Source organism: Pedobacter sp. ASV1-7, from assembly GCF_040203335.1.
GTDB lineage: Bacteria > Bacteroidota > Bacteroidia > Sphingobacteriales > Sphingobacteriaceae > Pedobacter.
Map to the genome: position 1 here is coordinate 115,344 of NZ_JBEHBV010000004.1, position 230,686 is coordinate 346,029.

192 protein-coding genes and 3 tRNA genes (2 of these 195 only partly in view) are annotated in these 230,686 nt (G+C 36.7%); 109 read left to right on the forward strand and 86 right to left on the reverse strand.

Going from position 1 to position 230,686, the window contains the following annotated elements; all coding sequences use genetic code 11:
* The 7 genes in view from ABDJ41_RS10865 to ABDJ41_RS10895 are tightly spaced (at most 44 nt apart) and all read left to right on the forward strand, a layout consistent with a single transcriptional unit that may run on beyond the window.
* A protein-coding gene (locus tag ABDJ41_RS10865) for a DUF5017 domain-containing protein (RefSeq protein WP_349786028.1) crosses the window boundary here: on the forward strand, positions 1 to 446 show its 3' portion. The gene continues 436 nt to the left of window position 1, outside the view; only the last 446 of its 882 coding nucleotides appear in the window; its start codon lies beyond the left edge, outside the window; its stop codon occupies positions 444 to 446.
* Between the two features lie 29 nt (positions 447 to 475).
* Positions 476 to 3,091, forward strand: a complete 2,616-nt coding sequence (locus tag ABDJ41_RS10870) for a beta-L-arabinofuranosidase domain-containing protein (RefSeq protein WP_349786029.1) — start codon at positions 476 to 478, stop codon at positions 3,089 to 3,091.
* 7 nt (positions 3,092 to 3,098) lie between these two features.
* A complete protein-coding gene (locus tag ABDJ41_RS10875) occupies positions 3,099 to 6,551 on the forward strand; it encodes a hypothetical protein (protein ID WP_349786030.1) in 3,453 nt (1,150 codons plus the stop codon).
* Positions 6,552 to 6,557: 6 nt separating this feature from the next.
* On the forward strand, positions 6,558 to 8,000 hold the full coding sequence (locus ABDJ41_RS10880) for an SGNH/GDSL hydrolase family protein (protein ID WP_349786031.1): 1,443 nt from the start codon (positions 6,558 to 6,560) through the stop codon (positions 7,998 to 8,000).
* A gap of 44 nt (positions 8,001 to 8,044) precedes the next feature.
* Entirely contained in the window at positions 8,045 to 8,956 is a 912-nt protein-coding gene (locus ABDJ41_RS10885; RefSeq protein WP_349786032.1) for a DUF4886 domain-containing protein, read from the forward strand.
* Positions 8,957 to 8,965: 9 nt separating this feature from the next.
* Entirely contained in the window at positions 8,966 to 10,648 is a 1,683-nt protein-coding gene (locus ABDJ41_RS10890; protein ID WP_349786033.1) for a sodium:solute symporter family protein, read from the forward strand.
* Between the two features lie 39 nt (positions 10,649 to 10,687).
* Positions 10,688 to 12,964, forward strand: a complete 2,277-nt coding sequence (locus ABDJ41_RS10895) for an FAD-dependent oxidoreductase (RefSeq protein ID WP_502930333.1) — start codon at positions 10,688 to 10,690, stop codon at positions 12,962 to 12,964.
* Here ABDJ41_RS10895 and ABDJ41_RS10900 read toward each other — a convergent pair.
* Positions 12,961 to 13,581: a helix-turn-helix transcriptional regulator gene (locus ABDJ41_RS10900; protein WP_349786034.1), complete on the reverse strand. Its 621-nt coding sequence runs from the start codon at positions 13,579 to 13,581 to the stop codon at positions 12,961 to 12,963. The genes ABDJ41_RS10895 and ABDJ41_RS10900 overlap by 4 nt on opposite strands.
* Positions 13,582 to 13,839: 258 nt before the next feature.
* On the opposite strand from ABDJ41_RS10900, the gene ABDJ41_RS10905 reads away from it, so the two are divergent.
* Genes ABDJ41_RS10905 through ABDJ41_RS10915 form a run of 3 tightly spaced genes read left to right on the forward strand, consistent with a single transcriptional unit; the run spans position 13,840 to position 19,535 of the window.
* Positions 13,840 to 14,964, forward strand: a complete 1,125-nt coding sequence (locus tag ABDJ41_RS10905; protein ID WP_349786035.1) for an efflux RND transporter periplasmic adaptor subunit — start codon at positions 13,840 to 13,842, stop codon at positions 14,962 to 14,964.
* A gap of 31 nt (positions 14,965 to 14,995) precedes the next feature.
* A complete protein-coding gene (locus tag ABDJ41_RS10910) occupies positions 14,996 to 18,130 on the forward strand; it encodes an efflux RND transporter permease subunit (RefSeq protein WP_349786036.1) in 3,135 nt (1,044 codons plus the stop codon).
* A 28-nt stretch (positions 18,131 to 18,158) separates the two neighbouring features.
* Entirely contained in the window at positions 18,159 to 19,535 is a 1,377-nt protein-coding gene (locus ABDJ41_RS10915) for an efflux transporter outer membrane subunit (RefSeq protein WP_349786037.1), read from the forward strand.
* Positions 19,536 to 19,755: 220 nt separating this feature from the next.
* Here the strand turns inward: ABDJ41_RS10915 and ABDJ41_RS10920 are convergent, their stop codons facing one another.
* Genes ABDJ41_RS10920 through ABDJ41_RS10930 form a run of 3 tightly spaced genes read right to left on the reverse strand, consistent with a single transcriptional unit; the run spans position 19,756 to position 21,265 of the window.
* Positions 19,756 to 20,217, reverse strand: coding sequence for a type I restriction enzyme HsdR N-terminal domain-containing protein (locus ABDJ41_RS10920; RefSeq protein WP_349786038.1), 462 nt, complete (start codon positions 20,215 to 20,217; stop codon positions 19,756 to 19,758).
* A gap of 25 nt (positions 20,218 to 20,242) precedes the next feature.
* The gene (locus tag ABDJ41_RS10925; protein WP_349786039.1) at positions 20,243 to 20,644 is read right to left on the reverse strand and encodes a zinc ribbon domain-containing protein; all 402 of its coding nucleotides are present in this window, start codon (positions 20,642 to 20,644) and stop codon (positions 20,243 to 20,245) included.
* A gap of 9 nt (positions 20,645 to 20,653) precedes the next feature.
* Complete coding sequence (locus ABDJ41_RS10930) at positions 20,654 to 21,265, reverse strand: RDD family protein (RefSeq protein ID WP_349786040.1); 612 nt, start codon at positions 21,263 to 21,265, stop codon at positions 20,654 to 20,656.
* Between the two features lie 66 nt (positions 21,266 to 21,331).
* On the opposite strand from ABDJ41_RS10930, the gene holA reads away from it, so the two are divergent.
* On the forward strand, positions 21,332 to 22,357 hold the full coding sequence (holA, locus tag ABDJ41_RS10935) for a DNA polymerase III subunit delta (RefSeq protein WP_349786377.1): 1,026 nt from the start codon (positions 21,332 to 21,334) through the stop codon (positions 22,355 to 22,357).
* On the opposite strand, the gene ABDJ41_RS10940 is transcribed toward holA, so the two are convergent.
* On the reverse strand, positions 22,354 to 23,121 hold the full coding sequence (locus tag ABDJ41_RS10940) for a LytR/AlgR family response regulator transcription factor (RefSeq protein ID WP_349786041.1): 768 nt from the start codon (positions 23,119 to 23,121) through the stop codon (positions 22,354 to 22,356). The two genes, holA and ABDJ41_RS10940, sit on opposite strands and share 4 nt — an antisense overlap.
* A 10-nt stretch (positions 23,122 to 23,131) precedes the next feature.
* A complete protein-coding gene (locus tag ABDJ41_RS10945; RefSeq protein WP_349786042.1) occupies positions 23,132 to 24,223 on the reverse strand; it encodes a sensor histidine kinase in 1,092 nt (363 codons plus the stop codon).
* Positions 24,224 to 24,440: 217 nt separating this feature from the next.
* On the opposite strand from ABDJ41_RS10945, the gene ABDJ41_RS10950 reads away from it, so the two are divergent.
* From ABDJ41_RS10950 to ABDJ41_RS10965, 4 genes are all read left to right on the forward strand, one after another.
* Entirely contained in the window at positions 24,441 to 25,847 is a 1,407-nt protein-coding gene (locus ABDJ41_RS10950; protein ID WP_349786043.1) for a TolC family protein, read from the forward strand.
* 8 nt (positions 25,848 to 25,855) lie between these two features.
* The gene (locus ABDJ41_RS10955; RefSeq protein WP_349786044.1) at positions 25,856 to 27,004 is read left to right on the forward strand and encodes an efflux RND transporter periplasmic adaptor subunit; all 1,149 of its coding nucleotides are present in this window, start codon (positions 25,856 to 25,858) and stop codon (positions 27,002 to 27,004) included.
* A 24-nt stretch (positions 27,005 to 27,028) separates the two neighbouring features.
* On the forward strand, positions 27,029 to 30,217 hold the full coding sequence (locus tag ABDJ41_RS10960) for an efflux RND transporter permease subunit (RefSeq protein ID WP_349786045.1): 3,189 nt from the start codon (positions 27,029 to 27,031) through the stop codon (positions 30,215 to 30,217).
* 144 nt (positions 30,218 to 30,361) lie between these two features.
* On the forward strand, positions 30,362 to 33,082 hold the full coding sequence (locus ABDJ41_RS10965) for a family 78 glycoside hydrolase catalytic domain (RefSeq protein ID WP_349786046.1): 2,721 nt from the start codon (positions 30,362 to 30,364) through the stop codon (positions 33,080 to 33,082).
* Positions 33,083 to 33,084: 2 nt separating this feature from the next.
* On the opposite strand, the gene ABDJ41_RS10970 is transcribed toward ABDJ41_RS10965, so the two are convergent.
* A complete protein-coding gene (locus ABDJ41_RS10970; RefSeq protein ID WP_349786047.1) occupies positions 33,085 to 34,164 on the reverse strand; it encodes an acyltransferase family protein in 1,080 nt (359 codons plus the stop codon).
* A gap of 35 nt (positions 34,165 to 34,199) precedes the next feature.
* A complete protein-coding gene (locus ABDJ41_RS10975; RefSeq protein WP_349786048.1) occupies positions 34,200 to 35,054 on the reverse strand; it encodes a helix-turn-helix domain-containing protein in 855 nt (284 codons plus the stop codon).
* A gap of 80 nt (positions 35,055 to 35,134) precedes the next feature.
* Here ABDJ41_RS10975 and ABDJ41_RS10980 point away from each other — a divergent pair, with 80 nt between their 5' ends.
* The 7 genes from ABDJ41_RS10980 (at position 35,135) to ABDJ41_RS11010 (ending at position 41,990) form a co-directional block, all read left to right on the forward strand.
* On the forward strand, positions 35,135 to 35,701 hold the full coding sequence (locus ABDJ41_RS10980; protein WP_349786049.1) for a hypothetical protein: 567 nt from the start codon (positions 35,135 to 35,137) through the stop codon (positions 35,699 to 35,701).
* A gap of 16 nt (positions 35,702 to 35,717) precedes the next feature.
* Positions 35,718 to 37,877 (forward strand): cation:proton antiporter, encoded by a 2,160-nt coding sequence (locus ABDJ41_RS10985; protein WP_349786050.1) that lies wholly within the window; start codon positions 35,718 to 35,720, stop codon positions 37,875 to 37,877.
* Positions 37,878 to 37,978: 101 nt separating this feature from the next.
* The gene (locus ABDJ41_RS10990) at positions 37,979 to 39,019 is read left to right on the forward strand and encodes a c-type cytochrome (RefSeq protein WP_349786051.1); all 1,041 of its coding nucleotides are present in this window, start codon (positions 37,979 to 37,981) and stop codon (positions 39,017 to 39,019) included.
* Positions 39,020 to 39,035: 16 nt separating this feature from the next.
* Complete coding sequence (locus tag ABDJ41_RS10995; RefSeq protein ID WP_349786052.1) at positions 39,036 to 39,524, forward strand: DsrE family protein; 489 nt, start codon at positions 39,036 to 39,038, stop codon at positions 39,522 to 39,524.
* Positions 39,525 to 39,537: 13 nt separating this feature from the next.
* On the forward strand, positions 39,538 to 40,461 hold the full coding sequence (locus ABDJ41_RS11000; protein WP_349786053.1) for a molybdate ABC transporter substrate-binding protein: 924 nt from the start codon (positions 39,538 to 39,540) through the stop codon (positions 40,459 to 40,461).
* A gap of 153 nt (positions 40,462 to 40,614) precedes the next feature.
* Entirely contained in the window at positions 40,615 to 41,511 is an 897-nt protein-coding gene (locus ABDJ41_RS11005) for a LysR substrate-binding domain-containing protein (protein ID WP_349786054.1), read from the forward strand.
* 62 nt (positions 41,512 to 41,573) lie between these two features.
* Positions 41,574 to 41,990, forward strand: coding sequence for an EVE domain-containing protein (locus ABDJ41_RS11010; RefSeq protein ID WP_349786055.1), 417 nt, complete (start codon positions 41,574 to 41,576; stop codon positions 41,988 to 41,990).
* A 200-nt stretch (positions 41,991 to 42,190) separates the two neighbouring features.
* Here the strand turns inward: ABDJ41_RS11010 and ABDJ41_RS11015 are convergent, their stop codons facing one another.
* Complete coding sequence (locus tag ABDJ41_RS11015; RefSeq protein WP_349786056.1) at positions 42,191 to 42,712, reverse strand: acyl-CoA thioesterase; 522 nt, start codon at positions 42,710 to 42,712, stop codon at positions 42,191 to 42,193.
* A gap of 244 nt (positions 42,713 to 42,956) precedes the next feature.
* Entirely contained in the window at positions 42,957 to 44,345 is a 1,389-nt protein-coding gene (locus tag ABDJ41_RS11020; protein ID WP_349786057.1) for a phosphatase PAP2 family protein, read from the reverse strand.
* Between the two features lie 55 nt (positions 44,346 to 44,400).
* On the opposite strand from ABDJ41_RS11020, the gene ABDJ41_RS11025 reads away from it, so the two are divergent.
* The gene (locus tag ABDJ41_RS11025) at positions 44,401 to 45,885 is read left to right on the forward strand and encodes an alpha-amylase (RefSeq protein ID WP_349786058.1); all 1,485 of its coding nucleotides are present in this window, start codon (positions 44,401 to 44,403) and stop codon (positions 45,883 to 45,885) included.
* Positions 45,886 to 45,887: 2 nt separating this feature from the next.
* Here ABDJ41_RS11025 and ABDJ41_RS11030 read toward each other — a convergent pair whose 3' ends face one another.
* Both ABDJ41_RS11030 and ABDJ41_RS11035 read right to left on the reverse strand, forming a co-directional pair.
* Positions 45,888 to 47,156 (reverse strand): type IX secretion system plug protein, encoded by a 1,269-nt coding sequence (locus ABDJ41_RS11030; protein ID WP_349786059.1) that lies wholly within the window; start codon positions 47,154 to 47,156, stop codon positions 45,888 to 45,890.
* The gene (locus ABDJ41_RS11035; RefSeq protein ID WP_349786060.1) at positions 47,153 to 49,069 is read right to left on the reverse strand and encodes an ABC-F family ATP-binding cassette domain-containing protein; all 1,917 of its coding nucleotides are present in this window, start codon (positions 49,067 to 49,069) and stop codon (positions 47,153 to 47,155) included. Before ABDJ41_RS11035 ends, ABDJ41_RS11030 begins: the two co-directional genes overlap by 4 nt.
* Before the next feature lie 68 nt (positions 49,070 to 49,137).
* Here ABDJ41_RS11035 and ABDJ41_RS11040 point away from each other — a divergent pair, with 68 nt between their 5' ends.
* Entirely contained in the window at positions 49,138 to 50,172 is a 1,035-nt protein-coding gene (locus ABDJ41_RS11040) for a quinone-dependent dihydroorotate dehydrogenase (RefSeq protein WP_349786061.1), read from the forward strand.
* Between the two features lies 1 nt (position 50,173).
* On the opposite strand, the gene ABDJ41_RS11045 is transcribed toward ABDJ41_RS11040, so the two are convergent.
* The 4 genes from ABDJ41_RS11045 to ABDJ41_RS11060 all read right to left on the reverse strand — a co-directional run bounded on the left by ABDJ41_RS11045 (position 50,174) and on the right by ABDJ41_RS11060 (position 51,971).
* Entirely contained in the window at positions 50,174 to 50,809 is a 636-nt protein-coding gene (locus tag ABDJ41_RS11045; RefSeq protein WP_349786062.1) for a M949_RS01915 family surface polysaccharide biosynthesis protein, read from the reverse strand.
* 85 nt (positions 50,810 to 50,894) lie between these two features.
* Positions 50,895 to 51,071: a spore protein gene (locus tag ABDJ41_RS11050; RefSeq protein WP_349786063.1), complete on the reverse strand. Its 177-nt coding sequence runs from the start codon at positions 51,069 to 51,071 to the stop codon at positions 50,895 to 50,897.
* 31 nt (positions 51,072 to 51,102) lie between these two features.
* Positions 51,103 to 51,173, reverse strand: a tRNA-Cys gene (locus ABDJ41_RS11055).
* A gap of 48 nt (positions 51,174 to 51,221) precedes the next feature.
* Positions 51,222 to 51,971 carry a TrmH family RNA methyltransferase gene (locus ABDJ41_RS11060; RefSeq protein WP_349786064.1) on the reverse strand — a complete coding sequence of 250 codons (750 nt, stop codon included), beginning with the start codon at positions 51,969 to 51,971 and terminating at the stop codon, positions 51,222 to 51,224.
* Between ABDJ41_RS11060 and tamL the strand changes: the two genes are divergently transcribed.
* A complete protein-coding gene (tamL, locus tag ABDJ41_RS11065) occupies positions 51,956 to 54,349 on the forward strand; it encodes a translocation and assembly module lipoprotein TamL (RefSeq protein ID WP_349786065.1) in 2,394 nt (797 codons plus the stop codon). The two genes, ABDJ41_RS11060 and tamL, sit on opposite strands and share 16 nt — an antisense overlap.
* Positions 54,350 to 54,358: 9 nt before the next feature.
* On the opposite strand, the gene ABDJ41_RS11070 is transcribed toward tamL, so the two are convergent.
* The 4 genes from ABDJ41_RS11070 to ABDJ41_RS11085 form a co-directional block, all read right to left on the reverse strand.
* On the reverse strand, positions 54,359 to 54,889 hold the full coding sequence (locus ABDJ41_RS11070; protein WP_349786066.1) for a hypothetical protein: 531 nt from the start codon (positions 54,887 to 54,889) through the stop codon (positions 54,359 to 54,361).
* Positions 54,886 to 57,168 (reverse strand): patatin-like phospholipase family protein, encoded by a 2,283-nt coding sequence (locus ABDJ41_RS11075; protein WP_349786067.1) that lies wholly within the window; start codon positions 57,166 to 57,168, stop codon positions 54,886 to 54,888. The genes ABDJ41_RS11070 and ABDJ41_RS11075 overlap by 4 nt, the downstream gene beginning before the upstream one ends.
* A gap of 116 nt (positions 57,169 to 57,284) precedes the next feature.
* Positions 57,285 to 58,037: a glycoside hydrolase domain-containing protein gene (locus ABDJ41_RS11080; protein WP_349786068.1), complete on the reverse strand. Its 753-nt coding sequence runs from the start codon at positions 58,035 to 58,037 to the stop codon at positions 57,285 to 57,287.
* Positions 58,038 to 58,094: 57 nt separating this feature from the next.
* A complete protein-coding gene (locus ABDJ41_RS11085) occupies positions 58,095 to 59,399 on the reverse strand; it encodes a PAS domain-containing protein (RefSeq protein WP_349786069.1) in 1,305 nt (434 codons plus the stop codon).
* A gap of 169 nt (positions 59,400 to 59,568) precedes the next feature.
* Here ABDJ41_RS11085 and ABDJ41_RS11090 point away from each other — a divergent pair, with 169 nt between their 5' ends.
* Together ABDJ41_RS11090 and ABDJ41_RS11095 are read left to right on the forward strand one after the other, a co-directional pair.
* Positions 59,569 to 60,084 carry a DUF2911 domain-containing protein gene (locus ABDJ41_RS11090; RefSeq protein WP_349786070.1) on the forward strand — a complete coding sequence of 172 codons (516 nt, stop codon included), beginning with the start codon at positions 59,569 to 59,571 and terminating at the stop codon, positions 60,082 to 60,084.
* A gap of 45 nt (positions 60,085 to 60,129) precedes the next feature.
* A tRNA-Arg gene (locus tag ABDJ41_RS11095) sits at positions 60,130 to 60,201 on the forward strand.
* Between the two features lie 55 nt (positions 60,202 to 60,256).
* Here ABDJ41_RS11095 and metA read toward each other — a convergent pair.
* The 3 genes from metA to ABDJ41_RS11110 form a co-directional block, all read right to left on the reverse strand.
* The gene (gene metA / locus ABDJ41_RS11100; protein ID WP_349786072.1) at positions 60,257 to 61,201 is read right to left on the reverse strand and encodes a homoserine O-acetyltransferase MetA; all 945 of its coding nucleotides are present in this window, start codon (positions 61,199 to 61,201) and stop codon (positions 60,257 to 60,259) included.
* Between the two features lie 227 nt (positions 61,202 to 61,428).
* Complete coding sequence (locus ABDJ41_RS11105; RefSeq protein WP_349786073.1) at positions 61,429 to 62,760, reverse strand: amidohydrolase; 1,332 nt, start codon at positions 62,758 to 62,760, stop codon at positions 61,429 to 61,431.
* A gap of 117 nt (positions 62,761 to 62,877) precedes the next feature.
* Positions 62,878 to 63,738 (reverse strand): AraC family transcriptional regulator, encoded by an 861-nt coding sequence (locus tag ABDJ41_RS11110; protein WP_349786074.1) that lies wholly within the window; start codon positions 63,736 to 63,738, stop codon positions 62,878 to 62,880.
* A 467-nt stretch (positions 63,739 to 64,205) separates the two neighbouring features.
* Here ABDJ41_RS11110 and ABDJ41_RS11115 point away from each other — a divergent pair, with 467 nt between their 5' ends.
* From ABDJ41_RS11115 to ABDJ41_RS11210, 20 genes are all read left to right on the forward strand, one after another.
* Entirely contained in the window at positions 64,206 to 64,832 is a 627-nt protein-coding gene (locus tag ABDJ41_RS11115) for a COG3650 family protein (protein WP_349786075.1), read from the forward strand.
* A gap of 46 nt (positions 64,833 to 64,878) precedes the next feature.
* The gene (locus ABDJ41_RS11120) at positions 64,879 to 65,106 is read left to right on the forward strand and encodes a hypothetical protein (protein ID WP_349786076.1); all 228 of its coding nucleotides are present in this window, start codon (positions 64,879 to 64,881) and stop codon (positions 65,104 to 65,106) included.
* 61 nt (positions 65,107 to 65,167) lie between these two features.
* On the forward strand, positions 65,168 to 65,752 hold the full coding sequence (locus ABDJ41_RS11125) for an RNA polymerase sigma factor (protein ID WP_349786077.1): 585 nt from the start codon (positions 65,168 to 65,170) through the stop codon (positions 65,750 to 65,752).
* A gap of 74 nt (positions 65,753 to 65,826) precedes the next feature.
* Positions 65,827 to 66,996 (forward strand): FecR family protein, encoded by a 1,170-nt coding sequence (locus ABDJ41_RS11130; RefSeq protein WP_349786078.1) that lies wholly within the window; start codon positions 65,827 to 65,829, stop codon positions 66,994 to 66,996.
* A gap of 182 nt (positions 66,997 to 67,178) precedes the next feature.
* Positions 67,179 to 70,658: a SusC/RagA family TonB-linked outer membrane protein gene (locus tag ABDJ41_RS11135; RefSeq protein ID WP_349786079.1), complete on the forward strand. Its 3,480-nt coding sequence runs from the start codon at positions 67,179 to 67,181 to the stop codon at positions 70,656 to 70,658.
* A gap of 13 nt (positions 70,659 to 70,671) precedes the next feature.
* Positions 70,672 to 72,141 (forward strand): RagB/SusD family nutrient uptake outer membrane protein, encoded by a 1,470-nt coding sequence (locus ABDJ41_RS11140; RefSeq protein ID WP_349786080.1) that lies wholly within the window; start codon positions 70,672 to 70,674, stop codon positions 72,139 to 72,141.
* An 83-nt stretch (positions 72,142 to 72,224) separates the two neighbouring features.
* The gene (locus ABDJ41_RS11145; protein ID WP_349786081.1) at positions 72,225 to 73,688 is read left to right on the forward strand and encodes a BNR-4 repeat-containing protein; all 1,464 of its coding nucleotides are present in this window, start codon (positions 72,225 to 72,227) and stop codon (positions 73,686 to 73,688) included.
* A 2-nt stretch (positions 73,689 to 73,690) separates the two neighbouring features.
* Positions 73,691 to 75,649: a ligand-binding sensor domain-containing protein gene (locus ABDJ41_RS11150; protein ID WP_349786082.1), complete on the forward strand. Its 1,959-nt coding sequence runs from the start codon at positions 73,691 to 73,693 to the stop codon at positions 75,647 to 75,649.
* A gap of 174 nt (positions 75,650 to 75,823) precedes the next feature.
* Positions 75,824 to 77,383, forward strand: a complete 1,560-nt coding sequence (locus ABDJ41_RS11155) for a sulfatase family protein (protein ID WP_349786083.1) — start codon at positions 75,824 to 75,826, stop codon at positions 77,381 to 77,383.
* 7 nt (positions 77,384 to 77,390) lie between these two features.
* Entirely contained in the window at positions 77,391 to 78,890 is a 1,500-nt protein-coding gene (locus ABDJ41_RS11160) for an alpha-L-fucosidase (protein ID WP_349786084.1), read from the forward strand.
* A 78-nt stretch (positions 78,891 to 78,968) separates the two neighbouring features.
* Positions 78,969 to 79,532, forward strand: coding sequence for an RNA polymerase sigma factor (locus tag ABDJ41_RS11165; protein ID WP_349786085.1), 564 nt, complete (start codon positions 78,969 to 78,971; stop codon positions 79,530 to 79,532).
* A gap of 62 nt (positions 79,533 to 79,594) precedes the next feature.
* Positions 79,595 to 80,725 (forward strand): FecR family protein, encoded by a 1,131-nt coding sequence (locus tag ABDJ41_RS11170; RefSeq protein WP_349786086.1) that lies wholly within the window; start codon positions 79,595 to 79,597, stop codon positions 80,723 to 80,725.
* Between the two features lie 117 nt (positions 80,726 to 80,842).
* Positions 80,843 to 84,256: a TonB-dependent receptor gene (locus ABDJ41_RS11175; RefSeq protein ID WP_349786087.1), complete on the forward strand. Its 3,414-nt coding sequence runs from the start codon at positions 80,843 to 80,845 to the stop codon at positions 84,254 to 84,256.
* Positions 84,257 to 84,290: 34 nt separating this feature from the next.
* Positions 84,291 to 86,150, forward strand: a complete 1,860-nt coding sequence (locus ABDJ41_RS11180) for a RagB/SusD family nutrient uptake outer membrane protein (protein ID WP_349786088.1) — start codon at positions 84,291 to 84,293, stop codon at positions 86,148 to 86,150.
* 21 nt (positions 86,151 to 86,171) lie between these two features.
* Positions 86,172 to 87,086, forward strand: a complete 915-nt coding sequence (locus ABDJ41_RS11185) for a DUF5017 domain-containing protein (RefSeq protein WP_349786089.1) — start codon at positions 86,172 to 86,174, stop codon at positions 87,084 to 87,086.
* 15 nt (positions 87,087 to 87,101) lie between these two features.
* Positions 87,102 to 88,157 (forward strand): hypothetical protein, encoded by a 1,056-nt coding sequence (locus tag ABDJ41_RS11190; protein WP_349786090.1) that lies wholly within the window; start codon positions 87,102 to 87,104, stop codon positions 88,155 to 88,157.
* Positions 88,158 to 88,189: 32 nt separating this feature from the next.
* Positions 88,190 to 90,088, forward strand: a complete 1,899-nt coding sequence (locus ABDJ41_RS11195; protein WP_349786091.1) for an FAD-dependent oxidoreductase — start codon at positions 88,190 to 88,192, stop codon at positions 90,086 to 90,088.
* A gap of 18 nt (positions 90,089 to 90,106) precedes the next feature.
* Positions 90,107 to 92,470 carry a LamG-like jellyroll fold domain-containing protein gene (locus ABDJ41_RS11200; RefSeq protein WP_349786092.1) on the forward strand — a complete coding sequence of 788 codons (2,364 nt, stop codon included), beginning with the start codon at positions 90,107 to 90,109 and terminating at the stop codon, positions 92,468 to 92,470.
* Between the two features lie 7 nt (positions 92,471 to 92,477).
* The gene (locus ABDJ41_RS11205; RefSeq protein ID WP_349786093.1) at positions 92,478 to 93,677 is read left to right on the forward strand and encodes an exo-alpha-sialidase; all 1,200 of its coding nucleotides are present in this window, start codon (positions 92,478 to 92,480) and stop codon (positions 93,675 to 93,677) included.
* A complete protein-coding gene (locus ABDJ41_RS11210; protein ID WP_349786094.1) occupies positions 93,674 to 95,533 on the forward strand; it encodes a beta-N-acetylhexosaminidase in 1,860 nt (619 codons plus the stop codon). The genes ABDJ41_RS11205 and ABDJ41_RS11210 overlap by 4 nt, the downstream gene beginning before the upstream one ends.
* 43 nt (positions 95,534 to 95,576) lie before the next feature.
* On the opposite strand, the gene ABDJ41_RS11215 is transcribed toward ABDJ41_RS11210, so the two are convergent.
* Genes ABDJ41_RS11215 through ABDJ41_RS11230 form a run of 4 tightly spaced genes read right to left on the reverse strand, consistent with a single transcriptional unit; the run spans position 95,577 to position 98,688 of the window.
* Entirely contained in the window at positions 95,577 to 96,884 is a 1,308-nt protein-coding gene (locus ABDJ41_RS11215; RefSeq protein WP_349786095.1) for a sensor histidine kinase, read from the reverse strand.
* Position 96,885: 1 nt separating this feature from the next.
* Positions 96,886 to 97,560, reverse strand: coding sequence for a response regulator transcription factor (locus tag ABDJ41_RS11220; RefSeq protein ID WP_349786096.1), 675 nt, complete (start codon positions 97,558 to 97,560; stop codon positions 96,886 to 96,888).
* Between the two features lie 11 nt (positions 97,561 to 97,571).
* Positions 97,572 to 98,414: a hypothetical protein gene (locus ABDJ41_RS11225; protein WP_349786097.1), complete on the reverse strand. Its 843-nt coding sequence runs from the start codon at positions 98,412 to 98,414 to the stop codon at positions 97,572 to 97,574.
* Between the two features lie 10 nt (positions 98,415 to 98,424).
* The gene (locus ABDJ41_RS11230) at positions 98,425 to 98,688 is read right to left on the reverse strand and encodes a hypothetical protein (protein WP_349786098.1); all 264 of its coding nucleotides are present in this window, start codon (positions 98,686 to 98,688) and stop codon (positions 98,425 to 98,427) included.
* A 191-nt stretch (positions 98,689 to 98,879) separates the two neighbouring features.
* On the opposite strand from ABDJ41_RS11230, the gene ABDJ41_RS11235 reads away from it, so the two are divergent.
* Complete coding sequence (locus ABDJ41_RS11235; protein WP_349786099.1) at positions 98,880 to 99,680, forward strand: DUF4382 domain-containing protein; 801 nt, start codon at positions 98,880 to 98,882, stop codon at positions 99,678 to 99,680.
* A 93-nt stretch (positions 99,681 to 99,773) separates the two neighbouring features.
* Here ABDJ41_RS11235 and ABDJ41_RS11240 read toward each other — a convergent pair whose 3' ends face one another.
* On the reverse strand, positions 99,774 to 99,944 hold the full coding sequence (locus ABDJ41_RS11240) for a quinol oxidase subunit 4 (protein WP_349786100.1): 171 nt from the start codon (positions 99,942 to 99,944) through the stop codon (positions 99,774 to 99,776).
* A gap of 119 nt (positions 99,945 to 100,063) precedes the next feature.
* Between ABDJ41_RS11240 and ABDJ41_RS11245 the strand changes: the two genes are divergently transcribed.
* Positions 100,064 to 100,981 (forward strand): glycerophosphodiester phosphodiesterase family protein, encoded by a 918-nt coding sequence (locus ABDJ41_RS11245; protein WP_349786101.1) that lies wholly within the window; start codon positions 100,064 to 100,066, stop codon positions 100,979 to 100,981.
* Position 100,982: 1 nt separating this feature from the next.
* Here ABDJ41_RS11245 and ABDJ41_RS11250 read toward each other — a convergent pair whose 3' ends face one another.
* Positions 100,983 to 102,203, reverse strand: coding sequence for a TCR/Tet family MFS transporter (locus tag ABDJ41_RS11250; protein ID WP_349786102.1), 1,221 nt, complete (start codon positions 102,201 to 102,203; stop codon positions 100,983 to 100,985).
* 332 nt (positions 102,204 to 102,535) lie between these two features.
* On the opposite strand from ABDJ41_RS11250, the gene mgtE reads away from it, so the two are divergent.
* Positions 102,536 to 103,906: a magnesium transporter gene (gene mgtE, locus ABDJ41_RS11255; protein ID WP_349786103.1), complete on the forward strand. Its 1,371-nt coding sequence runs from the start codon at positions 102,536 to 102,538 to the stop codon at positions 103,904 to 103,906.
* Between the two features lie 100 nt (positions 103,907 to 104,006).
* On the opposite strand, the gene ABDJ41_RS11260 is transcribed toward mgtE, so the two are convergent.
* Complete coding sequence (locus tag ABDJ41_RS11260) at positions 104,007 to 104,477, reverse strand: FKBP-type peptidyl-prolyl cis-trans isomerase (protein ID WP_349786104.1); 471 nt, start codon at positions 104,475 to 104,477, stop codon at positions 104,007 to 104,009.
* 152 nt (positions 104,478 to 104,629) lie between these two features.
* Positions 104,630 to 105,724: a redox-regulated ATPase YchF gene (gene ychF / locus ABDJ41_RS11265; protein ID WP_349786105.1), complete on the reverse strand. Its 1,095-nt coding sequence runs from the start codon at positions 105,722 to 105,724 to the stop codon at positions 104,630 to 104,632.
* 99 nt (positions 105,725 to 105,823) lie between these two features.
* On the opposite strand from ychF, the gene ABDJ41_RS11270 reads away from it, so the two are divergent.
* Positions 105,824 to 106,306, forward strand: a complete 483-nt coding sequence (locus ABDJ41_RS11270; RefSeq protein WP_349786106.1) for a hypothetical protein — start codon at positions 105,824 to 105,826, stop codon at positions 106,304 to 106,306.
* On the opposite strand, the gene ABDJ41_RS11275 is transcribed toward ABDJ41_RS11270, so the two are convergent.
* The gene (locus tag ABDJ41_RS11275; protein ID WP_349786107.1) at positions 106,284 to 106,985 is read right to left on the reverse strand and encodes a YgaP-like transmembrane domain; all 702 of its coding nucleotides are present in this window, start codon (positions 106,983 to 106,985) and stop codon (positions 106,284 to 106,286) included. The two genes, ABDJ41_RS11270 and ABDJ41_RS11275, sit on opposite strands and share 23 nt — an antisense overlap.
* A 28-nt stretch (positions 106,986 to 107,013) precedes the next feature.
* Positions 107,014 to 107,262: a hypothetical protein gene (locus tag ABDJ41_RS11280; RefSeq protein WP_349786108.1), complete on the reverse strand. Its 249-nt coding sequence runs from the start codon at positions 107,260 to 107,262 to the stop codon at positions 107,014 to 107,016.
* Between the two features lie 110 nt (positions 107,263 to 107,372).
* Between ABDJ41_RS11280 and ABDJ41_RS11285 the strand changes: the two genes are divergently transcribed.
* On the forward strand, positions 107,373 to 107,828 hold the full coding sequence (locus ABDJ41_RS11285; RefSeq protein ID WP_349786109.1) for a hypothetical protein: 456 nt from the start codon (positions 107,373 to 107,375) through the stop codon (positions 107,826 to 107,828).
* A 7-nt stretch (positions 107,829 to 107,835) separates the two neighbouring features.
* Here ABDJ41_RS11285 and ABDJ41_RS11290 read toward each other — a convergent pair whose 3' ends face one another.
* A complete protein-coding gene (locus tag ABDJ41_RS11290; protein ID WP_349786110.1) occupies positions 107,836 to 108,717 on the reverse strand; it encodes a LysR family transcriptional regulator in 882 nt (293 codons plus the stop codon).
* 75 nt (positions 108,718 to 108,792) lie between these two features.
* Here ABDJ41_RS11290 and hutH point away from each other — a divergent pair, with 75 nt between their 5' ends.
* Both hutH and hutU read left to right on the forward strand, forming a co-directional pair.
* Positions 108,793 to 110,370 carry a histidine ammonia-lyase gene (gene hutH, locus ABDJ41_RS11295; RefSeq protein ID WP_349786111.1) on the forward strand — a complete coding sequence of 526 codons (1,578 nt, stop codon included), beginning with the start codon at positions 108,793 to 108,795 and terminating at the stop codon, positions 110,368 to 110,370.
* A 32-nt stretch (positions 110,371 to 110,402) separates the two neighbouring features.
* Positions 110,403 to 112,403 (forward strand): urocanate hydratase, encoded by a 2,001-nt coding sequence (hutU, locus tag ABDJ41_RS11300; RefSeq protein WP_349786112.1) that lies wholly within the window; start codon positions 110,403 to 110,405, stop codon positions 112,401 to 112,403.
* 4 nt (positions 112,404 to 112,407) lie between these two features.
* Here hutU and ABDJ41_RS11305 read toward each other — a convergent pair whose 3' ends face one another.
* From ABDJ41_RS11305 to ABDJ41_RS11315, 3 genes are read right to left on the reverse strand one after another with little or no spacing between them, the layout of a single operon-like run.
* Complete coding sequence (locus ABDJ41_RS11305) at positions 112,408 to 113,106, reverse strand: zinc metallopeptidase (protein WP_349786113.1); 699 nt, start codon at positions 113,104 to 113,106, stop codon at positions 112,408 to 112,410.
* A gap of 59 nt (positions 113,107 to 113,165) precedes the next feature.
* Complete coding sequence (locus tag ABDJ41_RS11310) at positions 113,166 to 113,651, reverse strand: SRPBCC family protein (RefSeq protein WP_349786114.1); 486 nt, start codon at positions 113,649 to 113,651, stop codon at positions 113,166 to 113,168.
* Positions 113,638 to 113,979 carry an ArsR/SmtB family transcription factor gene (locus ABDJ41_RS11315; RefSeq protein WP_349786115.1) on the reverse strand — a complete coding sequence of 114 codons (342 nt, stop codon included), beginning with the start codon at positions 113,977 to 113,979 and terminating at the stop codon, positions 113,638 to 113,640. The genes ABDJ41_RS11310 and ABDJ41_RS11315 overlap by 14 nt, the downstream gene beginning before the upstream one ends.
* Positions 113,980 to 114,308: 329 nt before the next feature.
* On the opposite strand from ABDJ41_RS11315, the gene ABDJ41_RS11320 reads away from it, so the two are divergent.
* Positions 114,309 to 114,830: a hypothetical protein gene (locus tag ABDJ41_RS11320; RefSeq protein ID WP_349786116.1), complete on the forward strand. Its 522-nt coding sequence runs from the start codon at positions 114,309 to 114,311 to the stop codon at positions 114,828 to 114,830.
* Between the two features lie 35 nt (positions 114,831 to 114,865).
* Here the strand turns inward: ABDJ41_RS11320 and ABDJ41_RS11325 are convergent, their stop codons facing one another.
* From ABDJ41_RS11325 to ABDJ41_RS11350, 6 genes are all read right to left on the reverse strand, one after another.
* Positions 114,866 to 117,976 carry an efflux RND transporter permease subunit gene (locus ABDJ41_RS11325; RefSeq protein ID WP_349786117.1) on the reverse strand — a complete coding sequence of 1,037 codons (3,111 nt, stop codon included), beginning with the start codon at positions 117,974 to 117,976 and terminating at the stop codon, positions 114,866 to 114,868.
* Positions 117,977 to 118,005: 29 nt separating this feature from the next.
* Positions 118,006 to 119,094: an efflux RND transporter periplasmic adaptor subunit gene (locus ABDJ41_RS11330; RefSeq protein WP_349786118.1), complete on the reverse strand. Its 1,089-nt coding sequence runs from the start codon at positions 119,092 to 119,094 to the stop codon at positions 118,006 to 118,008.
* A gap of 17 nt (positions 119,095 to 119,111) precedes the next feature.
* Entirely contained in the window at positions 119,112 to 120,401 is a 1,290-nt protein-coding gene (locus ABDJ41_RS11335) for a TolC family protein (protein WP_349786119.1), read from the reverse strand.
* 68 nt (positions 120,402 to 120,469) lie between these two features.
* Complete coding sequence (locus ABDJ41_RS11340) at positions 120,470 to 121,828, reverse strand: HAMP domain-containing sensor histidine kinase (RefSeq protein ID WP_349786120.1); 1,359 nt, start codon at positions 121,826 to 121,828, stop codon at positions 120,470 to 120,472.
* 5 nt (positions 121,829 to 121,833) lie between these two features.
* The gene (locus ABDJ41_RS11345; RefSeq protein WP_349786121.1) at positions 121,834 to 122,514 is read right to left on the reverse strand and encodes a response regulator transcription factor; all 681 of its coding nucleotides are present in this window, start codon (positions 122,512 to 122,514) and stop codon (positions 121,834 to 121,836) included.
* A gap of 153 nt (positions 122,515 to 122,667) precedes the next feature.
* On the reverse strand, positions 122,668 to 123,003 hold the full coding sequence (locus ABDJ41_RS11350) for a hypothetical protein (RefSeq protein ID WP_349786123.1): 336 nt from the start codon (positions 123,001 to 123,003) through the stop codon (positions 122,668 to 122,670).
* A gap of 147 nt (positions 123,004 to 123,150) precedes the next feature.
* On the opposite strand from ABDJ41_RS11350, the gene ABDJ41_RS11355 reads away from it, so the two are divergent.
* On the forward strand, positions 123,151 to 123,597 hold the full coding sequence (locus ABDJ41_RS11355; protein WP_349786124.1) for a KTSC domain-containing protein: 447 nt from the start codon (positions 123,151 to 123,153) through the stop codon (positions 123,595 to 123,597).
* A 99-nt stretch (positions 123,598 to 123,696) separates the two neighbouring features.
* The gene (locus tag ABDJ41_RS11360) at positions 123,697 to 125,232 is read left to right on the forward strand and encodes a glycoside hydrolase family 10-like protein (RefSeq protein ID WP_349786125.1); all 1,536 of its coding nucleotides are present in this window, start codon (positions 123,697 to 123,699) and stop codon (positions 125,230 to 125,232) included.
* A gap of 162 nt (positions 125,233 to 125,394) precedes the next feature.
* Here ABDJ41_RS11360 and ABDJ41_RS11365 read toward each other — a convergent pair whose 3' ends face one another.
* Both ABDJ41_RS11365 and ABDJ41_RS11370 read right to left on the reverse strand, forming a co-directional pair.
* Positions 125,395 to 126,972 (reverse strand): flotillin family protein, encoded by a 1,578-nt coding sequence (locus ABDJ41_RS11365; RefSeq protein ID WP_349786126.1) that lies wholly within the window; start codon positions 126,970 to 126,972, stop codon positions 125,395 to 125,397.
* Positions 126,972 to 127,538 carry a hypothetical protein gene (locus tag ABDJ41_RS11370; RefSeq protein WP_349786127.1) on the reverse strand — a complete coding sequence of 189 codons (567 nt, stop codon included), beginning with the start codon at positions 127,536 to 127,538 and terminating at the stop codon, positions 126,972 to 126,974. Before ABDJ41_RS11370 ends, ABDJ41_RS11365 begins: the two co-directional genes overlap by 1 nt.
* A gap of 124 nt (positions 127,539 to 127,662) precedes the next feature.
* Here ABDJ41_RS11370 and ABDJ41_RS11375 point away from each other — a divergent pair, with 124 nt between their 5' ends.
* Positions 127,663 to 127,908, forward strand: a complete 246-nt coding sequence (locus ABDJ41_RS11375) for a hypothetical protein (protein WP_349786128.1) — start codon at positions 127,663 to 127,665, stop codon at positions 127,906 to 127,908.
* A 13-nt stretch (positions 127,909 to 127,921) separates the two neighbouring features.
* On the opposite strand, the gene ABDJ41_RS11380 is transcribed toward ABDJ41_RS11375, so the two are convergent.
* The gene (locus ABDJ41_RS11380) at positions 127,922 to 128,389 is read right to left on the reverse strand and encodes an Lrp/AsnC family transcriptional regulator (protein WP_349786129.1); all 468 of its coding nucleotides are present in this window, start codon (positions 128,387 to 128,389) and stop codon (positions 127,922 to 127,924) included.
* Positions 128,390 to 128,569: 180 nt separating this feature from the next.
* On the opposite strand from ABDJ41_RS11380, the gene ABDJ41_RS11385 reads away from it, so the two are divergent.
* The 7 genes from ABDJ41_RS11385 to ABDJ41_RS11415 all read left to right on the forward strand — a co-directional run bounded on the left by ABDJ41_RS11385 (position 128,570) and on the right by ABDJ41_RS11415 (position 136,361).
* The gene (locus ABDJ41_RS11385; RefSeq protein ID WP_349786130.1) at positions 128,570 to 129,430 is read left to right on the forward strand and encodes a sigma-70 family RNA polymerase sigma factor; all 861 of its coding nucleotides are present in this window, start codon (positions 128,570 to 128,572) and stop codon (positions 129,428 to 129,430) included.
* A 14-nt stretch (positions 129,431 to 129,444) separates the two neighbouring features.
* The gene (locus ABDJ41_RS11390; protein ID WP_349786131.1) at positions 129,445 to 130,050 is read left to right on the forward strand and encodes an alpha-ketoglutarate-dependent dioxygenase AlkB family protein; all 606 of its coding nucleotides are present in this window, start codon (positions 129,445 to 129,447) and stop codon (positions 130,048 to 130,050) included.
* Between the two features lie 124 nt (positions 130,051 to 130,174).
* Positions 130,175 to 130,777, forward strand: a complete 603-nt coding sequence (locus ABDJ41_RS11395) for a TetR/AcrR family transcriptional regulator (RefSeq protein WP_349786132.1) — start codon at positions 130,175 to 130,177, stop codon at positions 130,775 to 130,777.
* A gap of 72 nt (positions 130,778 to 130,849) precedes the next feature.
* Complete coding sequence (locus tag ABDJ41_RS11400) at positions 130,850 to 131,281, forward strand: DoxX family protein (RefSeq protein ID WP_349786133.1); 432 nt, start codon at positions 130,850 to 130,852, stop codon at positions 131,279 to 131,281.
* A 39-nt stretch (positions 131,282 to 131,320) separates the two neighbouring features.
* A complete protein-coding gene (locus ABDJ41_RS11405; RefSeq protein ID WP_349786134.1) occupies positions 131,321 to 131,923 on the forward strand; it encodes a hypothetical protein in 603 nt (200 codons plus the stop codon).
* A 125-nt stretch (positions 131,924 to 132,048) separates the two neighbouring features.
* The gene (locus ABDJ41_RS11410; protein ID WP_349786135.1) at positions 132,049 to 134,487 is read left to right on the forward strand and encodes a PIG-L family deacetylase; all 2,439 of its coding nucleotides are present in this window, start codon (positions 132,049 to 132,051) and stop codon (positions 134,485 to 134,487) included.
* A 164-nt stretch (positions 134,488 to 134,651) separates the two neighbouring features.
* Entirely contained in the window at positions 134,652 to 136,361 is a 1,710-nt protein-coding gene (locus ABDJ41_RS11415) for a sodium:solute symporter family protein (RefSeq protein ID WP_349786378.1), read from the forward strand.
* Positions 136,362 to 136,642: 281 nt separating this feature from the next.
* Here the strand turns inward: ABDJ41_RS11415 and ABDJ41_RS11420 are convergent, their stop codons facing one another.
* Positions 136,643 to 137,491, reverse strand: a complete 849-nt coding sequence (locus ABDJ41_RS11420) for a DUF2911 domain-containing protein (protein ID WP_349786136.1) — start codon at positions 137,489 to 137,491, stop codon at positions 136,643 to 136,645.
* A gap of 145 nt (positions 137,492 to 137,636) precedes the next feature.
* Between ABDJ41_RS11420 and ABDJ41_RS11425 the strand changes: the two genes are divergently transcribed.
* Positions 137,637 to 140,216 (forward strand): M1 family metallopeptidase, encoded by a 2,580-nt coding sequence (locus ABDJ41_RS11425; RefSeq protein WP_349786137.1) that lies wholly within the window; start codon positions 137,637 to 137,639, stop codon positions 140,214 to 140,216.
* A gap of 3 nt (positions 140,217 to 140,219) precedes the next feature.
* Here ABDJ41_RS11425 and ABDJ41_RS11430 read toward each other — a convergent pair whose 3' ends face one another.
* Complete coding sequence (locus tag ABDJ41_RS11430) at positions 140,220 to 141,029, reverse strand: hypothetical protein (protein WP_349786138.1); 810 nt, start codon at positions 141,027 to 141,029, stop codon at positions 140,220 to 140,222.
* A 310-nt stretch (positions 141,030 to 141,339) separates the two neighbouring features.
* Here ABDJ41_RS11430 and ABDJ41_RS11435 point away from each other — a divergent pair, with 310 nt between their 5' ends.
* The 4 genes from ABDJ41_RS11435 (at position 141,340) to ABDJ41_RS11450 (ending at position 147,733) form a co-directional block, all read left to right on the forward strand.
* On the forward strand, positions 141,340 to 142,674 hold the full coding sequence (locus ABDJ41_RS11435; protein WP_349786139.1) for a cytochrome ubiquinol oxidase subunit I: 1,335 nt from the start codon (positions 141,340 to 141,342) through the stop codon (positions 142,672 to 142,674).
* On the forward strand, positions 142,671 to 143,690 hold the full coding sequence (locus tag ABDJ41_RS11440) for a cytochrome d ubiquinol oxidase subunit II (protein WP_349786140.1): 1,020 nt from the start codon (positions 142,671 to 142,673) through the stop codon (positions 143,688 to 143,690). The genes ABDJ41_RS11435 and ABDJ41_RS11440 overlap by 4 nt, the downstream gene beginning before the upstream one ends.
* A 203-nt stretch (positions 143,691 to 143,893) precedes the next feature.
* Positions 143,894 to 144,739, forward strand: coding sequence for a hypothetical protein (locus ABDJ41_RS11445; protein ID WP_349786141.1), 846 nt, complete (start codon positions 143,894 to 143,896; stop codon positions 144,737 to 144,739).
* Positions 144,740 to 144,796: 57 nt separating this feature from the next.
* Entirely contained in the window at positions 144,797 to 147,733 is a 2,937-nt protein-coding gene (locus ABDJ41_RS11450) for an outer membrane beta-barrel protein (RefSeq protein WP_349786142.1), read from the forward strand.
* A 68-nt stretch (positions 147,734 to 147,801) separates the two neighbouring features.
* Here the strand turns inward: ABDJ41_RS11450 and ABDJ41_RS11455 are convergent, their stop codons facing one another.
* The 3 genes from ABDJ41_RS11455 to ABDJ41_RS11465 all read right to left on the reverse strand — a co-directional run bounded on the left by ABDJ41_RS11455 (position 147,802) and on the right by ABDJ41_RS11465 (position 151,477).
* On the reverse strand, positions 147,802 to 149,010 hold the full coding sequence (locus ABDJ41_RS11455; RefSeq protein ID WP_349786143.1) for a right-handed parallel beta-helix repeat-containing protein: 1,209 nt from the start codon (positions 149,008 to 149,010) through the stop codon (positions 147,802 to 147,804).
* Positions 149,011 to 149,287: 277 nt separating this feature from the next.
* Positions 149,288 to 149,617 carry a DUF3276 family protein gene (locus tag ABDJ41_RS11460; protein ID WP_349786144.1) on the reverse strand — a complete coding sequence of 110 codons (330 nt, stop codon included), beginning with the start codon at positions 149,615 to 149,617 and terminating at the stop codon, positions 149,288 to 149,290.
* Positions 149,618 to 149,686: 69 nt separating this feature from the next.
* Positions 149,687 to 151,477 (reverse strand): ABC transporter ATP-binding protein, encoded by a 1,791-nt coding sequence (locus ABDJ41_RS11465; RefSeq protein WP_349786145.1) that lies wholly within the window; start codon positions 151,475 to 151,477, stop codon positions 149,687 to 149,689.
* 112 nt (positions 151,478 to 151,589) lie between these two features.
* Here ABDJ41_RS11465 and ABDJ41_RS11470 point away from each other — a divergent pair, with 112 nt between their 5' ends.
* The 9 genes from ABDJ41_RS11470 (at position 151,590) to ABDJ41_RS11510 (ending at position 157,665) form a co-directional block, all read left to right on the forward strand.
* Complete coding sequence (locus ABDJ41_RS11470) at positions 151,590 to 152,678, forward strand: Glu/Leu/Phe/Val family dehydrogenase (protein WP_349786146.1); 1,089 nt, start codon at positions 151,590 to 151,592, stop codon at positions 152,676 to 152,678.
* 90 nt (positions 152,679 to 152,768) lie between these two features.
* The gene (gene nusB / locus ABDJ41_RS11475; RefSeq protein WP_349786147.1) at positions 152,769 to 153,662 is read left to right on the forward strand and encodes a transcription antitermination factor NusB; all 894 of its coding nucleotides are present in this window, start codon (positions 152,769 to 152,771) and stop codon (positions 153,660 to 153,662) included.
* A gap of 4 nt (positions 153,663 to 153,666) precedes the next feature.
* Positions 153,667 to 154,113: a DUF1573 domain-containing protein gene (locus tag ABDJ41_RS11480; RefSeq protein ID WP_349786148.1), complete on the forward strand. Its 447-nt coding sequence runs from the start codon at positions 153,667 to 153,669 to the stop codon at positions 154,111 to 154,113.
* A 34-nt stretch (positions 154,114 to 154,147) separates the two neighbouring features.
* Positions 154,148 to 154,477 (forward strand): preprotein translocase subunit YajC, encoded by a 330-nt coding sequence (gene yajC / locus ABDJ41_RS11485; protein WP_349786149.1) that lies wholly within the window; start codon positions 154,148 to 154,150, stop codon positions 154,475 to 154,477.
* A 150-nt stretch (positions 154,478 to 154,627) separates the two neighbouring features.
* Entirely contained in the window at positions 154,628 to 155,515 is an 888-nt protein-coding gene (locus ABDJ41_RS11490; RefSeq protein WP_349786150.1) for a CdaR family protein, read from the forward strand.
* Positions 155,515 to 156,111 carry a dephospho-CoA kinase gene (gene coaE, locus ABDJ41_RS11495; RefSeq protein WP_349786151.1) on the forward strand — a complete coding sequence of 199 codons (597 nt, stop codon included), beginning with the start codon at positions 155,515 to 155,517 and terminating at the stop codon, positions 156,109 to 156,111. The genes ABDJ41_RS11490 and coaE overlap by 1 nt, the downstream gene beginning before the upstream one ends.
* Positions 156,108 to 157,049: an exonuclease gene (locus ABDJ41_RS11500; RefSeq protein ID WP_349786152.1), complete on the forward strand. Its 942-nt coding sequence runs from the start codon at positions 156,108 to 156,110 to the stop codon at positions 157,047 to 157,049. Before coaE ends, ABDJ41_RS11500 begins: the two co-directional genes overlap by 4 nt.
* Positions 157,049 to 157,216, forward strand: a complete 168-nt coding sequence (locus ABDJ41_RS11505; protein ID WP_349786153.1) for a C1orf53 family protein — start codon at positions 157,049 to 157,051, stop codon at positions 157,214 to 157,216. Before ABDJ41_RS11500 ends, ABDJ41_RS11505 begins: the two co-directional genes overlap by 1 nt.
* The gene (locus ABDJ41_RS11510) at positions 157,216 to 157,665 is read left to right on the forward strand and encodes a MarR family winged helix-turn-helix transcriptional regulator (RefSeq protein ID WP_349786154.1); all 450 of its coding nucleotides are present in this window, start codon (positions 157,216 to 157,218) and stop codon (positions 157,663 to 157,665) included. Before ABDJ41_RS11505 ends, ABDJ41_RS11510 begins: the two co-directional genes overlap by 1 nt.
* On the opposite strand, the gene ABDJ41_RS11515 is transcribed toward ABDJ41_RS11510, so the two are convergent.
* Genes ABDJ41_RS11515 through ABDJ41_RS11525 form a run of 3 tightly spaced genes read right to left on the reverse strand, consistent with a single transcriptional unit; the run spans position 157,662 to position 159,687 of the window.
* Positions 157,662 to 158,396 carry a ZIP family metal transporter gene (locus ABDJ41_RS11515; RefSeq protein WP_349786155.1) on the reverse strand — a complete coding sequence of 245 codons (735 nt, stop codon included), beginning with the start codon at positions 158,394 to 158,396 and terminating at the stop codon, positions 157,662 to 157,664. The genes ABDJ41_RS11510 and ABDJ41_RS11515 overlap by 4 nt on opposite strands.
* Positions 158,378 to 158,959, reverse strand: coding sequence for a phosphatase PAP2 family protein (locus tag ABDJ41_RS11520; RefSeq protein WP_349786156.1), 582 nt, complete (start codon positions 158,957 to 158,959; stop codon positions 158,378 to 158,380). Before ABDJ41_RS11520 ends, ABDJ41_RS11515 begins: the two co-directional genes overlap by 19 nt.
* Positions 158,956 to 159,687, reverse strand: coding sequence for a class I SAM-dependent methyltransferase (locus ABDJ41_RS11525; protein ID WP_349786157.1), 732 nt, complete (start codon positions 159,685 to 159,687; stop codon positions 158,956 to 158,958). The genes ABDJ41_RS11520 and ABDJ41_RS11525 overlap by 4 nt, the downstream gene beginning before the upstream one ends.
* Before the next feature lie 177 nt (positions 159,688 to 159,864).
* Here ABDJ41_RS11525 and glmM point away from each other — a divergent pair, with 177 nt between their 5' ends.
* The 3 genes from glmM (at position 159,865) to ABDJ41_RS11540 (ending at position 162,765) form a co-directional block, all read left to right on the forward strand.
* A complete protein-coding gene (gene glmM, locus ABDJ41_RS11530) occupies positions 159,865 to 161,253 on the forward strand; it encodes a phosphoglucosamine mutase (protein ID WP_349786158.1) in 1,389 nt (462 codons plus the stop codon).
* Positions 161,254 to 161,274: 21 nt separating this feature from the next.
* A complete protein-coding gene (locus ABDJ41_RS11535; RefSeq protein ID WP_349786159.1) occupies positions 161,275 to 162,423 on the forward strand; it encodes a cysteine desulfurase family protein in 1,149 nt (382 codons plus the stop codon).
* Positions 162,424 to 162,495: 72 nt separating this feature from the next.
* Positions 162,496 to 162,765: a hypothetical protein gene (locus ABDJ41_RS11540; protein WP_349786160.1), complete on the forward strand. Its 270-nt coding sequence runs from the start codon at positions 162,496 to 162,498 to the stop codon at positions 162,763 to 162,765.
* Positions 162,766 to 162,828: 63 nt separating this feature from the next.
* On the opposite strand, the gene accD is transcribed toward ABDJ41_RS11540, so the two are convergent.
* Positions 162,829 to 163,674: an acetyl-CoA carboxylase, carboxyltransferase subunit beta gene (gene accD / locus ABDJ41_RS11545; RefSeq protein WP_349786161.1), complete on the reverse strand. Its 846-nt coding sequence runs from the start codon at positions 163,672 to 163,674 to the stop codon at positions 162,829 to 162,831.
* 127 nt (positions 163,675 to 163,801) lie between these two features.
* On the opposite strand from accD, the gene fbaA reads away from it, so the two are divergent.
* From fbaA to ABDJ41_RS11560, 3 genes are all read left to right on the forward strand, one after another.
* Positions 163,802 to 164,881: a class II fructose-bisphosphate aldolase gene (gene fbaA / locus ABDJ41_RS11550; RefSeq protein WP_349786162.1), complete on the forward strand. Its 1,080-nt coding sequence runs from the start codon at positions 163,802 to 163,804 to the stop codon at positions 164,879 to 164,881.
* Between the two features lie 102 nt (positions 164,882 to 164,983).
* Complete coding sequence (locus ABDJ41_RS11555; RefSeq protein WP_349786163.1) at positions 164,984 to 165,469, forward strand: low affinity iron permease family protein; 486 nt, start codon at positions 164,984 to 164,986, stop codon at positions 165,467 to 165,469.
* The gene (locus ABDJ41_RS11560) at positions 165,435 to 165,860 is read left to right on the forward strand and encodes a GNAT family N-acetyltransferase (protein WP_349786164.1); all 426 of its coding nucleotides are present in this window, start codon (positions 165,435 to 165,437) and stop codon (positions 165,858 to 165,860) included. The genes ABDJ41_RS11555 and ABDJ41_RS11560 overlap by 35 nt, the downstream gene beginning before the upstream one ends.
* On the opposite strand, the gene ABDJ41_RS11565 is transcribed toward ABDJ41_RS11560, so the two are convergent.
* The 5 genes from ABDJ41_RS11565 to ABDJ41_RS11585 all read right to left on the reverse strand — a co-directional run bounded on the left by ABDJ41_RS11565 (position 165,857) and on the right by ABDJ41_RS11585 (position 172,501).
* Complete coding sequence (locus tag ABDJ41_RS11565) at positions 165,857 to 166,756, reverse strand: hydroxymethylglutaryl-CoA lyase (protein ID WP_349786165.1); 900 nt, start codon at positions 166,754 to 166,756, stop codon at positions 165,857 to 165,859. The two genes, ABDJ41_RS11560 and ABDJ41_RS11565, sit on opposite strands and share 4 nt — an antisense overlap.
* Entirely contained in the window at positions 166,731 to 168,053 is a 1,323-nt protein-coding gene (locus ABDJ41_RS11570) for an NAD(P)/FAD-dependent oxidoreductase (RefSeq protein ID WP_349786166.1), read from the reverse strand. The genes ABDJ41_RS11565 and ABDJ41_RS11570 overlap by 26 nt, the downstream gene beginning before the upstream one ends.
* 91 nt (positions 168,054 to 168,144) lie before the next feature.
* The gene (gene secDF / locus ABDJ41_RS11575; protein ID WP_349786167.1) at positions 168,145 to 171,111 is read right to left on the reverse strand and encodes a protein translocase subunit SecDF; all 2,967 of its coding nucleotides are present in this window, start codon (positions 171,109 to 171,111) and stop codon (positions 168,145 to 168,147) included.
* A 113-nt stretch (positions 171,112 to 171,224) separates the two neighbouring features.
* Positions 171,225 to 171,710 (reverse strand): dihydrofolate reductase, encoded by a 486-nt coding sequence (locus tag ABDJ41_RS11580; RefSeq protein WP_349786168.1) that lies wholly within the window; start codon positions 171,708 to 171,710, stop codon positions 171,225 to 171,227.
* Positions 171,707 to 172,501: a thymidylate synthase gene (locus ABDJ41_RS11585; RefSeq protein WP_349786169.1), complete on the reverse strand. Its 795-nt coding sequence runs from the start codon at positions 172,499 to 172,501 to the stop codon at positions 171,707 to 171,709. Before ABDJ41_RS11585 ends, ABDJ41_RS11580 begins: the two co-directional genes overlap by 4 nt.
* 216 nt (positions 172,502 to 172,717) lie before the next feature.
* Between ABDJ41_RS11585 and ABDJ41_RS11590 the strand changes: the two genes are divergently transcribed.
* The 5 genes from ABDJ41_RS11590 to ABDJ41_RS11610 all read left to right on the forward strand — a co-directional run bounded on the left by ABDJ41_RS11590 (position 172,718) and on the right by ABDJ41_RS11610 (position 175,913).
* Entirely contained in the window at positions 172,718 to 173,080 is a 363-nt protein-coding gene (locus ABDJ41_RS11590) for a Uma2 family endonuclease (RefSeq protein WP_349786171.1), read from the forward strand.
* The gene (locus ABDJ41_RS11595; RefSeq protein WP_349786172.1) at positions 173,080 to 173,394 is read left to right on the forward strand and encodes a Uma2 family endonuclease; all 315 of its coding nucleotides are present in this window, start codon (positions 173,080 to 173,082) and stop codon (positions 173,392 to 173,394) included. Before ABDJ41_RS11590 ends, ABDJ41_RS11595 begins: the two co-directional genes overlap by 1 nt.
* Positions 173,395 to 173,461: 67 nt before the next feature.
* Positions 173,462 to 174,265 carry a 4-(cytidine 5'-diphospho)-2-C-methyl-D-erythritol kinase gene (gene ispE, locus ABDJ41_RS11600; protein WP_349786173.1) on the forward strand — a complete coding sequence of 268 codons (804 nt, stop codon included), beginning with the start codon at positions 173,462 to 173,464 and terminating at the stop codon, positions 174,263 to 174,265.
* A 60-nt stretch (positions 174,266 to 174,325) separates the two neighbouring features.
* A complete protein-coding gene (locus ABDJ41_RS11605) occupies positions 174,326 to 174,742 on the forward strand; it encodes an OsmC family protein (protein ID WP_349786174.1) in 417 nt (138 codons plus the stop codon).
* Between the two features lie 4 nt (positions 174,743 to 174,746).
* Positions 174,747 to 175,913 (forward strand): trans-sulfuration enzyme family protein, encoded by a 1,167-nt coding sequence (locus tag ABDJ41_RS11610; RefSeq protein ID WP_349786175.1) that lies wholly within the window; start codon positions 174,747 to 174,749, stop codon positions 175,911 to 175,913.
* A 97-nt stretch (positions 175,914 to 176,010) separates the two neighbouring features.
* Here ABDJ41_RS11610 and ABDJ41_RS11615 read toward each other — a convergent pair whose 3' ends face one another.
* The 5 genes from ABDJ41_RS11615 to tgt form a co-directional block, all read right to left on the reverse strand.
* Complete coding sequence (locus tag ABDJ41_RS11615; protein WP_349786176.1) at positions 176,011 to 176,286, reverse strand: LapA family protein; 276 nt, start codon at positions 176,284 to 176,286, stop codon at positions 176,011 to 176,013.
* Between the two features lie 3 nt (positions 176,287 to 176,289).
* Positions 176,290 to 179,022: a TolB family protein gene (locus ABDJ41_RS11620; protein WP_349786177.1), complete on the reverse strand. Its 2,733-nt coding sequence runs from the start codon at positions 179,020 to 179,022 to the stop codon at positions 176,290 to 176,292.
* A 550-nt stretch (positions 179,023 to 179,572) separates the two neighbouring features.
* Complete coding sequence (locus ABDJ41_RS11625; RefSeq protein WP_349786178.1) at positions 179,573 to 180,460, reverse strand: DMT family transporter; 888 nt, start codon at positions 180,458 to 180,460, stop codon at positions 179,573 to 179,575.
* Complete coding sequence (locus tag ABDJ41_RS11630; protein ID WP_349786179.1) at positions 180,460 to 181,563, reverse strand: LptF/LptG family permease; 1,104 nt, start codon at positions 181,561 to 181,563, stop codon at positions 180,460 to 180,462. The genes ABDJ41_RS11625 and ABDJ41_RS11630 overlap by 1 nt, the downstream gene beginning before the upstream one ends.
* Positions 181,564 to 182,694 (reverse strand): tRNA guanosine(34) transglycosylase Tgt, encoded by a 1,131-nt coding sequence (gene tgt / locus ABDJ41_RS11635; RefSeq protein WP_349786180.1) that lies wholly within the window; start codon positions 182,692 to 182,694, stop codon positions 181,564 to 181,566.
* Positions 182,695 to 182,854: 160 nt separating this feature from the next.
* Here tgt and ABDJ41_RS11640 point away from each other — a divergent pair, with 160 nt between their 5' ends.
* From ABDJ41_RS11640 to ABDJ41_RS11655, 4 genes are all read left to right on the forward strand, one after another.
* Positions 182,855 to 184,000, forward strand: coding sequence for a glycosyltransferase (locus ABDJ41_RS11640; RefSeq protein ID WP_349786181.1), 1,146 nt, complete (start codon positions 182,855 to 182,857; stop codon positions 183,998 to 184,000).
* A complete protein-coding gene (gene rsmG, locus ABDJ41_RS11645; protein ID WP_349786182.1) occupies positions 183,997 to 184,623 on the forward strand; it encodes a 16S rRNA (guanine(527)-N(7))-methyltransferase RsmG in 627 nt (208 codons plus the stop codon). The genes ABDJ41_RS11640 and rsmG overlap by 4 nt, the downstream gene beginning before the upstream one ends.
* A gap of 64 nt (positions 184,624 to 184,687) precedes the next feature.
* Complete coding sequence (dprA, locus tag ABDJ41_RS11650; RefSeq protein WP_349786183.1) at positions 184,688 to 185,779, forward strand: DNA-processing protein DprA; 1,092 nt, start codon at positions 184,688 to 184,690, stop codon at positions 185,777 to 185,779.
* A 152-nt stretch (positions 185,780 to 185,931) separates the two neighbouring features.
* A complete protein-coding gene (locus ABDJ41_RS11655) occupies positions 185,932 to 187,293 on the forward strand; it encodes a pyridoxal-phosphate dependent enzyme (RefSeq protein ID WP_349786184.1) in 1,362 nt (453 codons plus the stop codon).
* A 77-nt stretch (positions 187,294 to 187,370) separates the two neighbouring features.
* Here the strand turns inward: ABDJ41_RS11655 and murA are convergent, their stop codons facing one another.
* The 3 genes from murA to ABDJ41_RS11670 all read right to left on the reverse strand — a co-directional run bounded on the left by murA (position 187,371) and on the right by ABDJ41_RS11670 (position 191,917).
* The gene (gene murA / locus ABDJ41_RS11660) at positions 187,371 to 188,696 is read right to left on the reverse strand and encodes a UDP-N-acetylglucosamine 1-carboxyvinyltransferase (protein ID WP_349786185.1); all 1,326 of its coding nucleotides are present in this window, start codon (positions 188,694 to 188,696) and stop codon (positions 187,371 to 187,373) included.
* Between the two features lie 41 nt (positions 188,697 to 188,737).
* Positions 188,738 to 189,409, reverse strand: coding sequence for a DUF4290 domain-containing protein (locus ABDJ41_RS11665; protein WP_349786186.1), 672 nt, complete (start codon positions 189,407 to 189,409; stop codon positions 188,738 to 188,740).
* Positions 189,410 to 189,610: 201 nt separating this feature from the next.
* Entirely contained in the window at positions 189,611 to 191,917 is a 2,307-nt protein-coding gene (locus ABDJ41_RS11670; protein WP_349786187.1) for an ATP-dependent helicase, read from the reverse strand.
* A gap of 150 nt (positions 191,918 to 192,067) precedes the next feature.
* Here ABDJ41_RS11670 and ABDJ41_RS11675 point away from each other — a divergent pair, with 150 nt between their 5' ends.
* Together ABDJ41_RS11675 and ABDJ41_RS11680 are read left to right on the forward strand one after the other, a co-directional pair.
* Positions 192,068 to 193,438, forward strand: a complete 1,371-nt coding sequence (locus ABDJ41_RS11675) for a dipeptidase (protein WP_349786188.1) — start codon at positions 192,068 to 192,070, stop codon at positions 193,436 to 193,438.
* Between the two features lie 156 nt (positions 193,439 to 193,594).
* On the forward strand, positions 193,595 to 194,530 hold the full coding sequence (locus ABDJ41_RS11680) for a glycoside hydrolase family 25 protein (RefSeq protein ID WP_349786189.1): 936 nt from the start codon (positions 193,595 to 193,597) through the stop codon (positions 194,528 to 194,530).
* A 31-nt stretch (positions 194,531 to 194,561) separates the two neighbouring features.
* On the opposite strand, the gene cls is transcribed toward ABDJ41_RS11680, so the two are convergent.
* A complete protein-coding gene (cls, locus tag ABDJ41_RS11685; RefSeq protein ID WP_349786190.1) occupies positions 194,562 to 196,013 on the reverse strand; it encodes a cardiolipin synthase in 1,452 nt (483 codons plus the stop codon).
* Between the two features lie 225 nt (positions 196,014 to 196,238).
* Here cls and ABDJ41_RS11690 point away from each other — a divergent pair.
* Positions 196,239 to 196,325 (forward strand) — tRNA-Leu (locus ABDJ41_RS11690).
* A 147-nt stretch (positions 196,326 to 196,472) separates the two neighbouring features.
* A complete protein-coding gene (locus ABDJ41_RS11695; RefSeq protein ID WP_349786191.1) occupies positions 196,473 to 197,558 on the forward strand; it encodes a DNA alkylation repair protein in 1,086 nt (361 codons plus the stop codon).
* An 89-nt stretch (positions 197,559 to 197,647) separates the two neighbouring features.
* Here ABDJ41_RS11695 and ABDJ41_RS11700 read toward each other — a convergent pair whose 3' ends face one another.
* From ABDJ41_RS11700 to ABDJ41_RS11725, 6 genes are all read right to left on the reverse strand, one after another.
* Positions 197,648 to 198,967: a DUF4302 domain-containing protein gene (locus ABDJ41_RS11700; RefSeq protein ID WP_349786192.1), complete on the reverse strand. Its 1,320-nt coding sequence runs from the start codon at positions 198,965 to 198,967 to the stop codon at positions 197,648 to 197,650.
* Between the two features lie 7 nt (positions 198,968 to 198,974).
* On the reverse strand, positions 198,975 to 200,303 hold the full coding sequence (locus ABDJ41_RS11705; protein WP_349786193.1) for a zinc-binding metallopeptidase: 1,329 nt from the start codon (positions 200,301 to 200,303) through the stop codon (positions 198,975 to 198,977).
* A gap of 44 nt (positions 200,304 to 200,347) precedes the next feature.
* Entirely contained in the window at positions 200,348 to 201,823 is a 1,476-nt protein-coding gene (locus tag ABDJ41_RS11710; RefSeq protein WP_349786194.1) for a RagB/SusD family nutrient uptake outer membrane protein, read from the reverse strand.
* Between the two features lie 12 nt (positions 201,824 to 201,835).
* A complete protein-coding gene (locus ABDJ41_RS11715) occupies positions 201,836 to 205,438 on the reverse strand; it encodes a SusC/RagA family TonB-linked outer membrane protein (protein ID WP_349786195.1) in 3,603 nt (1,200 codons plus the stop codon).
* Positions 205,439 to 205,577: 139 nt separating this feature from the next.
* Entirely contained in the window at positions 205,578 to 206,726 is a 1,149-nt protein-coding gene (locus ABDJ41_RS11720) for a FecR family protein (protein ID WP_349786196.1), read from the reverse strand.
* A 104-nt stretch (positions 206,727 to 206,830) separates the two neighbouring features.
* Complete coding sequence (locus ABDJ41_RS11725) at positions 206,831 to 207,418, reverse strand: RNA polymerase sigma-70 factor (protein WP_349786197.1); 588 nt, start codon at positions 207,416 to 207,418, stop codon at positions 206,831 to 206,833.
* Positions 207,419 to 207,585: 167 nt separating this feature from the next.
* Here ABDJ41_RS11725 and ABDJ41_RS11730 point away from each other — a divergent pair, with 167 nt between their 5' ends.
* Together ABDJ41_RS11730 and ABDJ41_RS11735 are read left to right on the forward strand one after the other, a co-directional pair.
* Positions 207,586 to 208,647: a glycoside hydrolase family 130 protein gene (locus tag ABDJ41_RS11730; protein WP_349786199.1), complete on the forward strand. Its 1,062-nt coding sequence runs from the start codon at positions 207,586 to 207,588 to the stop codon at positions 208,645 to 208,647.
* A gap of 36 nt (positions 208,648 to 208,683) precedes the next feature.
* Positions 208,684 to 208,866, forward strand: coding sequence for a hypothetical protein (locus ABDJ41_RS11735; protein ID WP_349786200.1), 183 nt, complete (start codon positions 208,684 to 208,686; stop codon positions 208,864 to 208,866).
* A 3-nt stretch (positions 208,867 to 208,869) separates the two neighbouring features.
* Here the strand turns inward: ABDJ41_RS11735 and ABDJ41_RS11740 are convergent, their stop codons facing one another.
* A complete protein-coding gene (locus tag ABDJ41_RS11740) occupies positions 208,870 to 209,967 on the reverse strand; it encodes a mandelate racemase/muconate lactonizing enzyme family protein (RefSeq protein WP_349786201.1) in 1,098 nt (365 codons plus the stop codon).
* 51 nt (positions 209,968 to 210,018) lie between these two features.
* Here ABDJ41_RS11740 and ABDJ41_RS11745 point away from each other — a divergent pair, with 51 nt between their 5' ends.
* Positions 210,019 to 212,034 (forward strand): thioredoxin domain-containing protein, encoded by a 2,016-nt coding sequence (locus tag ABDJ41_RS11745; protein ID WP_349786202.1) that lies wholly within the window; start codon positions 210,019 to 210,021, stop codon positions 212,032 to 212,034.
* A gap of 7 nt (positions 212,035 to 212,041) precedes the next feature.
* Complete coding sequence (locus ABDJ41_RS11750) at positions 212,042 to 212,542, forward strand: FKBP-type peptidyl-prolyl cis-trans isomerase (protein WP_349786203.1); 501 nt, start codon at positions 212,042 to 212,044, stop codon at positions 212,540 to 212,542.
* On the opposite strand, the gene ABDJ41_RS11755 is transcribed toward ABDJ41_RS11750, so the two are convergent.
* The 5 genes from ABDJ41_RS11755 to ABDJ41_RS11775 form a co-directional block, all read right to left on the reverse strand.
* Positions 212,539 to 212,958 (reverse strand): Fur family transcriptional regulator, encoded by a 420-nt coding sequence (locus ABDJ41_RS11755; RefSeq protein WP_349786204.1) that lies wholly within the window; start codon positions 212,956 to 212,958, stop codon positions 212,539 to 212,541. The genes ABDJ41_RS11750 and ABDJ41_RS11755 overlap by 4 nt on opposite strands.
* 2 nt (positions 212,959 to 212,960) lie before the next feature.
* Positions 212,961 to 213,404: a hypothetical protein gene (locus ABDJ41_RS11760; RefSeq protein ID WP_349786205.1), complete on the reverse strand. Its 444-nt coding sequence runs from the start codon at positions 213,402 to 213,404 to the stop codon at positions 212,961 to 212,963.
* 19 nt (positions 213,405 to 213,423) lie between these two features.
* The gene (locus tag ABDJ41_RS11765) at positions 213,424 to 214,695 is read right to left on the reverse strand and encodes an ABC transporter permease (protein ID WP_349786206.1); all 1,272 of its coding nucleotides are present in this window, start codon (positions 214,693 to 214,695) and stop codon (positions 213,424 to 213,426) included.
* The gene (locus tag ABDJ41_RS11770; RefSeq protein ID WP_349786207.1) at positions 214,692 to 215,321 is read right to left on the reverse strand and encodes an ABC transporter ATP-binding protein; all 630 of its coding nucleotides are present in this window, start codon (positions 215,319 to 215,321) and stop codon (positions 214,692 to 214,694) included. The genes ABDJ41_RS11765 and ABDJ41_RS11770 overlap by 4 nt, the downstream gene beginning before the upstream one ends.
* Positions 215,322 to 215,539: 218 nt before the next feature.
* Positions 215,540 to 215,929, reverse strand: coding sequence for a MerC domain-containing protein (locus ABDJ41_RS11775; RefSeq protein WP_349786208.1), 390 nt, complete (start codon positions 215,927 to 215,929; stop codon positions 215,540 to 215,542).
* Positions 215,930 to 216,025: 96 nt separating this feature from the next.
* On the opposite strand from ABDJ41_RS11775, the gene ABDJ41_RS11780 reads away from it, so the two are divergent.
* Positions 216,026 to 218,137, forward strand: a complete 2,112-nt coding sequence (locus ABDJ41_RS11780) for a TonB-dependent receptor (RefSeq protein ID WP_349786209.1) — start codon at positions 216,026 to 216,028, stop codon at positions 218,135 to 218,137.
* 33 nt (positions 218,138 to 218,170) lie between these two features.
* The gene (locus tag ABDJ41_RS11785; RefSeq protein ID WP_349786210.1) at positions 218,171 to 218,809 is read left to right on the forward strand and encodes a hypothetical protein; all 639 of its coding nucleotides are present in this window, start codon (positions 218,171 to 218,173) and stop codon (positions 218,807 to 218,809) included.
* A gap of 170 nt (positions 218,810 to 218,979) precedes the next feature.
* Here the strand turns inward: ABDJ41_RS11785 and ABDJ41_RS11790 are convergent, their stop codons facing one another.
* On the reverse strand, positions 218,980 to 220,608 hold the full coding sequence (locus tag ABDJ41_RS11790) for an ABC-F family ATP-binding cassette domain-containing protein (protein ID WP_349786211.1): 1,629 nt from the start codon (positions 220,606 to 220,608) through the stop codon (positions 218,980 to 218,982).
* Between the two features lie 126 nt (positions 220,609 to 220,734).
* On the opposite strand from ABDJ41_RS11790, the gene ABDJ41_RS11795 reads away from it, so the two are divergent.
* The 3 genes from ABDJ41_RS11795 (at position 220,735) to ABDJ41_RS11805 (ending at position 222,434) form a co-directional block, all read left to right on the forward strand.
* Positions 220,735 to 221,295 (forward strand): HEAT-like fold family protein, encoded by a 561-nt coding sequence (locus ABDJ41_RS11795; RefSeq protein WP_349786212.1) that lies wholly within the window; start codon positions 220,735 to 220,737, stop codon positions 221,293 to 221,295.
* A 110-nt stretch (positions 221,296 to 221,405) separates the two neighbouring features.
* Complete coding sequence (locus tag ABDJ41_RS11800) at positions 221,406 to 221,984, forward strand: nitroreductase family protein (protein ID WP_349786213.1); 579 nt, start codon at positions 221,406 to 221,408, stop codon at positions 221,982 to 221,984.
* A 3-nt stretch (positions 221,985 to 221,987) separates the two neighbouring features.
* Positions 221,988 to 222,434 (forward strand): 3-oxoacyl-ACP synthase, encoded by a 447-nt coding sequence (locus ABDJ41_RS11805; protein WP_349786214.1) that lies wholly within the window; start codon positions 221,988 to 221,990, stop codon positions 222,432 to 222,434.
* Here the strand turns inward: ABDJ41_RS11805 and ABDJ41_RS11810 are convergent.
* Entirely contained in the window at positions 222,431 to 223,297 is an 867-nt protein-coding gene (locus ABDJ41_RS11810) for a polysaccharide deacetylase family protein (RefSeq protein WP_349786215.1), read from the reverse strand. The two genes, ABDJ41_RS11805 and ABDJ41_RS11810, sit on opposite strands and share 4 nt — an antisense overlap.
* 26 nt (positions 223,298 to 223,323) lie before the next feature.
* Positions 223,324 to 224,217 (reverse strand): polysaccharide deacetylase family protein, encoded by an 894-nt coding sequence (locus ABDJ41_RS11815; protein WP_349786216.1) that lies wholly within the window; start codon positions 224,215 to 224,217, stop codon positions 223,324 to 223,326.
* Positions 224,218 to 224,341: 124 nt separating this feature from the next.
* Between ABDJ41_RS11815 and ABDJ41_RS11820 the strand changes: the two genes are divergently transcribed.
* Positions 224,342 to 226,855: a S9 family peptidase gene (locus ABDJ41_RS11820; protein WP_349786217.1), complete on the forward strand. Its 2,514-nt coding sequence runs from the start codon at positions 224,342 to 224,344 to the stop codon at positions 226,853 to 226,855.
* Positions 226,856 to 226,960: 105 nt separating this feature from the next.
* Here ABDJ41_RS11820 and ABDJ41_RS11825 read toward each other — a convergent pair whose 3' ends face one another.
* Positions 226,961 to 227,566, reverse strand: coding sequence for an outer membrane beta-barrel protein (locus ABDJ41_RS11825; RefSeq protein ID WP_349786218.1), 606 nt, complete (start codon positions 227,564 to 227,566; stop codon positions 226,961 to 226,963).
* A 380-nt stretch (positions 227,567 to 227,946) separates the two neighbouring features.
* On the opposite strand from ABDJ41_RS11825, the gene ABDJ41_RS11830 reads away from it, so the two are divergent.
* Positions 227,947 to 229,410, forward strand: coding sequence for a glycoside hydrolase family 130 protein (locus ABDJ41_RS11830; RefSeq protein ID WP_349786219.1), 1,464 nt, complete (start codon positions 227,947 to 227,949; stop codon positions 229,408 to 229,410).
* Between the two features lies 1 nt (position 229,411).
* Here the strand turns inward: ABDJ41_RS11830 and ABDJ41_RS11835 are convergent, their stop codons facing one another.
* A protein-coding gene (locus tag ABDJ41_RS11835) for a glycosyltransferase family 4 protein (protein ID WP_349786220.1) crosses the window boundary here: on the reverse strand, positions 229,412 to 230,686 show its 3' portion. It continues 1,005 nt past the right edge of the window; the window shows 1,275 of its 2,280 coding nt (coding positions 1,006-2,280); its start codon lies off the right edge, out of view — the gene reads right to left on this strand; it ends in the stop codon at positions 229,412 to 229,414.

Here is a 230,686-nt window from a genome sequence, read left to right on the forward strand (position 1 = left end):
AACCGGTTAATATTGCCTTCAGATATACAGATGTGAAAAGTACGACGGCACAACAAAACAGATGGGTGATCAGGACATTTAATGCTGGTACAGTACGTAATGACGTTGTCACTCCATTGGCTGTGATGGCTGATGCAGGATGGGTAGGTGTAAGTTTTAAAAATCCTACAAATGTCTGGACGATTACTGCTGCGCAACTGTTAATGTATGGAGGTCCAATTGGAGCAGAAGACAATGAAGATTGGGTAGTTTCTAAACAGTTGGATCCAAACTTTATTAAATCGGATGTAGGCTTTGTTCTTAAGAATATAAGTGCACCAAGAAATGATTTTAGCTATAAGTACAACAAAGCTGGTGTGTATAAAGCTTCTTTCTTAGCATCTAATATGATAGGAAAAACCTCAAAAGAAGTAGTTAAAGAATTAACGATAACAGTAACTCAATAAGATCTGATCAAGCTAATACCGTAATATCCATGATTTTTAGAAAGTACTTATTTTATATTTCCTTGTTTTGCTGTTTATCAATAGCTATTACTAGTATAAGCTGGGAGTCTGATAATAGTGTTGCCCTAAAGGGAACGTCATTAAATTTACGTTGGGAGAATAAATCCAAAGGCTGGAAGTTTGCTGCAATCCAGGTTAAAGATAAAAAACGTTGGATAGATATGCCAGTTCCGGATGGAGGTTATACTTTATTGTATGCAGCAACAAAACCTCCTATTACTGATTCTGTGTTATTCATTGATGGGAAAAAAGTAGATTTCCCTGAGTTTATCTATCGTTATGCTGTTTCACATTGGAAGGGCGTCATTAGTCCGGTTCAATTAAATACTGCCGGTGAAGCGCATTATTTTTACCCTAAAAAAGTAGCTCAGGCAATCGATAAGTCGCTGGTATTTTCAGATGAATCCGGATTTGCGAAAATGAAATCAGAATGGAAAATTGACCCGAAATATCCGACTGATGTTTTAGTAACATTAACTTTAACTGCAAATAAAGAAGGTTATTTTTCTATAGCTAGTCCTACGCTTGCCAATATTTCAAAAGATCAGCTTGCCTGGGGTTTAATACCGGGATATTTTCAGGGTGCAATGGTAGAAGCTGATTTTGTTAAGGCGTATGCTTATGGGCAAGGAATTCCCGATAGACCTGTTATTGTAAGAGAACGTGCTGCAAGTACACTTTCGCCGTTAATGAGCTTAAAAAATGGTATTACAATGGCGGTGATACCTGATCCCTCTGTAGGAAGAAATCCTTGGGAGAAAGATAAGAGTACACATACAGAGTGGAAAGTAGGCCTGTCGTTAATGAACAGAAAATCACAACTTAGTCCAACCATATATCACCCTGTACTGGGAGAAAAAGGTTCTTATCTGAAGAAAGGTGAAAGTACAACTTTTACTTTCAGGTATAGCTTGCAAGCGAAGGGTTGGTATGATGTATTTAAACATGCTGTGAACGACATCTACCGCTTCAAAGATTTTTTATCGCTCAAACAAACTGCTCAGTCATTAACAGATAGAATATCTGCTATGCATACCTATCTGATGGACTCGAAAACGTCTATGTGGAAGACTGAACAATATAAAGGTCTGACAATTGGTGCTCAAGCATATCTTGGAGGTGTTCTGGGGTCTGAAAAAGATGCCATGAAAAACTCAGATTATGGAGCAATGTGGATGATTGCAAAAATTGCAAATGACAGCGCTTTAAAAGCAGACAGACTTCCATATGCACGTAATTTTAAACTGCTTCAACAAGAAGATGAGCCTGGGTTTTTGCAAGGTGCTGCAATTGGTCAGTATTATCTTACTAAAAGCAAGAAGTTTACTGAAGAGTGGGGACCTTATGTTGAACCTATTGGTTTAACCTATTATACAATGATGGACATTGGCAATGTGTTATTGTTTGAACCTCAGGATAAGGAACTGAAAAATCGTTTAAAACAAGGTGCTGAGAGGTTGATGAAATGGCAGAATCCATCAGGAGGATGGGTAGTTGCTTATGACAGAGCAACTCATAAGCAGTTATTTAATGAGCTTGAGGATTTGAGGCCAACCTTTTATGGCCTTGTAATTGCATATCGTATTTTGGGAGATAAAAAATACCTTGATGCTGCAGTTAAAGGTGCAGATTGGTACATTAAAAATGCAGTTGATAAAGGTCATTTCTTAGGTGTTTGCGGTGATGCAAGATTTGTACCTGATTTTGCTACTGGACAAAGTGTGCAGGCTTTATTAGATCTTTACGACCTTACCAAAAAAGATTCTTATTTGAATGCGGCAATAAAAACTGCCCGTTATTATACAACCTCTATTTATACGCATCCAATACCAACAAAAGAGTTTAAAACGGTTAAAGGAATAAAAAGAGAAGATTGGGAAGTTAGTCAGGTTGGTTTAAGTTTTGAGCATGGAGGTAATATTGGTTCTACGAATTCATTGGGACCAATATTGCTGGCTAGTCATGCCGGTATGTTTGTCCGCATGTACAACCTAACTAAGGATCAGATCTATTTAGATATGGCAAGAGCTGCTGCCTGGGGAAGGGATGCTTTTGTAGATAAGAACACAAACGTTGCTTCTTATTACTGGACTGCAATGAATGCCGGACCTGGTTCATTTCCTCACCATGCGTGGTGGCAGATAGGCTGGATAACAGATTATTTAATGGCAGAAGTTGAACTTCGTAGTCAGAATCAGATTATTTTTCCACGTGGTTTTATAACACCAAAAGTAGGCCCGCATCAAAGTTATGGATTTGCTCCTGGCAAAGTATATGGTAACATAGCTTCATTAAAGTTAATCGATGGTCTTTTGAAAGCTGAGCATCCAACTGTAGATCATGTCATCGCCATTAATAGTGATGAGAAGAAATGTTATCTGATGCTGTTGAACAATAGTGTAAATAGTCTTAAAACAAAGGTTGAAGTTCATACGGAAAAGATTCCTGGTGCCTCAGCTGCTAAAATAAAGAGTGCTGCATTTATAGGTGCCGATGGTAAAAAAGGAGCTAAGATAGATACAAGCAAATCATTGAATATCGAGTTTGCTCCTAATGGTTTAAAAGTTATTGAAGTACTTTACTAAAAAGGGTATGAATAAAATATATAGATTCAGTTGTCGGATTTTTTTGTACTCAGTATTGGTTTACGCTTTGCTTGGTACAAGGAATGTTTCGGCCCAGCAGAAAATACATCATTTGATTGAAGCGGAAGATTTTCAGTTCCCCGCAGGCTGGACAATTGCCAAAGAAGCAGGTACAAATGTATCTGGAAATGGGGCTTTATTGGGAGCTAACAATAAAGAGGTAACAGCTGATGCGCTAACAGTAATAGATATTAAAACTAAAGGAAACTATATTGTCTGGACCAGATCGAGAGATTATGCGCAGAATAATCCCGGAACAAGAAGATATCAGCTGTATGTTAATGAAAAGCCTATGGCTAAAGAGTCAGGCATGCATTTGCATGATGGTTATGAATGGGAAAAGGTTGGTACAGCTGATCTTGAGATCGGACAAACGGTATTAAGGTTAAAGAATACAAAATTAAACTTCGCCAGATGCGATGCCATTTTCCTGACTACAGATGAAGAGTTTAATCCCGGCAAAATGAATGCATCTCTGAATACTTATGCTTTAAAGCCTGTACAGGTAAAGGAGAATGCATCTGGATCAAAAATGGAAAGCCCGTTCACTTTTGTAAAAAAGGAGAAAACTTTAGGGACACTTCAAAATGAAAATATCAGGATAAGCTTTGAAGAGGCAATAGATGCTAAGACAGGGAAAACAAGAATTGTATCTGCCACCCGTTTTTTACAGGATAAAGTCTGGACCAGCTTAAATGATAAAGTGGAAGAAAATAGAATATTTCTGTTATCTGCTAAACAAGCAAAGATCGAATTCGGGGCTTATTTTGCTTTCTGGAAAAACTCCAAAAGTTTAACTGAATTCGTTGTTAATGGAAGGAATTATCAAACGATAGATCAGAATGGGGCGAAAAATCCTTTTCTATCCGGGGAACTTTTATTGTGTGAAGCGAAAGCTGTGAAACAGGTTTCGGCCAATGAGCTATTGGTTACTTATGTGACTGAAACAGGAGTCGAAGTAAGCGGTCGCTGGACACTTAAACCCGGACAGTCACATTCAGAACTGAGTTTAACTTATAAAGCTACATCACCTGGCTTTTATAGTTTTGTTGTTTCAGCATTTCAGGATAGTCCGGAGGCAAGTGTTAATAATGTACAGCTTCCACCAATGTTTAACTATAAACGTTTGCCGGAAGGGCCAATGTTAATTCCTGGTGCTATGACGCCACAGCCGTTGGCTATAGTGGAGGTGAATCAAAACAAAAAGCCATTAAGTTATTTTATTACTGGTGCTTTAACAGATTTTCCGGTAGACTGGGTAAAGGATATTACTTCGAGAATCGGTTTTTCTTTAAAAAATGAATTTAATAAGGTGCAGCCTATCGCTTTCTCGCCAGTTTTAGGACTGGAAGATTCTAAGCTTTCTGCTGGGCAATCATTAACCCGATCTTTTAATCTAGGAGCAGTTGCCGACAAATGGAGCGGGGCTTTGGAGTATGCATCCAATTCAATTTTTAAGGTTAGTGATTACAGGACTCAGGATTCAGCCTCTTTAACAAATGCGGTTTTCAATATCATTGATTTAATAAAAAATGATAATGCTTCGGGCTGGAGTGCTCCTTTAAAAGGTTTCTTTGACATTGAAGCTGATCCTAAGGTTGCGCCAACTGTTGCACAATCATCTCCATTGGCCGTAATATCTGCCGCAGTGATGGCAAAAGATGAAGAACTTTACATTAGTCGTGCTTTACCCACAATAGAATATACATTATCACGGAGTGCATTCAGATGGGCAAAAGCTGCAGGTGCACCCTATAATCGTACGGCTGCATCTCTTGAATTAAACCCATATAAAAACGTACAGTTTAATACTGCATATTTTGAATCTTTAGCGCAGTTACTGGAGTACAAGAACCCCTGGATAGTAGATGTGGCAATGCCAGATAAACAACCTAGAAAACTATCGGGCTATAGTGTCAATTTACCGGCATGGACTCAGGAACTTGCTGCATACAGATTAACAAAAGATAAAAAATGGCTAACAGCTGCAGTCTCAAATGCTAAAGAATTTGTTGCAAAAGAGGTATATGGTCAAAAGACAAATTTATTAACAGCACAGCCATTTTACAACACTTCATTTTACCCGTATTGGTGGGACTTAACGGATCTTTATGAAGTAAATAAGGATAAAACATTTTTGAATGCTGCGGAGTATGCCTCTTATTTTACTTTGGCAGGGATTCGTTCTTATCCTCATGTAGAGAACAAGATGCAGCTGATTCATGAAGGGGATAAGTATGAAGGAAATACTAATTTATGGTGGAAAGACGGAGAAAAGTTCCGTTTAGGTTTCCCCAGACAAGATGGAGATGTGAAAGCGAAAGAGGTTCCGGAATCTTTAGTATCACCAGTTGGCCTTGGCCTTGAACAGCCAATTACTTTCTTCCTTCCTAAAAAGAATGTGCGCCATATTTTTATGTCGACCTGGGCACCACATTTGTTGCGTTTGTCGGCCGACACCGAGCGTAAGATATTTGAAGTTTATGCAAGAAATTCAATCATAGGCAGGTTTACAAATTATCCCGGCTATTATGCTACCGGATATACTGACCTTACCTACAGAGAGAACTATCCTTATAAAGGACCAGATGTTAACTCTATTTATTATCACCACATTTCGCCTCATCTTGCTTTCAGTTTAGACTTCCTTGTTACTGAAGCAGTACAAAGATCTAAAGGTGCAATCAGTTTCCCATGGGGAAAACAAGAGGGATTTGTGTGGTTTAATAATCGCATTTACGGTGGAGGTAAAGGGGCCATTTTCGATGATAAAAATGTGAAGATCTGGTTGAAAAAAGGACTGGTAACATTTAATAATCCATCTGTAAATTATCTTACAGGTATATCTGATAATCGGTTCTGGGTAGTATTGCTGAATGAATCGGCTCAGGAGCAAGATATTGAACTTAGTTTAGATTTGCAACAGACGGGTATAAAAGGTACAGGCATTAAACATTATAAGGAAGCAACTGCAGAATCTGCTAGCCTATCTCTGCATGGGAATAAAATGAGTGTCAGGATAGCTGGTAAAGGTTTAACTGCTTATTCATTTCCACTGGCTTCTCCTAAGGTAACTAAAGAGCTGAAACCTGTTAAAAATGGTTTACAGGAGGTTGATCTTGGTGCGCCATGGGGTAAACTTTATGCCTTTAGAATCCGTTCCCCATTTGGCTGGGATTCTATTTATGCCTATTTAAGTACTTCTCCGGCTCCAGGAGCAGAGGCTGAACTTGAATTGAATGAAGATGGGGCAACAATGGAAAAGCGTAATGCTTATCCTTTTGAATGGTCATTTAATCGCCTGGACCCAGAAAAGCCTGTTTCCATCAATTTGAAATTGAAAAGCAAAGGAAGCAATGAAATCAGGCAGGCACATATAGATTTTGAGGGCGTAAAGTAAGCTGATATGAAATTGAGCATAAAGTTTATAATTGCTTTTGGATGTGTGATGCTGATGAACTCCTTGTTCTTTAGTTTGACGGGTAAGTCGCAGAATACAGATAAGGAAAGTTTAGAAAGGGAGAGACTTATCGCTGCAAGTCAAACGGGGGCAATGCCTTTATTTTTTGATCCAAGTGGTAATGATGTTCCTACCATAATTCCGGGTGGTTTTAATAGCAATCAGGAGTGCTATTTAAGAGATGGACTACCTAATTTTTTCAATAAGTCAAAAGACAAAAAAGAGCTGGTAGTAGCCTATATAGGAGGAAGTATTACCAGAGGAAGAAATCTGTATAGGATGCAGTCTGCGAAATTTATTCAGCAAATGTTACCTGGAACTCAATTGAAGTTTATCAATGCTGGCATTTCTGGTACAGGAACAGATTTGGGAGCTTGTAGAATACAAGAGCAGATTATACAGTATAAACCTGATCTTGTATTTATTGAATTTGCTGTTAATAATGCTTTTCCAGATGGGATGGAGGGGATGATTCGTCAAATCTGGAAAGCGAATCCAACTACAGATATTTGTATGATTTATACCATATTTAATGGGCAATCGAAAATTTATGCATCGGGGAAAGTGCCATACAATATTCTGGAGTTGGAAAAGATTGCTGATCATTATCAGATTCCATCAGTTCATATGGGACTTGAAGCAAGTCTGTTAGAGCAAGATCAAAAGTTATTGTGGAAGGCAGCAAATGGTACTGATACGGATAAGATTATCTTTTCAAATGATGGTACCCATCCTATAGTCGCTGGTGGTAATCTATATGCTCAATCTATCGCCCGTTCCCTTCTAAAAATGAAAACCCATGCAAAAGAACTGAAACATAAACTCCCCCAGCCTTTATTGGCAGGTAACTGGGAAGATGCAAAGATGTTTGCTCCATTGGATATCGCGAAGTTTAGTAAAGGTTGGAATAAAGTTGACCCAATAGAATTCCCTTCATTCAGACAATTCTCGGTTTGGTTTCCATATGTGATGAAGGCTGAATCAGCAGGAGATTCTTTTACATTTAAGTTTGATGGCAGTATGATTGGCTTTTTTGATATCGGTGGTCCCGAGGTTGGCCAGTTGGTTTTGGAAATTGATGGTAAGCCCACTACTTTTCAAAAACAAAAAGGAACACTGGCATTAAGGGCTATTCAGGAAAGCAGTTCTTCAGGTCAGATCAACAGGTTTAATTCCTTCTGTAATAACCGCTATAGGGGGCAGGCAGAGTTTATTGAATTACCTGCGGGCATACATACTGTAAAGTTTAGTATTTCTCCGGTTCCGGCAGATAAGAGAACTATCCTGGGGCCAAATCAACTGGAAGACATCAGTAATAATCCTGATAAGTATAATAAAACAACAGTTTATATAGGTAAGGTCTTAATAAGAGGACAGGTTATTAAATAATGAAATCCAGATAACAGCAGCATAAAACATAAAAATCATAAAAGATGAAATACATTAAAAGTTTATTCCTCATTTTCTGTCTCAGTACTGGTTTAGCATATGGACAAGCCAATCCTAAAAGTTTAAGGTTATTCATTATTGGTAACAGTTTTTCTCAAAATGCATCGGCATATTTGCCAAACTTTGTAAAAGAAAAAGGAGTAGAGCTGACGATAGGAAGGGCCGAATTGGGCGGGCATACCTTAGCACAGCACTGGGGATATGTTGAGGCTGCTGAAGCTAATCCTGAAGATCCTAAAGGAAAACCTTATAAAGGTAAATCGCTACGTATGCTTTTATCGGAGGGAACCTGGGATGTGGTTACCATTCAACAGGCTTCTTATTATTCTGCAGATTTAGAAAGTTACAGCCCATACGCTAAAAAGTTGTATGACTATATTAAGAAGCTTCAGCCGAATGCCGAGATTATTATCCATCAAACATGGGCTTACAGAAGTGATGCTTTAAAATTTGGACGCATAGCACCAAATCAACTTGCTAAAAATCAAGCTGAGATGTGGGAGCGTTCAAGAGCAGCATATCATACCATTGCTAAGCAATTAAATATCAGAATTCTTCCTGTAGGTGATGCTTTTAATACAGTAGCGTCAGACAAAGTTTTTGGGTATAAAAAAGATGCTGATTTTGATTATGCAAATCCAGTGCAACCTAATCTCCCTGATCAGAAAAACTCTCTTAACATGGGTTATTCCTGGAAAAATGATAAAATGGCGTTTGATGCAAATCATGCCAATGAAGCAGGCAGATACCTTGGATCTTTGATCTGGTATGCTGTTCTGTTTAAGGAATCACCATTAAAACTGGAATATGTACCTAATAAAGTTCCGGCGGAATTTGCTGCTTATTTAAGGTCAGTAGCTGATAAAACAATTAAAAATTTAAACGCAAATAAATAACCCAATTACATGAATTCAATAATTGATACTTCGGTTATCGTCATTTTCTCAGTATTTATTATGGTTATCGGTTTACTGTTTTCACGAACAGGGCGAAACCTGAAATCATTCTTTGCTGGTGGAGAAGCTGTACCCTGGTTTATAGGTGGCTTATCGCTATTTATGAGCTTTTTCTCTGCAGGTACTTTTGTAGTATGGGGATCAATAGCTTATAAGTATGGGTGGGTAGCTGTTACAATTCAATGGACCATGTGTATCGGGGGCTTAATAGTAGGTTTGTATATTGCTCCGAAGTGGAAAGGAACAGGGAGTCTTACTGCGGCCGAGTTTATCAAAGATAGGCTTGGGGCACATGTGCAAAAGAGCTTTATCTATATTTTTATGCTGGTATCGCTGTTCATCAAAGGATCAGTTTTGTATTCGGTGTCCAAGTTAGTAGGCTCATCTTTAGAATTTCCTTTAATACCTGTTACACTTGTTTTAGGTATTCTGATGATTGCGTATACTGCAGTAGGGGGATTATGGGCCGTTATGGTTACTGATATTTTACAGTTTGTAATCCTTACAGCAGCTGTTCTTTTGATCATCCCATTAGCATTTACAGAAGCAGGAGGTATGCCTACATTTCTTGCTAAGGTTCCCGATGATTTCTTTAATCTGGTAAATGGTGAATATACCTGGGCCTTTATTTTTGCATATGCCGTTTATCATATCTTTTATATTGGTGGTAACTGGACTTTTGTACAAAGATACACTAGTGTTGATACACCAAAATCTGCTTCTAAAGTAGCATTTTTATTTGCTGCCTTATACATCATTAGTCCGGTTTTATGGATGTTACCTCCCATGATCTATCAAACAATAAATCCCGGATTAACTGGATTGGATACAGAGAATGCTTATCTGATGGTTTGTCAGAAAGTATTACCTGCGGGTTTAATGGGATTGATCTTAACAGGGATGTATTTTTCTACCTCAGCATCTGCAAATACAGCTTTAAATGTAGTTTCTGCAGTGTTTACCAATGATATTTACAAAGGGACAATTAATCCCAAAGCTTCAGATGAAAAGTTAATGAAGATTGCCCGTACCTCTTCCTGGGCTTTTGGTTTCGGAATGATTGCCATAGCACTTGTTGTACCCTATATCGGTGGGATTGTAGAATTTACATTAAGTGTTGGTGCAATTACAGGAGGACCATTGTTAGCACCTCCAATATGGGCATTATTTTCTAAACGCATAACAGGTAGGGCTACGGTTTTTATTACCATGATTAGTTTGGCGGTTAACCTATGCTTTAAAATCGTACTTCCTTATTTAATGAATTATAAACTTGACCGTGCAAATGAGATGTTGTTGGGTGTTTTACTTCCATTTTTATTGTTATTAATTTATGAATTGTATGCTTCTTATAAAGGAAATATAAGTGCAGAATATCTACAATTACAAGAGCTTAAAGCAGCTCGTTCGGCAGCTGTATATGAAGTAGATGAAACAGAGGTTGAAGAGATTAAAAGACAAAATAAATTCGGTTTGCAGGTCATTTCATTTTCATTGGCTTTTATAGGCCTGTTGCTCTATATTCTCTGTGCTTTTACAACAAAAGGAACAGGTATGGTAGCCATTATTGCTACTATCATTTTAACGAGTTCGATTATTCCATTAAGGGCTTCCCGAAAGAAGTCAATATAATTTATATATAATAACCCTGGGGTAACCCAAATTTTTACTATGATAAAATCAGAAGGAACAGATGTCCGTAGTTTGATGTCTGAAAAATTAAGTACAGAGTTTGTAATTGTTGGAGGGGGCTTATCTGGTGTTTGTACAGCAATTACAGCCGCACGTAAAGGTGTTAAAGTTGTGCTTGTACAAGACAGGCCAGTGTTGGGCGGAAACTCTTCAAGTGAAGTTCGTTTATGGATACTGGGTGCTACATCGCACATGGGTAATAACAACAGATGGAGTCGGGAAGGAGGGGTTATTGATGAAATCCTGGTAGAAAATACTTATCGGAATAAAGAAGGAAATCCCTTGCTTTTTGATGCCATATTATTAGATAAAGTAGTTGCCGAATCAAATATCACATTATTATTAAATACGGCTGTTTATGAGGTTCATAAATTGGATAAGGATACCATTTCATCAGTAAAAGCATTTTGTAGTCAGAACTCTATAGAGTATGTCATCTCAGCACCATTGTTTTGTGATGCATCGGGAGATGGAATTGTCGGTTTCTTAGCAGGCGCTGCATTTAGAATGGGGGCAGAAAGCAAGGAAGAGTTTGGGGAGAAGTTTGCACCTACTAAAGAGTATGGTGAATTACTTGGTCATAGTTTGTATTTCTACAGTAAAGACACTGGGAAACCGGTGAAGTTTGTGGCACCAGAATTTGCATTAACTGATATTACAAAAGAAATCCCTCGTTTTAGGAGCTTTAATGCCAAAGAATATGGCTGCAAGTTATGGTGGCTTGAGTATGGTGGCAGATTAGATACGGTACATGATACGGAAAAGATAAAATGGGAGCTTTGGAAAGTGGTATATGGGGTATGGGATTACATTAAGAACTCAGGTGAATTCCCAGAAGCAGAAACGATGACATTAGAATGGGTAGGAACTATCCCGGGAAAAAGAGAGAGTCGTCGCTTTGAAGGGGATTATATGCTTCGTCAGCAGGATGTTGTATCACAACACACACATCAAGATGCAGTCGCTTTTGGCGGCTGGTCTATAGATCTTCATCCTGCCGACGGTGTATTTAGCGAAAAACCGGGTTGTAACCAATGGCATAGTAAGGGCATTTATCAGATTCCTTATCGTTGTTTATACAGTAGAAACATAAAAAACCTCTTTTTAACCGGGCGAATCATCAGTGCTTCTCATGTGGCATTTGCTTCAACCAGGGTAATGGCTACAGCAGCACATGTGGGTCAGGCTGTAGGTATGGCAGCATTTATTGCCGGGCAGAATGGATTGAATCCTGCAGAATTATTAGCAGATAACCTTATGGCGACATTGCAAAAGGAGTTGCTGAAAAGCGGTCAGCATATTCCGGGATTTGAATTGACAGATGAGGAAGATCTGGTGCAGTTTGCTGAGGTTTCTGCATCCAGTGAATATGTATTGAATGAATTGCCTATGGGTTTATTAAAAAAACTGGACGTGTCTATGGGACAAATGCTTCCATTGGATAAAGGAAAGGTGCCTCAAATTACTTTTTATGCGGAATCAGAGGTTGATACAACGCTTGAAATTGAACTTCGTATAAGTGGTGTCTCAGGGAATTATACGCCAGATGTCATATTGGAAAATAAAGTGTTGGATGTTAAAAATGGTAAGAACGAACTAAAAGTTGAATTTAATAGCACGATGGTAGAAGATGCGTATGTATTTATTGTGCTACAAAAAAATCCGGCTGTAAAGGTTCATTGTTCTGAGCATCGTGTTACGGGAGTGCTTTCAGTATTCAATCTGGTAAATAAGGCTGTGTCTAATTACGGGAAACAAACACCGACTGAAGATATAGGTGTTGATGAATTTGAGTTCTGGTGTCCACAGCGCAGGCCAGAGGGACATAATCTCGCACTTCAAATTGCGCCTGGACTTACTAAGTTTGATGCGGCGAATGTTAAGACAGGTGTATTCAGACCTACAATGGCACCAAATGCCTGGGTTGCTTCATTATCAGATGCTGATCCGACTTTAAACATCAAATGGGATAAGAAACAAAAAATAAGTAATATAGAGTTGTTCTTTGATACAGATTATGACCATCCAATGGAAACAGTACTGATGGGGCACCCGGAAAATGCTATGCCTTTTTGTGTGAGAGATTACCAGATTAAAGATGATCAGGGAAATGTGTTGTATGCTGTTGAAAATAATTATCAGACAAAGAATACGATTACGCTTGATGAGCCTGTTTATACGGACAGTATTACTATAAGTTTAACCCATCCATCTCAAAATATACCTGCAGCTTTATTTTCTGTAAGATGTTATTAGTGTTTTAATGGAATAATATTGTAAGCACATCTTCTGTCGCCCGCAATGATATGATTTACTCTTTTTATTTTAACCTCTTCTCCGAGCAAATATTTAAAGACATTGAGCTCGGAGATACAAAATCCCTCACAAGTGTGGGCGGCAATACAAATAGGACAATGGTTTTCAATAAAAAGGTAACCATTGTCTTCTTTAATGTATTCGGCCATATAACCTTCCCGACTGCGTATTTCTGCCAATAGCTTAATTTTATCTTCTAAAGTATTAGCGTGTTTTAATTGCTGATGGTATCGTTGTTTTGCTTTTTGCTCGCCAGCCGATATTACCTTCTGTAAGGAGTCTTCACAAAGTGTTTCTTTAATCTGCTGAATGAGTTTTACACTAAGCTCTGCGTGTGTATCCGGAAATCCTTTATTTCCCAGTTCACTCAGGCTAAAATATTGGGTAGGCCTGCCTACACCTTTTGATTCATGGGTGGATTGAATTAGCCCCTCTTCTGTTAGCTTTAGTAATTGTAGTCTCGCTCCTTCTGTTGTGATTTTCAATTCTTTAGCAATCTCCCCCGCCGTTAAAGCACCCCGTGTCTTCAACAACATTAAAAAACGATTTGTCTTCATAATCTAATAAAACAAGTGTTTAGTTGTTTTATTCACAAAAATACTAACTTTGCTGAACAATTAAGAATATAAGGACCTATAGTTTCACCATGCAAGTTAATATACTCCTTTATCATACCGGACCACCGCTAATTTTATCCTGGCCGTAGCGGGTATCCAGTAACAATTTTAATGACAGCCGACTGTCCGGAAACCTTGGTTTTTGGGAGTGATGGACTTTTGTCGGCCAATTTTTAACTAGAAACAAATACTTATTATATGAAACCAATACAATTACCACTATTTATAATCTTGCTTTTCTTAATGCAGTCCTGTGGATCTGAAAAACAGGTAACTCAGGAACAAACCATTCAGGAGTATCCTGTAATGACTATTGAGAGTAGGGAAGCAGTGATTAATACAGAATATCCAGCCACTATTCAAGGACAACAGAATATAGAAATTCGTCCAAAGGTAGATGGTTTTGTAGCACAGATTTTTGTTGATGAGGGAGCCTCTGTAAAAAAAGGGCAGCCATTGTTTCGCATCAATGCGCCTCAGTACGAACAGGAAGTAAGGACTGCTTTAGCTGCGATTAAAAATGCAGAAGCAGAAGTGAATACTGCAAAAATGCAGGTAGAAAAGGCAATGCCTCTTGTTAAAGAAGGGATTGTGAGTGATTACGAGTTAAAGTCGGCTAACTTTAATCTACAAGCTAAAGAAGCTGCTCTGGCACAAGCTCGCGCTGGTCTTGCAAATGCTCGTACTAATCTGAGTTATACACAAATCAATAGTCCTGCAGATGGTGTTGTGGGAAGTATTCCTTATAAAACCGGCAGTCTGGTGAGCAGTTCTTCTCCTCAACCCTTGACTACAGTCTCAAATATTGCCCGGGTCTTTGCTTATTTCTCTTTTAATGAGAAGCAGTTTTTGGATTTTACAGAACGTTTTGCTGGTACAAAAATGGGCGATAAATTGAAGCAGTTTCCTGCTGTTACCCTTTTACTAGCCAATGGAACTATTTATAAGGAGAAAGGAAAGATGGAAAGTATCGGAGGATTGATCAATACAGAAACCGGTGCTGTGAATCTAAGAGCCGCTTTTCCAAATGCTGAGGGAATCATTAGAAGTGGAGCTAGTGCAACCATCAGTATTCCTGTCATTGTACAAGATGCTGTACTGATTCCATCAAAAGCAACCTATGAAATGCAAGAGAAAATGATGGCGGTTGTGGTAGCTAAAGACGGAAGTGTGAAGCCTGTGGAAATAGAAATTATGGATGCCCCTTCTGGAGAATTCTACGTGGTGAAAAAGGGTTTGAATACCGGAGACCAGGTGGTAACAGAAGGCATGGGTTCTTTGCAGGAAGGCATGAAAATAAAGCCAGTAATCGAAAAGAAATAGAAAATAATTGATACGAAAATATTAAACAATTATGTTAAAGAAGTTTATAGACAATCCTGTATTATCGACTGTAATATCGATAATCATTGTCATACTGGGCTTGTTGGGTTTGTTTTCACTGCCCATATCCCAATACCCGGACATTGCTCCACCCGCAGTTGAGGTGAGTACGGCTTACCAGGGAGCAAGTGCCGATGTGGTTATGAAAAGTGTAATCACGCCATTGGAGGAACAAATCAATGGTGTTGAGAATATGACTTACATGACTTCCAAAGCCAGTAATGATGGAAGTGCGAGCATTACCATTAATTTTAAGCAAGGTACAGATCCGGATATGGCAGCCATTAATGTGCAGAACAGGATTACTAAAGCCACAAGCTTGTTGCCTGCAGAGGTAATAAAAATGGGGATTACAACCAGTAAGAGATTAAATAGTGAGGTTTTTAGTTTTCTACTATATAGTGAAGATGGGAAATACGATCAAAAGTTCCTCGACAATTATCTGAAAATTAACATTATTCCTCAGATTAAAAGAATCCAGGGAATCGGTGATGCTCAGGTGTATGGTGGTAAGGATTACAGCATGCGGATCTGGTTAAAGCCGGATGCGATGGCTGCCTATGGCCTTATTCCAAGTGACATTGTGAATGCACTGGCTGAGCAGAACATCGAAGCCGCTCCTGGTAAAGTAGGTGAGAACAGCAATCAGAATTTTCAATATACCTTAAAATATACAGGCAGATTTGAAAAGGCTGTGGAATTTGAGAACATTATTCTTAAATCAGTTGGCACAGGACAGGTACTGAAATTAAAGGATGTTGCGGATATTAATCTTGGTTCATTTACTTATTCAAGTACTTTGACAGCCCAGGGGCAGGAGTCGCCATACGTAGCAGTTAGTCAGACTTCAGGCTCTAATGCCCATGACATCATTAAACAGTGCGAAAAAATACTTAAGGATGCGGAAAAAACTTTCCCTAAGGGAGTCAAGATAGGTGTATTTGCCAATGCCAATGAATTTCTGGATGCTTCAATATCTAAGTTGATCTTTACCATCATAGAAGCCTTTATTCTGGTATTTATCGTGGTATTCATTTTTCTTCAGGATTTCCGTTCTACACTGATTCCAGCTATTGCGGTGCCTGTAGCCATTATTGGAACTTTCTTTTTCCTGAAATTGTTTGGTTTTACGATTAACTTGTTAACATTATTTGCCCTTGTGCTTGCTATTGGTATTGTGGTGGATGATGCGATTGTAGTGGTAGAGGCAGTACATGCGAAATTAGATCAGGGTGCTAAATCGGCGAAGAAAGCGACGATGCATGCCATGAGTGAAATCAGCAGTGCGATTATTTCCATTACCTTGATTATGGCTGCGGTATTTGTTCCCGTAACTTTCGTAACAGGATCGGTTGGTGTATTTTATAAGCAGTTCGGTTTAACGCTGGCAGTTGCAATTATTATATCGGCAGTTAATGCATTGACCTTAAGTCCGGCTTTATGTGCTTTATTGTTAAAGCCACATCAGGAACATGATCAGCCTAAAAAAGGTTTTATGCAAAGATTTTATGCTGGTTTTAATGCATCTTTTACCGCTATGACAGCCCGTTACAAAAAGTCTGTAGTTTTTCTTATCAATAAAAAGTGGATTGCATTTGCTGGTATTGCACTGTTCTCCGTATTGTTTTGGTTTCTGGTAAAAACTACGCCAACGGGATTTGTGCCAAATGAGGATAGTGGTTCAATTTATGGAAATGTGATTCTCCCACCTGCCACTTCATTAGAACGTACAGAGGAAATTGCAAATCAGATTGATAGCATTGCTCGCTCCATTCCGGAAGTGGAATTGTCGTCGAGACTTGCAGGTATGGACCTGATGAGTGGGACCGGAAGTTCGTATGCGGCTATTTTTATACGCTTGAAGCCATGGGCAGAACGCACTAAAAAAGGACAGGATATTAAATCTGTTGTTGGTCAGTTGTTTGCTAAAACAGCAAATATTAAAGGTGCTAATATTATCTTTTTTGCAGCACCTACTTTACAGGGCTTTGGTAATAATGATGGCTTTGAATTCCAGTTGCAGGATAAAACAGGTGGAAGTTATAAAGCTTTTGATGGGGTAATCGGCAAGTTTATGTTAACCTTAAATCAACGCCCGGAGATTATGTACGCAGCTACTTCTTATAATACAAGCTTCCCTCAGTATGAAGTGAGTGTAAATGTAGCGAAGTGTAAAGAAGCTGGTGTAGCAGTGAATACTGTACTGGAAACATTGCAAGGTTATCTGGGGGGTATCTATGCTTCGGATTTTAACCGCTTTGGTAAGCAATATAAAGTAATGATCCAGGCTGAAGCTTCACAGAGAACAAATAAGGAATCTTTAAGCAAGATATTTGTAAGGAACGATAAAGGGGTAATGGCTCCGATTTCGGGATTTGTTACGCTTAAAAAGACTTATGGACCTGAGTTTATTAACCGTTTTAATTTGTTTACAGCAGGGGCTGTTAATGGTGCACCAAAACCAGGATACAGTTCCGGAGATGCGATTAAAGCGATACAGGAAGTTGCTGCGCAAACTTTACCGCAGGGTTATACCTTCGAGTTTTCTGGTTTGACTTTAGAGGAACTTTCCAGTGGAAATCAAACGCTCCTGATTTTTATCCTGAGTTTGCTTTTTATTTACTTCTTGCTTAGTGCGCAGTATAAGAGTTATATATTGCCGTTTTCAGTTCTGCTTTCTTTGCCGATTGGTTTGGCAGGTGCATTCCTTTTTGCCCGTTTGTTTGGCCTGGATAACAATATATTCCTGCAAATCAGTTTGATTATGTTAATCGGTTTATTGGCTAAAAATGCAATTCTGATTGTTGAGTTTGCGCTGATGCACAGGTTGAGTGGAAGGAATTTAATCCAATCGGCCATTGCAGGTGCAACAGCCAGGTTACGACCTATTCTGATGACTTCCTTTGCTTTCATTTTTGGTCTGTTGCCATTGATGCTGGCTACTGGTGCCGGTGCCATTAGTAATCGTTCTATTGGAACTGCAGCAGTAGGTGGGATGTTGATCGGTACTGTATTCGGTGTGTTTGTAATTCCAGTGCTATTTGTGGTTTTCCAATCGCTACAGGAAAAGATTAGCGGTGGCCCAAAGGCTAAAGAAGTGGAATAACAGAATGAATAATTTTAAATGTAAATTAATGAAATCATATATAGGAATTTTATTGTTGCTCATCCTTGCTTCCTGCAAGGTATCGCAACCTTACCAGAGGCCGGATTTAAATACGGCCAATCTGTACCGGGATTTTACCGGTACAGATAGCAGTAATGTCGCTTCATTGTCTTTTAAACAGTTGTTTTCTGATACCGTATTATCTGGATTAATTGAAGAAGGACTGAGACAAAACATTGATCTTAAGATGGCATATCAACGCATTCTTGCTGCTGAAGCTAGCTTTAGACAGAGTCGTGCTACCTTTTTGCCCGACCTGAATGGTAGTGCTAGTGTTAAGCAGTCTAAGCTTGCTTTTCCTCAAGGATTTGGTATCATCAACTCTTCTACTCAATACGATTTAGGGCTAACTGCAAGCTGGGAAGCTGATATTTGGGGTAAATTGAAAAGCGCTAAACGTAGTGCTCTGGCAAACATGCTACAAACTGAGCAAGCACGTAAAGCAATTCAAACCCAGCTAATAGCTGACATTGCCAATCGTTATTTTACCTTACTGGCCATGGATCAGCAGTTAAGTATTCTGGAACAAACGGTAAGTAACAGGAAGACTGATGTAAATACCATGAAATCATTAAAAGCTGCGAACATTGTGACCGGTGCTGCGGAAGTGCAGAGCGAAGCGAGTATGTATGCGGCAGAAGTGGCTATCCCGAAACTAAAAAAACAGATCAGGGAAGTAGAAAATAGTTTGAATGGCTTGCTTGCAAAGCCGTCTGGTCCGGTTAACAGGACTTCTTTAAAGGAACAAACACTGTCGGTTGATTTAAAAGCTGGTATTCCAATCCAATTACTGGAAAACAGACCTGATATAAAACAAACAGAGTATGCTTTTATGGCTGCTTCCGAAAATACGAACGTCGCACGAAAACTGTTTTATCCCTCTATCAGTTTAACCGCTGCTGGTGGTTTTACCAGCTTTAGTTTAAAAGATTGGTTAACTCCAGATGGTTTGTTCGGTAATATTGCGGCAGGAATTGCACAGCCTATATTTAGTAAAGGTGCAAATAAAGTAAGGTTAACAACTGCTAAAGCCGCACAGCAGGAAGCTGCACTGAACTTTCAGAAATCATTGTTAACAGCAGGTGAGGAGGTTTCAAATGCCCTTTTTGCTTATGAAACTGCGATCAAGCAACAAAGTATTCGTGTAAAGCAATTGACTGCACTTCAAAAGTCAGTTGATTTTACCAAGAAGCTTTTACGTTATAGTTCTGCAACTAATTATACGGATGTATTGACATCTGAACAGAATTTGCTTGCGGCACAGTTGGAAGATGTAGATGATAAATTGCAACAATGGCAGGCGGTAATAGCGTTGTATCGCTCCCTTGGAGGGGGAGGAAATTAGGCATCTCCTCGAAGGCTGGAATCTTTGCCTGAAGAAGGCAAAGTTCCTATGCCTTAGAGGAGAAACCAAATTTCCCTTTCAAACGTTTGGCCAACTTTGCTTATGCATCATGCTTGACACAAAAATTACCTTCTCTGATGCGGCCTCAGGCGCTTTTTCCCTTCAGAAAAAGATGCCAGACGCAGAAGAGAATGGTTGTTTTTGATGTTATTTTTGATTATTAGAGCGCTTGATATTCTGGTAACTCTTCAATAAATGTAAACTGTTCTGCCTGATGATCAATAACTGCGTAACAATGTCTTAAGCCATTTGTCACGACCAGCCATTTGGTTTTATGTACTGAGTTGTATCTTGCTGCCTGATCAAATACCGATTGTGTGATTTTTACGGACGGCGCCTTACATTCTATCACCATAATTCTTTGCCCGAGGGTATTAAAAATTACAATGTCTGTTCTTTTCTGAAGTTTGTTCAGATTCAGTCCACCTTCAATCTGGATTAAAGATTTGGGAAACTTTTTTATAAGAACCAGATACTGAATAAAGTGTTGTCTCACCCATTCCTCGGGGGTTAATACCAGATGCTTCTTTCTTACCTCATCAAATATGAAATGCTGCGTATCTTTTAATGTAATTCTAAAAGGATATTCGGGTAGGTTTAGTGGGGTTGGAGTGAAAGACATGTTTTTTCAGTATAGGCTGGTAAAATTATAAAAGATCAAAGAAAGGCACTGCCCTATAGCCAATCATAAATATAACTCTTAAGATGAAAAATATAACTAACGCAGTTTTAACCTTGTTGTTAGTAAGGGTTACCATGAAATATAATATTGCGGCTAATGATACAATATCTGAGGTCCAACCATAAGTTTTATAGATCAAATCAATATTTTCACCATTACCGTTGCTCAATGCAGACGAAAATATGAACTTCTGAATCAGGAACATAATTGCAGAAAAGAAATACTCTATTCCAATAATGATCAATAGCGCCCTTATACTTTGTTCACTGGTTTTTTCGTCCGACTGATATGGGACAATATTTGTTCCGCAATTTTTACAGAATTTTGCTTCTTCAGCATTGGGCGTATTACATTTTGTACAATTCATAGGGATTGTTTAATTAAAATATTGACTTTTATCTATCACCATGGTGTTGGCGGCACGGTCGCCCAGCCTTCTGCCATCGGCGGTTGCAAATACCATAACAGGTTCTATAAAACTACCAACAAATGGAACGAATCCAAGCAATAGTACGATCACGTTTCTTAAGCATGATTTTTTTCTTGTACAAGGCATATTTGTATCCAGATCTATCACCATGAGCTTCATGGCTCTTTTACCAGGACTTTGTCCATTCTTGAACCCATCTTTTAAAAGTTGAAAAGCAATAGGAATTAAGGTTAGTAATCCACCGATAATACAAAGCGTTATAGCAATCCCCTCTTTATTTCCATAGGCGTAAATGAAAGCAAAGACAAGTGTTACGCCAGCAGGAATCATCAATCCAATAAAGATCAGACCATCAATAAGTATTGCTGCAAACCTGTTTCCAATGGATGCTTTGTAGTAAGGTAAGCCATTTTGTGGCTGACGTTCAAAAGGGTTGTTGATTTGAGGATTAGTATAATTAACAGTAATGTTTTCTGCAATAAGCCTGGCACCATCTTTCACACAAAAGTTTATGTCAGATGGATAGCTGGTTTTGCATAGAGGGCATACATGGTTCATAGGTTATGATATAAATGATAATTGTGCAAAAGTAGACAAAAAAAATATCTAAGTTTGGCTCATCATATGAGTGCTGCCGACATAATAAAAGACATTAAAGCAAGAAAGTTTAAACCTGTTTACCTGTTACATGGTGAAGAACCTTATTATATAGATCAGATCATCCATTATATGGAGGAACATATTCTGAATGATATGGAAAAAGGTTTTAATCAAACTGTTTTATATGGAAAAGATACCGATATGGCAACCGTTATGAATGCTGCCAAGCGTTATCCAATGATGTCTGATTATCAGCTTGTAATCGTAAAAGAAGCGCAGGATTTGAAATGGGCAAAAGAAACAGAAGGTAATAGTAAAACAGCTGAATTTGTACTGAGCTATTTCGAGAAACCACTGCCAAGTACAATTTTGGTTTTAGGTTATAAATACGGCAACTTCGATAAACGTAAAAAGATCTATAAAGCAATAGATAAAAACGGTGTTGTTTTCCAGTCGGATTTGGTGCGCGATTATAAATTAGCTCAATGGATAGATGGATTGGTGGCTGAGAAAGGTTATAAAATTGCTCCGCAGGCATCGGCTTTAATGGCAGAATATCTGGGTACCGATCTTTCTAAAATTGCCAATGAGGTAGAGAAACTGATTTTAAATATTAGTAAAGAAACCACCATTGATACTGACATTGTTCAGAAGAACATAGGTATTAGTAAAGAATATAATGTATTTGAGTTACAAAAGGCACTAGCTGTTAAAAATGTACTTAAATGCAACCAGATCATCAATTACTTTGCTGATAATCCAAAGGCGAATCCTATGGTAATGGTGATGGCTAATCTGAATGCCTATTTCGCGAAAATCCTTAAATACCACTATTTACCCAATAAAGGAGATGCAGCAAAAGAACTGGGGGTAAACCCTTACTTTGTCAAAGATTATGAGACAGCTGCTCGTAATTATAGTCTACCTAAAACTTTCGACATCATTAGTTTGATGAGGGAATATGATTTGAAAAGCAAAGGAGTGGATAGTACTGGTAATACGACCGACGGGGAGTTATTAAAGGAGTTATTATTTAAAATGCTGCATTAATGATCCAGCCATTGTTTAAAAGCTGCAGCCTTTTCCCGACTGATAAAAATTTCTGCATCAGGGTATTTGTTTAGAATAACTTTCAATTTTCCGTTGAAGAAGTTATGAATATCTTTTATGCTATTGATACTGATAATATGCTGTCTGTTTGCTCTAAAAAAAATTGCGGGGTCTAGTTGTTCTTCCATTTCATCCATGGTATAAGGAACAGCATGTTCCTGGCCGTTTTCAAGAACAAGATTTGTAATCTTGAATTCAGAATAGATGTAATCGATGTCATTGACTACAATTGTTTTATAGCCATCATTTATCTGGATTAAGAAGCGCGAGCGATAAACAGGATCCTGTTTTTTAATGATATCAATCAGATTGGAAATCATCGGATCAGACTGCTGTTTGCCTATAAGCTTTGTTAGCTGATCATATTTAGCCAATGCAGAACCCAATTCTTCTTTATGAATCGGTTTTAGCAGATAATCAATACTATTCACTTTAAAAGCACGTATTGCATATTCATCGTAGGCGGTTGTAAAAATAACGGGTGTTGTGATATTGCAAGCTGAGAAAATTTCAAAGCAAAGTCCATCTGCCAGACGTACATCCATTAAAATAAGGTCAGTCTGCTGATTTGAAGAAAACCATTCAATACTATCCGCCACACTTTCCAATACGCCAACAATAGAGATGTCAGGATTAAGCTCCTTAATCATCGCTGACAGTCTGTTAGCATTATGCTTCTCATCTTCAATAATCAGTAATTTCATTGCATATTTGTTAAATGTTCATTAAAGGTAATTTCACAATAAACAGATCCTCCGTTTCTGTAACTTCTGGAAGTTTGTCGGACAGCAAACGATAACGACTTTCAATGTTTTTTAAACCTGTACCGGTAGAGGGAATATTATAGTTTAGCCGTTGCAGCGAATTGGTAATGATCAGATTTTGCTGTTCGTCTTCATTAATATTGATCGTTAGTGACTTTGAGCGTGAGGCTGTATTATGTTTAATCGCATTTTCAATTAGTAATTGTAGTGTAATAGGTGGGATTCCTTTTTTAAGAACTTCTTCACTAAGGTTGATCTGCATTTTTATGTTTTCGCCGAGCCGTATTTTGATCAGGTAAAAATAAGCTTCTGCAAAACGAATTTCTTCCTCTACAGAAATAACGTTTTTATGAACATTGATAATCATGTATCTGTAAACACGTGACAGTTTTTCTAAAAAATGCTGTGCTGCATTTGTATCATCTTCAATCAACGCAGAAAGTGTGCTGAAGTTGTTAAACATAAAATGTGGGTCAAGTTGCATTTTGAGCGATTGCAACTCTGATTCAAGTGCAATTTGCTTTAGCTCAGCAGCCTTTAAATTCAAATTTGAGGTTTCAAGCATAGCGGCTTTCCATTGTTGTAAAAAGAAATTGCCCGTAAAAATTAAACTGATCAATACAGATAATAATGTGCTGACTACAAATGACTGTCGCAATGCCAGGGAATTGAGGTCACTAAATTTCATCTGGCCTCCAAAAACAGTAAGCGAAGCATTCATATAAAAATAAAGAAACAGAATAGAAACAATAATCTGTATACTAAATTGAAGTACAAACCGTGATAAAGGGTGTGATACCCAGGGAATTTTTCTATCCAATATCCGGGCTATAGTTAGACAGATCTCGGTTATTAAAAAACAGAATATCAAAACAAATCCCCATTCGCCCAGAATTGCACTGGTCTCTCTATGGAAGAATGAAGACCAGGGTCTATATGGATTAATCATATAAGACAGCAAATAGAAACCAATAAATACCACAGGAATAGTAATAAACCTGAGATATTTATAAAAGTCTTGTGATTCTTTCTTTAATGTCATTTAATTTTTATGGGATTTTGGTACAATGTTACTATAAAAAAGACAATCTGATGATAAAAGTTAACCGAATAGCTCAATCTTAAAACTAAAGCGGATAATCCTCTTACCCAACCGATCTGTTTCATGGGTTATAAATTTACATAAATCAAATTCATTTGAGTTTGCTTATGCGTCGGTTCAGTCTCAAAATTGAAGAGTTCGGTCAACTTTTACCAACATGGCTTCAAGAGAAAATTACTTTTGCAGCTTCAAAATTCTCAATTCGAAAGACAATATGAATGTAAATAAAATATCATTTGTGTTTTTTGTGATGGCGGCGGTCTTCTTTCCTACGTATATTTTTGCGCAGACCGACAGCACAAAGACAGTATTGCAACAAGCATCGTTGCAGGATGTGATTAACTATGCGCTTAAAAATAAGCCTGGTGTAAAACAGAGCTTGGTAGATGAAGAAATTGGTGAGCGCGACATTAAGTCGGCACTTTCTGGTTGGCTACCTCAGATCAATGCAGACGCAAGTTTTAACCACAACATGAAACAGCAGGTTAACGCTTTAACAGTTGATGGACAGACTTCGTACATGACTTTAGGTACTAAAAACACTTCAGGCATTACTTTGCAAGCTGATCAGCAATTATTAAATGCAGGCCTAATTCAGGCTTCTAAATCAGCTAAGTATTACAGACAACAGTACAAACAAGGTACTGAAAACACTAAAATTACAACAGTAGTTGAAGTGAGTAAAGCTTTTTATGACATCTTAACGAGTCAGGAGCAGTTTAAAATTATAGATGAGAACATCTCTCGTTTAGAAAAGCAATTTAAAGATGCTAAAGCGCAGTATGACGCAGGTTTAGTTGATAAAACCGACTTTCAAAGAGCACAAATCAGCTTGAGCAACGCTAAGGCTGACAGAAAAAGAACGCAAGAGTTGTTGAAATTTAAGTATGCGTACTTAAAGTCTATCATTGGTTATGATGCGAGTAAAGATTTAAGTCTGATGTTCCATGAAAAAGGTATGGAGCAGGAGGTGTTGTTAGATACAGCACAGGTGCTTAATTATAACAATAGAATTGAATACAAACAGTTGGAAACTCAACGACAGTTGCAACAAATCAATACTTCTTATAATAAACTGGCCTATATGCCTAAGCTTTCTGCTTTTGCAAATTACAGCTGGAACTATATGAATAATGACTTTAAAAATTTATATAAGGAGTCTTATCCAGGATCGATGGCAGGATTGAAATTGAGCATTCCTATTTTTCAAGGAACAAAGCGTACTCAGGAAATCCGTAAATCCCAATTATTGGAGAAACGAATTGATTTAGATCTGGAGAATACCAGAAATCAAATCAATAGTCAATATGAGCAGGCTATGGCAACTTATAAAGCAGGCTTAAATGATTGGAAAACTGCAAATGAAAATCAGGAAATTTCTAAACAAGTTTATGGTACGATCAAGCTTCAATATGATGAAGGTATTAAAACATACCTGGATCTGATGACGGCCGAGACTGATCTAAGAACTTCACAACTCAATTATCTAAATGCACTTTACAGTTTGCTTTCTGCAAAATTAGATGTGCAACAGGCATTAGGAACAATAACCATTACTCAATAAAATTAGCGATGAACTTTAATTCGATAAAACCAGGAATTTTAATATTAGGTACTGTTTTCTTAGCATCATGCGGGAGTTCAGACAAACCTGCTCAGATGGCACCACCAGCGGCGACACCGGTAAGTGTTTATACCGTAGCAGAAGAGGAAGTTACAACAGTTGATACCTATCCAGGCGTAGTTGTGGCTCTAAATGAAGTTGAACTGAGGGCAGAGGTGGGTGGTTATGTTACAGGTATCTTTGTACAAGATGGTCAGAAAGTGACCAAAGGACAAAAACTATACGAAATAGACCGTACCAATTACCTTGCTGCTTACAACTCTGCAAATGCTAATCTGCAAGTAGCTAAGGCCAATCATCTTAAAGCAAAAAAAGATGCAGAGCGTTACACTAATTTAGCAAAGCAGGAAGCTGTAGCTAAACAAAGAGTAGATTATGCAATTACTGATATGGCAAATGCGGCATCGCAGGTTGCAGTAGCAGAGGCGGCTTTAGCCACGGCAAAAGCAAACCTTAATCGTTCTGTAATCGTCTCTCCACTAACAGGTACTATAGGTATCTCTCAGGTAAAAGCAGGTGCATTGGTAAGTCCGGGGTCTACACTATTAAATACGGTATCAACAAATGATCCAATCGCTGTTGATATTGCGATAAACCAAAAAGATATTCCACGCTTTTTAAAGCTACAGAAAAACCCTGCAACAGTTAAAGATTCAGTTTTTAGTATTGAACTTCAGGATAAGAGTGTGTTGCAGATGGCAGGTAAAATTGTTGCCGTAGATCGTTCAGTAGATCCTGGAACAGGAACTATTAAAGTAAGAATCAGTTATCCAAATGCATCTGGAATGTTGTTAAGTGGCATGACTTGTAATGTTAAGGTTTTAAACAAAGCTGAAACTAAGCAGTTAACCATTCCTTACAAATCTGTATCTGAGCAATTGGGTGAATATATGGTTTATGTAGTTGGAGATAGCAGTAAAGCACAACAACGAATGATCAAGCTTGGTGCTGAAACTGGACAGAAGGTTGTTGTAACTCAGGGCTTAAATGCGGGAGAAGTAATTGTCTCAGAAGGTGCACAGAATGTAAGACCAGGTGCTGTAGTACAGCCAACACCATCTACTCAAGAAAATGCGGTTGCAAAAACAGCAAAATAATAGTTCAAAATATTTTAAGACATTATGATCTCAGATGTATTTATAAAACGGCCGGTAACAGCAATTGTTATCTCCATACTGATTGTCCTGGTGGGTACTATTGTACTAACCGGACTACCAGTGAGCCAGTACCCGAATATTGCACCGCCAACAGTTACGGTGAGTGCTACTTATACAGGCGCGGATGCGCAAACCGTTGAACAAACGGTAACGACACCTATAGAAAGTCAGATTAATGGTACCCCAGGTATGAAATATCTGACTTCTTCAAGTACAGCGGATGGTCGTTCGACGATTACAGTAACTTTTGAAGTAGGAACAGATATTGACATTGCAGCCCTGGACGTACAAAACCGGGTGGGCATTGCCGAACCTTCATTGCCGGAAGCAGTAAGAAGGTTAGGGGTGACGACCAAAAAGGCTAATACAGATATGCTGATGGTACTTGGCCTGCATTCTCCAAATGGTACGTACGACCAGAAGTTCTTGTCTAACTATGTCAACTTGTACATTAAAGATGCCATTTTAAGGGTTAAAGGTGTAGGAGATGCCATGGCATTCGGACAACCCTTTAGTATGCGTGTATGGCTGAATGCTGATAAAATGGCTGCCCTTGGAATTACTCCGACAGAGGTTTCTGCAGCTATTCAGGAGCAGAACACACGTATTCCCGGAGGTAGTGTAGGTGGGCCGCCACAAAAGGAAAACCAGACTTTCGAGTTTTCGGTGATCATGGATGGCGATTTGAGCACGGAAGAAGAATTCAGAAATATCATTGTTAAAACAGCTGCAGATGGTTCTGCCGTATATTTAAAAGATGTTGCGAGAATTGAATTGGGAGAGTTTACTTATAGCATTAATTCTCAGATTAATGGTAAATCGGCATCTATGATGGGTATTTATCAGACTCCTGGGGGGAATGCGGTTCAAACTTATGATGGAATTATCAAAACGCTTGATCAGTTAAAAAAATCGTTCCCTGAGGATTTGGATTATACAATTGGATATGAAACGGTATCTATCGTAAATGTATCTATTGATGGTGTTGTTAAAACATTAATCGAAGCGCTAATTTTGGTAACTGTAGTGGTTTTCTTGTTCCTTCAAAGCTGGAGAGCAACTATAATTCCTGTATTGGCGATTCCGGTTTCTATAATTGGTACGTTCATTTTCTTTAACCTATTGGGCTTCTCGGTAAACGTATTAACCTTGTTTGGTTTTGTTCTTGCCATAGGTATTGTGGTGGATGATGCGATTGTTGTGGTTGAAGCTGTGCAACATTATATAGATAATGAAGGTTTGTCTGCTAAAGAAGCGACGAGAAAAGCAATGAAAGATATTACAGCTCCGGTTATTGCAATTGCATTAATTTTGGCTGCGGTATTTGTCCCTGTAGGATTTATTCCGGGAATGGTAGGACAGTTGTATCAACAGTTTGCAATTACCATTGCAATCTCAGTATTGATTTCAGCATTTATAGCCTTAACCCTTACACCTGCATTGTGTTCAATCATGTTGAAGCCAATGAATATCGATAAGGATTCAAAAGGCATGAACAAGTTTTTCTACAAGTTTAACACCTGGTTTGCCAGGGTAACTAGTAAGTACTCCAGAGGTGTACAATGGTGTTTGAAAAAAGCACCTTTAGTAATGGTATTACTAGTATGTATTTATGTTGGCACGGTTGGTCTTTTCAGCGCTAAACCATCAGGTTTTATTCCTAATGAGGATGCTGGTGTGTTCATTATGGGTGCAACTTTGCCTGAAGGTTCATCTGCAGTAAGAACTGATGCTTTTGTAAACAGAATTGTTGAAAAGATCCGTAAAGATAATCCTGAAATCAAAAACGTAACTTCTATTTCAGGAATTAACATCTTAAATGGTTCATTTAAATCAAATGCAGCAACTTTCTTTGTACAGTTGAACCATTGGGATGAACGTAAAACAAATGTGGCAGATGTTGTGGCCAAGGTGCAGGGAACTTTTGCTGGTGATAAAGAAGGAAGTGTAATTGCAGTGCAACCACCTCCAATTCCAGGTTTAGGTTTTAGTGGTGGTTTCACTTTGCAGATTCAGGAACAGCAAACTGGTGATATTAAAAAGTTCCAGGAGGTAATTGGTAAATTTTTAATGGCTGCCAATCAAGATCCGGCAATAGGAATGGCTTACACTTTGTTTAGCTCGAATACACCGAACTATAAACTTCATGTTGACCGTGACCAGGTAAAGAAAATGGGTGTTTCTATCGGGGCTGTTTACAATACCATTTCATCTTACTTTGGTAGTGCTTATATCAACGACTTTACCAAATATGGTAGAAGCTTCAGGGTTGTAGCACAGGCGGATACCAATTACAGAAGTAAGATAGAAGATTTAAATCAGCTTTATGTGAAAAACATAAAAGGTATTCCTGTTCCATTGGGAACAATGGTTTCTTATAAGAAAGTAGAGAACCCTTCTGTAATTAATCACTATAATTTGTTCAGATCTATTGAAATTAGTGGTGCTGCAAAACCTGGAAGAAGTAGTGGGGAGGCATTGGCTGCTTTAGAGAAAATTGCGGCTGAAACTTTGCCTGCGGGTTATAATTACAACTTCTCTGGAATGAGTCAGCAGGAGCAGGAAGCCGGGGATAGCACCACAGTGATCTTTGCCTTAATTATTGTGTTTGTGTTCTTGTTATTAGCCTCTTTATATGAGAGCTGGTCTGTTCCGTTCTCAATTTTATTAAGTGTTCCTTTAGGATTATTTGGTGCTATTTTAGCATTGATTTTCTTACCTCATCTGGATAACAATATTTATGCTCAGGTAGGTTTGATTACCTTGATTGGACTTTCGGCGAAGAATGCGATTCTGATTGTTGAGTTTGCTAAGGAGAGGGTAGACTGGGGAATGGGATTAATTCCATCAACGATAGAAGCAGTGAAGTTAAGGTTACGTCCGATTGTGATGACCTCTTTAGCTTTCATTTTAGGAGTTGTTCCTTTGGCACTATCAGTAGGTGCAGGTGCTGTTTCCAGACAGACAATTGGTTGGACAGTGATTGGAGGTATGTTGTCGGCAACTATCTTAGCCTTATTTATTGTACCGGTATTGTTTGTGTTAATTACAAAGCTGGCTTATGGAAAGAAAAAGTTAGCAGAGTTGGAAGCAAATTATGATGCAAATGCACATAAGGATGTTTTACACGCAGAACCCGACGCTGAAACATAAGATTAAAAATTAGCGATATTATTTGATATAACTAGAGAGGCCGATCATTGATCGGCCTTTTTTTATAAGAGTGAACCATGACAGTACATGACAGTTAGTGTTTGCTTATATGTATATTTAGTTCTCTAAACCAAATATTGAACTATGCCTGTCAAGAAAATTATTGCATTATTTTTAATGCAGTTTGTTGCTGTTGCTGCATTTGCTCAAAAGCTTAGCGTTTCTGATCTGACCGTTAATTATAAAGTCAACCCTATTGGTATTGATGCTCATGACATACATTTCAGTTGGAAGATAAATAGTCAGCTGAAACAAACTATGCAAAAAACCTATGAGTTGAGACTTGCTACCCAGAAAGAATTATTGTCTAAAAATCAAAACCTGACCTGGGGAAGTGGTAAAGTAGATACGGAACAGTCTGTGCATATAGCCTATGCAGGTTCTCCTCTAAAATCAAAGCAACGTTATTACTGGCAGGTAAGAATAACAGATAATCATAAAAACTCATCAGCATGGAGCGAAGTTCAGTATTTTGAAACAGGAATAATGAATAGTTCGGAATGGACTGCCAAGTGGATAGAGACCGAGGAAATCACTGATGGAGCATCTGGGCCTGTTCCTACATTTTTTAGGTCATTTAATATCGGTTCTCCAATAAAAGATGCTCGTTTATATATTACTGCACATGGCATTTATGAAGCAAAGTTAAACGGTAAAAAGATTAGTGAAAACTTGCTTACACCAGGCTGGACCAGTTATACAAAAAGATTGCAGTATCAGACTTATGATGTAACCAGCCTGTTGACAACTGGTGAGAATGCTGCTGTAGTGTCTATAGGTGATGGTTGGTACAGAGGCTTTTTACAATGGAACAAAAAACGCAACTGGTACGGAAAGGAAGTTGGACTCCTGTATCAATTGGAGATCACAATGGCTGATGGTAAAAAACAAGTGATTAGTTCTGATGGCAGTTGGAAATCCTCATTTGAGGGGCCAATCAGAGCAGCTGACATCTATAATGGAGAGACATTTGACTCCAGACTGGATTTGCCCATTAATTCTAAGACTACAGCGAAATGGAAAGGTGTAAGAGTGCTGGAGACTTCATTAGATAACCTTATAGTTCAGGAAGCGCCGCCTGTAATCAGAAAGGAACAGTTTAAGCCACTAAAATTTATCAGGACACCTAAAGGAGAAACGGTGGTTGATTTCGGGCAAAACCTGGTAGGATGGGTTCAAATCAAAATAAAAGGAAAAAGTGGTGAGATCCTGAAAATTAATCATGCAGAAGTGCTGGATAAAGAAGGTAATTTTTACACAAGTAATCTGAGATCTGCACTACAGGAAAATACATTTATCCTTAATGGTAAAGATCAGTTTCTGGAACCACATTTTACTTTTCAGGGATTCAGGTATATCAAGGTAACATATCCGGGTGAATTAGATGAAAGCAACTTAACTGCAGTGGCAATTTATTCTGATATGGCACCAACTGGATTTTTTGCCTCATCTGATAAACAGATTAATCAGTTGCAGCATAACATACAATGGGGACAGAAAGGAAACTTCGTGGATGTGCCAACCGATTGCCCTCAACGCGACGAAAGATTGGGCTGGACTGGCGATGCACAGGTGTTTTTTAATACTGCAGCTTATAATATGAATGTAAGTTCTTTCTTCAAAAAGTGGCTGGGCGATCTGAAGGCAGATCAGTATGAAGATGGGCGGGTTCCGGCTGTAATACCTATAACTCAAAGGCGAGGTACTGATGGATCAGCAGGATGGGCAGATGCGGCGACGATCATTCCATGGGACTTTTATTGGGTTTATGGAGATAAAGGTATACTGTCTGCTCAATATACAAGTATGAAAAAATGGGTTGACTACATCAGTAGTGTGGCTAGCAATAATCTGTGGAACAATGGGACACATTATGGAGATTGGCTTTTTTATACAATGGCTGACGATCGCGATGGAAAGGCAGCAATTACTGATAAGCATCTGATTGCACAGACTTTTTTTGCGGCTTCTACACAAAACATAATTAAGGCTGCAGAAGTTCTTGGGAATAAGGAAGATGTAATAAAATATACCGCCTTGCTTGAAAAAGTTAAGGATGCATTTTTGAAAGAGTATGTAACTCCCTCAGGTCGCCTGGTTTCTAATTCTCAGACTGCCTATGTACTGGCTTTGAATTTTGATATGCTACCTGAAAGTCTTCGCCCTCAAGCTGCAGCAAGATTGGTAGAGAATATTAAATCGTACAAAAATCATATTACTACGGGATTTCTTGGTACTCCTTACATCTGTCATGTGTTGAGTCGTTTTGGATATGATGATATCGCTTATGCATTATTATTCCAGGAAACCTATCCTTCCTGGCTATATCCTGTAAAAATGGGAGCTACTACAATCTGGGAAAGATGGGATGGTATTAAGACTGATGGCAGTTTTCAAAATACTTCAATGAATTCCTTTAACCATTATGCTTATGGCGCGATTGGAGATTGGATGTATAAGCGGGTAGCGGGACTTAATGCAGCTGAAGCAGGATATAAAAAGATACGGATAGAGCCAAGTCCTGGTGGTAAATTTACCAATGCTATTGCTAAGCTTGAAACCCTTTATGGTACTGCAAAGTCAAACTGGAAAATTGAGAATGGTAAATTCATACTTGATGTAATTATACCAGTTAATACACAGGCAACTATAGTATTTCCTAACGCTGCAGGTGCTAAAATCACAGAAAACAATAATGCAATAGAAGAACTAAAATATCTAAAGAAGCTTAAAGGCGACTCTAAAAATGAGAGTGTGGAATTGGGTTCCGGAACATATCATTTTGAATACCTGATGAACAAATAATGTTAGCTTTTTCTTTTATTGGTTAAATAAGCTCTTAAAGGAGTGTCATAAAATTTCATGATCAAATAAGCAAAGCCAATTAATAAGACTGTACCACCAATGATGATGCTTACCAATAATGTCAGGCCTGGTTGATACTTGGTATAATAACTCGCAAAAATCCACATTACAGCATAATGAGTCATATATAGCGGGTAAGAGAGTTTACCTAAAAATACACAGATTGCTTTTAAACGCTGTGAAAGGTTTGCTCCGGCACCGATCGTCACAAGTAAGGGGAAATAAACCAGTACTACCAATGGTTGGGTAAGCCAGTTCAATTCGCTATGTGGAAGGAGGAAAGCTAGTAACAGCAAGGCCGATAATCCCAAAAAGCCCAACTTGTTTTTTATGATCCAGTTGAATCGGAAGATGATCATTCCTGCCAGAAATGAATAAGCTATTCTTGCACCGCCATCCCAAAAATTTTCACCAGCCCATCCGCCTAATAAGCTACCATTAGCACGATGACTTACATAGCAGAGCGTAATTGCAGCAATTGCTGCTAAAACTATTAAAAAACCACGTTTTAACCGGTAAAGTACCAAAGCGTAGATAATATTGGCTACATATTCCCAAAACAATGACCAGGCTGGTGCATTTAACCCGAAAATGTTAAAATATCGGTCGGCCATTACAGGATTGGGGATCATCAGGAGTGTGGCAAAAAAGATCAATGCTATTTTTCCTGTAGTATACCCTTCAGGTATGCCAAATGGATTAAAGAGAAAGGCGCTTAACCCTAAAACTGTTCCAGCGATGACCATAGGATGTAAACGGATCAATCTGGATTTAAAAAATGTTGAAAGTCCCATTTTTCCAATTCTGTCATCATAAGCATAAGCGATTACAAATCCTGATAAACAAAAAAAGAAATCTACCGCTAAAAACCCATGTGCAATGAAATTTTTCTCCGGCAGATACACTATTTCCATAAAATGAAACACGACAATAGCTATTGCAGCTACTCCTCTTAATCCATCAAGTATTTCGAAATGTTGTTTGGTTTTTAAAATTTCAGGGTTTAGTTCATTCGTGTTCATTTACAATGATAGCTATTCTATTGAAAACAGTTCTGCTATTCTTTAAATTGTGTTTGGATTTCTCCAAAAGCATTTGAATTTATCGGGTGGATAAACAGCTCAAAAGGAGTTAATCCTGTGATAGATTTAAAATCATGAATCAGGTGCATCTGATCAAAATAACCACAACGCAAAGAGATTTCTCCCCATGTTAAATACGGAAATGAGGATTTCATTTGGCGGGCATTGGTGTATCTGACAAATTTTGAATAGTGTTTGGGTGACAGGCCGAATTGCTCCATAAATTTGCGTTGCATTTGTCTTACACTCATGCATGCATTGGAGGCTAAATCCACTATAGGGGTATTACCTTGGCTTAATAATATCTTTTCAGCAGCAAGATCTAAAAGAGCAAAGGGTTTACTGTTAATTACTTTTTTTAGTAAAAAATCCTCCACTACTTTAATTTTCTTCTCAGGATCTGGTCGCTCCATAATCTGATCGTACACCATCGAAAATTCGTAATCAAAGACATCCCTTGCATTGCAGCATTTATTTTTAAAAAGAGGAATGGGAATTTTAAATAATCTATAGAAACCACCGTCTTTAAATTTTACAATGATGGCCTTGATGTTTTTACCTTTAATTTCAGTTTTTACAAATTGAGGTGGGATAACTGTAGCAGTATAAAGTGGTGAAAAAACTTGATCTCCCCCCTTTCTAACTACAAAATCTGTGTCGCATTCAAAACTCAAAAAACATTCGTAGTTGGGTAGGGCTATCTGAAAGAAAAAGCCATCCTCTTCAACATCACGGCTCATATAAAATATGGATTCTACAAACTCTTTCAGAGCAGGATGTAGGCCCTTATATTTTACTATATCCATCACCGGTAATTTCTCGTTCTTCAATATATTAAAATTTGTTGAAATTTTAACATAAAGTTTTTTTGTATTTTGCGGGCATACTGAATTATGTAACTGTATACCTTATGAAACGATTTCCGATCCTGTTATTTATTATGATTGTTTTTTTGCAAAGTTGTGGACCCAATGAACGGGAAAAGCTGAAGCAACAACAAGAGGCTGTTACTTTGAAAGAACAAGAGTTAGCGGCCTGGGAGCAACGTTTAAAAGCGAAGGAATTGGAATTGGATATGGAGCAGAATTCTCTTGATAGTGCTAAAAAACAAATAGATTCTATTCCTGTTTATAATGCAGCAATTATTGGCAAGTGGAATGTGAAGATGAGCTGTACTGAAACCAATTGTGATGGATCTGCTATTGGTGATACTAAAAATGAGCAGTGGTATATTAGTTATGACGAAAATGATAATAAGATATTGGTGAAGGCTTATTCAGGACCAGTACTTATCAGGACATACGTAGGTACTTATAAAAATAATGCCCTGAAAATAGTTGATGAAAAACAGAACCCGGAGGCTTTAATTGGTGCAACGCTCAATTTCATCAATGATACCAGAATGGATGGGCTAAGAGAAATTAAACAGACTAACTGTAAAATAGTTTATGAGTTAAATGCCAGGAAGGTAAAATAACATTCAGAATCAGCTTATGATATTATTATCTTCTTTAGATTATACATTACCCTTACAGAACCCGGTGATTATCTTTTCCTTGGTTTTATTCATCATATTATTTGCCCCGATACTATTTAATAAAATAAAGGTTCCTCATATTATTGGACTAATTATAGCCGGATTGATAGTTGGCCCGTACGGTTTAAATCTACTTAAAAGAGATAGTAGTATCGTATTATTTGGTACAGTTGGTCTATTGTATATCATGTTTCTTGCTGGTCTTGAAATTGATTTGGCTGAGTTTAAAAAGAATAAAAAACGGATTTTGGTTTTCGGATTACTCACCTTTATATTTCCACTGGTAGTTGGGACGTTAACTAGTTATTATATATTGGGATATGGCTTTTTGTCTTCCTTGTTACTAGCTAGTATGTTTTCAACACATACACTGGTATCTTATCCCATTGCTAGTAAATATGGTGTGATCAGAAATCAGGCAGTAAGCATGACTGTAGGTGGAACTATGATTACTGATATTCTTGCCCTTCTTATTCTTGCCGGAATCGCAGGTATGACAAAGCAGGATGTTTCTTCGGCTTTCTGGATTCAGTTGGGTATGTCGACACTCGTATTCGTAAGTGTTGTTTTTGCAATCTTCCCGATTGTAATCAGATGGTTTTTTAAGCATTTTGATGATAGCATCTCTCAATATATTTTTGTATTGGCAATGGTATTTCTGGCATCTTTTATGGCAGAAGCAGCGGGAGTAGAGGCTATTATTGGTGCATTCTTTTCAGGACTCGTTCTCAATAAGTTTGTACCACACAGCTCACCTTTAATGAACCGGATTGACTTTGTAGGTAACGCTTTGTTTATTCCCTTCTTCCTGATCAGTGTGGGGATGCTTGTAGATGTTACAGTTCTTGTAAAGGGTTGGGGAGCATTGAAAGTTGCAGGTATAATTCTTGTAGTTGCCCTGTCGACCAAGTATCTGGCAGCCTGGTTAACGCAGAAGATATTTAAGTTAACTAAAGCTGAAGGAACGATGATCTTTGGTTTAAGTGCATCTCATGCAGCGGCTACCTTAGCAATTATTTTGGTAGGATATAATATCATTATTGGAGAAACAGCGTCTGGAGAGCCAATAAGGTTATTGAATGAGGATGTACTAAATGGTACGATCTTATTGATATTGGTTAGCTGTGGAGTGAGTTCTTTTGTTGTAGAAGGTGCATCTAAGAAATTAGCCCTTGATGAGGAAGATAGCAATCCGGTAGATGACCAGGTAAATGAAAAGATATTAGTGTCTTTAGCTTACCCTAACATGGTTACGCATCTGGTAGATTTTGGTATCATGTTGAAATCTAAAAAAAGCCATACCTCTATTTATGGTCTGAATGTTATTGACGACGAAAGAGATGTTAGCCAGCAAACAAGTAATTCAAAAAAGGTTATAGAGAAAGCGATTTCTCATGCGGTATCTTCAGAAAATAGTATTATTCCTATAACAAGGTATGATTCGAGCATTAGTAATGGAATTGTATACACCATTAAAGAACATGGTATCGGTGATATTGTAATTGGTATGCACAAACAGGCGGATCAGGATACTTTTCTAGGTGCAAAAGCCGGAAACATTATTAAACGGGTTCATGAGACAATCTATATTTATAAACCAACACAACCTCTGAATACATTTAAACGAGTTGTTATAGCAATGCCTCCGAAAGCAGAAACAGAACCCGGCTTTTTACACTGGCTGAAAAAGCTGATGATGATTGCTAAGGAAGCAGGAATACCAGTGAAATTTTATGGGACAACATCAACTAATGATGCTGTTGTTAAAGTGATTGAAAGAAACCCTGTGGCAATTAAGGTTAGTTTTAATGAATTCGGTAATTGGGATGACTTTTTGATCTTTAGCAGGGAATTAAAACCCGATGACCTGTTTGTTATTGTCTCTTCCCGTAAAGGCCATGATTCATATGTTCCTCAAATGGGTAGACTTCCTTATTACTTATCGAATTATTTTGTTGAACAAAGTTTGCTAATTCTATACCCTAAACAATTAGAATCAGGTATCAATATGGGTAATATTGAACAGACAGATAGCTATTTAATTGAAACAATTTCTGAACAGATCGGGGCATTGGGTAAAGCAGGTAAATATGTGAAAGGTCTATTCAAGAAATAGATTTCCCATATAATACATAGGGTTTGCATTGATAACCAGTGGTGATTGGGCATAAAATATATTCAATTAAATGCTTGGGTCAACAAGGCTATGTTTGTGTCATGAACCAAATAGAAACAAATAATATATTGAGACGACTTTCCAGATATGCCCGGCTGTTGGCGATGACTGGGGTTTTATTGATTGTAGGATTACTGGTATTGATTCAGCAAGGTGGTGCCCAACATCATGAAAAGAATACAGAAGAGAAACAAGAAACGAAGTCTGAAGTAAAAGAAAAAACTGAAGTACTAGCTATTGCTGATGATTTTGAAGTTCCGGTATTTGCAGATACAGATGAAGGGAAGTTGGCAAAATATGGACATCGTTTGATCACTGAAACTTATGCTTTGATTGGGCCAGACACAAAAAAGGGAATTACAGGAAACCGTTTGGCTTGTAGTAGTTGCCATCTTAATGCAGGTACAAAGCTCTATGCAGCGCCTTATGTTGGATTGAGTGCAGTATTTCCAATTTATATAGGGAGAGAAAACAAAGTGGAATCTTTAGAAGAACGTATAAATGGATGTCTTGAACGCAGTATGAATGGGCGTGCGATAGATGTAAATAGTGAGGAAATGCGTGGCATGATTACCTATATTAAGCATCTTAGCAAGAATGTTGCTGTTGGCACAAGGTTAAAAGGACAGGGATTTGTAGATTTTAAAGCCCCAGATCGAGCAGCTAATCCTAAAGAGGGTGCATTGGTATATCAAAAGCATTGTGTTTCCTGTCATGCTGTCGATGGACAGGGTGTAAGAGGATCAGAAGGAAATCGTGAAGGAGGGTTTGTTTTTCCTCCCTTATGGGGCAATGACTCTTATAATGACGGTGCTGGAATGGCTCGTGTGCTCACTGCAGCTAAATTTATTAAGGGAAATATGCCTTTGGGTGTAACGCACGACAGTCCTGTGCTTTCTGACGAGGAAGCATACGATGTTGCAGCGTATATAAATAGTCAGTTGCGTCCCGTAAAAGACGGGAAAGAAAATGATTACCCTAATCTGGCTAAAAAACCTAAGGATTGTGCTTATCCACCCTATGCAGACAATATTTCACAGCAACAACATAAGTACGGTCCTTTTAATTTCGCAAAGAAATAGATTAAAATCATTAAAAATGAACCACATAAAAATGAAATATATGAGAATGAAAAACATCTTTTTTGCAGTAATGATCATCTTCGGATTTACTGCCAGTGTCCAGGCACAAAGCCGTTTGGAAACTAACAAAAATTACACTGGAGCACAGGCTAAAAAATCTATGTACAAGGCAATATATCAGATGGATCAGGGAGCGCCGGATATCATTAAGAAGGCCATTAGAAACATCAATAATCTGTTAGAGGACCCTCGCTTAAAGGGCAAAATACAAATTGAGCTTGTTGCTTTTTCAGGAGGCACAGAAGCTTATAAGAAAGGTAGTGAATATGAGGCCGCACTGAAGGCTCTAGTAGATAAAGGTGTATTGGTAGTTCAATGTTTAAACACGCTAAAAGAACGAAAAATAGAAAAGACAGAGCTTTTTGATTTTATTGGTTATGTGCCTACCGGAAATGGAGAGCTGGTAATCAGAGCTGCTGATGGATGGACTATAGTTAAACCTTAACTTAATTTAAAGAATGAATATTACACGTATGGCCATCTTCATGGCCAATATATTTTTAGCGTCGATCTTTCAAGTAAATGCTCAGGACAAGCATCGGTTTGATCCGCCATGGAACAATCCTCCTAAATCGGCCGTGGAATTTACAGTTCCAGGCATTAATAATGTTCCTGATTTATATGGAGATATTGAGAATCCACAATTGGTAGTTTTCTTTGCTGGAAATCAATTCATGTGTGTAGACGATCTTTTAGCAGGCTTTCGTCGTAAGCACCCTGAAATTCAAAGAATCTTTGTGGAGACCCTTCCTCCGGGGATTTTGGCAAAACAGATTGAAGGCGGTTCATTAACCTTGGGGAACCTTAGGATTACAACCAAGCCTGATGTGTATACGGCAGGAAAAGATCGTATTCAATCGATGTTACATCATTTCAGCAGCACACATATTTATGCATATAACAAGCTGACTTTGATGGTGCAGAAGGGGAATCCAAAGAAGATGACCGGTTTAAAAGATCTTAGGAATGCTACACTTAAGATATCCATGCCTAATCCTGCATGGGAAGGTATTGGTCGACAAATTGAAAAGGCTTATCGAAGTGTTGGTGGAGAAGCATTATACAGTGCAGTGATGAAGGACAAAGTTAACGATGGCAGTACTTATCTTACAAGAATTCACCATCGTGAGAGCCCTATGCGCATTCTTTATGGCGAAAGTGATGTAGCTCCGGTGTGGACTTCAGAAGTCGTATATCAAAAGATGATTGGTCATCCTGTAGATGAAGTTGTGATTCCTAAAGAAGATAATATCCGGGCAACTTATATGGCCGGTCAACTTAAAAATGCACCTCATCCAAAAGAAGCGAAGCTTTTTGTAGATTTTTTAACCTCAGAAGAAGCTAAAAGTATCTATAGGAAATATGGTTTTGAAACAGACTAAGGATGATTTTAAATGCTGTTTATAAGGTAGGATGGATTTTTCTGACATATAAGCAGCATTTTTTTAACATATTTGTTATATTGATCTTAGGCTCATTTTTGTTTAGGTAATTTTGAATGAGTAATAAGGTTTATGATAAATATCGATTTCAAAATGGCAGTTTTTTTTGCTGCTGTAAAACATTTAAGTTTCACTAAAGCAGCACAAGAACTAAATATCTCACAACCAGCGGTAAGTAAAAGTATACATGAATTTGAAATCCAGGCAGGTAAAAGTCTTTTTGAAAGAAACGGTAATCGTTTAATGGTGACTGAAGCGGGGCAATTAATTTATAAATATGCTCAGGAGCTTAATGCAGTATATGAACAGATCAATGAAGGTCTTGACATGCTTGACGGAAAGATTTCTGGTGACTTGCGTTTAGGAGCGAGTACAACGTTATCCAATTATATTGTTCCAAATATCCTTGCGGATTTTCATGCTGCCTATCCTTCTACTCAGATTAAAGTTTTGCATGGCAACTCACAACAAGTAGAACAATGGCTTTCTGAGAAAACCATAGATCTGGGGATTTTAGAAGGGCTTTCAAATAATTCATGTCTGAAATATGAAGCCTTCTTAAAAGATGAACTGGTGCTTGTAGCTAGTCAGGCTAATTCGAAAATTAAAGGCAGAGATTTTATAAGGCCAAAGGACCTTCTTGATCTGGAGTTTGTTATCCGTGAACAAGGCTCCGGAACGAATGATGTGTTGCGAAAAGCATTATTGCAGATTGGAGTAAATTGGCATGATCTGAATATCAAAGTCATCCTGGCCAGTACAGAAAGTATCAAAAACTTTCTACTGCATAGTAATTGTGTGGCTTACTTATCCGTTTATTCTATTATGAAAGAGCTTAAAGGTGGAGAATTAAAAGTTGTAGATATTGAGGGATTTGAAGTGAAACGTGATTTTTTCTTTGTTCACCCACAAGGTGTTATTAACCGCTTGCCAGAAGTTTTCTACAAATTTGCTAAAAAGAAATTCTCTGACTCTTCTTTTTCAAGCTAATAATTTACTGATAAGGAATTAAGGATAAAAAGTATATTTTTGCCATTTGTAGCTTTATAAATATGAAAAATACTCAATATTGGTTAGTAAAAAGTGAACCTTTTAAATACAGCTGGGATAAATTTAATGAAGACAAGCGTACCTTTTGGGACGGAGTGCGGAATTATCAGGCACGTAACAACCTGAAAGAAATGAAAGAGGGCGATCTGGTATTGTTTTACCATAGTAATGAGGGTAAGAACGTGGTTGGTATTGCTAAGGTGGTAAAGGAATTTTATCAGGATCCTACTACTGATAATGCTAACTGGGTTGTTGTAGATCTAGTACCTGTTGAAGCGTTGAAAAATCCAGTAAGTCTTGAACAAATTAAAGCAGAAGAAAGTCTTAAAGATATTTCTTTGGTTCGCCAGGGACGCCTTTCTGTAATGCCTTTAAAAGCAGTAGAGTTTGATAAAATCCTCGAAATGGGGTCAAAATAAACCATTCCTTTTCAAGTCTGCATCTTCCTGATGAAAAATCAGGAAGCGCTAAGACCTTTCAAAAAGGTATGTTTTGTTTTATTGAGTATGCCTGTACTACTTGCTTTGACCCGAAAAATTACCTTCTCAGAGGCGACCTCAGGCGCTTTTTCCCTTCAGAAAAAGATGCCAGTCGCAGAAGAGAATGGTTATTTTTCCCTTTACTCCGGAAAAAATAACGCTTTTAATTCAATCGCATCATTAGGTTTCATTTTGCCTCCTAATATCAGGCGAAGCTGTCTTCTTCTCAATGCACCTGCAAATAATTCTTCTTCATCTGCGGTTTCAGGAATTAACTCAGGAACAGGAATGGTTCTTCCACTTTGATCTACTGCTACAAAAGTATAATAAGCCTCATTTGATTTTACTCTTGCTCCAGATGGAATATTTTCAGCCCATACATCCAGACGTACTTCAACTGAAGTATTAAAGGCTCTGGTAACTTTAGCCTCAATAGTAATCACATCCCCCAATTTGATTGGTTGCTTAAAAGAAACATTGTCTACTGAAGCAGTAACTACAATACGGTTGCAATGTTTCTGTGCAGAAATAGCAGCAGCAATGTCCATCCAATGTAATAGCCTTCCACCCATTAAATTGTTAAGGGTATTGGTATCATTAGGCAATACCAACTCATTCATGATGGTGAAGGAATCTTTCGGGCTTTTAATTTTTGTACTCATAGCAGCTGCAAAAGTAATCAAAATTGAACAACCTGACACACACTGAATAAAACAGCTTTTTTTTATAAATTTTTATTGTAACTTGTTGTTTTTTAAATGGTAATGTTGTTGTGTTCTATGGTTTGTATGAGTATTGTATGAGTCTCCTATGAGTGTTGTATGACTCTGTATGACCCCGGGTCATATAAAAGTCTGTAGATAGGCACTTTTTGATCAATTTGTGATTAAATCTAATTATGCAGCACTACCAAATAAATGCTGTAAGGCCAGTTCCAAATGTAAAGTGGTTGAATTTAAGTTTGGAAAGGCTTTCTGGAAGTTTTTCATATATTAATTTACCGTCATCATCTATATCCTGCAGGCCGTTCAATTCGAAGTTATGTTTAGAGTTGAAATAAGTACCGTAAACTTTGATGGCCATATTACGTCCTATTCTTTTTTGTAAGCCAATACCGGCTGTCCAACTTGGAGCTGGTTTTGGCTTGTATTTTAAAAGAGGGATTTCAGTTTTGCCTGTCTCATTCTCAGTTTGATCATTAAGATTCAAAATAATATTCCCGGTACTACCTAGAGACATACCTGTATTTAGTTTTGCGGTAACGAACCAATTGTATGGCAATGGCAGACTGAAATAAGGTCCAATGTTGAAATATCTGATGCCTACAGGTTGAGTATATATGCCATCGCTGATATCCTGAAAGTCTGGGTCTGGAGCGATACGATCTGAGCCAACAGGGAAACTACTGAAAGCAAACTCCCCTCCAAATCCAAAGTTTTTACAAGGGAACCAGGCCCCTTCAATACCAAAGTTAAAACCTGATTTTACATAAAGTTCATCTGAAGTGGCCAGGGCAAGATGATCACTGGTCGCTACAGTATATCCAAGATGTAATTCTAAAAAGCTGGGTTTATTATTAATGGGGACAGGGTTGTTTCTTAAGGGAGCGTTCATCCCTTTATTTTTAAAAATCTGATCGGCCAAAAAGTAACCAAGTTCAGTAGAGGCAATTCCTAGCCCTGCACCAGCCAATACATCTGTTACCCAATGACGGTTATTCAGACCTCTACCTAAAGCGGTTACTGTTGCAGCTGTATATCCTCCAACACTATATAAGGGATGTCGATAGGTTCCATATTCTTTGTGTAACACTGTCGCATTGGTAAAAGCCATCGCAGTATGGCCGGAGGGGAATGAATTCTTGGAGCTTGCATCAGGACGTTGAACGCCAGCAGTACGCTTTATGCTATTTACCAATATGCCCATGATTGCCATAGAGAAACCATATGAAGCAATCATTCGTTTTGGTGAATGTTTACCCTTAACACCCATTGCATTTAGGCCTAGAACTGCAACTCCTGGAGCATATTGAAGGTAATCGTCAAAATGATACCTAAATGTTGGAATGTAGCGATTGCGTACTTCCCGGATTTCTTCTCTTTTAGACCAGGTAAGGGCTGTTGCACCAAACAATATAGCTGGTACTGCTGCCTTTTCTGTAAATTTACTTTTCCAGAAAGAGTTATCTATTGTTCTAGCTGTTGAAATACTATCAGCATATTGTGCCTTGACGGTTATTGCATTAATAAAAAATAGGATTAGGAGCGCACAATGGTAGCTTTTTTTCAAGGGCATAAATAGATGTGTATAACAGGCAAACAAAATACGGTTTTTTGTATTATTGTTATACATGGATAATCAAACTCTGCTGCAATATTTTCATTGGTATTATAATGAGGAAGACAAGTTATGGATTAAGGCTAAAAAAGATGCCCAATCTCTAGCTGAAAAAGGGATTACAGGTGTTTGGTTGCCTCCCGCTTATAAAGCTGAATCCGGTGCAACATCGATTGGTTACGACCCTTATGATCTTTTCGATCTTGGCGAATTTGATCAGAAGAATACTGTTGAAACCAGATTTGGAAATAAATTAGATTATCAGGAAGCTATAAAAGTATTTCAGGATAATGGTATAGTTGCAATAGCTGATGTGGTTTTAAACCATAAGGCAGGAGGTGATGAACTGGAACAGGTACCTGTGAGGACTGTCGATCCTGAAAACAGATTGGCATTTACTTCAGCGGTGTTTAATATAGAGGCCTGGACAAAGTTTACTTTTCCGGGGAGAAACAAAGCTTATTCTGATTTTGTATGGGATAAGAATTGTTTTAGTGGAGTAGATTGGGCTGAGGACTTAAAGGAAACTGGTATTTACAGCATTCAGAATGAGTATGGCGATGGTTGGGAAGAAGTTCCATCATTGGAGTTAGGTAATTATGATTACCTGATGTTTAATGATATTGAATATAGAAATTCTGCGGTTAGAGAGGAGGTAAAACGATGGGGAGAATGGTATTATCATACTTGCGGAATGAAAGGATTTCGTTTGGATGCGGTGAAACATATCTCTTCAGATTTTCTGATTGACTGGATTGACCATATGAAGGCTGCCTGTGGATTAGACTTTTTCTTTGTAGCTGAAAACTGGAACATTGAATCTGTAGAATCTTTGCAGCATTACATCAATATTACAGGAGGAAGAATGCAATTATTTGATTCTTTATTGCATCATAATTTGTTCATGGCCTCGACGACAAAGATGTACGATCTGACAAAGATTTTTGATGATACGCTGGTTCAAGCTCAACCTTTATTAGCTGTAACATTTGTGGATAATCATGACTCACAGCCTTTACAGGCTTTAGAATCCTACATAGATTTCTGGTTCAGGCCTTTGGCTTATGCTTTAATCTTATTCAGAGAAGGAGGGATCCCTTGTATATTTTATCCCGATCTATTTGGTGCAAAATATATAGACAAGACGGAAGAGGGGTATGAAACCGGAGTAGAGCTGGTGGCATTAGCTGTATTGCCTGAAATGATTGGGATTCGTAGAGACCGTGCCTTTGGCATACAGCATGATTACCTGGATTTTCCAACTTGTATCGGTTGGACAAGAGAGGGAATTGAAGAAAGAGAGCAGTCAGGTATTGCAGTATTAATGAGTAATGGTGAAATGGGGATGAAGTTGATGAAGATTGGTACTGGGCACACAGGAAAGGTAATGATTGATGCACTTGGTGTCAGAAAAGAAGAAGTATTAATCGATGAAAATGGCTGTGGAGAATTCTATTGTAATGCGGGTAGCGTTTCTGTATGGGTATTCTCTTCTTAAAATTACTTTTTTAAAGTGTTTACATTACCATATCCGATCAGTTCTTCCCATCTTGATCCTGGTTTTTTGTAGTAAGCGAATACCTGATAAGTATTTGCTGTTTCAAAATAAGAGCCTTCAAAAATAGCCGGATCCGTTTTATTTGTCTCTTTATTTAACCAAACATATTTATAGTCGTACAATCCTTGCTTTAGTAAAATGTTACCATAAAACCTTTTTTTAGAAGGTTCGAAAGTCATTTTACTACCTTCATTCATGATATAGTTATTGAATCTTCCCACCACATAAGCATCGCCTTTGGCAGTTGGTGGAACTGCATTTAAGGTGAAATACACTTTAGCATAATCGGCATCCGTACTGTTCTCACGACCATCGGTATTGCGAATAAAGAAGTTGCCGTTCTCATCAACCAGGTTTGTGTATTTGGGTTTATTTCCATTTACATCTTGAAAAAGGATGACTTCTATATTTGTCCCTCTTACAATTTCTTGCACATTCTCAGCTTTGAAACGCAGACTCCGGATATCAAACTTTCTAAACTCATGGCCTGCTGCAAAATCATTGGCTGTAAGTTCATTGTATACCAATGAACCAGGCCTGATAAAGTTTGGTTTAGTATTTAAGATTGCTGTTTGTGGGATTCCATTTTGCATCACAATTGCTTTCAGATCAGTATAAGGGTTCTGAATTGGCATTTTATGGAAAATGGTAAAATTGATTTTCTGATTACTGAAACGTAAAGGAACTTGTGTGCTTGGCACCACTTCTATACCTACATCAACAAGATTCTCCACTACATAAAAACGTTGCGAAATGACTGCTTTCTGCTGATTTCCGTCTTCGTAAACCTTTAACAGATAATTACCTGAAATTTTAGGTTTAATCTGATAGTTAGGTAAGCTGAGTTCGTAATGCGTGTATTTTTGCAGTGTATTGAATGAGTATTTATAATCATTAATCCTGTCTTCGGATATGCCCTCAAGGTAATCAATGGGAGAGAGGCGTGAAGACTTCCAGTCCGATGTGCAATGCTCTATTGTATACCAATAGATCTTACTCCCGGCGTCGAGATCATCAAATGAGAAATGCAATTGCTCATTGGATTTTAAAGTGATTACAGGAATGGATTGTTCTTTGTTCTTGTTGAAACACTGCACCGTTTTTATTTGTGGCAGATATATTTCATTGTCATATACAAATTGTCGGGTTTGAGCCCCCACAAACTGAATGCTCAGTACAAGCAAAAAGAACAATCCTATCCGTTTTATCATTTTGTTTCCAGTTCCATAATTTGTGAAGCTAAATCTTCCCAGCTCTTTTGAGCTGTATCTAATAAGAACTTAGCTGAGGTGTATTCCTTATTGGTTTCTGCCAGTTTACTTGAGTTAGAATAAACATCCTCGTCAGCCAACTTTATTTCGATCGTTTTTACACTCTGTTCAAAAGCAGCAATTTCCTGTTCAACTTTTTGTAACTGATCGTTTAGCTTTTTAAGCTGTTGTTGGGCATTCGGAGTTGCTTTCTTTTCTTCCACTTTCGGCTTCACTTCTTTCTCCTGCTTTACCGGGATACTAGTTGGAACTGGTTGTGGTCTTTTTGCGTTCCATTCCTCGTATTCAGCGTAGGTGCCAGGATATTCTTTAATGTCCTTATCTTCAATAAACCAAATTTTGTTGGCTACATTATCAAGGAAATATCTGTCGTGAGATACTGCGATGAAAGTACCTTCATACTGTTGTAGTGCCTGAATCAGGATGTTTACAGACTGTATATCCAGGTGGTTTGTAGGCTCATCTAGAATCAGGAAGTTAGAATCTGTGGTTAATGATTTCGCAAGAGCAACTCTTGATTTTTCTCCTCCGGAAAGGACTCTGATCTTTTTGAAAACATCATCACCTGTAAAAAGGAAGCATCCAAGGATACCACGAAGTTCTGTATCAGTGTGTTTAGGAGCAAAGGCTTGTAATTCCTCTAAAATAGTATTGTCCAGGTGTAAAGATTCCAGTTGGTGCTGTGCAAAGAAAGTAGTAGTAACATTATGACCTGTTTCACATTTTCCTTTAAAGCCTTCAGCTCCGGCAATGATTCTCAATACCGTAGATTTACCTTTGCCATTGGCACCAATCAGGGCAATTTTATCTCCCTTTTCAATAAGCCCATCTGCATTTTCCAGAATTTCTACATTAGGATAGCTTTTATATGCTTCTTCAATGCGTATTACATGACGGCCAGAAGGTTTAGAGAATTTAAACTGAAAATTAACCGTTGGGTTATCGTCGTCTACATCTTCTACACGTTCCAGTTTATCTAAGGCTTTTATTCTTGATTGTGCCATTTTAGCTTTAGAAGCTTTGGCTCTGAAACGCTCAATTAACTTCTCTTCCTGCTTAATTTTAGCCTGTTGATTTTTAAATTCACCTTTTTGAATTTCGGCTCTTAAAGCTTTTTCCTCTAAATAAAAAGTATAGTTACCAGCGTACGGAGTTAATTTTCCTTTACGCGATTCTACAATTTTGTTTACAACTTTATCTAAGAAGTATCTATCGTGAGAAACGATTACGATAGCCCCTTCAAATCCAAGTAAATAAGTTTCTAACCATTTGATAGAGGGTAAGTCCATGTGATTGGTAGGCTCATCCAGTAATAGGATATCGGGAGTTTGTAGAAGGATTTTGGCAAGCATTACACGCATACGCCAACCTCCTGAAAAGGTATTTAGCGGACGGTGCTGATCCTGTGTGCTAAAACCCAGACCTGCCAGAATCTCGTTTGCTCTGTATTCGATATTGTAACCATCCAAAGCTTCAAACTCTTGTTGTTTGTCGCTCAGTTTATTTAAAACTTCTTCAGAATAGTCTGTTTCAATCTTTTTTAAGAGCTCTTCAATTTCGTCATGCAGCTGGTTTTGGCGTTCAAAAGCCTCCATTGCTACATGTAAAATGCTATGATGTGAATCGTATGAAAGTAAATCCTGATTCAGGTAACCGATTTTTAGATCTTTCGACATAGAAATCGAGCCAGAAGAAGGTGCATATTCTCCAACAATTATTTTTAATAAAGTCGATTTTCCCGTTCCATTGGCACCAATCAGTCCAATTCTCTCTCCCGGTTTTATGTGCCAGTCTGCTTCGTCGTATAAGGCCCTAGAGCCCAGTAGGAATGTTAAGTCGTTTATAGAAATCATTTGGCTGCAAAAATACGATTTTACAGTTAAATATCTTTAACAATAAAAACGTTGCTTATCTTCGCAGCATGTATCAGCTTATTAAACCTATCTTCTTTCAGTTTGATCCTGAAAAGGTACACTATTTTGTCGTTAAAAGACTAAAATGGTTTCATGATAACTTCCCATTGGGCAAAACAATCCTGCGCAGCAGCTTTGATGTGAATATTAAGGGGCTTGAACGTGAGGTTTTTGGGATTAAGTTTAAAAATCCGGTAGGATTAGCTGCGGGGTTTGATAAGAATGGTGAATACATTGAAGCATTGAGTAATCTTGGCTTTGGTTTCATAGAAGTAGGAACGGTAACTCCATTACCACAGCCTGGAAATGATAAACCTAGAATGTTCCGTTTAGAAGAAGATTCTGCTCTGATTAATAGGATGGGTTTTAACAATAAAGGAGTTGATACACTCGCAGAAAGATTAAGACTTTTAAGAAGTAAACATAGTGATATTGTAGTTGGTGGTAACATTGGTAAAAATAAAAATACCCCAAACGAAGATGCAGTAAGTGATTACATTAAATGTTTTGACAGACTGTTTGATGTGGTAGATTATTTCGTGGTAAATGTAAGTTCTCCGAATACACCAGGTTTAAGAGAGTTACAAGAAAAAGAGCCATTAATGAATCTTTTAAACACTTTACAGCAGCGTAATAAGAAGAATGATATATCCAGGCCTATTTTATTAAAGATTGCTCCGGATTTGACTAATGAGCAATTGGATGATATTGTTGAAATTGTATTGCAAACTGGGATAGCTGGTGTAATTGCTACAAATACAACAATAGATAGGAGTGGTTTATATACATCAGAGAAGTTGGTTAATGAGGCGGGAGGTTTAAGTGGTAAACCGCTAACTGTGCGTTCTACAGAAGTGATCAGATATTTATCGACGAAATCGAATAAAGCATTTCCGATTATAGGGGTTGGAGGTATTCATTCTCCGCAGGATGCTAAAGATAAAATGGAAGCAGGAGCGTCATTGGTGCAATTGTATACCGGTTTTATTTATGAGGGACCTGCAATTGTGAAAAGGATTTGTAAAGAGTTGGTTAAGGGGTAATCTATTTTCCGGTTATATTTTTATTCCAAAGACTTTTAGCAAATTGTCTGAATTTTTCAGGCGCTGTTGAAAAAGCTTTATCAAATTTATATTCTCCGCCTTCATAACTGCTGACTGCGATTTGTACTTTCGTGGTTCCACGCATTGCGTATTTTTTCTTACCCTGATACATGATGATTTTTAGGTCTGAGGGGCTAATGTCGCCATGGCAGACTGTTTTGTACATCACCCATATTTCAGGAATACCGTCAGCATTTAAATCGGTAGTTTGTAGTGTGTTTTTAACAAAGCTAACTTCGATGTCTAAAGGGCAGTCCTGAATAAAGTCCTGTATTTTCCACTCTAATTGAGGCTGATCATTGTTTAAAATGTAATGGTACACATATAATGCTGCATCGGCACCGTCACTTTCATGCTTAACATTTTTGTCGATATAGATTCCTGTTTCAGTTGCTAAAACAATGTGTGTACCTTCTTTATCTGTCCATCTGATTGCCTCTTTAGCCTTTCCTTCATATTTAATGGATTCAGGGATATCTTTAATGGGCATTTTAACTGATTTGTCTATGTTTTGTGCAAAACCAGAGCTGTATACTGATAAAGTAAGGATAATAGCTAAAAGGGTTTTAAATTTCATGTTTTTGCTGATGTAAAATGTAAGGGGCATAAAAAAAACTCCTTTGTTTGTACAAAGGAGTTTTTTTATGCTTTAAACTTGAAGCTTATGCGCTTGCAGTAAGTTTAGCTAAAACAGCGTTGTTTTTAGCTAACTGATCTTTGCTAGATTGTTTAGATCTTGTGCCTAATTCAATGTTGGTAGCTAATTTTAAGAATTTAACATCTAGTTTAGCAAATGTTTTATTTCTTCTGTCTTTTCTTTTTAATCTTGTAACTGCCATGTTAATCTTTTTTATTTATTAATAAATCTTGAGGTCGAGAGCGGATTCGAACCGCTGTACAAGGTTTTGCAGACCTCTGCCTAGCCACTCGGCCACTCGACCTATTGAATTTCAGGTTGCAAAAATAGTAATTAAATATTAGGAAGCAATTTATTTTTGAAAGTTTCTGCTAATATCTGCACATAAAATTGCTGCAGATATCGCAACGTTCAATGATTCAGCACTTCCCGTGCGCGGAATGGTTACCGGATTATTTATCAATTTCATCACTTCGGGTGTAATTCCTTGTCCTTCGTTGCCCAAAATTACCAGTCCTTCCTTCCCCCAATCTGTTTTATACATGCTTTTTCCATTTAAAACAGCGCCAAAAATGGGGATTTTAATATCTTTTAGTATTGACGGAAGGTCTTCATAAAAAATATTTACTCTACACAAAGAGCCCATTGTTGCCTGAACAGTTTTGGGATTATAAACTTCAACACAGTTATTGGAGCAAATAATTTGTTTAAAACCAAACCAGTCAGCTGTTCTTATGATAGTTCCCATATTTCCAGGGTCTTGAACACCATCAAGGACTAATGTAAAAGCATTTTTTAAGGATTTAGTACTCAGCGTCTCTGGTTTTGGAATATGTACAAGAGCCAGAATTCCCTGTGGCGTTTGTAACGTACTAATCTTATCCAGTTCAGCATTGTTTACTTCAAATAACTTTATATTTGCTGGCAGAGCTGTTAGTGAAGATTGATATTGAGCCAGATAATAAATACTGTGAACCTGGTAATTGGACAGAATAAATTCTTCGATAGATTTTATACCTTCAATGATGAATATCCCGTTCTCTTTACGGTACTTTTTTTGATGTAACGATTTTATAAAACTTATCTGTGATTTTGAAAGCATACCACGATTATAAAAGAAATGTCCTGTTTCGTGCAATATTACTGTTTTTTATTGTTTTTGTTACAGGATGTTCATCAACAAAATATATAGCCGATTACCAATCGATCGTTAAAAAGGTAGAAATAGACAGTATTCCAAAAAAATTTGAAGAAGAAGCCCTGAATTATATACAGAAAGATATTCGCCCTTCTTCAAAGATTGGAATAAATGTATTGATCTATAATATGTTTAATACCAAAGACGGGAAATATAAAACTAACAATGTTAAACCACTGGGAACTCCTCCGCCGATTTTAGATAGTACCCTGGTTGAAATTTCCCGTAATCAGATAGAAAAATACCTGATCAGTAAGGGATATTTTAATGCTAAGGTAGAGTCTGAAATTAAAGTTGAAAATAAACGTGCTGAAATACTTTTTAAAGCAGATACCGGAAAAGTATTCACTATAAATAAAGTGAAGTACGAAATTCCTGATGATAGAGTTAAAGAATTGTATTTGTCAGATCGTGCAGCTTTTACCCATTTGAAAGAAGGTAACCGCTATGACGATGATTCTCTTGGTTATGAACGTGACCAGATTTATCAGGTGATGAAACAAAAAGGGTATTTTGATTTTTCTCGTCCTTATATTAAGTTTCTGGTTGATTCTAACTTAAATGCCAACAAAGCGAATGTTACATTAATCATCGACAATCCAATAGATAAACCCAGACATTTGCAGTATACACTGGGAGAAACAAATATTATCATTGCACCAAATTCCGATGGCTTCCCTGATTCGATTAAGATGAATAATCGTGTATTTAGAAATGTAAGGTATACTGATCTCTCTGGTAAGTTTAGGAGAAATCCTATTGTGCGATATAATTTTCTGCATCCCGGAGATCAGTATGATATCAGGAATGAGAATGTAACCTACGATCGTATGTATGAGCTTAATGTTTTTAAGAATGTTAAGATTGACTACAATAAGAAAAATGATAGTTCTAATACTGTTAATCCAGTGCTTCAGTTGATTCCGCAAAAGATAATGAGTAATAGAATTGAAGGTGAAGTGCCGTTTAATAATGGTACTGTTGGCTTTACCCTTAGTAATACTTACACTAACAATAATTTATTCAGAGGGGCAGAAAAATTTGAATTTCAGATTAAGGGCGGTCTGCAGGCCAGACTTGGACAAGGACGGTCTTTTATCAATGAAATTTATCAACGTGATTTCTCAGTGGGAACAACATTAACAGTACCAAGACTGATGATCCCTTTTTCGAGATCAAGACCCGGAAAAGGAGGGATGCCACATACTATATTCTCGGCTAGCTATGTTTATGCCTTGCAGAAAGACTTTTTTCAACGTAAGGTCATCCTAACCTCAGTTGCTTATGAGTTTAGAGAAACAAGGTCTAAATTCCATACGGTAACGCCATTGAATTTTGAGTATCGTTTTGGAGGTTTACTTTTTGATAAGACTGATACCACAAATATCAATTATCCGCTGATTGTTAATAATTATGCGAATCTGTTGCTTTTGGAAAGAAAGAATGTGACTTTTGGTATTAAATACGCTTATACCTTGAATGGTGAGAAATTGGCTACGAATAATAGCTTCATTTATTTTAAGGGAGATATTGATTTAGCTGGTAATATGTTACAGGGACTTTCCAAGCTGTTTGGAAGCAGAGTTGATTCGACGGGTGCTGCAATGATATTTGGAGTTCCATTTAATCAGTACGTACGACCTGAGTTTGACATTCGTTGGTATAAGGGACTTGGGGGGGATAAGCAGTTTGTTGCCCGTTTAAATGTAGGGATAGCATATGCTTATGGAAATTCAAAAAATATTCCATTTGAAAAGCTGTTTTATGCAGGAGGATCCAGTGGTGTAAGAGCTTGGCAGGCGAGAACTTTAGGCCCTGGGAATTATAATAGAGGAGAAAGTATTGAAACTGAACAAGGACGTAGGTTGCTTTATGGTTTTGATCAGACAGGTGAATTACATATTGAATCAAATTTTGAATACCGGTATAAATTATTGAACAAGTTTTTTGGTGCTAAACTTAAGGGAGCTATATTTTTAGATGCAGGTAATGTGTGGAATGTATCTAATGGTGAATCTAAAACAAGATTTGATTTTAAATCCTTGGGTAGCCAGATTGCATTGGGAGCTGGAACAGGATTCAGGTATGATGTTCAATATTTCGTATTCCGTTTTGATATAGGTTTAAAGCTTAAGGACCCACAGTTTACTGGTTCCGATCAATGGGTCATTAATAAGTTTTTAAGTGGTGGTAAGGCTTTCAGAAGTGCATATGATGCAGCTAACTCTCCCGATAGGTATCGCTTTGTGCAATACAATTTTGGAATTGGAATGCCTTTCTAGTATTTATCGCTAAAACATAGCTTTTAAACCATCGAATATTGTCTCGAAAAAGGTAGATAGGTTCAATCCATTGCTATGGTTGAAATAAATATAGATTACCAGAATAATTACCGCTGCAATGATAAATTTTCTGAAAGCAAAAGCTAAAAATACAATGATAGCTGGGAATAAAATCAACCACATGCTATTAATCGTATAAGGATTTAATGATCCTTCTTTTTTGTAAACATATAGTAGTTTACTATGTGTGCCGGTTTCATTCTGATGTTTAATATAGACAAATGTAGAACGTTCAAGTTGTAATGGGAGAATCGCAACACCACCATTAAACTGTAGGGGTTGAGTAAAGCCACTTACAGTGAAAGTATAATTGCCGTTAATTTTTTCCAGAGGATTGTCTAAAGAGTCTGCTGCAATAATTGCTAACTTGCTGTTTTTAAGTAAGCTTTCTTTAACTATGAAATTATTGATGTCTGCTTTTTGGGCGAATGCCGAAATACAGAAAACGGAAAGCAGGAGCAATAAATATATTTGTCTCATTCTAAAGATCGTTTATTGTAAATAAGATATCCCAAATGTAGTAAAACGCCATTTCTTTTTATTGGGTTATCATATATATTATAACTGAAACTTATTGGCCCGAGTGGAGTCTGGTAAACCAGACCAGCGGTACCTGCATAGTGCCATTTGGTAAAAGGAGATCTGTGTTTTACATCCTGGAAACCTATTTTTTCAAATTCACGATGCGGCAGAAATACATAAGCCTCAATCCGCAAGTCTAAATTTCTTTTTAAAGAATAAATATTCTTTAGTCCACCGGCCAGGTAAGTTGTTGCCCTGAAGTTTTCAAGAAATATTGATTTACTATCCTGTAACGGGTAAAATGCGGGAGCAGCCAAGAGAGTAGAATAGTAATTAGCAAATAATGGTTGATTAGAAAAAACAGCCTCAGCCTGATAACCCAGAGTATATTTGTTGATCCTTAAGAAGTAATTTTCATCACTCAGTTTTACATTTACCCATTGTCTGAATTTTTTCGTAACCGGAACTTTAGCAGTGACCGTTGAACCGCTAATTCCTACAATATTTCCAGGTGTATAACTTTCCCGGCCAGTAAAGTAGTTGGCACTAAAAAGGAAATGGCGGCCCCTGTTTGCATATTGTTTGCGGTTAAAGGTGTATTGCTCAAAGGATACAGTAGATCTGGAGCCATTAAGTATCGTCTTTTCCAGTTCATCGCCGACAGCAAATGTATTGTTGGGACTATATCTGTCATTATTGTTGACAAAAGCTGTACCCACTATTATTCTCGTGTTTCTGTTTAAAGGCATCCCGACATTAAGATTTATTTTCCTATCGGATTGCTCAATATAAGTTGGATGAGGATTTTCAATAAATATAGAACTGGTTTTATAGTAATTAAAGTGGTTGTAAGTTACATCAGCAGCAAGAAACAAGGGGAGACGTGAGGGAAAATCTATACGTCCGGTCATCTGTACCGACTCGTAAAAACGGCCAGAGTAAAGGTTTAATCCAAAGGTATACGACCTCCTGTTGAGGTAATTATATTGAGTGCCTAAAAATACATTACTGATGGGGCGGGTAGATATATTACCCCCAAAGTCTATTTTTAAACTTTTTGTTGGTTGTGCTAGTATTTCAAAGTTATAGCTGTCTGAAACTGCATTATATGATATTTTCGGATATATAGTTTCGAATGTTTCATCTGCCACAAGTTTGTAATACCCTCTTTTAATATCCGTTAAGTCGAATGTATTCTGATCACGTTTAAATAGTCGTTCGATATATTTCTTTTGCTGTGTGTTTACACCGATTACCGTTACATTACTAAAAATCAGATCCGGTTTTTTCTTGTTAAAAGCATCTCTTCTTTTAGTTAGTTCGTTTGGGCTTACCCTTCTGCTGGTCTTCTTTTTAATTTCATCCATATTAGCCATTGTAGCATCATATCCTTGTTTAATCAGGGCTTCCACCGGATTGAAATTGGTGGAGTTGTATTCTTTAAGATTTGGCTGGATGTAAACTCCATTTTCTCCGATTAGCGTTGAATCCGATTTCGAAAGAAACATAAATAGCATTAAACGGTTCATCAGCCGCTCATCACGGTTTTTAGGATATTCATTGTAAGTTTTAGAAGAAACATTGGCCCCGATTATCATATCGGGATTAAATTCTTTCTTCATTACATCAGCCGGGAAGTTGTTATAAAGTCCACCATCAAAAACATATTTGCCATCGAGTTTTATGGGTCTGTATATCAGTGGGACTGTCATGGTTGCCCTAACAGCTTCTGCCAAGCTCCCTTTCTTAACTGTAATACTTGTTTGTGAGAGGACGTCAGAAACCATACAGCGGTATGGCACGAAAAGATTATCAAAATTATCTTTTGAGATGGCTGATGCCTGGGAAAACAATTCCAATAGTGCGAAGTTTAGTGGAATATCATTTACCAAATGCGGTCTAAGGCTAACGCGAAGACTTGTATCTAAAGATAATTTGGCTGTAATAATTGAAGGGTTTATAGGTTGTTTCTGAAAGAAATAACTAAAATCACTTTTAAACCTTCCACTAACCCAATCTTGAAATTCCGGGCTTAATGCAACTTTTTCTATTTGAAGGGGAGAATATCCTGCGGCATACATAGCGCCCACAATTCCTCCCATTGATGTTCCTGTGATGTAGTCAATTGGGATATTGTTTTCTTCAAGTGCCTTTAATGTACCGATATGAGCCAGGCCTTTAGCGCCGCCACCACTCAATACCAAGCCTACTTTTTGAGCATAAAGTGGGAATGTCAAAAAAGTCAGGATGATTAACAATATTTTTTTAAAAAATACCACATCCTAAAATAGGGAAATTACTTCATAGTGAAGGTATTATATGTCAATATAGGGTTAATCTTATAAACAGTTTCTTAATTTGGGATTGCGTCAGAAGTGATTAACATATTAAAATTATAATATAAAACATCACCCTTTTTCATGTGCTGTTCAGCGCTGTAATTATCGGCCAGGATTGCTTTTCCTTTTTGTTCGACATGAATACCTCCATTTCCATTGTTAGACCAGGATGTTGGAAGTATTTTGTGCTTTTTATCGGTCAACACATATTGAAGCCCTCCATATGCATTTCCAATCCACAGCCCTTCCATTGCTGTATTCCATTTCCAGTCTACAATTTCTGGCCAGGTTTCTTCTTTTCTTCCTAAACCTTTAACAATTTTTGCAGTTTCCGGTGTAAAAGGAAGATGCAAACGGATATTTTCAAGGTTTATATCATTCAGAGCTTTAATTTTAACAGTATAGTTTAGTTCTCCGTCTGGTTTAATTACCCCTTCAATATCCATACTCAAAGCATCAGAGGTATTTTTAACTATCCAGCTAACTTTTTCTGGGCTTTGTTTTTTGAAATGAAGTATGCCATTATTCCATCTGATGTCTTTATGATCAGCGGCATTAATGATATGAAAGTGTATTGGCTCCGTAACCAGATTTAAAGAAGTACTGATCATTGCGGGGAGACCATCTGTATTTAAGTCGATTTGTTTTCCAGGCATTGAGATACTTTTTTCCTTAACTACCAGGGTCCTCGGTTGGTCTGCATTTTTCTGTGCTTTAATATTTGTGGCCAGCAATGTAATACAGCATAGCGTAATGATTTTTTTCATTTGAAAGATTTTGATAGAAAATTTTTTAAAAGTAAGATTTTTTATAGGCCTTCCCATTTAGGATTCCAGCTTTTGTGTTAAGGAAACAATTTCCTTAATGGATTCATCCATTTGTATGGCTGTATGTTTAATTCTTGCAAGCAGCTCCAGATTTTCAGGATCGTTATGCTGTTCAACATTAAAGAGATCTACCAGTCCCATTAAATTGGATACGGGACCTCGAATCTGATGTGCCTGAACCCATGCAATCTCTTTAAACTGCCTGTTTTGTTTTTCAATTTTTTGTTGGTAATTCTTTTGATCTGTAATGTCCATGAGATATACAGCAAGGCCAGTATGAGTAGGATATGCATTTACGCTGAACCAGAGGGGAGGGAAAGGATAAAACTCTTCAAAATGTACTGATACCTTTTCATTTACTGCTTTGTGATATTGATTATAATAATCAAGTTCCACAGTGTCAGGAAAGGCTTCCCAGAGAACTTTTCCAAGTAGTTCTTCTCTTGTACGTTTTAAAATTCTTTCAAATGATTTATTGATATAGGTAAATTCCCAGTTTTTATTTACGGTATAAAAGGCATCAGTAATACTTTCCAGTATATTTTCAACTTCAGCTGCTTTTTGTTTTATCGCGAGGTCTGCTTTAACATCATCGTCTATATCTAATGCCATCACTAATTTACAAGCTTTACCTCCAAAGATAATTCTGTGTGTAAAAATATGAACATAAAAATCCTCTCTGTTCTTTCGGGTATGTATCCAGATTCCGGCGTTTAGATAATCTGGAGGAAGTTCTTCGTTGACCTTGTAAAATGCTTCAAGTTCAGATTCAGGTCTGATATCTTTGGCTGTAAGCTGAAGAAATTCAGATTTGGTATAGCCGTACTGTTTTAATGCGGTTAGATTTACTTCAAGAAAGGAATATGAGCCTTCTTCATAAATATACATTGGACTTGGGTTTTCTTTGAAGATATCCATGTAGTTATTCATGTTTTGTCTTCTGTGCCTTGCCAGTTGTATAGTTTTCTTTAATAAAAGTGGTTCTAACCATGATCTAAGTAACCAATCATCAGCTCCATCAGGAATTATTTGTGCTGATGGAATCATATTGGTTATGATAATTACCGGGATCAGCGGAAAATCATTATGTAGTTGAGACACCAGCACCGCGCTATGATCTATATTCTCTGTCAGGAAAAGAATAGCTTCATATGTTTGAGTACGATCGATGTGATAAGGTAGTCCCGAACAACTAATTATTTGACTCTCCGGCCATCCAATACTTACAAGTTGATTATTTAGAAGTTCTTCACCTTCAATCTGTTCATTCTCTTTTACAATTAATACCTTTTGATTGAACATGATAGTTATATTAACATCAGTGGAAGTATTACTATTGAATTTATTTTATTTCTCGCTAAAATCCAAATTTATATAAGTGCTATTTTAAGATTGACACTATTTTTATGCCAAACTATTATTTGGCGAAAGGGAATGCTTTCCATATATTAGGAGTAAAAAAAGATTAATTATGAAAAGAATAATTGTATTAGCAATGATTGCAGGGATGTTTGGTACTTTGAATGTTTCTGCACAGCAGGACAAGAGTAAAAGACCAAGTCCGCCTCATGTAGTAAAAGAAACACTTAATTCGGGTGTAGCAGTAACAATTGATTACAGTCAGCCTTCTTTAAAGGGAAGAACTATTGGAAAAGAGCTGGCACCATATGGTAAAGTGTGGCGTACCGGAGCTAACGAGCCAACTACATTTGAGGTTAGTAAGGCTGTGAAGGTTAATGGAAAAGACCTTGCTGCTGGTAAATATGGTATGTATTCTATTCCAGGTGAAAAGGAATGGGTGATTATCTTCGGTAAAAAATCAAATGTATCAGCTGATAAGCATGTTGAAGCTGATGATGCCTTGCGTATTAAAGTTAAGCCAGTTAAAGCAGCAGCATTTACAGAGAAAATGACGTTTACCATAGATAAAAGTGGTAAAGTTGCTTTGGTCTGGGGAGATATTCAAGTTCCTTTTACAGTAAAGTAATTTGATGTAGATTTTAATTAAATGAATCCATATATTTGCGGTCCTGTCTCCGTAGTTCAATGGATAGAATTTTGGTTTCCGGTACCAACGATATGAGTTCGAATCTCGTCGGGGACACTTTAGAAAGAGGGAATTTCAGCGATGAGATTCCCTCTTTTTTTTATGTAAAAATCTAACCGTTTTGAACAATCTCTCCCAATTTACCCACGTCTTCTAGATTATAAGGTGTTTCCTGGTAAACAAAGTAGTTGAGCCAATTATTGAATAGTAAATTCGCATGACTTGTCCAACATACCAGTGGCGCATTCTCTGGATTATTGTCCCGGTAATAGTTTTTCGGTACAGGTACATCAAGGCCTTTGTTCCGGTCTCTGACATATTCCTCGTGAAGGGTTAGCGGAGCGTATTCTGAGTGACCAGTAAGATAAAATTCACGCCCACCTCGGGAACATACAATGGCTATTCCTGCATCCGAAGATTCTGACAGGATACGAAGATCTTCCTTATCAGCGAAATCAGATTTCAATATTGTGGTATGTCTGCTATGAGGAATAAAGAATTCGTCGTCAAAGCCTCTTAACAAGGAGTGTCCGTTTTCAGTGGCAGTATGCTTGAAAACCCCGGATAATTTTTCGTTTAATGGTTTTTTTTCTACCCCATAAAAATGATAGAGCGCAGCCTGAGACGCCCAGCAAATATAGAGCGTTGAGGTGACGTGCTGTCTGGCCCAGTCGAAGATTTGAGTGATCTCATTCCAATAGCTTACTTCCTCGAACTCCAGCATTTCTACGGGAGCGCCGGTAACGATCAAACCGTCATAGAAGTTTTCCTTTATTTCGCCAAACCCTTTATAGAACATTTCCAGATGTTCTTCAGATGTATTTTTAGAAGTGTGGGAATCAAGTCTTAAAAATTCTACTTCAACCTGTAGGGGATTGTTGGATAATAAACGAACAAAATCCGTTTCAGCAGATATTTTAAGAGGCATCAGGTTAAGGATAAGCACACGCATTGGGCGTATATCTTGAGTATCTGCTCTCAGATCACTCATAACAAATATATTTTCCTTCTTTAAAAGCTCAATCGCTGGTAGATTATTCGGAATTTTAACTGGCATTTATTACCTCCCTTATTCTTAATTTAAACACCAAAAATAAGAATAATACTATTGAACTTTAAACTAAGGGGTATCTGTGACTATCATATGGCAATTCTTTACAATTCGTTATCTTTCCAATACAAATTCCCTTTGTATGCAAATGCTAAGGTTTTAGAAATCATTTCCGTAGTTTGGTACTTTTATATGATTTGGTCTGGGATATTCATTTATTCATGAAATGGTGATTAAAAAACGATGTTCCCTTTATGTATTAGTGATTTCACTGGTGAGATTCTTGAAACTGCTTCAGCAGAACAACTCGCATCTATCAGCACCAAGTCGGCACTATCGCCTGCTTTTGGCCATTGCTGTTCACCTTTGTCATTTAAAGGGATTGATCCAGCCGTCGCCAGTTTTAACATCCTGGACAATCCAAATTCTGTAACCTGGCCGTACAACTGTGCTGCAAGGTTTGTTTTTTGCAATACACTTCCACTTCCTATTGTACTCCAGTAATCCACAATACTGTCATTACCTGTCATCACATTTACACCGTAATTTATCAGGGTGGGGATCGGCATGATCAATCCTGTGAATGGAATGGTCGAAACAATGCCTACTTGTGCAGCCGCTAATTGTTCTGCCATGGACTGCTGTTTTGTTTTGTCTAAAGTTGCAAGTGCAAAGGCGTGACTGACAAATGTTTTTCCTTTTAATATTTCGTTTTCATTTACTTTAGTTAGTAAATATTCAATAGTTTTTAAACCTGACTCCCCTGATTCGTGTAAGTGGATATCAATCCCCTTATGGTGGTCTAATGCGAGTTGTACGGTGGTATCGATTGTTCTTTCAATTGAGCCATCCACATTTGTTGGGTCCAGACCACCTATAAAGTCAATGTTCGTTTTTGCTGCTTCTTTCATATAGGGAAGCGAATTTGTATAATACAAGCCATGCTGAGGAAAAGCTACCAGTTCTGCACCAAAACTATTCTTTTTGTTTGATAGAGCTATTTCCAGATTTTTGAGTGAATCCAGCTTAGATGTCGGTTCTATATTGACGTGGCTGCGGGCAAATCCTGTTCCGCAAGACTGCAATAACTCAATTAACCTTTCAGCCTTGTATGAAGAATTTTTCAACATTTCCCTGAGTGTTCTTTGCTCAAGTTCTATCATTCCTTTTATTCCACCTGAACGACGTATTGCACGCCATTTGTCAGCATAAAGGGTTTTATCTAAATGAATGTGCATGTCCCTGAAAGAAGGAAGCATCAGCATTCCTTTGGCATCAATGCCTTTTGCTCCTGGCTGGTTAGGACTTATTTTTTTTATTTTTCCATTGGCTATTTCTATAGAAAAAAGTTCGGTTTTTGTAGCGGTAACTTCATCGTTTTCATATATGAAACCAGTTTCTAACCGCACATTTTTCAAAGTACAGGTACCACCTGACGTTTTATTTTTATCTTCTGCTGATTTGAGGGATTGTGCCTGTATTACCCCAGGAGTAAATGCCAGGCCTGCGAGGCTTAATGCTGAATTTTTAAGAAAATTTTTGCGTGATATACTTGACTTTTCCATAATTGTGCTCGTTGATTTGATACATTTCCAAAGTTTTTAAGGAAATAAATACCTATTACAAATTTACACAACAGGCCTGTAATAGACTTGCGAAATTTCTATTAATACTTGCAGAATTTATCTCTTCTCCCGGAATTCGGTTGGTGATATCGCTGTCTGGCTTTTAAAAAAATTAGAGAAATAGGCATGGTCGACAAAACCTAGCTCATAGGCGATTTCTTTAATAGAAAGAGCAGTACTTTGCAGCAGTCTTTTGGCTTCTGTACTTACGCGTTGCTGTATAAGCTGGGTTGCTGATATTTTTAAATGTTTTTTACAAAGGATATTCAGATAGTTGGCAGAAATATTTAGTTTGTCCGCGTAAAATGTTACAAACTTTTCCTGTTTGAAAAATTCATCGATCAACATATTGAATGCAGCTAATCTGGTATTGGATTGGTAGACCTTAAATTCTGTAAAAACATGTTCGGCTTCCCGGCTCACAATTGCTGCTATAACTGCTGCCCGGGCACTAATCAAGTGTACCAGGGAATCTTCCTGGTTCAGTTCATTTTTGATAGCGTCGAATTCATAATGCAAAAGTTTGAAAGCATTGTCGGATAATTGTATGACTGGGTGATTTTGGTAGTTGGTAAATGAAAATCTGAAATAGGGCGCAAATTTTTCAAAAAATGTTCGTTCTACCATCAGTTGATAGCCTATTGTACCGGCTGCTATGTTCCATTTATGCATTTGTCCTGGAAATAAGACATGTACCTGGTGATCGCCAATGGGATGATCTATAGAGTCTATATTGTGTAACCCATTTGCCCGATCAAAGAGGTTGATGATAAAGAAATCATGTGAATGGGACTTTTCGATTACCCTTTCTCCATGCAGTTCATTAAACAAAATCTCTTCACGGCCAGCGAACTGACCTTCTCTAAATCCTTGGATACTGATTACCGATATGGTATGATCCTTTTCATATCTGGGCATAGAAGGGCTGTTGAATGTATAAATTTACGCAGTTAATCTAAGTTCGTTTGATTTTGAAAATGTCTTACTTAAACTCTTATTGTTTGTGAAATTTATAAAAAAAAATGAATTAATTAATTGTAATGATTAATCCAGATTAAGTTCTGAAACTCCTTCTGTTGCAGTTGTGAAAAATCATTCCTGAGTGACAATGTTTAAGTAACTGTAACTACAAAAGTGATTGTTGTCTGATATCTGAAGTAGTTGCATTCAGGATTTGATAAATAACTATTTAATCCTATTTTTGAAGCTTACGAAATTTTATTGGGCTTAAAGGAAACTAGTTTCATTCCCTAAATGAACAACGTTTTTGTTTGTCAATAAGATGTTCCTTCTAGGTTACTAATCAAAATCAGCAGGTGTTAAATAGATGGGTGATCTGTAATCTTAATTACGTATTTTTACACTTCATAAAAAATCGATTCGAAATGATTAGCATTATAAAAAAATCAAATATCAAACAAAAGATATTCTTTTTATCTATACCACTGCTAGGGCTTGTATTTGGATGTAACTCCAATAATAAGCCGGTTGAGGGTGGTTCCTCTGTAGATAGTGTTCATCAGGAGATGTTAAACAACGAAGGTATTAAAGCAGATAGCATAATGGCTGCAAATGCTGCAACTGATTTGAGCCTTTTCTTAAGTAAATATTATCAGAAGGATATTGATCAGAATTTATTGGATTCTGGTAGTAGAAAATTTGTGTACAGTGAATATGACCTAAATCAGGACGGGAAAAAGGAAATTTTTATTGGTCTTAGCGGGGGGTATTTTTGTGGTTCAGGAGGTTGTACTGTATTGTTACTTGATAGCAATCGTGATTTACTCACTAAGTTTACTGTTGCAGACTATCCGTTTACAGTTTTATCTTCTACAACAAATAATTGGAAAGATTTAATTGTTAGAAGTGGTGGAAAACAACGTATACTTAAATTTAATGGTAAAGCTTATCCATCAAATCCAAGTATACAACCAGAATTTAGTGATAAATCAATGCAGGGTGATGAAGTTCTTGGCCGTCCTGTGACCTCAGAGCAATGGCAAAAATTTTAAGCATAGTAACACAATAAAAATGTAATCTCGACGCTATATTTGCATTATGAGTTTACCGCTACGCATTACCTTTGAGGAAAAAGACTATACCTATATTGTTTTAGCGAAGTCAATTACAAGAGAAACGGATTCAATTCAGATTAGGCTAAATAATGAAGAGTTTTCATTTGTTCGTAATTTAAAAGGAGACTGGGATGCGGATGATTCAACAGTAGGAGATCATTTGGGTTTATTGAAAGCAATAGCAAGAAACATTAAGCTTAGATATCGGTAATAAAATTTTCTGGAGAGTTGTGTTAACCGAATTATTCGATAAATTTGGTTAACCGATCTGTATGATTAAAATAAATGACAATAAAACTGATGATAAGTCATTGCTGCAGCAAATGCAAGAAGGGAGTATTGATGCCTTTGATACACTTTATGACAAATATTGGGAAATTGTTTATTCCACAGCCTATAAGCGATTAAAAGATTCTGCTTATGCAAAAGACATTACTCAAGATATTTTTCTTCAACTTTGGTTGAGACGTTCTGAGATTAATATAGAGAATCTCTCATCTTATTTAAATACATCAGTTAGGAACAATGTTTTCAAATGGTTGGATAAAGAGCAGCGTTATATACCCATATCTGAATTACTGTTGCAATTGGAAACGTCCAAAGATCAAAGCGACGGATTGATCCTTAAGAACGAACTTATGGTAAGGTATGAGTTGATTATCAATGCACTAACTCCTAGTCAGAAGGAAATATTCAAACTTCGTTACCATGAAGATCTATCTACAACTGAAATTGCAGATCGTTTGAATATAAGTCGTAAAACTGTTCAGAATCAACTACGGAAAAGTGTTGTGCAACTTCGCACATCCCTGGGATCTGTTGCTTTTTTATTGGTATTGTTGAATATTGATAAATAATTATTTTTTTTCTGGGACTTTTTGCTTTTCGTCGGTCTGTATTATAGAAACCCACTAATTAGGTTGATACTTAAATGGATAAAGAGGCATTTTTAAAGATTCTTAAAAAATACAGAGCAGGAGAAGCAACCGAAGATGAAGCTGAATTCTTACAAGCTTACTATAATCTTTTTGAAGTTCAGGATAACGTATTTGAAAAAATGGACCTATCTTCAAAACTTTTGCTAAAAGAAGAAATCAAATCAGGATTACATATAAAAATAGGGAAAAATACAGCTCAGGTTAAACAAAGCTTTTGGAATTTTAATCGAATAGCAGTCGCAGCTGCTGTATTAATTATCCTGGGAATAGCTAGCTATTTTGTAATACAAAACCATTCATCATCAATTATAGAAACTAAAAAGTTTGTTGATACCAAGATAGAAGATATTGCCCCAGGAGGAAATCATGCGATGCTTACACTTTCAGACGGTTCAGTAATAAAGTTGGATGATCAAAAGAATGGTCAGCTTTTTAAAGAGGCGGGAGCAATGGTGAGTAAGACTAAAGACGGAGAAATTGTTTACAGCAATTCAGAAAAAGGCAAAGCAGAGGTGTTCAACACAATTCGCACCCCCAGGGGTGGGCAGTATCAGCTAACATTGACTGATGGTACAAGAGTCTGGTTAAATGCGGCTTCATCTATTAAATTTCCAACAGCATTTGGCGCAATTGAACGTCGTGTTGATATTACTGGTGAAGCTTATTTTGAAGTAGCAAAAAATAAAAATAAGCCCTTTAGAGTGTTTTCAAAGAATCAGGAAATAGAGGTTCTAGGAACACATTTTAATGTGAATACCTATGAAGACGAACAGTTTGATAAAACAACTTTGCTAGAGGGTAGTGTAAAGGTGTATAGAATCACCAATAGAGGCCTGAAGAAAAGTTCAGAAATCATTAAACCCGGTGAGGTAGCTATAGTTGAGAAAGGGAAGGAAGAAATAGGAATTAGTCATGCCATATCTGATGAAGCAGTCGCGTGGAAAAATGGTTATTTTAAATTTAGCAGAACGGATCTTAAGACGATCATGAGACAGGTAAGTCGCTGGTATAATGTAGATGTCATATACAAAGATGATTTTAAAAGGGACCTGTTCGGTGGCAAAATTAAACGGACAGACAGTGTTTCTGGTGTGTTAAGGATATTAAAGTTGAGTAATATCAATACAACTATAAAAGGAAGAACAATAATAATTTCTAATTAATTGAAGGTTTTATTTAATAAATGAGCATATGAAAACATAGTTACTCTTAATTAATAATCCGAAAAAAACCGGCGTGCTACCAACACAACCGGCTTTTGTCTATTCTGTTAGAAAAGACCGTCTGGATTAAGCCCATAAAAATCTTGTGAGAACTTATCAACTAACCCAAACTTTACAAAAGTATGCAATTAAATGTTTACGGTAAAATCCGGATATTATCTGGAATATTCCCCTCAAAATTGTTTCTGGCTATGAAACTAACCATTGCTCTATTAATTTTAGGCTGTTTGCAAATCAATGCAAAAAGCTTTTCACAAACTATCACTTTAACAGGGAATAATATTTCTTTGGAAAAGGCGCTCATTTCTATTGGAGAACAAAGTGGTTATTATTTTTTTTATAAATACACTGAAATAGTCAATGCTAAACCATTGAATCTTAATCTTAAGGGAGTAAGTTTACAAAAAGCATTAGCAGAAAGTTTTAAAAATCAACCTTTTAGTTATACTATAGATAGTAAAACAATCATCGTAAAAGGTATTGAAGATCGGCCCTCAAAGAAAACTGCAACTGAAATCAAGGGAAAGGTGATTGATGAAAAAGGTCAGCCATTACCTGGGGCAGTAATTAAAGTAAAAGGCTCTAATAAAGTTACAGCAACCGATGGCAAAGGTAATTTTCTTTTAGAAAGTATTTCTGAAACAGCGATTCTTGTGATTTCTTATACTGGCTATGTATCTCAGGAGATATCAGTTGTAGGTAAAAGTTCAATTGAGATTGTGTTAAAAGAAGATAACCAGAGTTTGAATACCGTTGTGGTTGTAGGATACGGTACGCAGCAAAGGAAAGATATAACAGGGGCTATCAGTTCGATGAGTTCTCAGAAAATTAAAGATCAACCTGTTGTAAGTATAGATCAGGCTATGGCTGGACAAATGTCAGGCGTACAAGTTACACAAGCAACAGGTGCTCCTGGAGGCGGTGCGACTGTAAGGATTAGAGGAGCTGGTTCATTAAGTGCAGGAAATGAACCACTTTATGTAGTAGACGGTTTCCCTGTGACGAACGATTATAATCAAAGGAACAATCCGTTAAATTCAATTAATCCCGCTGATATAGATAACATTCAAGTATTAAAAGATGCTTCGGCAACCGCTATTTATGGTTCAAGGGGTTCTAATGGAGTTGTTATTATTACAACTAAGTCTGGAAAATCAGGGATATCTAAAGTAGATTTTAGCATAAATACTGGTTTGCAGCAGGTTGAGAAGACCTTGGATGTCCTGAATGCGAAGGAATTTGCTGTTTATATCAATGAAGCGAGAAATAATGCCTGGGTAAATTCAGGACCAAATAGGTTGCCTACTGATCCGAATAATATAAGGAATAATGTGATGTACAATTTACCAGCAGTATTTGCTGATCCTGAATCTCTAGGCGTTGGAACAAACTGGCAGAACGAAATTTTCAGAACTGCGCCTATGAGTAATTATCAGATAAATTTCTCAGGAGGGAATGATAAAACAAAATATTTTCTATCAGGTGGTTATTTAACCCAGGATGGAGTGGTTTTAAACACAGATTTAAAACGCTACACTTTTCGTGTTAATGTAGAGTCTCAGGTAAATAAAAGTATAAAGGTTGGAGCGAATATCACCCCTTCATACTCCACTTCAAATCAAGGTTTAGTAGAAGGAAACTGGCAGGGAGGAGGTATCATTCAGTCCGCATTAACTGCTGCTCCGCATTTGTCTCCTTATGATGCTAATGGGAGCTATACAAAAATTACTGGTCAGGGAATAGGAACAAGTGAAGTAGATAACCCTGTAAAGATTGCAAAGGAGTATTTTCATAAGCAGAATACTTTAAGGTTATTAGGGACAGCCTTTGTTGATGTAAATATTCTAAATGACTTAAATTTTAAGACTTTGGTCGGTGTTGATCTAAAGAACTTTGATCAGGATATTTTTAATCCATCAATTATTAATCCCAATAGTGTAAATGCTACGAAATTGCCTACAGGTACTTATGAAGATGCAAGTAGTAGAAACTGGTTGTCGGAATTCACTTTAAATTATAAAAAGCAATTCGGAGAACACCGGTTTGATGTTTTAGGTGGTTATACAATCCAAAAAGAAAATACGGACTTAACCATATTAAACGGGACAAACTATGCTAATGATTTAGTGAAAACTGTTAATGCTGCGGGTTTGGTGACTACTGGAGCCAATTCTGGACCTCAGGAATGGTCGTTACTTTCATATTTAGCTCGTTTGAACTATAGTTATAATGATAAATACTTATTGACGGCAACATTTAGACGTGATGGCTCTTCTCGTTTTGGGGGCGATAATAAATGGGGTTCTTTTCCTTCTATATCAATTGGTTGGAGAATTTCTGAGGAGAGTTTTTTAAAGAATCTTAACTGGCTAAGTGAATTGAGAGTGCGTTCAAGTTATGGTTTAACCGGGAATAATTTTATTACCAATTACGGGGCTATAGGCTTAACCGGTATCGAGAATTATGTGTTTGGAGCAAGTGGAGGCTCGGTAACCAACGGCATCAAATTGATTAATATTGAAAACTCATTGTTAGGTTGGGAAAGAAATAAACAGTTAGACCTTGGTTTGGAAATGGGGTTATTTCAAAGTCGCTTATCGATGTCTTTTGATTATTACAACAAAACTACATCCGATTTATTACTTAATGTTCCGGTTCCAACTTTAACAGGCTATAGTAATGCACTTCGAAATATAGGAGAGATTAAGAATAAAGGTTTTGAATTTAGTCTGACCAGTAGAAATATGATCAAAGAATTCAAATGGACAACCGATTTCAATTTGTCTACTAATAACATAAAAGTATCAGCGTTAGGGCCAGACGGGTCACCGATTCTGGCCAGGCAAATTACATTTGCTGCTGGCTCTACTCATATAACCCAGATAGGATCAGCGCCAGGTTCTTTTTACGGTTATAAAGTTATCGGCGTTTATCAAAATGCTGCTGAAGTGGCTAATAGTGCAGCACTGCAGGATGCTGCTGGAAATAAAACTTCTAAACCTGGTCAACTAAAATTTGCTGATGTGGATGGCGACGGGATCATTACAGCGAATGACAGAACAACTATTGGAAGTCCGTTCCCTGAATTTACTTATGGCATGACGAATAGCTTCTTTTATAAGAATTTTGACTTTGCTTTTACCTTGCAAGGCGTACAAGGATTTGAAGTATTGAACGCCGCCAGACGTTTTTATGGTAACTATGCTGGTACATACAATGTGTTGAGTAGTACTGCAAATGGCTGGAAATCGGAATCAGACCGTGGAAACGGGGTAAGTCCCCAGATTGATCGCAACTTCGGCGCTGTGGGAGTTAGTTCTGTAATTAATAGTGTAACTTCTCAATTTGTAGAGGATGGATCTTTTTTAAGAATTAGAAATATCACGTTAGGATATAATTTGCCTTCCTCAATGTTGAAAACGCTAAAAGTTGCAAATGCCAGGTTAAGCCTTACGGTTCAAAATGCTTTTACATTTACCAATTATGAAGGTTATAATCCTGAGGTTAGTGTAGAAGGAGGGAATCCCTTGGTGCCAGGAGTTGATTCTGGTGGTTACCCTCTTGCCCGCACATTTATGTTTGGTTTAAATTTTGGATTTTAATACGGTTATAGATATGAAAAATATTAAGACATTATTTGCAATGGGATTAATTGTATTAGTTTCTGCAACTAGCTGCAAGAAAAGTTTTTTAGATCTCGCTCCTATAGCTCAACAAAATGGGAACAATTTCTATAAAACAGCTGAAGACATGAAGAATGCCCTTACCGCTGCTTATGGAGGGTTACAGTATGGAGGTTTGTATTATTCATCTATGCATATTATTGGTGATTTACGTTCTGATAATACAGAAATTACAAACGTTAATGCAGGTGCTGATCAAGATGCCGTAGATAAATTTCAGAATCTGGCAACTAATTCCATCAGCAGTAATACTTGGGCAGGTCATTACCAGGCTATTCAATCCACAAATATTGTGATTGAAAAAATTAAATCTGTCACTATGGATGAAAGTTTGAAAGCCAGATATACAGGTGAAGCTAAGTTTCTAAGGGCCTTGATGTATTTCAATTTAGTTAGGATTTTTGGTGATGTTCCTTTGGTTACTGCAGTCATTACGAATCCTGAAGAGGGCTATAAATATAAAAGAGAGGCTGTCAATTTAGTTTACGATCAAATTATCAACGATCTTAAAGATGCTGAACAAAGTTTGATCTACGAATATACAGGTGCAGATATAGGAAGAGCAACTAAAGGGGCTGCCATGACATTATTGGGCAAAGTATATTTAACCCAGAAAAGATGGGACCTGGCTTCACAGAAACTTAAGGAAGTTATAGATCAGGTTAGCCTCAATAAATATCAGCTTCTTCCTACTTATGCTGGAGTTTTTGGTATTGCAAATGAGAACAATAGAGAATCTATTTTTGAAGTGCAATTTAAAAAAGGATCTGGGGGAGAAGGAAGTCCATTTACCAATCAGTTTGCACCTATTGGTTCTGGTACAGCTGTAGTAAGTATAGGCAATCCCCTTGGTCAAAACATTCCAACGGCTGATATGAACAATGCTTATGAGGCTAATGATGCAAGAAAGACTGTTTCTATGCGTAACAGTTATGTGCTGGGTGCTAATACTGTTATGCACAACTACATTGTTAAATATAGTGGTGTACCAGCAGCAAGTCTGGATAGTGATAACAACTGGATTGTACTAAGGTATGCAGATGTATTATTGATGTATGCCGAAGCTTTGAATGAAATTGGATATGTAGCAGAAGGCCCTGCTTTTGGTTATTTAAATCAGATTAGGGGCAGAGCAGGATTGGGAATAAAAACAAGTAATAACCCCGTTGTTGCGTTAAGAGTTCCGGATCAGGAGGCATTTAGACTGGCAATTGAGCAGGAACGAAGGGTTGAACTTGCATTTGAAGGCCATCGTTGGTTTGATCTTGTCAGAACAGGTAGAGCAATAACCTTATTAGGTTCTCTGGGGATGCAGACGCACCATAATGTTTTTCCTATACCACAAAGTCAGATTGACATCAATCCAGGGATGATTATTCAAAATCCACTCTATACTAATTAATTTTTTGAGTTTCAGACTGCATCATAGATCAGGATTTACGATGCAGCCTGAAATTTTTATTCGTTATAACCATCAATATCTTGATGAAGAAATCTATTTTTTTGTTGTTTTTTGCTGTCTCATATTACAGTGCTGTGTTAGCCCAGAAACCATTAACCCTGAACCAAAAGGACGATGGTTATCGAGGAATTTGGTATAGCAATCAACCTTCCAATGATGAGTACGTATATAAATATAGTGGAGGGTTAGGCACTTATCCTGCTAATCATTATCCATTTTCAGTTTATGTAAAGGCTGTAAATAAAACCTTTTTTTGTTATGGCGGAACTGATGCCAAAGGCAAAACCTTACTGCATATGGTTTCTTATTATGACCATAGTACAGGTAAAGTACCAAGGCCTACTATCGTTTTAGATAAAAAGACTGATAATGCACACGATAATCCTGTAATGAACATAGATAAGGAAGGATTTATCTGGTTATTCTCTACCGCTCACGGGACTAATAGTCCTTCCTATGTTCATAAGAGTTTAAAACCCTATGACATTACCACCTTTGTACAGGTTCATACCACCAAAACAGAAAATGGTGAAATAGTGCCCATGGATAATTTCTCTTATCTGCAGAGTTGGTATCAACCTGCAAATGGTTTCATTAATCTCTTTACTCACTATGATAGAAATGTGATTCCAGGACAGCCAACCAAGCCAAGAAGAACTATTAGTTACATGACATCCTCAGATGGTGTGAAATATGGTGAATGGACTGATTTGGCTACCATTGAGGAGGGACATTATCAAACTAGTGGTCAGTATCAAAATAAATTAGCTTCTGCGTTTAACTTTCATCCAATTAAGCAGAATGAGAATGGCTTAAATTATCGTTCAAACCTATATTATATAGAGAGTACAGATTTTGGTAAAACATGGAGCACTATCGAGGGTAAAACACTTCAGTTACCATTGAATACAATTGAAAACTCTGCTTTGGTTAAAGATTATTATAGCAGTGGTTTAAATGTGTATATCAATGATTTAACCTTTGATAAAAGAGGTAATCCGATTATTTTGTACCTTACCGGAAAGGGTTATCAAGCTGGTCCGAAAAATGGCCCTCGGTTATGGCATACAGCTAGATTTACTGGCGCTGAATGGGAAATACTACCCATTACGAAGTCTGACAATAACTATGATATGGGCTCTTTATATGTCGATGATAAGGATGTTTGGCGTATGATCGGACCCACTGCCCGGGGACCTCAAGCATACAATACTGGCGGGGAAATGGTTTTATGGATTAGTAAGAACCAAGGCAGGAAATGGACGTCTAAGCTTTTAACTAAACATAGTCTGTACAATCATTCGTATGCAAGAAGGCCTGTTAATGTTAATGATGGTTTTTATGCTTTTTGGGCTGACGGCCACGGTAGAAAGCGGTCAGTATCAAGATTGTATTTTACTGATAAAAAAGGCAATGTTTATATGTTACCGGAAACAATGAATGCCGATTTTGTAAAACCAAAAAAGGTAAAACTTAATAAACGCTAAATATGAGAAGAGATTTAATAGGTCTGACACTGTTATGCCTGATGTTAATTTCTTTAACGCCGAAAGCTCAGGACGGTAAATTAACAAATCTGGGTGTTCAGGTTGGTGCAGCAATGATTCAAGGAAGTATTTTTCTAAAAGATAATAATGGGAGGGAACTTGTATTTACGGTTGTTAGAGGAGAACCTGCCCATCTGTTAGGTTATGAGGTAAATTCAGGTAAACTGATATTGGATAAGGAGTTAACGGGGGCTGATGGGGCATGGGATATGGCTTATTCTTCTGATGGTTATCTATATATTCCCGGAGCTAGTGGTTTTTTGTTTAGGCATCGTCCAGGTACTCAGTTGGTAGAAAATCTTGGGTTAGCCCTGAAAGGAGAGACTTATGTGTGGAACCTGACCGTTGGGAAAAATGGTGAAATTTTTGGCGCCACATATCCAGGTTGTAGAGTATTCAGGTATCATGCTGCTGATGGTTTTTCTGATGTAGGAAAGGGGCCATTGGTGAATGGAGAAAATTATGTTAGAAGCTTGGTTTTTAATGAAAGGACAGGATTACTTTATGCAGGAATAGGGTCTCATGCTCATTTGATCGAAATTGATCCCATAACAGGGATTAGAAGAGATATACTTCCTGAAAAATATAAATCTAAGGAGTTTGTATATGGACTTGAATTGGTAAATGGGAGGGATGGTGTAGATAGGTTGCTTGTGTTGCTTACTTCAGGTCGTCAAACACTCGTTTATAATCTGAAGACACATCAAGTTGAACAGGAAATTGAAGGTATGGATATGAAAATGGTATGGGATGATAAAGCAAATGACAGGGTTTTTTATACTTCAAAATTCAACCTTATGAGTTTTAATCCTGCTGTATCTGTTTCATTTGCGAAAACTTTAGCTGCAGGTATTGGAACTGCAAATGCAATTACAATGGGCCAGGATGGAAAAATACATATTTTAACTGATAAGGGAATTTTGGTAAAGTACAATACTGAGAATGGTAAAGTTAAAACTCAGAAACTGGCTATTCCACAACAAGCGATTCCAATTAATGCAATTTTATACGGGCCTGATGAAAAAATATGGATGGGTGGATATCTGGCAGGTGGGCATGCTACTTATGATCCTGTAACTGGTAAAAATACAAGATATGAGGGACTTGATCAAACAGAAGGAATGGCCGTTCAGGAAAAATTCATTTACTTTGGGATTTATCCCAAAGGCAGATTTTATGTTTATAATACTGATGAGAAATGGAATCCAGATGCAAATAATCCCCGAAAAATTGGAGAGATTGAGGGTCAAAGCCGTTCGTTTGCAATTTTAAGCATTCCTGATCAGCAGAAAATGGTGTTTGGTATGATTCCCGATTATGGTAAACTTGGTGGGGCATTGCTGGTATACGATAAAGCGAGTGATAAACTTTCTTCATATGGAAAAGTTATTTCAATGCAATCTATTTCCAGTCTTGTTAAAACTACTGATCTGGTGTTGGGTGGCACAACAATTTCTGGTGGATTGGGTGTAAAACCTGTCGCTAAAGAAGCTGTGCTTTTTGGATGGAATATGGATACCAATAGAAAGGAGTTTGAGTTGGTGCCGGTTCCAGGTGCGTCTGCAATTACTTGCCTGATTAATGGACCAGATGGAAATGTTTGGGGAATTGCTGGAGGCATGCTTTTTATTTTTGACACTGAAAAACGGGAAGTGATTTCTACACATAAGTTATATGATGTGCCCCCACTTACCAGTCATGTCTGGAGGGGTGGTACACTAGTGATTCATCCTTCAGGAGAGGTATATGGAACGGGAAATGATCATTTGTTTAAAATAGATCCTAAAACAAAGACACCGACAATATTGGTTAAAGGAGCTAGTCTCCTTGCAATGGATAAGGATGGGAATCTTTATTTCAGACGTACAAAGGAACTCTGGCAATATAAAGTAGGTAATTAGGTGTTTAACCATTAAAGTACTTTGGTCGCCAAAGACAAATAAAGACTGGATCAGGTTTAATAATAAATTATATTTCCATTCAAAAAGGCTAGGAGCAGCAGGAAGAAGTATATTTACATTAAACCCTATGTTGTATAACAACAAGGAGGTTAATTAACATCAAATTATGTACTGATGAAAATATTTAAAACTTTAATTCTCCTTGTATTGGTTAGTAGCAGTATGCTTCTTTTTGCACAAGTACCCCAAAAAGAAGCTGCTGTGAAACGACCAAATATTGTGATCATCATTTCGGATGATCATGCTTATCAAACAATCAGTGCTTATGGAAGCAAAATGATGCAGACGCCTAACATAGACCGAATTGCAAATGAAGGTGTTCGTTTTGATAAGGCTTATGTAACTAATTCTATTTGTGGACCTAGCAGGGCTGTAATCCTAACGGGAAAATACAGTCATAAAAATGGGTTCAAAGATAATGAGAGTTCAGTTTTTAACGGTGATCAGGACTCTTTTGTTAAGCAATTACAAGGTGGAGGCTATCAAACAGCATGGATAGGCAAATGGCATCTGGAAAGTAAACCCCAAGGTTTCGATTTCTGGCAGATATTACCTAATCAGGGACAGTATTATAATCCGGATTTTAATATGATGGATGGTAGTAAAAAGAGGGTGGAGGGCTATGTTACTAACGTAATTACTGAGGAAACTGAAAATTGGCTAAATAACAGAGATGAATCTAAACCATTTTGTTTGGTGATAGGTCATAAAGCTACACATCGGGTATGGTTACCCGATACAGCTGATTTAGGTAAGTTTGATCAGGTAAATTTTCCACTACCTGCTAATTTTTACGATACTTATAAGGGTAGAAAGGCTGCAGGGATACAAGATATGTCCATAGCAAAAACTATGTTGATAGGATATGACTTAAAAATGTTTGGCTCAGACGAAAAGGAAAATATAGATGGTAATTTTAAAAGAATGAATGTAAAGCAACGTGCAAAGGTTGATGCATATTATAAGCCAATTGAAGCTAAGTTTAATGGCTTGAAATTAGAAGGGAAGGCATTGACAGAATGGAAATTTCAACGTTATATGCGGGATTACCTGAGTACAGCTGCATCTCTCGATCGAAACATAGGACGTACGCTGGATTATCTGGATAAGCATGGCCTTAATGACAATACTATCGTAATCTACTTATCTGATCAGGGATTTTATATGGGGGAGCATGGTTGGTTTGATAAACGATGGATTTATGAAGAATCTTTTCGTACTCCAATGGTAATGCGCTACCCGGGACTGATTAAAGCGGGAACTGTTTCTGATCGTTTTGTGATGAATCTGGATATTGCCCCAACAGTACTTGAAGCAGCAGGACTACCTATTCCCAAAGATGTACAAGGCAAATCTATGTTGCCTGTCTTAAAAAATAAAGCTGATAAAGGTAGACAGGTATTGTATTACCATTATTATGAAAATGGGGAGCATGCCGTTTCTCCGCATTTTGGAATCCGTACAAAAAGATATAAATTGATCAGATTCTATAAACGAGTAGAAGGTTGGGAATTGTATGATCTTAAAACAGATCCGGATGAAATGGATAACAAATATGGAAAGAAGGGGTATGAGGCTATTACTGCTGGTTTGAACAAAGAGTTAATCAGTCAGATTGAGCAATTTGAAGATAATGATGCCCTGAGAATTTTAGAAAAGGACAATAAGAAATAATATGGAAATGAAATCAAGTCTTATAATTGGTTCATTGTTGATGTTGTGCAGTTCAGCAATAGCGCAACAGAATTACGATATCATATCTTCAAGTGACAGCGAAGCTGAAATTATCAGAAAAGCTGCAAATATCACACCTTCACCACGTCAGTTAAATTGGCAGAAGCTGGAACTGACTGCATTTTTTCATTTTGGTGTAAATACATTTACGAATAGAGAATGGGGGACTGGAAAAGAAGATCCTAAGATTTTTAATCCGTCGAATCTGGATGCCATACAATGGGTAAAAGTAGCAAAGGATGCTGGATTTAAGCAAATCATATTAACAGCTAAGCACCACGATGGCTTTTGTTTATGGCCAACCCGTACAACTGATCATTCTGTAAAAAGTAGTCTCTGGAAATCAGGGAAGGGAGATGTTGTGAAAGAAGTTGCTGATGCTTGTAAAAAGTATGAGATTGGATTTGGTATTTACCTTTCTCCATGGGATATGAATTCACCACTTTATGGTACAAATAGTTATAATGATCTTTTTATAGATCAGTTAACAGAGTTACTTAGTCTGTATGGACAGGTAGATGAGGTTTGGTTTGATGGTGCAAATGGCGAAGGCCCCAATGGTAAAAAGCAAGAGTATGATTTTGATCGCTGGTATGCACACATCCGCAAACTTCAACCAAAAGCGACCATTGCAATTATGGGACCGGATGTACGGTGGGTTGGAACGGAAACAGGTTATGGCAGAGATACAGAATGGAGTGTATTGCCGGCAAATAACTTATCTCAGACCAAGATCTCAGAAGATTCACAGCAGGAGATGAATACGAAACCAACAGGATTTCTAAAAGGAGCAGATATTGGAGGTCGAGATAAACTTAAAAATGCTAAAGGACTTGTGTGGTATCCTGCTGAAACAGATGTATCCATTAGACCAGGGTGGTTCTATCGTCCTTCGGAAGATACCAAAGTTAAAACACCGGAAAAACTGCTGGACATTTATTACAGTTCTGTAGGTAAGAATAGTGTACTATTGATGAATATCCCTCCGGATACTAGAGGATTGATCAATAAAAGTGATATCAATAGCTTGAACGAATGGGCAAGAATTAGAAATGGAACATTTAAGACAAACCTGGCTGCTAAGGCGAGAGTCGTTTCTTCAAATGGTAAGGATGAAAAGGCACTGTTAGATGGTAACTATAAAACTCACTGGACTACAAAAGGAACAGATACTACTTCAGTAATAGAATTTACGCTACAAAAATCAGCTACTTTTGATGTAGCAATGCTACAGGAAAATATCACAATCGGTCAGCGTATAGAAAAGTTTTCTATTGAATATTTAGATAATGGTAAATGGAAAGCTCTTACTGAGGGAACAACTGTTGGTTATAAACGTTTACTTAGATTTAAACCAGTAACTTCTGAAAAGGTTAGAGTAACGATCAATTCTTCACGCTTAAATCCAACAATCTCAGAATTTGGTTTATATAAACAGATAGAATAAGAAACTTTATTCTATATTTGATATCCTGATTAATACTTTCCTTTTATAGGAGTTTCTTGCCTTAGTAAGATGTTTAATATGGATTCATATAGTAAACTTTCCGATAATGAATTAACCAGCTTACTAAAAAAAGGTGATCAGCTCGCCTATACGCAATTATATAAGAGATACTGGCCATTATTATATCTTCATGCCCGAAAAATGCTTAGAGATGATGATGAAGCTATGGATGTTGTTCAGGATATCTATACAATTCTTTGGGAAAAGAAGATAGAGATTAGTCCGGATGTATCGGTAAAATCCTATCTCTATATGGCTGTTCGTAACCATACCCTTAATCGGATTAATAGAAGTAAGTTAAAACACAAGTATCTTGAATCATTAGTAGATTTTATTAATAAAGGAGCCTTATCTACCGAAGAGGAGGTTTGTTATCGTGATTTTGCTGAACGGATTGAACGTGAAGTTGCAGCATTCTCTCCAAAAATGAAAAGGATATTTGAAATGAGCAGGAATGAGGGCTTATCAAACAAGGCAATTGCCGATGAGCTTGATATTACTGATCATGCAGTAAAAAAAACCATTAACAGGGCGCTTAAAGTATTGAGGTCACAAATATCTTCACTTTTATTTTCTTTTTGATGTATACCATGGGAGGCTGAGTTTGTCTTAAGTTAAATAAGGGATAAAATGCCCGGTTTAATATGGACAGATTAAAAGCACAGGAATTAATAAATAAGTATCTGGAAGGCAAGGCTACTCATGAGGAAAAGCTTTTGCTGGAACACTGGTATAACCATGAAATTGATCAGGCAGAGACAATGCCGGGACAGGTTGATTTTGATGCTATAGAACAGAAACTATTGGGCAGATTACCTGTTCATCAGGTTAAAACAACCAGATTGTATTATCGTATAGCGGGTGTAGCTGCCGTTTTATTAATCATAACAGGGCTGTATCTCTTCATATATCAGGTTCATGAGCCAGTAAAGCAGATTGTAACAAAAACCAGTGTACATATTCCTCCGGGTAGTAATAAGGCTGTTTTAACCTTAGCAAATGGTGAACGTGTGTTATTGAATGATGCCGAAAACGGAAAGCTTGCACAGCAATCAGGGAATTCGATTATTAAAGAGGCTGATGGCAAACTGGTATACTCAGCTGATATTAATAAGGCCGGGAGTCTTGTATACAATAAGATTGAAACTCCTAAAGGTGGTCAATATCAATTACGTTTACCTGATGGTACAAAAGTGTGGCTTAATGCTGCCTCTTCTCTTAAATTTCCTGCAACTTTCAATGGGGTTGGTCAACGTAAAGTGGAGTTGAATGGTGAGGCTTATTTTGAGGTTTCTAAAAATAAAGATAAACCATTTATCGTTTCTACAGAGAAACAGGAAATTGAAGTTCTTGGTACACATTTCAATGTAAATAGTTATCAGGATGAAAGTGAAACTAAAACTACTCTTTTAGAAGGAAGTGTGAATGTTATGCGTAGAGGGTCAACTAAAGGAACCATTTTATCTCCAGGTCAACAGCTTGTTGTAAGCAACGCAGGTACTTTGCTTCATATTAAAATAGCAAATATTGATGAAGCTATGGCCTGGAAAGATGGAAAGTTTATTTTCAATGACCAAAATCTGCAAACCATTATGCGTCAGATTAGCAGGTGGTACGATGTGGATGTGGAGTATAAAGGGAATCGTACTGCCAACAAAGTTTTTGGAGGTACTATTTCTCGTTTTGAGAGCTTGGAACAGGCACTTGAAATATTAGAACTCACTGGTTCTGTACATTTTGTAGTTGAAGGAAGGAGGGTAATAGTGATGAATTAATCAGAAAACCAGAAAGAAATACAAATAAACCAGGAGTGATTGGAGCCACCCCTGGCCAGTTTTGTATTTGCTGTTAAATAATCAACAAACAAACCATAACCAAATTTAACTAAATGTATGAATTTTTATATTCCGTCTATACTAAGGCGCAGTAATTTTGTACCCATTGCATTATTTTTTGCTTTGACCAGTGTGAGTATGAAAACCTTTGCTCAAAGGATAACATTCACAAATAAGGAAGCAACACTTAAGCAGATCTTAAAAGAAGTTGAGGCCCAAACCGATTTTAATGTTTTTTATGATGCTGAGGAATTAAAGGTTTCAAAACCGGTTAATGCCAGATTTAATAAAGAAACGTTAGAGGAGGTTCTCAGATTTTCTTTTGCAAATCAACCTTTAGATTATACCATTAAAAATAAAACGATTGTTGTTAAACCTAAAAAGGACAACAAAAAAAATAGTCGGATTATAGGTATAACAGGAACAATTACTGATGGAAGTGGCATTCCAATTCAAGGTGTAAGTGTTAAAATTAAAGGAGCACAGACTGGAACGGCATCAGATCAGCATGGAAAGTATAAATTAAACGTGCCTGATGAGCAGACAGTTTTACTGTTTCAATACCTGGGATTTATCCCTTATGAAAAAGCTGTTCTGAACAGTACTGTAATTAACGTTGTTTTAAAAGAGCAAACTACGTCACTTGATGGAGTGGTCGTTGTGGGCTACGGAACAGTAAAGAAAAGTGATCTTACAGGATCAGTTGGTGAGGTCAATATGAAGGATTTAGCCAAAGCACCAGTTGCAACAATGGAACAGGCACTTGCTGGTAGGATTGCCGGGGTACAGGTAAGTTCTGATGAGGGACAGCCTGGAGCGGGAATGAATATTGTGATTAGAGGTGGTAATTCCTTAACACAATCTAATTCTCCATTGTATGTGATAGATGGATTCCCTGTAGAGGATGCCATAAGTTCAGTATTAAATCCCAAGGATATTGAATCTGTAACAGTATTAAAAGATGCTTCTGCCACAGCTATTTATGGATCTAGAGGAGCAAATGGTGTAATTGTAGTGGAAACCAAAAAAGGAAAAATAGGACTTCCTGTTTTATCTTATGATGGATCAATTGGTTTTCAAGATGTGACTAATAAAATGGATTTAATGAGCGCGTATGACTTTGTTAAATATCAATTAGAGATCAATCCTGCAATAGCAACTTCTACTTATCTCACTAGTCCGAATAGAGTTCTGGAAGATTATCATAACATTAAACCTATTGACTGGCAGGAAAAGATGTTTAGTCTTGCTCCTTTGCATATTCATAATCTTTCTTTATCAGGAGGCACTGACCAAACTAAATATTCCATTTCGGGTTCAATTTTTGACCAGGAGGGAGTAATTGTGAATTCAGGATACAACCGTTATCAAGGTAGATTCCTATTGGATCAGCGCATAAATAAAAAACTGAGGCTATTCGTTAACTTGAATACAAGCTCTGAAAAAAGTTACGGACAACCAGTTTCCTCTTCACGGTCAACAAGCGGGCAAGCCTATTCAACCTATCTGATGTATCAGATATGGGGCTACAGGCCCATTCCTACTGAGGGAACAGATCTGGAAGAAAACCCCATCGATGAATCAGCCAATGACTCTCGATTTAATCCTTACTTGTCAGCGAAAAATGAAATAAGAAAACAGACAACAAGTACCCTTTTCGCTAATGCAAGAATCAATTACGCCATTTCTAAAAACTTTGATCTTGCGATCAGGGGGGGAGTGAATAATAGAACTTTATTAAATGAGTCCTTTTATAATGAGTTAACATCAAGAGGTTATCCTTTTCCTGATAATACAAGGGGAGTCAATGGATCTATATATAATACCTATTTAAATACCTGGGTAAATGAAAATATATTGACGTATAAAAACCAGATCAATAAAAATAATTATCTGGATGTGATTGGCGGTGTTACTTTCCAATCTAACAAATATAAGCGAAATGGTTACGAAGCTCAACGGGTTCCTAACCCCGAGTTAGGTATAAGTGGTCTGGATCAGGGAGAGCTTACTTCCCTGGCTTCTCTGGATACTGAAAATACTTTAGTTTCCTTTTTATCCAGAGTTAATTACAATTATAAATCTAAGTATTTATTTACGGCATCATTCAGAGCAGATGCTTCTTCAAAGTTTGCCAAGGGGCATAAATGGGGATATTTCCCCTCAGCTGCTTTTGCCTGGAATATGGGCAAAGAAAATTTTATGAAAAGCTCGAATGTTGTCTCAGATGCTAAATTCAGAATTAGTTATGGAATTACAGGAAATAACAGGGTAACAGATTTTCCCTATCTGTCGTCGTTAACAATGCCTTATAACAATTACTATTCTTATAACAATCAAACTCCTTCAAACGGTATTTTACCAAGCACCTATGGTAATGAAGATTTAAAATGGGAAAGTACTGCACAAGTAGATATTGGCTATGACATTTCCTTCTTTAAAAACAGAATTAATCTGGTTGTAGACTTATACAGAAAAAATACCAACGATTTGTTATTGAATGCTGTTGTTCCTTATAGTACCGGATATGGTAAAATATTAAAGAACATTGGTAAGATAAGAAATCAGGGGATGGAGTTCTCTTTAAATACCGTAAATGTTAAGACTGAAAATTTTGAATGGTCAAGTGATTTTAATATTGCATTTAACAACAATAAAATACTTGAATTAGCGGAGGGGCAACAAACCTTAATTTCATCTGTAAATTTTCCGGCCAGTTATACCGAGGCACAATTGTTTCTGGCCAAAGTTGGTGGCCCTGCTGCAACTTTCTTTGGTTATGAATGGCTAGGTAATTATCAGATTGAAGATTTTGATGTTTTATCAGGAGGTGCTTATCAATTGAAATCAAACATTGCATCAAATGGTACCCCACGGCAAAATATTAAGCCAGGAGATATTAAGTATAAGGATCTTAACGATGATGGTATTGTTAACGATAAAGATAGGGTTTACATAGGACGTGCTATTCCTATTCATATCGGAGGGTTCAACAATAATTTTACCTATAAATCCTTGTCGCTGAATGTCTTTTTTCAATGGTCATATGGCAATGATATTTTTAATGCTAACCGTGATATGTTCGAAGGCAACGCTTATAACCGGAGCAATTTAAACCAATATGCTACTTATGTAGATAGGTGGACACCGGAAAATCCGGGGAATAAATATTTCAGACCAGGCGGACAAGGCCCTACTGGTATGTTTTCATCCAGATTAATAGAAGATGGTTCTTATCTACGTTTAAAGACTGTTTCTTTATCTTATCGTTTACCGGAGCAGATTAATAAAAAGTTGAAATTGAAAAGCATTGAAACGTACATTTCAGCCCAGAATTTACATACGTGGACCAATTACTCGGGAATGGATCCTGAAGTTTCTGTTCAAAATTCAACACTAACACCAGGATACGATTATTCTGCATACCCAAGAGAGAAAGCGATCACTTTTGGTATCAAAGTGTCACTTTAATTAATTGAGGAATCAACAGATAAAATATTAAAAAATGAAAAAATTATTTTTTGTAGCTCCCTTATTGTGTTTTGGGCTGATACTTTCATCATGCGAAAAGTTTCTTGACACTACGCCGAAAGATTTTTTAAGTCCTAAAAACTATTATGAAACTGAAGCTCAGTTACAGACTGCTTTGAACGGGGTATATGCAACCTTAAAGAGCTCAAATCTTTATGGCAATTATATGTTGGGACGTATGGGATTAGAAGCTGATGAAGGATTTAATGCTTTTACTAATGAACTGGCTACTGTTGGCGGTTATACTGTTTCTGCTAATGATATTAAGATAGAAGCTTTTTGGAAGGAGTTGTATATAGGGATAAATAAAGCAAATCTATTGCTGGATAATATAGATAAGCCAGATATGGATGCAACAAAAAGAGGCGCTATTAAGGGACAGGCCTTATTCTTACGGAGCTATTTTTATTTTATGCTAGTCAGTTATTTTGGCAATGTTCCGATGGTATTAAAGACTCCAGCTTCTTCATCTGTAGAAAGTCTGCATTTGCCAGGAACTCCGGCAAAACAGATTTATGAGCAGATTCTTGCTGATATGGAGACTGCATCGAACCTGGTAGAAGACATACAAAGCATTGGCTTTGGAGGAAAAGTTAGTAAATCCGCTGTATGGGGAGTGATGGCAAGAGTCTGTCTGCATATGGCTGGAAACCCTGTTAATGATCATAGTAAGTTTATTAAGGCAAAAGAATGGGCAGGTAAGGTAATTGATGGAGGCTTTCATCAACTTAACAATTCTTACGAAGATGTATTCATTAACTATGCTCAGGACAAATATGATTATAAGGAAAGCATCTGGGAAGTTGAGTTCTGGGGAAATAATAGTATAGGGCCTTATTTAAATGGTGGAATGGTTGGTCGTGGTAACGGAATCAGATACACTTCAACAGACCCAACCATTGGCTACGCTGTTGGGTATACACATCCCAGCATTTATTTTTATAAGTTATATGATTCTCCTGACAAGCTTTATTCTTATGATCTGAGAAGAGACTGGTCAATCGCTCCATTTAAGTACAGCAGTACAAATCCTGCGGTTAAGACAAATCATACTGTAACAGAAATTAGTCAGCGTTGTGTTGGTAAGTTCAGACGGGAGAAAGAAACTTTAACACCGAAGGTAGACGGATACACTTCTATTAATTTCCCCTTATTGCGTTATGCTGATGTTTTATTAATGTATGCTGAAGCTGATAATGAAATAAATGGGCCAACTACTACATCCATTGAATATGTGAACCAGGTGAGAAGACGAGGTTATGGCAAAAATTTAAATGGGGTAGGAAGTGCATCGGAAAGTGTTAAAACAATTGAAATACTAAATGGTGGAACAGGTTATACTGCTGCTCCTACTGTGACTATTTCGGGTGGAGGTGGTTCTGGTGCCTTAGCTACTGCAACTGTTTCCGGAGGTAAAATTACAGCAATTAATATCAGTAATCCAGGAAACAAATATTCCACAGTTCCAACAATAACAATTACAGGTGTTGGAACTGGAGCAACTGCCAAAGTGATATTGACAACTATTCAGGATGCTGAAATTTCTGCAAGTGATGGGATTGTAGATAAGGTTTCATTTAAAGATTACATTCAGAAAGAAAGAGCAAGGGAGCTGTCTTTTGAGTTGTTGAGAAAGGGTGATTTGGTAAGGTGGGGGATTTTTGAAGAAAGAATGGGAGTATGTAAAACTGAAACATTAACTGCACCTGCTTTTACAGACAGGAATAATGCATTGATTTATTATACCAATGCAACTGGAAGGGATGTTATATGGCCTATTCCATCTCATGAAATGGGTGTTAATCCTAATCTGGTACAAAATAAAGGCTGGTAAAAACACAATTCAATATTTAAAATGATGAAGAAATATTTATTTTATGTGGGTTTTTTAATAGCCCTTTCGTCTTGTAAAAAGGAAGAAGTTGTAAACAATCCTAATCTGGAGATTCAGCCTGAATCTGTAAATGTAAAGGCCGGGGATGAGGTTAAGTTTAATTTATCAGGTACTTCTGATTTTATTTATTTTTATTCAGGAGAGGTCGGGTCGGATTACTCTTTTAAAGAGGGAAGAACAAAAGATGCAGAGATACTGATGTCTTTCAATTCTCAGATTCTTGATGGTGCTCAGGAAAATCAATTGTCAATTCTGACCTCTGATAATTTTGATGGAAATTATAATCTGCAAAATATAAATGCGGCTGACTGGAGCGATATAACAGATAAATTCAGAATTGCACAACATTCTGATAACAGAGTTTATGTGCCATCCGGAAAAATAGATGTTTCTAATTATGTTGATAGTGAAAAGACAGTTTATTTTGCTTTTAAGTATGTTACTAAACCATTCACTGCATATGGAAGGTTTAATATCTGGCGCATTCAAAGCTATTTACTGGAGTCCGTTACGAATGGAAATAGTGTTACTTTGGCGACACACAGTACTGCCGGATTGAATCTTGTACTTTCAGATAATTATGAGACGGGTCGGGCATCATTGCTCCCGACTTATGTAAACTTTATTGCTAATGCAAGAAATAATGAGATCACTACTGAAGCATATGCTATAACTAAAGGACTGAAGATTGAGAAACAGATAGATCTGGGACCTGATAAACCCATTTCAGTTAAAACAGTAGAGGATCCTGATTTAAAATTTTACACTTACACCTATAGCAAAGCCGGGAAATATAAAGCCGTATTCATCGTAAAAAATGCAAATGTATATGATGAAAAAAAGGTAGTTAAGGAACTCGAAATTAACGTTTATTAAGACGTTGTGGGGAAAATGATGTTATTAAAGAGTGTAGGGATTCTGTTTCTTTTAGTGATGAATAGCCTGGGATCATTTGCACAGTTAAATGATCAGAAGGTTCGAAAAGCCAACGGCTTTAATTTTCGAACTGATGATGCTGAAGTCAGGGTTAATTTGCTACTTAATCAGGCAGGAGATTATGAACTGTATATGGCTAATTTATCTGGAAATGTGTGTTCAGACAGTTTATGTCGTCCAATCAATATTGATGTTTATTGGGATCTGCTTGGGAATTTTGTTGATTATAAAGTTGCCAAAGGCAACGAATTGACAAAGTTTGATCATGTAGAATTGACAAAAGAAGATCATCATAAACTTCATGAAATTCTTTCGGATACGAATTCATTGCTTAGAGATTACGGTATGAATGATCTGGTTGATACAACCGTTAAAGTTGTTTCACAAATTAAAGTAGATGCTGTAACAGGAGCTACAAATCCAACTTTTGAAGGAGCAGTAGTACAAGGTGCAGTGTATACCGTATATACACTGTGGCATTTTGTAAATGGCGATATCAAAAAAGCTATGCTTGAATATTCTAAAAAGAATGTGTTTACGGATACAGAAATCAAGCGATTGCTTCTGTCTGATCATAAGGTGTATAAGTTTTTTTTAATCGAATATATTCCTGATCATAAAGTCGAAAAATTTGAGGAGGAATTGATCAGACTGATCTCTGACAAAGACGCATACATACCATTGTATGCACTTTCCAGATTACCATTAAAAATATGGGACCGCGAAAGTTTCCAACAGAGCGTACTACAAAAACTAGATCAATACAGTAATCCTGTAAGGATAAGTATTCTTGAGAATTTATCAAAACAGGACTTAAGTTCCGGGACTCTCAGGGATATCATAAAAGTTATTCCTGTATTAACACCTGCACAATTAGCCTTAACATTTAAAATTTTAGATAGAAACCGAAGCACTATAAAACAGAGCTTCATGAATGAAATGAAAATGTTGTTAAATGCCACGAAACCTGAAGTAGTACAATCAGCTACTGATTTTTTAATGGAATTGTAACACGTAATAGAACCAAATAAAACATTGTAATAATGAAAGATAACAGACGTAATTTTTTAAAGGTAATGGGACTAAGCTCAGGAACTTTCTTAATTAATCCTGCAATTGCCTTTAGTGGAGAAAATACTAAAGAGAAGATCAGTACAACCGGACATCCTGAGGTTTATAAACTACGTAAGTTAAGCACAGATGTTGTGGTAGCTGGTGGAGGAATGTCTGGTGTTTGTGCAGCTTTAGCGGCTGCAAGAAATGGATCTAAAGTTGTGTTTATACATAACCGATCAAGATTCGGAGGGAATGCCAGCAGTGAAATAAGAATGCATATTTCAGGAGCTAGTGTTTTGAGACAGGTATGGCGGGAAACGGGAATATTGGAGGAACTGATGCTTACAGAAGCGGTAACAAATCCGCAGAAATCATATGAGATTTTTGATTATGTCTTATATGATAAGGTGATTTCAGAGCCTAATATTACCATCTTATTTGATGCTAGTGTTTTTGATGTAGAAACAAAAAACAGGCAGATTACCAATGTTAAATCTTATTGTTCGCAAACAGAAGAACTATATCATATTAAAGCAAAGTATTACGTTGACTGCACTGGTGATGGAACTATGGCTGCTTTGGCAGGAGCTGAGTTTATGACAGGTAGGGAAGCCAAATCGAAATGGAATGAATCATTGGGTCATGAAAAGCCAGATGAAATAACGATGGGTAATAGCTTGCTTTTTATGGCAGAAGAGCATGATAGAACCATGCCATTTATAGCACCATCATGGGCAAGGAAATATACTTTTAAGGATTTTGAACATCGTAAAATTACCTCATTTGAATATGGATACTGGTGGTTAGAGCTGGGGGGAACAGAAGAGATTATCAAGGATGGGCAGAAAATCAGAGAAGACCTGATGGCTGTGTTGTTTGGTGTATGGGATTACATTAAAAATTCAGGGAATCATCCTGAATCTGCCAGATGGGCTCTTTCCTGGTTTGGTGCTGTTCCTGGAAAAAGGGAAAGCAGAAGAATCACAGGTGATTATATTATGGTACAAAAAGATGTGCAATTCCCTGAAGATCTGTATGACCGTGTTGCTTATGGTGGCTGGGCTTTAGATGATCATTTACCTAAGGGTATGGATGATACCAATGCAAAGCCTTTTAGAGCAGTGGCGCTAAAAGGTCCGTATTCTATCCCTATGAGATCTTTATACAGCAAGAGCTTTGATAATTTACTAATGGCGGGAAGAAACATTAGTGTATCTCATATCGCATTATCTTCTACCCGGGTTATGGCAACCTGTGCGGCTATTGGACAAGCAGTTGGTACAGCTATAAATTACTGTATCCGTCAAAATATAACACCAGCTAAATTGTGTGCGGAGAGAGGGAAAATAGCTGAACTTCAACAGATACTGCTACGTCAGGATCAGCCAATTCTGGGAGTAGTTAATACAGATGAAAAGGATTTAGCCAGAAAGGCGAATGTTAAAGCTTCGTCTGAAACTGAAAAAGGTAAAGCTGTTCGGGTAATTGATGGGATCAACAGAGAAATCAAAGACGGAAATGTTCATCAATGGCAGGCTGAAATGGGAAGTGTAAGTCCATGGATTGCATTGGATTGGAAACAAGCGGTTTCAGTTTCCCAGGTCGAATGTACGTTTGATACCGGATTGCATCGCTTTTTAAGAATTTCAGGAGAAAAAGTGGTCTTAAAAGATCAGGTGAGAGGTCCTCAGCCAGAAACAGTGTCCGACTTTTTAATTGAGCTTACTTATCAAGGGAAACCGGTCTACAAAACCTTAATAAAGGATAATTATCTGAGAAAGTTTATTCATAAGTTTCCGGTTGTAAAAGCTGATAACCTACGTATTACTGTGCAAAAAACGCATGGTGATAAATTGTCCAGAATATTTGAGATCAGATGTTATTAAGCTATTAAACTATAAATAATGAACTTAAAAAAAATACTAAAGGGAGCTATTGCCTGTATGTGTTATGTAACAGCATATGGGCAAGAACTTCCCCCCAGTTTACAAAACGACTTGGTTGGTCAGTGGACTATGGATGAGGGAAATGGAATTAGTGGTATATTAACTGAAGTGTCCTTGGGGCCAGGTAAGTACAAAAGTGCTGCTCATTTTGTGTCAACTTCAAATGGATATATAGACCTTGGGAAGAAGCTGTCAGATAAGTTAAATGGTGCCAGTCAGATTACACTGTCATGCTGGGTAAAGAATACAGATCATCCGGATCTTCGTTATGATATTTTTAATACTTTTAATGGGGCTGGAGCTGGTTTCTGTGTTTATATAGCCCCAAAAGGAGAGCTACGAATAGGAGGTAGAAGTACCTCCGCAGAACCGTATAAATCAAATGGATTTAACTATACTTTTTCGGGGATCTGGGTACACCTAGTTGCAATGGTTGATTATACAAACAAGGAGTTTGTCCTTTATGTAAATGGCAAAAAACTGGGTGTAAAAGTAGGTAAACAACCGGATTTTACAGAGAATAATTATGTGGCCGAAAAGCAATATATAAATGATTTTATTGGAGGCTTTAAAGGAAGGAATTTCAGTTTTAATGGAGGTATTGATGAGGTCAGGTTGTATCGTAGAAAATTAAGTGATTCAGAAATACATGCATTGGCAAGACCAGATCTGAATCCGGATTTAGTGAGTCCGCAGGATTTGGAACGAAAAAAGGTCAATACGATTAAAACATTGATGAAAAACAATGTAGCCCTTTATGCCGGAAAAAATCATGCAATTGCTGACGATAAAAGATATTTCATCAATGATGATAATGCTTTGGTAGTGCCATTTGTCGAAAATAGTCTTCTTTATGTCCCAATTTCTTTTGTTGCGAAAAGATTTAATGCCGAAGTAAACTGGGATCAGAAGATGGGGGCTTTGAAAATCAAAAGCAAGCAAAGAAATGCGATGATGAAGAGTGGTGATAATTTTATGATGCTCAATAATCAGAAAAAAATGATTAGAGGGGCGTTACTGGTCAGACATAATGTGCTGTTTGCACCAGTTGATGCAGTCTCTCTTATACTGGATAAGAAAAGTTATCAGGATCTATCAGGCAAACTAGTTGTTTTTGGTGATCATGCAGATCGTTTTAAGCAGGAAGCTGCTAAAGCAAGTCTTGCCATAATACCAGATTATTTCCTCCCTGATCAATATCCTGCCCCTAAAAGAAATGTAAGACAGACAAGACAAGAGCTATTGTATCTCGACCCTGCACAAAAAAAGTACGTATCGAATCCTAGCATTGAAAGGTTATCAGATGGAACTTTAATAGCGAGTTGTACAAATAGTGGAACCGGTCTGGTAAATTACATTTATATATCAGAGGATGGTGCGAAATCATGGCGTTTACAAGCTACACTTTCAGGGATCATGTGGGCAACGCTTTTTCAGCATAATGGGGCACTTTATTTAATAGGAACAAATAATAGTTTGGGTGATATTATCATTAGGAAAAGCATGGATAAAGGTCTGAACTGGACGAAAGCTTCGGACAGTAAAACCGGGATTCTGTTCAAAGGAGGTACAAAACCTTATGACAGGCCACCCAATCACCATACAGCCCCAACACCAGTGCTAAAAGCAAATGGCAGGATTTACAGGGCATTTGAAGACAATGACCCGCATGAGTTCCCTAAAATGAAAGCATTTTTAATTTCTGCGCCTGAAAATGGAGATCTGTTGGATGCCGAAAGCTGGGCAGCTACAGAGAAGTTAAGTTATGATTATAAAAACTGGAAAGAACCTTATCGCTTTCTAGCTCCAGGATGGCTGGAGGGAAATGCTGTTCAGGCACCAGATGGTAAGGTATGGAATTTCATCAGGTTCAATTCAAGGCCATATAGTGATAAAGCTGCGGTGATGAGACTTTCTCCTGATGGTAAAAGTTTAATGTTTAATTACCCTAAAGATATTATCGATTTTCCAGGAGGGAATACAAAGTTTTCTATTAAATATGATAATAGCACTAAAAGATATTATTCTTTGGTGAATAATAGTGTCGACACCACTTTTGCAGGACATAGATGTGTATTATCACTGGTTTCTTCGAAAGACTTACTTCATTGGGATATAGTCGAGACAGTGCTTTACGATGACAACTTAAATATCTGGGACGATACCTTACTACAGGTGGGGTACCAATATGTAGATTTTGTTTTCAGTGATAAGGACATCGTATTTGTAGTGCGGGAATCCTGGGGAGGTTCGGCTAACTTTCATGATGCCAATAGGTTTACCTCTTATGTGCTTGAAGATTATGCAAAGTTTATAAAATGATGTGGATATGAAGTTAAAGAAAAACAAGTTATTCCTGGCTGTAATTTTTTTGATCTCTATAAAAGGGTATGGTCAGAAAACCAATTTCGAAAAGCCACCAGGGATAGTTATTACACATCAACCTGCTTCAAGTGGAAAGTATATTGGTTCGCCCTCGATATGTATCAGAGAAAATGGAGAGTATATCGCATCACATGATTTTTTTGGCCCGGGGGCGGTTGAAAGAAAGCAGGGAGTAACCGTTGTCTATAAATCAATAAATAAGGGGAGATCATGGGAGAAAATAAGTACCATCCAGGGACAGTTCTGGTCAAATCTGTATGAATCTAAAGGGGTATTATACTTGATGGGGACAGACAAAGAATATGGGAATTTTATTTTAAGGAAGTCTGCAGATGGAGGGTACAACTGGACGGAGCCATCAGATGAGAATTCAGGATTGATATTTGAAGGAAAATACCATACTGCACCTATGCCGGTATTGATTCATAATGGTTATTTGTGGAGAGCTGTAGAGGAAATAGATAAGAATCAGAAAGGATGGGGGAAAATGTTCATGAGCAGTATGTTTTCTATACCGTTAAATGCAGATTTGATGAAAGCATCAAATTGGAGAAAAACCAACAGTTTACCCTATGATTCAACTTATTTAAAAGGCGGGTTTATGGCTTGGCTGGAAGGGAATGCATTGTTGAATAAGCAAAATCGGATTGTGAATTTGTTAAGAGTAAGCACCCAGATTAAAGGAGTCGAAAAGGCAGCTTTAGTCAATGTATCGGATGATGGTTGGTCTGCTGTTTTTGATCGGGAGAATGGTTTTATAGATTTTCCAGGCGGATCAAAAAAATTCAGTGTCAGGTATGATCAGGAAACTGATTTATACTGGACACTGTCGAATGTGATTGCACCCGAACTGATGGAAATAAAGGAAACAGGAAAGATTCGCAATACGATCGCATTATGTTCATCCACCGATCTTAAAAGTTGGCAGATTCACAAATATATCCTTCACCATAAGGATATGGATCACCATGGTTATCAGTATATAGATTGGTTGTTTAACAAAAAAGATATAGTATTCGTATCCAGGACTGCTTTTGATGATGCTTATGGAGGAGTACACAGGCAGCATGATGCCAATTATCTCACTTTCCACAAAGTAAAGAATTTCAGAAAATATAAGAACGTTACTAAAACTAAGTTATGAGAATTGTAATTATACTCCTGCTATTGAACATATTCTTTGTAAAAGAAGGTATATGCGTTAGCGATACTACTAATATAATACCCAGACCATTATATTATAAGAGGACTCAGGGTAATTTTAACATCAATAATAAAACGGTAATTTATGTTGAGCCAGGGCAGGCTGATCTAAAATCTACGGGAAATCAATTGTCGGCCCATATATATAAAATAACAGGGTTAAAGCTTCCTGTTTTACAAAAGGAACCAGGGATGAAAAGTGGCTTTATCAATCTGACCACAAAGGGAGCAGTTGATTCCTTAGGAGCTGAGGGATATTTATTAAAAAGTAGTTCAAATTCAGTAGTGATTAGCAGCAAGAATGCACAAGGTGTTTTTTATGGAATCCAGACAATTATTCAAATGATCAATAAGAAGAATAGCTTGTACCAGATTCCATCAGCAAAAGTTTATGATAAACCTAGATTTGGATGGAGAGGTTTGATGCTTGATGTAGGAAGGTATTTTTATTCGGTTGAGTTTATCAAAAAAATGCTGGATCATATGGCTATTTATAAGATGAATGTATTTCACTGGCACCTGACTGAAGATCAAGGTTGGAGAATTGAAATCTTGAAATATCCAGAGTTAACACAGAAAGGTGCATGGAGATCTGAAACCCAGTATGCCAGAGGTGGAAACAGATGGGTGGATAAAAATCCGCATGGTGGATTTTACACGCAAGATCAGATCAGAGAGGTTGTAAAATATGCGCAGTCTAAATTCATCACAATTATCCCGGAAATTGAAATGCCTGGTCATTCTGTTGCTGCCTTATCTGTTTTTCCTGCACTATCCTGTACAGGAGGACCATTTGATATTCCGGGGCAATGGAAAGTGGAAAAGGAAGTTTATTGTGCAGGAAATGAACAGACTTTTAAGTTTTTAGAAGATGTGTTGACAGAGGTAGCAGCACTTTTTCCAAGTAACATAATCCATATTGGGGGAGATGAATGTCCGAAAGACAGATGGAAAGTATGTCCGAAATGTCAGGAAAGAATAAAAAAGGAGGGATTAAAAGATGAGCATGAACTTCAGAGTTACTTTATCAGACGTATGGAAAAGTTTCTAGCTACCAAAAACAAAAAAATCATAGGATGGGATGAAATTTTAGAAGGAGGTTTAGCACCTAATGCAATGGTAATGTCCTGGAGAGGTACACAAGGAGGGATAGCTGCAGCAAAACTGAAGCATGAAGTAGTCATGAGTCCTAATACTTATATGTATTTTGACTATTATCAGGGAGAGCATCATATGGAACCTTATGCTTATGGTAATTTATTGCCTATCCAGAAAGTATATGGTTATGAGCCTGTTCCTTCTGAATTAAATAACGCTGAGAAGAAATATATCAAAGGTGTACAGGCAAATGTCTGGACAGAGTATATTCATTCTCCTGAATCTGTAGAGTATATGCTGTTCCCCAGATTGGCTGCGGTTGCAGAGGTAGGATGGACATCCAATGCATTAAAAAACTGGACTGATTTTTCAAGAAGACTGGAGCATGAATTCATTAAGTACAAAGCTGCTGATATTAATTATGCAAAGAGTATTTATTCGGTTTGGTGTGAGGCTAAAATAGATACGGCATCAGCTATTGCAGATATTTCCTTAGCTGCCTACAATTATAAACCGGAAATCAGATTTACACTGGATGGGACAGAGCCGTCAATGGATTCAAAACTTTATACTGGTACTTTTAAAAGTAAAATACCAGTAACCATAAAAGCGACAACATTTAAAGGTGGGAAAAGGATTGGAAAAGTGAATACCAGATCGATTGCTGTTATATTAAAAAAGTCTGATAGCAATAAATAGAACCAGGTTTAACAGTGAACCCGTGGCAAGATGTCACGGGTTTCTAAAATAATATTCTAAAAGTTGTTCCCTCTCCAATTTCAGATTGAACCCTAATTTGCATTTGATGGTATGCCGCAATACTTTTTACAATAGCTAATCCTAAACCATAACCCACATCGCCTTCAAGATTTGTTTTTGTGAAGCGGTCAAAAATAAATGGCAAATCGGCTTTTGGTATTCCAATACCAGTATCGATAATGATGATTTCATAGCTACCATTATTTAAGTATTTATCATTAATATGAATACTTCCATTGTTCCGGTTAAACTTGATGGCATTATGGATAAGATTAAAAAAAAGCTGAAATAGCAAATCCTTATTTACATTTTTTAATGTAGACTCTGCGGAAATATTAAGGAAGATCTGCACTTGTTTTTCTTCTAGCCTATGGCTAATCTCTTCAATAATTTCATTAAATATTAAGATAGGTTTAACCTGGTCATTTCTAATGTATTGTTCATTATCTATTCTGGAAATCAATAATAATGACTTCGTAATGTTCTTTAATCTATCCACTGTTTTCATCATTTCCAAAATGGCCATTAGAGATGGTTCGTCAAGGGTTTCATCAGTAAGCAGATTTTCCATTTTATTTTGAAGAATACTAATAGGAGTCATAAGTTCATGAGAAGCATTGGATGTAAATTCTCGCTCCTTGTAAAAAGCTTCATTGATCTGTTTCATTAATATTAAAAGCGACTCATCCAAATACTTAAAATCGGCAGTACTGGTCTTAATCCTTTCTTTTCCATCTTTGAATGGAAATTTGCGGTTTAAAAGTTTGGTATTAATTATTTCTGTGAGTGGTCGGATCAACACTCGTATAAAAGTAAGATCAAGTAATATCGTTAATGCGATAAGAGTGATTAGTACATATAATGCGACACGTTGCAGAGGTATGTTATATTGATTAATACTTGTGGTTGTTTTGCCAATCTCGAGTAAGTAGTTTTTATTTTTGTCTTTAAAAGTGTAACTCAATACCCTATAATTAAGCGTGTCGCTTTCTATAAGTCGTTGGGAATTTTTAATCTCATCTATTTTTAGATTATTTTTAACAGGTAGGAGTGCTATAAACTCTTCTTTAAGCATGGTGTAACTACCATAGTTGTCGTCGCCTTGAAAATAATAATCCAGGCCATTTTTATGGACTATGTTGAGCACTTTTTTTCGCTGCTGTTTTAGCGTATAATTAGTATATTCTGAAGCAATTTGCTTGACCAGAAAAGGTAATGTGAGAATAAATAACAACACTATTACTAGTTTTGAACCAGTAATGAAAAGGGTAAGTTTGGTTGATAATTTCATGTTATTTTTTAATTCGATAGCCTACACCGCGTACAGTTTCCAGCCATTCAGTGGCAGCCCATACATTAAGTTTTTTCCGGATATTTTTAATGTGAGCATCGATATAATTAGAATCATAATTGTCATTTACAAAAGAACCCCAAATGTGTTCACTAAGCTGAACACGTGTTAATACGCGGTTTTTATGAAGTAAAAGATAGCTTAAAAGATCAAACTCCTTGCGTGAAAGTTCAATTGATTGTTCCTTAAACAAGATAATTCTTTTTTGAAAATCTATGTTGAATTCTCCAATTGACAACAATTCTTCAGTGATATTAAACTTGCGACGAGCAATGGCCTGCATTCTGGATTGCAGTTCCAAAAGGTAAAATGGCTTTGCCAGATAATCATCTGCACCCAGGTCTAGTCCTTTAACCCTGTCTTTTAGGTTTGTTCTGGCCGATATTATAATGTATGCTGCATCAGGATTATTCTTTTTAGCACTTTCAAGAATTTTTAATCCATTGCCATCTGGTAAACTTAAGTCTATTAAAACAAAATCATATTTATTCAGTTCAAGTTGTTCAAGCCCTTCTTTTAATGTGTGTGCAATATCACATAAATAGAAGCTCTTTTTTAAAAAGGCTTCCATTTCAAAGGCAATTGTCTTTTCATCATCAACGATTAATACTCTCATAAGTAAATAAATTAAAACTGATAGTAAAAGGCTACACCAAAAAAAGATTGTTGAGGTTTTAAATCTGCTTCGGCTTTGGGTCCCAGGATAGATATTTGATAGCTGATTTCTGCGAGATACGATGCGCGGCTTAAACTTAATGGAAGTTTAAAATTGTAAGATAATAAGTTAAAGCTTTCAGAAGCCACAGTAGTGATGGAAGTGGAGTTAGAATTTCCTGAAGATGCAGGACCTTTTCCTTTCCCATGACTATTGTTACGTTTGTTTTTTTCAATTGTATAGGTCTCGTAAAAATGACGAGTGCCAGCAATAAGTTCAAAAGCAGGTTCAATTGAAAGTATGTTTTTCTCATTAAATAAACTCCCAATACTTATTTCTTTGGAATGAGTTAAACTTATGAATATATCATTCTCCTTCCCAAATGCATAATCGGTACTGAGTGAGCTTTGAAGCCATTTCCATTTATAATTTATAGATAAGTTTATATTATTTTCATTAGAAGCCTGTAGTAATGGAGAGTTTGCAGGAAAAAAGGAACGTGTATATGCAAGTGTTGTATTGATCTTCTCATTGAAATTATAATCATAACCAATACCAATGTCTGTTTCGGATAGGCCTGAACCATAATTTAGTAACTTATATGCACCCGCTGATAAATATAATCCGATAGGAAACCGGACAGTTGCATTACCTAATATATAGGGAAGTTTTTCATCAGTAGTTTGTCCATAATAGCTAACGTTACTATTGTATAATGTTGCAAGTGTTAACGTTGTTTTTTTAACACTGTCTTGTTGTGCCTGTACGTTAAAGGAAGTTGTGCTAATTAGAATTAATAGAAAAATAAATCTCATAGGTTATACACTATGGTCTTTTAATTTTTGGACGAATAACCTTGGGTTTTGCCTTTATTTTTGGTTTAATCACAACAGGAGGTCTTCCTTGCTTGCGGGCTTTTGGTACCTTTTGGATGTCTGGTTGATTAGGTTCTTGTTTATAATCTGGTTTTTTATTGTCAATAGGCTGTTCCTTGCTTTTATCCTTTTTCTCATCCTGAAAATTGTATCCTATTGGATAGGATAGGTTGGCGCGCACTAATGGAGGCAGCACTAAAATAAAGATAAACATTAGTAAATATTTGAAAATGAATGGTCTGTCCATTATGTAAATATAATAAAGTATGTTAACAAAGCTCCGTTTGAAAAATGAAATTAAGATGAAATTCGGGAATCAAATACTTTTGATATTTCATGTTGATTTCATCTTCGTTTTTGAATTTTGTGTAACGAGAATGTTAAATAGATACTAAAACTAAAATTATGAAGAAGAAAATTATGTATTCCGGTCTTGCTTTATTTTTCGCAGGTATGGCTATCCTGAGTGGATGCACAAAAGACAATAATAGTACTGCTAGTGGTACAACCAAGGTGGAGATAAGAATGACTGACGCACCTGGAGATTTTGATGAAATTAACCTGAATGTTAAAGAGATTATATTATTTTCTGAAGGTAAACCATATACTTTTGCTGCCAAAACAGATATCTTTAATATTTTAGATTTCAGGATTGGGACAAATAATCCTGATATTTTGGTAGCTTCAGGAGAGATGCCTAGTGGAGAGATTACCGAAATAAGATTGGTATTGAACGATTCAGGAAATACGATTGTTGTTGGTGGTGTTTCTCAAGAGTTGAAAACTCCGAGTGCTCAATCTTCCGGCTGGAAAGTTAAACTAAAAGCCAATCCATCTTTGTTACCTGGAGTAACTTATTCACTTTTGCTGGATTTCGATGCAGCAAAATCTATCGTAAGCACTGGAAATGGAAAATACTTACTTAAGCCTGTAGTGAGAGGACTTACTGCTGCCACATCGGGCTTAATATCTGGAACAGTATTGCCTTTATTGAGCCATCCTGAAGTATTGGTAATTTCAGGGACCGACACTGTTGGTACAATTGCAGATCCTTTAAATGGGAATTTTACCGTTGGTGGACTTGCAGCAGGCAATTATTCTGTAAAATTTGCACCTGTTGTGGGTTATAGAGACAGTACAATTACAAATGTAAATGTGGCTCTTGGTCAAAACACCAGTTTAGGAATCATTACGCTTAAACAATAAGCTAGAAGAAGAAATTATCACTATTCTGATAATACACATGCTTTTTATGTCATAGTGAAAAGCTAAGAAGGCTCCTGAAAAGGAGCTTTTTTATTAATGTTTTTTTTGTTGACCTGGGGCAAATGGTTTAGCAGAGTTTGAACCGGTTGCTTTTTTTGTCTGACCTGGAGGCACTTTGCCACTATTTCCTGCTGTTCTTGTTGTGTAACATGAACTACTGAGCATTATTGTTGCAATTACAAGAATGAAGTAAGTCATTTTCATATTTATGTATTTGATAAGTATTATCTAATAATGTGCCAGAAATTTGCTCATTTCTATAATATTAATTTTCATTAACTTACCGGCTTAAATCAACTTCATAAATATTTAAGTTATAACAAATGATTAAAAGACAGTTTCTATTGTTTTTGGGTATCTGTTTCGCCCAGATTTTACAAGCACAAACCGTATCCAGTATAAAGAAAGTAGATGCTTTATTGAAAACTCTCAATACCCCGATGTCTAAAAATGTGATGGTTATTGCACATAGGGGGGACTGGCGTAGTGCTCCTGAAAACTCTATTCAGGCTATAAAAAATGTGATTGAAATGGGAGTTGATATGGTAGAAATTGATATTCAGAAAACAAAAGATGGAGAGTTGGTATTAATGCACGATACTAAGCTGGACAGAACAACCACAGGTAAAGGTAAGGTGAGTGATTATACGCTCGAAGAAATAAAGAAAATGTATTTACGTAACGGTGCGGGCGTACCAACATCACATAGAATACCAACACTAGAGGAGGCACTTGATGCTTGTAAAGGGAATATCCTGGTGAACATAGATAAAGGCTACAATCATTTTAAAGAAGCTTATGAAGTAATTAAAAGAACAGGGACTGCAAAACAAGTAGTCATTAAGGGAGGAAAAAGATACGATCAGGTACTTTCTGAAAATGGTGATATCTTAAAGAATGTAATTTATATGCCTATTGTAAACATTACTAAACCAGATGCCAGAGCGGTAATTACAGATTTTAGTAAACAGCTTAAACCCCTAGCATTTGAACTGGTTTTTAATACGGATACAGTTGCTATGTTAAAGGATCTGAGTTTTATCAGAAAATCAGGTTCAAAAATCTGGATTAATACATTGTGGCCTAGTTTGAATGGTGGACATCATGATGATATGGCAGTGGAAGAAAACAAAGCAGAACAAAGTTGGGGATGGGTCATCAATAAAGGGGCAACTATGATTCAAACGGATCGTCCAAAGGAGTTGATAGAGTATTTAAGGAAAAAGGGATTACATAATTAAATTATTTCCTTTTAAAACTACGCATAGCCAATATTGCACTTAGCATCATCAATGCAGCGGCAATAAAATAAGGAGCACCTGGTATATAGGCCGGTGCATTTGCATTAGTGAAGTAATAAAAAATATAGGTCATAAACCAGGGGCCAAAGATGGAACTTAAGCTCATTAAACTGGTTAAACTACCTTGTAGTTCTCCTTGCTCATTTGCCGGTACCTGGTTAGTCATAATGCCTTGTAATGCAGGGCCGGCAATTCCGCCTAGTGCATAAGGAATCATAAAGGCAAACATCATCCAGCCTTGATTGGCCAGGCCGAATAAAACCATTCCTATGGCATAAAACATCAATCCAATCCAGATACTGCGTTCCTGGCCTAGTTTAGGAATGGCAATGCGGATGAGGCCACCTTGTACAATAGCAATCATCAGTCCTATAAAGCCTAATGAATAGCCTACTATATCTTCATTCCAGTCGAATTTTTGCATGGTATAGAAGGTCCATACGCTTTGTACAGCATGCGCTGCAAAATAAATAATGAACAGACATACTGATAGACTAATTACTGATGGGTATTTTTTTAATTGAAGTAATGAACCTAAGGGATTGCAACGCTTCCAATCTAACTCGCGACGGTGTTCTTTTGGTAGCGATTCTGGTAAAATAAAATATCCATAAGCTGCATTTAGCAAAGCGAGCGCCGCTGCAGCATAAAAGGGGTAGTGTACATCTATTTTACCTAATATACCTCCAATAACCGGGCCTAATATGAATCCTAGTCCAAAGGCAACACCGATCATTCCAAAGTTCTGTGCTCTTTTTTCAGGACTACTTACATCTGCTATATAGGCGGATGCTGTGGTAAAGCTTGCTCCTGTAATTCCAGCTATAATGCGTCCCAGAAATAACCAACCTATAGTGGGAGCAAAAGCAAGAAAAAGATAGTCTATTCCAAAACCAAGTAGTGAAAATAATAGAACAGGACGACGACCGTATTTATCACTGAGGTTTCCTACCAATGGAGCACATAAAAATTGCATCACTGCATAAGCTACCAGTAAAAGACCAGAAATTTTAGAAGCTTCACTAATATCGCCATGAATAAGCCCTTCAATAAGCTTTGGAAAGACAGGAATGATGATGGCAAGGCCAATTACGTCGATCAATAATGTAATGAAGATAAAACTTAATGCTGCGGGTCGTTTTTCTTGGTTTTTAGAAATCATGGGTTCAAATGTAAAGAAAAAAATAACCATTCTCCTCAGTGTCTGGCATCTGTTGCTGAAGGGCAACAGCGCCTGAGGTCGCTTTGGAGAAGGTGATTTTTTTGTCAAGCAGGGTGGTTATTCGAGTTGGTAAAGCATGAAGGTTAAATAAAGTGTTCTTTGTTGAGCAGGGTGGTTATTGGGGTGATCAAGTTAGGTGCTAAGGTGAATGTAGAGCCAGGATAGGGTTAAACCAAATTTATACTGATTAAAGGCTGGCTTTTTGAAAAATAAAAGGCACTTTTGCAAAACTGTAGAATAATAGAATGAGGATGTAAAAGAATTGCATATATATGGAAGAGGAAGTTGTTGAAGAGGTTGTTGTACTGATAGAACAGGAGGATGACGCGCAATTAAAAGTTTATCTGGATAATCTCAACATTTCAGATGTTGAGCATCTGATAGATGAGCTTCCTCAGTACGCGGTAAAATTTATTGATACACTATCTATTAAAAGAGCGGTAAATGTTTTCAGGATCCTTGACTTTCCAACTCAGGAAAGAATTATTAAGAAACTTCCGGGTAATAAGCTTGCAGAATTAATCAACCTTTTGCCACCAGATGACCGTACTTCTCTATTTAGTGAGTTAAAAGGGGATGCCGTAAAAAAATTGATCATCCTTTTGCCTGCAAAGGATAGGATAGAGGCACTTTCACTTTTGGGATATGAGGAGGATAGTGTGGGTCGATTAATGACACCAGACTATGTGGCCGTTAAGAAAGATTGGACAGTAAATCGGGTATTGGCACACATCAGACGTTACGGAAAAAATTCAGAGACGATTGATGTGATCTATGTAATTGATAAGGATGGAGTCTTGCTTGATGATATTAGAATCAGAGAAGTACTGTTAGCTGATCCAGAAGCTAAAATAGGTGAATTAACTGATCATAGATTGATCTCATTAAAAGTTAATGACCCACAGGAAGAGGCTATTAATGTGTTCAGGATGAATAATAGGGTGGCTTTACCTGTTGTAGATGATAATCATGTTTTGCTTGGAATAGTTACTGTTGATGACATTTTGTGGATAGCAAATGAAGAGTATACAGAAGATATCCATAAAATAGGGGGTACCCAGGCCTTGGATGAACCATACCTGGATGTTCCGGTATTTCAATTATATAAAAAGAGGGTAGTTTGGTTAATCGTGCTTTTTTTTGGGGAGTTGCTAACCATTTTTGCTATGTCAAATTTTGAACAGCAAATTGAAAAAGTAGTGATCCTGGCTACATTCATACCATTAATTATTTCAAGTGGTGGGAATAGCGGTTCACAGGCCGCAACTTTAATCATTCAGGCAATGGCACTTGGAGAAATTACCATCAAAGACTGGTGGCGGGTAATGCGCAGGGAGATATTTTCAGGAGTGTTTTTGGGCACAACATTATGTTTGTTAAGTTTTTCTGTGATTATCTTTTGGCAAGTGTTTTCTGGATCTCTTACAGAACCAGTGTTAATAGGATTGGTGGTCGGATGTTCTTTAATAGGTGTGGTTCTGTGGGGTACATTAATGGGGTCTATGCTACCTTTGCTTTTAAAGAAGCTTGGTGCCGATCCTGCTGTCTCATCCACCCCATTTGTAGCTACTCTGGTAGATGTGACAGGTCTGATCATTTATTTCTCTATGGCGCTGTTCTTCTTAAAAGGAGTACTACTCTAACCATATCTTCAATCTAAAAGAGCAATAAGTTATAAATAATAAAAGGCCGATCACAATTAAAATATGATCGGCCTTTTGAATGAATTATCTTGTATATATTTTATTTAACGTCTGATAGTGTAATGGTGAAATCCAATACAGAATTAGCAGGAATCCCTGGCTGAGAATCATTGCCATAACCATATTTCGAAGGAATAAACAACCTGATTTTACCACCCTTTTGAATATAAGGAATACCAATTTGCCAACCTGCAATTAAACCACCTAATGTAAATTCTCTTGGGCTACCGTTACTGCTATCAAAATTTTCAGATCCAGACAATACCTTACCTGAATAATCTACCGTAACTAAACTGCTTCCAGTATATTTTACTGAACCTGAACCTGGAGTAATCACATGATGAAACACACCATACTCATCCTTTACAGCAGGAATGTTATTAGCTGTTACGTAAGCTCTTATTGCAGTTGTATCCGCAGTAAATTGAGCCTCAGCATCAAATCCTTTTTTACAAGCAGAAAAGCCAAGTGTAATTGCTGCTATAGCTACTAAATATTTAATTTGTTTCATCTATTTTATTCTTTTGCTTTTTAATTTGTTGAAATGATCTATCCTTCGTTTTGCGCAGAAAATAATGCATGCTCAGAGAAGACCTAGGAATTTTTGCCATCCTTCATGGCAAAAGGTTCCAGACTTCGAAGAGTCTTGCTTTATTTTCAATACTAAACGTTAAACCTGAAGTGCATAATGTCGCCATCTGCTACAACGTATGTTTTACCTTCAACAGCTAATTTACCGGCCTCTTTACAAGCATTCTCTGAACCTAGGGTTATAAAGTCTTCATATTTAATAACCTCTGCACGGATGAAGCCTTTTTCGAAATCAGTATGAATAACTCCAGCAGCCTGAGGGGCAGTAAAGCCTTTAGTAATTGTCCACGCTCTTACTTCTTGCACACCAGCAGTAAAGTAAGTGTATAAATCTAATAAACGATAAGCCGCAACAATCAGCTTGTTTACACCAGACTCAGTCAAACCAAGATCAGCTAAAAACTCCTGACGCTCTTCATAACTTTCAAGCTCAGCAATTTCAGATTCTATTTTAGCAGAAATAACAAGTACTTCAGCATTTTCATCTTTTACAGCTTCTTTAACTCGTTCAACATAAGCATTTCCAGTAACTACAGATGCTTCGTCCACATTACAAGCGTACATTACAGGTTTTTGTGTAAGCAAGCCCAGATCCTGGATATATTCAAAATCTTCAGCAGAAACTGCTGCAGAACGAACAGATTTACCACTCTCAATATGCGTTTTAATTACACTTAAAATATCGAAAGTTCTTTTGGCATCCTTATCAGTCTTAGCCATCTTCTCTACTTTCTGAATACGTTTTGTAACAGTATCCAGATCTTTCAATTGTAATTCAGTATCAATGATCTCTTTATCGCGGATCGGATCAACAGAACCATCTACGTGAATCACATTGCCATCATCAAAACAACGTAACACATGAATAATTGCATTTGTTGCTCTGATATTACCTAAAAACTGGTTTCCTAAACCTTCACCTTTAGAAGCACCTTTTACAAGACCTGCAATATCAACGATTTCTATAGTGTTCGGAACAATACGATTTGGCTTAACCAATTCTGCTAATTTTGTCAATCTCTCGTCCGGTACGGTAATTACACCTATATTCGGTTCGATTGTACAGAAAGGAAAGTTTGCCGCCTGGGCTTTTGCGTTAGATAAACAGTTAAATAATGTAGATTTTCCAACATTTGGTAAACCAACTATACCACATTGTAATGCCATGAATGATTTTTTTCTTGATTTGGCGCAAAGGTATCAATTTTTTAAAAATATTTTTTATGTTTAGGGCTACTTAACATTATTGAATAATAATTAACAACTATGGATAATTTTGAAGAAGCTGAGTCAGTAGAAGAACCTGGTCAGGAGCAAGAGCAATTAGTGGTAACAGAAGAGATCAGAAGCTATATTTATGAAACAGCAAAATGGACGAAATTCCTTTCTGTTGTGGGTTTGGTAGTAGCTGTTTTTCTAGCTTTAATGGCCTTTAGTGCCAATGCAATTATCGATGGACTTGCATTAGCAGCTCCGGGAAATGCTTTAGTACAAATGGGGACCGCATTTTTAACAGTATATTTTTTATGCCTTTCTTTAATGCTGTTTTATCCTAGTTTTCTATTGTTCAAATACTCGAATGCAGCCACTACTGCAGTATTGTATGCCGATCAGGAGAATTTTACCATTGCAATGAAAAAGATGAAGTCCTTGTTTAAGTTCTGGGGTATTATCACCATTATTATACTTTCATTGTATATTTTTAGCTTTTTGATGATGATCGTAGCTAAAACTGGTGGGGCTGCATAGTTGTTTCTATTTTATATTTAAACGTTTTGATTTCTTTTTTTAACAAGCTTTCAAAGTAGGGGTTTAATAATTTAGCAAGACCTAATCCTATACCACCTGCAGGTGGGTGGTATGATATTACAATTTTAAGTAAGGTCTCCTCTGAATCCGGACGCTCAGCAAATTCTACCCGGCCTATGTGATGAATCAATGTGCCGGGAGCCGAACGCCATCCAATTAACCTTCCGGGTTCATCTTTAACAATTTCAGCATGCCAATCTACAGGAAATACATTGCCAAGGATATTAGATTTCCATCGGGAAAGATTTTCTCCTTCCATTTCCACATTTAATAGATGATTTACACTTACTGGAAGATTACTCAAATTACGCCAGTAAGTATAGACTTCTTTAGCAGGACGGTCGATAATGAATTCACCCCTTATATTAATTGCATGTGGTCTGCTTGCATCAATCCCAAGTAGTTCATAAAACATACAATGACCTGTAAAAGCACGGTAAGCAAGGTAAGAACCGTATAAAAATGATGTACGAAGTGGACGTTTTATTCCTCTGCCAATTAAGAACCCACCTAACAGCATGGAAACCATTCGCTCATTCAATCCTATATTTTCATAATGCTGCTTTTCAATGGAAAATTTACCAGAACGTAGTTTTAAAGTGTTTTGATGCATAATCATAGTATTGATAATTTGTTTGTTTACTATTCTATCTTTTATATGCAGCTATTGCCTTTCCAATATTAACAACATCAATATTGCTTAGATCTCCCCAAATTTGCTCCCAACTTCCATCTTTTTCCTGTCTGATCTGTGTAATGTTTTTGCCCTCCACATTACATTTGAAATATTCAGCACCATCGGTGGTTTCTTCTGGTTCTACCTGAATTGTCTTCATAGAACCATTTAAACTAATGTTAATATCGAAGTTTTCCGGTTGTATGTCTAAATTTTCCATTACAATTGTATTATGATTAAACATTAAGATATACCTTAGATACTAACACTTTAGCTAAGATTAAGTTTTATTTTTTAATTTGCAGAACCAAATCAAAACCTAACGACAATATGAATTATGATAAGAAATATCCAGATGTTTATAAAGGTTACTTCAATTACAGAGAGCCATTTACTGAAAAACTGGAAGATATTTATCAAAACCCCGTAGTTATCCCCATCTATCATATTGATGAATTGTTTAATGAACAGGCTTTAAATGATATTTACAGGTTAAATGAAATTAGCAATGATGCTTCTTTGAAGGATGAGTATGATTTGTTAAATGCCCAATTAAAGGAAAGGGATATCAATATTTTTAGATATTTCCATTTCATTGCCGCACAACGTCATGTTTTGTATGAACTAAAGACAAAATACCGTGATTTTTATGAGTTGGAACATACCTTGAAACAATTTGAAGCAATAGGTTATGATGTAAGCAAAGCCAGGGAAACGGATTTGGTTCTTAGAAAGAAAGCACTCTTAGATTTTCAGGCCAGGCTTTGTTACAGGCAGCTGGCTTAGTTCTGAGCTAGATTAGTAATTCTACAACATTTTTTATTGCAGGATTTCTATTCGATTCTTTCCATGCAACATAAAGTTCGGTGCGTTGTGGGATGTTTTTCATTTCGATAAACTTAACATTCAAATTGTATCCATATTGCAAAGAAGTGGGTACAATTGCTACACCAAGACCTTCCTCTACAAGTTTAAATATGGTCAGCGCATTTACTGATTTATGAAATACCTTTGGTCTGAAACCGGCGTCTTCACAGATACTGGTAATCAACTCGTGGTAAAAGGGGCTGTCATCACTGGAGAAAAAGATAAATGGGTCATTACTGAAATCTCTGACGCTGTTAAAGTTTGCTTCATTTACTGGATGGCCTATGGGTAAAACCATGGCAAAGGTATCCTGATGGACAAGTTGTCTGGAAAGGCCATCTGGTAATCTATGTAAACGTACAAAGGCAAGATCTAACTTATCTTTTTCCAGTTGTTCTATCTGAAGCCTGTTTGGCATCTCATCCAGGATGGTCTGGATTCCCGGGTATTGCTGATTTAGTTTAAGTACCAATTCAGGTACTATTTTTTGTGCTGCAGAACCTAAAAATCCAATACGTATTTCAGTTTCTTTACCCTGACTGATGTTGTCTATTTGTCGGCGGATGGTTTCCAGGTGGTTGAAAATGAAATCTACTTCTTCTTTTAAATACAATCCTGCTGCGGTAAGTTCTACCTTTTTCTTACTTCGGTCAAACAGACTGGCGCCCAATAGTTCTTCCATTTGCATAATCTGCCTGCTAAGTCCGGGCTGTGAAATAAACAGCAGCTCTGCTGCTTTTCTAAACTTCAATTCCTGGGCAAGAACCTGGAAGTATTTTAAGTGTCGCAGTTCTATTTGATAACTCATGGTTATTGATTGATGATGTAATTGGTATTTATAAGTATCAAAGATAGGGGTTATATTTGTGTAAACGATTTTGAGATGAGTGCAAATCATAATTTTAATTACGGTTCAGATTTCCTTACAGTAAGCAAAACAATTGCAATTAGTAAAGGAACAATTAAAGGTGTTTTAAACGAGGAAACTCGTCGGAAGATAAAAGAAAGCAGTGCTATTGTTGAGAAAATAGCGCTTTCTGATAAAGCAGTATATGGAATCAATACTGGGTTTGGCCCACTTTGTACATCTATGATCTCTTCAGAAGATACCAAAAAGCTTCAGGAGAATATTTTGAAGAGTCATGCTGTAGGCGTTGGAACACCAATTGATGATGAGATTTCTAAAATTATGTTGGTGCTTAAATTGCAGGCATTGGCCAAAGGTTATTCAGGCATTCAGGAAGCTACATTAGATCGTATGATCTGGCATTTAGAGAACGATGTAATTCCTGTAGTTCCGAAACAAGGATCAGTAGGAGCATCGGGCGATTTAGCTCCTTTATCTCATCTTTTTCTCCCATTAATTGGATTGGGTAGAGTGCATTATAAGGGGAATATTGTATCCACAGAGGAAGTTTTAAAAGAATATGGTTTAAAGCCAATTGGATTAGGTGCTAAAGAAGGCCTCGCATTGATTAACGGTACTCAGTTTATTGCTGCACACGCAGTAAAAGTAGTTGCGCGTTTTCATAATGTTCTGGCGACTGCAGATATTACGGCTGCCATGATGCTGGAAGGATTAATGGGCTCAGCTAAGCCATTTCATGAGGGATTACATGAGTTAAGGCCTTATAAAGGTAACCAGCATGTTGCTGCTAACATCAGAAACCTATTAGCTGATTCGGAGATTGTGGGTTCACACCTGGATTGTGCAAAAGTACAGGACCCTTATTCGCTGCGTTGTATTCCACAAGTACATGGTGCATCTAGAAATGCCTGGTTACATTTGAAAGAAACACTGGAAATAGAAATAAACTCCGTTACTGATAATCCCGTTATATTTAGTGAAGACCTGACGATCAGTGGTGGTAATTTCCACGGACAGCCTATTGCTATGCCTTTGGATTATGCTTGTCTTGCAGCTTCAGAAATTGGAAATATATCAGACCGCAGGATTTATCTTTCTCTGGAAGGAAATACGGATGGCGTACCTAAGTTATTAATGCGTGAAACGGGTTTAAATTCAGGTTTCATGATTCTTCAATATACTTCTGCGGCATTGGCTAGTGAGAACAAAGGCCTTTGTTTCCCGGCAAGTGCAGATAGTATTCCTACTTCACTAGGGCAGGAAGATCATGTGAGTATGGGCTCAATCAGCGGAAGAAAAGCTTTGCAAGTTATTGAAAACGTAGAAAGAATTTTAGGAATAGAACTTTTCTGTGCAGCACAGGCCATAGATTATCATGCTCCGTTAAAATCAGGAAAAATGATCAATGCTGTACATGATTACGTTCGTTCAAAAGTTGAACATCTGGAAGAAGATCAGATCATGTATGAGATGATGGAAAAAGTAATAGAAATGGTGAAGGATGGAACGATACTTGAAATTGCAGTGAATGCTGCAAAAAAAGAAGGTGTTGCCAATACCACAATCTTTACGGATCTGTTTGAAAATTATTAATTCCGGATTTTATCTATTTAATTCCAGTTACCATGAATTTTAAGGAACAAGTTTTACAGGGAATTCCTAAGCAATTGCCTGCAAAAAAAGAATACGATCTGAAGGTTAGCCATGCACCGGTAAGAAAGGATATATTAACTAAAGAAGAGAAGAAGTTAGCCCTTCGTAATGCATTACGGTATTTTCCGGAAGTATGGCATAAGGAATTGGCGGCAGATTTTTTGGCTGAACTTCAAGCTTACGGGCGGATTTATATGCATCGGTTCAGACCGGATTATGAGATGTATGCACGCCCGGTTACGGAGTATCCTTATCAGAGCATACATGCTGCCTGTATCATGTTGATGATTCAGAATAACCTTGATCCTGCTATTGCACAACATCCTCATGAGCTGATTACTTATGGTGGTAATGGTGGTGTTTTTCAGAACTGGGCGCAATATCTGTTAACCATGCAATACCTGGCAAAGATGACAGATGAGCAAACGTTGAATATGTATAGTGGGCATCCGCAGGGATTGTTTCCTTCTTCGGCCGCTGCGCCAAGGGTTGTGGTTACGAATGGAATGATGATTCCAAATTATTCATCACCAGATGATCTGGAAAAATATAGCGCCCTTGGGGTAACCCAATACGGACAAATGACTGCTGGTTCATACATGTATATTGGTCCGCAGGGGATTGTTCATGGAACTACAATTACATTGATGAATGCTTTCAGAAAGAAATTGGGCACTTCAGCTACACCTGCTGGCCGGATTTTCCTTACTGCCGGATTAGGTGGAATGAGTGGGGCACAACCAAAGGCTGGTAACATTACGGGCTGCATTACGGTTTGTGCAGAAATTAATCCTGCTGCAGCACGAAAAAGACATGAACAAGGTTGGGTTGATGAATTGATTGAAGATTTGGCAGTGCTGGTAGAAAGGATAAAAACAGCACAAGCTGATCAGCAAACCGTATCTCTGGCCTTTATTGGAAATATTGTTGATGTTTGGGAATACTTTGATCAACACGGGATTTTTGTGGAGATTGGATCAGACCAGACTTCATTACATAACCCGTGGTCTGGTGGATATTATCCGGTAGGTCTGAGTTATGAAGCATCAAATTTGATGATGGCTGCAGAACCTGAACGTTTTAAAGAAAAGGTACAGGCTTCATTGGTTAGACATGCGGCTGCGGTGAACAGTCATGTAGCTAAAGGGACTTATTTCTTTGATTATGGCAATGCTTTCTTATTGGAATGTAGCAGGGCAGGAGCAGATGTAATGGCTGCTAATGGAATAGATTTTAAATATCCTTCCTATGTAGAAGATATTTTAGGCCCTATGTGTTTTGACTATGGATTTGGACCTTTCAGGTGGGTTTGTACATCAGGAGATCCAAAAGACTTAGCCATAACAGATCGCCTGGCAATGGAGGTATTGCAAGGGATTAAAGAGGTAGCTCCTGACGAAATACAACAGCAACTTCAGGATAATATCACCTGGATTAAAGAAGCTGGTGCCAATAAAATGGTAGTAGGCTCACAGGCCAGGATTCTTTATGCGGATGCTGAAGGTCGGGCTAAAATGGCAGAAAGATTTAACGAAGCAGTGGAATCAGGTTTGTTATCGGCACCAGTTGTATTGGGTAGAGATCATCATGATGTAAGCGGAACAGATTCTCCTTTCAGGGAAACCAGTAATATTTATGATGGTAGTCGCTTTACTGCTGATATGGCTATTCATAATGTTATTGGGGATAGTTTTAGAGGCGCAACCTGGGTGTCCATTCATAATGGCGGTGGAGTAGGCTGGGGAGAAGTGACTAACGGTGGTTTTGGAATGGTACTGGATGGTTCAGCAGCTGCAGCTGTAAAGTTGAAGAGTATGTTGTTTTTCGATGTAAACAATGGCATTGCGAGAAGAAGCTGGGCTAGAAATGCAGCAGCCCGGTTTGCCATTGAAAGAGAGATGGAAAGGACTCCTGCATTGAATATAACTGTGCCCCACCTGGTTAATGATAGCTTGTTAGATGGTTTGTTCTAAATAATTAATGACGATCTCTGCTGTTTACGAAGAGCAGAATGTAATAAAGTAGGGTTGCGACCGAGCTGATTGCAGCAACAACATAAGTTCGCGCAGCCCACTTAAGTGCATCTGCGGCTTTATCATGTTCGGCACGAGTTGTAATGTTATTTCTTTCCAACCAAATTAATGCACGGTTACTAGCATCATATTCAACCGGAAGTGTAATAATGGTGAAAAGTGTGGTGATGGCAAATAAGGCTATTCCTACCAATAGGATTGTGGGGTTTGCTGAGCCAAATAGAAAGCCAAGTCCAGCTAGTATGATCCATTGAGATAATTGAGAACTGACATTGACTATGGGAACAATTGCACTACGAAAAGTCAGCATAGAATAAGCAGTTGCATGTTGCAGCGCATGGCCACACTCATGCGCTGCAACTGCTGCTGCTGATATACTTCGTCCTTCATATACCTCCGGACTCAAATTAACCGTTTTATCCTGTGGATTATAATGGTCGCTTAAATGACCGGGTGTTGAAATCACACGTACATCATAAATGCCGTTATCTGTAAGCATTTTTTGTGCAATTTCTTTACCGCTCATACCATTCTGAAGTCCAATCTGACTGTATTCGTTAAATTTACTTTTGAGCCGATTGCTCACAATCAGTCCAACAACAAACATTATACCTGCAATCAGGTAGTAACCCATTAAATCCATCTTTTATTTTTTGTAATTATACCAATAACAATCAAAGATAGGATTGGTTCGATATTATGTTACAATATTTCTTCTAATTTGTTAAACATTTTAATCCAGCTTTGATAAGCACCAGTTTGTTTAGCTTCGGCTTCAGAAACCGTCTGATGTATGGTAAGCTTGGTTTGTTCTCCAATCTCAGCAAATGTAACTGTCGTCAGCACCTCTTCCGGCCAGTCTTCCGGTTTACCTGCATCTATTGATCTCACATCATCTCCATTTTCATTAGAAATAATCATGCTGAATACTAGTTTTTCCGGAGCTGTTACTTCTTTGTATAATCCCTTTATCCAGCAATCTCCATGTACGGGATCGTGAACACAAGAATGAAAGGAACCACCTTGTGTCGCATTTAAAGATTTAAATTCAATAGTACAGCCATCAGGAGCATACCAATGTTTTAATTTTTCGGGATCTGTCCAGGCCTCAAATACAAGAGATCTTGGCGCATTGAAAAGATGTGTAATCAACAACTCTTTTCCTTGCTGATTTTTACTTTGTTCCATCGTTTTGATTTTTAGTTTGTAAGTCGATTAAGAAATTATCTAGTTTTTCAAATCTGTGATTCCATAGTTTTTTGGATTGCTCAACCCAGTTGGTGACTTCATTTAACTGATCCAGACGTGCCTCACAAAATTTTTCACGTCCTTGCTGAGTGATCGAAACCAAACCACATTCTGTTAATATTCTAATGTGTTTTGATACTGCGGGCTGGCTAATCTGGAAGTTTTCTATAATCTTATTGAAGGTTAATGTTTGTCCGGCAAGTAATCCGAGTATTTCTCGGCGGGTTGGGTCAGCTATTGCCTGGAATACATCTCTGCGTGCTTTCATATTTATTTATATAACCGTTTGGTTATGTAAATTTATATATAACCAAACGGTTATGCAAATTATTTATGAAAAAAAATAGGTAACCCGCTTAAATTCTTTGTGATACAGATAAAACCCTATATTTGTAAAAAATTAAAGTCATGTTACATATTCAACATATCCAGAAAAAGCAAAATAGCCGGACTTATTGGCTGATGAGGCAGGGTATGGATTTTATTTTTCTTCCCGGCCACTAGTGCCCATGCTTATTTAAGCTTTCAATACCAATATTTATTCAATTATTTAAGAATCAATGTTAAGGCTAAGTCCCTGACAAAAAATATATCCTTATGGACATTTTATATACTGTAGACGAAAAATATCTGCAGGGAATAGAGGAGCTGCATTACGGTGAATTACCAAAGGCACTTCACATATTTAATGAAATCATTAATATAGATCCTGGCTATGCCAGGGCTTACTATCAGTTAGGTTGTTTTTATTATTATCAGTTTAAAAACTATCAGACAGCAGGTTTTTATTTCAAAAAATGTATAGAACTTGAAGCTGAATTTCCAGATGTATATACTGATTATTTAAAGTTGCTGGTTACGCTGAAAATGTATAAATCAGTTGAACTTATTGCTGAAAAGGCATTGCTTGTACCTGGAGTTGGTAAAGCTGAGATTTACGGACAGTTGGGTTTGAATGCTGAAATGCAACACGACTTTGTGCTTGCAAAGGAAAAGTATAAACTGGCTTTACTGGCAACAGATAGTGATACTGATCATGTTTTGTTTAAAGACCATTTGAAACGTGTCGATGATAAACTACACGCTAAAAAAAGTATGGTCTACGCCTATCAAAGCTAATTGACTAAGTCAATTAGCTTTGCATTAAAATGATATTATTGTCTAGCCTTTTTCTGATAAGCCCAATAGAATACAATTGGGTACACAAATAAGCAGAAAATGGTATTGGTAATTAAGCCTCCAATCACTACGATGGCCAATGGCTTTGAGGCTTCTGATCCTATACCAGTTGATAAAGCTGCTGGCATTAAACCAATAGCAGCCATCATCGCGGTCATAATTACTGGTCTGAGTCTGGTAGCTACGCCATCTCTGATGGCATCGGCAAAGCTCCAGCCGGGATGATGTTTCAATTCAGCCATATTTGTTTTGAACCGGGTGATCAGAATTACACCATTCTGAACGCAAATTCCAAAAAGTGCTATAAATCCTATTCCCGCAGAGATATTGAAATTTACCTTGGTAATGAGCAGGGCGAGTATACCACCAATTAATGCAAAAGGGACGTTGTTTAATACCAGTAAAGAATCTTTAATATTCCCGAACAGGACAAACAGGATAAAAAAGATAAGCATTAAGCTAATAGGGACTGCTGTTGATAACCTGGAAGTCGCCCTTTGCTGGTTCTCAAAATCTCCAGCCCACTCTAATTTATATGCTTTTGGCAATTTGATTTCAGCGGCAACTTTTTCCTGAGCTTCGGCAATGGTACTACCCATATCACGTCCACGGATGGAGAATTTTATAGCTCCATATCTTTGGTGTTTATCTCTATAGATAATACTTGGGCCAGTGATCTTCCTGATATTTGAAATTTCACTCAATGGTACTTTCGCTCCAGAAAGGGTAGGAATACGCAATGCGCCTATTGCAGCTTCATCATTCCTGAAATCCTCTGGGTAACGAATCCGGAGGTCGAATTTTCGTTCTCCTTCGTAAATCTGGGTGGCAGCTTTTCCACCAATCGCCATTTCAATAACAGCATTTGCATCTTCTGTTGTTACTCCATATAAGGCCATTTTGCGCTGATCCAGATTAATTCTTAGTTCTGGTTGCCCCATGTTTCTTAAAATTCCAAGATCCTCAATCCCGGGAACAGTTTTCAGGATCCTTTCTATTTTTTCTTCTTGCTCTTCTATAAAATTGAAGTCATTGCCAAACATTTTTACAACAATGGAGCCTTTGACACCTGATACGGCTTCTTCAACGTTATCAGATATGGGTTGGGAGAAATTCAGGCTAATGCCAGGATAACCCTTTAGTTTTTCTTGCATGCGTTGTACAAGTTGTTCCTTGCTTTCTTTGCGTTTCCATTCTTTCCTGGGATAAATATCTACCAGAAATTCCATGTTGTAAAAGCCAGTAGCATCGGTACCATCATTTGGTCGTCCGGTTTGTGACATCACCTGCTTCACCTCGTCAAAACTTAAAAATACTTTCCGCATTTCATTACTCATTTTTTTTGTTTCATTCAGGGAAACACTAAGTGGAGCGCTGGCACGTACATAGATAGAACCTTCATCAAGGGTGGGTAAAAATTCAGTGCCTAGAAAATTGAATGAAAATATTCCCAAAGCTAATGCAACCATTGCTCCTGTAAAAACAGTTTTTCGAGCTTTAAAAGCGGCATTAAACGTACCCATCACACCTTTTGTAAGGTATACTAAAAAGATGTTGTGCTTTTCTTTTACGTTTTTCTTTAACAATATACTAGCCAATGCCGGTACCAGTGTAAATGTTAGCAATAAGGCCCCTAATAAAGCAAAACTTAGCGTCCATGCCAATGGTGAAAACATTTTACCTTCTACCTTTTCGAAAGTGAAGATGGGCATCAGGCCGGTAATGATAATTAGTTTGGCAAAAAAGATTCCTTTTCCATTTTCCAGGCATGCCTTTTTAATCATGCCTAGTTTACTCATCCGGTTAAATTTATCCATCCCATTTTTGCGTGCATGGTAATCGAGGGCTACAAAAATCCCTTCCACCATTACTACTGCGCCATCTATAATGATTCCGAAATCTATAGCACCCATGGATAGTAAATTGGCCGACATGCCTTTCATTTTTAAGCAGATAAAGGCAAATAGCAGCGATAATGGGATGATTAAGGAGACGATGAGTGTAGTACGCCAGTCGGCCATGAATAGGAATACAATCAAGGTGACAAAAATGATTCCTTCCAGCATGTTACCCATCACGGTATGTGTGGCGAAATTAACCAGGTCTTCACGGTCATAAAAAGGACTGATTTTTACATCACCTGGTAAAATGTTATCATTTATGTCTTTTATTTTCTCTTTCAGGGCAGCAATTACTTCACTTGGATTTTGTCCTTTACGCATTACCACAATCCCTTCTACTACATCAGGATCGAGATCGCGTCCGACTTGTCCCAATCGTGGTAAGGCAGATTCTGTAACTTCAGCAATGGTTTTTACGTAAACAGGTGTGCCGTTAAAGTTGTCTACAACTATATTTTTAATCTCATCAATATTGTTTAAGATGCCAATTCCTCTGACTACATAAGCTTGTCCGCTTTGTTCAATAACATCTCCACCTACATTGACATTGCTTTTAGATACCGCTTCAAATAATTCTGTAGCAGTTACTCCGTATTGTAAAGATTTTTGAGGATGAACAGTAATCTGATAAGTTTTTACTTCTCCCCCGAAACTAACTACATCTGCTATTCCCGGGACGGAAAGCAGCTCTCGTTGAACAACCCAATCCTGAATGGTTTTTAAGTCCCTTACTGATTCCTTATCGCTTTTTAAAGTATAACGGAAGATTTCACCCGTAGGTCCGTACGGAGGTTGCACCTCTGGCTTAGCGCCAGATGGGAGGTCGGCATCATCAAGGTGATTGTTTACCTGTACACGTGCAAACTGGTAATCGACATCATCTTCAAAGGTGATTTTTACGACTGACAAGCCAAAAAGAGAAGAGGAGCGGATGCTGGTTCTTTTCTCTGTTGGGTTCATTGCAATCTCAAGAGGTCGTGAGACAAATTTTTCTACTTCTTCGGCACTGCGCCCCGGCCATTGTGTAATGATGGTAATATTGGTATTGGTGACATCCGGAAATGCCTCGATAGTAGTTTTTTTGAAACTTAAATAGCCCGCCAGTACTAAAATGAAAGTAGCAAAGAAAATGAAGTACTTATTCTTCAGGGCAAAGTTTATGATCGACTTAATGAATTTATTCATTACAGTTTAAATTTAAAGGATGATGAAGATTATGGTTTTATGCTGTCGAAAAGAAACAACTGTTTAGATGCAACTACACGATCACCTGCATTTAAACCTTTACTGATGTAGACTTTACTTTCAAACTTACGGCTGATTTCTATTTCCTGAATCCTTATTTTCTTTACCTCGTCCAATACCAGTACATAATATCTATTGTTGTCGAAAATGAGACAGTTAGCATTGACAGATGGAAGGCTACTATTGCTTTTTGTTGCAATCAGCACCGAAGCCATCATACCTGGTTTGATTAAATAGCCTGGATTATTGATCACTACACGCGCATTCATCACTTTACTGTCGCTGTTCAGCATATTGTTGATTTTGCTGATTTTTCCTTTGAAAGATTTATCCGGATAGGAGAGAATAGCTATATCTACCTCATCTCCTTCTTTTACTTTAGAGATATCACTTTCATAAATATTAATCAAGACCCATACATCAGAAAGGTCAGCTACAGTAAACAGGCTTTCATTGTTGTCTGGTCTCACTTGTGTATTAGCAGTCACATTTTTTTCAATGATAAAGCCTGAAATTGGTGAGGTTAAATTGTAAAAACCATTTTTGTTACCTCCATTCAGGTTTAAAATAGACTTGCTCCTTTTATCTTCGGCTTGTTTTACCAGCAGGTCATTTTTTGCTTGTTCCAGTTCCAATGCAGATGTGAGGCCACTATGGTATAGGTCTTCTGTTAATTTCAGATGGCGCTGTGCATTTTTTAGTTCTGCTGATGAACTAACGACCTCTTTGTCAAATCCAGCCATTTCTGCGCTGCTCATTGTGGCAAGCAATTGGCCTTTGTTCACACGATCGCCCAGTTTTACCGGAACATTTTGTAAATGCCCACTTACCATAGGATAGATTCTGGCCATCTTCTCTTCATTTGCAGTGATTTTTGCAGAGAAATTAATGTCAATCTGGTTGTTTGCACCTCTTACAGTATCTATTTTTAGTCGGGAGATAAGGGAGTCTGTCAGTTCAAACTTTTCCTCTTTTAGTGTCTCTTTAGCCTGTTCGCCACAGCTGGTTAAAAGTAAAGCGATAGATAAGGCGGTTATCGTACCGATGTTTTTTAGCATATTTTGCATGTGTGCCTCTATTTAAAAATGTTTGATCCGGTTACAAAATTGATTTCTTCTTTTGCGTGCATGCGCTCATATTTAAGATTGTTCATCTGAATTGTGCTGGTCTTATAGGAATCATAGAAATCCATAAATTCAATAAGACTGATATTTCTGTTTTTAAAGTTTCGGATCACCTCAGCAATTAGCTTATCAAAATCTGTATTGAAGTTTTTGTCGAGGCCCTGGTATAGGTTTTCCGTTCTTAATGCTGAGGTATAGCTGTTATAAACTTCATTTTCTAATATAGCTTCTTGTTGTTGCACCTGAATTTCTCCGACCTGTATTGCGATTCTTGCTTTTTTAATTTCTCCCTGGTTTCTATTGAAAAAAGGGATAGGAAGCTTAATTCCAATGCCTGTATAGTTGTCCGGATAGCTTCCCTTAAGGTCATAACTAAGCGAAAGTTCAATGTCGGGGATGGCATTAGCTTTCTGTAACTTGAGATTTTGTGTTGCGTAGGAAACTTCTGTTTTTGCTAATTTTAGGTCTGCACGGTTATTACGTGCTGAATCTAGTAAGTTGTTATACACGTGCTTATTTAACAGGTATTTTTGTTCTTCCTCTGTTGATACCATTAAATCCAGATCCGCATTTGCCGGGAGGTTAGTCATTAATTTAATTTCAGTTTTTGAATCTTCTATATCATTCATGATGTTACTATATTCACCTTGTAAAGTGTATAGCAGTGATTTAATTCTGATGATATCTTTCAGAGCGATGTTTCCAAGTTTTAATTGCTGCTCGTTAGCAGTTAACAGCAACTTTAAAGAATTGAGTTGTTCTTCGTAAACTTTGGCCGATTGCTGGTTATAATAAGTTTTGTAAAAGGTAGACCTGAGGTTAAAGCGCAAGGTGCGCATCAGGTCAAAATATTGGTATTCAGTAAGCTTAACTCCTGTAGTGGCCAATTGTATGTTCTTATTACGTTTGCGGGCAAGTTTGATCATTTGTGATATGGATGCCTGGTATTGTCCATAAGCCCGGCTTGTACCAAGAAATCTCTTGGTTTCAGGATTGTATAGCAGATTTTCATAACTGATTTCCGGATTTTCAAATAGACGGGCAGTTATGACATCTGCATAGGCTTGATCTGTTTGGTATTGCTGGGCAATTAACTGATAATTGTTTTGTACAAAACGTTTTTCTGCATCGGAAAGACTGAGCTGAATCCTGGTATCTGTTTGAGCTGAAGTTGTCGATGCTATTAATAGCAAAGTCAATAAGCTCAATAATGAACTGATTTTTAGCGATAAATGAACCATTTGTGTAGTGTTTGGTCAAACCTATTACTATGGAATTAAAGAAGAATTAAAGGGAAATTAAAATGGGATTAAAATTTTGGAAAAGTGACAGTTATGGTACTGCCATGACCTTTTTTTGAATGGATAGTAATGCTTCCTTTGTAAAGTGTAATGATTTTGTGTGCCATATAGAGCCCCATTCCATTACCTCTGTGCCTGCTTTCAGAAGCAGCGCTATAAAAGGGTTTAAATATTTCCTTTATTGCTGTCTCAGGTATTCCTGTCCCCTGATCCACTATAGAAATACAAATCTCTGTTTGTTTGATATTTAGTGAGCATTGTACTGAGTGATTATCAGAAAACTTAAATGCATTAGAGATGATATTATTGAATGCAATATGTAAAAGCGTTGGATTTGCCTGAATAATAAGCTCAGCTTCATCCATCGGTAAATTATTCATGGTGATGATGAGTTCAAGAGATTCTTTCTCTTTCCAGTCTTTTTGCAATGTCCATAACAATTCATCTATCCGAACAGGATTAAGTTGAGAACTGGCAAATTCGAGATCTGCTTGTGCAAGATTGACTAATCCGGTAATGATACTTTCCATTTTTTCGGCATCTTCCAGAACGGAGTTTAATGCTTGTTTATAATCTTGTTTTTCCCTTTCCTGGGAGAGGGCAAGCTCAGCAGCAATTGTCATTCTGGTTATTGGTGTTCTCAATTCATGAGATGCATTGGCCACAAAGGTTCTTTGTAATGCAAAAGCTTGTTCCAGGTGTTCCATCAGGTTGTTGAAATTTTGCGCAAGCAAGTTGATCTCATCTTTGTTCTTTCCCTCTTGTACTCTAAAGTGCAGGTTGCTGGATTTGATCTGTTTAACTTCTTTGATAAAGAGATTTAGAGGGTTTAGTATTGTTTTTGCAATCCAACGCCCAGACAAGAGCAGGCCTATAAAAACGATTACGAAAGTAGCCAGCATGATTTTACGTAATTTATCCAGTCGGTAGTGCGTGCTCTGGTCAACGGCCGAGGCTATGATTACGAAATCTCCCTGGTTGTCTTTATAATAGATCCCTACGACTTGTCTTTCTCCGTCCTTGAACCTTAGTTTTTTTGCATTTCGTACTTTATTAATGGTGCTGTTGCTCCAGTATTGCTGGTCATCACCAATAAATGCAGCACTATTTTTGGAGTCGTAAATCCTGATTACTTCACTGTTGAGCTTTTCAAGGTATAAGCTCCTGATCTTATTTAGTGAATCTGAGGAGATTTCATCAGCCTCCAGATATAACTTTGCTGTAACCATGGTGCGATCTGTAAGTCTTGCAAAGAAGTCTGCCTCCATGAATTTAAGAAAGGTGAAATAAATAGCAGACAATATAACCAGCATAATTAAGGTGGTGCTTAAAGTGAAGTATAATGCTAGTCTGTCTTTTATTTTCATACCTGTTATTTAAGGATGTAGCCCATGTTTATTTTAGTATGGATAAGCTTTTTATCAAAGCCTTTTTCAATTTTATTGCGTAGAAAGTTGATGTAAACATCGATTACATTGGTGCCAGTGTCAAAATTAATGTCCCATGCGTTTTCAGCAATATATTGTCTGGATAGCAGTCGGTTAGGGTTACGTAAAAATAGTTCTAACAAAGTAAACTCTTTGGCAGTAAGTGTAATGGGGGTACCTGCACGTTGTACTTCTTTGCTATAGATGTTTAAAGTAATATCATCATAGCTAAGTATCTGTTCATCTATTTTGGTCGCCAGAGGCTGATGCCTTCTTAATAATGCTTCAATCCTTGCCAATAATTCTTTAAAATGGAAAGGTTTTACCAGGTAATCATCGGCACCAGAGTTGAGTCCGGTTACCTTATCGTCAATAGCTCCTAAAGCACTTAGCATAAGAATGGAGATTGACTTGTTTGCTGTTCTTAGTTGGCGGCAGACCGCTATGCCATTAAGTCCTGGCATCATGATGTCCAGAATGACCAGGTCAAAATGGTTCGCATTGAAAATTTCCAATGCTTGTTGTCCATCTGGAATGCTGGTTATTTCATAACCATATTCTTCCAGGCCGGTTTTTATAAGTGCCGCTATTTTTTGGTCGTCTTCAGCTAATCCAATTTTAAACATGTTCGCAAAATATAAAAGGATTTTAACTTAAGAGCAGGAATTGCAAGTTCTTTTACTTTAGTTGCTATAGTAATTGCCTGAAAAAGTTACAAACTACTTCAAACAAAAAGTGCTGCCCTATGGACAGCACTTTTTTGTTTGAAGTACTAACAGTTAACCTTTTTTGCTTGTTTTATTTGCTTTATAGCGCATATCCGGAGTGCCGTCTTTTTTAACATGAGCTGTTGTTTTAACTACAGCTTTTGTTTTATTTTCTTTTAAACGCATGTCAGGTGTACCGTCTTTTTTCAAAGTAGCAGATTTGACTTTAGTAGAAGCCATTGTTGCAGTAGTCGCTTTGGCCTCTTTTTTTGCTGGAACAGTAACTTTTTTTACTTCTTTTTTAGCAACTGCTTTTGTTTGTGCATTTTTCACAGCAGCAGGTGTTTGAGCAAAAGCTGTTGTAAATCCTAATGCCATAATTGCGATTAATCCTAATAACTTTTTCATGATGTTCTGTTTTTTTAATGCTATTCGTTAATTACTAATGTAAAGTTGAAACATTAGGATGAAGAAAACATGAAGAAGCTATTTTGATATAAATAATTGAAAATTAATGCAATTGCGAAGTAATCTCCTTACCTTCGCGCAAATTTTATGAAGAAGATCACTGATTACAGAAAACTATTGGGTGTACAAAAGGATGCCGAATTGAAAGAATTGAAATCCATTTACAGGAATTTAATGAAAGACTGGCACCCGGATAAGTTTCAGGACAGCGAAGAGGCTAAATTAGAAGCCGAAATTAAAAGTAAAGAGATTATCGAAGCTTACCATTTCCTGGTAAGTATAGCACCTGAAACACTGGCTCTTTCTATCGATGAATACACACAGACTACGACTAATTGTGGGATCGCTGATTACAACTGGGCTGGATTGGTACTTACTGTACAGTTCTTGGATGGTAGTGCTTATGAATATTTTGGCGTACCAAAGGCAGTTTATGTGAAATTGGTTAACGCTGATTCTCCTGGTAGATTTGCACGTCGTCACATTTTTGGTGAATTTCCTTATAGAAACATCGCAAAATTACAAACGGCTTAAGCTATTGTAAAAAAACACATACCAGTGCTTAAAGGTGAATAAAGTTTGTAAATTTATGTAATAACAAACAGTTACATCATAAATTAAAGCTACAAACCATTGAAAATATCATTTAAAAATCTTAAAAAAGGGTTGCTGGCATTATCTTGCTGCAGCCTTTTTTTGTTATATTCTTGTGGATCCAGTAAGAAAGCTGTAAATACTGTATCTGATGTTAAGAACGTTGGGAATCCTCCTCCAGAAATAAATAGAGAATTTCGTGCCGCTTGGGTAGCCTCGGTAGCTAATATCAATTGGCCATCAAAATCGGGATTAAGTACTGCAGATCAACAAAAGGAAGCTATTGTTTTACTGGATTTTTTAAAGAAAAATAATTTTAATGCGGTAATATTCCAGGTAAGACCCCAGGCTGATGCTTTTTATAACAGTAGTCTTGAGCCCTGGTCAGTTTTCTTGACAGGAAAGCAGGGGCAGGCCCCGAATCCATATTATGATCCACTACAGTTTTGGATTGAAGCTGCTCATGACCGCGGACTGGAGCTCCATGTGTGGCTTAATCCTTATCGAGCTCATCATACGACTGGAAAGGTAATCAGTGATCAATCTATCGTTAAAAAAAGACCAGACCTTGTTGTAAAACTTAAAGATGGTCAGTATTGGATGGATCCATCAAATAAAGGTACTCAGGATCATGTTTCAGGAGTGATAAAGGATATTGTTAAACGTTATGATATTGATGGTGTACATTTTGATGATTATTTCTATCCCTATGAATCATATAATGGCGGAGCAGATTTTCCAGATAGTATTAGTTGGAATGCTTATCTGAAGGTAGGGGGAAAGTTAAGTCGTGGTGACTGGCGTAGACAAGGTGTAAATCAATTTATAGAAAGAGTCTATAAAGAAATCAAAGCTGAGAAAAAATATGTGAAATTCGGACTTAGTCCATTTGGAATATGGAAACCAGGTTACCCAGCATCAATCAAAGGCTTTGATCAGTACAATAAGTTATATGCTGATGCAAAACTCTGGCTGAATAAGGGTTGGATTGATTACTTTATGCCTCAATTATATTGGACTGTAAATAATTCTGCCCAAAGTTTTCCGGTATTGCTGGGGTGGTGGGCTGGAGAGAATACGATGAACAGACACTTATGGCCCGGTATGAATGTGGCACTTGGTGGGGATGAAAAGAATGTCGATGAAATTGTAAATCAAATCATGATAACACGTGGAATGCTACCCAATAGTCCTGGAGCGGCACATTGGAGTATTGGAGGTTTGACGAAGCATGAAAAATTAATTAAAGGTATTGCAGATGGACCTTACAAAAAACAAGCACTGGTTCCTTCTTCTTCCTGGTTGGATGATAAAGCTCCGGCTGCACCTGCAGTTAAAACAGAGTTAACACAGGGACAATGGAAGATTACCTGGAATCATACAGATACTAAAGATGTGTTCAGATGGATTGTTTATTATCAATATGGTGACACCTGGACTTCGGTTATTTTGAATCGTAATGATCGTTTTCTGGTTAAGGCGGCATTGGAAGGGAATGCTAAACTGAATAAAGTCGCTGTTACTGCAGTTGATCGTTCTGGCAATGAAAGTGTAAAAATAACCATTCTCCTCTAGGACTGGAATCTTTGCCTGAAAAAGGCAAAGTTCCTATGTCCTTTCAGAGAAGGTAATTTTTATGATAAAAGATAAAGGGGTTGAACCATTGGTTCAACCCCTTTATCTTGATTGCTACTTTGATAATTTATTTTGTAGCTAATTATACTTTGCTAAGCTTGCTTAATCAACAGAGAGGTCTTTAGTAGTACTGCTGCCTGTATTACTTGAGTTTGTTTTACCTGAGTTGATATTGCTGATGTTCCCGGAATCTTCATCAGCACCTTTTAAATATGTTGGAAGATTTAGTCCGGCCATATTAAACAGGTCGTTTAATGGTGGGACGGTTTTCATCATACCAGAAACGAAATTGGCAGTTGAAGAATTACCGTTCTCATTATTTCCGTTTCCTGAGTCCCAGACAGTAATCTTATCGATTTTTATGTTTTTAACAGCTTCTACCTGTGTTTTTACCAATTCAGGTAATTTTTCAATTAATAGTAATTGGAATGCTTTAGTTGGATCTCCACCTGCTGCGGCAACAACCTCTCTATAACCTTCGGCTTGTTTAGTAAGGATTTCAAATAAACCCTTTGCTTCAGCTTCCATTTTAGCGAAGATAGCATCAGCTTCACCTTTTGCATTTTCTCTTATGGTTTCTGCATCCGCCTGTGCCTGGATGATGGCTCTTTGTTTCGCAATTTCTGCAGGAATTACAATGTTTGCAATTTGAGTTGCTCTTTCGCGTTCAGAACGGGCAGCCTCTGCTTTTTGCTCCGCAAGATAAGATGCTTCTAAAGCTTGCGCCTGTTGAACTTTTTCAGCCGAAACAGCAATTTTCAATGATTCCGCTTCTTTTTCACGACGTAAAGCATCAGAGTTGGCAATGTTTATCTTTGCTTCGTTCTCTCCCTGAACTGCGAATGCATTTGCAGCTGAGGTTTTTATACGCGTATCTCTTTCTGCTTCAGCCTTACCAATAGCCTCATCTTTAACTGCAGAAGCAATACTTACTTCTCTGTCTTTTTGTGTAATGGCAATTTTAACATCGCGCTCACGCTGAGTTTCAGCAATCTGTACATCTTTTTCACGGTCGGCAATGGCTTTACCCGTTTCACCAATCTTGGTTTGTTCTGCTACGCTGATTAAAGCTTCATTGATCGCTTTTGCAGCTGCTTCTTTTCCTAAAGCCTCAATATAACCAGATTCATCTTTAATATCTGTTACGTTTACGTTGATTAGTTTTAAACCAATTTTTTTAAGTTCCGTATCTACGTTTTTAGAGATGTTATCAAGAAATTTGTCCCTGTCTGAATTGATCTCCTCAATAGTCATGGTCGCAATAACCAGACGAAGCTGACCAAAAAGGATGTCTTTAGCTAATTCCTGAATATCTGTAGCCGCTAAACCTAATAGACGCTCAGCAGCATTATTCATGCTGTCGCTTTCTGTTGAAATGGCGATAGTAAATCGACAAGGAACATCAACTCTAATGTTTTGACGACTCAGTGCATTTACAAGATTGGCTTCAATAGATATAGGTTTAAGATCAAGGTAGGCGAAATCTTGTATTACAGGCCAGATAAAAGCACCACCACCATGTACACATTTTGCAGATGTACCACCTGTTTTACCATAGATAACAAGGATTTTATCTGAAGGACATCTTTTATATCGGGAAATAAGAGCCGATAGAGTCACAAAAATAACGATAACGACCACAAGAATGATCGTGAGAGGGGATTGTAAAAGGTTTTCCATTAAATTTTTTCTACGAGTACTAGGTTTTGGTTTTCTATTTTAATAATACGGATGTTGGCTCCGCTTTCTATTGTGTCTTGATCTGTTATGGCGTCAAGTTCTTTAAATGAACCTTTTACGCTGACCTGAACTTTTCCTCTACCGCTTCTTTGTCCAGGGATACGTAAGTAAACAGAGCCAGATTTGTTTAAGGCATGTTCAGTTTTAAATGTATTGTCTTCCGCTAGTTTTTGAATTTGTTTGATGATCGCAAAAAATAACAGAATAAATCCAATCCCTACTGCAATTGAAAGTAGGATGAGTAAGGGCTTATTGCCAATGAGTTGATAAAATGAAATACCCGTCCAGCTTAATCCTAACAAAAAATTAATCAGGTTCCTAAAAGAGAATAGTTGAAAGGGGGCATCTGCATGGTCAAGATTGCCATCAAAATCAGCATCTATACCATCAGCACTATCAAGCCCGAGAAAGGTCATTACTGTCTGGACAGCAAAGATCAGACTTACGGGAAGAGCAATAAACCAAAAAGCCCGAAGTAGTGGTTCGAGAGTGTTAAAGTAATCCATACCTGTAAAAATAGCATTTTTTTCGAGAAGGAATTAATAATTGATATTGAATTTAATTTTGCAATGTAATACGATATATAGGTTAGTTACCCTTTTAATATTGTAGGTTTGATAAAAACGTATTATGGAAGATTTAAGACATAACATAAACCCAAACGACTTAACAGAGATGCATAAGTTGACTGATCCTGAGCCGGCACTTAAAGTTGGAGAAACTGTAGAGTATGACGAAGAATATAGTGTTGCAATTCCTTCTTTAGAGAGGTTTAAAAAGTATCTGGATCGATTTTATGAGTATAAACTGATTAAAGGTAAAGAGCAGCCCTTAGATTTTCCTCTTTATAAGATTACAGGAATAAAATCAGCTTGATCTGATTTTGTTATTAAAGCGGGTAAGCCGATTCTGTTTTTATTTCAGACATGACAAAAAAGCTTTGAACAGTGCCGATATTACTTAGTTGAGCGAGTTTACTTCTTAAAAAATGATGATAAGCATCCATATCAGAGATTACAATCCTGAGGATAAAGTCGAACGCGCCAGTCATGTGATAGCATTCCATTACTTCAGGGAATTTTACAACCTCTTTTTCAAAGCCACTTAATGCACTATCGGTATGTTCTTTTAACTGTACCTGTGAGTAAGCAATGAGGCTTTTCCCAATTTTTTTTGCATCCAGAATAGCAACAGAACGTTTTATGTAACCTTCTGATTTTAATCTTCTTACTCTTTCGTGGATGGTTGCCGTAGATTTGTTTAGTTCAAGGGCCAATTGTTTATTGCTCAGCAATGCATCCTGTTGCAATAGTCTTAATATGCCGATGTCTGTTTTGTCTAAATCTGTATGACTCATTACCCCTAAATTAGTAGAAAGTGTACCTATTACACTGAAATTTCGAATTTAATAAAAAAAAATGGCAGATAGAGTTTTAAAACCGTAAAAGTTGAAAGTTTTTTCAGATTTTTCCGTAAAATAATCGGAAATAAATTGTATCCATTGATCTAAAGTTCAAATCTCCTGACCTTGTCCACGATGAGACAATTAAAGATTGAGCAGTCCATTACAAACCGTGATTCGGACTCAATAGAAAAATACTTGTATGATATTTCGAGAATTGACCTGCTGAGTGTGGAGGATGAGATCACATTGGCTCGAAAGATCAAAAAGGGGGATCAAATGGCCTTGGACCGATTGGTAAAAGCTAATCTACGCTTCGTAGTGTCGGTAGCTAAAAAGTATCAAAATCAGGGTATTCGCCTTTCTGACCTGATTGCTGAAGGTAATATCGGTTTAATAAAAGCTGCACAACGTTTTGACGAAACCAAAGGATTTAAGTTTATCTCTTTTGCCGTATGGTGGATACGTCAGAGTATTATGATTGCTATCGCTGAACAAAAAAGAATGGTTAGGCTTCCTGCAAATCAAATTGGTGGAATAATTAAGATAAATAAAGCAATGGGAGATCTGGAGCAACGTTTAGAAAGACAGCCAAGTTTTGAGGAAGTCTGCGAATTTATTGAAATGCCAGAAGAAAAGGTTTCGGATTATCTTTTTCATGCTCCAATGACAACTTCATTAGATACAGTAATTGGGGAAGAGTCAGGTTTTACACTTGCTGATACTATTGAAGATGAAAATATAGAAAAGACAGATTCATTAGTTCTGGAAGACTCTATTTTAATTGATATTAAAAGATTAATGAAAAGACTGCCCCAGAGGGAAAAAGAAATTCTTTTTATGTTTTATGGCTTAGGTGGAAATACTGCAATCGGACTCGATGAGATTGGTTATAAAATGAACTTAGGTAAGGAACGTGTACGACAAATTAAGGATAAAGCTTTAAAAACACTTCGCGCAGAAAAACCAAAATCATATATGATGGAATATATCTAGTATATTTACATATCATGGATAAATCGCTGTACCTGGATCATTTAAACTTGTTACCAATCCCGGGAGAAGCTTTTTTCTATCCTGACTTCTTTAATGAAGAGGAAAGTGACAGGTATTTCAATCTTATTATAAAGGCTGCAGACTGGAAACAGGAAAAAGTACAGTTATTCGGAAAAACCACTTTATTACCAAGATATTCTGCTTTTTATGGTGATGAAGGGATTAGCTATAATCATAGTGGAATTATAATGAATGCACAGCCCTGGATTCCTGAATTACAAACAATCAAAGAATATATTGAAGGTAAATTTGATGTGGAATTTAACAGTTGTACGCTTAGTCATTACAGGTCAGAGGCAGACAACCTTGGCTGGCACCGCGACAATAAAAAGAAATTGGGGAAATACCCTTTCATTGCGTCAGTAAGTTTTGGAGCTCCCAGAATATTTCAGTTTAGAAATTTCATAGATAAAATTCCTATTATTTCTGTTGAACTTACTCATGGTAGTTTATTAATTATGAAGGCTGAAACACAGCATTTATGGGAGCAAAGATTACCTAAAACAATCATTCCGACTGGTTCACGTATTAATCTAACCTTTCGTTTCATACATAAATAGGTTTGATAATCTCTTGCCTTCTGCAAATAATTTTATGGTAATTATGTCAGAAAACAGAAAATTGTTTTGTAAAACAATTCTAACCATTACTTTTGTTAACACTGTTAACTAAAATATATAGCATATGGGAATTGCAGAACGTAAAATAAGACAAAAGGAGGAGTTTAGAGCAAGTATACTGGAGGCTGCATGGCATCAGGTATTAACTGAAGGCTGGCAGTCATTATCTATCCGAAAAATAGCAGATGCCATAGAATATAGTATCCCTGTTATTTATAACCATTTTGAAAACAAGGAAGCTATATTGCTTGAATTTACCAAAGAGGGCTTTCAGAAGTTAGCTGATGCAATGAATGAAGTTAAGGTACTACATGATAAGCCTGCAAAACAGCTGGAAGTCATAGCTTATGCTTACTGGGATTTTGCTTTTGAGCATAAAGAATATTATCAGTTAATGTTTGGTCTGGGAATTCCTGCCTGTGAAAGAGTAAATCAAATTGTGGAAATGAAAACAATGACTACAATAATGATTTCGACTATAGAAGAAACTATCAAAGCAAGCCCTGATCCGGATGCTGATGTATTCCTTAAATATCATACTTATTTATCTATTCTTCATGGACTGGTGTCAATTCAGATGATCAGGACTGAAGGGAATCCAGATGCGCAAGACCGTCGAATTTTACAGGATGCAATATCCGGTTTTATTAAATCGCTTCTCGTATAATCAAAATGCTAATTATCATAAACAAATAACAATTCAATTATCCACATTAACATTAAACAATAATTTCAATTTATGAAAAGACTATTTAACACCAATCTGAATCAGGAAGCGCTCCACTTTATGTTACTTATTTTACGTGTAGGTATTGCATCTTTTATGATGGTTCATGGTTATCAAAAACTAGGAATGCTTACAGCAGGTGGAGAAATTCAATTTGGTGATCCAATAGGAGTGGGTATAGCAACATCATTATATTTAGCCGTATTTGCTGAGTTCTTTTGTTCTATTTTCCTATTATTGGGCTTTGCAACAAGATTAGCAACAATACCATTAATTATTACAATGGTGATAGCTGTGTTTATTGTACATGCAGCGGATGGCTTTGATAAAAAGGAAATGGGATTGCATTACCTGTTAGCCTATGTTTTCTTGTTTGTATCAGGACCAGGGAAATATAGTATTGATCAAATGATCAGTAAAAGTTTATATAGCCGTAAGCGATAATCAAGATATTATTTCAGATCAAATACCGTTATAGCTGTTATGAAGAAAATAATGCTATTATGCCTTACGGCTGTCGTAATATCAAGTTGTGGTATTAATAAACAAGCACAACAAATAAAAGCACTTGAAAAATGTACTTATAGGATCGCATCTGCTGATCAGGTTACCTTAGGTGGAGCAGATGTTAAGAAGATGATTGAAAAGGGTGATATCAATTTAGGTAGTTTGCCAAGTTTGGCTTTGGGGCTGCTTAGAAAAGATGTTCCATTAAGGGGCCGTTTAAATCTGGAAGTAAAAAACCCTACAGGCAACGATGCTTCCATCAATGAATTTGAATACAAAATTTTGATTAACAGACAAGAGCTGGCAACTGGTTTTGTAAACCAATCCTTAAATGTTGCCGGTGGACAATCAACTACTGTACCTGTTGATATGGAAATAAATGTTTATCCATTTATTTCTAACAGCAAAGTGATGGGAGAGATTGCTGAATTTATGAAGGGTGGGAAAAATGGTGGCCCTGAAAAGAAAGGAATTCTGACTCTTAAGATCAGACCAAGTATAAAAGTAGGAAATACCCTGGTGAAATATCCGGGATTTATTACTGTAGATAAAGAAGTAAGCAGTAAAATATTGCTTTAATCTTGCAGGATTGTTACGGAGTTTAATTCGCTTTTGAACTTCATCTCAATGATTTTAATTAATTTCGGAGGTTGTCTTAAAGACTGTATTTTAGTTTTTATGACAACCTCATTTAAAATCAGAATATGAAGTTTCGTTTATCCACGCTCTTTTTTATTGCAGTTACTCCTTTTTTTGCAACTGCACAAAATATGCAGCAATTAAATGCTGCTGAGATTAAACAAGGCCTTGAAGCCTTAAACGTTACTGGTAGTGTGTTGTACATTGCTGCTCATCCCGATGACGAGAATACTCGTTTATTGGGGTACCTGGCCAAAGAGAAAAAAGTTAGAACTGGATATTTATCTCTGACCAGAGGTGATGGCGGACAGAATCTGATAGGTAATGAACAGGCAGAACTGCTGGGATTAATCCGAACTCAGGAACTGCTGGCAGCACGTCGTATGGATGGAGCAGAGCAGTTTTTTACTCGAGCTAATGATTTCGGTTTCTCTAAAAATCCACAAGAAAGTTTCAAAATATGGGATAAGGCAAAGATCCTTTCCGATGTAGTATGGGTGATTCGTAAATTTCAGCCAGATGTTATCATTACCCGTTTCCCGGAAGATGGACGTGCCGGACATGGTCATCATTCTGGTTCCGCAATTCTTGCTCGTGAAGCATTTGTTGCTGCGGCCGACCCTAAACAGTTTCCTGAACAATTAACCCTGGTTAAACCCTGGAAAGCTAAGCGTATTGTCTGGAACACTTTTAACTTTGGGGGGAACAATACTACGGCAGATGATCAGATGAAGATTGATGTCGGTTTATACAACCCTTTGTTGGGTAAAAGTTATGGTGAAATTGCTGCAGAAAGCAGGTCTAACCACAGAAGTCAGGGTTTTGGTGCAGCAAGACAACGTGGTACTTCGATAGAATATTTTACCCCTGTAGCCGGTGAAAAAGCAAACAATGATATTTTTGATGGTGTCGATTTCAGCTTAAGCAGAATACCAGATAATGCTGCTGTAAAGCAATTGCTGGAAGAAATAAATAAAAAATATGATGCAGCCAATCCATCCAGATCTATTAAAGATCTTATAAAATTAAGACAGCTGGTAAAAGGAAAAGCTTTTAAGCATGAGTTACTGGATGACCTGATTTTAGCTTGTGCAGGAATTTGGTTTGAGAGTGCCGCTACTAATGCTTCTTATGCTTTGGCAGAGCCTGTAAGTGTAAAAGTACAAGGTATTGCAAGAGTGCCTTCTGATTTCCCATTGCCTATAAGTTTGGAAGAAAAAAATACAGCAACAAAATTCGATTTATTGCCTAATGTGTTTGTTAGCAAAGATAAAGATGTTGTTACCACTAATATAGGCACCACACAAGCTTACTGGTTGGAGAAAAAACATCCGCTGGGTTATTTTGTAGTAGACTCCCTTACTAAGATTGGAATGCCTGAAAATGGACCAGCACTATCTGCAATTTTTAAAATAAAGATTGGTGATGAGGTAATTGAAAAGAAACGTGCCGTGGTGTATAAGTACACTGATCAGGTGCGTGGAGAAGTTTATCAGCCATTGGTGATTGCTCCTCCGGTAACGGCTACTCTTTCAGAAAAGGCTTTTATATTTAATGGTAATGAGCCAAAAATTATCACAGTATTATTAAAAGGGTTTAAAAATCAGGCTTCAGGAATATTGGTGCCTCAGTTACCAACAGGATGGAAAGTGAGTCCGCAGAAAGTTGATTTTACTTTGAACAAAAAAGGAGATGAGCAGTCAGTTACTTTTACCATTACACCTGCAGGAAACACTACAGGTGGCGATCTATTGCTGAATGTGACGGTTGATGGCAAAACCTATAATAAAGGCTTACGTGTTATCAATTATGAACATATTCCGGTACAAACTCTTTTCCCATACGCAGAAGCAAGACTGGATAAAGTAGATCTGAAATTTGCTGGAAAACGAATTGGTTATATTGCAGGTGCAGGGGATTTAGTGCCGGAATCTTTGAAGCAGATTGGTTACGAAGTGATCAATCTGACAAATGACCAGGTAATCAATTCAGATCTTTCTGGTTTTGATGCGATTGTTGCTGGGGTCAGGTTATATAATGTAAATGATCAGATCAAGAGTATGCAGCCTAAATTGATGAAGTATGTGGAAAATGGTGGGAACTTATTGATTCAGTATAATGTTAACAATCCACTAAAAATCAACAATATAGGTCCTTATCCTTTCCGTTTGTCGCGCGATAGAGTTACCGAAGAAGATGCTAAGGTACGTATGTTAGCTCCTCAAAATGATATTTTAAATTATCCTAATAAGATTACTGATAAGGATTTTGAAGGTTGGATTCAAGAACGTGGACTTTATTTTGTTACAGATGCTGATCAAAAATATACTTCGATTCTGAGCATGAATGATACTGATGAAACTGCTAAAACAGGTTCATTAATCGTTGCGAACTATGGCAAAGGTAGATTTGTTTATACAGGTATTTCTTTTTTCAGACAGCTACCTGCAGGTGTGCCCGGAGCCTACCGATTGTTCGTAAACTTGTTATCTATTAAAAAGTAATTAAACATAACTGTTGCAAAGGATATGATAGAAAATGAACCAATAGATGAAAAGGAACAGGATCTGCCTCCTTTTGTTAAGACTTGGAAACAGTTTTATCGCTTGCTGATTGGTTGGTTGATATTGTTGATTATAATTTTTTACGTATTTACAGTGTATTTCTCATGAGTGTTATAGATTGGTCAGTATTAATCATTACACTCGTTGTAATTGTTGTTTACGGAGTATATAAAAGTCGAGGAGCCCAGAATATTCAGGGGTATTTGCTGGGTAATCAGTCTTTACCATGGTATCATGTATGTCTATCGGTAATGGCTACACAAGCAAGTGCAATAACTTTTTTATCTGCTCCTGGTCTGGCTTATTCTTCGGGAATGAGTTTTGTGCAGTTTTATTTAGGACTGCCTTTGGCTATGATTGTCCTTTGTATCACTTTTGTGCCCATATTTCATCGCTTAAAAGTTTATACTGCTTATGAATATCTTGAGCAAAGGTTTGATTTAAAAACAAGAGCCTTAACAGCATTTCTATTTTTAATTCAAAGAGGACTTTCTACTGGAATTACGATTTATGCTCCCTCCATAATTTTATCTACTATATTAAATATTAATACTACTTATACTACGTTGTTTATTGGTAGTTTAGTGATTTTTTATACGGTTTACGGAGGTACTAAGGCTGTTTCTTATACTCAGATGTTGCAAATGAGCATTATATTTTGCGGTTTGTTTGCCGCTGGAATTATGGTGGTACACCTGCTTCCAGGGGATATTGGTTTTGGCAGAGCTATTAGTATAGCAGGAAAAATGGGTAGGACAAATGCTATTGATTTTAAACTTGATCTGAATAATCAATATACAGTGTGGACAGGGTTAATAGGAGGTTTCTTTTTACAACTTTCTTATTTTGGAACGGATCAAAGCCAGGTAGGACGATATTTGTCAGGAGCATCTGTTAGTCAGAGCCGATTAGGATTATTGATGAATGGCTTGGTAAAAATACCTATGCAATTCCTGATTCTATTAATTGGTGTACTTGTATTTGCATTTTATCAATACAATCGGCCGCCTGTTTTTTTCAATAGTTTCGAGTTAAATAAACTGGAAAATAGTAAGTATGCGCCAGAATTGGATCGAATTAAAGTTGATTATAACCGTGTATTTGAAGAAAAACAGGTTGAAGTTAATAAGATGAATGATGCGCTTAATGCTGATGATAAAGCATTGATTGATCAGCAAAGAACAGCTTTACAGCTTGCTGATGAAAAAGAAAAGTCCATCAGAAAAGAGGTGACAGATTTAATGTTAAAAAATGATGAGCATGCAAATATTAAAGACAACAACTACATTTTCCTGAGTTTTGTAACGGAGTATTTGCCAAAAGGATTAATAGGGTTATTAATTGCGATTATCTTCCTTGCTTCTATGGGCTCTACTGCGAGTGCTTTAAATTCATTGGCCTCGACAACTGTTATTGATATTTATAAGAGATTGATTAAAAAGGATGCTTCTGATCATGAATACCTGCAGGCATCAAGGCTGGCGACAGTATTTTGGGGAGTAGTGTGTATAGTAATGGCACTATATGCAAGTAAAATTGGTAATCTCCTTGAGGCTGTAAATATATTGGGGTCTTATATTTATGGTACCATACTCGGGGTCTTCCTTGTCGCATTTTATGTAAAAAGGGTAAATGGAAGGGCCGTGTTTATTGCTGCGCTGTTTACTGAAGTTATTATTGTGATCCTGGGACGTGCAGATGTAGTAGCCTATTTATGGCTTAACGTAATTGGTTGTTTACTTGTTGTGATTATATCTTTGATCATTCAGCGGATCATTAATACAGGAAAGCCAAAGACTGTATCTGTTAATTGAATTAAACCTGGAAATTTAATCTTTATCCTCTTAAATTATCGTTCAAAATAAGTTCGCTGAATCTTTGTTTTACGTTATATATAAACAGGGTCTAAACAGGGTGCAAACAGGGTGATAACAGTATGTAAACAGTATCTATGATATAATTAATACCTTGTTATCTCCTTGAATATAAATAGCTAATTCTTAGTTAAAATAGAAGTCTGATTGGAGGACATAAAAAAGGGGCTGCATCCATTATAAAAATGATGTAGCCCCTTTAAATGAAAACCAATGTTTTCTTATTTTTTAGTTTCTTTAAGCAATTCAGTATGTAAACGGATATACTCTTGATTTTTAAGCTCAGTAGCAAGTTTTAAACCATCTGTTGCAGTTTTAACTGCACCTGCTTTGTCACCCATTTTCATTTGAATGCGTCCTTTCCATAATTTAATCCATGGTGCTTTGCCGTCTGCTGCTTCAGCCGCATTAACCCATTCCAGTGCTTTTTTCAGGTCTTTGCTATTGTTAAAGTAATATTGTGCAGCCTGGAAATAAGGTTTTTTCTCACCTTTCATCGCTTCATCAATACTAGCCATTACGGTCGCGTCGATATCAGCACTTAACTCTACATTTACTAACGTGTTCTCCCACATTAACTGTAATTTAGCAGTAGTTGGTAAAACATCGGCAAATTGAATGGTAAAAGTTTCTACTTTATCTTTCAAATTAATAGGCTTTACCTTAACTCTCAGCACATCATCTGATGCTTTATATTCATATGAACCCCATTGTTTAGCGCCTTTGTTGAATATTACTGTCCACTCGTCTTTACCAGGAATAGTAAATAATCCATATTCTCCTGCAGGAAGATCTTTACCAGCGATTTTTACAGTTTCAGAGAATGTAATCACTGTCGCAGAATTTGCACCTGTACGCCATACAGATCCATAAGGCTCCATTGCACCAAAAATCTTGCGGCCTTTTACATTTGGACGTGAATAGTTAAGTGTAATTTTTCCCAAAGCAAAATTCTGAGAAATAGTTTGGCCCGTACTAGCTTGTGGCATTTTAAGACCTTGCGCCTGAACATCAATACTCAGAACTACAGCTAGTGCTAAAAATAACATTGTTTTAAACGTTGTTTTCATATAATTATTTTTTGTTTTTAAATGTTTACAAAGGTCTTAACAGACCTGGTTATAAGTTTTGTCGGGACTAAATTACATATCTGTTCGTGTATTGTATAGTTTAAATGTAGTATAAAAGGAAACTTGACGAATAAATTAGAAAATCATGCTTAAATTCGCTCTCATGGTAGGTTTTCGTTATATCTTGTTCAGCATTTCTTTCTTTTGTTTATGTGCAGCTTCTATAAAATCATTGGCTCAGTCAGTAGAGACAGGGGTTTCAATAGAATTGGCCAAGTATAGAAAATCTGTAATCAGTAAAGTTAATTATACGCTTGAATTTGATATACCAGGAGAAAGAAAGGAAAAGATTGCTGCCACTGAGGTGTTGCGCTTTCATCTTGATAAAAAAGACCGTGCCTTGCAGTTGGATTTTAAGGAAGATAAATCAAAACTTTTAAAACTAACAGTGAATGGGAAATCTGTAAGTATAGATCATGAAAAGGAACACCTGCTGATTCCTGCCAGATATTTGAAGAGGGGAATGAATGAGGTACAGATAAAATTTCAATCTGGTGAGGGAGCATTAAATCGCAATACTGATTATTTATATACATTATTTGTGCCTGACAGAGCAAGAACAGTCTTTCCTTGTTTTGATCAGCCGGATATTAAAGCAACCTATAATCTGACTTTAAAAGTGCCGGCCGATTGGAAAGCAATAGCTAATGCACCATTAAAAACATCTACAGTATTAAATAATCAAAAGACTTATCAATTTTTAACCTCAGATACTTTAAGTACATATTTGTTCTCATTTGTAGCTGGGAAATTTGAAGAACAAATTGGAAAAGTAGGTGATGAGAAAGCTGCTTTCTTGTACAGAGAGACAGATACAGGGAAAATCAGGCATAGTATAAATCAGATTTTCAAGATTCATGATGATGCACTTAGGTATTTTGAAGATTGGACAGATATCCCTTATCCATTTCAAAAGTTTGATTTCGTTGCAATTCCTGACTTTCAATTCGGAGGAATGGAGCATATTGGCGCTATTCAATATAAAGCCGCTACCTTATTTTTAGATGCTACGGCAACAAGAGATCAGATTAATTCCAGAAATAACCTGATAGCACATGAAACAGCACATATGTGGTTTGGTGATCTGGTGACAATGAATTGGTTTACTGATGTATGGATGAAAGAAGTGTTTGCTAATTTTATGGCCGATAAAAGTGCAGAGGGAAGTGTTGGTAAAGATGTATTTGATTTAAAGTTTTTATTGGATCATTTTCCATCGGCATATGGTGTAGACCGTACTACAGGTTCAAATCCTATCCGACAACAATTGGATAATCTAAAGGACGCTGGTTCCATGTATGGGAATATTATTTATCATAAATCACCAATTATGATGCGCCAGCTGGAACGTTTAATGGGGAAGGAAAAGTTTCAGCTGGGTGTAAGAGAATATCTTAAAAAGTTTGCGAACAGCAATGCTTCCTGGCCTGATCTGATCAGTATTTTAGATAAATATGCTGATGAGGATTTACAGCAATGGAATAAGGTTTGGGTAAATGAACCTGGACGTCCGGTTGTCGATTATTCCATTAAATATGAAGGGAGTAAGATTAGCAAGTTTACGATTAAACAAGTTTCAGAATACGGTAACGATAGAGTCTGGCCTCAAATTTTTGAATTGAGTTTATATTATAAGAATTATAGCAAGGACATAACGGTTAATTTTAATGCAGCAGAAATTGAGGTTGAAGAAGCTGAAGGCCTGGAAGCTCCTTTATTTGTGCTTTTCAATTCTTCAGGTCAGGGGTATGGTTTATGGCCTACAGATCCTGCAATCTTTGATCGCTTGTACAGTATGGATAAGCCTTTAAATCGTGCAGTATCTTATATTTCGCTTTATGAGAATATGCTGAATGGGAGGTATATTAAACCAGTTGATTTATTAACTCTTTTTATAAATGGGTTAAATAAGGAAAAAGAGGAGTTGAATGTTAAATTGATTAGTAATTATATCAGCACTATTTATTGGGAGTTCCTGACTCGTCAAGATAGAGAGCGATTAAGTGAATCTCTGGAAAAACAAATTTGGAATGCTATTTTAGAACAAAAGGAGTCTAATGTTAAAAAGCTTCTTTTTAAAACATATCAGGATATATTTTTAAACAGTATAGCTTACAAAAAATTGTATGAAATATGGAAAACAGGAAAAGCACCTGAGGGGGTAAAGCTTTCTGAAGATGATTATACTACTCTGGCTTTTTCACTAGCTTTAAGAACAGATAGCAGTGCTGTTATATTGAATGAGCAATTGTTACGTATAAGTAATGCAGACAGAAAGAGAAGATTTGAATTTATCATGCCTTCTCTTTCTGCTGAAGTGAAGCAAAGAGATCTTTTTTTTAAGAGCCTGGAATTGAAAGCAAACAGAGAAAAGGAATCTAATGTCGGAGTGGCATTGTATTATTTACATCATCCATTAAGACAGGCTACATCTATAAAATACCTTAAAAAAAGTCTTGAACTGTTGGAAGAAATTCAAACCACAGGAGACATATTTTTTCCTCAAAGTTGGTTGCAGGCTACATTAGGCTATTACCAAAGTACAGAAGCAGCTGAGATTGTAAATGAGTTTTTAAAAAGCCACCCTGATTATAATCCTAAATTAAAAGCTAAAATTTTACAGACTGCAGATCATCTATTTAGAGCACAAAGGCTATTGAATTAATCACTATTCCAAGCGTTTGTATGTTATAATTATACTTTGTTTATTTTTGACGCTGGTTAGTATTGCCTTTGAGGGATAACCGTTGTCATTATATTCATAACTAAAATCAATGTTATTTTCATTGTTTTCCTGACTAAGTATAGTTGTAAGATTATTATTAATACATCTTAAAAACCAATGTTCAAGCTGTAAAGTAAATAATTCGCTAAAAGTGATATTACTGCTAATCCCATTTTTGAGATCATAGGTATAACTCGTCTTAGAGTGAATACTGCTTATTTTTGATAAATTTAAAGATTCACTGTAGTATAGATTACTTGTTTTAATTAGTGCTTTGTTGTTATTATAGTAATCAATTGTACTGATTCTTAGTTGATCATTATAAGTTAATGTGTAATATCCATTGGGGCTTGTGCGATTAGTTATGGCATCATGGTCAAATGATTGTATTTTATTAGTGAGTTTTTTATCCTTTTGTTCATAGTAATCGATAAAAAATAGTTTCCCATTTTTATATTTTTCTAATTTTTGTGGAAAACCATCTGCATTATACATTATGGTGGTTTTACTTCCGTCTGAATCGGTGATTTCTGTCAGCAGTGCACTATTTTCTTTATACTTCAGAGTCAAGGTTGTTCCATTAGCTTCTAGTTTTATAGGGATGTATTTACCCTGATCCGTAGGTTGAGGGGATACAGGTTCCTCTTTTTTTGACTTTGGTTCCTCAGTTTGAGGTTTTGTTTCTTTTTTACAGGACAATAAGACAATAAATGCACAGAGGGCTACAAAATGTAAAGGTTTAATACTTTTCATGATACCGTTGATTTAGTTTAATGTTTAGACCATTTTATAATGGTGAACGTAATGATTATTGTATTGGTAATGAAAATTTTTACTTTAAAATTGTTGTTGTATTTTTTTTAGAGATATTAATTATTTTTGTAGTGTGTTTTGATAAGTTGGGCTACATGGAAATATTCTACGATAAACTGCAGATTTATAAGAAAAAATGTTTTTAGGGAAATATGTTAGAATTATGATAATCTTCAGCTGAAAAAAGTTTTTTCATAGGAGATAAGCTGTACTTTTACGGAACGATTTCTTTTGTACATAATTCTAAAATATGGACGACTTTCTAGCAGCCCGCCTTCAGATGGCCTTCTCGTTGGGCTTTCACATTGTTTTTGCTTGTATTGGGATGGTAATGCCTTTTTTCATGACAGTAGCCCATTTTTACTGGCTTAAAACCAAAAAAGCAGTTTACAAAGATGTTACCAAAGCCTGGAGTAAAGGTGTTGCTATTTTCTTTGCTACTGGCGCGGTTTCAGGTACAGTATTATCATTTGAACTTGGTTTGCTCTGGCCTAAATTTATGGAACATGCAGGGCCTATATTTGGAATGCCATTTTCTTTGGAAGGGACTGCTTTTTTTATTGAGGCAATAGCCCTTGGGTTTTATTTGTATGGATGGAATAAGCTCAACCCATGGTTTCATTGGGCTACAGGGGTAGTGGTTGGTTTGAGTGGATTAGCATCGGGTATTCTTGTTGTTGCTGCAAATGCCTGGATGAATAGTCCAACGGGCTTTGATTATATTAATGGGCAGTACTTAAACATCGATCCCATTAAGGCTATGTTTAATGATGCATGGTTTTCACAAGCCCTACACATGAGTGTGGCTGCTTTTGTGTCCACTGGTTTTGCAGTTGCTGGTGTTCATGCCCTTATGATTCTTAAAGGTAAAAATATAGGTTTTCACAGTAAGGCTTTTAAAATCGCTGCTATTTTTGGAACTGTGGCTGCCTGTTTGCAGCCTATAAGTGGTGATATCTCTGCTAAAGATGTAGCAGTGAGACAACCTGAAAAGCTGGCAGCAATGGAAGCTCATTTTCATACTGAACGCAATGCTCCATTGATTATTGGTGGAATACCTGATACTTTAAACAAGAAGGTAGATTATGCTATTAAAATCCCTGGCTTACTCAGTTTGATGGCAACGGGGGATTTTAATGGAGAGGTTAAAGGTTTAGAGAGTTTTCCTAAAGATGAGCAACCTCCAGTTGCTGTCACGCATTACGCTTTTCAAATTATGGTTGGGTTAGGTATGCTCATGGTGCTCATTGCAGTTTTGTATTTTATTGCCTTATGGAAAAAAAGGAAATGGTTGGATAGTCGATGGCTCCTGAAGTTATTTGTTTTTGCTACTCCTTTAGGCTTTATTGCTCTGGAGGCGGGGTGGACAGTTACAGAGGTAGGGCGACAACCCTGGATCATTAGAGGAATAATGAAAACTGCTGATGCAGTAACGCCTATGCCGGGTATAGTTTATTCTTTTTATATGTTTACTGCTGTATATATCTCTCTTTCTATTATTGTAAGTCTGCTGTTATATAGGCAGATTACGATGGTGGGTAATTTGTATGATTCTGAAAACCTTTCAAAAGATAAGCCATTATGATTTATGTAGTTATCGTTTTTTTATGGACATCCATTTTATTATATATTTTACTTGGTGGCGCTGATTTTGGAGCTGGTATAATTGAACTGATGACAGCTAAAGTTAATAAAGCTAAAACTCGTAAAACCATGTATAAGGCAATTGGTCCCATTTGGGAAGCTAATCATATGTGGCTCATTATTGCAGTTGTGATTTTGTTTGTAGGTTTTCCTAAAATATATACTACTGTTTCTGTTTACTTACATATTCCCTTGGTGTGTATGTTATTAGGAATCATTGCAAGAGGAACTGCCTTTGTATTTAGAAATTATGACGCTGTAAAGGATGATATGCAGAAGGTTTATACACCTATTTTCGTGTATTCTAGTTTAATAACACCATTTTTTCTTGGTATTATAGCTGCCAGTGCTGTTTCTGGTTATATCGATCCACAGGCTAATGACTTCTTGTCTGCTTATATTTTTAGTTGGTTAAATTGGTTCTCTGTTGCCGTAGGTGTGTTTACGGTAAGCATTTGTGGTTTTCTAGCCACAATTTTTATAATTGGACAAACCGATGATGAGGGAGACAGAGTTCATTTTGTGGGAAAAGCGAGACGGGCAATCTTTTTTGTAATGGCTTGTGGAGCATTGGTTTTTATTGCTGCTGCTATTGAACACATCCCGCTGGTGAACTGGATTTTTGGAGATACCCCGGGACTTATTGCTATTGTCGCGGCTAGTTTATCATTAATTGTGATGTTTTATGCCTTAAATAGAAATAAGTCTATATTACTACGCTTATTAGCTGGTTTTCAGGTAACAATGATTTTATTTGCTGCAACATATTCACATTTCCCAGATATTATCTTGCTTAAGAATGGTGAAAATCTTTCTTTAATGGCACATCAGGGGCAAGCTAAAACAATTGAAACATTAGGATATGCATTGTTGATTGGCAGTTTGTTTATTTTACCTGCATTGGTTTATCTGATTTATATATTCCAAACATCCAAGAAAACAGTTGCTGATCACTAGAAAAATATCACCCAGGTATTTATCAGTTTTGGTTTTTTTGTAACAAATTTAGCGAAGAACAGAAAACAGATTTTTTTGTACTTAATTCGTGATCTTTTTAAAGAATTGAATGAAATGTTTTGTTTTATATAGCAGAAACTATTAAACCTAAATCATTTTATGAAGTCATACAACCAATGTCGGACTTAAATACAACACTAAATATGAGATCAGGATTCCAAAAAGTTGCACTTTGTACGGTATTATTTGCCAGCCTTGGTAATATTGCCCAGGCTCAAAAAGTTAATGAATTACAAGAGGTTAGTATATTTGCGCCTCATGCAATAAAGATTGATGGTAAGAATTTTGAATGGAAGGAGAGTGATTTCTCAGTTAGTAAGCGTACTAATCTTTCTTATATAATCAGTAATGATGAAAAGAATCTTTATCTGATCATTAAGTCTACTGATGTGCCTAATAATTCTAAAATAATGGCTGGTGGAATTACTTTTTCAGTAAATCCTGATGGTAAGAAAAAAGAAAAGGAGAGTATAACGCTAACCTACCCACTTGTAGTCAATCCTGCCAGAGCAAGAGGAAGCAGGCCTGCAGTGGGCATGACTATGGCTATGGGAGGTGGGGCCAGACCAGATGCTAAACAAAGAGATTCTTTTATGGTAGCCAGGCAAAAAACACAATTGAAGACTGCTAAAGAGATTAAAATCAGGGGATTTAAGAATACGACTGACACGTTAGTATCTATTTATAATGAACATGGTATTAAAGCATTTGCAAATATTGAAAATGATAATTCGTTCTTTTATGAAGTAGCCATTCCGCTAGAAGCACTGGGGCTTTCAGTTGATTCACCAAAGGAATTTGCATATAATATTAAGTTAAATGGATTACACTTACCGGGCCTAGACGGTGGAGGATTTGGAGGCGGAGGTCGTGGTAATTTCGGTGGTGGCGGTGGCGGAAACTTCGGCCGTGGTGGTGGAGGTATGGATTTCCAGGCAATGTTAAGTCCTACCGATTTTTGGGGAAAATACACCCTTGCCAAAAAGTAATATCTTAATGGTGTAGAGAACACACAAATTTACCCCAACATACACACAAACACACAAATGAATTATTTTAATCGGGTTACGGCCAGAAAATTAAATGCCATTTTTATGCCGGAATACCTACAGCGTTTTAAGAAACTGAGCATCATTTTATTAATGATGTTTAGTTTTACCGAGGTGTTTTCGCAGCAGCCCGCAAAACAGGATCCTCCCCCTCCTTTGCCTACCCGACAGATTAGCGGTATCGTAAAAGACAGTACAGATTTAGGAGTGATAGGGGCAACTGTAAGCCTGACATCGGACAGAGACACCTTAAAAACTTCAACAAACAGCGATGGAATTTTTGTATTTAAGGAAGTTAAATCTGCTACCTATACATTAGTCGTTCAAAGTATAGGTTATGCTAAGTCGCCAGTTATGCGCTTTAAGCAAAATGACATGATTCCCAGGATCGTTATGGATCCAATAATGCTAAAAGAAGAAAAAAACCTCTTGAATGAAGTGGTAATTAGTGGAGCACCTGCGATTACTTATAAAACTGATACTGTAGAATACAAGGCTAGTGATTATGTTGTAAGAGCTAATTCAACAGTTGACGAGTTGCTGAAGAAGATGGAGGGAATGGAAGTTGGGAATGATGGTACACTTGTTCACCAGGGGCAAAATGTAACCAAGGCAAAGCTTAACGGAAAGGAATATCTTGGTGGAGATATTGCCAATGCTATAAAAAACTTACCAGCTGAGATTGTTGACAGAATTCAAATTGTTGATGATTATGGTGATCAGGCAGCTCGTACCGGGATTAAAGATGGTGACCCTGAAAAGGTATTGAACATTACTACCCGTACGGATAAGTCGGTGGGTAATATGCTTCGTGTTAATGGAGGCATTGGAAATAACAAGCGTTATGATGCAGGGCTTTTTGGTACACGTATTAATGGCAACCAGAATATTGGTGTAAATGCTAAATTTAATAATACTGTAAATGGTGTCGCCGGTGGGGGAGATAATGGTGGTGATAGCGGCGGAGGAAGAGGCGGCCGTGGTGGAAATCAGGGAAGCAGCAATAGCAGTGGGAGTGGGGGTACGACTACCTCTGGAAATGGTTCATTCAGTATCCGTGATAAAGTTGGTAAGAAAATAGAATATAACCTGAATTATGGTTTCTCTACTACCAGAACAAAATCATTGAATGATAGTTATTCTGTTACTCCAAACAGAGTCCGGGATACAGTTTCCGGTAGAGATTCGACAGTTAATACTTTTGCAAACAGTATCATTAATGGTGACAATATTTCCAGAAATCATAACTTAAGAGCGGAGATTGAGATTAATTTAGATAGCAATAACTTTTTACGTTTTGTTCCTACTTTTAAATATAGTCTTTCTGATAATAAAAGAAATTCAAACGTTAAACAGACTGGTTTTCTACACCAGCTTAGAGACGGTTTGAATTCAACCAAAAATACCAGGCCTCAATTGGGTGCCTCTGTATTTTATCAGCATATTTTTGCTAAGTCTAGAAGAAATATGTCTATACAGGCTGATTTTAATAGCAATGATCAGGATCAGGAAACGGAACAGGATATTAATATCATTTATTACTTAAGTCAGGACGAAACGGAAAAGCGAGACTCTGTGGTAAACCGAATTGTTGCGCGTAAAAATCTTCAGAATAATTATCGCGGTAGTTTTACTTATGTAGAACCATTAACCCTTAACACTCAACTGGAATTGAATGCACAGGTGAATTACAATGGATATGATAATACTGCAACAACCAGGAATATAATAAACGGAGGACCTTCAAATGTGATTGACTCTTTAAGTAATATTTATAATTACTCATTTACGCAAGGAAGATTGGCTTTGAATTACCGCTTTGGATTAAGTAACATGTCGAAAGTAAGATTCTCCTTAGGTGTAACTGCTGTTCCTACTTTATTATCTGGTACAAAGATGAGTTTAGGTACATCAACCAGTAGAAGTAGCTTTAATCTGATTCCAATTGCTCGTTTTGAATATTTGTGGTCTAGACAACAAAAGATTGCGATTAATTACTCTGGTAATGCCGTAGAACCTACATTTGATCAGATACAACCTGTGCGTGATGTCTCTAATCCTCAAAACCCTATTGTTGGTAACCCGGATCTGCTTTCTACTTTTGTTCATTCCGTGAATGCGAGTTATAATAACTACATCCCAAATTCAAAATTAAATATGACCTTTAATTTGAATTCTTCATTAACAGAAAATTCTGTTGTAAGAGATAACGTTCAAATCATAGATCAGATTTTGAAAGAGGGTGCCAGAAAGGATACAATCTATATTAGAGAGACAAGGTATTTAAATATGAATGGGGTTTATAAGGTTGGTGGAAACTACAATATCAGTAAACAACTTAACAACCGTAAGTATAATTTATCATTAAGTGGCTCGGTAAACTATGATCGTAGAATTTCAATGAATGCTTCTCAGCAGAATGTTAATACGGTGTTGACAATGGTAGAACGTTTTGGTCCAAGAATTAATCCTACGGAATGGTTTGAGATTAATCCTTTCGTTTCTTACAATTACACCAGATCTGAAAACAGTCTTGAAGGCTTCATTGATTCGAGAACAAACACACTTGCGTTAAACGTAGATGGACGTGTGTATTTATGGGATACTTTCTTGTTTGGATATAGTGCAAGTAAAAATTATGTGAGTGGTATTAATGCAAATGTAACTAGTAATCCGTTTGTAATAAATGCATATCTTGAAAAAGAGATGTTTAACCGTAGAGGAAGACTCACCCTTCAGGCCTTCGATTTACTGAACCAGAATAATTTCGTAAGTCGTGATGTTAGTCAGGATGGTGGTTATACAGATACCAAATCTAATGCCTTAAGTCGTTATTTCATGCTACGTTTTAGTATGAGACTGCAAAAGTGGTCTGGTGCTAAAGGAAAAGGTGGCAGAGGAATTATGCGCAGAGGAGACGGAAGCTTTATGTAAGTGGATAGTAAACTAAAAAGCTCTGTTGAATCTTTCAACAGAGCTTTTTAGTTATTAGAGCGTATTAATTAGTATAAATCATCATAAAAAGCTAAAGCTTCTGCATAGCTGGTAGCCAGGCCAGTTGCTGTCACTGCTGTTCCGATACTTACAATTCCTGTCCAGGGAGCAACGGCTCCATATCCACCCTGGCATCTGTAAGATACATTAGTAGCTACATTTGTATTGGTATTGCCCCCGAAAAGTATTTTCGTTCCGTCTAAACCTAATTTAGAAGACATTATTGCCCTTTTTGCTGCTACCGTGCTGCTTCCACTGCCTAGTGTAGCTGCATCAGCTGCACTAATTAAATGTGTTCTATCAGGGGGATTATATCCGCTATGATGAAAAACGAGGGCGTATCTTGTGGCTTGAGTACCTGAAGTACTATAACTAAAACTATTACTGGTGATCATGAAGCTGGTGCCAAATCTTTCATCTCCTGGATTTACATCATTGAAAACTGGTACTTCAACAAAAATTGGATTGACTCCAGTTAAATATGTTCCGGTTGAGATAAAGGTATTGCCATAAACAACGCCATGGGTGGAATTATTCCCTCTGAATCTCACAAAGGATCCCGCACAATCTGTAAATGTGTTGTTAATAACTTTAAGTCTTTTCACTCCATATGCGCCGTATATCATATGACAATGAGAATCTAATCCAACTTTTGAGAATACATTTTGCCTGACAATTATATTGTCTGAAGTATCATAATGAGCTCCTAAAGCACCATAGTAAACATTTGGCATATCTTCGAATCTACAGTAAGCTACCGTTACATTCTGGCTTCTTTGTATCGTAAGTGCATAATCGGTTACAGGACCCGTAAACTTTAATCGATGTATTAAAATATTTTTACAAGAACTTAATCCCATTAATTTGGCAATAGATCCAGTAATTATAGCAGAACCAATTGTATTACATTTCAATTCCAGGTTATTGGTTGTATGTCCGATGTTAGTTAAAGAAATCGTTGATGTTAAATTGTATGTTCCATCAGCAAAAACGATGTCAACAGGATTTGATTGCAGTAACGTTTGAATATTGGTCCAAAATGCAGTATTGAAAACTGTAGTGGGTGTTACATTAACAATCGTCGTTGCTAATAGGGAAAGCTCACTTGTTGATTTTACTCCACTTTTTAATAGTTGAGTGTCTTTGTCAGTTTCCTGCTTATCACAGGAAGAAAGGAAGATAAATGTTACTCCCAATAATAAAATGCTTTTTTTCATAATAAAGGGGTTAAATTGTTTAACTCTAATTTATATATTTTTTTTTCGTTAACGTACACAATTAATTTGTGTTTCTTTAAAGAGGTTAAAATAAGTGTTCTAGATATAAAATATCTAGAAAGGTATTCTAGGGGAATATAAATGAATGAAGAGGAGAATAAGTGTCTGGGGGAGGTAGGTGTATGCTCAAATTGGAAGTAGAAATCAAATCAATAAAAAAACCTTAAACATTTTTTAAATGTTTAAGGTTTTTTTATTGATTTACAATGCTATGTTTTTAGAATGAAAAATCGTCGTTATGACTCTTGTTTCCCACTCCTTCATGATTTTCAGAATATTCGTAGCGTTTTTCAACAACATCCTGATGGTTCTTGATGTATTCAACGGTTTCATTTAACCCCTCTGCAAACTTCTCAAAATCTTCCTTGTATAAGAAAATCTTATGTTTTACAAATACACCGTCCTCTAGCCTTTTCTTGCTCTCTGTAAGGGTTAGGTAATAATCTCCCGATCTGGTTGCTTTCACGTCGAAAAAATAAGTTCTTTTACCGGCCCTTACTTTCTTCGAGAAAACCTCTTCTCTCTCTTTGTTGTCAAATTCTCCCATGGTTGGTATTGATCTTGGTTTTTGGTTCGGGTAAATATAAACTAATAATTATTAAACTTCAAAATGAAATTAGTTAGTTTGATTCTCTTCTTCTAATAATTGGTTCTGATATATTTCAGAATAAGCACCACCAAGAGCCAATAGTTGTGTATGTGTACCTTGTTCTATGATTTGACCGGCATCAAGTACAATAATCTTATCTGCATTTTTTATAGTGGAAATTCGATGGGCAATCAAAATACTTGTCCTGTTTTTCATAATTCTGCTAAGATTATTCAGAATTTCTTCTTCTGTTCTTGTGTCTACAGCAGAAAGACAATCATCAAAAATCAATAAACGTGGTTCTTTAATTAAAGCTCTTGCAATTGATACCCTTTGTTTTTGTCCACCAGATAAAGTAATTCCCCTTTCGCCAAGCATGGTTTCAAACTTTTGTTCAAAATCAATGATATTATAATATACAGCTGCATCTTTAGCGGCAGCCTCTATCTCTAGATCAGTGACCTCATCCAAACCAAATGCAATATTGTTTTTTATGGTATCTGAAAATAGAAATACTTCCTGCGGGACAAAACCGATTTGGTTTCGGTAATCATTTAAATTTGCATCTTTTAATGGGGCGTTATCCACGCTAATTGAGCCCTTATCCACATCATACATCCTCATGATTAAATTAGCAAGGGTTGATTTTCCTGATCCCGTACGGCCAATGATAGCAACAAATTGACCTTGTTCAATTTCAAAACTTATATCTTTAATCGCCTGAATACCTGTGTCTGGATAGGTAAAGCTAACTTGATCAAACTTAATATTTCCGGCAAGCTGTGAAGTTCTTGTATTGTTTGAAGTGATGTCTGGTTGCAACTGTAAAAATTCATTAATGCGTTTTTGAGAGGCGGAGGCTCGCTGAATTAAAGTAGTTACCCAACCCAACATAGAAACAGGAAAAGTAAGTTGATTTACATATACAATAAATTCAGCAATGTTTCCTGGGGTAATGGAGCCATCTATTACTTGTATACCGCCAATATAGATGGTTAGAATAGTACTTAAACCCACTAACAATAGCATTGTTGGATAAAAGAGCGCTTGTATTTTAACAAGGCCCATTGCATTGTCTTTGTATCCCTGGCTTTCCTTTGCAAATATCTCTTGCGTGTAATTTTCTCTTACATAAGATTTTATCACTCTTATGCCTGAGAATCTTTCCTGTACAAAACTGGATAATTTGGATAGTTGTACTTGTATTTGCTCGCTTTTTTGGTTGATGAGTGTATTGACAAAGTAAATAATCAAAACCAGGATAGGTAAAGGCACCAAACACCAGATGGCTAATGTGACATTTACCGAAAACATGGCATATATAACCAACAAGAATAATACTGCTGTGTTAATGGTGTACATTATGGCGGGGCCAACATACATCCTAACCCGGTTTACATCTTCCGTAGCTCGGTTCATCAGATCGCCGGTATTATTGCGACGGTAGAAGCCAAGACTCAGTTTTTGGTAATGTGCATAAATCTCGTTTTTCATGTCAAACTCAATATGTCTGGACATTAAAATGATGGTTTGCCGCATAAAGAACAGGAAAAGCCCTCGTAATAAATAGAGCACCAATACCAGTAATCCAAAATAGAAAAGGCTTACACTAAATATATCGTATACAATAGATGCTCGTTCGAAACCATTAAACAGGCGGTAAATCTGTATGTTTTCGGTGATGAGGTTAAAGGCATGGCCTATTACCTGTGCTGGAATTACCCCGAAGATATTGGAGATAATCACAAAGAAAACCCCTGGGATAATCCACCATTTATATTTATAGAAATATTTATTTAAAAATCGGAGGTGCTTCATCAGGATGTAAAGTTATCCAAATGAACCTACTTTTTTTAAACTCTTTGGTTAAAACAATGTAAATAATGTTTTTTTATGCTAGTTTTGCGACATATCTGATAAACGAAATTATATGTCTGGGAATAGTTCTATTGTGAATTCAGTTTTAGATCAGTTGAGTGCATCGGGGCACAAGAAGGTCGTATTTTGCAACGATCCTGATACCGGATTAAAAGCCATTATTGCGATTCATGATACTACATTAGGTCCTGCTTTAGGTGGAACCAGAATGTGGAGCTATGCTACGGAGTCAGAAGCGCTGGAAGATGTCCTCAGATTATCAAGTGCGATGACTTATAAAGCTTCTATCACCGGATTAAATTTAGGTGGTGGTAAAGCTGTTATCATTGGTGATTCCAGAAAGGAAAAATCTGAAGCTTTGATGCGTAGCTACGGACGGTTTATTAAGAATCTGAATGGTGAGTTTATTACTGCCGAAGATTTAGGAACTACGACTAAAGATATGGAGTACATCCGCATGGAAACTAACCATGTGACAGGTGTGCCAGAATCATTAGGCGGAGCAGGTAATCCTGCACCAACAACTGCTAAAGGTGTTTATTTAGGAATCAAAGCTTGTGTAAAAGAAGTATTTGGAACAGATATGCTTGCCGGACGTTCTGTTGTTGTACAGGGGATAGGTAATGTAGGCGAACACCTTGTTGCGTTGCTAAGAGCTGAAAACGTAGAGGTTTATATCAGCGATATCAATGAGGAGAAACTACAACATGTTGCCCGCACTTATAAAGCAAAACCTATAAGTGCTGATAAAATATTCGGACTAGATGCAGATATATATGCACCCTGTGCATTGGGTGCAACTGTGAATGACAAAACGATCAACAAAATGAAGTTTGCCATCATCGCAGGTTCTGCAAATAATCAGCTTGCTGATGAAACTGTGCATGGACAACTGCTGTTAGATAAGGGAATATTATTTGCTCCGGATTATTTGATTAATGCAGGTGGACTGATTAGTTGTTATTCTGAGCTGACAGGCTTTGGTAAGAAACGTACAATGCAGCTTACTGAGAATATTTATAATGCAACAAGAGACGTTATAAAAATGTCTAAAACAGATAATATACCAACAATATGGGCGGCTAACCGTATTGCTGAACAAAGGATAATAGATATCAAAAAAATAAAATCATCATTTTAATCACCAGGTAATTTACCACTCGTTCTTACATTCATGTTAAATAGAAGGCACTTAAGAATTAAAGCTCTGCAAAATATTTTTGCTTGGCAAATGACAGACAAAAAAGATCTGGCAGCTTCAAAGAAGGCGTTAATGAAAAGTATTGACGACGTATACGAAATGTACGTTGGCATGCTTTCCTTATTAGTTGAGACTACAGAGTATACAGGTATAGATGCTATTGAGCGTTCTAATAAACACTTGCCTACAGCAGAAGATCTAAACCCGAATATGAAGTTGTTAAACAACAAATTCGCGGTTACATTAAAACAAAACCCTGATTATATTGCTGCAATCCACAAGTACAAGATCAACTGGATGGCTGATCCGGAGTTTGTAAAAGCTATTTTTAACACATTAAAAGTTACTCCCGAGTACGCTGCATATCTGGCAGATGAAGACAATAGTCTTGAAGGTTCTAAAACAATCATCAAGTTCATCTTCAGAAAAATCATCCTTAAAAGTCACAATATCATTCAGGCATTTGAAGATAAGTTCATCAACTGGTCTGTGGATAAAGAAGTGATGCAGGGAATGGTAGCTAAGACAATTAAAAATTTTACCTCTGAAGATCCTTTTAAAAATAGTCTGACTCCAATCAGTCAGGATTGGGAAGAGGACAGTAAATTTGTTCAGGACCTATTTGCATATACCCTTAGAAACAATAAGGAATATCATGAATTAATTGCCGAAAGAACAAAAAACTGGGAATCAGAGCGTATTGCATTGATGGATACAATTCTAATGAAAATGGCCATCTGCGAGTTGTTAAATTTCCCTTCAATACCAGTAAAGGTAACTATAAACGAATACCTTGATTTATCAAAAGATTACAGTACACCGAAAAGTAATTCGTTTATTAACGGTATCTTGGATAAAATTTTAGGCGACCTTAAGAGAACTGATAGTATTCATAAGACAGGTCGTGGATTAATAGAAGAATAACAAAATGAAGAGAATCTTTGTATTGGCATTGTTAGCTGTATCATTTGCAGCTTGTCAGAATTCTGAAAAAAATAACAGGACAGCAGGTAATGCTAATGAATTAACAGTAAATGCTGGTCATGAAGCCATTCCTGATGGCGAAGCTGCAGTAATGAGCTTCGAAAAAGAAAATTATAACTTTGGTAAAATTTCCCAGGGTGAAAAGATTTCTTACAGCTATAAGGTAAAAAATGTCGGTAAAAGTCCTTTAATTATTTTAAATGCTACTGCAACTTGCGGTTGTACAGTACCTGAAATACCTGCTGCACCAATTAAACCTGGTGAAGAAGGAGAGATTAAAGTGGTGTTTGACAGCCAGGGAAAATCCGGAGTGCAGGATAAAGTGATCACTGTTACCTCGAATGCAACCCCGAATATTGCTAGTTTACATTTAACTGGCGAAATTAATTAAGAATCAAATTAATATACAATTTATATAATAGAATATGATATCAACAGTAATTTTGCAAGCCCAGGGAAATGGTATGTTAAGTACACTTATACCAATGGTTTTAATCATGGTAGTGTTTTACTTTTTCATGATCAGACCTCAGGTTAAAAAAGCGAAAGACCTTAAGAAAATGGTTGAAGCTTTAAAAAAAGGAGATAAAATTGTTACCACTGCAGGTATTCATGGCCGTATTGCAGATATGAATGAAACTACATTTTTAATTGAAGTTGAAGGCGGTACAAAAATCCGTTTTGATAAAACAGCGGTATCATTGGACGCTACTAAAGCAGTTGCTCCTAAAACAGAGGACACTACAAAAGCATAATCTCTGTAAAAACTTATCAAAAGTCTGTATCTCTCGGTACAGACTTTTTTTATGGATGGCCTCTTCGTAATTATTTGTATTTTTACATCGATGCCCTTTATAAAACTGACAAAAGTAGAGCGTAAACGAATCCTCGTTTTAACCACCTGTATGCTTATAGCAATTGCAGCATGGTTGTTTATGGCATTAGATAATAAATATCCTTATACTGTAAAAACTGTTTTAAAGTATAATAATATTCCGCAGAAAAAGGCTTTCCACCCATTGCAATCAGATACAGTAGATTTAAAGGTAGAGGGAACTGGCTGGCAGCTATTGTTTTCCCGATTAAGAATTAAACCTCAATCTATATCTATCAGTCTTGAAAAGTTAAATAATAGAAATTTTATTCTTTTTTCTGAGCAATTGTATAATGTTAATGATCAGCTCGAAACTTCACAAAAGATCATATCTGTAAAACCGGATACGCTATATTTCGATTTTTCTGAGAAAACAGTGAAAAGAGTGCCTGTAAAGCTGCAGTCTGAAATTGGGTTTGTAAAGCAATACGGAATCTCAAATCCGATTGAAATTACTCCGGATTATGTAACTATTTCTGGTCCTGAAGAAGAATTACATAAGATCAAAGAGTGGAAAACAGATTCGCTTACTCTTGATGATATACAGTATACTTCAAAGAAAGTAGTTCCAATGATGCAGAGTAAAATGAAAAATGTTAGCATTTTTCCTGCAAGTGTTGAAGTGAAAATTCCCGTTGATGAGTTTACCGAAAAGGTTTTGGAAATTCCACTTAAGGTGATTAATAATAGGGAATATTATAGTGTGAAATTGTACCCAAGAAAGGTAAAAGTTACTTTTTTGGTAGCACTGTCTAAATATAGCCAGGTTAATGAAGAATTTATTGAGGCCGTGGTCGATATGAACGAGTGGAAAGAATTAAAACATAATAAACTAAGGGCTAAGGTGGTTCGTTTCCCTGATTATTGTAAGATGATTTCAATTACACCAGGGAAAGTTGATTTTATTATAGAAAAGTAATGTTGAAGATAGGGATAACAGGAGGAATAGGAAGTGGAAAAACAACCATTTGCAGGATATTTGAAACATTAGGGATACCGGTTTTTTATGCAGACACGGTTGCCAAGCAGATCATGGTGACTGACGAAATCTTGATAAAAAGTGTTAAAGAGGCTTTTGGAATAGAAAGTTATACAAAGGATGGAGTTTTAAATAATAAACACATCGCAGGTATTGTGTTCCATAATGCTAAGGAACTGGCCAGGTTAAATGAACTGGTGCATCCAGCAGTATTCCGTGCATTTGATGATTGGGTAAAGCAGATTCCTCAATCTGTTCCATATATATTAAAGGAAGCAGCACTTTTATTTGAAAGCGGATCATACAAAATGTGCGATCAGAATTTACTGGTTATTGCACCTGAAGAAGTGAAAATTCAAAGAGTAATGCAACGTGATGGTGTAACAGCAGAACTTGTAAAGGCACGGATGGACAAACAGATGTCTGATGAAGAGAAAACAAAAAAGGCTGACCATATTATTTATAACAACGAAACAGATTCATTGATCATTCAAGTGACAAGGTTACATCAACTGTTTTTAAATATTTCTGAATGATACTTGATGATTTTATAGTATTAAACAATACAGGTTTGTTTTGTAGTTACGGGGATTTTTATTTAGATCCTAAAGAGATTGTGAAAAATGCTGTGGTTTCTCATGCACATGGTGACCATGCGATTGGTGGTAATTTAAATGTGTTTTGTACTGAAGCTACTGCTTTGTTCATGAAACACAGATACAGGAAGTTTGCTGGTAATGAATTTCATATTAAAGCTTATCATGAAGTTTTTGATTTGAATGGTGTTATGATAAGTTTTATACCAGCTGGCCATATTTTGGGTTCTGCCCAGGTGTTAATGGAATACAGAGGGATAAAATACCTTTATACCGGAGATTATAAATTGCAGCCAGATAAAACTTGCGAACCTATTGAGTTTGTGGAGGCTGATGTGCTGATTACAGAGACTACTTTTGCTGATCCTGATACACAACATCCAACTGCAGAAGAAGAGATTTTAAAATTGAACGGTACAGAAACTAACATTATGCTAGGAGCTTATGCTTTAGGTAAGTGTCAGCGACTGATTAGTTTAATGAATGATCATTGTCTAGAAAAAAGGATTTTGGTACACCATAGTATGTTATCTTTTGTTAAAATATATGAGGAGATGGGGGTCAATCTGGGGAGGTATGAAATGTATGACCGCAAGGTGATGAAAAACAATCCCACCAATATGGTGTATTTAGTTCCTCCAATGGTGTTTAGAAGTTATTTTAAGGCCATTAATGTGATTAGAGTGTTTGCAAGTGGATGGAAACATTTACAGAATAACAATGGAATCCAGTTGTTGATTTCTGATCATGCGGACTGGAATGACATTCTTTTTACCGTTAAAAAGGTAAAGCCATCTGAGATATGGACGAATCATGGAGATGGAATACAACTGAAAAATCACTTTGAAGGAAGTTTGGTCGTTAAATTGCTAAACTGATGATTGAAGGGGATGATTATTATTTTAACGATGAGGGTTTAATGGTGTTCACTAAAGTGTATCATCTGAAACGAGGATACTGTTGTAAAAATAAATGTAAACATTGTCCCTGGAATTATGGCAAAGTAAAAGGGAAAGACCCTAATGATGGTAAACAACAGAAATAATGGATTTGCAGAAAGAATTAAAAATTTCCAGGTTTGAAAGTGCACATCAACAGGCTATAGTTAATGTATTTTTTACCTATAACTGGTGTAATACTCATATGAAAAAGACAATGTCTCCATACGACATTACGATACAGCAGTTTAATATTCTAAGGATCTTAAGGGGCCAGAATCCTACACCTTGCAGCGTAAACACGTTGAAAGAAAGAATGCTGGATAAGATGAGTGATGCTTCAAGGATTGTGGATCGTTTGGTTCAAAAGGGCCTTGTAATGAAATCAACCAGTGCAACAGATAAACGTTCAGTAGATGTCGTAATTACCAGAAAAGGCTTGTTGTTACTTAAACAGATTGATCTGGAAGTAGATTTATCTGCAATGGTGGCTCCTAATTTGTCGATTGAAGAAGCCACTCAATTAAACATGCTTCTGGATAAATTAAGAGGTTAGTGCGCATGGCCGCTATGCCCTGAGGTATAAAAACCAATCAGGGCAATTCCAACACCACATAATACCGCAATCATTTTACGTTTACTTACCTTGTGGTCAACGCTGGACTCAAACAAAATTGTGGTAGAAATATGTAGGAAAATACCAATTACAATACCCATAATCTTATTAAAATAAGCTTCAACACCTCCAATACTTCCATTACTTAAGCCATAGCTTACGTAAAAACCTAGTGGTGCCATAGCAGCAAATATGCTGATATAGAAAATCACACTGTTTCTGTTAAACTTACTTTGAAGCAGGATACTTGCAAGCGCAAAGGCTGCAGGAATATGATGTAGTGAAATACCATAAATTAAAGCATTATGTTGATCTTTTGCCAAAGGCATGCCTTCAAGAAAAGCATGCAGGCATAAGCTGATCATAATTCCATAAGGAAAGGCTTTGCTATCGTTGTGTTTGTGGATATGTCCATGTTCAACGCCTTGAGAGAATTGTTCTAACAGGATCTGTAGTAAGAAACCGATAAGTATAAATATCCCGATATCATGATGATCTGCTCCACTATATGCTTCTGGGATGAGGTGTAATACTGTAATTGCAAATAAGTACGCACCACTAAAGGAAAGAATTAACTTTAGTAATTGTGATTTGTCACTTTTAACTAAAAAGATTGCTGTGCCCCCTAAGAAAGCACTAAAAAATAACATGACTAGTTTCCAGATTTCCATTCTGATTGTGGTTGTATTTTTTTATAAATTTTTGATGTAATGAGGCCTATAGCAGTACCCAGAACTGCTCCAACCATAGTATCTACGGGGTAGTGTACCCCAACATATATTTGAGAGAAAGAAATGATAAATGCCCAGGCCAAGCCAATAGGGAGGATCGGTTTCCATTTGTCATAAAAAACAAAAATCAGAAATATTGCAATTGCAAAGTGATTGGTAGCATGAGCAGATGGAAAGCTATATCCACTTCCACAAGGTACTCGACGTATAATCTCGTCAACTAATGTGATTTCATTACATGGTCTGATTCGGGCAAACAGAGGCTTGATAATTCTTGAAGCTAGCATGTCGCCCATTGCAAAAGTTACCAGCATCATGCCGATGATATAAGCACCTTTTTTTTTGTATTCAATAAAACAAAAAATGATAATAAATAAATAAAGCGGAGCCCAAAAATATCGGTTGCGCATTAAAGGTAGTAGCCAGTCAAAGAACGGATTGGCCATTCCTCTATGGATTTTTAGAAAAAGCTCTACATCAAAGTGCTGTAAGCTCTCTATCATGCTTTTTTACAAATTAAAATTAAACGCTCAGATTTGTTTTCGTCAAATTCTTCCAATGAATAGCTTCCAAAGGTCGCGCTAATCTGCAACCCACTTTTTGCAAGCATTCTTTCAAAATCTGCTAGTTCAAATGCCTGGACACGCTCTTCGAAGGCATAAGGTTTACCACGGTGCTCAAAATTAATGTGCTTAATGATTTTGCCATTAGAGACAAACTTATTGAGATGGAATTCAATTCCTTCAACAGTTTTAATCTCGTTTTGAGTAAGATTCTTAATAATCTTTTGCGTATTGAAGTAATCTAAAACCAAGGTGCCATCTGTCTTCAAGCCTTTTCTGAAAGATTTTAAAGCATTTACATGATCTTTTTCAGTATCGAAATAACCAAAACTGGTAAAAAGATTCAAGGCAATATCAAAGTAATTGATAAAGCATAGTTTCCTCATGTCATGAACAAAAAAGTGTAGGTGTTTTTGTTCAAACTGTTGCGCATATTTAATACTTTGTTCTGAAAGGTCTATTCCTGTTACATCATAACCCTTTTTATTCAGATAAATGGCATGGCGACCTCTTCCGCAAGCAATATCAAGTATTCTTGAATTTGCTGTAGGTTTTAAATAGACCGAAAGGTTGTCAATTAAGTATTCAGCCTCTGCATCATCACGTTGGCTATAAAGAATGTGATAATAGGGAGAGTTGAACCAATATTGAAACCATTTACGCTGCATAGAGACAGTATTTTTGATGTTTAGAAAAAGACAAATATAGTGTTTTGCTCTGCAACAGATGATAATAATTATATAGTAAATGCAATTTAAGTGCATTTGTGATAATAATGACCAAAGTTAAATATTGGTTCTCTGTTTTTTTCTTATTTTTGGAGCAAACTCTATAACTTCTATAACTTGACACTAATAAAATCAATCTCCGGTATCAGGGGCACAATTGGCGGCATTGCCGGCAATGGTTTAACGCCCATAGACATTGTTAAATTTACTGCAGCATACGGCTCATGGGTAATCAACAGAACCAATATAAAAAAGATAGTTCTTGGTCGCGATGCCAGGATCTCTGGTGAAATGGTGAATAACCTGGTCATCGGAACTTTGCAAGGATTAGGTATTGAAGTGATTGATTTGGGGCTGTCTACGACACCTACAGTTGAAATTGCCGTTCCTATGGAAAAAGCTGGTGGAGGTATTATTTTAACTGCAAGTCACAACCCAAAACAATGGAATGCACTTAAATTATTGAATGATAAAGGTGAGTTTATCAGTGATGCAGATGGAAAGGAAGTGTTGGAGATCGCTGAAAAGTCTGAATTTGAATTTGCTGATGTTGACAGTCTTGGTAAAGTAACCAGTAATGATACTTATCTGCAAAAGCACATTGATATAATACTTGATCTGCCACTTGTCGACGTAGAAGCTATAAAAAAAGCTAATTTTAAAGTAGCAATTGATTGTGTTAACTCTACAGGTGGGATATTTGTACCAGCTTTATTAAAAGCACTAGGTGTAGAAACTATTTATGAATTATACTGCGAGCCTGATGGGCATTTCCCACATAATCCAGAGCCTTTGCCTGAAAACTTAATAGAAATTGCAAAGGTTGTGCAAAATAAAAAGGCAGATTTGGGTATTGTCGTTGATCCAGATGTAGATCGTTTGTGCTTTGTTTGTGAAGATGGAGAAATGTTTGGTGAAGAATATACACTTGTTGCGGTGGCTGATTATATTCTTAAAAATACACCAGGGAATGCTGTTTCGAACCTTTCATCTACAAGGGCTTTAAGAGATGTGACTGAGCTTTCTGGTGGGGAATATCATGCATCTGCGGTTGGAGAGGTTAATGTGGTAAACCAAATGAAAGCAACAAATGCGGTGATCGGTGGAGAGGGAAATGGCGGTATTATTTATCCGGAATTACATTATGGACGTGATGCTTTGGTAGGCATTGCTTTGTTTTTAACTCATCTGGCTAAATTTGAGAAGCCTATTTCAATGTTGCGTAAAAGCTATCCTGAATATCATATTTCCAAAAATAAAATTACTTTAACTCCTGAAATGGATATCGATGCATTGTTGATTAAAGTTCAGGAAAAATATAAAGATCAACCGCATAGTACGATTGATGGATTGAAAATTGAATTTGATAAGGAGTGGGTTCATTTGCGTAAATCAAATACTGAGCCTATTATCCGTATTTATAGTGAAGCTGGTACCGAAATAGTAGCCGAAGGTTTAGCCATAAAAATCATTTCGGATATCAAAGAAATATTAAAACTGAATTAACAAAAAAACTAACTTATTATAATGGAACGGGTTTATTTAGATAATGCCGCCACCACTCCTTTGGATAAGGATGTGATGGCGGAGATGATAAACGTGATGAGTAATTATTACGGAAATCCATCTTCAATTCATGCCCAGGGCCGAGAAGTTCGTACTTTAATAGAAAAAGCGAGAAAGACAGTTGCCGGACTTTTAAATGCTACTCCTGCTGAGATTTTCTTTACTTCTGGCGGTACAGAAGCTGATAATACGGCTATTCGTTGTGGCATTGCTGCTTTTAATATTAAACATGCAATTACGTCTAAAATAGAACACCATGCAGTAGAACACACCTTTGATATGTTGCTACAGCAAGGTATAATTGATAAGTTGAGTTTTGTCGATATTGATGAAAAGGGAAATGTCGATTACAACCATCTGGAAGAATTACTTAAGAACAACGATCGCTCTTTTGTATCCCTGATGCATGCCAATAATGAAATAGGTACTTTAACAGATATAGAAAGAGTAGGGGATATATGTGAAAGTTATAATGCTATATATCATTGTGATACAGTGCAGACAATGGGGCATTATATTCATGATGTAAGAAAGCTTAAGGCTCACTTTATTGTTTGTGCTGCACATAAATTACACGGACCTAAAGGTGTAGGATTTCTGTTTGTAAACCACACCGTAAAAATCAGTCCGATGATTTTTGGAGGAGCACAGGAACGCAATATGCGTGGTGGTACAGAGAATGTTTATGGAATTGTAGGATTGGCTAAAGCACTGGAAATGGCTTATGCAGAAATGGAGAAACATCATAGCCATATTCAGGAGTTGAAAACATACCTGAAGGATAGTCTTATTGCAACAATTCCTGATATAACTTTTAATGGAGAGACTGACGCAGACAAAAGCTTATATACAGTATTAAATGTTTCTTTCCCGGCAATGGATTTGGCAGATATGTTACTGTTTAATCTTGATATAAATGGTGTTTCTGCTTCTGGAGGTAGTGCTTGTTCGTCAGGATCTAATATTGGGTCTCATGTGCTTACAGGTATAGGTACTGATCCAAACAGACCTTCTGTACGTTTTTCTTTCAGTAAATATAATACCAAAGCCGAATTGGATTATGTAGTGGAAAAGTTAAAGGATATTGTTGATAAAAATGTAACAGTTTAATTCAAACACAAGAAGGGTCAGAGTTGTTTATGATATAACAAATAGGGTTTGTTATGATAAATACTTTTGATTATGAAAACGATAAAAAAAGCTGGGGACAAAAAAGAAGTATCTAAAAAAAAAGGCTCGATAGACGAAGCACAAGAAAGGCATGCTCACAGAAAAACTGTTTATAAAGAAACGGAAGATCTGATTAATGAAAAGGAAATAGATAGTGGCGATACTTCTTCTGTTGTGGATATGGGGAGAAATGATTTCGTGATCAGACCGAAAAGAAAGAATAGGCCACTAGGATCAAGTCATGAACCCGGAATTCTACCCAGTAGGAGTCAAGATATATAACCAAAAGTAAAAAAGAAGAGTTTGTGATTACACAAACCCTTCTTTTTTACATGAGTCAAAATCTTAGTTATTCATCATTTTAATGAATGCTGCCAGTTTAGCTTTCATTGCTCTTCTATCAACAATAAAATCTAAAAATCCGTGTTCCAGTACAAACTCTGCAGTCTGGAAACCTTTAGGCAAATCTTTTTTAATCGTTTCTTTAATTACCCTTGGGCCAGCGAAGCCAATTAAAGCACCAGGTTCAGCAATATTGATGTCTCCTAACATAGCATAAGAAGCAGTGACACCACCAGTAGTAGGATCAGTTAATAAGGAAATATAAGGGATTTTTGCCTGACTCAGTAATGCTAGTTTAGCAGATGTTTTAGCCATTTGCATCAATGAAAATGCAGCTTCCATCATTCTTGCACCTCCTGATTTTGAAATCATCAGGAAAGGTACTTTGTGCTTAATACTGTAATCAATAGAGCGGGCAATTTTTTCTCCTACTACAGAACCCATAGAACCACCAATGAAATTGAAGTCCATACAGGCAATTACCAGGTCTTCACCTTCTATTTTACCATGAGCAGCTCTGATAGCATCTTTTAAACCAGTTTTATTCTGACTCTCAATCAATCTGTCTGTATATTTTTTGCTGTCCGTAAAGTGCAACGGGTCACCTGATGTCAGGTTACTAAATAATTCTGTAAACTGATTGTTATCGAACAATACTTCAAAATACTCTTTAGAGCCAACTCGCAAATGATAATTGCAGTATTGACAAACATATTTATTTTCTACAAGGTCAGCACTGTGTAACGCTTTCTTGCAATTCGGGCATTTGTTCCACAAACCATCTGGTGCCTCTTTCTTTTCTTCCGTTAATGTACTGATACCTTTTTTTTCTCTCTTAAACCAAGCCATGTTATTATTGAAAAATACGAGTACAAAGAAACGAAAAAAAATTAGAACAGTTTAAGGTAGTTTAGCCTAAATTAATTTGCCCAAACTTATATTTTTCATAACTTCGGCTAATCTAAAATTAAAAATAATGAGTTTAAAAGGCTATAAAGGCGTAATTTACGGAGATGCTGTTCAGGAACTGTTTGAACAAGCTAAGAAACATCAATTTGCTTTACCGGCAGTAAACGTTACAGGTACTAATACGATTAATGCGGTTATGGAGACTGCAAAGGCTGTTAATTCACCTGTTATGATCCAGTTATCAAACGGAGGTGCGCAGTTTTATGCAGGAAAAACATTAAACAATGATAATTTAAATGCATGCGTATTAGGGGCGGTATCAGCAGCTAAGCATGTTCATTTACTTGCAGAACACTATGGTGTTGCAGTTGTATTACATACTGATCACGCTGCAAAAAAATTATTACCTTGGATTGATGGATTGTTAGATCATGGCGAGAAATTCTTCGCTGAACATGGTAAACCACTATTTTCATCGCATATGCTTGACCTTTCGGAAGAGTCTATCGAAGAAAATATTGAGATTTCTGCTAAATATTTAGCTCGTATGGCTAAAATGGGTATGACTATCGAAATCGAGCTTGGTGTAACTGGCGGTGAAGAAGATGGTGTAGATAATTCTGATGTTGATAGTTCTAAATTGTATACACAGCCTTCAGAAGTAGCATATGCTTATGAGGAACTAAGTAAAGTAAGTGATAAATTTACAGTTGCAGCAGCATTTGGTAATGTACATGGTGTTTATAAACCAGGTAATGTTAAATTACAGCCTGTAATTCTTAAAAATTCACAAGAATATATTCAGCAAAAGTTTGGTTTAACAGCTGAAAAACCAATAAACTTTGTATTCCATGGTGGTTCTGGTTCTTCTCAGGAAGAAATCAGAGAAGCTATTTCTTATGGTGCAATCAAAATGAATATCGATACTGATATGCAGTGGGCAATGTGGGAAGGTATTCTTGATTACTATAAAGCTAATGAAGCTTATCTTCAGGGACAGATTGGTAACCCTGAAGGTGACGATAAACCAAATAAGAAATATTATGATCCACGTGTTTGGTTACGTAAAGGTGAAGAGCAATTTGTTAAGCGTCTGACTCAGGCATTTGACGATTTAAATTGCAGAAACGCAAGCGATAAATTGTAATCTAATTATAACATTACGTAAGCGCCATAAGGATAAACCTTATGGCGCTTTTTTTGTGCTAGGCTTATAAGCCTGAATAGACAGGAAGATAAATGTATTCAAATGGAAAAACGTAACCATAAACTTTTTGAGCGTTTCGCTAATGCAGCTACAATATTTACAGGTAGTTCTGCTGCTTTTCTTGCCGCGATTGCCATTGTAGTTATATGGGCCCTAAGTGGGCCGGTGTTTGATTATTCGGAAACCTGGCAACTGGTGATTAATACAGGAACGACTATTATTACATTTTTGATGGTATTTTTAATTCAGAAAGCACAAAACAAGGATGGGAAAGCCATTCAGTTAAAGTTGAATGAATTGATTGCAGCACATGAAAGGGCTAGTAACAGGATGGTAGACATTGAAGATTTGTCTGAAAAAGAATTGGATCAATTGCACAAATTTTATGTAACATTATCACAACTATCTAAAGAAGAAAGTGATATTCATTGTTCCCATTCTATAGATGCAGCAGCGGAAATTCACGAAAGAAAAATAAAAACTACAAAAAGCCATGGAAGCACTGTTGGTAAACAAAATCAAAAATAAGGAAGAACTGGAAAAAGCTTTTGCCATTAGAAGAAAAGTATTCGTTGATGAACAGAATTGTCCACCCGAACTGGAATGGGAAAATGAAGAGGAGTCTGTTCATTTCCTCGCAGAACTTAACGGTACAGCTTGTGGCGCTTGTCGTTGGCGTAAAACTGACCTTGGTTATAAGCTTGAGCGGTTTGCTGTATTAAAGGAATTTAGAGGTAAAAGGATAGGGCAGGCATTAATGGCTGCAGCACTGGCTGATTTGCCTGATGATGCTCGTTATATTTATTTGAACGCCCAATTACATGCCTTGCCTTTATACGCTCGCTTTGGTTTTATTGCAGAAGGAGAACAGTTTGAAGAAGCGGGAATTCAACACTTTAAAATGGTGAAAAAGAGTTAATTAAATACTTTGGCAGAGAGGCTAAGCGCTTCCTGCCATTTTTCTATATTAAGGTTTAATAGCTCACCTTTTGTGTTTAAGTAACTAATCAGATCTTCTGTTGCCATGTTGCCTGTTAAGTCGTCTGTAGCCATCGGACAGCCTCCAAAACCTTTTAGTGCACTATCAAAACGTCTGCAACCACTTTCATAAGCAGCTTGTATCTTTTCAAACCTGGTATAGGGAGTGCTGTGTAAATGTAATCCAATTTCAACTTTCGACTGAGCGGAGTGTTCAAGTGAATTACCTGATTCAAATTTCTTAATTAGTGCGGGAACAATCTCTTTAATCTTTTCAGAAGTAGATACACCTGTTGTATCTGATAAAGCAAGAATTTTTACACCATGACTAGCTAATTCATCTGCCCATTTTTCTACAATCTCTACATTCCAGGGATCTCCATAAGGATTGCCAAAACCCATTGATATATATATAACTGCCGTTTTATTATGTTCATCGCATAAAGTCAAGAGTTGTTTTATAGTATCTACAGATTGGACAATGCCTGAATTTGTATTGCGCTGTTGGAAAGTTTCAGATATCGAAAATGGGAAGCCCAGATAACTAATCTGTTCGTGAGCACAGGCTTCCTGCGCACCTCTTAAATTAGCTACAATAGCCAATAGCTTTGATTTTGTATTGCTCAGGTCAAGTTTTGATAAAACTTCTTTTGTATCACGCAATTGGGGGATGGCTTTTGGAGAAACAAAACTTCCGAAATCGATTGTATCAAAACCTACTTTTAATAGTAAATTGATATAGGCTGCCTTTAGATCTGTATCTATAAAATCATGGATACCTTGCATGGCATCTCTGGGACATTCTATAAGTTTAATCGGTTTTTGTAGCATTTGCATGATCTAACTCTTTTATACTTTTATTTTTAAAAAATGGTCTTATGATTAGCCTTGTACCGCGGTCATAACTAAAGTAACTCCAAACCCAATTTACAAATACAACCAGTTTATTTCTAAACCCAACTAGTGTCATTAAATGCACAAACATCCAGGTAAACCATGCGAATACTCCCTGGAACCTGATCTTATGCAAGTCCACAACAGCCCGGTTCCTACCAACAGTTGCCATAGTTCCTTTATCATGATATTTGAATGGCTCTACAGGCTTTTTATCTATAATGTTTACCAGATTCTTAGCAAGTAAAGTTCCCTGTTGTATAGCAGCAGGAGCTACGCCAGGATGGCCATTTGGAAATTCTTCAGTGATCATAGCTGCAACATCTCCTATAGCATAAATATTATTGTAACCCTCAACCAGATTAATCTCATTTACTTTTAATCTGTTCCCTCTAACTATTATTTCTGTATTTATGCCATCTAACACAACACCTTTTACACCGGCCGACCAGATTACTGTGGAAGAGGGGATTTTTTGTCCATCTTCCAGACTTAAAGCATTTCCATCATAGCTTTTTACACGGGCACTGTTCATGATGGTTACCCCAAGCTCGCGTAAAAAGTCTGCAGATTTTATTTGAGATTGTGTAGACATAGCTCCAAGTAACTCTGGAGATCCTTCAATAAGGTAAATATTTACATCATCAATATTTAATTCCGGGTAGTCATTTTTTAATACATGTTTCTTCAACTCTGCCAATGCACCAGCTGTTTCTACTCCGGTAGGGCCGCCACCAACTACTACAAAATTTAATAGTTCAGCTCTTTCTACCGGGTTAATCTCAATTTGTGCTGCTTCAAGATTTTGGAGAATAAGACTACGTAAGTTTAAAGCTTCAGGAATTGATTTCATTGGCATCGCATTATGCTCAATTTCTGCATTTCCGAAAAAATTACTACTTGTTCCCGTTGCCAATACAAGATGATCATATTCTATAGTTCCTATCGATGTTTCTATGATGTTCTCGCTAGAGCGTACATTTTTTACTTTTGTTACTCTAAAAGTGAGATTTTTTTGTCCTTTAAAAATCTTTCGTAAAGGAAAGGCAATTGAATCGGCTTCTAATCCACCTGTAGCAACTTGATAAAGTAAAGGTTGGAAAGTATGATAGTTATGCTTATCCAGCATCATTACTTCCACATCTGCTTTTTTTAACTTTTTTGCGAGTTCAATTCCCCCAAATCCGCCTCCTACAATTACAATTCTTTGTTTAGCGCCTTTCGGAAAATGTTGATTCATAATCTTGGGTTTGAGTAAATATACATATAACAACAAAAGGCATCCCAAAAAGGATGCCTTTAATTATTAATATGATGTAATTAAGAAGTAATTATTTTTTTGATTTGAATTTTGCCTCACCTAAATCCAATACAATCGGAGTAGAGATACATAATGATGAATAGGTACCAATAATACGACCAATTAATAAGGCAAATATAAATCCTCTGATACTGGCGCCACCGAAGATAAAAATTACTAACAATACAAAGAATACAGTTAATGAAGTTAGAATAGTACGACTTAACGTGCTGTTTAATGCAAAGTTGATTAGCGTTTCTCTTTCTTTTCCATGAAGATCTTCTTTACCTTGTTGTGCTAACTTTTCACGAATCCTGTCAAATACTACAACTGTTTCAGTCATAGTATAACCCATTACTGTAAGAATAGCAGCGATGAAATCCTGTCCAATCTCAAGGGAGAAAGGTAATACACCGTCTAAAATAGTATAGAATGATAATACTAGTAAAACGTCGTGGAATAACGCGATTACCGCACCTAAACCATAGTTTACTTTCTTAAACCTTACTACGATATAGATAAACATTACTAAACAAGAGAATAAGATAGCACCGTAAGCACTATATAGAATGTCACTCGCGATGATCGGACCAACTTTCTCATTACTCACAATGTTATATTTTACTCCTGTTTTTGATAAACCATCTTTTAAAGCCGATTCAACAATTTTATCTGCTTCAGTATCAGTATCAGTAATATGGTAGGTAGTAGTGATTTTTAATTCATGATCGCCACCTGCCGTTTTTACAATTGTTTCAGACTCAGGGAATACTGCAGTTAATTTTTCTTTAACATCCTCAGTCTTCATGCCCTGATCGAAGTGAACAATATAAGTTCTACCTCCTTTAAAATCGATACCTAAGTTTAAACCACCATGTTTGAAATAGAAGATTGTTCCTAAAACAATAATTACGGTTGAAATGATATAATATAACTTTCTGTGTCCAACGAAGTCGAATGCGATATTTTTAAATGCATGTATGGTATGTTTATTACCAAACGAAATGTTAGCTTTTTTATCCAGTAAAGTATCAAATACTAAACGTGAGATAAGTACAGCACAAAACAACGATGATAAAATACCAATACAAAGTGTCGTTGCAAATCCTTGAACCGGACCGCTACCGAATACATATAGGATAACACCTAATACCAAAACAGTAACGTTTGAATCGATGATTGAAGACATTGCATGCTTAAAACCTTCGCTGATTGCTAATGGAGTAGATTTACCTAAGGTTAATTCCTCTCTTACACGTTCAAATATCAAAATGTTAGCATCTACTGATAAACCAATTACCAATACGATCCCCGCAATACCTGGTAATGTTAAAACAGCACCGAGTGATACCAATATTCCCATGATGAAGAATAAATTGATCACCAATGCAAGGTTCGCAACCCATCCAGCTTTGTTATAATACAAAGCCATAAACACAAGGATTACGACGAATGCAAGAACAAACGATAATAAACCATTGTGGATCGCTGCTTCACCTAATGAAGGACCAACTACGAATTCACCAACAATTCTAGCAGGAGCAGGTAATTTACCAGCCTTTAAAATGTTTGATAAATCTTGCGTGTCATTTTGCGTGAAGTTACCTGTGATGGAAGAAATACCGTTAGGAATTTCATTTTGCACTGTAGGAGCAGAATAAACTGTGTTGTCAAGAACAATAGCAATTGCTTTTTTATTGTTAGGATCAGCAGAAGCCTCTGCAGTAATTTTTTTCCATTTTGCAGCACCATCAGCAGTCATGTACATGGTTACTTCAGGATGTCCTTTCTGATCAAAGTCATGACGTGCATCGCTGATGGCTTCACCACCTAAATCTGGTTTGCCATCTAAAGAGGTAACTTTGATTGCGTATAATTCAAAAATCTTACTTGGTGTTTGTGCACCAAGATCAGCTGGCTTAACACTCCACATAAATTTATATGTCTGAGGAATGATAGATGCAATTTCTGGTCTTTTGAAGAATGCGTTTACTTTTGCAGTATCTTTTTGTGCAACCCATCCTACAACTGGTCCCGGACGCAATGAAGGCTGACCAGTTTCTGACTGATAAGTAGGAATATTTAATACAGCGAATAATGGATTGGATTTAGAAAGCTCCTGATTTTTTAAAGCGGTTGAATCTTTTGTGTCTGCTTTTTTAGCTAAACCTGCTAATTTACTGCCAGTTTTTGCAGCCGTGTCAGTACCAGTAACAGTTGTTGTATCTTTTAAAGTTGTAGCTAGTGTCTTGTTAATGTTCTCCAAAACAGGATATACTTCCTCGTTTTGGTAAACTTGCCAGAACTGTAATTCTGCAGAACCTTGTAATAGTTTGTGAACACGTTCTTTATCTTGAACACCTGGCATCTCAATAAGGATACGGTTTGTGCCTTCTTGTTTCTGCATGTTCGGACTCACTACACCAAAACCATCAATACGACTTCTGATGATAATGAATGAGCGGTCGATTGCACTTGTTGCCTCTTTTGATAAGAAGTTCTTAACTTCAGAATTACTGGCATTAGGTTTTAACAATTTTGCATTGTCCTGATTAGAGAAGAAATCTACCAATTGCTTGTTTGGCTCCAACTTCTCGTATTCGTTTACAAATAAAGAAACGAAATCTTTACCACCAGCATTTAACTGTTGCTGAGCAGTCGCTAATGCTTTATTAAAATTAGCATCATCTGTATTTCCTGCTAATGATTTAACTAATTCACCTAACGATATTTCCATCGTTACGTTCATACCACCTTTAAGGTCTAATCCAAGGTTTATTTCTTTTGCTTTACAGAACTGATAATTAAAACCTAAAAGCGGATAAACGGGCACAGTGGCCATCGAATCTAAATATGCTTTTTCCTTTTCTACATCTCCTTTAGCGTAAGCCTTTGCGTCTTTTTCAACCTTCGAGGTAACAAAGTTGAATGAGAGAGAGTACACACAGACAATACCTAATAGTATTGCCATAAATTTAATAAAACCTTTACCCTGCATTTGTTTGTAATTATTAGTCTATATATGCTATATATTTTTTTAACAAGTCGGCAAATCTAATTATTTTTTTAATTAATAGGCTACCTTATTGATTTTTTATTATAGGAGCTCAACTATTTACGCAAAAGTGTCGAAAAAGTGTAAGCTATATGATTTTTTTCATCTGGGAGATGTTTTTTGACATCCGTTTCATCCCATAAGTTAGAATCGATCTTGGGGAAAAAAGTATCAGCATCATAACTCTGATGGACTCTGGTAAGGTAGATCTTGTTTACGATGTTTAAGGTTGATTTATAGATTTCAGCACCACCTATAATAAATACTTCTTTTTCAGTAGTACAAAGTGCTAGTGCTTCATCAATATTGCTGACTACTTCAACATCCTGAATTTGAAGCCCAGGAGTTCTTGTCATCACAATATTACGTCTGTTAGGTAATGGTTTACCTATGGAGTCATACGTTTTTCGACCCATAATAATGGTATGGCCCGATGTGATCTCTTTAAAATGTTTTAAATCAGCAGGTAAATGCCATAACAGCTGATTGTCTTTACCTATGGCATTGTTCTCGCCAATAGCAACAACTACGGATATCATCATACAGCTACTACTCCTTTTATATGCGGATGCGCATCGTAATTTATCAACGTAAAATCTTCGTATTTAAAATTGAAGATGTCTTTTACCTCTGGATTTATATGCATAGTAGGCAATTTTTTAGGTTCACGGCTTAATTGTAGCTTTGCTTGTTCAAGATGATTATTGTAGAGATGGGCATCACCAAGTGTATGAATAAAATCACCGTATTGTAAACCACATACCTGAGCTACCATCATTGTAAGTAGAGCATAGGATGCTATATTAAAAGGCACACCTAAAAATATATCAGCACTACGTTGGTAAAGCTGACAGCTTAATTTTCCATCGGCAACATAAAATTGAAAAAAAGCGTGACAAGGTGGAAGCGCCATATTCTCAACTTCTGCAACATTCCATGCAGAAACGATGATCCGTCTGGAGTCTGGGTTGTTTTTAATGGTATTTATGATTTGTGCGATCTGATCGATGTGTCCTCCATCTGGTTTTGGCCATGACCGCCATTGTGAACCATAAACAGGGCCAAGATCGCCATTTTCATCTGCCCACTCATCCCATATTCTAACACCATTGTCTTTTAGGTATTTGATATTGGTATCGCCACTTAAAAACCAGATCAGCTCGTGTATAATAGATTTTAAATGTAGTTTTTTTGTAGTCACAATTGGAAAACCGTCTTGTAGGTTAAAACGCATCTGATATCCAAATACGCTAATTGTTCCAGTACCGGTACGATCGTGTTTTTGAGTGCCATGATCCAGCACATGTTGCATTAGATCTAAATATTGTTTCATCTATTATATTTTTTCAATTGAAAGATAATGTCTTTGATTAACGTTGTGTTGCATTCGATGGGCTGCTTTAAGTACAAAAGTACATATATATGAATGCTTTTAAAAGAATGGGGATTGTTAAATTAAATTTTTGGAGCAAGATTTCAATAATCCTGAAATAATCAAGACGTTCGTTGCGATGCTAATAGAATTTGAAAAACTTTAAATTGTATGAATATGAAAGATGAAAATTATGATGTAGAACAAAATGGTTCGGATAAATCATTAAATCCCTATAAAACAGATGAACCTGAGACAATGACTTTTAATGAAATTGATCTTTCAGGTACTTATTCTTATGCCAGCTATTTAAGTTGGACATTTGAGGAAAGATTAGAGCTTATTAAAGGAAAGATATTTCAGATGTCTGCTCCAACTACAAAGCATCAGATTTGTACGGGGAGTGTTTTTGCAGAGTTACATCAGTTTTTGAAAGGAAAACCTTGCAGGGTTTTTATTTCTCCTTTTGATGTACGTTTCCTGGTGATTCTTTATCCGATCAGGAAGTGTTTACTGTACTTCAGCCAGATATCTGTGTAGTGTGCGACGATCGAAAAATAGATGGCAAAGGTTGCATTGGGGCTCCTGATATAGTTGTAGAAGTGCTTTCGCCTGGCAATAATAAGAAAGATCTTGATTTTAAATTTAAAGTTTATGAAGCTTCTGGGGTCCTTGAGTATTGGGTTTTAGATTCCTACACAGCATCAATATTAAAGTATGTACTTAATGAAGGTGGTTTCTTCGTAGCAAAGCAGCCTTGTTTTGTCAGTGGAATGTTTACTTCAGATGTGCTTCCTGGCTTTTCTTTGAATTTAGAAGAATTGTTTGAGGTTGTTGATTTTTCTGAGTATTAACATATCATTGGTTTTTGGTATTTGCAATTTTAGTAAGTTTGCTTTCCAAAAATTAAATACCACATGTATGCTTGCTTTTGCAAATGCCAAGATTAACCTTGGTTTAAATGTCATAGAAAAAAGGCCAGATGGGTATCATGATATCGAAACTGTATTTTATCCTGTAAAGCTTTACGATGTGGTGGAGTTGACAGATGCGTCGGAAACTTCTTGTTTGATAAAAGGAATCGACGTACCAGGAAATACTGCAGATAATATTTGCATGAAGGCCTTTAAGTCTATTCAAAAGGAATTTGATCTGCCTGAACAGCAAATTACTTTACTTAAAAATATTCCTGTAGGAGCCGGGTTAGGAGGAGGTTCTTCAGATGCAGCTCATTTAGTTAAATTGTTAAATGATAAATTCAAATTGGGTTTGTCAACAGCTGTAATGGAAGACTATGTTCGCCCTTTGGGAGCTGACTGTTCATTCTTTATTAAAAATGAACCAGCATATGCATTTGGTATAGGTGATGAGCTTAATTCAATCGCAATAGATTTGTCAATTTTTTTTCTTGTGTTGGTAAAACCGCCTGTACACGTTTCAACGGCAGATGCTTATGCTGGAATAAAGCCTATAATTCCTAGTAGATGGGTAAAAGATTTAATACATTTGCCTGTGAAAGAATGGAGATCTTGTCTCAAGAATGATTTTGAAACTTCTGTTTTTTCAAAATATCCGGAGATTGAGCAGATCAAATCAAAATTATATCAATCTGGCGCATTATTCTCTTTAATGAGCGGTAGTGGTTCAAGTGTTTTTGCAATTTTTGATCAGCAAGTTCATTTGCCGGAACTAGAGCGTGAAAATAAGGTTTATTATAACATTTAATAAGTTACAGGATTAGTACTTGTACTGATGTTGTGATGGAGGAGAATAACTAATACGAACATGGAAATTAATTTAGTACGTAAAAGCGGTAAGTTTAATTTTGAAGCAGAAAATTCAAGTGGTTTTACTGTTGAGCTTGATGCTAAACCTGCAATTGGTGGAGAAGGCAAGGGTTTTAGACCTATGGAAATGCTTTTAATAGGCTTAGGTGGTTGCAGTGGGATAGATATGGTTAATGTGTTAACCAAGCAGAAAGAGCCTTTGGATGACGTGAAAATTTCAATCAAGGCAACCAGGAAAGATGAAGAAATGCCGCCGATTTTCGACGTAATAGATATTCATTTTAATTTATATGGCGCTTTAAGCGTGACAAAGGTGGAGCGTGCATTAAACATGACATTTGATAAATATTGTTCTGTTTCTAATATTTTGGGACGCTCTGCTACCATTAACTTTACTTATACTATTCATCAATAATAAAATGGAAGAAGAGAATTTCGAAACACTGGCTATACGTTTGCAAGCCGAAAGAACACAATATAAAGAGCATTCTGTGCCACTGTATTTAACGTCAAGTTATAAGTTCGATGATGCAGAGGATATGAGAGCGTTGTTTGCAAACGAAAAAGAAGGGAATGTTTATAGCAGGTATGCTAATCCGAATACAACAGAATTAATTGATAAAATGTCTGTTCTTGAAGGTGCTGAGACAGGTTGGGTTACGGCTTCAGGAATGGCAGCTATATTTACTACTCTTGCCACTTTTTTAAAGTCTGGCGACCATGTATTGTCTAGCCGTTCTGTTTTTGGTTCAACTCATCAGCTATTAAATAATGTTTTTGCAAAATGGGGTATTAATTATACTTATGCGGATTTGGATAAGCCTGAGCAATGGGAAAACAACATACAGCCTAATACAAAAATGATTTTTGTGGAAACGCCGTCTAACCCTGGGATAGATATTATTGATTTGGAATGGTTAGCTAAACTGGCAAAGCAACATAATGTTTTATTAACTGTGGATAATTGCTTTGCTACACCATATTTACAACAACCAATAAAATTGGGTGCTGATATTTCTATTCATTCCGCTACAAAATTTATTGATGGACAGGGCCGTACACTAGGTGGAGTTATATTAGGTTCGAATAAATTAATTAAAGAAATTGAAGGTTTTGCCAGACACAGTGGGCCTGCAATGTCTCCATTTAATGCGTGGTTGTTATCTAAAAGTTTAGAAACACTGGCGGTACGTATGGACAGACATTGTGAAAATGCTTTGAAAGTTGCTGAGTTTTTGCAGAATCATAAAAGTATAAAAAGGGTAATGTACCCTTTTCTGCCTTCTCATCCTCAATATGAAATCGCTAAAAAACAGATGAAACAAGGGGGCGGGATTGTGACAATGGTAATTGAAGGTGGAGTTGAAGTCGCAAGTGCTTTCATGAATAAGTTAAAAATGTTTTCTATTTCTGCTAATCTTGGCGATACCAGGTCTATAGCTACACATCCGGCGACAAGTACACATTCAAAATTGACAGAAGATGAGCGTTTGCAGGTTGGAATCGAACAGGGGACTATTCGTTTATCTATCGGTTTGGAACATATCAATGATATTCTTGAAGATATTAATCAAGCTTTGGCATAGTTGAAAAGAGTTTTTATCAATTAGATAGTGTTTAAAACAAAAGACCGGATTACTGATGAAGTAATCCGGTCTTTTGTTTTATAATGATAAATCTTTTTTACTTGATATATTCTCTGTCTTCGTCGCTTAGATTACTTTTATTGTCATTGCTGTATCCGTCTAACTCTTTATCATACGTGCTTATTGTCGTTTTTGGTCGGCCAGCCCAATATCCGAGGAGGAATCCTACAAAAGTACATACGCCAACAACCACAAGTTTAGAGATGTCCTTTTTAACGACTATGAAGTTAAATTCAACTGCATCAGTATTGATCATTAAAAAAATGGTGATAAGTGCAGTGAAAATGATAATGAAAATGGTTTTTGCTCGCATGATTTAGAAGCTATAGTTTAAAATTAATTCGAATATAGGATTTTGATTGTAAACTTTATTTACGAAGATAAATCTAGTGCCTAAATCAATAATTGGTTGGTAACGGAGTAAATTCATGCTGCTTCGTAATTCAAAACCGTATGTTTTAGGTTGACCCATATCAGTGTCTATACCCAGATTTTCGTAATGGCAAAATAATCCACCGCGTATATTTCTGATGTAAGCAAGTGGACCAAGTTCAGCGTCGGGGAAAGCGAAAGGAAATCTATAGTTGAAAAGCAACGTGTTTTTTAAAAAATTGCGGGCCATGATGTTGTTGTAGCCATATACTGCATTAATTTCATTGTCATACCTTCTTACACCAGATGAATACTGGTAATTGAAATTTGCAGTAAAAGAATGGTTTTTAAATAGACCTGGGAAGTATAAAAAAGCTTCTGCTGCAAATAGCTCTCCATCCAGTCTGTTATCGAAAGGCTGGTGGAGGTAAGTTAGTTTAAGTGTTTGTGCCCATCTTGGTGCAATGTCACGATCAGCTTGTCTTGTGGAATGAGCAAATGAGAATCCGTATTCCATTGGCAATTTTAGACTGGTGATGTAATTGGCTGGCATATTCTGTCCCATATATCTCTGGGTATAACTTGTTGCAGCTTTAAAATTGAAACTATAGTTATCGCCAAGACTATTGAAATTAATTGGGACAAGTGCCTGGAGCTGAATATTGTTTTCTCTCCAATCGCCCTGCATAATGCCTTGGTTAGTAGTATAAAAAGTCCTTCTGGGCCTATTTCTATAGGTACTGCTAATGACTGGATAAAAGCTTTTAAGAATAAACCCTGCATTGTATTCAAAGCGCCTCAGGTCACGATGATACTCCGCACCAACAAATGAGCTGAAAGTGTTGAGTAGGTTATCTGAATTTAGTTGTAGTCCAAAGAGATATTCGTCTTCAATCACGGGAGTTATACTATGCAGGTTGATCAGATTGCCTAAAGCGCGATATGGTTTAGAGTCGTAGATGCTATCAGGGATTTTGCTAAATACATTTCCTGTATTTTCTTGTTTTTCTGCTGCAGCACCAAAATAAACAAAATTGTTTTTGGAGAGAGGTTCTGGTTTTATTGGGGTTTCAGAAATGTCGTAGCCTGTATGCCTAAAATTGTTGAAAATTAATGTCGATGATGTTTTTGAGAATGAAGGATTGAAGGCGCCGTATTTTGCGTTGCTCAGAGCGCTTATTTTTTTTGATATGACGTCTATCTCATAAATGTTGTCGATCCCGTTGTAGTGAGCGTTAAATGCGATCTGTTGACCAATGAATACTGGCCTTGTCAGTTGTTGTTGTGTTGGGGCTATGAGTTCACGTATTTCTCCTGATCTGTTGATGGTGTGCAGCGCCTTGCCTTTTTCGCTCACGCTGATGTAAGCAATGGTATTTCCACTTTCGTCAAATGATGGAGTTTGAAGAATTAAATTTTTAGGGTTCGGGTAAGTGAAAATGATACTTCCGGATTTTGCGTCAAGCTCCACAAGGTTACATTGATTATTCAGTTCGATTTTTACTGCAATTATTTTTTTACCGTCAGCAGAAAGTGAAGGAGCAAAGAGTCTGGATGTTGAACTGAGTTTTTTAACTTTTTTTGTTTTTAGATTATAACTGCAAATGATATTGTAATTGCGTTTTCTATATCTTGGGTCGTATCTCACCTCATCCCAGATTACAAGATCATTAGCATAACTGAACCAGGGTTGTTCCTGGTAGCCGATGTAGAGCAAATGTTTTTCTGTACGATTGCTGTCAATCATAATCAAATGTGTTGCCTCGGTTTTACTTTGCTTTAAAGTTAATATGCAATTGTCATTTAATTTTACAGGAGTAAAGTAGTTGGTTGCATATTTTGCTGGTTTAGTTAGTGACTGGTAATCTACCGTGGATGTTGCTTGATCCTGAGCTGTCCATTTTGTTCTAAGCAGAGAGTCTGTTTGTTTGTACCATTTGTGACTTCCCTTTCCTGTTAGTTTTTTTAATGTGTTAGAAAAAGGGTAAAGGCGAAGCGGTCGTTTCTTGATATCGGTCAGCACTTCCTCAAATATGTTTTCTCCTTGTTGTGTTCTGATGTTCGAAGATAGGAGGTAGCCTAGTTGGTAGTATCCCGGTGTGATGTCAGTGTTTGATCCGAAACTGGCCTTACTGTAAGAAAGTTTTTTCCCTTCAAGCAGGCTTGCTCTATACGGCATGATCCATGATGGTTGTCTTCCGCGTCCGGCATTTGTAAGTGCAGTTTCTGTAGTTACTGCATCGCCTTCAAAAAACCAGATCGGCAGGCTTGCACCGAACCATACAAAGTACACAAGTTCCGGAAATGGTTTAGCTTTTCCACCGGTTAGTTTGTCGAACTGAGCCACGTGCCTGAGTTCGTGAACTGCCAGGTTATTTAGCCAGTCCTGACTGTCGAACTGCTGTGGGGGAGTGCTGAAAAATTCAGACTTTTTTGGGCCTAGTTGGGCGAAGCCATTTGCGATGACTCCCTGGTTTTGGAGGAGTACAGGGATGGTTGTTTTTTTGACTCCCAGGCTACTCCCTACAAGAGGGTAAATATGGGGTAAGGTGTTGGCCATTCTTTGGGCTTCTTTTTCCAGCTCGGTTGGATAGATGATTTTAAAACCGGATGAATTTATTTGGCGCCATTTTACACTAAGTGGGTTTTGTTCTTCGTCGAAAATTTGTGAAAACACTGATTGTGAAATTAAACTTAATATAAGTGTTATTTTAATCTTGATTATCAGTGATTTATACAGTTTATTTTGTTTCATTTAAGTGGTTTACTAAATTAATTAGTATTTTGATTTTTTTATTGCTGTTTTTAGTTAACTTTTTATTTTATATGGTTGTATTATTTTTATTGATATTCAGTTTGTTGAAGTTTTGTTAGTTTTTGGTTGTTTGTTCGTTTTTGTTGGATTTTTATGATGTTTTTAAGCGTTGTTTTAGTGTTTTTTGTGTTCGCTTTAAAAGTAAGTTTAATTGGCAATTAAGATACACTATTTAGGTTGATAAATAAAATTAAATTTAAGCGTAGGATTTTTATTTTGTATACAGAATAGGATGCTTGTCTTTAAATTTCTATGGCTGAAAACCTCTTTTTTTTAGAAGCAATATGCTGGGTTTTCTTGTTGGATTGGGGTGTCTTTTAGAGTGTTTTATAAAGAGCGTAGAGGCTCTGGATAGTCCTTTTTAAGGATAGGTTTTCTTGCCCCTACCCTATGGGTGAGGAGTTCGAAAGTGCTAAATATTGCTGCGTTTTTTGTAGATCGGATATAGGAACACAGCACCCAGAATAATGATGGCGCCGAAGTAAAATCCTATAGACATAGCTTCTTTTGTTCCGAAGAAAATGAAGGCTAATAAGATACCATATACCGGTTCCAGGTTAGTGATTAGAGCTACTCGAAAGGCGGTGATTGTACGCATTACAGATACCCCGGCAACATAGGCAAGCGCTGTGCAAATGGTCCCTAGTAAACCAAGATAAAGCCAGTCCGTACTACTTAGATCGAAGTGTTCTGTGAACAAACTTTGGTCAAATAAACGGTATAAGGTGATCCATAAGAAGGCGCCCATTATCTCATAAAAACTAATGACAAGGGCGTCGCTTTTTTGTACAAGAATGGAATTAATGCTGCCGAAAAGACTGGATGCAAGAGCTGCTGAAAGGCCAAAAATGATGCCTAATGTATATTTTGATTCAAATTTAAAGATTAAATAAATGCCCAGAATGATGATTAATCCAATAACTATATCAGGTATTTGGATGCGTTGTTTCTTTATTATAGGCTCTATTATGGCTGTAAATAACGTAAAGGATGATAGACAGACGAGGGTTACCGAAACGGTTGAAACTTTGATGGCATGGAAAAAAAGAATCCAATGGAGGGCTACAATGCTTCCTGTTAATATGAATTGTAAAAACTGCTTTTTGGTAACTTTTAGGCTGGTTTTACTAAGTTTAAAATATAGGAAAAGCGTAATAGTAGCAATTAATACCCTATGCCAAACCATTTGTACAGCATCTACCGAGATCAATGCACCCAGTATCCCTGTAAAGCCCCAGATAAATACTGTAAAGTGGAGGATCAGTAGGTTTTTATTGCTATTTATAGCTTCCTTTATCATTATTTTGGCGCTTTTCTCAGTAGGTAGTATCCTAATAAACCAAAGAATATGGTGGGAGCTAATACTGCAATAAGCGGTGGCATTCCTCCTTTTAGAGAAAACATTTTTGCGAATTGATTAAATACGATGTAAGCAAAACTTAATAAAATTCCAATTCCAAGAGGTAGTCCAACACCGCCACGAACCTTTCTGGATGATAATGCAACGCCAATAAGTGTAAGTACAAAGGCTGAAAGAGGGTGTAAGTAACGTTTATATTGTTCAAATAGAAGGTCATTCCATATTCCTGATCCCCTGATTTTTTCTTTTTTGATCTTTTCTGAAAGCTCTTTGTTAGTTAGGTTTTCAAAAACGTTATCATATGCAGAGAAATCGTCAGGACGCATATCTAATACGGTATCTTTAGTTAAAGAAGATCCACCAGTGAAAGTTTCTTTAAGTCCATTGATATCTCTTACAGAGTAATTTATAAGCTTCCAGGAGCGTTTTATTGAATCCCATTTGATTTCATCGGCAATTAGCTTTTTAGTCAGTACATCGCCTTTAAAGTTGTCTAATGAGAAACGTGTTCCGGTCTTACTTTTATTGTCAAAGTTGTCTATGTGAATGTAAGTATTGTTATCCAGTTTCATATGGATATTACTTTTACTAGAAGGGTCGTTCTTCTTTACATAGTTGTTTTCAAAGCTGTTTTTAAGCTGATTTGTATAAGGTAGAATGTACAAATTAGAAGCCAGATTGGCTGCAAATATGATAAAAGCAGAGATGAAATAAGGGACAAGGAATCTGTTAAAGCTAACCCCACCACTTAGTATAGGGACAATTTCAGTTTGGTCGGCCATTTTTGCGGTAAAGAAAATTACTGCAATAAAGTTGATTAGGGGCGATAACATATTCACATAATACGGTATAGAACCTGCATAATAAAGGGATATGACCTGCCAAAAAGTAAGGTTGGCGCCTAAAAAATCATCTAGTTTCTCAGATAAATCAAAGATGATGATAATAACAACAAATAGGGTTAGGGTATATAAAAATGTACCCAGATATTTGCTGATGATATACCAGTCGAGAATTTTTATCCTGTCTTTGATAATGTTCATTTATAATTTATTACCTAAAATAGTAACCATTTTGTTTTTCCATGCGTAAAACTCGCCACTTAAGATTTTTTCTCTGGCAGTTTTTACCAACCAAAGGTAAAAATGTAGGTTATGTAGCGTAGCAATTTGTGCACCTAGCATCTCTTTTGAGTGCATTAGATGTCTTAGATAAGCTTTAGAATATACTTGATCGGCAATAAGGTCGCTATCAGCTTCAATGGGAGAGAAATCATCAGCCCATTTTTTATTGCTAATATTTATAACGCCATTTTTAGTGAAAAGCATCCCGTTTCTTGCATTTCTGGTCGGCATAACACAATCAAACATGTCTACACCTAAAGCAATGTTCTCCAGTATATTGATAGGAGTGCCCACACCCATTAGGTAACGTGGCTTTTCTTCAGGCAATATATTACATACGACTTCCGTCATTCCATACATTTCCTCCGCTGGTTCACCTACAGAAAGTCCTCCAATAGCATTTCCTTCTCTGTCCATCGAAGCTATGAATTCTGCAGATTTTATTCTTAAGTCCTTGTATACAGATCCTTGTACAATTGGAAATAGCGTTTGGTTGAAGCCGTATTTTGGTTCTGTAATGTCGAAACGTGTGCAGCAACGCTTTAACCAACGGTGTGTCATGTTGATAGAATTTGCGGCATATTTATAATCGCAAGGATAGGGCGTACATTCATCAAAGGCCATAATAATATCGGCTCCAATTGTGCGTTGGATATCCATTGCGTATTCAGGCGTGAAAAGATGTTTTGATCCGTCTATATGTGAACGAAATGTAACACCTTCTTCCTTGATTTTTCTTACTTTACTTAAAGAATATACTTGATAACCTCCACTGTCAGTCAAAATTGGCCTGTCCCAACCTATAAATTTATGCAGGCCGCCGGCTTGTTCCAGAACATTTAATCCAGGTCTCAGATATAAATGGTAAGTATTTCCTAAGATGATTTTAGCGTCGATATCATTTTTAAGCTGTTGCTGATTTATGGATTTAACTGTTCCTGCTGTTCCAACAGGCATGAAAATAGGTGTTTGTATTTCCCCATGATCTGTAGTTATTGTTCCTGCTCTTGCTTTTGAATTTATATCTTTCCCTTGTAAATTGAATTTCATCTTTATGTGTTTATTGTTTTAAGGAGGGCTAATGCTTAATCTCCTTGAAAATCTGCGCAAAAATAGCAAAAAACAAGCTATTAATAGGTTAAATTTTTTATCAACATAAAGGAACATTACAGATTAAAAATCAGAAATTTGACCCTTTCAAAATTACATCGTGGAATTAAGCTTTTTAGATGGCGTTTTATTTGGACGCTTTGAGTACTACCTGCTCGGTATTTTATTTTTTTGTTTTCTTATTCAGCTATACTTTAGCTTGTTTGTTCACTTACGTTTAGCACGTTTAAGAATAGATACGTTATCTGAAAATGCCAGAAAGCCATTAAGTGTAGTGATTTGTGCCCGCAACGAGGCCGAAAATCTTAAGCAGTATTTACCTTTAGTATTAGAGCAGGATTATCCGGATTTTGAAGTTGTTGTAGTAAATGACCGTTCCTGGGATGGAACAGAGGATCTACTTAAAGATTTTTCAAAGCAGTATAAGCACTTAAAGATAGTAACGGTACTTGATGGAGAGCGTTTTATTGCCGGAAAGAAATTTGCAGCAACGATGGGGATTAAAGCGGCAAAGAACGAATGGTTAGTATTTACCGATGCAGATTGTTTTCCGGCATCATCGAAATGGTTGTATGGAATGCAGCAGCCGGAGCAGGAGGACACAGAAATTTTATTAGGCTATTCTCCATATTTAAAAAAGAGAGGGTTATTAAATGCGTTGATTCGTTTTGAGACTTTTTTTACTGCTGTGAATTACCTTTCATTTGCTATAAAAGGTATGCCTTATATGGGAGTTGGGAGAAATATGGCTTATAAAAAGTCGTTGTTTTTTAAGAATAAAGGCTTTGCTGCGCATATGCATATCCCTTCCGGTGATGATGACCTTTTTGTAAATGCTCATGCACATAATGGAAATACCGGAATTTGTATTCATCCTGATGCTCAGGTATGGAGCGAACCAAATACCAGCTTTGGTGCATATTTACGGCAAAAGAAGCGTCATTTTGGTGCAGGGAAATTGTATAAACCCAAACATAAATTTATTTTGTCTGCGCAGATCATCATACAATTTCTATTTTATGTTACCTTAGTTGTACTGATGTGTTTCAAATCAACACTTTATCTGGCTTTGGGTGTGCTGGCTTTAAGTATTGTAATCAGGTGTTTTATTTACCCGCGGATTCTCAAACGTTTAAATTATGGAGATTTAAAATGGTGGTTCCCGGTTTTAGATATGCTATTATTCATTTTTTTAGTGTTTAACGGCATTCTGTCTATATTTGTCAAAAAAGTTAAGTGGAAATGAAATCAGCGTTAATACAGAAATATTTTAAGGATCTTACTGAACAGCAAATTGCACAGTTTGATCAGTTGTATGATTTATACAGTTTTTGGAATGCACAGATCAATGTGATTTCCAGAAAAGATATTGATGAGCTTTATGAACGTCATATTTTACATTCACTTGGCATTGCAAAATTTTGCACTTTTAAACCGGGAGAGACTGTTTTAGATGTTGGTACTGGTGGTGGTTTTCCAGGAATTCCATTGGCCATTTTATTTCCTGAAACTGAATTTCATTTGGTAGATTCAATTGGTAAAAAGATAAAAGTAGTTGCAGAAGTAGCACATTCATTAGGCTTAAAGAATGTAACAGCAAGTCATTTGAGAGCAGAACAAGTAATCGATAAATATGATTTTGTAGTTTCAAGAGCAGTAACACGCCTGATTGACTTCTATCCATGGGTAAAAGGGAAATTTAATAAAGAATCTAAAAATGCCATTCAAAATGGGATTTTATATTTAAAAGGAGGTGATTTATCTGAAGAGATTGCTGAATCTCGTTTAAAAGCTGAATTATATCCACTTTCTGAATACTTTGAAGAAGAATTTTTCGAAACTAAATACGTTGTTTACATCCCACAATAGCACTGTTTATTAAAACCAGCTCATTATTTGTGCTTGCTTTATGCGTAAATGCATAAGTTAGCCTATGAGTCTTATCCATAAAATTGGCCTCACCTTAATAAAGGGTGTTGGACATGTACATGCTAAGAATTTACTAGATCATTTTGGTTCTGCTGAAGCTATTTTTAAGGCTAAAGGGAATCAATTGATGGAAGTAAGTGGTATAGGTCCTGTTATTTCTGGCCTGATTTTAAGTAATAATGTCTTAAAAGAAGCCGAAAAGCAGCTGGTGTTTATCAGAAAACATAAGGTGCAAGTGCTTTTTTACACTGATATTTCTTATCCTCAAAGATTAAAATACTGTCATGATGCCCCTGTGTTATTGTATTATAAGGGGAACATAGATTTAAATCATCCTAGGATTATCAGCGTAGTGGGAACCCGAAATGCTACTGCTTATGGTAGAATGTTGTGCCAGCAACTTACAGAATCCCTTGCGCCATATGGTGTTGTGATTATAAGTGGACTTGCATATGGTATTGACGTAACTATACATAAAGAGAGTTTACATCTTAATATACCTACAATAGGGGTGATGGCACATGGATTAGACCGCATTTACCCTCCTTCGCATAAGCCAATAGCACAAAAAATGTTGCTGAATGGTGGATTGCTAACTGAATTTATACCAGGAACAATCCCTGATAAAGAGAACTTTCCGAAAAGGAACCGGATTATAGCTGGCCTTGCAGATGCAATAGTTGTGGTAGAGGCAGCTGGGAAAGGAGGCGCACTGATTACAGCAGATATTGCAAATTCCTATGATAGGGATGTATTTGCTTTCCCTGGCCGAATAAATGATCCCTGCTCTGAGGGTTGTAATTTTCTGATTAAGACACATAGAGCAGGCTTGATTAATCATGCTAAAGACCTAATTTATTATCTGGGATGGAATGATAAGTTATCAGATCAAAGTGGATTGCAATCTAAATTAGCTTTAAATTTTTCCACTGAAGAACAGAAAATAGTCGAAATATTAAGCGATGTAACTCTTTCTGTAGATAAGTTGGTGTTAGGTTCTGGCTTTAGTCAGAGTAAACTGGCAATGCTTTTGTTAAATCTCGAAATACAGGGAATTGTGACAGCTTTGCCAGGGAAAGTCTATAAATTAAATTGATATATTTTTTGCTTCACCTTATTTACATCTGTTTTTAAGTCTACTATAATACTAGATTAAAATATAATTTTGCAAAATGGATTATATTGATATTATATTTCGAATATTTATTTGTATGTAAAATTCCAATCTTCAATCTGTATTTTTGCCTTATGTGGTATAATAATATTTTGGAAACTATTGGCAATACGCCATTGGTAAAATTGAATAACATTACTAAGGAAATTCCTGCAACTGTGCTGGCTAAAATTGAAACAACCAACCCGGGTAATTCTATTAAGGATCGTATGGCTGTAAAGATGATAGAGGAAGCAGAGAAGAGTGGATTGCTAAAACCTGGCGGTACTATTATAGAAGGAACATCCGGTAATACTGGCATGGGACTGGCTATGGCGGCTATTATTAAAGGATACAAGTGTATTTTTACAACTACAGATAAGCAATCCAAGGAAAAAGTAGATGCTTTAAGGGCTTTTGGTGCTGAAGTTATCGTGTGTCCTACTAATGTTGAGCCTGAAGACCCAAGGTCTTATTATTCGGTTTCTTCACGTTTAGAACGTGAAGTTCCAAATTCCTGGAAGCCAAATCAATATGATAACCTGGCCAATTCGGCGGCGCATTATGAGCAGACTGGTCCTGAAATCTGGCAGCAGACTGAAGGCAAAATTACCCATCTTGTAGTAGGGGTAGGTACTGGTGGAACAATTTCTGGAACCGGTAGGTATTTAAAAGAGAAGAATCCTGATATTAAGGTCTGGGGAATAGATACTTATGGCTCAGTGTTTAAGAAGTATAAGGAAACGGGTATTTTAGATAAGAATGAAATTTATCCTTATATCACCGAAGGAATTGGCGAGGATTTCTTGCCAAAGAATGTAGATTTCGACATTATTGATCTGTTTGAGAAGGTAACAGATAAGGATGCAGCATTAATGACTCGTGATATTGCGCGTAAAGAGGGGATTTTTGTGGGTAATTCAGCAGGCTCGGCTATTGCAGGATTGCTGCAACTAAAAGATAAATTAAAACCTGAAGATGTTGTGGTAGTCATATTTCATGATCACGGAAGTCGGTATATGGGGAAAATGTACAACGAAGATTGGCTAAGAGAGCGTGGTTTCCTTAAAGATGAGAAGTTAACAGCTCGCTCAATCATTGAGAAGAAAGAAAATACAGAGATCATTACTATTGATTGTGAAAAGACTATTCTTGAAGCAATTAATAATATGAATACCTTGAATATTTCTCAAATACCTGTTACACAGAAAGGAATGGTTGTGGGTAAGTTGGCAGAAGGGGATATTTTAAAGGCTTTACTTGAGAATCCATCACTAAAATCTGCTCCTGTAGAACAGATTATGTCTGCCGGATTTCCATTTGTAGATATGAACACTTCTATAGATAGAATTTCTTCTTTAATTAATAAGGAGAATAGTGCAGTTCTTGTTGAAGATGAGCAAGGAAAAATTGAAATTATTACCCAGTATGATATTATTAATGCAATTTCTGGTTAAATAAAGAAGCTCTGAATTGAAAAACCCCAAGAAGTTAGATACTTTCTGGGGTTTTTTATTAGAATGTTTTTGTTGTATTAATGAGTAGGAGCAGATGCTTCTACTCGTTTAATATCAGCACCCAAGGCCCGTAAACGTGTATCAATATCCTGGTATCCACGCTCAATTTGTTCTATATTGAAGATTGTAGATTTCCCTTCGGCTGATAAAGCGGCGATTAACAAAGAAACACCAGCCCTAATATCAGGAGAAGTCATACTAATTCCCCTTAATTTGTATTTTTTATCAATTCCATTTACCGAAGCACGATGTGGATCGCAAAGAATAATCTGTGCCCCCATATCAATTAGTTTATCTACAAAGAATAATCTGCTTTCAAACATTTTCTGATGTATCAATACATTTCCTCTTGCTTGTGTAGCTACAACTAAAACAATACTCAGTAGATCTGGAGTAAATCCAGGCCATGGAGAATCTGCTATAGTTAGCATGGAACCATCTATAAATGATTCAATTACATAGTGCTTTTGAGAAGGGATATAAATATCATCACCTTTTAATTCAAATTTAATTCCCAGTTTTTTAAATACATCAGGGATTACACCAAGTTCTGAATAGCATACATTTTTAATTGTAATCTCAGACTCTGTCATAGCTGCTAAGCCAATAAAAGAGCCTATTTCTATCATGTCAGGAAGCATTCTATGCTCAGTTCCCCCTAGTTTGCTAACGCCTTCTATGGTTAGAAGATTTGAACCTACACCAGAAATTTTTGCACCCATGCGGTTAAGCATTTTACACAATTGTTGTAGATATGGTTCGCAGGCAGCATTGTAAATGGTAGTTGTTCCTTTGGCAAGTACGGCTGCCATTACGATGTTTGCAGTACCTGTTACAGAAGCCTCATCAAGTAGAATATAAGCCCCTTTTAAATTGGTTGCATCTACATTGAAGAATTCTTTTTTGCTGTCGTACACAAACTTAGCACCTAATTTTTCAAAGCCAATAAAATGAGTATCTAGTCTGCGACGACCTATTTTATCACCTCCTGGTTTAGGTATTGCTGCTTTGCCAAAACGACCTAATAAAGGGCCTACAATCATGATTGAGCCTCTTAATCCTCCTCCTTTTTTCTTAAATATATCAGATTGAAAAAAATCAAGATTAATATCTTTAGCTTCAAATGTATAAGTGTCTTTACTCAGGCGTTCAATTGTAACGCCCATATCACCCAGTAGTTCAATAAGTTTGTTAACATCCTTAATGTCAGGAATGTTGCTGATAGTAATTTTCTGATCAGTTAATAAAACTGCGGCAATAATTTGCAAGGCTTCATTCTTAGCTCCCTGAGGTTGGATTTCGCCCTTTAATTTCTTACCGCCAATTATTTCAAATGCGTTCATGTTATTCGTAAGGTGTATGGATGATAAAAAACGAGTATAAATTAATGACGCTGTTTAGCGTTATTATTACGGGCAGGACGATTATTGTTGTTTTGTCGGCCTTTACCATTGTTGTTATTTCTTCCGCGGTTATTGTTATTAGATGGTCTGGAAACTGCTGGTTTAAACTCAACCTTATTCAGGTTAATGTTTTCATCAAGTTGAAGTTGCCCGCCCGATAATTCGCGAAGATTTTTTAATATGGTTTCATCAGCTACGCTGTCTTTGTTCCAGGTAACATAAGCCATTTTCATGAAATTAGCTATCCCTTGTACCATCGCTGCTCTGCGTTCAGGTTCATCTACCGCTTTAGCTTTTTCAATCATCATTTCAACAGTTTTACCATAATGTTTATAGGTAATTCTTTGTTGAGGATAACCTATATGCTGTGGTTTTACCAATGCACCTTCAGGAGTTGGTTTTGGGTAGGGACTATCTACATCTATTTTATAGCCAGAAATAATATGCAGGTGATCCCAAAGTTTATGTTTAAAATCAGCTACGTCCCTTAAATGAGGGTTTAGAAAACCCATCAGGTCTATCACTGCCTGAGCATATTTGTTACGTTCTTCAAGATCGGGAAGATCAATAATGTACTTTACCATATTTTGTACATTACGACCATATTCGGCCAATATCAACTCGCTTCTTGTGGTGTTATATTCGAAATTCATCTATATGTTTTCGTTAATACTTTTATTTTCTCTTTTGTTCTGAGACTATCTTGAGTTTATTATTTGCTTTTAAACTCAATACGATAAACTGACACAGTTATTCAAGAAATAACGAAAAAAGCCAGTTTTATTATATTATAATCAATATTTTTATTTTGTTAGGCAACAAAAAAGCGCCCATAAGTTCTGTAAATATAAGGCTTATTTAACAATTCGCAACTTAGCAAATTTTAATAGCAGTTGCTTATTGCCAAGTCCCTGAAAAAATACAGTAGCTTTTACGTCAGGTAAAGTCCCTTCAAGGCTAATGATTTTACCAAAACCAAATTTTTCATGTTCTACATCCATGCCATTTTGAAAAGCATTTGCCGGATCTGGAGTAAAGCCAGGAGTCGGTACGTGTGCTTTTGGAAGCATTGAAGTAGTTTTTGGCCTCGGTGCACTTACTGTACCTGTTGAACCCGATGAAGCTGGTTTTGGTTTACTAAAAGTATCACGTTGTTGTGTCCAGGTACGTCTTTCATCATTAAAACTGTTTTCACCTAAGCTGCTTTTTGCAGGTTTTGCTACTTCAATTTCAAGGAAACGAGCATCTATCTCATCAATAAAACGACTTGGCTCACAATTGGTAAGACTACCCCATCTATATCTAGAGGTAGAGTAAGTAAGCGTCAGTTTCTTTTCTGCACGAGTAACAGCAACATAAAATAGTCTGCGCTCTTCTTCCAGATCAGTTCTTGAGTTGAGCGACATCTGCGAAGGGAACAGATTTTCTTCCAATCCCACGACATATACGTTTTTGAATTCCAAACCTTTAGAGGAGTGTATTGTCATTAAAGAAACAGTGTCTTTATTTTTATCATCTGCTTTGTCATCATTTGTTAACAAGGCAATATCCTGCATAAAAACAGCCAGACTACGGTCTTCAATGTCCTCACGTTCACCAAATTCCTTGATACCATTTAGCAATTCCTGTATGTTCTCATGTCTGCCACGACCTTCCTCAGATTGATCGGCATGTAATTCTTTTAAAATTCCAGAATGCTGAGCAATATATAAGGCTGTTTCGTAGGCATCTAATTTTTTTGACTCTGCTGCAAAACTTTGGATCATCACTGCAAAATCGTTTAGTTGATTTGCAATACGTCCAGGTATATATTGTTGAGGATTGCAGATTACTTGCCACATTGTGATATTGTGTTGATCGGCAGCTACACTAATTTTCTCTACTGTAGTGTCGCCCAGTCCTCTTTTGGGGTAGTTAATCACCCTTTTTATAGCCTCTTCATCTGCCGGATTAAAAGTTAATCTGAAATAAGCGATTAAATCTTTAATCTCTTTACGCTGATAGAAAGATAGGCCCCCATATATTTTATAAGGTACATTCAGCTTTCTTAAAGCTTCCTCCATTGCCCTTGATTGGGCATTTGTTCTATAAAGAATAGCGAAGTCATTATAATTATAGCCCTTCGTCGTACGATCTTGAACAATTGAATCTGCTACAATTTTACCTTCTTCGTTATCTGTAAATGCACGTTGAACCTTGATATGATCACCAGATTCATTATCAGAGAATACATTCTTCTCCAATTGATTCTTGTTGTTGGCAATGATACTATTTGCTACTTTAACAATGTTTTGTGTTGAACGGTAGTTTTGCTCCAGTTTATATACCTTCAGATCAGGATAATCGCGTTCAAAATTTAATATATTTTGAATGTTAGCACCCCTAAAAGCATAGATACTTTGTGCATCATCACCCACCACACATATATTCTGATAAGCTGCTGCCAGTTTTTTAACAATTGTATACTGAGAAAAGTTGGTGTCCTGATACTCATCTACCATCAGATATTTAAACTTTTGCTGGTATTTATTCAGTACATCAGGGTGGGTTTTCAGCAGAACATTAGTTTTAAAGAGTAAATCGTCGAAATCCATTGCCCCGGCTTTAAAACAACGTTTGGTATAAGTTTCATAAATTACTCCTATTAAAGGTCTTTTATTACTGATGTCCTCTGCCTGGATTTCTGTATTTTCCATGTATTCAACATGAGAAACGAGGTTGTTTTTTGCAGATGAAATGCGGTTGTAAACAAAGTTTGCATTGTATAATTTATCATCCAGCTGCATTTCGCGTAAAATAGTCCTGATCAGACTTTTACTATCATCGGTATCATAAATAGTGAAGTTGGATGGATAGCCGATTTTTTCTGCTTCAACCCTTAATATTTTTGAAAAAACAGAGTGGAAAGTACCCATCCATATGTTTTTAGCTTCTGCACCAACAACCTTAGAGATACGTTCACGCATATCTTTCGATGCTTTGTTGGTAAATGTCAGTACAAGAATATTAAAAGGATCTACTCCCTTTTCAATCAGATGTGCCACCCTAAAGGTGATTACCCTTGTCTTTCCGGAGCCTGCACCCGCTACGATCATTGCTGGTCCTTGTGTGTTCTCTACTGCTGCGCGTTGTTGGGGGTTTAAACCTGCTAAATAATCCAAAATCCGTTTCTGCTATTTAAAAGTATACTATTGAATTGTGTATTAGTAATTCAAATTACAAATTTAAAGAAATTATGTGTCTTAATGGAATGTGTTGGTAAAATTGCTGCTTTTCGCAATTTTATCTAAGTTTGTCCAAACTAATTTGTTATGCAAGAGATCAAAAAATATGTAGAGGACAACAAGCAACGCTTTTTAGATGAGCTATTTGAATTGTTGCGCTTCCCTTCGGTTAGTGCCGACCCAAAATATAAAGAAGATGTTCTTAAAACGGCAGACTTCGTTGCACAGAAGTTGAAAGATGCTGGTGCTGATCATGTTGAAATCTGCGAAACTGCAGGTTATCCTATAGTATATGGTGAAAAGATTATTGATGCAAATTTACCTACCGTTTTAGTATACGGTCATTATGATGTGCAGCCAGCAGACCCCTTGGAATTGTGGCATACTCCTCCATTTGAGCCAACTGTACGTGATGGAAAGATTTATGCCCGTGGTGCTTGTGATGATAAAGGACAATTTTACATGCATGTAAAGGCTTTCGAATTGATGATGAAAACCAATACATTAGCCTGTAATGTGAAATTTATGATCGAGGGAGAAGAGGAAGTAGGTTCAGCTAACCTTGGCATTTTCGTAAATGCTAATGTAGAGAAATTGAAAGCAGATGTAGTTCTGATTTCTGATACTTCAATGATCAGCATGGAAAATCCATCTATAGAAACGGGCTTAAGAGGTCTGGCTTATATGGAGGTTGAAGTTGTTGGGCCTAATCGTGATTTACACTCTGGTGTTTATGGTGGTGCGGTAGCAAACCCTGCAACTATATTATGCAAGATGATTGCTTCATTGCATGATGAAAATAATCATATTACTATTCCTGCATTTTACGATAAGGTAGTTGAATTAAGTGATGAAGAGAAAAAAGCCTTAAACTCAGCTCCATTTGATTTAAATGAATACAAAGAAGATCTGGAAATTAAAGCAGAGTGGGGGGAGAAAGGCTATTCAACATTAGAACGTACAGGAACCAGACCTACTTTAGAGGTTAACGGAATTTGGAGTGGTTATACAGGAGAAGGTGCTAAAACGGTGCTTCCATCTAAAGCAAACGCTAAAATTTCTATGCGCTTGGTACCTAACCAGAGCTCAGAAGAAATTTCAGAGATTTTTGCAAAACACTTCGAGAGTATTGCACCTGACTATGTGAAAGTTAAAGTAACAGCTCATCATGGTGGAGAACCAGTGGTTACACCAACAGATAGTGCGGCTTACCGTGCAGCTGAAAAAGCCATTGTAGATTCATTTGGTCAAGCACCAATTCCTACCCGTGGTGGTGGAAGTATTCCTATCGTTGCTTTGTTCGAAAGTGCATTGGGTATTAAATCTGTTTTATTTGGCTTTGGCTTAGATAGTGATGCTTTGCATTCGCCAAATGAGAAATACGATATATATAACTATTATAAAGGAATTGAGACTTTGCCTTTGTTCCATAAGTATTTTGCAGAATTAAGTAAATAATAAATTCGCATTGTGCGTAATCGCATGATACCTGATTTTATAAAAACACCAATATTCCTGCTCTTGGCGGATTCAGAAATAGAATCCGAATATCGATCAGGAACATTGGTGTTTTTATTTTGGATGCATATATGAAAGGTGTACTTTTGCTGTATCATGCCTCCAGCACCTAGAAAAACAACTACGCCCCGAAAAAAAAGTACATCCAGAAGCCCCACTTTTCGCCAAACCTACGAATCAGATGCGTCTGGTCGCCCACGTAAGAAGGCGGTTTCTAGAAAAAAAGTAACAAAGAAAAAGTCATGGCCTACCTGGCTTAAGTTTTTAATTGCAGCATTGATACTTATATTACTTTCGCCGTTTTATTATGGATATGTGATTAAGGGCTTTAGTTCTACATGGAGATGGATCAGAGACATTGGTGAAGATCCCAATTACCGTACTTATCACAGTTTTGATATCAAAATCCCTAAGGGATATAGTATTCATGGTATTGATGTTTCATATTATCAGGGAAAGATAGATTGGAAGCAGGTTAAATCTATGAGGGAGGACGATGTGAAGATAGATTTTGCATTCATAAAGGCTACAGAGGGAGTTTTTAAAGTGGATCCATATTTTCAACGTAACTGGCGTGAAGCACCTAAAGCAGGGGTTATTTGTGGCGCTTATCATTATTTCAGACCACAAAAGTCTGGTGAATGGCAAGCTAAATTCTTTTTGCAGACAGTTAAATTCGAAACTGGTGATTTGCCTCCAGTCGTAGATATTGAAGAACTCGATGGGGTATCTGCATCAAAAATGAGGGTTCAGCTTATTGAATTTTTAAATCATGTCGAAAAGAAAACTGGTGTTAAACCTATTTTATATACTGGATTATCCTTTTATAAGGATTATCTTAAAGGACATTTTGATGCGTATCCATTATGGATCGCTCACTATTATCAACCTAAGTTAAAAATAGGTAGTGACACAAAATGGCATTTCTGGCAACATTCGGATAAAGCAAAAATCTCTGGTATTAATCATGTTGTAGACTTTAATGCATTTAATGGCGATAGTCTTGCTTTTGATCGTTTATTGATTAAGTAGTAAGTTTTTAAGTTTTAGGTAGCTTGTTGTATTAAAGCAGGGGGGAGAGTAGCCTTGCTGCTTTTTCTAATAGTTGTCTGTATAAAGGTCGATTTGCCCATTGTTCTGCGTCTATTCTTATTGCATCTTTAAGATCATCGTAAAATATTTCACTTAACTCGCTGGCAATTTCAGTATCATAAACTATTGCATTTACTTCAAAATTGAGGTCAAAGCTTCTGAAATCCATATTTGCTGTTCCTACAATTGCTACCTTTTTATCAGTTACCATGGTTTTTGCATGTACAAACCCTTTTTGGTACTGATATATTTCAACACCTGCCTTTAACAAGTCATTATAGTAGGAGCGGGCAGCAGAGTTGACCAAAATAGAATCCGATCTGCCCGGAACCAGGAGTTTTACTGAAATCCCGCTTAATGAAGATATGCTAAGTGCATCAAGAAGACTCTCACCCGGAATGAAATAGGGACTGGTGATCAGGATTTCTGTAGTAGCCAGGTTAATAGCTTGAAGGGTAGAAAACAAAATAGTGGGCGACTCAGAGTCTGGGCCACTTGCTGCGATTTGAACAATCTTATTTTCTTCAGCAGCTTTTTGTGGGTTGGCTGGGAAAAAGTATCTGTTAGGTTCTAAAATACTATCAGAACAGAAGTTCCAATCGCATATAAATAGATATTGAAGGTATTGTGTACCAGGACCATCTATGCGTAAATGGGTGTCGCGCCAGTATATTTGTTCTCCATTACCATTTATATATCTGTCACTAACATTAATTCCTCCTACAAATGATGTGTAACCATCAATTACAATAATCTTACGGTGGTTACGGTAATTGAGACGATTGGCCAGTAATATAAAATGTACTTTTAGGAAAGGATATGCTTCTACACCATTTTCAATTAGCTTTGGAACCAGTTTTTTACGAATAGTTTTACTTCCAAAATCATCATATATAAATCTGACTTTTATACCCTCTTTCGCTTTTGCAATCATTGCTTCAGCTAATGCAGTCCCTATTTCATCATCTTCAAATATGTAATATTCTATATGTATATGATGTTTGGCATTTTTGATTGCTTCCAAAGCTTCAGGGAATTTGTTTTCTCCATTTAGTAATAGTTTTACTGCATTTTTAGAGGTTAAAGGACTCATAGAGTCATTTAACACCATAAATGCCAGTTCTTTATTACTAATGATTTCCGCGTTATTTTCCTCGTATGTCTTTTCTGAGTATTGAAGTAAATCTCTTCTGAATTTAGCTGCTAAATCATCATTTTCAAATAGCTTTTTGCTATACATTTTTCTGTGTCGGTAATTGATCCCAAAAAAGAAGTAGAAGATCATTCCAAAAACAGGGACAAAAACGGCGAAAAGAAGATAGGCTAATGTTTTTGTTGTGCTGCGCGTATCGTAAACAATGCGTAGACAAACTAAAATCAAAATGAAAACATAAGCGATTTCACTAATCAGCAACCAGTTCATAGAATAAGTTTACATTAATAGATATGTTGTAAGTTAGTAAAAACCAGTTAATCTTTATAAGTGCAAAAAAAAAATGTAATGATGCAATGTTTTTATAATCAAGCGATAGCCCTTATTATAAGGTTTAAAATGAGAAAAATATGCAGTTTTGCGAATTTGCTATTCTTAAAAAGACTTCAATAATATTATATTTGCTAGTCAATAAAGATACGTTTAGTTGTCAATGCCCGGATGGCGAAATTGGTAAACGTTGCGGTCTCAGAAGCCGTTGGAGTACAATCCTTGAGAGTTCGAGTCTCTCTTCGGGCACCACTATTGAGAGGAACCGTCTAATATTTAAATGTATTAGACGGTTTTTTATTTGTTGGATGAACTGGATAAACGAATAGGTACTTACTTTTATCGCAACGGAAGTAGTTTAGGGAATATATGTAAATTGCATTTTTTATGTAATAGCTGATGGAACCATTAAAAGAGATGTTCAACCGCGAATTTTACCAATATTTTGCTGGGGTATTTGCAGATGTCGATAAAAACTTTAATTCAAATGCTTTTGTAAACAATGTTACATCCGACTTAAATAAGTTGGAACTAAATGGACGTCTGCGAAATACTTCAATTGTACTGCAACAATATTTACCTAATGATTTTAAGAAAGCTGTTGATGTCCTCTATAAAGCTTCACCTTTTTTAAGACGTGGATATACCACATTGGTATTGCCTGATTTTGTAGCGCTTTATGGTAAAGAATACTTCGATCTTTCTATGGAGGCACTTAGAGATTTTACTTCACTTGGATCTTCAGAATTTGGCATCAGGGAATTTCTGAAAACGGATTTGGAAAAAACGCTGAAAGTGATGAAACAATGGGCTGAAGATAAAAATGAACATGTGAGGAGATTAGCTTCAGAGGGGAGCAGACCGCGCTTACCTTGGTCATTTAAATTGGATGAAATAATCAAGAATCCTTCATTAACGAGTGATATTCTGGAAAAACTGAAAGCTGATGAAATGCTCTATGTAAGAAAATCGGTGGCCAATCACCTCAATGATATCTCTAAAGATAATACTACTTATATGTTGAATCTGGTTAAAGGTTGGGATGGTACCAATCAAAATACCAGATGGATCATTAAACATGCAAGTCGATCACTTATAAAAAAAGGAAATTTGGATTCATTATCGTTGTTCAATTTTGAGAAAGATATAAAGCTACGTATTGATAATTTTAGAATAAGTACAGAACATGTTCAGCTAGGCGAAAATTTGCATTTTGAGTTTGAACTTAGTAGTCTAAAGTCCACAGCGCAAAAATTAGTTGTCGACTACGCGATTCATTATGTAAAAGCTTCTGGAGAACATTCTAAAAAAGTATTCAAACTAAAGGAAGTATCATTACTGCCAGATCAAACGATTAAGTTTTCTAAAAACCAAATGTTTAAAGATCTTACTACACGCAAACACTATAAAGGAAAACATTTTATAGAGATTATTGTAAATGGACAGAGATTAGAGAGGAAAGAATTTAATCTTACTATTTTATAACAGAAATGCTGGCTACTATGTATATAAAAAAAGCGATTAAGTAAAGAGTAATTTTTACTTAATCGCTTTTGTCATTTGTTATAAATCAATTATTTCAATTCTCCCGATAGATAAAAATTAGGATCATCAACACTAGTAATACTACCCACTTGTCCTTGAACCGGATCTATTTTATAATCTAATGTAAATTTATGATCATTAAAGATTTTTGTTAACGGTAGAACAGCATTTAATATTACCGCCGTTCTTTCTTCAGTATTCACAAATTCAAAATCATAGGTTCCGTCTATGGTTTTAGAGTAGGTGTAAACAAATTCCGAAACAGTTGGAAGAATACTTCTGATAGTAGTAACTGTAAGCTTCATTTCTTTAATTTCATCATTGAAAATGAAATTAATATTTCCTAGTCTCCTGGAATTAAGTGTTAGTGATGTAGACATTGTAGCGCGCATCGTTGTAAAGCTTGGAGACCAGGTCTGGAATGGTGTAGAAAATACAGTAATAGATTTAAATCTATCAGTTCCCATTAAAATATGTAAAGGAATAATTGGAAGATCACCTTTTAAGATCTCAATTTGTTTACCTGTAGTAGTAGTAGCTATAAGCTGATTCTTTGTTTTACTCCATTCTATTGTTTTGAATGCAATGTCATTAAAAACAAGCGGTTTATTAAAGAACATGCCATTAGTTGTATAAGCAAAGGGGGCTTCGGCCGTTTTTACCACACCCTTTTCTACCCAGGTAAAAAATGCTTTTTTCACATTTAAAGCCATATTTACAGAAAACTGAACTTTGTTTACTTCATTATTGCCTGTTATGTAAAGATTCTTATTGACATTGAAATAGTTTGTCAGGTCAGATACTAATGGTTTAAGCCCTCCTTTTAAGTAAAAATCTTGCTGTTCCGCATTTAATTTTACCAGAAACAAGTCGCTTCTTCTTTTCTTTCCAATCAGTTTTACGGTATCTCCTTTTATGGCAGAAAATTCGAATTCAAAATCAGATCTAAAACCTACTCCTGAAGTTCCTTCAATAATATCTGGATTTGGATCTGCAAGTAGGTGCAAATAATTATAGGTATCGAATAATAGGGAAGGACCCATAATTGCTTTCAGCCTGTAAGAACTTTCCATGATATCAGTAGACGTACCGGCATCAATCTCGGCAAGCATTTTTACACGATCCTCGTCATTAAAATCCATGTAGAAACCATATCCGCCACCACCTTCTGTGAATAAATAGGCCGCCCAGCCATTTTTTGCTGAGGTAAGTGTCTTTCCGTATGTTTCTAAGCTTTCTTGTGATCTTAATTCTGGCATTTTTCCGTCGATCATCAAATCTTCTGATCCTTTTTTACAGCTGCTTAGTGCCAGAGCTAAACAGAATATGCTTAATATTTTTGTTTTCATAATAATTCTATCTGATTAGTGATCCGTAAAAGTAGTTTGAGGTATTAGTCTCACCCTTAAAGCCTCCTTTTGTTAAATTTTGAGGAGATAAAAATTCAGCTATTGATGCTTGTTCAATGATATCAAGCAAAGGTTTTAACTGGGGTCTATATTTTGTTCCTTTATCGGTTTCTACTCCTGTAATTGTATTATCCGGCACAAAAGTTACTTTATCTCCTACAACAGTTACTTTGTAGTTGAAAAACCATTCTTCATTTGTACTGCCATTTTTTACAGTCATAACCAGGGTTGCAATCGGTTTACCAACCAACATGCCGAATCTAAATTCGAATTGATCTGCAAGAGTAAGTGCAGTACTTGCTGTTTTTACAGCTGCAGCTGCAGAAGTATAGGCAGCAGTAAATGTGGCTGACTGATTTTCATCAGTTTTAGTTATCACCATTTTACTATAAGTATTTCTAGCCATGTTGGCTGCAAATTTTGTGGTTCGGCCAGTTTCTCTATCAATAGCCGCTTTAACTTCTGCTTGTAGTGCTCTGAAATTAATATTGTAAGCTGTTCTGAAGTAGTCCACCACCATTTGCTCTTTTTGTCTTAGTCTCGGCTTTCCTAATTCACCTGCAGTATTTACATATGCATCAAACCAATCCTGACCTTCAACTAGCAAAAATGCAATCATTTCTACAAAATCCTCATTGTCATTACTTCTAGCATATCTGGAAACAAAACCAAGTCTTTTGGCTTCGTTAGCTGTATTTACGTTAGCTGTCCAGTTTGCTGCATACTCAGGAGATATTCTTGGGAAATCTTCAGGAATAGGTGAATTCTGATGAAGGATATGGCCAAATTCATGATGAATAGTATGCATCATTTGTTCTACATTGGCTGAATTAGATTTTTGAAAACTATTGATGATAAATAGGTTAATTCTTCTTCCTGCATCTGCTGTTCCAAGTGTAATGGTCCCATCGTTATTGTATTCGGCACTACCAATTAAAACAATTTGCTTTGGTGCGTAAGGTTTGATAAACTCCTTACCGGCAATATCAAGGTAGGGGCTAAGCCATATAGATTTTACTGTTTCCAAAGCAGGTAGAACATTGCGTTCTAATGGAGGAACCAAATCTTTATTCAGCGCTAGCTGATAACGGTCCCAGCGATATAAAACTTCAATGTTAAATGGGCTAAGGTATTCCTTTTGTAACCATTCATCAATTTGCCCGTTTTTGTAAGTATCAATGTTAAAGTTGTCCATATCTGCATTTAGTGGGCTTTCTTTTTTACAAGAGGCCAATGCCAGACTTAGGATAGCTATATAGTTAATTAGTTTTTTCATTATAAAATATCTTTTTGTAATGTTTATTTTAAGTCTGCCTATTTTTAACGTGGATTTTGAGCTACTCCTGAAAGGACAACTTCTTTTGGTAATTGAAACAATCTACGTGGATCACCTGGAGCCAATTCAACTATTTTCTCTTTCCCGTTAATATCCAATATATTATGTTTTATTGTCATTTTGTGTCTTAATACATCAAACCAACGCATACCTTCCGTAATGAATTCCATTTTCTTAAAATCAAGGATACCTTTAATCAATACTTCTTTTTCATCAGTACTTCTGTAATAACCTTTAAGTTTATCCAGGGTTAAAGCATCTGTAGTAGGATTAAAATTCACAATTCTGGTACTAATAAAGCTGTTAAGGTCTTTTAAGGCTAACTCAGTATTTTGCAGATTCACATAAGCTTCAGCTCTGTTAAGTAGTGCCTCATCTGTAGTAAAGGCAGGAAGGATGGTATAACCTATACCTGAAGTTGAGTTTACACTTGTAAGCGAAAAATGCTCTTTCCACTTAGCCATGGTATAATGAGGAGCACCACCAAATGAGTATAATTTATGTGCCCATACTCTGCCAGTAGCATTACTACGGTTAAATAGCTCATCTGCCAATTTCTGACCGAAACCAAATCTTGGAGAACCTCTTCTTGCCCACCATGAAACCGTTTCTATTAAAAGAAGGTTAGATTTTTCTGTAGTTTGTGTAAATCTGGCGCGTAAATCCTGTGGTGTTAATGAGAAATATTCTGTACTCCATGGACGTAAGCTTGTCTCTACAATTTCACCTGTAAAAACATTACCTGCATGTTTTATAACTTTGTTATAATCACCTTTGAAAAGATAGAAACGAGTTGCAAAAGCATTTGCTGCGGCAATGTTAAAATGATACTTCTGAACTTTGTAAGCCGTATTTTTAATTAAAGGGAGACCTTCTTCAAGATCTTTCTCTATTTGCTCATATACTGCTTTTACTGTTCCTCTATTATACTTTTCAAATACAACTGTTTCTGGAGCAGTTACGTATGGCACACCAGGAGCACTATTTGCACCATTAATCTCATAAGGTGTAGCATAAAGTGTTACCAACATAAAATGGGCATATGCACGTGCTACTAAAGCTTCGCCTCTATAAGGATGGACTTTAGGATCATTCATGTTTTTGTCAATATAACTAAGTGCCTCGTTGGCTGCTGCAATAGCTGTATAACATGCATTCCAGTAAAAATCTGTCGAACCTTGTGCTCTATCTCTTACTTCCTGCCACATGTATGGATCTGTGTTGGTTGGATCTTCAGTACCTTCGTTTGGACCTTTATCTTCTGAGCTATCTGATGCGGGTTCTGTAAAGGTGATGTATTCGGCTTTAGGGTAGGCTGATGTTAAAAGCTCGGCAACTTTTTCAACAGAGTTCAATTCCGACCGCATGTCAGGAACTGTATCCAGGTATTTCTCACAACCTGTTGTAGAAAGAGCAATCGTTGCAACCAGTATATATTTTAAGTTTTTATTTAAGTTCATGATAATCTGTGTTTAGAAACCTAATTTTAATGAGACAGTAAATTGACGTGGAACAGGGAGGGATACACCACCTGAAGTATAGAATTCAGGATCTTGTCCGTTTAAGCGTTTATCAGAATATAATAAGCCTAAGTTATTCCCTACAACACTAACTGATGCGTTGTTTGCGCCAATTTTTCCAGAAATAAGCTTTGGAAGGTTATAGCTTAACATAATTTGTTTAATGCGAATGAAACCTCCGTCAGCAACTCTTACATCAGAATAATTGTAAACATTGTAAGGATAGTCCGAGCCCAGATTACTTTGTACAAATCTATCAGCTATAGCCGGAATGTTGGTTTTAAGTTCATCTCCCGGTTGCATCCATCTGCCAACAAAATCGTTTGACATAGATGAAAGATCATTATAGCTTGCAGAGAAGGCAGGATTTAATCTGATTTTATTACCTGCACTGAAGGTTAATAAAGTGCTTAAAGAAAAGCTTTTGTATGAAAAGGAATTAAAAAAACCACCATTCATCAAAGGATCTGTAGGCCCTTCATATTTCAGATGACCAATATTATCATCTTGTAGATAAACATTAGTTACATTTCGTTCACCATTTACTCCAACGAAAGTAGGAATACCTGTTTGTGGATTTAGACCATCAAATTGAACAGAGAATAATCCTCTTTGTGGATATCCTTGTAATGCATCTCCTCCTGGAGATATTAAACTCCATACTAATGGAACACTCTCTAATTTGGTTATTTTACCTTTATGGTAACCAAAATTTAACTGGGTACGCCATTTTAGACCAGCTCCATTTAAAATCTGAGCTGCGGTTGTTACCTCAATACCTTTAGATTTCATATCGGCATAGTTGGCATATTTTATATACTGTCCACCAATACCTGAAGTTCTTACCGCACCAATCAGGTCATAACCATTTCTTTTGTATAGGTCTACAGTAAGACTTAAACGGTCTTTTAAGAAGCCCAGATCAAATCCAATATTGGTTTCTAATTGTTTTTCCCAGGTAAGCTCTGAGTTTTTAAGACCGCCAATTACTAACGCAGTTTCAATATCTCTTAAAAATGGTCTTTTTGTACTTTGGTTATTTAGGATCAAACTTGCATTTGTTGCAGGCCCCATACTGGCGGTTAAACCGTATGTACCTCTTAAAGTCGCTCTGCTTAATATATCTTGTTTGTCGAAGAATTCTTCATTGTCAATATTCCAGGCACCACTGATGTTCCATGTTGGTAACCATCTTGCTGTAGATGTACCTCCCAGTAAGTTAGAACCATCATATCTCATTGTACCGTTTACACTGTATTTGCCTTTATAAGCATAGGCCACTCTACCTAAATAAGAAAGGTATCTTTCTTTTAGGGTATTCATATTGTAATAGAAAAAGTTACTTTCTACACTTTTCTTAAAATAGTCAGGATCGATAAAAGGTACCCCACCGCGGTCGTATTGATAACCTACTCCATCAAAAGTACGGCGCTGTCTGTCTGTAAAGCGCATTTCGGTTGATAAGAATGCGTTGAACAAATGGTCATGATTATATTCTTTATTCCATTCAAGTGAGTTTCTCATGTAATAGTTTTCCATATTGTCACTATTTACATTGTAAAAACCACCTGCTGGTAAAATTACTCTCGGTAAAGCATTCGGGTTATCCGGATCCTTATAAAGGAACTTATTATTAGCGATTACATATGAATCACCAGCTGCTCTATAAGCCATCGGCATATTCGAATTGTCATTGATTCTATGCTCATTATCACTTTTTACATAACGATAGGCAGCATCAAATGAATATTTCAGTCCATTAATGATCTTATACTTTAAACCACCTTGAAGTTTAAAATCCAACATTTTAAGCTGCATGGTATTATTTTCAAGCTCATGAAGTATGTTAAAAGGGGCGAAGTTCTGTACAAAGAATTCTTTATTTCCCTGTTCATCAAATGCTGTAAGTGTACGACTGGTATTTAGCGCATAAGTAAAAGGATTAATATCAAATTCTCTGGTAAAGGTACCAGTTGAAGGACTGCTTCTTCTTCCAAGAGAACCTGGTGTAAACTGATTACGAATTGATCCTTGGGTAATTACCTCAATAGTTAGTTTACTGGATAAGTCAAAAGTACCTCTTACGTTTCCGGTAAATCTATCCACACTGTTTCCTACAGTCCATCCATTATCTCCTAAGTAACTTGTAGATATATAAAATTTTGATTTGTCTGTACCACTGGTAACACTTAATGCATGTTCTTGCATAAATGAATTTTTAAATAAGAGGTCAAACCAATCTGTATTTGCATTGGCATATCTCTTTAAAAACTCTTTTCTACTTGGAGCATCATTTCTTAGATTGAACTCATCTGTGGCTGCATCATATTGATACATTTTATTATACATCTTATAAAAAACGCCACCACTTGCACCTCTAGAAACCTCTGAATGGTTTAACCAACCTTTGTTCATCATTTCTGCATATACAGACATCTGGTTTGCAGAATTCATAATGTCATATTGATTATAAGACGGTTTCAGGTAAGTAGTGAAGTTACCTGTATAGGATAATACTGGCTTACCGTCTGTTTTTTTACCTTTTTTAGTGGTAACAACAATTACCCCATTCATAGCACGTGCACCATACATAGCTGTTGCTGATGCATCTTTTAATATTTCGAAACTTTCAATATCATCCGGATTTAATCCCGCTACAGAAGAACCAACTAATGTACTCGGATCACCGGTAGAAAGTTGTTCATTGGAAATATTCACCACATCTTCCAATATAATACCATCAACTACCCATAGCGGTTTATTTTCACCATTGATAGAGGTTGCCCCCCTAACTCTGATTTTTGGAGCAGCACCAAAAGTTCCTGAAACATTTTGTACAGAAACACCGGCAACCTGACCTTCAAGCATACGACTTACATCGGGAACACCTGCACGTTCTGCATCTGAAGCTTTGATTTTTGAGGAAGCTCCAGTGAATAATCGTTTATTCAGGTCTTGGTAACCTGTCATTACAATGTTTACCTCGTTAAGATCGCTGGTTTGCAAAGTCATGCGGATTACTTTTAAATCTCTTGCAGCTTTGATTTCCTTAACTTGAAAACCAATGTAGCTGACAACTAGTATGGCGTTTTCATCAACATTAGTTAATACGAAATCTCCGTCCGCATTTGTTTTTGTTACTTGTGATGAGCCTTTTACTGCAATTGTAGCACCTGCTAAACCTTCGTTGTTTTCATTTACTACTTTACCTTTTACATCAATAGTTGATAAACTGTTGATTACACGGTCGATTAAAGTTGTTTCTTTTTCTTTGATTACAACTGTTTTTTTGTCAATCGTATAGTTTAGATTTTTTCCTTTTAACAATTCATCCATCACTTTATCAAGTGGGGTGTTGTTAAATTTTACATCTACACGTTCCGTACTTTTAACTTTCTTTGAAATCAACAATACATCATAACCAGTTTGTTTTCTGATTTCTCTGAATACCTCATCAAAGGAGCTATTGTTTTTTGTCATGGTTAGCTTCTGTGCAAATGAAGCCGCGCTAACCTGGAGCAGTGTGGTAATTAATAGAAAAGCTGTTAGCCTCATAATTAATAGTGATTTGTGTATGCAGCGCGATTGCCTGCATAAAATTTTGGTATAAATTTTATACATTTTTAATCTGTTAATTCTTAATGATTTTTTGTGGGTGGTTGGTGTTTTGGTTTCTATTCTGGTATTATCTATTTTACTTTTTCAATACGATGATTTTGTTTCCTTCTATTTCAAACTCTACTGCCTCTGTAAGCTCTAAAAGGTTTAATACATCTGCTATATTGCTGAAACGGCTCAATGAACCGTAAACATTTTTATTTTTAATGCTTTGGTCTTTGTATTCAATTTTGACGTTATACCAGCGGGCTATTTTATTCATAGCTTGTTCTAGTGTTTCATTGTTGAATCTGAAGTAACCATTTTTCCAGGCTATTGCATCTTCAGCTTTCACTTGATCGATATAAATTCTATTGGCTTTTATGTAGGCTTGTTCTCCTGGCTTAATGATTGTTCCTGTTTCATTTTTATTTGATGAAAAACCAATCTGCACAGATCCTTCTAATAGCGTTGTTTTAGTATTTCCGTCGTCTTTATATGAATTCACATTGAAATGGGTACCTAAGACTTTTATTTCCTGATCTGCTGTACGAACTATAAAAGGATGGGAGCTATCTTTAGCTACCTCAAAGTAAGCTTCTCCACTTAGTTCCACTTTACGCTCATTAAGTGTGGCAAATGAAGCTGGATAGCTGATGGAAGAAGCCGCATTAAGATATACTACTGTATGATCGGGTAGGGTAATGCTATAAGTTTCGCCATTAGCGGTGGAGAGTGTATTTATTTTATCTTTTGCTGAAGCTATAGCCTTATTCTCATAAAGAATCTGTCCATCTTTAGTTTTGGTAATTCTAACTCCTGCTTCATTTGCTAATTCTCCTTTGGTAGCGGCATCTAATCTGATTTTGCGACCATCTGCCAAAGTAAGTACAGCTCCATTACCGCCAGGTTTTATATTTTTCAGATAAGCACTTTCTCTAGCTTTATTAGCTTGTTTTTCAGTGTAATAGAATAAGCTTAGGCCAACAACTAATGCAAATGATGCTGCAACAGCTATACGCGGCCAAATTTTAATATTGCGAGATTTTGGAATATGAAGATTCGCCTCTGTTGTAATATTTTTAAATATGCGTTCGGCTAAGGCATCCTGACTCTGATCAGAAATTACAGTTTGTTCCAGATTGTCGTAAGTAGCATACCAATCGTTAAACTCCTCCATTTCCTGTTCGGAAATAGTTCCTTTAACGATTTTATCGGAAAGCATATTTATTTTATGTTCGTCCATTTTTAGGGCAGTTTAGAACATAGTCCCACGAGTAGTGCTATACCCTACCTTTTATTTTAATAATTTTTTATTTTTTTTAACTTATGTTCCGGACAAGGCAAATTTCAATTGAGGAATAGTATAAATATCAGGGATAGACCCAGTTTGGTTCTTAAAACTTTTAAAGCTTGTGTTACATGTTTTTCAACTGCTTTTTCAGAGATGCCTAACTCAGCGGCAATCTTTTTATTGGTATAATTCTCATCTCTGCTCATGTTAAAAACCAATTTACATTTAGGCGGTAGGGTGTCTATAATTTTACCCAGGCGGTTCTGGAGTTCTTCTAAATCATATTGGTTCCAGTCGTAATGTTGACTTTGAAAATTTTCTAATTCAGCTTCAGTCCCAAGTTGTTGTTCAATGATTGATCTTCTAAAACGTTTAGATCTTCTTTTAATCACCTGAAATTTTATAGCAATAGCAAGGTAATTTTCAAAATTTACTTTTAGCTGAAAGGATTCTCTGTTTTTCCAAAGATTTAAAAAGATATCCTGTACAGCTTCTTCAGCTTCAGCGGGATCATTTAACCTTTTTGAGGCAACGAAATAAAGCTTGCTCCAAAAGCGGTCATAGATAATTTTAAACACGGTTTCATTACCATCCCTTAAAAGGTCTGCCAGTTCCTGATCAGAAAGTGTAACATAGCTTGCCATTTTTTATCCCTGAGCTGCAAGTTTACAGAAATTTAATAGTTTTTTAAAACGAGGATCAATCTTATACTCAACATTTTGTTATATTCTACATCCAAACTATTTAAGTGATCTCATGTTTTAATTGATAGCATATTTTGTAGTCTTTATATTCTCAAATTTGTTCAATTATGACCGATCTTGCCAGGCGTTTCAGTAATAATCCGATTTTAATGCCAAAGGATTTAAAATCAAGCAGTTCTGAACTTCAGGTTATCAGTTTATTAAATCCTGGTGTGTTCCGATATAATGGGAAAATCTGGTTGTTGGTACGTGTCGCAGAGAGTATTGTGCAAAAAGAGGGAGTGATCTTTTTTCCAGTATTAAATGACCAGGGAAAAATGGAAATCATTGAAGTTCCGTTAAATGACCCGGAACTGATAGCGAATGATGCAAGAATAGTGAATTATAAAGGTTTAGACTATCTAACGACTATATCTCATTTACGCCTCTTGTGTAGTGATGATGGTATTCATTTCTTTCAACCAGATTTTCCTGCTTCTATTTTTGGGGAAGGTGATCTGGAAAGGTATGGGGTAGAAGATTGTAGAGTGAGTCAGATTGGGAATGATTATTACCTGACTTATACAGCTGTTTCTGAAAGTGGGGTAGGTGTAGGACTTAGAATAACAAAAGACTGGCTGCACTTTGATAGGAAAGGTATGATCTTCCCACCTCATAATAAAGACGTGGCAATATTTGAGGAGCAGGTAAATGGTAAATTTTATGCTTTGCACAGACCTAGCAGTAAGGAAATTGGTGGTAATTACATATGGCTTTCCGAGTCTCCTGATGGCGTGTACTGGGGAAATCATAAATGTATCATAAAATCAAGGCCAGGGTTATGGGATAGTGCAAGGGTAGGTGCCGGTGCTGCTCCTATAAAGACAACAAAGGGTTGGCTGGAAATTTATCATGGTGCCAATATGGAGCATCAGTATTGCCTGGGTGCTTTTTTAATGGATATTAATGACCCTTCAGTTGTAATAGCTAGGACAACTGAGCCAATTATGGTGCCTACAGCTCATTATGAACTAAGCGGGTTCTTTGGTTATGTAGTTTTTACGAATGGACATGTAGTTGACGGTGATCAGTTAACCATTTATTATGGTGCAGCAGATGAGTTTGTGTGTGGTGCTTATTTTTCCATTGCTGAAATACTTTCCTTAATGGATATATCAACTGATACCTAATGAAATATTAACCAGAAAAAAGTATAATTTTACCCCATGATCAGATTAAACAACGAAACACCATCAGAAGTATTGCAGGAAGTTAAAAAAGGAGATTTGGTAACGGATACCTTTAGTAAAACTGGCCTGGTAGAGAGCGTGGAGACTTCCGATGATGGGCTATACAAGATTTATACTTTTAATCTGGTTACTGGACGTACGATTGTCATTAAGAGATAAGTACTATACTATCCATTTATCACAGCTTAATAAGAATCTACTGTCAGCATCTGCACCTAATCCTGGCGTATCTGGTACATCAACAAAAAAACCATTATAGGTTACTCCTCCTGTAACGGGATCAATCAGGTGGCCTATTAAGCAGCTATCAAGATCATAAAATACAACATTAGGACTAGCCAGCGCAAAATGAAGTTTGGCACTAATGGCTATTCTACTTTCCAGCATTCCACCAATCATGCATTTTACACCAGTCTGCAAAGCAACCTCGTGAATTTTTTGTGCTTCTAAAATACCACCCGACTTAGAGAATTTAATATTAAGGTACTCACATGATTTGCTGTTAATCAACTTCCTGGCATCATGATGATTGTAACAGCTTTCATCAGCCATTATTTTGATTGGCGAGTTTAAACTAAGTTCCGGTAAGAGATCATCATACCAGGTACGCATAGGCTGTTCACAAAACTCAATATTAAAAGGCTCCATTGCACCTAAAGCAAATAAAGCATCATCAAAACTCCATCCCTGATTAGCGTCTAGTCGCAACTTAATATCCTCACCAACCGCAGCCCTGATCTGTTTTACACGTTCAATATCATCATGAATATTTTTACCTAATTTAATTTTGATAATTCTACAGCCTTGTCCCTTGTATTTCATGGCGTATTGAGCCATGGTTTCAGGACTGCCTATACCAATGGTCATATCAGTTTCAACCGTACGTTTATGCCCGCCTAGAAACTGATACAAGGGCAGTCCAGCATGTTTTGCCGCAATATCAAACAATGCCATATCAAAAGCGCTTTTAATAGTGTTGTTATTAGCCGCATAACCCATTAAGTCGTTCATCCGTTCAGGAATATCCAGTGGATCTTTATCTATAAGAATCTTTGCAAAATCCTTAGCCATTGCTAAACATGTTTCCTGAGTTTCACCAACAATCATCGGAAAAGCAGAACATTCTCCAACACCATAAATGCCAGTATCGGTATAAATTCTAACCAATACATTTTGAGCAAAATGCATGGTTCCGGTTGCAATTACAAAAGGTTCAGTTGGTATACTAAAGCGGTAAATTTCGGTATGGGTTATCTTCATTTTTGATAATGGTTTAACATAAAAGTACAACATAAATTTTATCTTTATAATATGAATAAAGAATCCAATAGCTTAATTAAAGCCTCTTCACCATATTTATTGCAACATGCTTATAATCCTGTAAATTGGTTTGAATGGGGACCTGAAGCTTTGCAGAAAGCTAAGGATGAAAATAAATTGATATTGGTAAGTATAGGCTATTCTGCTTGTCACTGGTGCCACGTGATGGAAAGGGAGAGTTTTGAAAACCATGAGGTTGCAGAAGTAATGAACCAGCATTATGTTTGTATTAAGGTGGATAGGGAGGAAAGACCTGATATAGATCAGATTTATATGCTGGCTATACAACTGATGACGGGTAGTGGAGGTTGGCCCTTAAACTGTATTTGTTTACCAGATCAGCGCCCAATATATGGCGGTACTTATTTTAAAAAGACTGATTGGATAAATGTGTTGTTAAGTGTTGCCGATATGTGGAAGAATGAGCCGGATAAAGCGATACAATATGCAGACCGTTTAACCGAAGGCATACATCAGGCAGAGAAGATTATTCCTAATATAAAGGTTGATGAATATACTAAAGCTCATTTAACTGAAATTATTGAACCCTGGAAACGTTATTTCGATATGGGAGAAGGGGGATATAATCGTGCACCTAAATTTCCATTACCCAATAACTGGCAATTTATGTTGCGTTATAGTCACCTGATGGAGGATGATGGTACCCATGTTTCAGCTTTGTTAACGTTAGAGAAAATGGCTATGGGGGGAATTTACGATCATGTAGGTGGTGGCTTTGCCCGCTATTCTGTGGATGGTAACTGGCATGTCCCTCATTTTGAAAAAATGTTATATGACAACGGACAATTGATCAGTTTATATGCGGAGGCCTATCAATATTCAAAATCAGAATTGTTTAAAGATATTGCTGAAGAAACAATTGTTTGGCTGGAACGGGAAATGACATCAGCAGAGGGTTTGTTTTATTCGGCACTTGATGCTGATAGCGAAGGTGTAGAAGGAAAGTTTTATGTTTGGGATAAGTCAGAGTTTGATGCTGTAGTTGGAGAAGATGCTGTTTTACTTGCTGATTATTTCAATGTTATTGAGGAGGGAAATTGGGAAGAAGAACAAACGAATATTCTGCTTAGGAAGTTTGATGAACAAGAATATGCGGATGTTAAAGGGCTTACCATTATGGCACTGCAACAGAAAATAAAAGCAGCAAAGCAGAAGTTATTGAATGAACGTAGTAAAAGGGTACGACCTGGTCTGGATGATAAATGTTTAACCGCCTGGAATGCCATGGCAATAAAAGGCCTGGCAGAAAGTGCTGGGATATTCGATCATATACATTACTATGACTTAGCTAAAAGAGCAGCAGTATTTATTCTGAAAAATTTAAAGACCTCAGACGGTGGTTTATACCGGAACTTTAAAAATAATAAGGCTACTATCCCTGGTTTCTTAGATGATTATGCTTTCTTTATTGAGGCCCTTATCGCATTATACCAATATGATTTTGATGAAAAATGGCTCGAAGAAGCAAGGAGTCTTACTGACTATGTGTTAATGAACTTTGAAGACGGAGCAAGTCCTATGTTGTTTTATACTGCAGCAAATGGAGAAGCTTTAATTGCACGTAAGCATGAAATTATGGATAATGTGATCCCAGCTTCTAATTCTACAATGGCTCAAAATCTTCATAAATTAGGATTACTGTTTGACGATGATAAATACATTCTGAAAGCAGAAGGGATGTTGGCTGCCGTATTACCACAAATTAAAACCTATGGTTCTGCTTATTCAAATTGGGCAATCCAGATGTTGGAATCTGTGTTTGGTATAAATGAAATTGCGCTTACGGGAAATGATCTTGAAAGAGTAAAATGGTCGCTTAACAAACATTACATTCCTAATAAAGTTACATTGGGAGGAACAAATTCCGGACTTCCTTTGTTAAAAGATAAGCAAAGCATTGAAACAAAAATCTATATTTGCCGAAATAAAGTGTGCCAGTTGCCGGTTGCAACCGTTGATGAAGCATTAAAATTAATAACTAAATAACATTCTAATGAGTATTAAGCCCAATACAGTGGTATCATTAACGTATGAATTGCATACGACTAATGAAGAAGGACAACAGGTTTTTGTAGAAAAAACAGAGAAGGAAAATCCACTCGTTTTTTTATATGGTACAGGAATGATGTTGCCAAAGTTTGAAGAACATCTTGCTGGCTTAAATGTTGGTGATGCTTATAGTTTTGAACTTTCTGCAGCTGATGGCTACGGAGAAATCGATCCAGGAGCATTTGCTGACCTGCCTAAAGAAATGTTTAAGGATGTTGAATTGCCAGCTGTTGGTGATGTGATTCCTTTGCAGGATAATCAAGGTAACCACTTCAGAGCAGGCGTTACTGCTATTCATGAAGATGTGGTTAACGTTAATTTAAATCACCCTATGGCTGGAAAAGACCTGATTTTCGCAGGTGAAATCTTAGCTGTACGTGAAGCTACACAAGAAGAATTGGCTCATGGTCATGCGCATGGCGCTGATGGCCATTCAGGTCACTAAATAGCATTACATTTATTGCAAATGCCGTAAGCAATAGAGCTTACGGTTTTTGCGGTAAATCCTTCAGGCATCTTAATACGTGGTGCCTCAACCTCCAGACAATATATCTTAAAACAGTTGGTACAGTTAAAATGTACATGTTCATCATGATGATGATCTTCGGTACAGGATGAAGAGCAAATCGCATAATTTGCAGTTCCATGCATATCCATAATCCTATGAAGGATTCCTTTTTCCTCATAAGTGTTTAAAATCCTGTAAAGCGTTACTCTATCAATTTCTTTACCTAGTTTTTTTTCCAGATTAGGCTGTGATATAGCAGCAGTATCTAAAGCTATTTCCTCTAAAACACGTACCCGTTGTTTGGTGTGTTTTAAATCGTGCTCCTTTAAAAGATGTATAGGATCAATCTTCATGATTATATTATTTTAGCTGCAACCAGCGCAATAGGAGGGTTGTCCATTGCATTACCTCCATTTAATTTCAAAACGCCTTTTACGGTTACTGTTTTATAAGTGAATTTAATGGGTTCAGCCATTTCAACAAGTACCATGATTGGTACACCATTTTTTCCGCAATAAAAACATTGATTAATCGGCAAAGTAGACAGCATAAACTTGGTCTGTTTCATGCCATCTTTAATAGGCACAATATATCCTTCAAGTTCAAACTGTTTGTTGGCATGTTTTTTAATTTCTGGCGTGAAAATGGCTTGCATTTCAGTGTCTTTAACAATTTTAAAGTCTACACCTCCAACAATATCCCAGTTTCCAGACATGATCTGATCATCAGGATTGTGTTGTGCTTTCACCGCAAAGCCTGTAAACAATAAAACTATTAATGCTATTTTCTTTATCATCATGTTGTGTATTAGCTCTTTATTAATTTTTAGACAGTATTTTTGAAATGTTCGACCGATATGCCTGCACAGCAGGGATTATAGCTGCAAATATACCAATCGCCAAGCCTGCAACAAATAGGTATAACTCATCATAAAGTAAAACAAACCCACTAAGCTGTGCCTGTCCACTTTCTTGATTGCTGCCAATGAATTCCAATACTATGTGGCCTAAAACTATGCCAATCACTGTACCCGCTAAGGTAAGCATGATGCCTTCTGAAATAACAATTACGAATAGCTTTGTCCTGGAAGCACCCAAAGTACGCATGATGGCAAGATCGTAGCTTCTTTCCTTTAACGAGTTATAAAGGTTGACAAATACGCTTATTGCTGCAATTAGCATAATAAGAATGGCAAACCATTGAAGTGTATCTACACCGACGCCTATTAACGAAAATAAACGAGTGCTTTCCTGAGCAGGTGAAGCTGCTTGCATATTTGTAGTTTCATTCACCATTCTTGGGAACATAGCAACAGACATTGGAGATCTATATTGAATCAATAAAGAAGTCAATTCTCTTGACTCATCAGCTTTTTCATTTTCTTCATGGCTGTGTTCTTCTCCGTCAGGATGATGATGTACTTCGCCTGGGGGATGATGATGTCCTTCATGGCTATCGTGATCGTGGTCATCATGTTCATCGTGCATTTTCCATACACTTTTTATATTGGTAAGTATCAGATTGTCAGCGACGTTTCCCTGATGTTCAAGAATCCCTGAAACAGTATATTGGTGTTCTTTGTGCACATCTGAACTACCTGATAATCCATGCGCCCCATAAAAGGTATCACCAATTTTAAGCCCTTGTTGACTTGCTACAGTAGCCCCTATAGTCGCCTCGAAATCTTTTTCCCAGAATTTTCCTTGTGCAGTCTTTAGTTTATACAAGCTTACAAAATTACTATCCGTTCCTACAATTCTAATACCCTCGTAATTGTCACCTAATGCAAGTGGCACTGCACGTTTTACAAAAGGGCTTCGGGCAAGTTCCATTGCTTCTTTTAATGGGATATTACCTGTCGGAAAGTCTATATAATAAATACTGCTTAAAACCAATTGTAAAGGACTTCCTTTAGCACCAACAACTAGGTCGATATCTTTAGAGTTATTGTCAAGTTTCTCTCCGATTTGTCTTGATGCCAGTAAAAGAATCGTTAATATACCTGTTCCGAAAGCAATTAGCATGATGTTTAATGCTGCTGATAGTGGTTTAGACCACAAGCTTTTCCAGCTTATTTTAAATGGACTCATGTTAATTCGTAGGTGTTTATAAATGCATCTTTAACTCTTTTATCGTGTGTGGCAACTACAAGTGTGGCATGATTAAGGCCTGATTGCTCCATTAACAACGATAACACCGCAGTAGCATTCTTATCATCCAAACTAGATGTAGGCTCATCTGCAATCAGTAAGGCAGGCTTGTTAATCACAGCTCTTGCTATAGATACCCTTTGCAATTGCCCCTGACTAAGCTCGTTTGGGTAAGATCTTTTTTTATCGGCAATGCTTAACGATGCCAGCACTTCGTTTACTCTGTTTAGATCGGTCGGCAGGCCAGCTAAACTTTGAGCCAGAACTAAATTTTCAGCTATACTCAGACTTTTAATCAAATGTGGACGCTGGAAAATAATGCCAATATTTCTGCCTCTAAACTGATCTAGCTCTTTAGATGATAGATTATAAATAGAGGTATTATTGATAAGTACTTCACCTTCTTTAGGCTGTAATATGCCTGTTAATATATGTAGTAAAGTAGTTTTTCCGCTGCCAGATTCGCCAAGTAACAACCATTGGTCTCCATTGGCAATCTGCCAGTCTTTAAAAGAAATACGATGTCCACCAGAATAATCGTGTGAAACGGATTTTAATGATATCATAATTGCTATTTCTTTAAATGATTTTTCAAATATTTCAAATAAAGCTGCTTTCCATCTACTTTTCCGTGCTGACAACCTGGGTTGATCATGCTTACGAAAATCATTAATGTACCGAATATTAGTTTCTTGTTCATATCATGTGTGCGTTGTACAAAAATAGTATATGCAATTTAATTGCATATACTATTCATGTAAAGTAATTGCTACGGCTATTGCTGTTACTTCGTTTTATGATGATTACAGCTACGACTGTATTTCCAGTTCAAGTAGTGTGCCGCAGCGATGGTAAAGCCGCTAATAGGAATCAAAACAGCCTCAAGACTATGAAATGCATAATGACCTATAGCGATAAAACCAAAGCCGGTTACCAATACCATTATTGGAAGAACTTTTTCGTGTTTAGGAAAAGAGGTCGATAATGAGCATATTCCTATAACGAGTGATAAACAGATCATACTCAACTCAACCCAGCTATGAGCAAGAAACTCCAAACCCCAGAGTGGTAATGTAGTGATGATAAACGGAAGTGCTGCGCAGTGTATTGCACATGCTACAGAGGCAGTAATTCCCAATTGGTCTAGCGATACTGATTTAATAGAAGGCTTCATATAATTTATTGTTTTTTTCTTTTTACAAATAAAAGCAATTTAGTTGCATTTGCAATTAAAAATAAAATATATTTGCAACTTAATTGCATTTGTAGAATGAGAAAGCTTTTAGCATTGTCCACTTTTTTAATTTATAGCTATGGTTCTTTTGCCCAGGAACCGGATAGCCTGGGCTCCAGATATAAGAGAGCAAAACAAGCTGAGACTTTAAAAGAGGTAAAGATTTTGATCAGAAAAGCCCCCTCAGGCAAAACCCATGTTTCCTCTACGCTATCTGGTAAGCAATTGGATGAAGTTAGAGGTAGCAGCCTGGGAGAGAGTATAAAAGAAATTCCAGGGGTAGCCTTACTGCAAACAGGTGGTACTATTTCCAAACCCGTTATTCATGGATTGCATAGCAGCCGCATTGTACTCTTGAATAATGGGGTTAGGTTGGAGGGGCAACAATGGGGTGCGGAACATGCACCAGAGCTTGATCCGTTTACAGCCCAAAGTATCCATGTAATTAAAGGGGCTGAATCTATAAGATATGGATCGGAAGCAATGGGGGGAGTAATTTTACTTGAACCTCCTTTATTTCCGGCTAGCAGGAATCTTGAAGGAGAGGTCAATTTAATGGGGGCGACAAATGGTAGAACCGGGGTAGCTTCAGTGATGTTGAATGGAAGAATTCTTAAAATACCCGCGCTGGCATGGAGGCTACAGAGCTCTATAAAAGGAGGCGGGAATATTCGTTCTGCTGATTATTATCTCGGAAATACAGGTGCTAAGGAATTAAATTATTCTGCTTCAGTTGAATATAGGGCTCGAAAAGCAAAGTATGAAGGTTATTATAGCCGATTTAGTACTGATCTTGGTATTCTTTATAGTGCTCATATTGGTACAATTGAGGATATAAATGCACGCATTGAAGCAGGAAGGCCATTTGAAGATTACGGGTTTAGCTATGCTATTTCTGCACCAAAACAAAAGGTTGTTCATGATTTAGTAAAGTTGAAAGTTGATTATTCGTTGAAGAATAACAATACATTTTCATTGATGTATGCGTTACAAAAAAACCATAGGCAGGAGTTTGATATTAGAAGGGGCGATAGGGAAGCTTTGCCAATTACAGATATGGTGCTGAGTGATCATAAACTGGAGGGTTATTACAAAAATCTAAATCACGCAAGGCTACAACATCATATTGGTTTTAATATTGGTTATCAGGTAAATAATAATGCGCCCGGAACGCTATCGGTTCCTTTTATTCCCAATTTTGATCGGCTTTCTGCTGCACTTTTTGCAATAGAGAAATTTGTAACGGATAATTATGAATTGGAATTTGGTCTCAGGTATGATTTTAGCATGTTTGATGCAGCAGGTTATAGGTATAAAACAAACGAGGGACCAACCTTTTACAAGGGGGGCAGAAGATTTCACAATTTGACCGGATCTGTTGGTGCACTATGGAAAATCAACGATTATTGGCAATTGAATGGCAATTTAGGGCTTGCCTGGAGAGCGCCTTCTGCTAATGAATTGTATAGTGACGGCTTACATCATGGTGCTGGATTGTATGAAATTGGTGATCCTAATCTTAAAATTGAACAAGGTTACAAATTCATCACCTCCTTAAAATATCAAACATCAAAATTTCAGATAAATATTGATCCTTATGTTCAATACATTGATCATTATATCTTTTCCAGGCCAGATGGTAGCTATTTACAAAGCAACAGGGGTATATTTCCTGTGTTTAAATACAAACAGAGCAATGCATTATTTGCAGGACTTGACCTTTCTGCTATCTGGACAATTGATCCGGCATTTAGTTATAGTGTAAATGGTAGTTTGTTAAAAGCTAAAGACCTGAGCAATAATAGCTATCTGCCTTATATACCTGCTGATCGAATCGGTCAGACATTGCGTTGGGAACTAGCGATGAATAAACAGATATCTTCATTGTATTTAGCTGCGGGACATAGTTTTACAGCACGTCAATACAGGTATACTCTTGAAAGTGATTACGCTGAACCCCCTTCGGCATACCATCTTTTTAATATTAAGGCAGGGGGAACCTACAACTGGGGACAACGTCAAGTGTCTTTTGGTATCACTGCTGAGAATCTTTTTAATACGCTTTATAAAGATTATATGAATCGTTTCAGGTATTACACTCACGACATGGGGCGTAATATCTCAATTCGATTAGGATATAAATTCTAAAATTATCTAATAACAAACCATAAATTAAAAACAATGAACAAATTACGTAATTACAGCTCAGTGATCTTATTTGCCTTTATCGCCTTAACCTTTAATGCCTGTAAAAAGGATCCTAAACCAGAGGTGCCAGAAGAAGAAATAGGAAAAACAGAATTGACATTTTTAGAAGTAGAGCGAGAAGTCCATGGTGATCATTACCACTACAATGCTATTTCGGAAGCTAAACCTTTAACTATCGCTTTTGACAATAAAGGCTTGCCGCCCGTTGGTACACATGCTCATCTTACTGAAGGAAAAACGTATAAGCTAAGCTTGAAATCCTACGATTTTGCGAATAGGGAAATGCAACAGGAATTTGTGGATAAACATGATATTCATCAGGCCTTTATCCTGGGGGCTCCTATAGGAACGCTTACTTATGTATATGCTGATAGAGATAAAGACAATAAAAAAGTAAATGTAGGAGTAACGGGCTACCTAACGATCGACAAGCATACAGAGAAAGGGTTTACATTTCGCTACGTTTTGCGTCACCTAAACGCTGGTGTAAAGGCTAATATTACTGCTGAAAACTGGAATGATGAAAACTTTGCAACTAAGTTTTCGGGAGCCAACGACCTGGATTTGAAATTTGAACTTCACCCAGTCGAAGAGGCTGGACACAACCATTAAGTATAAAAAGGGTGTTGTTTTTAAAACAACGCCCTTTTTATGCTCTATATAATGAATTCTATTCTATCCACCCAGCTCTGCACCCTGCTTGACGCAAAATTTACCTTCTCTGACAAGGCCTGAGGCGCTTTTTCCCTTCAGAAAAAGATGCCAGACTTGGAAGAGAATGGTTAATTTTGACCATTCATTTTTGCTCTTAACTCAGCAACTTCCGGACTAGAAATATAATCATCATAAGTCATCATTTTATCAATCGCACCTTTAGGTGTCAATTCGATAATACGAGTTGCCACTGATTCTGTTAACGCATGATCTCGGGATGTAAACAATGCTGTACCTCTAAAATCATTCAAACCATTATTTAAAGCAGTAATAGACTCCAAATCCAGGTGATTCGTTGGTTCATCAAATAACAAAAGGTTAGGATGTTTTAACATCATTTGCGAGAACATACAACGCATTTTCTCACCACCTGATAATACTTTTACATTTTTAAGAACCTCTTCACCAGAAAACAACATTCTACCCAGGAAGCTTCTTACAAACTGCTCATCCTGATCAGTACCAGAATATTCGCGTAACCAATCTACCAGATTTTCATCTTTATTCTCAAAATAGATAGAGTTATCATTTGGTATATCAGCAACATTGATAGTTACCCCAAATTTAAACTCGCCTGTATAGTTTTTTTCACGTCCGGTAAGAATGTTGTAAAAAGCAGTAGTCGCTAAACTGTTCTGAGCCAAAATTGCAATTTTGTCACCCTTATTTACCATGAAGCTCACGTTCTTAAACATCACTTCACCATTTAAGGTACATGACAAGTTCTCAACCTGTAAAATCTGGTCACCAGCTTCTCTACCCAAATTGTTAAACAAAATGGCAGGGTATTTACGACTTGATGCCTTAATTTCAGAAATATCAATTTTATCCAAAGCCTTTTTACGGGAAGTAGCTTGTTTTGATTTCGAAGCATTTGCACTAAAGCGCTGAATAAACTCTTGCAACTCTTTAACTTTCTCTTCGAGTTTTTTATTCTGATCACTGCGTTGTTTTAAAGCAAGCTGACTAGATTCATACCAGAAGGTGTAGTTGCCAGAATAAATACTCATTTTGCTAAAGTCGATGTCAACAATATGCGTACAAACAGCATCTAAAAAGTGTCTGTCGTGGGATACAACAAGAACAATATTTTGATAATCGGCAAGGAAGTTCTCTAACCACGCAATAGTATCGATATCCAAATCGTTGGTAGGCTCATCCAGCAAAAGGATATCAGGATTTCCAAATAATGCTTGTGCTAACAACACGCGAACCTTTTGGTTACCATCTAATTCTTTCAATTGTTTATAATGATGCTCCTCTTTAATACCAAGGTTACTTAGCATGGTAGCAGCATTACTTTCCATGTTCCAACCATCCATTTCAGCAAATCTGTTTTCCAGTTCGCCCGCACGCTCACCATCTTTATCAGAGAAATCTTCTTTTAAATAAATGGCATCTTTCTCTTTCATGATGTCATACAATTCTGAATGACCCATCATTACCGTTTCAATTACGCTGAATTCGTCGAATTCATAGTGATTTTGTTTTAAAACCGCCATACGTTCTCCGGGAGTGAAAGCAACACTACCTGTAGTCTGGTTCACTTCACCAGATAATATTTTTAAGAAAGTAGATTTACCCGCGCCGTTAGCCCCAATTACACCATAGCAGTTGCCATGAGTGAATTTTAAGTTCACATCTTCAAATAAAGTTCTTTTTCCGTAACGGAGTGATAAATTAGAAACTGAAATCATATTGCTGAAAAATAAGCCGCAAAGGTAATCATAATTTATAAAATGGTTTCAAGGGCTATTTATTAGTTTTGTTTTTTGAATCTACAATGATATAAAGAAAGAGGATTACAAATAAACAAGCTTAATATGGATAAAGATGAATTAATAGGACGGATAGATGTGCCGGTTAAAACCCATATGGTAGCCGATTGTACTGCACTTATTGAAAGTTATGAGCTGAATGTTGATGATCTGATTGAGATTAGTTTTCATAGAAAGAAAGAAATCGCTTTTAGGGCTGCATGGATGCTGGAATATATCGTTAAACACAAACCTTTACAGTTTTATCCACATGTAGCTGCATTTATATTGGCATTGCCCAAGCAAGAAAATCCATCTGCTATGCGACATTTTACAAAAATCATGGCTTTAATGACAGATCGCAGGTCAAATTTATTGTATACGGCTGCACTTTATACACTAGATATGAATCCTGTAATAGAGTTGTTTTTTACCAGACTTGTAGATCCTAATACGCTGGTCGCTTCAAAAGTACATTGTATGCAAACTTTAGCTAATCTTGCCCCTCAACATGATTGGATTAGAGAAGAGTTGGAAGAAACCGTCGACTATTTAACCGAAATAGAGAGCATTGCCTTCTTTGCAAGGGCTAAAATGGTAAAAAAGCAGATGAAAAAGTATTGTTAAGCCTATGAAAAGGAAGTAATATTAGTTAGACAAAAGTATTACAAGGCTTATACACTTCGGCTCAACATAAATTCTATTTTTGCAGCATAGACGCGCTCACTCAGAGAATTATGGAAGACGAAGTAACAATTTTAAGCAATATCATTAAACGGAGGAGGAGTGTTTTTCCGATTAGCTATACCGAACAGGAAGTTCCTGTTGATGTGATCAAGCAGATTCTTGAAAGTGCAAATTATGCACCTACACATAAGCTTACTGAACCCTGGCGTTTTATTGTATTCAGAAACGAAGGCAAGATAAAACTAGGTCAGGAGTTGGCCCGTTTGTATAAAGAAACTATGCCAGCTGAAAAGTTTCTTCAAAAAAAATACGATAGCATTATAGAAAAGGCAGAGCAGGCAAGTTGCATCATTACTCTAAATGTAAAATTGAATGGTGATAAGGTTCCAGAATGGGAAGAATTGGCTGCATTAGCATGTGCTGTTCAAAATATGTCGCTAACTGCCGAAGCACTTCATGTAGGAGCCTACTGGAGTTCACCAGGAATGATTGCGGATCTGAAAGATTATCTTAACTTAGGTGAAGCGGAAAAATGCTATGGTTTATTTTACATGGGTTACCATAATGAAGTGCCAAGAGCCGCTAAACGTACACCAATAGAAGAGAAAATTAAATGGGTAGAGTCGTAGTATATGAATAAGGAACATTTATATCAGCTTTGTCTGAACTTTATTGAACAAAGAATCCAAACTGCTGAAACAGCATTAGCACAAGCACGTGAGGCTAGTAATGATGATACAAAAAGCAGTGCCGGCGATAAATACGAAACCAGCAGGGAAATGATGCAACAGGATATCGATCGTAATAAACGTTTATTGATTGATGCTGAGGAAAATCGTAAAGTTCTGGAAGCAATTGCGCATGCAGTTCCATCAGAAACCATTAGAGGAGGTAGTTTAGTAAATACCAATCAAGGTATATTTTATATCAGCATTAGTGCAGGTCAGTTACAAACCGAAGGTAAAACTGTATTTGCTATTTCTGCTGCATCACCTATCGGAAAACTGATGTTGGGCAAAAAAAGCAAAGACAGTTTTAGTTTTAATGGTAAAACTTACACCATCCAAGAAGTAGCTTAAGGTTTATTAAAGCTCTTATTAATGCTGTTGTATAAGTTTTTAGCTGTATAAGTACCTGGATCTATAATACGTCTGATAGTCTGTATCGGATAATTTTCATCACGTTTTGTGGAAAGAATAAAAGCAGCTTTGATGCCGTGTTCCTGTAACTTAGGAAGATTAGCTGCTTTAAAAACACCATAAGGGTAAGCGAGATACTCAACCTTTTTACCCGTAATTGCTTCTAAGGTTTTAGATGGTTTGTCAATCTGAGTTTCCCAATCTCCATCAGTAAACTGAGCAAAGTTTTTATGATCATAAGTATGACTTGCGATCGTATGACCATCATCAGAAAGTTCTTTGATCTGAGCCTTGCTCATATATCTGGGTCTGCCAATGGTAACAGTCATGATAAAGAATACACCTCTGAAACCATACTTTTTTAATGTAGGTGCTGCAACAGTATAATGATCCAGATTGTTGTCATCAAATGTAATCATGATTGGTTTCTGGGGTAGGGGACCATCGTGTTTTAGATAATTATACAACTCATCTGGTGAAACAGTATGGTAGCCACTATCAGCAAGCATTTTTATGTGCTGTTCAAACTTAGATGGCGACATGATATCGTCATGTGCACGTTTAGAGTCAGATGCTTTCCATTCCCTGATTTGATGATAACAAAGAACAGGAACTTCTTTTTTAGCTAAAATCTCAGCTGCTGTTGCTTCTTTTTTATTATCCGACCCAGTAGCGATATCTTTAGTTGCTTCCTGATTTGGATGACTTGATTCTGGTGTTTTAACGTTACTTTTTGTTGGACTAGTGCAAGCTGCTGCACAAAGTAAAGCAGCTAAAGAGAATGCTAAAAATAAAGGCTTCATTTCTAATTTATAGTAATTCAGATAGGTTAGAAACTTTTTACAATACTATTGTGTAGTGTTTTTGGACTCCAGTAGCCACTAGCTATAATCCTTCTTACTGTATATAAAGGATAGTTTTGATCGCGTTTATCTGCTAAAGAGAAAGCCATTCTAAAACCACGTTTTTTAAGTTCAGGAAAACCTTCTGCATTCCATAAGCCAAATGGATATGCAAAGTCAGTAACTTTCTTTCCTATAATCTCTTCAATTCTTTTAGTCGGTTTATCTAACTGCTCTTCCCAGTCTTTGCCCTGATATTTTTTGAAGTTCTTATGATCATAGGTATGATGACCAATTGCATTTCCTTCATCAGCCAGTTGCTTAATTTGTTCAGCACTCATGTAATCCGCATATTTAGCTTTTTTGCCAATAGATACCGTCATGATAAAATAGGCAGCTTTGAAACCATGTTTTTTTAGAATTGGATTAGCCTGCTCAAACTGGTTTAAGTCTGTATCATCAAAAGTGATCATGATTGGTTTTTCCGGTAATGATGCTCCAGTATTTAAATATGCATACAATTGATCAGGTAAAATGGTATGATAGCCACTGTCAGCCAGCATTTTCATCTGATCCTTAAAATTCTGTATTTCTACAATATAGTCCTTGCCTACTTTACCATCTGTAGCTTTCCAGTTTCTTACCTGGTGATAACACAATATCGGTACTTGTTTACGCGCTAAAATTGTTGCTGCATCTGCAACCTTGATTTTTGAAACATCAATTGCAGGTGTTTGTGTATCGGTTTTAGCATCAGGAGTTTCTGTTTCAGTAGGAGTAGAAGCCTGATCGCTTGAAGCGGTATTGGTTTGTGATTTAGATTGGCAACCAGCAGTAAAAATTAATGCAGCTGCAACAAATGGTAAGAAAGACTTTTTCATAGCTAATATTTGATACAAAACTAAAAAATCAAATGAATAAAATACAGCTATCGGATTTATTACATACAATATCCTTTTGACGATGTAATATTCAATAATTTTAGCGGCTTAACTTATATTCATAATGAACAAACTTTATTTGCCGTTGGCAGCGGTACTTACTGTTTTTTGCATCAATTCTGATGTAAAAGCACAAACAAAGACTTTTACAATTACTGAATCGGTACAGCAAGCACCGAAAGCGAATTATCAACTGGCTTCAAGATTTTCACCTACGAAGCTTAAAAAAATGATTTATTCAACTGATGTGGATCCGCATTGGCTTAAATTGAGTAATCGTTTTTGGTACGTCTATGAAACTGCTATCGGTAAGGAGTGGTATCTGGTAGATCCTGTTGCAAAGAGTAAAAAGAAAATATTTGATAATACAAAGCTTGCCGCCGAAATCACAACGGTCATCAGAGATCCTTTTGATGCAACTCATCTGCCATTGCAAAATTTAAAATTTTCTGCTGATGAAAAACATATAACCTTTGAGGTTCAAAGCACTATAGATGAATTGAAAAAAGACCGTAAAGATAAAAAGGCAGCAGATTCTATGCAGAAAAAGATTTTTTACTTTAATTACGAAATCAACAATTCAAAGCTTACGGAAATTCCTAATTACACCAGGCCTAAAGCTAAACCTACATGGGGTTCTGTAGCACCGGATTCTTCAGCTATCATTTTTACAAGGAATTATAACTTGTATTGGATGGATAAGGAAAACTACAAAAAAGCTGTTAAAAATGAAGAAGACAGTACAATTGTAGAGCATCAGCTGACTAAAGATGGTGTTAAGTTTTATCCATATGGTAGCAATGGTGATGGAGAGAACAATGAGGAAAATGAGAAGAATAATAAAAAACGCAGACGTGCGAATGTATTGTGGTCGCCAGACGCTAAACATTTTGTACTTAACCGTATAGACTCCCGTAAAGTAAAAGACTTATGGGTAATCAACAATGTAGCTCCGGGCAGACCAACACTTGAAACTTATAAATATCACATGCCAGGTGAAAAAGATGCGCCAGTGTTTGAAGTTCTTTTATTTGATTTTGCCGCTAAAAGTTATAAGAAATTAAATACCGCTGCTTTTAAAGATCAGACTGTATCTGTATGGCCTGCACCCTTATTAAATAAAGACCGTGATAATGAATTCAGACCATCTCTATGGCTGGGGAATAATAGTAAAATTTATTTCCAGCGTACCAGCAGGGATTTGAAAAGAATTGATGTGTGTATGGTTGATATTAATACCGGGACTGTTACCCCTTTAATAGATGAGCGTTTTAATACTTACGTTGAAGTTACTCGCCCGGGATTGGTAAATGAAGGCAAAGAATTGATACATTGGTCAGAACGCGACGGCTGGGCACATTTTTACCTTTTTGATGGTAATGGGAAGTTGAAAAATCAAATTACTAAGGGTGCTTTTCATTGTGAAGAAATTGTGAAAATTGATGATAAAAACCGGGTGCTTTATTTTACTGCCAATGGGCGGGAGCCTAAAGAAGACCCATACTATATGCATCTTTATCGTGTTAATTTTGATGGCTCAGGAATGAAATTATTGAACGCTGGTGATTTTGACCATTCAATCAGTATGAATGATGAAGCCAAGTATTTTGTAAATAACTTTTCGAGAGTAAATACAGTACCTAAGTCTGTGTTAATGGATAACAATGGTAGGGTCGTGATGGATTTGGAAACTGCAGATTTATCCTTACTGATGGCAGCTGGTTATAAGTTCCCCGAACCTTTTAAAGTAAAGGCAGATGATGGTGTTACAGACCTTTATGGAGTAATGTATAAGCCCTTTGACTTCGATTCCAATAAGAAATATCCGGTAATAGAATATGTATATCCAGGACCTCAAACAGAAGCCGTAAATAAGGCATTTACAAAAAGTATGGACAGAACAGAACGCTTGGCTCAGTTTGGATATATTGTGGTAACGGTAGGGAACCGTGGGGGACATCCTGCACGTTCTAAGCGTTACCATACTTACGGTTATGGTAATTTAAGAGATTATGGCTTGGCAGATAAAAAGGCTGCGGTAGAGCAATTAGCAGATAGACATTCGTTTATAGATATCAATAAAGTGGGAATTACTGGGCATTCGGGAGGAGGCTTCATGTCGACTGCTGCCATGTTGGTTTATCCAGATTTCTTTAAAGCTGCAGTATCTAATGCAGGTAATCATGATAACAGTATTTATAACCGTTGGTGGAGCGAAAAACATCATGGGGTAAAAGAGTCTGTTACTGCTAAAGGTGATACTACATTTACCTACAGTATTGATAAAAACCCAGACCTCGCTAAAAACCTGAAAGGTCATTTGTTGTTAATGACAGGTGATGTTGATAATAATGTGCACCCGGCAAATACAATCCGTGTAGCAAATGCATTAATGCGTGCTGGTAAAAGGTTCGAATTATCAATTATTCCAGGACAGCGTCATGCATTCGGGGACCTTACAGAGTATGCTTTCTGGAAACTTGCAGATCATTTTAATAAATACCTGATTGGTGATTTTTCAACATCAGAACAAGTAAGTATTCTGGAAATAGATAGAGAGATTGAGCGTAAACGTTAATTCATATCGCTTTTTATAAGCAAGCTGCTATTTAAAAAGAAAGGCCCTTCGCAATTGCGAAGGGCCTTTTCTCTAACCAAACTTAAACTATATGAAACTTCTATCTTAGAAGTGGAACATCACACCTAATCTAGGAGCAACGGTACTTGCATTTAAACCAAATGTATCAGATGTACTCTTAACTCCTGTAGCTTCATCTTTAAGAGAAAGGTTGTGATAACCTAAACCATCAACTGAAACTTCAATGCCAATTCTTTTTGTAGGATAGAAAGCAAACCCTGGAGCTAATTGAACACCGATTTTAGTAGAAGTACCTAATTTATCACCTACATCACCAGTTACATCATTAACGTCTTTATAGTTTCCAAAAGACATAGGAACTGATAATTGTCCGAAGAATTTAAACTGGTCAGATAATCCTACATAGTAACGGCCAAAAGGAGCAACTTCAAATGCCTGGCTTAAAAGACCTTTGCTAACTTGTTTGTCGTAATCATATCCAACACCAGTACCAATAGCAATGTTATCGCTCACAAAATATCCTACAGAAGGAAGAATGTTAAAATTGATATCTGATTTACTCTTGCCTTCAACTTTTGTAGAGTTAAAACCTACTCCACCTCCTAACAATATTTTACCTTTTTCTGTCTGTGCCTGAGCGCCAAATGCTAATGCTGAAACTGCAACTAATGATAATAATAATTTTTTCATGTTCGTAATTTTTAAAATTTATAATAAGGTCTTTTTGTTATTTACATTCTGACCATTGTTGGTATATAGTCAATGTGTATGCCAATAAAAATCTGTCATAATTGTCTGAAATAGCTGTTTTTATATAATGGTCTTATTTATAGATCAATAAAAGTGTTTATTGATTTATTTATTATTTTAGGATGACAATTGAGATAAAACTGTGACAAATCCAGCGTCTGTTAAAACAGACAATCTGACTTTTATTGTAATTTTGTCAGTACTTATGTTGTCTGTTTTAACAGACATGTTGACAAAATCATTGATCATACTCCTGCATTTTGTTTAAAAAAAAATTAAATTCATAAATCATTGTTGTCCTTTAAGATGTTGTATACTATATGAGATTATTAATAGAAAGAAAACCGGTTAAAGTATACCCAGATCCCAAACGGGTAATCGCAAGATTTTTTTTTAATGGAGCCGACAGAGCAGTAGAAGTTGTTAAGCAAGTTCTTGCGCTATCTGATAAAGAGGTTTTCGGTCTTATTTCTCCTTTATTGCAGGAATATTCTAAACGGCATCGTAATATCACAAAAATCCTTACCCGTCATTGCAAGAAAATAGTTGATTGCATAGAGAAGGCAGGTTATGATTTTGAATCACTTGATAAATATCAGAAGTTACTACTAGGTTCATATTTTACACATGAGTATTCTATTGAATCCGCTGCTTTTTTTAATCCTTCAGCGGTTGAAGACCCTGATCAATCTGACCTTGTTGAAGGTGAAAAAAGATTGATTATTAGTTTTAGGGCAGTAGGCGAAGGACATATTTCTTCTGTAGTCTTTAGAAGAGCGCTGTTAGACCGTGATAACAATATTACAGTCATTCCGGCTGGAAATTATATTGATGAAGCAGAGGTCATTAAAAATGCCGTTTATAACAAAAAGTTATTTCTTAAAAAAGCTGCTGATTCCAGGATCGAAATAGAGGTTTTAGATGAGGTGGGGGAAAAGCTTCAGGATAAATTTGATTATGCTACCTTAAGAAAGATCATATTGGATAGTAAGAACCTACAGGAGGATGATCTGAAGAAGCTGGAATTTGATAAGATCTTATGGCTTTCAGATACCTATCATGAAATTAGTTTTTCAAGAGATACAGATATATCGGACAGGATTATTTTTCCCATTTCCGAATTTGAACGTAAAGGTATTGAAGATGCCCGATTTGTACGTTTTGTTAAGGACGATGGCAGCATTATTTTTTATGCTACATACACTGCTTTTGATGGGGCGATTATAATGCCTAAATTATTGCAGACCACTGATTTTTACGATTTCAAAGTTAGTCCTCTACATGGAATAGGTGCCCAGAATAAAAATCTTGCACTATTTCCGCGCAAAATAAATGGCAAGTATGCAATGATGTCGCGGATTGATGGGTGGAATAATTATTTAATGTATTCAGATAAACTTACAGTATGGGATAATCCTGTAAAGCTTCAATCACCAAAGTTTCCATGGCAGTTTTGTCAAATCGGTAATTGTGGCTCACCAATAGAAACAGAGGCAGGTTGGCTAGTGATTACGCATGGGGTAGGGCCTATGAGACGTTATTGTCTGGGTGCAAGTTTGTTTGATTTGAATGATCCTTCTATTGAAATAGGACATTTAACTGAACCGCTTGTCATCCCTAATACGGATGAGCGTGAGGGTTATGTGCCAAACGTCCTTTATTCCTGTGGATCAATTATCCATAATGGAGAATTGATTATTCCTTATGGACTTTCCGACTACTGCTCTTCTTTTGCAACAGTTAAAATAGACCTGCTATTAAATAAACTAAAAAGTTCAAAATAATTTAGTTAAGAACCTGCTTTTGGACAGAACTAAAGTCGCTGCTCTGGATATATTCGTATTCCATTGCATTGAGCACAATTAAATGTGAAATCCAATAGGCTAATGTACTTTCTGCACCTTGATTGCGGTTTACACCATGGGGTTGTAAACCATCACCACAACCCTTTGTTTCGTGGTCAAAGAGTGGGAGCCGTAGACTATTCTCGCCCAGAAACCATTGGTAGCATAAATGCACCTGCTTGATGTAATTAAGGTCTTGAGTAATTTCATATCCTTTGAAGTACAATAATACCATTGCCATAGTTTCAATGGCTTGTTGATCATATAAAGCCATGTCCTCTCCTTCTTTAAACAACCATCCGTTATTACCTACTGGATTTAAATAACCGTTAATTAGTGTTTTCTCACTTAGAAATTCCATGCTTTCTAAAGCTATTTCTAACGATTCATTGTCTTTAGTCCTCTCATAATGACAAAGCAGGGCGAGTGGTAAAATGGCATTATCGTAAGTCATCTTTTCCTCAAACCAATGCCATTCGTCCTCTCTGTTTCGCCTATAGGCTTCTTTTAAGGGGACAGCCAACTGCTCAAATTGTTCACTAATGTGTTCGTCTCCAGGGTGTGCCTTAAGGTAACTGGATAAACCAATCATGGTATTTCCAATTCCCCGTAAATGCTTTAATTTTTTAAAGTGTGGAACTGATTTTCCAAATAGTTCTCTTGCAAATTCTCTGTAAGAATTGTTCGGTGCATTATTAATCAAATACCCTAATGCCCATATCGTTCGACCAAAAGAGTCTTCTGATCCTACTTCATCTAGATATTCACGTGTAAAACTTAAGAAATTTCTGAAACTGCCATCTTCATTCTGCATATATTGTATATAGCTCAAATACACAGGTAAGAGCTCTAAAGCAATTTTACTTTTGTTTTGTTGGTATGCGAGGATGGCCATTATTAATGCTCTTGAGTTATCGTCCAGACAATAGCCTTCCTTTAGGTTGGGAATACCATATTTAGCATGCTGAACTATTCCTGTATCATCAGTTAATCGCTGAATATGTGCCAGATTAAAGGATGGCATAGCATCAGCATCAATAATTTGTTTATTTGGTCTCTCTTTCTTGATTAAAGATTTTGATATGGCTTCTTCTAATACATCAATGAATACCTGGCCGGTTGTAGGCCAGCGTAAGTGTAAACCATATTCATACGCATTTGCTTTTAATATGTTTAACTTCTCGCGGTCTTCAAAAAGTTCGTTTACAATTTTTGC

Coding starts and splice junctions, on each gene's coding strand:
- ABDJ41_RS10870 (WP_349786029.1), top strand. CDS start 476: ATGATTTTTAGAAAGTACTTATTTTATATTTCCTTGTTTTGCTGTTTA.
- ABDJ41_RS10875 (WP_349786030.1), top strand. CDS start 3,099: ATGAATAAAATATATAGATTCAGTTGTCGGATTTTTTTGTACTCAGTA.
- ABDJ41_RS10880 (WP_349786031.1), top strand. CDS start 6,558: ATGAAATTGAGCATAAAGTTTATAATTGCTTTTGGATGTGTGATGCTG.
- ABDJ41_RS10885 (WP_349786032.1), top strand. CDS start 8,045: ATGAAATACATTAAAAGTTTATTCCTCATTTTCTGTCTCAGTACTGGT.
- ABDJ41_RS10890 (WP_349786033.1), top strand. CDS start 8,966: ATGAATTCAATAATTGATACTTCGGTTATCGTCATTTTCTCAGTATTT.
- ABDJ41_RS10895 (WP_502930333.1), top strand. CDS start 10,688: ATGATAAAATCAGAAGGAACAGATGTCCGTAGTTTGATGTCTGAAAAA.
- ABDJ41_RS10900 (WP_349786034.1), bottom strand. CDS start 13,581: ATGAAGACAAATCGTTTTTTAATGTTGTTGAAGACACGGGGTGCTTTA.
- ABDJ41_RS10905 (WP_349786035.1), top strand. CDS start 13,840: ATGAAACCAATACAATTACCACTATTTATAATCTTGCTTTTCTTAATG.
- ABDJ41_RS10910 (WP_349786036.1), top strand. CDS start 14,996: ATGTTAAAGAAGTTTATAGACAATCCTGTATTATCGACTGTAATATCG.
- ABDJ41_RS10915 (WP_349786037.1), top strand. CDS start 18,159: ATGAAATCATATATAGGAATTTTATTGTTGCTCATCCTTGCTTCCTGC.
- ABDJ41_RS10920 (WP_349786038.1), bottom strand. CDS start 20,217: ATGTCTTTCACTCCAACCCCACTAAACCTACCCGAATATCCTTTTAGA.
- ABDJ41_RS10925 (WP_349786039.1), bottom strand. CDS start 20,644: ATGAATTGTACAAAATGTAATACGCCCAATGCTGAAGAAGCAAAATTC.
- ABDJ41_RS10930 (WP_349786040.1), bottom strand. CDS start 21,265: ATGAACCATGTATGCCCTCTATGCAAAACCAGCTATCCATCTGACATA.
- holA (WP_349786377.1), top strand. CDS start 21,332: ATGAGTGCTGCCGACATAATAAAAGACATTAAAGCAAGAAAGTTTAAA.
- ABDJ41_RS10940 (WP_349786041.1), bottom strand. CDS start 23,121: ATGAAATTACTGATTATTGAAGATGAGAAGCATAATGCTAACAGACTG.
- ABDJ41_RS10945 (WP_349786042.1), bottom strand. CDS start 24,223: ATGACATTAAAGAAAGAATCACAAGACTTTTATAAATATCTCAGGTTT.
- ABDJ41_RS10950 (WP_349786043.1), top strand. CDS start 24,441: ATGGCTTCAAGAGAAAATTACTTTTGCAGCTTCAAAATTCTCAATTCG.
- ABDJ41_RS10955 (WP_349786044.1), top strand. CDS start 25,856: ATGAACTTTAATTCGATAAAACCAGGAATTTTAATATTAGGTACTGTT.
- ABDJ41_RS10960 (WP_349786045.1), top strand. CDS start 27,029: ATGATCTCAGATGTATTTATAAAACGGCCGGTAACAGCAATTGTTATC.
- ABDJ41_RS10965 (WP_349786046.1), top strand. CDS start 30,362: ATGCCTGTCAAGAAAATTATTGCATTATTTTTAATGCAGTTTGTTGCT.
- ABDJ41_RS10970 (WP_349786047.1), bottom strand. CDS start 34,164: ATGAACACGAATGAACTAAACCCTGAAATTTTAAAAACCAAACAACAT.
- ABDJ41_RS10980 (WP_349786049.1), top strand. CDS start 35,135: ATGAAACGATTTCCGATCCTGTTATTTATTATGATTGTTTTTTTGCAA.
- ABDJ41_RS10985 (WP_349786050.1), top strand. CDS start 35,718: ATGATATTATTATCTTCTTTAGATTATACATTACCCTTACAGAACCCG.
- ABDJ41_RS10990 (WP_349786051.1), top strand. CDS start 37,979: ATGAACCAAATAGAAACAAATAATATATTGAGACGACTTTCCAGATAT.
- ABDJ41_RS10995 (WP_349786052.1), top strand. CDS start 39,036: ATGAACCACATAAAAATGAAATATATGAGAATGAAAAACATCTTTTTT.
- ABDJ41_RS11000 (WP_349786053.1), top strand. CDS start 39,538: ATGAATATTACACGTATGGCCATCTTCATGGCCAATATATTTTTAGCG.
- ABDJ41_RS11005 (WP_349786054.1), top strand. CDS start 40,615: ATGGCAGTTTTTTTTGCTGCTGTAAAACATTTAAGTTTCACTAAAGCA.
- ABDJ41_RS11010 (WP_349786055.1), top strand. CDS start 41,574: ATGAAAAATACTCAATATTGGTTAGTAAAAAGTGAACCTTTTAAATAC.
- ABDJ41_RS11015 (WP_349786056.1), bottom strand. CDS start 42,712: ATGAGTACAAAAATTAAAAGCCCGAAAGATTCCTTCACCATCATGAAT.
- ABDJ41_RS11020 (WP_349786057.1), bottom strand. CDS start 44,345: ATGCCCTTGAAAAAAAGCTACCATTGTGCGCTCCTAATCCTATTTTTT.
- ABDJ41_RS11025 (WP_349786058.1), top strand. CDS start 44,401: ATGGATAATCAAACTCTGCTGCAATATTTTCATTGGTATTATAATGAG.
- ABDJ41_RS11030 (WP_349786059.1), bottom strand. CDS start 47,156: ATGATAAAACGGATAGGATTGTTCTTTTTGCTTGTACTGAGCATTCAG.
- ABDJ41_RS11035 (WP_349786060.1), bottom strand. CDS start 49,069: ATGATTTCTATAAACGACTTAACATTCCTACTGGGCTCTAGGGCCTTA.
- ABDJ41_RS11040 (WP_349786061.1), top strand. CDS start 49,138: ATGTATCAGCTTATTAAACCTATCTTCTTTCAGTTTGATCCTGAAAAG.
- ABDJ41_RS11045 (WP_349786062.1), bottom strand. CDS start 50,809: ATGAAATTTAAAACCCTTTTAGCTATTATCCTTACTTTATCAGTATAC.
- ABDJ41_RS11050 (WP_349786063.1), bottom strand. CDS start 51,071: ATGGCAGTTACAAGATTAAAAAGAAAAGACAGAAGAAATAAAACATTT.
- ABDJ41_RS11060 (WP_349786064.1), bottom strand. CDS start 51,971: ATGCTTTCAAAATCACAGATAAGTTTTATAAAATCGTTACATCAAAAA.
- ABDJ41_RS11070 (WP_349786066.1), bottom strand. CDS start 54,889: ATGAGACAAATATATTTATTGCTCCTGCTTTCCGTTTTCTGTATTTCG.
- ABDJ41_RS11080 (WP_349786068.1), bottom strand. CDS start 58,037: ATGAAAAAAATCATTACGCTATGCTGTATTACATTGCTGGCCACAAAT.
- ABDJ41_RS11085 (WP_349786069.1), bottom strand. CDS start 59,399: ATGTTCAATCAAAAGGTATTAATTGTAAAAGAGAATGAACAGATTGAA.
- ABDJ41_RS11090 (WP_349786070.1), top strand. CDS start 59,569: ATGAAAAGAATAATTGTATTAGCAATGATTGCAGGGATGTTTGGTACT.
- metA (WP_349786072.1), bottom strand. CDS start 61,201: ATGCCAGTTAAAATTCCGAATAATCTACCAGCGATTGAGCTTTTAAAG.
- ABDJ41_RS11105 (WP_349786073.1), bottom strand. CDS start 62,760: ATGGAAAAGTCAAGTATATCACGCAAAAATTTTCTTAAAAATTCAGCA.
- ABDJ41_RS11110 (WP_349786074.1), bottom strand. CDS start 63,738: ATGCCCAGATATGAAAAGGATCATACCATATCGGTAATCAGTATCCAA.
- ABDJ41_RS11115 (WP_349786075.1), top strand. CDS start 64,206: ATGATTAGCATTATAAAAAAATCAAATATCAAACAAAAGATATTCTTT.
- ABDJ41_RS11120 (WP_349786076.1), top strand. CDS start 64,879: ATGAGTTTACCGCTACGCATTACCTTTGAGGAAAAAGACTATACCTAT.
- ABDJ41_RS11125 (WP_349786077.1), top strand. CDS start 65,168: ATGATTAAAATAAATGACAATAAAACTGATGATAAGTCATTGCTGCAG.
- ABDJ41_RS11130 (WP_349786078.1), top strand. CDS start 65,827: ATGGATAAAGAGGCATTTTTAAAGATTCTTAAAAAATACAGAGCAGGA.
- ABDJ41_RS11135 (WP_349786079.1), top strand. CDS start 67,179: ATGCAATTAAATGTTTACGGTAAAATCCGGATATTATCTGGAATATTC.
- ABDJ41_RS11140 (WP_349786080.1), top strand. CDS start 70,672: ATGAAAAATATTAAGACATTATTTGCAATGGGATTAATTGTATTAGTT.
- ABDJ41_RS11145 (WP_349786081.1), top strand. CDS start 72,225: ATGAAGAAATCTATTTTTTTGTTGTTTTTTGCTGTCTCATATTACAGT.
- ABDJ41_RS11150 (WP_349786082.1), top strand. CDS start 73,691: ATGAGAAGAGATTTAATAGGTCTGACACTGTTATGCCTGATGTTAATT.
- ABDJ41_RS11155 (WP_349786083.1), top strand. CDS start 75,824: ATGAAAATATTTAAAACTTTAATTCTCCTTGTATTGGTTAGTAGCAGT.
- ABDJ41_RS11160 (WP_349786084.1), top strand. CDS start 77,391: ATGAAATCAAGTCTTATAATTGGTTCATTGTTGATGTTGTGCAGTTCA.
- ABDJ41_RS11165 (WP_349786085.1), top strand. CDS start 78,969: ATGGATTCATATAGTAAACTTTCCGATAATGAATTAACCAGCTTACTA.
- ABDJ41_RS11170 (WP_349786086.1), top strand. CDS start 79,595: ATGGACAGATTAAAAGCACAGGAATTAATAAATAAGTATCTGGAAGGC.
- ABDJ41_RS11175 (WP_349786087.1), top strand. CDS start 80,843: ATGAATTTTTATATTCCGTCTATACTAAGGCGCAGTAATTTTGTACCC.
- ABDJ41_RS11180 (WP_349786088.1), top strand. CDS start 84,291: ATGAAAAAATTATTTTTTGTAGCTCCCTTATTGTGTTTTGGGCTGATA.
- ABDJ41_RS11185 (WP_349786089.1), top strand. CDS start 86,172: ATGATGAAGAAATATTTATTTTATGTGGGTTTTTTAATAGCCCTTTCG.
- ABDJ41_RS11190 (WP_349786090.1), top strand. CDS start 87,102: ATGATGTTATTAAAGAGTGTAGGGATTCTGTTTCTTTTAGTGATGAAT.
- ABDJ41_RS11195 (WP_349786091.1), top strand. CDS start 88,190: ATGAAAGATAACAGACGTAATTTTTTAAAGGTAATGGGACTAAGCTCA.
- ABDJ41_RS11200 (WP_349786092.1), top strand. CDS start 90,107: ATGAACTTAAAAAAAATACTAAAGGGAGCTATTGCCTGTATGTGTTAT.
- ABDJ41_RS11205 (WP_349786093.1), top strand. CDS start 92,478: ATGAAGTTAAAGAAAAACAAGTTATTCCTGGCTGTAATTTTTTTGATC.
- ABDJ41_RS11210 (WP_349786094.1), top strand. CDS start 93,674: ATGAGAATTGTAATTATACTCCTGCTATTGAACATATTCTTTGTAAAA.
- ABDJ41_RS11215 (WP_349786095.1), bottom strand. CDS start 96,884: ATGAAATTATCAACCAAACTTACCCTTTTCATTACTGGTTCAAAACTA.
- ABDJ41_RS11220 (WP_349786096.1), bottom strand. CDS start 97,560: ATGAGAGTATTAATCGTTGATGATGAAAAGACAATTGCCTTTGAAATG.
- ABDJ41_RS11225 (WP_349786097.1), bottom strand. CDS start 98,414: ATGAGATTTATTTTTCTATTAATTCTAATTAGCACAACTTCCTTTAAC.
- ABDJ41_RS11230 (WP_349786098.1), bottom strand. CDS start 98,688: ATGTTTATCTTTATTTTAGTGCTGCCTCCATTAGTGCGCGCCAACCTA.
- ABDJ41_RS11235 (WP_349786099.1), top strand. CDS start 98,880: ATGAAGAAGAAAATTATGTATTCCGGTCTTGCTTTATTTTTCGCAGGT.
- ABDJ41_RS11240 (WP_349786100.1), bottom strand. CDS start 99,944: ATGAAAATGACTTACTTCATTCTTGTAATTGCAACAATAATGCTCAGT.
- ABDJ41_RS11245 (WP_349786101.1), top strand. CDS start 100,064: ATGATTAAAAGACAGTTTCTATTGTTTTTGGGTATCTGTTTCGCCCAG.
- ABDJ41_RS11250 (WP_349786102.1), bottom strand. CDS start 102,203: ATGATTTCTAAAAACCAAGAAAAACGACCCGCAGCATTAAGTTTTATC.
- mgtE (WP_349786103.1), top strand. CDS start 102,536: ATGGAAGAGGAAGTTGTTGAAGAGGTTGTTGTACTGATAGAACAGGAG.
- ABDJ41_RS11260 (WP_349786104.1), bottom strand. CDS start 104,477: ATGAAACAAATTAAATATTTAGTAGCTATAGCAGCAATTACACTTGGC.
- ychF (WP_349786105.1), bottom strand. CDS start 105,724: ATGGCATTACAATGTGGTATAGTTGGTTTACCAAATGTTGGAAAATCT.
- ABDJ41_RS11270 (WP_349786106.1), top strand. CDS start 105,824: ATGGATAATTTTGAAGAAGCTGAGTCAGTAGAAGAACCTGGTCAGGAG.
- ABDJ41_RS11275 (WP_349786107.1), bottom strand. CDS start 106,985: ATGATTATGCATCAAAACACTTTAAAACTACGTTCTGGTAAATTTTCC.
- ABDJ41_RS11280 (WP_349786108.1), bottom strand. CDS start 107,262: ATGGAAAATTTAGACATACAACCGGAAAACTTCGATATTAACATTAGT.
- ABDJ41_RS11285 (WP_349786109.1), top strand. CDS start 107,373: ATGAATTATGATAAGAAATATCCAGATGTTTATAAAGGTTACTTCAAT.
- ABDJ41_RS11290 (WP_349786110.1), bottom strand. CDS start 108,717: ATGAGTTATCAAATAGAACTGCGACACTTAAAATACTTCCAGGTTCTT.
- hutH (WP_349786111.1), top strand. CDS start 108,793: ATGAGTGCAAATCATAATTTTAATTACGGTTCAGATTTCCTTACAGTA.
- hutU (WP_349786112.1), top strand. CDS start 110,403: ATGAATTTTAAGGAACAAGTTTTACAGGGAATTCCTAAGCAATTGCCT.
- ABDJ41_RS11305 (WP_349786113.1), bottom strand. CDS start 113,106: ATGGATTTAATGGGTTACTACCTGATTGCAGGTATAATGTTTGTTGTT.
- ABDJ41_RS11310 (WP_349786114.1), bottom strand. CDS start 113,651: ATGGAACAAAGTAAAAATCAGCAAGGAAAAGAGTTGTTGATTACACAT.
- ABDJ41_RS11315 (WP_349786115.1), bottom strand. CDS start 113,979: ATGAAAGCACGCAGAGATGTATTCCAGGCAATAGCTGACCCAACCCGC.
- ABDJ41_RS11320 (WP_349786116.1), top strand. CDS start 114,309: ATGGACATTTTATATACTGTAGACGAAAAATATCTGCAGGGAATAGAG.
- ABDJ41_RS11325 (WP_349786117.1), bottom strand. CDS start 117,976: ATGAATAAATTCATTAAGTCGATCATAAACTTTGCCCTGAAGAATAAG.
- ABDJ41_RS11330 (WP_349786118.1), bottom strand. CDS start 119,094: ATGCTAAAAAACATCGGTACGATAACCGCCTTATCTATCGCTTTACTT.
- ABDJ41_RS11335 (WP_349786119.1), bottom strand. CDS start 120,401: ATGGTTCATTTATCGCTAAAAATCAGTTCATTATTGAGCTTATTGACT.
- ABDJ41_RS11340 (WP_349786120.1), bottom strand. CDS start 121,828: ATGAAAATAAAAGACAGACTAGCATTATACTTCACTTTAAGCACCACC.
- ABDJ41_RS11345 (WP_349786121.1), bottom strand. CDS start 122,514: ATGTTTAAAATTGGATTAGCTGAAGACGACCAAAAAATAGCGGCACTT.
- ABDJ41_RS11350 (WP_349786123.1), bottom strand. CDS start 123,003: ATGAAAAAGTTATTAGGATTAATCGCAATTATGGCATTAGGATTTACA.
- ABDJ41_RS11355 (WP_349786124.1), top strand. CDS start 123,151: ATGAAGAAGATCACTGATTACAGAAAACTATTGGGTGTACAAAAGGAT.
- ABDJ41_RS11365 (WP_349786126.1), bottom strand. CDS start 126,972: ATGGAAAACCTTTTACAATCCCCTCTCACGATCATTCTTGTGGTCGTT.
- ABDJ41_RS11370 (WP_349786127.1), bottom strand. CDS start 127,538: ATGGATTACTTTAACACTCTCGAACCACTACTTCGGGCTTTTTGGTTT.
- ABDJ41_RS11375 (WP_349786128.1), top strand. CDS start 127,663: ATGGAAGATTTAAGACATAACATAAACCCAAACGACTTAACAGAGATG.
- ABDJ41_RS11380 (WP_349786129.1), bottom strand. CDS start 128,389: ATGAGTCATACAGATTTAGACAAAACAGACATCGGCATATTAAGACTA.
- ABDJ41_RS11385 (WP_349786130.1), top strand. CDS start 128,570: ATGAGACAATTAAAGATTGAGCAGTCCATTACAAACCGTGATTCGGAC.
- ABDJ41_RS11390 (WP_349786131.1), top strand. CDS start 129,445: ATGGATAAATCGCTGTACCTGGATCATTTAAACTTGTTACCAATCCCG.
- ABDJ41_RS11395 (WP_349786132.1), top strand. CDS start 130,175: ATGGGAATTGCAGAACGTAAAATAAGACAAAAGGAGGAGTTTAGAGCA.
- ABDJ41_RS11400 (WP_349786133.1), top strand. CDS start 130,850: ATGAAAAGACTATTTAACACCAATCTGAATCAGGAAGCGCTCCACTTT.
- ABDJ41_RS11405 (WP_349786134.1), top strand. CDS start 131,321: ATGAAGAAAATAATGCTATTATGCCTTACGGCTGTCGTAATATCAAGT.
- ABDJ41_RS11410 (WP_349786135.1), top strand. CDS start 132,049: ATGAAGTTTCGTTTATCCACGCTCTTTTTTATTGCAGTTACTCCTTTT.
- ABDJ41_RS11415 (WP_349786378.1), top strand. CDS start 134,652: ATGAGTGTTATAGATTGGTCAGTATTAATCATTACACTCGTTGTAATT.
- ABDJ41_RS11420 (WP_349786136.1), bottom strand. CDS start 137,491: ATGAAAACAACGTTTAAAACAATGTTATTTTTAGCACTAGCTGTAGTT.
- ABDJ41_RS11425 (WP_349786137.1), top strand. CDS start 137,637: ATGCTTAAATTCGCTCTCATGGTAGGTTTTCGTTATATCTTGTTCAGC.
- ABDJ41_RS11430 (WP_349786138.1), bottom strand. CDS start 141,029: ATGAAAAGTATTAAACCTTTACATTTTGTAGCCCTCTGTGCATTTATT.
- ABDJ41_RS11435 (WP_349786139.1), top strand. CDS start 141,340: ATGGACGACTTTCTAGCAGCCCGCCTTCAGATGGCCTTCTCGTTGGGC.
- ABDJ41_RS11440 (WP_349786140.1), top strand. CDS start 142,671: ATGATTTATGTAGTTATCGTTTTTTTATGGACATCCATTTTATTATAT.
- ABDJ41_RS11445 (WP_349786141.1), top strand. CDS start 143,894: ATGAGATCAGGATTCCAAAAAGTTGCACTTTGTACGGTATTATTTGCC.
- ABDJ41_RS11450 (WP_349786142.1), top strand. CDS start 144,797: ATGAATTATTTTAATCGGGTTACGGCCAGAAAATTAAATGCCATTTTT.
- ABDJ41_RS11455 (WP_349786143.1), bottom strand. CDS start 149,010: ATGAAAAAAAGCATTTTATTATTGGGAGTAACATTTATCTTCCTTTCT.
- ABDJ41_RS11460 (WP_349786144.1), bottom strand. CDS start 149,617: ATGGGAGAATTTGACAACAAAGAGAGAGAAGAGGTTTTCTCGAAGAAA.
- ABDJ41_RS11465 (WP_349786145.1), bottom strand. CDS start 151,477: ATGAAGCACCTCCGATTTTTAAATAAATATTTCTATAAATATAAATGG.
- ABDJ41_RS11470 (WP_349786146.1), top strand. CDS start 151,590: ATGTCTGGGAATAGTTCTATTGTGAATTCAGTTTTAGATCAGTTGAGT.
- nusB (WP_349786147.1), top strand. CDS start 152,769: ATGACAGACAAAAAAGATCTGGCAGCTTCAAAGAAGGCGTTAATGAAA.
- ABDJ41_RS11480 (WP_349786148.1), top strand. CDS start 153,667: ATGAAGAGAATCTTTGTATTGGCATTGTTAGCTGTATCATTTGCAGCT.
- yajC (WP_349786149.1), top strand. CDS start 154,148: ATGATATCAACAGTAATTTTGCAAGCCCAGGGAAATGGTATGTTAAGT.
- ABDJ41_RS11490 (WP_349786150.1), top strand. CDS start 154,628: ATGCTTATAGCAATTGCAGCATGGTTGTTTATGGCATTAGATAATAAA.
- coaE (WP_349786151.1), top strand. CDS start 155,515: ATGTTGAAGATAGGGATAACAGGAGGAATAGGAAGTGGAAAAACAACC.
- ABDJ41_RS11500 (WP_349786152.1), top strand. CDS start 156,108: ATGATACTTGATGATTTTATAGTATTAAACAATACAGGTTTGTTTTGT.
- ABDJ41_RS11505 (WP_349786153.1), top strand. CDS start 157,049: ATGATTGAAGGGGATGATTATTATTTTAACGATGAGGGTTTAATGGTG.
- ABDJ41_RS11510 (WP_349786154.1), top strand. CDS start 157,216: ATGGATTTGCAGAAAGAATTAAAAATTTCCAGGTTTGAAAGTGCACAT.
- ABDJ41_RS11515 (WP_349786155.1), bottom strand. CDS start 158,396: ATGGAAATCTGGAAACTAGTCATGTTATTTTTTAGTGCTTTCTTAGGG.
- ABDJ41_RS11520 (WP_349786156.1), bottom strand. CDS start 158,959: ATGATAGAGAGCTTACAGCACTTTGATGTAGAGCTTTTTCTAAAAATC.
- ABDJ41_RS11525 (WP_349786157.1), bottom strand. CDS start 159,687: ATGCAGCGTAAATGGTTTCAATATTGGTTCAACTCTCCCTATTATCAC.
- ABDJ41_RS11535 (WP_349786159.1), top strand. CDS start 161,275: ATGGAACGGGTTTATTTAGATAATGCCGCCACCACTCCTTTGGATAAG.
- ABDJ41_RS11540 (WP_349786160.1), top strand. CDS start 162,496: ATGAAAACGATAAAAAAAGCTGGGGACAAAAAAGAAGTATCTAAAAAA.
- accD (WP_349786161.1), bottom strand. CDS start 163,674: ATGGCTTGGTTTAAGAGAGAAAAAAAAGGTATCAGTACATTAACGGAA.
- fbaA (WP_349786162.1), top strand. CDS start 163,802: ATGAGTTTAAAAGGCTATAAAGGCGTAATTTACGGAGATGCTGTTCAG.
- ABDJ41_RS11555 (WP_349786163.1), top strand. CDS start 164,984: ATGGAAAAACGTAACCATAAACTTTTTGAGCGTTTCGCTAATGCAGCT.
- ABDJ41_RS11560 (WP_349786164.1), top strand. CDS start 165,435: ATGGAAGCACTGTTGGTAAACAAAATCAAAAATAAGGAAGAACTGGAA.
- ABDJ41_RS11565 (WP_349786165.1), bottom strand. CDS start 166,756: ATGCAAATGCTACAAAAACCGATTAAACTTATAGAATGTCCCAGAGAT.
- ABDJ41_RS11570 (WP_349786166.1), bottom strand. CDS start 168,053: ATGAATCAACATTTTCCGAAAGGCGCTAAACAAAGAATTGTAATTGTA.
- secDF (WP_349786167.1), bottom strand. CDS start 171,111: ATGCAGGGTAAAGGTTTTATTAAATTTATGGCAATACTATTAGGTATT.
- ABDJ41_RS11580 (WP_349786168.1), bottom strand. CDS start 171,710: ATGATGATATCCGTAGTTGTTGCTATTGGCGAGAACAATGCCATAGGT.
- ABDJ41_RS11585 (WP_349786169.1), bottom strand. CDS start 172,501: ATGAAACAATATTTAGATCTAATGCAACATGTGCTGGATCATGGCACT.
- ABDJ41_RS11590 (WP_349786171.1), top strand. CDS start 172,718: ATGAAAGATGAAAATTATGATGTAGAACAAAATGGTTCGGATAAATCA.
- ispE (WP_349786173.1), top strand. CDS start 173,462: ATGCTTGCTTTTGCAAATGCCAAGATTAACCTTGGTTTAAATGTCATA.
- ABDJ41_RS11605 (WP_349786174.1), top strand. CDS start 174,326: ATGGAAATTAATTTAGTACGTAAAAGCGGTAAGTTTAATTTTGAAGCA.
- ABDJ41_RS11610 (WP_349786175.1), top strand. CDS start 174,747: ATGGAAGAAGAGAATTTCGAAACACTGGCTATACGTTTGCAAGCCGAA.
- ABDJ41_RS11615 (WP_349786176.1), bottom strand. CDS start 176,286: ATGCGAGCAAAAACCATTTTCATTATCATTTTCACTGCACTTATCACC.
- ABDJ41_RS11625 (WP_349786178.1), bottom strand. CDS start 180,460: ATGATAAAGGAAGCTATAAATAGCAATAAAAACCTACTGATCCTCCAC.
- ABDJ41_RS11630 (WP_349786179.1), bottom strand. CDS start 181,563: ATGAACATTATCAAAGACAGGATAAAAATTCTCGACTGGTATATCATC.
- tgt (WP_349786180.1), bottom strand. CDS start 182,694: ATGAAATTCAATTTACAAGGGAAAGATATAAATTCAAAAGCAAGAGCA.
- rsmG (WP_349786182.1), top strand. CDS start 183,997: ATGAAATCAGCGTTAATACAGAAATATTTTAAGGATCTTACTGAACAG.
- dprA (WP_349786183.1), top strand. CDS start 184,688: ATGAGTCTTATCCATAAAATTGGCCTCACCTTAATAAAGGGTGTTGGA.
- ABDJ41_RS11655 (WP_349786184.1), top strand. CDS start 185,932: ATGTGGTATAATAATATTTTGGAAACTATTGGCAATACGCCATTGGTA.
- murA (WP_349786185.1), bottom strand. CDS start 188,696: ATGAACGCATTTGAAATAATTGGCGGTAAGAAATTAAAGGGCGAAATC.
- ABDJ41_RS11665 (WP_349786186.1), bottom strand. CDS start 189,409: ATGAATTTCGAATATAACACCACAAGAAGCGAGTTGATATTGGCCGAA.
- ABDJ41_RS11675 (WP_349786188.1), top strand. CDS start 192,068: ATGCAAGAGATCAAAAAATATGTAGAGGACAACAAGCAACGCTTTTTA.
- ABDJ41_RS11680 (WP_349786189.1), top strand. CDS start 193,595: ATGCCTCCAGCACCTAGAAAAACAACTACGCCCCGAAAAAAAAGTACA.
- cls (WP_349786190.1), bottom strand. CDS start 196,013: ATGAACTGGTTGCTGATTAGTGAAATCGCTTATGTTTTCATTTTGATT.
- ABDJ41_RS11695 (WP_349786191.1), top strand. CDS start 196,473: ATGGAACCATTAAAAGAGATGTTCAACCGCGAATTTTACCAATATTTT.
- ABDJ41_RS11700 (WP_349786192.1), bottom strand. CDS start 198,967: ATGAAAACAAAAATATTAAGCATATTCTGTTTAGCTCTGGCACTAAGC.
- ABDJ41_RS11705 (WP_349786193.1), bottom strand. CDS start 200,303: ATGAAAAAACTAATTAACTATATAGCTATCCTAAGTCTGGCATTGGCC.
- ABDJ41_RS11710 (WP_349786194.1), bottom strand. CDS start 201,823: ATGAACTTAAATAAAAACTTAAAATATATACTGGTTGCAACGATTGCT.
- ABDJ41_RS11715 (WP_349786195.1), bottom strand. CDS start 205,438: ATGAGGCTAACAGCTTTTCTATTAATTACCACACTGCTCCAGGTTAGC.
- ABDJ41_RS11720 (WP_349786196.1), bottom strand. CDS start 206,726: ATGGACGAACATAAAATAAATATGCTTTCCGATAAAATCGTTAAAGGA.
- ABDJ41_RS11725 (WP_349786197.1), bottom strand. CDS start 207,418: ATGGCAAGCTATGTTACACTTTCTGATCAGGAACTGGCAGACCTTTTA.
- ABDJ41_RS11730 (WP_349786199.1), top strand. CDS start 207,586: ATGACCGATCTTGCCAGGCGTTTCAGTAATAATCCGATTTTAATGCCA.
- ABDJ41_RS11735 (WP_349786200.1), top strand. CDS start 208,684: ATGATCAGATTAAACAACGAAACACCATCAGAAGTATTGCAGGAAGTT.
- ABDJ41_RS11740 (WP_349786201.1), bottom strand. CDS start 209,967: ATGAAGATAACCCATACCGAAATTTACCGCTTTAGTATACCAACTGAA.
- ABDJ41_RS11745 (WP_349786202.1), top strand. CDS start 210,019: ATGAATAAAGAATCCAATAGCTTAATTAAAGCCTCTTCACCATATTTA.
- ABDJ41_RS11750 (WP_349786203.1), top strand. CDS start 212,042: ATGAGTATTAAGCCCAATACAGTGGTATCATTAACGTATGAATTGCAT.
- ABDJ41_RS11755 (WP_349786204.1), bottom strand. CDS start 212,958: ATGAAGATTGATCCTATACATCTTTTAAAGGAGCACGATTTAAAACAC.
- ABDJ41_RS11760 (WP_349786205.1), bottom strand. CDS start 213,404: ATGATGATAAAGAAAATAGCATTAATAGTTTTATTGTTTACAGGCTTT.
- ABDJ41_RS11765 (WP_349786206.1), bottom strand. CDS start 214,695: ATGAGTCCATTTAAAATAAGCTGGAAAAGCTTGTGGTCTAAACCACTA.
- ABDJ41_RS11770 (WP_349786207.1), bottom strand. CDS start 215,321: ATGATATCATTAAAATCCGTTTCACACGATTATTCTGGTGGACATCGT.
- ABDJ41_RS11775 (WP_349786208.1), bottom strand. CDS start 215,929: ATGAAGCCTTCTATTAAATCAGTATCGCTAGACCAATTGGGAATTACT.
- ABDJ41_RS11780 (WP_349786209.1), top strand. CDS start 216,026: ATGAGAAAGCTTTTAGCATTGTCCACTTTTTTAATTTATAGCTATGGT.
- ABDJ41_RS11785 (WP_349786210.1), top strand. CDS start 218,171: ATGAACAAATTACGTAATTACAGCTCAGTGATCTTATTTGCCTTTATC.
- ABDJ41_RS11790 (WP_349786211.1), bottom strand. CDS start 220,608: ATGATTTCAGTTTCTAATTTATCACTCCGTTACGGAAAAAGAACTTTA.
- ABDJ41_RS11795 (WP_349786212.1), top strand. CDS start 220,735: ATGGATAAAGATGAATTAATAGGACGGATAGATGTGCCGGTTAAAACC.
- ABDJ41_RS11800 (WP_349786213.1), top strand. CDS start 221,406: ATGGAAGACGAAGTAACAATTTTAAGCAATATCATTAAACGGAGGAGG.
- ABDJ41_RS11805 (WP_349786214.1), top strand. CDS start 221,988: ATGAATAAGGAACATTTATATCAGCTTTGTCTGAACTTTATTGAACAA.
- ABDJ41_RS11810 (WP_349786215.1), bottom strand. CDS start 223,297: ATGAAGCCTTTATTTTTAGCATTCTCTTTAGCTGCTTTACTTTGTGCA.
- ABDJ41_RS11815 (WP_349786216.1), bottom strand. CDS start 224,217: ATGAAAAAGTCTTTCTTACCATTTGTTGCAGCTGCATTAATTTTTACT.
- ABDJ41_RS11820 (WP_349786217.1), top strand. CDS start 224,342: ATGAACAAACTTTATTTGCCGTTGGCAGCGGTACTTACTGTTTTTTGC.
- ABDJ41_RS11825 (WP_349786218.1), bottom strand. CDS start 227,566: ATGAAAAAATTATTATTATCATTAGTTGCAGTTTCAGCATTAGCATTT.
- ABDJ41_RS11830 (WP_349786219.1), top strand. CDS start 227,947: ATGAGATTATTAATAGAAAGAAAACCGGTTAAAGTATACCCAGATCCC.